Source organism: Bacillus cereus group sp. RP43 (assembly GCF_040459645.1).
GTDB lineage: Bacteria > Bacillota > Bacilli > Bacillales > Bacillaceae_G > Bacillus_A > Bacillus_A mycoides_C.
Map to the genome: position 1 here is coordinate 4,668,747 of NZ_JARVHQ010000001.1, position 188,754 is coordinate 4,857,500.

The following is a 188,754-nucleotide window of genomic DNA, read 5'->3' on the forward strand; positions in this document are numbered from 1 at the left end:
TTACCATGTTACTTCCTCCTTTATTGAAACAGCCTCCCTCCGCTATATATTAAAAGCGGAGGGACACTTTTTTCACTTACATGCTTTCATGCATTGTACGGTTAATTACATCAATTTGTTGTTCGCGAGTTAATTTAATAAAGTTAACAGCGTAACCAGATACACGAATTGTTAATTGTGGATATTTTTCAGGGTGCTCCATTGCATCCATTAATGTTTCACGGTTAAATACGTTAATATTTAAGTGGTGTCCTTCTTTTATTGCATATCCATCAAGCATAGATACTAAGTTGCGTACTTGTACATCATCTTCTTTACCAAGTGCTTTCGGAATAATAGAGAATGTATTTGAAATACCATCTTGTGCATCTTCATATGGTAATTTAGCTACAGATAATAATGAAGCTAATGCACCTTTTGTATCACGTCCATGCATTGGGTTTGCGCCCGGTGCAAATGGTTCTCCAGTACGACGTCCATCTGGAGTGTTACCAGTTTTCTTACCGTATACAACGTTAGATGTGATTGTTAAGATTGACATTGTATGAACAGAATTACGGTATGTTTTATGTTTGCGAATCTTGTTCATAAATGTTTTCACAAGATTTACTGCGATTTCATCTACACGATCATCATTGTTACCGTATTTAGGGAAATCCCCCTCAATTTCGAAATCAACTGCAATACCATTTTCATCACGAATTGGTTTTACTTTTGCGTATTTAATTGCACTTAAAGAGTCTGCTACTACAGATAATCCAGCGATACCTGTTGCCATTGTACGAAGAACATTTGTATCATGAAGTGCCATTTCAATACGTTCATAGCTATATTTATCGTGCATATAGTGAATTACATTTAATGTATTTAAGTATAGACCAGCTAACCATTCCATTGTCATATCGAATTTACGCATAACTTCTTCATAATCTAATACTTCAGAAGTAATTGGTGCGTATTCAGGACCAACTTGTGCTTTTGACTTTTCATCTTTACCACCGTTAACCGCATATAGTAATGCTTTCGCTAAGTTTGCACGTGCTCCGAAGAACTGCATTTGTTTACCAATTCTCATTGCTGATACACAACAAGCAATACCGTAGTCATCACCGTAGTCAGGACGCATAATGTCATCATTTTCGTATTGAATTGCTGATGTTTTAATAGACATTTTTGCACAGTAGTTTTTAAAGTTCTCTGGTAATTGTTTAGACCAAAGAACTGTTAAGTTTGGTTCTGGTGCTGGTCCTAAATTATCTAATGTATGCAAGAATCGGAATGAGTTTTTTGTTACTAACGGACGACCGTCTAACGCCATACCACCGATAGATTCAGTTACCCAAGTTGGATCTCCAGAGAATAGTTCATTGTAATCAGGTGTTCTTGCAAATTTCACAAGACGTAATTTCATAATGAAATGGTCCACAATTTCTTGTGCTGCTTCTTCTGTTAAAGTACCATTTGCTAAATCTCTTTCAATGTAAACATCTAGGAATGTAGATGTACGTCCAAGACTCATTGCTGCCCCGTTTTGTTCTTTAATTGCTGCAAGATAAGCAAAGTATAACCATTGGAAAGCCTCTTGTGCATTTGTAGCTGGCTTAGAAATATCGAATCCATGAGAAGCAGCCATCTGTTTTAACTCTTGAAGTGCACGCATTTGCTCAGATAATTCTTCGCGTAAACGCATTGTATCTTCGCTCATTACACCACCAGTTAAATTAAAATCAGCTTTTTTCGCTTCAATTAAACGATCTATACCGTATAATGCTACGCGGCGATAGTCACCGATAATACGTCCACGTCCATATGCATCTGGAAGACCAGTAATAACACCTGATTTACGAGCCGCTTTCATTTCTGGTGTGTATGCATCAAATACACCTTGATTATGAGTTTTACGCCAATCTCTGAAAATACTGCTAAGTTCTTTATCCATTTCATATCCATACGCTTCACAAGCTTGTTCCGCCATACGAATACCACCATATGGTTGTAAAGAACGTTTAAATGGTTTATCAGTTTGGAAACCGACCACTTTTTCAATATCTTTATTTAAATATCCTGGTTCATGTGATGTAATAGAAGAAACAATTTTTGTATCCATATCAAGAACGCCACCGTTTTCACGTTCCTTTGTTGTTAAATCCATTACTTGATCCCAAAGTTTTTTCGTGTCTTCAGTTGCTTCTGCTAAGAAAGAGTCTTCTCCCTCGTAAACGTTTACATTATTTAAAATGAAATCGCGAACATCAATCTCTGCTTTCCATTTTTCACCTTTAAAGTTTTCCCACGCGTTTTTTACATTTTCTAATACTTGAGTCATCCTAATCTCCTCCATTTTTGATTAGTACAGGACTACGTTTTTTTATATAACAGCTTACACACTTAGAATACTACTTTTTTTCGAAAGTGGACGAAATAGTTGTGACATGTTTGTGAAATGTTGAGCAAACTACTATACTCGTAGTGTTAACTTCGTTTAAAAGCCTTTATAATTAACCCTTTCTTTAATTGTATTTTTTTGGTATTCTTATATACGAGTCTATTTTGTAATATAAGAACGATACCCATTGTAGAGCTGTAATACTCTTATCTCCTAATCTGTTATAATTTTTATAACAGAGCAAAAAAGTGTACATATGTTGTACACTTTTTTTGTTAACACTATAAAACATCTCTTTTTCTATTTCCATCATAAAATCCACCACGACTACCCTTTAATGCAATTAATTGCTCTAATCCTTCTATATGATCACCAATAATTCGAAGGACAGCTGGAGGATGACCTATTTTCGCAAAATGTTCACTGGGCCGAATACGGTTCATCTTATCAACATCGATACGACTTACACAAGCGATTTCAAAACCTGAAAGTACAGCTTTAACTTGTGCTACACAAGGTGACAATAATGATTTATACCCTATTTCCTTCAAACAAGTACGACTAAACGCATTAGGTACAGCAATAAGAGAGCCTACTCCTAAATCTTTTCTATCACAAGCTAAATTTAATGCATATTTAAATGCTGTTACAAGATGAAGTGGTATTCTCAAATCTAAATAATGATTTAAATCATTTAATGCGACATCCGTTCCATCTGCAATAGCTTTTGCAAAGGGATATAGCTCACTAGCTGGAATAACAAAATCACCATCTATAAATAACACAATTTCTTCTTTTGCAAAATAAGTTCCAAGCGAACGCCCCACATCGTTTCCAAGTGCTTCTTTATACACAATTGTTGTTGCTCCCTTGTCTTTTGCAATTGTTGCCGTTTTATCGGACGAACCATTTACAACAACGATGATTTCCAATGGTTCAATTTTGCGAAGCTCTTCTATAACGTTTCCAATTGTTTTCTCTTCATCTTGTACAGGAATAATTACCGATAATTGCTTTCCTCTATACAACTTAGATGTAACGCCCCATCCTTGATAAAAATCTTCAAAATTTAGAGTATGATAGACACTCTCTCTTTTCCTATTTCCATCATAATATCCTCCGCGCTCATCGCTGCCTATTATCCGCTCTGCTACAGCTTCTATATGATCACCTATCATTCGTTTTTCAGATTGAGAAAGATCCGTGCCATATGCAGCATGCTCAAATGGACGAAATTTATTCGGCGTAATAACGTCAATTGCACAATGACGACTAATTCTCCATTTACTTTGTGCTAGGCGTAGATGAGCCACAATAGGATTAACAAAACATTCGTATCCAATACATTGCACAACTTCCTTCGTCAGCGCATGTGGTACAGATAGTAAAGAATCAATTTTTAATTTTTCACGCTCTAACATTGCATTTAATATTTGGCGCCATACTGTAATAGAATGTGGTTTTTGTTTCTTTAAAAATAATGCGTCTAAATTATTTAAAACTACATCAGCCTGATCATATAAAATTGGATTAAGAAATAATTGCAATTGTGAAGTTCGAATAGCAAAATCACCATCTACAAACAGTAATACATCACCTATCGCATGTTTTGCGCCAACTGCGCGGCCAACATCGTTACCAAGTGACTCTTTATGCTGGATTACTGTACAGCCTAAGCTCTCAGCAATCCCTTCTGTACCATCATTACAACCATTTGCTACTACAATAATCTCTACTGGGTTTAATGCTTTTACCGATTGAACCACGTCTGAAATCGTATCTACTTCATTACATACGGGAATAATAACTGATAACGACTTACCCATTGTTTTCTTCACGAAACCACTTAATAGTTTCTTTCAATCCTTGTTCCCACGTTACTTTCGCTTGAAACTGAACAAGCTCTCTTAATTTCGTTACATCTGGTTTTCGATTTGGAATTTCTTCAAATCCATGTGGATATACTTCCTCAAATGGAACGTGCACAATTTTGGAAACAGACTTCGTTAATTTTTTTATATCTTCCGCTACTTCCCTTATATTTTTTTCATTCTCAGAACCTATATTAATAATTTCACCATTTACCTTCTCATCCATTGCACGAATTGTTGCCTCGACTGCATCACTTACATACGTAAAGCAACGTGTCTGCTCTCCATCTCCATACACGAGAATATCATCACCTTGCAAAGCCGCACGGATAAATCGTGGGATTACCCCTGCATACGGACCATCTTTCGCTCTTGGACCATAAATATTAAAATAACGAACAATCGTTACAGGTAAGCCTTCTAATGCGTATCCTAAACATAATGTCTCTTCTAACGTTTTACAAACTGCATAACTCCAGCGTATTTTAGAAGTTGCCCCGTATAATCGATCTCCTTCTTCAGAGAAAGGTGGCTTGCCCTTACCATATACTTCTGAAGTAGACGCAAAGACTACTTTTTTCTTACCTTTTAATGCTGCTTGTAAAATATTTCTCGTTCCATCGAAATTTGTTTCAATAAGCTCTACACTTTTTTCCATTGTAGTTTTGACTCCCAAAATTGCAGCTAAATGAAACACCACATCATGTTGATTTACTAATTCATAAATTGAACTTTTATCTAAAACGCTTATTGGAATAACCCGGAGCTCTTTCATTAACTCATTATGATATTTATTTTTTCCTTTATAGAAGTTATCAACAATAGTAACTTCATAACCTCTTTTCACCAACTCTTCAGCTAAATGTGATCCAATAAATCCTGCTCCACCTGTAATTAAACATTTTTTACTCATACACTCACCTTCTTTATAATTCCACGTGTATCTATTAATCGCTCAATCCCTTTAAAAAGATTCCAATCGATACTAGAGTGATCCGTTACAATTAAAATACAATCTGCTTGTTTAATTCTTTGTTCATCTAATGGAACAGATTGATATAGTGTATCTCCAATTTCCACTGTAGAAATATACGGATCATGATATGCTATCTTGTATCCTTCTTTTATTAATAATTGAATAATTGGCAACGCTGGTGATTCTCTCAAATCATTTACATCTTTCTTATACGCAACCCCTACAATTAAAACCGTTGCGGGTGCTTGCACCATACCTTTTACTTTCCCAATTATTTTCTCTGGCATTTCTTCATTAATTACATGGGCCGCCTCAATTAATTGACTAATTGCTCCATTCTTTTTTATTCTCCATTGAAAATATAAAGGGTCTACTGGAATACAATGCCCTCCTATCCCTGGGCCTGGCCAATATGGGGTAAACCCAAATGGTTTTGTAGATGCAGCTTCAAGCGCCTCATAAAAATCAATTCCTAAACTTTCACAAAGTATATTTAACTCATTTACTAATGAAATATTAACTAAGCGCTGAATATTTTCAAATAGCTTACACATCTCTGCTACTTTCGGGGAGCTAACTGGAACAACTACATCAAATATAGTGCTATACAAATCCTGTATTTTTTGTTTACACTGCTCGGTTTGTCCACTAATAACTTTTGGAATTGTTTCGACTGAATACTGACTATTTGCTGGGTCAATTCGCTCTGGTGAATAGCCAATATAATAATCTTCTCCGACCTTTTTGCCTGTTTGAGAAATAATCGGAATGATAACTTCCTCCAGTGTACCTGGATATGTGGAGCTTTCAAAAATGAAGGTTTGTCCTTTTTGAAGGTTTTGTTGTATATAATGGGAGGCTGAAATGAGGGCACTTAAATCTGGTTCTTTCTGCTCATTAATTGGGGTTGGCACGGTCACAATGACATAATCGCTATGCTTAAAATCCGCAACACCTTTATCTGGTGTATTCACTATTAATTTTCTCTCGTTCAATAAATTTTGTAATACGTTAGAAGAAACATCAGGAATATAACTTTCTCCTTTAATTATTGATTCTATCTTCCTAGTATCTTTATCTAATCCAAGTACAGCATATCCTCTTTCTGCAAAAAGGACCGCTAAAGGAAGGCCAACATATCCTAATCCAATAATGGTTACTTTACTACTAGCATTCATCTATATTCTCTTCTTCCCTTCTCAATTGTAGTATTATATCTCTATCCCTTTCTCCGTCTGTAAAACTCCCGCGCCCATTTGTATGTTTTAATAAATAAGCAATCGCCTCAAGCTGATCTCCGAAAATACGATCAAATGCAGGAATTCGTCCGTTTACAAACCCGTGTTGTTCTGGACGTATACGGTTCGGTTTTATAACATCAACAAAATCTATTGCTCTTATAGAAAAATTAGCTAAAATAGCTTTCATTTGAGCTAACGGTGGAATAACGAGGGCCTCGTATCCAATCTTCTCTATTACTTTTTTATGCATAGCATGTGGCACTGCCGTTAATGAGTTGTTCCATAAATCTGGTCGTTTTGCTACCAAATTCACGAAATATTTCCCCATACTAATTGGATCTGCCGGGTGAAACATATCTAACAAACATTGCAAGTCATTTAACGCCACATCATTTCCGTCTTCAATAGCATGCAAAAATGGAACTAGATTTCGCGCTTCAATCACAAAATCACCATCTACAAATAAATAAATATCAGCCGTAGCATGCATGGCTCCTATTGCTCTTGCCACATTGTGCCCAAATGCTTTTGAAAATTCAAGGACAATAACATTCTCTAGTTTTGCTTGTTTAATTGTCTCTACATCCGCTCCATTCGCAACAACTATAATTTCATCTACTCCTGCTTTTTTCACTTCTTGTATGACAGATCTTATAGTCATTCTTTCTTCTGATACTGGTATAATCGCACTGTATTTCGCTTTTTTCCTTTGTAATAAAACTGGTTTATACTTCCCTATAAACTCTCTATCCCTGTTTCCCTCCGAAAAACCGCCGCGTTTACCATATGTTTCGATTACGTATTGCAAAGCACGCAAATGATCACCTATAATACGACTAGTCGCTTTCGGATAAGGAGAACCAGGTGATGTACCAGTATGCACAGGACGAACCTTATTCGTGTGAATTACATCGACCGAAGCCATATCGGCAATATCTACTCCTCTAGACACCGCCATTACTTGAAATAGTGCTGGATCTGCTAAATTCCACCACCCAAGATTCTCAATAACATCCCGATTCATCGCATGTGGAATTGCGATTAAAGAACCAACAACAAGCTCTTTTTTATTCAAGTAACGATTCAACATGAATTTTCCAACTGTCGTATAATGTGGTCTCATCTTTAAATAAACAGACCATGTTAAATTATTCACAACAATTTGATGCCCCTGCTGAATTCCTTTCACGAAACGTTGTAGCTCTTTACTCTCAATAACGATGTCACCATCTAAAAACAATACAATTTCGCCTTTTGCTTCCCTAGCTCCAATTGCCCTTCCTACATCATTGCCAAGAGAATGTTTATAATAAATTACATGGCAACTATGCTGTAATGCGACTTCCTTCGTTCCATCTGTTGATCCATTATCTACTACAATAATTTCATACGGCTCGAGCTTCTCCACTTCTACTAAAACTTGTGATAAAGTACTTGCTTCATTATGCGCTGGAATAACAACTGATATTCTCATACTTGTATCACTCTTACCCTTCCAAGCGAACATAAGCAATAATAGGAATACGCACAAGTACATCTTCAGGTGGTCCATAAGAAGGAGATGTACGAACGCTTACTGCCCCGTCCGTAACAGATAAAAGAATACCTGCTATAATTTCAACAGCTGTCACAACTTGCACTAATTCACCAACGTGGTTACGCAATTCATCAGTAAATAACATATATAAGTCTCCTTTCTTACACTTCTTTCATTGATATAATACTTGTAAATGGTAATAAAACTTCTGTTCCTATTCCTTCTTGCAGCGTTAAGAAATCGTCACCAACTGCTACAATAACACCTGTTAACTGTCCAACTGTCACAGTAATTTCTACGTTTTTCCCTAAATATTGCTTTGCAATTTCTTTAAAAGGTGATGTATTGCATTCTTTTAAAATGTTACAAATAATAGATTGAAATTGACTTGATTCTATAAACTCTTCCGTAGCTTGCTTAGAATGTCTTTGAATAAATCTCGCGAAGTTTTGCGAAAATAAAAGTCGTTCCACAGCAGGCAATAACTTGTCATCTAAAAAATAACCTAATTGTCTATTAAACAGTCTGGATAATTTGTGCCAATATTTTCTGAACAGACACATACGCTTCTCCTCCTATTATTTTTAAAGTATAAAAAATAACATCCATACATCTTAATGTATACAAAGCGGCTTTTTTTGTGATAGGTAAGACATACATTTTCTAGAACATATTCATTATTTTTGTATTACATTAATTAATAATCGGGGATATATTTTCTCAATACAAAAAAGACTATCCAAAAGGGACAGTCTTCTACACTTCTATATTTCGTAATATTGTATAAATGTCGTTATTCACTTTACCAAATGATTTAATGTTATTTTGAATGTTTGATAATAAAACGACATACACACTTCCGTTTTTACTAAATCCATTTAAGCAATTCCAACCTGGCATTACACCGTGATTTGAATAACTGCCTGGATCTACATACCAGCCAAATCCGTAATCCTTTTTCACGGCTGTAAACATTTGATCATAACTCTCTTTTGAAATTAATTTTCCAGAGAATAGCGCTTCATTAAATAAATACAGATCATGCGCGCTTGTATATATGTCACCACAACCATATAATTGTGACATGCTCGGAATGTTAGGTGTTGTCATGTTGTTATTCACTATTTTATAACCTGTTGATGGGAACCTTGTTTGCTCTAACGCTTTACCAAAACCAGAATGCTTCATACCAGCAGTTGCAAAAATATGTTGTTTAATATATTCTTCTAATGGTTGTCCACTTACTTTCTCGGCAATGTAGGCAAGTATAGAGTAGTTCGAATCTGAATACTTCCATTTCTCTCCTGGGCCTGCAATACGCTTTTGGTTTCCTATCCGTTTTATCAACTCTTCATGAGAGATATCTTCTGTTCCCTGCTCATATTCTGGAATCCCTGATGTATGTGTTAATAAATGTTTTAGCTGAATGCTATTACCTTGAGGAAAATCTGGAATATACTTTGCAACCGTATCCTCTACTTGTAATTTATTTTGATCTTTTAATTGCATAATAGCAGTCGCTACAAATGCCTTTGAAATAGAGCCAATATAAAAGGTCGTTTCTGAATTATTCGGTACTTGCTTCTCTTTGTTCGCCATACCGTATCCTTTATTCAAAAGAACTTTTCCGTTCTTCACAATAACAGCTGTTCCACTAAATCCTGCGTTTTGTAAATATTGATCCAATTGAGCGTTTTCATTAATTTCTTGAGGGGGTCCTTCAGTAGGCTGCTCTATAGCTTGCGCTTGTTTCACTTGTTCTTCCTGCTCTTTTTGTTTTTGTGCTTCTTGCTTCTTTTTTTCTTCTTCTTTCTTTTTCAACTCTTCTTGCTTCTTCATTTCTGCTGCTGCTTTTAAAGTTTCTTCTTTTTTATTATGCGCAACAATTTTTGTATACATGAAATATACAATTGAAAATAGTAGGATGAGAATGATTGTTCTTTTTATGTATACAATCGGACGACGTACTTTCCCATTAACAGTATTTTTTTCCTGATCCATGATTACCTTTTTCCCCTTATTTACCGATAATTTAATTCATCTACACAAGACTTTTTCCAAATCATTTCAGTAGATTATAGACACTCCATTCTATGTCATCCCTACTTTATCACGCGCTGAACATATTACCAACCTATATGTATAAAAAAGAAAAAGAAAATTTACAAAAGTAAGATTCCCTTTAAAAACTCTACATAAAAAAAGAGGATACCTTGCAAAAGACTGGTATTATCAATCTTTTGGGATATCCTCTTATCTAACTATTTATACATGTTTTTTCATATCATCGGCAACAGATTCAACGTTTGTACCTACGATAACTTGTACACTTGTGTTACTTAATTTCATAACACCTTTTGCCCCAGCTCGTTTTAATGCCGGCTCATTTACTAAACCTGCATCTTTCACTTGTAAGCGTAGACGAGTTGCACAGTTATCAATAACCGTTAAGTTTTCTTTTCCGCCTAAAGCTGCTACGTAAGTTTCACCAATTGAACCTGCAACTGGTGCATCACCCTCTTCAGCTAACTCATCTTCATCTTCACGACCAGGAGTTTTCAAGTCGAACTTCTTAATTAAGAAGTAGAATACTGCAAAGTAAATTGCTGCGTAAATTAAACCTATTCCCGCTAGCAATACTGGTTTTGTTGCAATACCAAAGTTTAAAACGTAATCGATTGCACCGGCACTAAATGAGAAACCATCATGAATGCCAAGTGTTGTTGTAATGAATAAAGAAAGACCTGTTAATACTGCATGAATACCATATAATACTGGTGATAAGAACATGAATGAGAATTCAATTGGCTCTGTAATACCAGTTAAGAATGAAGTTAATGCTAGGCCACCTAACATACCTGTAACCATTTTACGTTTTTCTGGCTTAGCAGCCGCAATCATTGCGAAACATGCTGCCGGTAAACCGAACATCATAATTGGGAAGAAACCAGTCATAAACATACCTGCTGATGGATCTTTTGCGAAGAAGCGTGCAATATCACCATGAACGATATCACCAGCTGCGTTTGTAAAGTCACCAAGTACAAACCAGAAGTATGTGTTCATTACGTGGTGTAAACCGATTGGAATTAATAAACGGTTTAATAACCCGAATAAGCCAGCACCAACTGAACCTAAGTTCACGATACCATGTGCTACTGCATCAATACCACTTTGAATTGTTGGCCAAATTTGACCGAATACTAATCCTAAAAGAAGCATTACAATTGAAGTAATGATTGGTACGAAACGTTTCCCTGCAAAGAAACCTAACCATTCTGGTAATTTAATCTTATGGAATTTGTTATATAGTAACCCAGCAACAACCCCAGCAATAATACCACCAAGTATGGCCATATTTATTTTTGGCGTTAACGCCGCTGCTTTTGAAACTTTTGTCATTGTATCTGCTAATTTAGTTGGATCTACCGAACCGACTAAATCCTGAACACTTTTTAATTTATCATTCAGCTCTGCTGCTGAATATGCCTTACTTAAAGCGTTCGTTGTATTTTGTAAAACAAGATATCCGATTGCCCCAGCAAGTCCTGCTGCTCCACTACCATCAATAGACAAACCGATTGCAACACCAATTGCAAAAATAAGTGCTAAATTATCAAAAATTGCTGCACCGGCCTGTGCCATAACAGGAATATTAAATACATCTTCTTGTCCTAAACGAAGCAATAATCCTGCTGCTGGTAGTACGGCGATTGGAAGCATTAACGCTTTACCAATACGTTGTAGAAACTGCAACATTTTAATTCCCCCTATCAAATTTATGAAATCGTTATCATTATAAGTACGCCTTAGAAAACGCTTTCTATTTACATAACCATAATAACATATAGTTGTATAGATGTGTAGGTTTTATTTCCGAACTTTTTATGGATAAGTTTTCTATTTCCAAACTGTTATATAAAAGGAAAATTCTCCTTGTTAGCTACACAATATACAGACAAAAAAACTTATTATCGCACAAATAACTTTCGTTTTATCATTCCACTTTTTCATGTTATTATTTATTTCCGAGCATATCGGGAAAAGTAAACTTAGTTAATTCGAAATAGGAGCGTTGGTACTATGCAGTGCATTGAAACAAACAACTTACAGCAGTTGTTAGAACAAGTAAAACCATATACGAAAAAAGGAAAACTTGCTACTTATATCCCCGAACTAGGAAATGCAGATCCAGATGATTTAGGGATTGCCATTTTCCATAAAGATACAGAATATATCCATGCCGGCAACTCCCAAACACTATTTACTCTTCAAAGTATTTCCAAAGTAATTACACTTGCACTTGCCCTTTTAGATCGTGGTGAAGAATATGTATTTTCTAAAGTTGGAATGGAGCCAACTGGTGACCCTTTCAATTCTATTATTAAGTTAGAAACGACAAGTCCTTCCAAACCTCTTAATCCAATGATTAATGCAGGAGCACTAGCCATTACAAGCATGTTAGCCGGAAAAGATAACGAAGAAAAAATGGAGCATATTCTTCATTTTATACGTGAAATAACAGATAATCCTACTATTAATTATTCTTCTAAAGTTGCCAATTCAGAATTAGAGACTGCTTACTTAAACCGTTCACTTTGTTACTATATGAAACAAAACGGAATTATCGATTGTGATATTGAAGAACTTATGGATTTATACACTCGTCAATGTGCAGTTGAAGTAAACTGTATCGATTTAGCACGTATTGGCTTAATTTTTGCAATGGATGGATATGATCCATATAAAAAGAAACAGATCATCCCTAAACATATTACGAAAATTTGTAAAACATTTATGGTTACTTGCGGGATGTATAATGAATCTGGTGAATTTGCAATTCGTGTTGGAATCCCTGCAAAAAGTGGTGTAGCGGGCGGCATTTTCGGCTGCGTAAAAGGCGAAATGGGAATCGGTATTTTCGGACCGGCTTTAGATGCAAACGGAAATAGTATCGCTGGTTTTAAAATTCTTGAATTACTTTCTGCCCAAGAAGGTTGGAGTATGTTTTAATTTAGAAGTTATCCTGCTATATTGGCAGGATTTTTTATTTCACAAAAAAATCCGTTCTACTAGGTATCAACACAATTCAAAAAAAACAGTAATGAAAGTTCTCTTTATTATGCATATTTGCTCCCCCCTCCTGAATAATATAGTACAACCTAGCGCTGTATGTGGAGGTGTAAAAGATGAAACTCATATTTCAAATGGAGAAACAACCTGTTCTTGAAAAAACAATCCTTCTTTTCATATTGAGTATTGTAGAAAGTTTGAAACTAAAAGTTGTTTCACTCGATGAAGCTCACCGATACATATTCAATTTAGAAGTGCTTGAACTATTAATGGATCGGAACATCGATGATCAAGTACTAGAACTTATTCATTTCGGAATGGGACTTGAAGACATTTACCATGTACTTCCCGAAGAACTTGAGCATAGTATTGAAGAACTGAAATGGCTTTGTATTCAAGTTTTAAGTGAGTACAGTATGCATGATGAAGAATGTGTACAACTAATTGAAGATATACGCTAAAAAGCACCTATACAGGTGCTTTTACTTTTTTAAACCTTTTTACACACAATAATTTGGATAATACTTACAACCTTTCATTACCTTAAAAAGATTTCACGTCGATATATGCAATTTCTTAGTGTATTTCCAAGGAAATACTCGAATACTGTTTTCTCTATCCTTCTTACAACAATTGATCAATTCCAATAAGAATTAATAACACACCTGCAATTATAGTTGCCCATTTCCCTAAGTATTCAGCTAAAAATCTTTTACCAACATACGTAAAACCACTAATACAAATAAAACTAAACAACCCAGAAATACATGCCGTAAGCCAAAGATTTAAATTTGTTACTCCAGCATCAAATCCACCTGCAATATTATTTATGGATAATGCAACTCCTAAAATAATTGCTTCAGAAAAACTAATTGTTTTAGAACCATCAAAATCTGCTTTTTCTGGATCACGTAAAATCCCCATAAGTACACTACCATCTTTAGATCCTAAGGTGTCTTTTTTACCCAAGAAAGGCTGACATAAAATAAACAACCCAATTATTCCTAAAACAATTGCTCCAATAAGGTTTGCTGTGAACTCTGAAATAAATAATGCTATCCAATTCCCAAAAAATCCAGCTAGTAAAGTAAATAAAAATCCCAAAAATGCGATGATAAAATTGTTAAACCACGAAATTCGAATTTTACGAATGCCATACGCAATCCCAACACCCGCATTATCTAAATTAGACGCAATTCCGATTAAAAAAATTGAAAATAAACCTGCCGTACTCATCGTAAAGTCACCCCTTTTCTCACTTTTCAATGCATATTATGAAAATGTTGAGCAACTGTGCCTGTCTGTTTCATATACTTGTAATAAATGCTCAACATTTTTTCAACGATAGACAATAGAAAAGGAGTGCCTACATTATGCCCAATAAAAATCCAAATGAGCAGCTTGGTACATTAATAAAGAAACTGTTAAAGGAGCGCGCTCTGTCTATGCGCCAACTAGGAACACTGACAAATATTGATCCTGCAACAATTTCAAGAATAATTAATGGCAAACAACAACCGAAGCAAAACCATTTACAAAAATTCGCAAAATGTCTACAAGTTCCACCGCAATTATTACTTGATGCAATGTACCCTGACTCTCCACACATAAATAAGGAAAAAGCAGATATGTACACATCTCTCGATACAATTCAGCAAACATTACAATCCTCTAACCTATTCGACTTCGAATACACAACAACTCGTGTGAAACAAGAACTTGAAAATTACGAGCGCTATGCTCAAACTACTGAAGGCGAAAAACGTATTCACGAGAGTTTCAAAAGTAAACTAGAACAAATTGATAGTGCCGGTCCTTTCATTGAGCAATTAACAAATATGTACCAACAATTTTGTACAGAAACCATTTCAAACGAAGAACGTGCAATTATTGGGGGTGCCTTACTATATTTCATTTTATCAACAGACATTATCCCCGATTATCTTTTTCCAATTGGCTATTTAGATGATGCAATTGCCGTTGAATTAGCTAAAGAGAAATTAATTGAAGTCAAACGAAGAACATAAAAAACATAACAAGCTATTTCAGATATTGAATTTATCCACCTCTGAAATAGTTACAAAAAAATCGTACAAGCATACTTACTCGCACGATTCAAAAATCAAACTATTTTCTTATTTTCTCGTATGACACCATTCATATATAAAAGCAGTAATTACTTTTGTAAATTCAATTAACTGCTCAACTTCAACTTTCTCATTTATTGAATGAGCTTCTTCTAATGTACCTGGTCCGTAAATAACAGCTGGAATGTTAAACTCACTAAACCATCCGCCATCAGTTACTGTAGCAGACATATCTAAAGTTGCGACTTTCTGTAATATAGATTCATGTGCAGAACTTAGTTTCTGAATAGCCGGATGACTACTATCTACTTCTAAAGAAGGAAAAATCTCACCTCGATCAACAATCATTGATTCTCCGCCCCACTTAAATTGTGGTGGGTTCTCACTTAACCATGGATCTGCTGCTGCCACTTTTCCTAAATACGTTTCTATTTCTTCTATTATTTGTTCATGCGTTTCATTTGGATAAAAGTGAACCGTAATCCATACTCGGCATTCATCTGCAATAAATGCCGCATGACGTCCTCCTTCAATAACAGCTGGATTAATTGTTGTTGTTCCAGATGGATAGCCTTCATATGTTTTCATGACCGCCCAATGACGCTCTAACTCCTGTAAGCTTTGAACAATTTTCATCATTTTCTCAATAGCACTCGCTCCAAACAAACGTCCTCCAGCATGAATCATTTGTCTACGTGTTGCATCATGAAATGTTTGCGGGCTTTTCACTGTAATCCATCCAGTAATTACGCCGCCCTGCCCTTGCATATGTAAATTACTTGTATCAACCACTACTGCAAAATCAGCATCATAACCACGCTTACAACATTGAAGTGTTCCTGCTTCTCCCACTTCTTCTCCAATTACCGATTGGAACATTAAGTCACCTGGCAATTCAATTCCCGCTTCTTCTAAAAGCTGAATTGCAAATAAGGCTCCAGCTAGTCCACCTTTCATATCTGCCGCGCCTCTCCCAACTAACCAACCATCTTTTATAAACGGCTCAAACGGATTTGTTTCCCATGCCTCATCTACCGATACTTCAGCTACATCCATATGGCCATTAATAATAAGACTTTTATGCAACTCACTTTTCGTCCCTTTTTTTACACCAACAACATTCGGATCATTTGGATATACATCCCATTTATCAATACTAAAATTTCGTTTTTTTAGAAACTCCGCAACAAATTCCTGTGCCTCATTTGTATTTCTTGCTGGTGGTGCTGGTGTTTCAAAACGAATTAAAGTTTTTGTAAGTTCTAGTAGCTCCTCTTTTCGTAAATCAATCTGTTTTAATAGCTGTGAAACTTCTTGATTCATTGCTAATTCCCCTTTGCATACGTAGTATGTTTCCAGCTTTATTTTCACAAAAAAAGAGACTGTTTACAATCTTACAGTCTCTAAATTAATCACTATTATAAAGTGAAACTATAATCAGTGGGGGAGGTCATCCCCCACTGATTATTAGCCTTCACCGATCGGGCGTTTACGGGCAGTTTATCTCCCACCTAACTTCTTTGCTCCAGCCGAATTTTGAAGTGGGAGTTTTACTGTCCGTTAATGCGGGGTAAACTTTCTAATTCAGTTGTATTTGTCTTTTCAATATGTTCTACGTTGCTTCGCTTATTTCTGGTAGCACGATAAAACAGTAAACAAACAATCATAAATGGAATACCACAATACAATGCCATTCTTTGTTCCGGAATGAAAGCCATGCCAACAATTACTGCTAAATTTAATACTAACGCAAGAAGTGGAACAAATGGATACAATGGTGTTTTAAATTTTAAGTCCTTAATATCCCCGCCTTGCTTCAAATATGTCCTTCTAGCCAATAAATTGGAAAGAGCTATAGATGCCCAAACTAATATTGCTCCGAACCCTGCAATTGAAAGAAGCCATAAATAAACTGTATCTTCCGCATAAATACCTGATAGTAATGAGAGACACCCTACAAACGTACTTACAATCAATGCATAAATAGGAACACCGTTTTTAGATAATTTACCAAAAATCGGGCTAATCATTCCTTGATTAGACATCGACCATAGCATACGGGAAGTTGCATATAATCCTGAATTCGCAACTGATAGTACCGCTGTAATAATAACGAAATTTATAATATCAGCCGCATAAGGAATACCAATTTTATCAAATACAACTACGAATGGACTTTCTATCACGCCTGCTTGCTGCCAAGGAAATAGTCCCGCAAGAATAAAAATAGATAGTACAAAGAAAATAAGTATGCGCCAAACTGTATTATTAATTGCCTTCGGGATAGTTTTCTCTGGATTTTCACTCTCACCAGCTGCAATACCAACTAGTTCTGTTCCTTGGAAGGAAAAATTAACTGCAATCATCGTAATTAAAATGGCTGATAATCCATTTGGGAACAATCCACCATAATCAGTAAAGCTAGAAAACATCGGCGCTGGTTCATTTCCTTTCATATCTAGAAAACCAAACATTGCCGCCCCGCCCAAAATAATAAATGCAATGATTGTAATTACTTTAATACTTGCAAACCAGAATTCAACTTCCGCAAAACTTCTTGAAGATAACGCATTAATAGCAAAGAGCAACACTGCAAACACTACACACCAAATCCATGACGGTACATCAGGAAACCATCGTTTCATCAAAATACTAACTGCAATTAATTCAATACCTATCGTAGCAGACCAGTTTAGCCACGACATCCATCCCACTACATAACCCGCTGCAGGGGAAATGTGCTTTGTAGCATATGTTTGATAAGATCCTGCATCAGGCATCGCAACCGCTAACTCTCCAAGGCAGAGCATCGTTAAATACATAACAAACCCACCGACAAGATACGCTACAATTGCTCCTCCAGGTCCAGCTTCATGAATTGTATAACCCGATCCTAAAAAAAGCCCAGTACCAATAACTCCTCCGAGTGCAATCATAAATATGTGCCGACTTTTCAATTCCCTTTTTAATCCTTGGTTTTGATCCATCATATAAATCCCCCCTTTTCACTTTGCAAACCCATTTAATGTAAGCGTTTTTAAAATTCTTCATAGTAAAAATAATTATTTAAAATAGCAAAAATACATATTACTTATATTAATCACTACCTGTTATTAAAAGGTCATCCCTCACTGTTATTAATAGTTTTTGATCAGCGATAGCTTGTCCTTCTACCACTTCTAATGATTCGATATAACCACTGATTCCCACTTTAATTTCCACTTGCTGCTTATCTATTGTTTCAATTAACGCTAATTTTTCCCACTCATATACGTAAGAACTTTCAGTAACAAATAATTTCTCTACTTTCCCGTAACAAGGACTATACACGCCTTCTATAACCGTCTTCACTTTATAAATTCCTCCTCTTAATTAATTTGCACTGAAATGTCACATACCCTATGAAAAGTTCTAATTCACCCACTCCTTCCATTTAAAGATTTCAATTATTATTTATGCAAGATACGTACCAACCTCAATATCTATATAAAAATTAAGATTTCGTACAAAAAAATCTACATAACCGCAAAATTTTTCTATCGTTTAAAAAGTTTTAAAAGAAAATAGCAAAAAAATTTTGCGATTTTATGAGAATTTTAATAAAATTATAAAAAGTCAGTCTTCATAGGGTGAAACGAGGAGAAGATGATACATGCATACAGAAGAAATTAATTTTAAACAAATTATTGAAATGAATGCGCTATATGAAGCTTTACTCAATGAACTCGATATCGGGATTCATATTATTAATGAGGAAAGTAAAACGATTATCTATAACCGTAAAATGATGGAAATTGAATCAATGGACCGCTTAGATGTGCTATATAAAAGTCCTTTAGAGGTATTTGCATTTGAAGAAAATAAAAATAGTACTCTTATAGAGGCATTAAAATTTGGAAAAACAAAAAAAAATATAAAACAAACGTATTTTAACAATAAAGGGCAAGAAATTACGACGATTAATGATACTTTCCCTATAATAGAAAATGGAAAAATTAAAGGCGCTATTGAAATTTCAAAAGAGATTAGTCATTTAAAGCAAACAATGAAAACAAACCTTTCTCGCAAACAAAATACTAAGTTTACCTTTGATCACATAATTGGTGATTCTAAAGCGATTCAATCTGTCATTACAGAAGCAAGAAGGGTAATACGTACGCCCTCCTCCATACTTATCATCGGAGAAACAGGGACTGGTAAAGAGCTATTTGCGCAAAGCATCCATAATGAAAGCCAGCGCTCAACAAAACCATTTATTTCGCAAAACTGTGCCGCTATACCAGAAACCTTAATGGAAAGTTTACTATTTGGTACAAATCGAGGTGCTTTTACAGGAGCAATAGATAAACCTGGTTTATTTGAAGAAGCAAACGGTGGGACCTTGTTATTAGATGAGATCAACTCATTAAGTCCAACACTTCAAGCTAAATTGCTGCGGGCTATACAAGAAAAAACAATACGAAGAATTGGAGGCACACAAGAAAAAGAAATTGATGTTCGTATTATAGCAACTATTAATGAAGATCCTCTTGAAGCCATAGCACACAATCGATTAAGACAAGACTTATATTACCGATTAAGCGTTGTTACTTTATGTCTTCCACCTTTACGGGAACGAAAAGAAGATATTGCATATCTTGTTCAACACTTTATTGAAAAATACAATATCCAATTTGATCTTAGCGTAAAAGATGTAGATTTAAACGTAAATAACTTCTTCTATAAATACGAGTGGCCTGGTAATGTGAGAGAACTAGAACATATAATTGAAGGATCCATGAACTTAATAGAAAATGAAGATATCATTACAGCGTTCCATATGCCAACGCACTTTCGCGAACTAGCAAAAAAGGAACTCAATATGCAGACTCCGCTAACTAGTCATAATACTGATACGCCACAAACTTTAAAACATATAATCGAAGAAATGGAAAAGAAATATATCCATCAAATTCTTAAAGAAAATAAAGGTAATATCTCACAAGCCGCAAAATTTTTAGGATTGAGCAGACAAAACTTACAATATCGAATTAAAAAATTGCATTTACACATATGAAATGAATCTTTCTCCAAGTGCAATTTTTTTTGGAAGAATATGTTACAATATACATGTAACATGCTAGAAAGGGGCTATATATATGAGTAGTGATAAAAAATTAAATTTATTAAAATACTTATACCTTCTCCCCGCCGTTCTATGTATGATGTTATTCATTAATGCTGATATGAATAGCTTTCCTCATGCAAAGCTCTTAGGCACAATTAGCGGCTCCTTTGCAGCTATTATGCTTGCTGCTTTTTGGAATTTAAAGCTACGTATAAAAAGAGAAAAATCTTCTTAAACGAACAAAGTTAATTATCATATTCAAACACGAGACGTTTACAGATCTCGTGTTTTTTTATATTCCCTCCATCTCAAGATTTTGAAATTTAATTTAAAATTGATTATATACAGAATAAATGCTCTTTGACAAAACCGACAATTTTCGACATTTTGTATTCATTATATTTGTTATCATGTAAGTTCTAAATCTGACATTTCAATATCTAGGAGGACTAATTTGTGTATAAAAAAATTTTACTTACATTAGCATGTAGTTCATTAATTTTCGGGTTAGCGGCTTGCGGATCAAATGAACAAACAAATAATAGTGTGCAAACAAAAGAAAAAGAACAAGCTCCACAAGATACGACAAAAGAAAAACAAAAAGAATCAAAAACAGAATCCGCTAAGGGAACTCGTTCTAATCCAATTAACTTTAATGAAACTGCTACTGTTAATGATGTTATCTTCAATAGTGAAGACGGCAAATTTGAAAAATTCAAGACTAAAGTTGAATTATCTATTTTAGAAGTAATTCGTGGCGATCAAGCCCTTGAAATATTAAAAAAGGAAAATCAATTTAACGAAGCTGCTCCAGAAGGAAAAGAATGGGTTCTAGTGAAAATCAAAGGTAAAGTTACTGATGCTGAAACACAAGATCACGAATATGATTTATTCGGATCGAATTTCAAGCTTGTTTCAAATGATGGACATGTTTACAATAATGACCAGTACGCTGTAACACCAAATGAACTACATCAAAAACTTTATAAAGGCGCTGAAGGGGAAGGTTACATCTCTCAATTGGTTAACACTGGTGACGATTTTAAAATTCAATTCGAAACTCATGAAAGTAAAAAAGTTTTCTTTAACTCTAAATAAAATATATTCTAAAAGGTGGTTACTATGAAAAGAACAGCAGAGTTTGTATTAGGATTAATCGGTGGTATATTCGGGATTTTATGTGCATTCATCGCTTTATTTATCGGAGGTGTAGGAGCAGCAGTTGAAGCTGACGGAGCTAATCAAATTATTGGATTAGGCTGGGCTGCTGTAGCTCTTTCAATATTGGGGATTGTTGGATGTGTTATGGTTAAGAGCAAAGCTAAAGTAGGTGGCATTATGATGACTATCGCTGCCATTGGTGGATTTATTTGTATTTCTATTGTTTACTTATTACCAGGTGTTTTATTATTAATCGGAGGATTAATGGGGATTTTCCGAAAAGATAAGACTACTGCATCAGCATAAAAGAAGAAGCACTCAAATGAGTGCTTTGTTCTTATCCATATCTTTTCTAAAACTCAACATTCTCCAAATACAATCCACTCGCCTCAGCAAGGCAATTAATTTGATTTCTCTGCTTATCCTCTAAAATTTGCGGAATTGCTTCTGCATCTAATTGCCCTAATCCAACTTCAATTAATGCTCCAACAATTTTTCGCACCATGTTATGAAGGAATCCATTACCACTTATTCTAATTTGTACAAATCCTGATTCTTCGGAAACCTCAAGCGTATATACTTCTCGGACCATAGACTTTTTCTTAGACTTCGCATTCGAAAAAGCAGTAAAGTCATGAGAACCAACTAAATGTTTCGCAGCTTCTTTCATGCTTTTCACATTTAATTGTTTATTAACGTGCATGCTATATTTACGCATAAATGGGTGCGTATGCTCTTCATTCCAAATTTTATATAAATATGTTTTCGCCTTAGAATTGTAACGAGCATGAAAGCGGTCTGAAACTTCTTCTACACTCGTAATACTAATATCATTTGGTAAATATTGATTTAAATATTTTTTCACTTTATGTTCTACTAACTTCTCATCACTTTTAAAGTTAGCTACTTGATTTAAAGCGTGTACACCAGCATCCGTTCTACTACAGCCGACAATCTCAATTTCTTTCCCGACCATTTCAGATATTATGCTTTCGATTTTTCCTTGAATCGTATTGTCATTGTTACCAAGACGTTGCCACCCTTTATATCGTGCACCGTCATACTGAATTGTTAATTTATAATTGTTCATTGTATTCTCCTTGCCTTTAATAGGCTAAAAATATAATCCCTCATACAGCTTTGCCATATGAGGGAACTATAACATATTGTTACTTCATTCCAAAAGGAATACAGTAATCTATTTACTAGTTTCTATTCGTACGAATCCAAGTATCTCCTAAATAAGTTCGAATCTTTAACCACCCAAATGACGTTGTAGATTCTTCAACTACAAATACCGTTTGTGGTGTAAAACTTCCAATCGCTCTACCTAAAGGTTGATCAAATGCTGTAAAGACATTTGGTACATAGTAATAAGACCCTTGTGGTGCAATCCATTTTTCTCCAACATCAGCCTTGATTTTCTTCCAACCATTTTCTCCTTGTTGAAGTACTCTTACAGATTGAGCTGAAAATTTCACACCGTGATGCATGTACTTAGGTTCATTGTATCCATAAAAATCACGATTAATATGTTCCACGTGTGGATAACGAACAATCCACTTTGCTCCTAAATACGTATTAATTAAAGACCAACCGTTTTCTTTTGTCTGCAAAATATTAACTGTTTGTGGAGCGAACCAAACATCTGGGTTTTTAGCTTCCGGGCTACTGTATGCTGCGAAATTCTGCTGCATTATTTGCGGCATTCCATTTACACTTGTCCACTTCTGCCCCAAATATGTATCAATTAGAATCTCACCTCTCAGTGTACCATCACGTGCAATAACAGTTTGAGGACCAAATACGTGCTTCGCACTGTCCATATTAATCCAATCAAAAGCTTCAAAAGTCCGATTAATTTCTACTTGAGCACCCTCAGGAGCAATAAATCCTCCACTAAACCTCCACCATCCACTAGGATGTCGATTTGTAACATAAACTCTTTCTCCTGGCTGAAGTTCTTTTTTCACAGGTGAATTAAAACTGCGGCTTTCATACACTTTTAATGTTTTTGTTGTTTCATACGATTCCGCATACGCAGAAGTTGCGAATAAAGAAACGATTCCAAAAACAAATAATGCCAACCATTTTTTCATAAATCTTCTCCCTTTTAGCTTATTTTCTATAGCAAAATCGCTATAATACATACATATTGTAATTTATTAAAGCGTAGTGGTCTATACAATCTTAATACTGTATATTTTTACAAACTCATTTCGAATTTAGAAAGAAAAACTCATATACTCTCTACAGAAAATATGTATATTGATTATGTAACGTGATAAGTAATTACCTTGAATCTAGCTGCTAATATAACAAAAAATGTTGATGCAGTTAACTACATCAACATTTTTACTCCTTCTTATTTCAACTTTAATCTAACTACATTCTCCACATGAGCTGTATGTGGGAACATATCAACTGGTTGTACATATTCCACTTCATAACTCTTCATTAATGCGTTCACATCACGTGCTAACGATGATGGGTTACAAGATACGTAAACAACTTGTTTCGGTTTCACTTTTAAAATCGTTTCAAGTAATTTATCATCGCAACCTGTACGCGGTGGATCGACAACAATGACATCTGGACGCCATCCTTCTTTTACCCACTTTGGTAACCATTGTTCCGCTTTACCAGCTTCATACTTTGTATTTGTGAATCCGTGGCGTTTTGCATTTTTCTTTGCGTCTTCGATCGCTTCTGGAATTACATCCATACCACGTACTTCTGCTGCATCATTCGCAAGCCAAAGTCCAATGGTACCGACACCGCAATATGCATCCACAATCTTCTCGTTTCCTGTTAAAGCAGCTGCTTTTTTCGCTTCATCGTATAAAACAACCGTTTGTTCTGGATTTAGTTGGAAGAATGCGCGTGCTGATAACTCAAATGATAAATCACCTAGTGTTTCTTGAATTACTTCTTTTCCAGCTAATTTAAATGTTTTATCACCGAAAATAACAGATGTTTTACGCCAGTTTACGTTTTGCATAATTGATTTAACACTTGGCATCTGTTTTTGTACTTCTGCGATAAATTGATCTTTATTTGGTAATTCTTCTTTTGTTGTAATAAGTGTGACTTGTACTTCCCCTGTTTGAACTGCAGTACGTGTCACAATTGTACGTACTAAACCTTTTTGTTTTTTCTCATTGTAAATAGAAACATTTAACTTTTCTAATATACGTCTTACAACTTTTGTCGCTTCATTCGTTGCTTTATGTTGAATTATGCAATGAGAAATATCAATTAACTGATGTGAGTTTTGCTTATATAACCCTGTAATAACCTTTTCGTCTTTACGCCCCACTTGCAATTGACTTTTATTACGATAATGCCATGGATTTTCCATACCAAGCGTCGGGCGAATTTTCTCTTCTAGATTGTCATTCATATACTTCTCGAATGCTTGTACAACGATATCACGCTTTTGATTTAATTGTTCTTTATAATCTAAGTGCTGCAATTGACAGCCACCACACTCCTCATATACTGAACATGGTGCTTTCACACGATGTGGTGATGATTTACGAACTTTTTTCACTTTCGCTTCAGCGAAGCCACGCTGAATTTTCGTTGCTTCAGCAACAACTTCTTCTCCTGGTAATGCCCCTGGAATGAAAACAACTTGTCTCTTAAAATAACCAACGCCTTCTCCGTTAATCCCAAGACGTTTAATTGTCACAGGAAACGTTTGACCAACTTCCAACTTACTCTCTTGTTGCTTTTGTATCATTATTACACCTCTACTCTATACTTTTCCATAAATATAACGCTGCATAACTGCAATATGGTTCACACTCTTGTTTCACTTTTTCTAAAAATGCATCATCAGGCTTATTATCTAATTGAAATATACCTTGAAGTGCACGCCTAATCCCGATATCTGCTTCCGGGAACATGTTTTTCCGGCCAAGCCCAAACATTAAAAAGTTTTGCACTGTCCATGCTCCAATACCCCTTATTGGTAACAATTGTGCCGATACTTCTTCTTCTGTTTCGTTTTCTATCCTTGCTAAATCTAATTTACCGCCTGCAATATGTTTTGCTAATCCTACTATATATTCGGCTTTTCGCTGACTAAACTTCTGCTCTCTCAATTCCTCTATTGAAATATTCGCTACTCTTTCTGGTGTTGGGAAAAAGAAAACGCCGTTCTTCTCTGTCCCATATCGTTTTACAAATTGATCGGTTAGCACCGTAGCAAATTTCAAATTTATTTGTTGATGAATAATACAACGAAGAAGACAAGCGAAATAATCAAATTCTAATATAATTGGAGTATAAGCATATGCTTCAAACAGTGGACGTAATGATGTGTTTAAAAAATGATCTTGTATATTTTGAAACGGTTCATTCCAGTGAAAAATGGACCTCATTCGTTTCATTACTTTCTCTTGATCTCCTGCCTGACTAGAAATCCAAAACTGTGGATTTTGAACAGTACCAATCCCTTGCAAACGAACAACAATTTGTTCTTCGTCTATAAAAAGCGGAACATAAATTACTTTCTCGTCTAATTGAATGACGTTTAACGGGTCGAAAGATAAACGTTTTAGCACTTCTTCAAAATGGTACGGATATTCTAACGTAACATGTTCGCTCCACATACGTTTCCCCATCCTTTTTACACATCATTATAGCATGAGAAAACCGCAAGCATACATGCTTACGGTTGATTGCTTTTTACTAAATCATCTAGGCTTTTAAAATGATACCCTTTCTCGCGCAAATCATCAATGATTTTCGCAAGTGCTTCTGCATTATCTTTTGATATTGCATGAAGTAACAAAACAGATCCTGGATGAATCATAGTCATTACATTATTATGAGCGTATTGCCATCCTCTTTGCTGATCTACTTTCCAATCAAGAAATGCAAGCGACCAAAACACGTTATAATATCCCATTTCTTTCGTAAGAGCTAATGTTCTTTCGCTAAATACACCTCGCGGAGGGCGTACATATTTCACTTCTTTTTGCCCTGTTACTTTTTTAATCTCTTCCGTTACGCTCGTTAATTCTTCACGAAGTTTTGCATCATTTACTGTTGTAAAATCTGGATGACTCCAAGAATGATTACCAATAATATGTCCTTCATTTTTCATTCTTAATAATAAATCTTTTTGTGTTTTTATATAATGTCCCGTCACAAAGAAAGTTGCTGGTACTTTTTTCTCCTTTAATACATCTAAAATCTTTCCTGTATATCCATTTTCGTATCCATTATCAAATGTTAAATAAATATCTTTTTTCTTCGTATCTCCTAAATAAAACCCACCATTTTTTTGTAGTAATTCTGTATATAGTTTCCCTGCATCTGGCACCGTTTCATTTTTAGGACGTGGGATTCCCCAGTTATGTGGTGTATTCGTATAAGCAAATGTTGAAACTGGAACAAGTGCCATCATAATTGAAAAAATGAGACCTATATATAACCATTTATATTTCATAAATAGTCTCCTTTCCATATATAATCGTACCTGTAGTTTCTGTTTCCCTGCTTTCTTTCATGCTGAACATGTTTTTCTATATGTACCAAAAAATGCACCTCGAATAATTCGAGATGCATTTCTCTTTACTTAAATACAGGTTCTTTAAAGCTCGCCAATTTTTCAAGTGATGTTTTATCAACATCAGCATGTAGACTTTTACCATGAGAATCCATCGTTACAACAGCTTTAAAACCATCGATACGTAAATGCCACATTGCCTCTGGGATACCGAATTGTAAGAAATCAACATCTTTCACTTCTTTAATACATTCAGCATAATATTGTGCTGCACCACCAATTGCATTTAAGTACACACCACCGTGTTCTTCTAAAGCAGCTAATGTTTTAGCACCCATACCACCTTTACCAATTACAGCACGAATACCGAACTTTTTCATAATATCGCCTTGATATGGCTCTTCACGAATACTTGTCGTTGGACCTGCCGCTTTAATTTGCCAATTATCATTTTCATCTTTCACTACAACTGGACCACAATGATAAATAATTTGTCCATTTAAATCTACTGGACAATCGTTATCCATTAAATGTTTATGAATCGCATCACGTCCTGTATACATCATGCCGTTAATTGTAACAACATCACCAACACGAAGTTCACGAATTTGCTCTTCTGTAATTGGAGCTTGTAATACGATTTCACGCTGCTCTGTTTGTTCTTGCGCAGCATCTTGCTGAAGTGTATCTTCACCTTCTTGGTATAACCAATTCATAATTTCACCTGTTTCAGGATGAATTGTTACGCCAAGACGACGATATGCCCAACAATTATACGCAACAGATACGTAGAAGCTCGCTGGCAAACGATTATATACTCCGATTTTACAACCTAATAAAGTTGTTTCTCCGCCAAATCCCATCGTACCGATGCCAAGCTTATTCGCATTCTCTAATACATACTCTTCAAGCTTGTGTAATTCTGGAACTGGATTTACATCATCTAATGTACGGAATAATTGATTTTTTGCTAATTCGTAACCTGATGTGCGGTCTCCCCCGATACCGACGCCGATTACCCCTGCGCTACACCCTTGGCCTTGCGCTTGATATACTGCATGAAGAAGGCATTTACGAATTCCTTCTAAATCACGCCCAGCTCGTCCAAGTCCTTCTATTTCACAAGGCAAGCTATATTGAATATTTTTATTCTCACAACCGCCGCCTTTTAAAATTAAACGTGCATCAATGTAATCTTTTTCCCATTGTTCAAACTTAATAACAGGTGTACCTGGTCCTAAATTGTTTCCGCTATTGTCTCCAAAAAGAGAATCAACAGAGTTTGGACGAAGTTTACCATCTTTTGTCGCCCGCTCAAGCGCACTATAGATAGCTTCCTTCACTTTTAATTGATTCACACCAACTGGTGTATAAATTTTAAACGTTGGCATCCCTGTATCTTGGCAAATCGGCGAAATATTATCATCTGCCATTTTAATGTTATTCGTAATTGTGCCAAGTGCCATCGCTGAACGAGTCCCTGCGTTTTCTCGCTCTTTCGCTTGTTGAATCGCACGACGAACATCTTTCGGTAAGTTCGTTGACGTTTCAACAACTAGTTGATACATGCTTTCTTGAAGCTTTTCCATTGTACTTCCCCCTCAATTGTGAACGCTACCAAAACGTTATGAGATGAAAATTCCATTGTTATGCTCTTCAGCTTTTTATTTATTTCATGCTATTAAAGTATAAATGAAATTTTTCACAACTTGATTATACCTTTTTTTCTATATTCCTTCTATTATCCGTACAGAAAAAGGCTACCAATTTTGTATTGGCAGCCTTTTTAATATATTATTCGTCTTTTTTAAATTGCTCACATTTTAATTCTAATTCATCTAACATCGCAAGAAGACGATCTACATCTTCTAACTCTACTTCTTCAGGTTCAATTGTATCAATTACTTCAATGAACATATTTAAACGCTCTTTTAAATATACTAATTGTGTATCTTTATCTTGAATTGCTTTTCCCATGAAGGCACTCTCCTTTTAATTCGAGTTGCTTTTATTATACCGCAAAAATGATTGCTATGGGCATGTAATTTCATCAATTTTATAACAGTAATTCATTATAATGTAAGCCCTCTCTCTTTTTTTACAAAAAAGTTTCACTTTATAAAAAGTACATATTCTTCTATTATAGAGAATGGACAAATTGTTATTTCAATAGTCAAAGGAGTATTTCATATGACGATATCACAAATAATGAAGCCGATTACTCCTTCTTACGATCCATGGGAAGCGTATATGGACCTTGAAGAGTACGGCAAACTACTATTAACAAACGTTGAGTTTACAACGACGACGTTATGCAATATGCGTTGCGAGCATTGCGCTGTTGGTTACACATTACAGCCGAAAGATCCAAATCCGCTTCCGATGGAGCTTTTATTAAAACGATTAGATGAGATTCCTCATTTACGTTCTTTAAGTATTACAGGCGGAGAACCTATGCTTTCAAAAAAATCCGTCGACAACTATGTAACACCACTCTTAAAATACGCCCATGAACGAGGCGTTCGCACTCAAATCAACTCAAACTTAACTATAGATTTAGCACGTTACGAACAAATTATTCCCTACTTAGATGTATTGCACATTTCACATAACTGGGGAACAATCGATGACTTCGTTGAAGGCGGATTTGCAATGATGGAGCGTAAGCCTACTTATGAACAGCGCGCTAAATTATTTGAAAGAATGATTACAAATAGTAAAGCTCTATCAGAGGCAGGTGTACTCGTATCAGCCGAAACTATGTTAAACAAACGAACTCTACCACATATTGAACATATTCACCGTCAAATTGTTGAAGAAATGGGCTGTAAACGTCATGAAGTGCACCCGATGTATCCGAGTGACTTCGCTAGCACACTTGAAATTTTAACAAAAGAAGAAATTCGAAATGCAGTTGAACATTTATTAGAGATCCGTGATGAAAATGTGTGGATGTTATTCGGAACATTACCTTTCTATGCATGTAGTGATAATGAACATGATTTAGCTACACTAAAGAAATTACATGAAAGTAAAAATGTAACTGTCCGCAATGATCCAGATGGTCGTTCTCGTTTGAACGTAAATATTTTCGATGGAAATATTATCGTGACCGACTTCGGTGATGTCCCGCTTCTAGGTAATGTACAAACAAATACGCTACAAGAAGCTTACGACAAATGGTGTGACTCAAAAACAGCAAAATCATTAAGTTGCCATTGTCCTGCTGTGAAATGCCTTGGACCAAATGTTCTTGTAAAAAATAGCTACTATCCAAAAGAAGATTTCTTATCAAAAACATCAAACATTATGTTATAAATAAAAAACGTCAGCTTATAGGCTGACGTTTTTTATTTCATTGTGCGTGCGATGAAGAAACAAATTTGAAAAATAAATGATCATGAATTGGAATAGCAGCTCCGATTCCTTGAGATGTAATATTTTTCACGACAAGCCTTTTTTGATTCCCTTTTAACACAAGGTAGACTTCTCCAAATGTTACTTTTCCTTTTTCATTTACTGCTGGTGTATACGCATATAAATATCCAAGTTGACTTGGACTAATATTATAAACACGCTCATGTCCAGTACCATAACCAATAGTTGTTTTAAATGAAAGTGGCAATTGTACTTTTTCAAGCGCTTTTAGAAGCATCATTTTTTTCACATCTGCAGCATCTTTCATATCTGCTGTTAAATCACCTTCGATTGTCTTTTGGGTTTCTTGCTTATAGCGAAGTGGGTATAAGCGATCACCTCCGCGATTATCATATACATTTCGATTTACTTGCTTATATTCCCAATTAATCGATGTATCTATCGACTCATAATTTAATGCCCATTGACCTAAATAAATTTTCGCCCGGTACCCTACCGCAAGCGGTGCATTCGAAATTGTTGTTTCATTAAACATTCGAATTAAATCAGGATTTTCAATTTTGATATTTGCTGTTTTCAATAGTTCTTGAGCAAACTTACTTGGCTGTAAACGCGGTAAATCTTGTGCGTCATTTGGAAATGTATTATCCTTTGAAATATTTAAAACAGATGAAGGCATTTTTACTTCTACCGTTGTCTTTGCAAAACTACTGTTAGGAAATAATAAAATAAACGAGACCATGGTTGAAAGACATATGCTGTATACTCGTTTCACCTGTCTGGCTCCTTCCTATGTAAAGGTATATAAATTACTGTATTTAGTGTTTTCCCTCTGAAGCATTGTTATCCCTATTTTTCATAATAAATAAAAACCAATTCCCATAATGACATACGCAGCTAATAAAGTGCCTCCTTCAAACCAGTTTGTATCCCCATCATTTGAAATAGCGATAGTTAAGAAAACAGCTGTAATCATAGAAACAAGTTCTGGTATTGTAAATACTAAAGGCATCCTTTCTGCAAAAAACATCGAGAGCAGTACTAATACAGGAGCAACAAACATGGCAATTTGTAATGTAGAACCTACTGCAATTTCTACTGCGATATTCACTTTATTTTTATATGCCATAATAATCGCAGATGCATGTTCTGCTGCATTACCAACAATTGCAACGATAATAACCCCTATAAATAACTCTGACCAGCCAAACGACTTTGCGACCGTTTCAAAAGTATGTACGAGGGCCTCTGACACATAAGCAACTGCAAGTGTTGCTATCGCTAAAATGAGTAGCGCTTTACCTTTTGACCACTCTGGCTCTTCCTCATGCGCTACTTCATCACTTTTATGTTGATATACACCACGGTGCGTAACTAACTTAAATAGCAATGCAGCAAGGTACATAATAATCATGATAATAGAAACACCAATACTTAATTGATACGTCTTTCCAGCATCCATCTTCATTGAAAAAATCTCTGGAATAACAAAGGCTACGACAACAGCAAATATTAATAAAGCTGAATTATGCCTTGCATCATAAACATTGAAACTTTGTCTTTTATACTTAAGGCCACCTATAAAGAAGGATAACCCTCCTACCAGTAATAAGTTTCCAAGTACAGAACCAGTTAAGGAGGCTAAAACAACTTCTGTTAACCCTGCCTGAAGTGCAAAAATTGAAATGATAAGTTCAACGGCATTACCGAAAGTTGCATTTAATAAACCACCTATCCGAGGCCCAGAAACAATTGCTAAACTTTCTGTCGCCCTCCCCATAAAACCAGCTAATGCAATAATAGTAATGCAGTATACAGCAAACATAATGGTTTGTGGCCAATGAAATGTTTTCCCGATTACAGAAAGTGGTACACCTATAAGCGCTACTATAAGAAATATTTTATTAAACATGCTTTTCATCCTTCCATCGTATGTATTTCTCCTCGATATTATTATTATTCATCTCCTAACTTGTCCGATTTCATCACAATTACGTTTAAAAAATCGGGTTGAAGAAAACAGTATGAAAGATATTTAAATTATCTTGTTCAGACAGAAAAAATTACAAATTATGAAAAGAGGCTAAAAATATGCACTTAAAAGAAAAAATCGCAACTATTATTCAAGGTCAACGTACTGGTGTATTATCTACTGTACGTAACGATAAACCACATAGCGCCTTTATGATGTTTTTCCATGAAGATTTTGTACTATATGTTGCAACAGATCGAAATTCAAAAAAGATAACAGATATCGAAAAAAATCCCAATGTACATGTACTACTTGGACGTGAAGGAAAGAAATTAGATGAAGATTACATTGAAGTTGAAGGTATAGCTTCCATCGAAGAAGATCAAACATTAAAAAACAAATTTTGGACTAATAGCTTAAAACGCTGGTTACTCGGTGCGGAAGACCCTAATTACGTACTAATAAAAATCAATCCCGATACAATTTATTACATCGATGGTGCTGGTACGACTGAGCCCGAGTTTTTACGACTATAAAATAAAAACAAGCCCCCTTAGGTGGGCTTGTTTTGTCGAAAGGTTCTTCTGAAAAAAACAATAAAATAGGTGGAACTTTCTAAAGATTCTGTTATATAATAGGAGTAACTTAAATACACTGTATTAAAACAGATTGAGGGGAGAAATAAAAATTGATGAAAAGAGAAGAACGAAAAAACATGATTGAGTTTATTGAAAAGAAAAAAGGGATTGAACGTGACGAATTATTATTTATGACGGATGATGAAGTAGAGCATATTTATAATGTAACGTACTTTTTATATGAAGAAATAGCAGAGTAGTATAATAAACCCCCACCTTATTAAATATATAGGGCGGGGGTTTATTTCGTTATTTATCCCGCTATTTGTGGGCAGTAAATTCCCACCTCAAAATTCAGCTGGAGTAAGGACGTTAGGTGGGAGCCCTGTTGCCCATAAACGCCCGATTGGTGAAGGCTACTAATCAGTGGGGGATGCTCCCCCACTGATTAAAGTTTCACTTTATACATGAGAATGATTTTCATGTATAATAATGTAAGATTGGAGGAATGTCACTATGAGTTCATGGCTATTATTCGCACTATTATCAGCAATTGCTGCTGCCCTCGTATCTATTTTTGGAAAGATCGGCTTAGATGGAATCGATGCCAACGTCGCAACAACGATTCGCTCTATTATTATGGCATTATTTATGGTAGGAGTTATTATTATACAAGGTAAATTTCAAAATATCGGTGATGTCCTCCTAAATAAAAAAGCACTGCTATTTATCACATTAAGTGGAATCGCTGGTGCTTCGTCATGGCTATTTTATTTTCTTGCATTAAAAACAGGAAAAGTTTCACAAGTAGCACCTATCGATAAATTAAGTGTAGTATTTTCCATTATTCTCGCGATGATTATATTAGGTGAAAAGTTAAACTTTATGACTGGTATTGGTGTAGTCTTTATTACAGCTGGTGTATTATTTATTGCTTTCAGCTAAAAAACCGCTATTATTAGCGGTTTTGTCTTTTCCTTATGTAAATCCACACAATCAATGTTACAATTGCCGAAACTAATAAAATCCATATTCCATAATGATGTAAACTATATTCAACAAAGCGCCACTTCTCTCCCAGTTTCCAACCTAGGCCAATAAAAACACTTATCCAAATTAGTGCACCACCGTAAGCATACAAACAAAATCGCCACAATGTTAAATTTGAAACTCCAGCAAAATATGCTGTTAAATGACGTACTCCCGGTATAAAGTAACCAATCATTAAAAGAAATGGACCGTATTTTTCAAATAAAATATGTGTTTTTTCAATATGATGTTCCTTAATTCTAACTTTCGGACCATATTTTTTTAAAACAGGGAGCCCAAGTTTTAAACCTAATATGTAACTTAATGTAATGCCAAGCATTGCACCTGCCATTCCACTTAAAAAAGCAGCTGTTCCTGACATAACTCCTTTTGAAATGTTATAGCCAATAAAAGTCAATAAAAACTCATCCGGTATAGGTAATCCAACAATCCCGCCAGCTAAAGCTATAATAATTCCAAAATACCCATAATGTGCGATTAACTCGCCAATATGTTGTTCCATTCGGAAGACACATCCTATACACGATCGTTATTCCATATTGTGCCCATTCTATCTTTAAGACAAACATGGTATACATATTCACTATACATTGTTTTTATAATGAACTCTACTTCTATTCCATTCCTTAAACAGAGATTTAAGCAGTGGTTTTTTTACCCATCTCCACTCATTATTAGCTCGCACCAATCAAGATTTTACGGGCAGCAGGGCTCCCACTTAACTTCCTTGCATTCACTAAATTTTGGAGTAGGAGTCTTACTGCCTATAAATAGCGAGATTAAAAAATAAAAATTCATAGGCTTATTTTTTTGTTACAATAAAGGAAAGTTACTTTTTGCAACGGTTTAACTCTCAGGAAAAATGATATATCTAGCAAAAACATAGTTTGGTCTATATAATGCAACTTCTACCTATTAGAGTAACATGCACCCTTTTACATACAACATCATTTTTCTAAATTATACAGGGGGAACGAACATGACCAGTGAAAAACAATTTATCCAAAAGATTTACTATAAAACATTTTTAACAGAAGACTCTTCCATTCCGGTAGCGGAAGTACTCGGTGAAGCATATATAAATGAATCAAAAAATGAATTCTCCAATATATCTAATATTCGCTTCGCACAAGGTGAAGTTTATTTTCAAACTAACGACTTTGAAGCCGCTATATTCAAATGGGAGAAAGTAAATAATGAACTTGCTCTCTGGGCTATGAAGAATATTGCAGATGCTTATTTCGAATTAGATTTCTTACCAAAAGCAGAAGAAATTTATACATCTATCCAAACAGAAGATACAACTCTTACGATGGAAGTTTCCCTACAACTTCTTTCTCTTTATATAGAGCAAAATCGTTTAGGACTAGCATTTAAGACGATTAGCGAAGCTGTTGCATTTCAACCAGACTATCCAAATATTACTGCAATCGCTCGATCGTTCTATGAAAAACAAGAAGATTGGAATAACGCTATTGAACTCGCTGTTCAAGAAGGAATTCGAACAAAATCATTACACTGGTTCGATACTTTAATCAATTATGTGAACAGAGGCTTTACTAAAAAAATTAAACCTGAGTATTTCTATGAATCTTTAAAAGCCTTATATACAATTGATCAAGTTCAATTTAAAGAGCTTGTTATCTCACTTTGGAACAGCTATGAAAATGAATCATTCCATCTACCTTGGATTCAAACAATAAATCACCTATTCTTACATATTGAAGTAGATGCTCATGACGATTGGAATGAAATTTCTACTCGCTATCAAGAGACGTACTTCGAATTGATTACTGGACAACATTTCATGCACGAATTACAAGGACTTGTACCAGATTTATTAACAAATTGGTTTAGTTTAACGAGAGCGGAAGATTCTTTACTTGTCTCCGCAGCAGTATTAGCATGGAATGAAGTTTCACCGACAACTCTAGAATCATTACTCGTAAAAAGCGCAGGTGCCTTACTTTCAAATGCATCAGCTCATGCAAATGTTGATATGGCAGACGTATCGGCATTATTTGAAACGATTGCTGTATGGGCTGAGAAGAATGATGTAGATTTAGGTCATCAATTCACACTACTTGTTCGTGAGTTATACGATTTAACGGTTACACAACTTCTAGTAGCAGGCGCTAGCGATTATGATAAGTCAGCCTTTATTAACTCTATACTAGGAGAAAATATATTAAATGAGGCTATAACAACTTCAATTACATTTAAAGATGATAGTCAAACTGAAATAACTGAGCTTACAGAACTAGATATACGAAATATACCAAACTTTGACGAACTTCATAACATACTAGCGGTACCTTCTCAGTCAGAACTAGAAAGAAAATGTATTGAAGTTAAATTACCAAGTAGATTTTTACGAAAAAATAAGTTTTCATTCCTTGTCACACCTACTGTGCATGGACAACTTGACAAAAACAGCTCTCACTTTGAATACTTACAGGCAGCAGATAGTCTCATCTATGTACTAAATTCAGCTTCACCATTACATGATGAAGAGCTCGATACATTATTATATATTCGTGAGCAAGTACCAAATTTACAAATTCAATTCGTCTTACAAACAATTGATACGAATACTAGTGAAAATATTACGAACAGCATTAAAAAGAAAATACTCATACATTTCCCAGAAACGCAATTTTTCCCCTACTCTCCTTCACAAGAGAGTAGTGAACAGCTAGGTAACGTAACAGACTCTATTCTTTCTAACCTTACTCAGCGTAACGTGGAAAAAGAACGCATTGAAAAATTATTATGGTTTATCCAAAAAACAATTGCATACCTTGTAAATGAACGTGTGGAATTAGAAAATACGTTAGTGAAATCCGTCCGCTGGAATAAACATATTTTAGTAAAACTTGATGGTTTTATTAATAATCTTACTGCCATTCAAAAAGATAAAATTCGTTCTATTACAGAATCTTATATCTTAACGAAAGAAGAGATTACGCAGGATATACATTCTCAAATTCCTGAATTGTTGCAGAGTTGCTCTGATCTTGTTCAAGAAGATAGTGATTTCAAATTGGTCCATGAAGAACTAAATGTAGCGATGAATGAAAGAATTCAAAAACATGTACAGCAAGTGCTTCTTCCTAAATTTACTGGGTCTATTCAAGAATGGATTGAAACTGCTCATAATGAATTCATTCAAGCTCAGGCTTATTTAGATGAAATGGGCGATACCTTTAATAAGCTCTATGAGGAAGAGCGTATTAAACTTCCTTGTGATTTCAAATTACTAGATGACTGGGATAGAGATGTTGCAAGAATGACGAATAGAATTACGGTAGCTAACATCAATATTTTATTACGCTTTACACCGACACAATTTTTCTTAAAGAGTGCAGGGAAATTATTCGGTAATATGCAAAAAAATCAATCTATGCTATCAAATAAATATAAACAATATATTGAAACAGAAGATTATACAGAAGTTGCTCAGATGATTTCAAAACAATTCTTCCTTCAATTTGAAGTATTTGAAGGTGCGCTAGAACGGGATATCATGATGTTCTTTAAAGACCCTCTTAGCATATTGAAACAAACCGTAGAAGCAGCCCAACTTGAAATACAAGAAGATGAGCAAACATTAACAAAGCTAAGAACAAACCCAGAAACTTATCATGATCCTTTAACACTCTTTAAATTGCAATTGTTACAACGAAAATTCATGTTAAATATCGACCGAAACAATGAAAACATTGCTTCACAAGAAACAATAAATAACACACCAACTGTTTAAATAAGAAAAACCAAGCAACTAATTCGCTTGGTTTTTCTTATTTCTAATTTACAATTTTCACATGTTCAAATGGATAATATATCGCCATGAGCTTTCCTAATACTTCTGTTCTATCAATGAGTCCTAAGCCGTTCCTACTATCCCTACTAACTAAACGATTATCTCCCATCACAAAAATTTTATTTTTAGGAATTGTAATCGGTCCAAAATCTTCAGTTAAATTGATAAGTAATTTTTCTGCCTGTTTTTTATTATTCTTTAAATACTCTTCGTTTTTCACTTGATGATTAACATATAATTGATCATTCTTCATCTCAATTACATCTCCTGGTAATCCAATAACTCTCTTCACGTAGAAATTATCTGTCTTCACGACAATAATATCCTCTCTCTCATAACTTTCAAATCTCTTTGCAAGTTTATTAATAATTACTTTATCTCCATCTTGTAACGTCGGCCTCATCGATGCTCCTTTTACAGTCGTAGGAAAAAACAAAAAGATTTTTGCCAAAAACACCAATAAACATGCAATTGCAATTATTTCAAAGAATTCACGCAAACGTTTTTTCTTTTGCATCATTCCACCATCTCATCATCTTTTTATTTTTATTATAAGTACTCCGACTGGTGAATTTCCACAAAATTCTGAATTATAACATTGGAATATTACAAATATAAAATGATAATCCCTATAAATTCATTATTTTTATATACTATATTTCCCATCTATCAAGCAGGATTTCCCCTATGAAATCCATGCTTAGAAAGTACACAATACTGCACGAATTAAATAAATATAATAGCATAGCAATAAAAAAGATACTCTCAAAATAGTCTATCAACTATTTTTGAGAGTATCTTTTTATAATCCTACATATACAATACACATCTGCGCTGCGACATATGTAAACCAAATCCAAAGTGGTTCATACTTCAGTTTGCGCCCTCCGATATCTGTCACGCCTATAATAAAATCAGAAATCACAAACAGTAAACCACCAAGTGCTGGTATCCACCATATTCCTATATTCTCGTAATATAAGGCGAATGCAAAACATGCCATTCCTCCAACCCACAAACCGTAAATTAAAGCGCCTATTGTAAAAAGTTTGTCTTGTTTTTCATTTCGAATAAAGAAAAACCACCCTATAATTAGAAAAAGTCCGTATACGAGTAAACCGATCCAAAAACCATTCCATGAAATACCTGTTTGTAAAAATGCTTTCACATAGAAACAATGCGCAAGAGCGAAAGTAACCATTCCTCCAATTAATCGATGACCAATTGGAATTAATCCTGCCATAAATAAATCCCCTACAGTTGATAAAGTCATACCGAGTGCAACCCACGTACTATACTCAACCGATGGATCTTGTAACCATATCCAAATTGCACTTCCTGTTAAAGAAAAACTAAGAATAAGACGAACCGCTAAAGGTAACGGCATATTATTTCTCGTTCTCTTCGTCTGTCCTATTGCATAAATTGCTCCCATTACAAAAAGAATAATTTGCCCGACTAACACAATGTAAAGTACATTCATAATATGTTCTCCTCAATAAATGCTTTATTCTATCTTTTTTTCGTTACATATAGCACGTTCTCCTTTTTCTATGTAAAAAAAGAAGAACAATACTGTTCTTCCATTTTAATCGTTTTTCTGTTCTCTATGCTACTTGTTTTTTTTGCTCAACTTTCTTTTTAACCGGGTTACGATTTACTACAATAATTCCCGCTGCGACACATGCTAAACCAAATAGTACAAAGGAATGAATGGCTTCCCCTAAAATCAGACTTGATAGTAGCACACCAAACACTGGTATAAAGAACATATACATCGAGACTTTCCCTACTTTGTTATACTTCATAATTGTATTCCATATACAGAATCCCGCTGCTGATAAGAACGATAAATATATGAGCATAAGTATTGCATGTAGATTAAATGCGAATGGCATCATTCCAACTCGAAATGCACCTATGCATAGCAACCCAATTGATCCGAAAATCATCTGATATGCTGTCATATACCCAATATCTAATGTTTTACTACCTTCTTTCGCTAATATGTTTCCATACGAATACATCATCGCTGCCCCAAGAAGTAATAAGCTACCTATTCCAAAATGAAATGATAAACTTCCATCACTCGGTACATTCACTAAAATCACACCGCAAAAACCGATAGCTACTCCAATTACTTTTCTCCTATTTAGAGCATCATCTTTATATAAAAAGTGTGCGAGTAAAATTTGAAAGAATGATGATGTTCCTGAAATAATCGCTCCTTCAATTCCTGAGCTGTAACTCATTCCAATATAAAAACATATATATTGAAGAAAAGTTTGAAACAAGCCAATTTGAACTAACTGCTTTCCTGTTCCTTTTTTGAACTTCATATCTTTTCCTAACGCTTTAAAAAATAATAAGAGCATTACACCAGATAAGAAAAAGCGATAGCCAGCAAATAATATTTGTTCCCCGACTTCTTGTGGCTGAATTCCAAGTTCAGCATAGCTTAATTTAATAAAGGGAAATGCGCTTCCCCATAAAAATGTTGCTACTATTGCAGCAATAAACACGCCAATCGGATGGGTAAAAAATTTCTCTGTCTTCAACTTGCTGTCTTCCTTTCCGACCTTTTTATGAACAATATTCATATATACCAAAGGAAATGCGAAAACACAAGTTTTCAGTTTATCCCGCTATTTGCTGGGCAGTAAAACTCCCACCTCCAAATTTGGCTGGGCAAAGAAGTTAGATGGGAGCCCTGCTGCCCGTAAAAGCCCGATTGGTGAGGGCTAATAATTAGTGTGGGATGAACAAAACTCCCACTAATTAAAGTTTCACTTTATACTAAAACAAAAACATATCATCTAAGAAAAACATATGCTATACTATAGAATAATTACAACATAATAACTATTAAAATCAGATTTAACAGAAATGCTGCTATCCATTATGGATGGCAGCTTTCGTCGTTTTATAGGGGTTTCGATTTTGATTCTTTTTCTCAATAAGAATTCGGAAGGAGCGAGTATTAATGAACGCAGAAGTAAAAACATTACAAGCACAAAAAGATATTTCTCATCCCTCTTTATGGGATACATTAAAGAAACATTATGAACTTATATTTGCAATCGCATCTGGTATTTTTATTTTAGCTGGTTGGTTATTCACAAAAAATGATGCAATAAGTGCAGGTATTACTTTCTATATCCTTGCTTATGTAATTGGAGGATTTGCAAAAGCGAAAGAAGGTATTGAAGACACAATTGAAGAGAAAGAGCTAAATGTTGAAATGCTCATGATTTTTGCAGCTATCGGTGCCGCAGTTATCGGTTACTGGGCAGAAGGTGCTATTTTAATCTTCATCTTTGCATTAAGCGGAGCAATGGAATCTTATACATTAAGTAAAAGCCAAAAAGAAATTTCAGCGCTTCTTGATCTACAACCTGAAGAAGCATTACGTATTTCACATGGAACCGAGGAACGTGTTCCAGTTGGACAATTACAAATTAACGATATTATTTTAATTAAGCCAGGTGAGCGTGTTCCTGCTGATGGCACAATTCATAATGGTGAAACAAATATTGATGAAGCAGCTATTACAGGAGAACCTATTCCGAATGAGAAAAAATTCGGCGATGAAGTATTTGCCGGCACTGTAAATTTACGTGGTGCTATCGAAGTTAAAATTACGAAGCCGAGCGATCAAACATTATTCCAAAAGATTATTCGTCTCGTTCAAAGTGCACAAAGCGAAAAATCACCATCACAACTATTCATCGAAAAATTTGAAGGAACATACGTAAAAGGTGTGCTACTCGTTGTTGCGCTTATGATGTTCGTTCCTCATTTCTTACTTGATTGGAGTTGGAATGAAACGTTTTATCGCGCTATGATCTTACTTGTAGTCGCTTCTCCTTGTGCGCTAGTTGCAGCCATTACACCGGCAACTTTATCAGCAATTTCAAACGGAGCGAGAAACGGTATTCTCTTTAAAGGTGGTATTCATTTAGAACGTCTAGCTTCAGTAAAGGCGATTGCCTTTGATAAAACAGGAACATTAACACAAGGAAAACCTACTGTAACAGATGTATATGTTCGAAAAGGCATAGCAGAAAGTGAAGTACTTTCTATTACAGCAGCGATTGAAAGTCACTCTACACATCCTTTAGCAGAATCGATTGTTAAATATGCAAAACATGCTTACGACATTACGATAAAAAAACCAGAAAACGTGGAAGATGTAACTGGTTTTGGATTAAAAGGAATATTAGAAAACAAAGCTTATAAAATTGGTAAAGCTGATTTTATCGGGGAAGAAACAAAAACATTTCATAATGGCATTTCTGCCTCACTTGAAAAAGAGGGGAAAACTGTCGTTTATATTAGTGATGAGGATGGTATTCTTGGACTGATCGCTTTAAAAGATACCCTTCGCCAAGAAACAATAGCTGCTATTCGTGATTTACAAAGCATTGGTGTCGAAGCAATCATGATTACTGGTGATAATGAAGAAACAGCAAAAGCAATTGCCAATGAAAGTAATATAAAAGAATATTACGCATCATGTTTACCGGAAACAAAAGTTGAAACGATAAAGCAGTTAAAAGAAAAGTATGGCATAGTCGCCATGGTTGGAGATGGTATAAACGATGCACCTGCACTCGCTACTGCTAGTATTGGTGTTGCAATGGGTGAAGGAACAGACGTAGCATTAGAGACTGCAGACGTTGTTCTTATGAAGAACGAATTATCTCGTCTCTCTCAAGCAATCCGTTTATCAAAACGAATGAACCGTATTGTGAAGCAAAACGTTATCTTCTCTTTAGCTGTCATTGCAATGCTGATTTGTTCTAACTTCTTGCAGTTTTTAGCTCTTCCATTCGGTGTTATTGGACATGAAGGAAGTACCATTCTTGTAATTTTGAATGGCTTACGATTATTAAAAGGAAACAAATAAAACGGGTCCCTCATAGAGGACCCGTTTTTTTTAATGGTAGCTATTATGACCGTTCGCACTACTACTCGTCTTATGCTTTGGATGCGAACTGCTCTTTTGTTTGTTATTTTTATTATTGTGGTTCTTTTTATTATTACTCATGAAATATCCCCCCTGTTCCTTTTTATTATGGAACAAGAGCTCACTTTTCATTACGGGAATTATTGTCACCCGTTCTATAATGATGGAGTAAACCATTAATTTCACCGCCAAGTAAAATTACCCATCCAGTTAAGTAAAACCATAACATTAAAATAATGATACCACCGAGACCACCATATGTATTGGCGTAATTCGCAAACTTATCTACATAATAAGCAAATGAGTACGATACCATAATCCATCCTACAGTAGCAAATAACGCTCCTGAAATGACTTCTCTTCTTTTTAATTTCCGATCTGGTGCAAACGTATATAAAAAACTAAACAAGGCAAATAGTACGAAGAAACTCGCTACTAACCGTGTAATACTCCACACGTAAGAAAAACTATCTGATAAACCGAGCGCTTTAAACACCGCTGCTCCAATAACTTGTCCGAATACCGGGACAATTAACGCAAAGACAATCATAAAAATGATAGCTAATGTAAACACAATTGATAACGCTCTTGTTTTAATAAAAGAACGTGTTTCTTTCACATCATAAGCACGGTTAAAAGCGTTCATAACCGCATTCACCCCATTTGAAGCAAACCATAACATTGAAAGTAAACCAAATGATAATAAACCACCATTTTGTTCGTTTACAACTTTATCTACGTTTACTTCAATTAAGTTCATCGCATCATCTGGTACATAAACCTCTAATAAACTAAGCACATCCTCTGTTTGAATGGGAATAAATCCAAGAAGCGTAATTAAGAAAACGAGCCCAGGAAAAATTGCAAGCAAGAAGAAATAAGCGAGCTGTGCTGCCAAGCCCGCTACATCATCGCGCATTGTCCGGTCATATAAATCTTTTCCAAACGAATAAGTGCGATTTCTTCTCACCTTTTCTAAAATTTTTCTCATATATGTTTAAACGCTTTTCTTCTCTTCTTTATCTTGCTTTAACTCAATGTACGCTTCAGTTTTTTTTCCCTCTGCATTTGAGTCTTTCATAAATAATTCACGCGCTTCTTTCATACCGCCATCTTCAGCAACTACCGGCTCTTCTTCTGCTTTAAGCTCATCTACCTTTGGAGATACAGCTTGAATTTCAATCGTTTCTGGCTTTTCTTCTCGCTCAACTTTTCTCTTACTAAAAATTTCTTTCGTTTCTTTTAACGTTTCTACAACAGACGGCGTCAATTTTTTAATTTCTGCTACTTTCGCTTTCACTACATTGAAATCAGCAAGCTCGCGTCCTTTATCTGTAACAGTTTGCACTTTTTCTTTGATTTTCGCATTTTCACCAATTTCAATCATCTTTGTTTTTGCTTTTTCTGCCGTATTTTTTACTTTTTCACGGTTTTCTTTCTTTAACATAGATACAGCTACCCCTGCAGCTACACCAATCGCAATGTTTCGAGCAATATTATTTTTCTTTGCCATATTCCTTCACCCTTTCATTTCTTATATTAGAAAGTATTACTTTCTAAGCTTCCTCATATTCCTTGTTCATTTCGAATGAAAGCTACTAGCTTTGCACACCCTTCTGTTACAAGGTCATACACTTCTTGGAAGTTCCCTGTAAAGTAAGGGTCAGGAACGTCTGTCCAGCCACCGTCTGGAACAAAATCGGACAGTCTACCAATATAGCCTCCAGTTTTACCAAAACTTTTTAAATCCGCTATATTCTTGTTGTCCATGGCAATAATATAATCAAACTTTGTTAAGTCTTCTTTTTCTACTTGCCGTGCTTTAATTCCTTCAAAAGAGACTTCATTTTCTTTTAAAATTTTTTGTGTTCCTTTATGTGGTGGATTACCAACATGCCAATCTCCAGTTCCTGCAGAATCAATGACAATTTTCTCTTCGAGTCCCTCTTTTACGACAAGATCTCGAAAAATTGCTTCTGCCATTGGAGAACGACAAATGTTCCCAAGACAAACAAACAATACTCGGACCATATTTTTGTTTCTTCCCTTCTTGGTGCATTTCTTAATATATATCTATAGTATAAACAACCAATTATTAATTATAAAGGAAATCCCTACTAATTTAATAGGATTGAAAAGTTTCATTAACGAAAATGATAAAAAAATGTTAAGATAACCTTATGTTATTTTAAAGGGGGACACTTCGGTGGATTTATCTGTGAAATCAGAAGCAAACGTTGAATATATGGTAGAAGCTATTAAGGAAAAATTACGCATGGTTAATGCTGGAGCAATGAGAGCTGCTAGTTTTAACGAAGAAATGTACGAGGACTTACGTGACATTTATGAGCATGTTATGAAACGTGAAACATTCAGTATTAGTGAAATGCAAGCTATTACTGAGGAACTAGGTACATTAATTAAAAAATAACAAAGAGCCTCACGTATTCGAGGCTCTTTTAATTTCAACAAATTCATGACAACTCTTCTCTTTTCCTCATCACATTCTAAAATACTGTACAATGAAAGTAGAATCTCACCTTAGATTTTTTCTCCATACATACTACTCTAAAAAAATTGCCACACTACCATTGCTAACTGTTTTTACTGGGGGTGCTTACTTATGAGCAATTGGTACAGTAAGACGAAAAATCAAACATTAATCGACCTAGAAACAAATGAACAACACGGTTTAACAGATGAAATCGTAAATGAACGTTTAAAGCAATATGGTTATAATGAATTAGCTACCAAACAAAAACGTACTTTATGGCAACGCGTTTTCGCCCAAATTAATGACGTCCTCGTATATGTCCTTATTATCGCTGCCCTTATTTCCGCCTTTGTAGGTGAATGGGCTGATGCAAGTATTATCGCGCTCGTTGTAGTTTTAAATGCCGTTATCGGTGTAATCCAAGAATCGAAAGCAGAACAGGCTTTAGAAGCATTGAAAAAGATGGCAACACCTAAAGCTATCGTAAAGCGAGATGGTGAACTAAAAGAAATTCCATCTGAGCACGTCGTTCCAGGTGATATCGTTATGCTTGATGCTGGGCGGTATATCCCCTGCGATTTACGCCTTATCGAAACTGCAAATTTAAAAGTTGAAGAATCTGCTCTAACTGGTGAATCCGTCCCTGTCGATAAAGATGCAGTCTACCACCCTTCCATGCAAAGTGATGAGCAAGTACCATTAGGCGATCAAAAAAACATGGCATTTATGTCGACGTTAGTAACATATGGACGTGGCGCTGGTGTTGCCGTTGAAACTGGGATGAACTCACAAATTGGCAAGATTGCTACTCTTTTACATGAAGCAGACGATGATATGACACCACTTCAAAAAAGCTTAGCACAAGTAGGAAAATATTTAGGTTTTGTCGCTGTAGCTATTTGCGCTATTATGTTTCTCATCGGTTTTTTACAAGGACGAGATACTTTGGAAATGTTTATGACTGCAATTAGTTTAGCTGTTGCAGCCATTCCAGAAGGCTTACCAGCTATTGTTTCCATCGTTCTTGCCATTGGTGTTCAGCGTATGATTAAACAAAACGTTATCATTCGTAAACTACCAGCTGTTGAAGCTCTCGGTTCTGTCACAATTATTTGTTCAGATAAAACAGGTACATTAACTCAAAATAAAATGACCGTTACTCACTTTTATAGTGATCGCACATACGACCAGCTAGAAAATTTAAATGTAAATAATGATGTACACCGTCTATTATTAGAAAATATGGTTTTATGCAACGATGCCTCTTACAGTGCCGACTCACAAACAGGGGATCCTACAGAAATCGCCCTTCTTGTTGCCGGAAGCTCTTTTAACATTCAAAAAGATCATTTAGAAAATACACATGAACGTGTTAACGAATTGCCTTTCGAGTCTAATCGTAAAATGATGTCAACTGTACATACGTACGATGAAAGCTACTATAGCATGACTAAAGGTGCTATTGATAAACTTTTACCTCACTGTACCCATATCTTTATAAATAATAAAATTGAGGTCTTAACAGATTCTGATAAAAATCAAATATTAGAAGCTGCCGGGTCAATGTCACAAGAAGCCTTAAGAGTACTTTCATTCGCATATAAACGATACGATTCAAACGATCTGGATATAAATCATCTCGAAGAAAATCTTATCTTTATCGGTCTTGTCGGTATGATTGATCCACCACGCACAGAAGTAAAAGATTCAATTACAGAATGTCAAAAAGCTGGTATTCGCACAGTTATGATTACTGGTGATCATAAGGATACCGCCTTTGCAATTGCCAAAGAACTTGGTATTGCTGAAGAAAAATCTGAGATTATGATTGGAACTGAATTAGATAACATTTCAGATACAGAACTAGCAAGTAAAATTAATCACTTAAATGTATTCGCTAGGGTCTCTCCAGAACATAAAGTGAAGATTGTAAAAGCATTACGTGCTGAAGGAAATATCGTTTCCATGACTGGTGACGGTGTAAATGATGCTCCTTCTTTAAAACAAGCAGATGTTGGAGTAGCAATGGGAATTACAGGAACAGATGTCGCAAAAGGCGCAGCAGATGTAGTTTTAACAGATGATAACTTCTCATCTATTGTGAAAGCTGTTGAAGAAGGGAGAAATATTTATCGTAATATTAAAAAGTCTATTCTCTTCCTACTCTCTTGTAACTTCGGCGAAATTATCGCTTTATTTTTAGCCATTTTACTTGGCTGGGCGACACCACTACGACCTATTCACATTTTGTGGGTAAATTTAATTACAGATACACTGCCTGCATTATCACTTGGTGTTGATCCTGAAGATCCAGATGTGATGAAGGAAAAACCACGACATGCGAAAGAAAGCTTATTTAGCGGCAGCGTTCCTTTTCTTATTTTCAATGGGGTTGTAATTGGACTTCTTACTTTAACAGCCTTTATTGTTGGGGCAAAGCTCTATACAGGAGATACAAATTTATTTCCTCTCTTCCCAGATCAAATTGATGAAGATGCTCTATTACATGCTCAAACGATGGCATTTGTCGTTCTTAGTTTTTCTCAGCTCGTTCATTCATTTAACTTACGTTCAAGAACGAAATCAATTTTTTCAATTGGGATATTTACAAATAAATATTTAGTCTTCTCACTTCTTATCGGTGTTCTTATGCAAGTTTGTATTATCTCCATTCCTCCTCTTGCCAATATATTTGGTGTGCATGCATTAACAATGCGAGATTGGGGATTCGTTCTCTTATTAAGTATCATTCCGCTTGTTGTGAATGAAATTATTAAATTATTTAAGAGAAAATAAAAGGCAATGAGGAATATTCCTCATTGCCTTTTCATTTATCCTTGTAATTCTTTTTTTATGTTCTCTGTTAATGTAGCCATACGCTTACGACTTTCTTCACGCTCACGTTTATTTTGCTCTTCAATTTGTTGCGTTTCTTGCATACCTCTTGAAATAATGTTCCAAGTCTCTTCTAGTGTTTCCATCTTAATACTAGAAGAACCTGATATCCTCGCTACTTCCACACTTTGAGTTGCAATATTTTGTGCATTTTTCTTAAGTAATTCATTTGTACGGCGATCAAGTTCAGCCATAGAGTCCGCAACAAGCTTTTGACGTTTCGCATTTACCGCTTGAATGATACCATTTTTAAAGATAGGAATCGTTGTAATAAATGCCGTATTGATTTTACCGATTAATTTATTATTACCGCGTTGAATCATACGAATTTGTGGCGCTGTAAGTAGAGCAACCATACGTGCTTTTTCTAAATCATCAATACGTTGTTCTAAAATTTCAACAGAGTTTTTAAGCGATTCTAATTCAATACCTGCTAACTGATCATTATTACGTATGCGCTCTTCGTACATCGGAACTAACTCTGTATTTAAACGCTCTAATAACATTTCCCCTGCTACTACGTATTTTTCTAAGTCTAAATAATACTTTAAGTTTTGCTCATATAAACCATCTAACGTACCAATTGATTTTTTCATTTCATCTTGATACTTCGTAATTTCTACGTATACTTTATCCATTTCACGACCCATCGTCTGATACTTACTAAAGATTTGTTCAATCATTTTATCTGCTTTTTTGAACATACGTGAGAAGAAACCACTTTTCTCTTCCGCAAAGTCTTTACTATCAAATCTGTCCATAATTTTACCAAGCTGTTTTAATAATTCACCAGAATCTTCTATTTTCGATAAAGACATTGTATGTAAAATTTGATCAGCGAAACGTGAAATCTCCATAGAAGGCTCTTTTCCAAGCTCGATTAATTCTAATTGGTCTTTAATATCTACTGCATTATAAATACGTTGTACTTCAGCATCTTGTCTAAGTTGCAAGCGAACATCTTGTGCGGTTTGCTCATTCAATTCTGTTTTCGAATCTAGTACGACTGGGTTATTCATATGATATTCTCCCTTTCCTTATAAAAATGGACGAAATAGTCCTTTTATTGTTTGTGATAAATTTTTATAGGCTGATGAACCATGAAATTCAAGATCAAAATTAACTTCTTCAAGCCAATGTGAATCAAATGCTCCTGCTTCAATATACGGTTCAATATCGTTTCTCCCCGTTGGATTAAAGTGGAATACATCTACTCCAATTTGATTTAAAAATAATAATAAAACAGCATCAGAACGACTTAATTCTCCGCTCTTCTCATTATTAAATATAACAATTTTCGGTACTTCTTGCGAATAATCAAATTTCTCAAGCTGCTCTAAAATGTTCGGTGGTATTTGAGAGAGTTGTGCGAAAACATACAGTGCTACATCTTGTTTCGCCTCTTTCGCAATTGGTTTACACATTTCACTTTCACACGTATGGATGATTGCTTCTGCAATACCATGTTGTAATCCTTCTGGTAAACGCTTATGTGGCCACCAATGGCTGTTCATAATTAAATCCGGATGTAACTTCCCCCCGCGGTCCAATGCATCTCGATAATGATATTGGAAATTCGCTTTTTGTTCTTTCGTAAACGGGAATGTATTAATCAAGAAGCTGTTATCAAATGATGTAACAGCCTTTAATCGCTGAAAATATTCTTTATCATTTTTTGAAACACCTGATATTTTTGCAAATAAAGAAGGAATATAAATATGCTTATTTTCAACAAAGAATGTTGGACGTACAAATGCCTTTTCTTTCGTAATTAAAAAGATTTCATCGTACGTCGTTTTGAGCGTACGGGCTACAGGTGTATACGAACGGAATTGCCACGGTTTGTATAATAATGAATTATCGTGGTGAAGTACTTGCTCGATTTCTTTTGAAGCTTGATAAGCTACTGTTGCGACGCGTTCACGACGCCGATCAGGAAATGGTTCCAATGAAATACGGCCCGAATGAGATACGACAAAGGTCTTTCCTTCCTCATCTACACACTCAAATCCATCTTTTCCTTCTGGGTGATAATAAAGCACATCGCAGCCGAGCATAATAAGAAAGTATAAGAAATATATACGACTCTCCGTCGCATCACCGTACCAAACGATACGCGGCATTTGTTTCTTATAATTAATCGTAGAGAACCACTTCGCTACGTAATTTTCACTTAATTTAATCATATCGATTAAGAAACGCCGGAACCCTTCTGTTTTTAAAGATTGATTATGCTGTTTCTCATACAATTTCAATACAGAAATAAACGTTGCATGTATGTAATGTTGTAAATCAGGATTGTCTACTTTCGGTAAAAGTTGTTTCCCAGATAAATGTGCTACAAGTCTATTTACCGTCAAACCATTCGGTGCTTCTTGATGTAATGCAAAAACTTCTTGAATATGGCGCAGTTTTTCGGGATCAATCACCTTATTTAAATTTTGTTCATGCAAAACCTCGATCCCTTTTGCTTCACTATAATCAAATAGCTCATTGAAATATTCATCTACATCATTAGGGACACCAAGAATGCGACTTGCTATATAACTAAATTTCATTTCATTCTCTGTCAGTTCATATTGTGGGCGTTTTTCTAAAAGCGCTTCAAATTGCTTTAAATCTGATTCATCTTTTAATGCACATGGTTGAAGTGTAAAACGTGAAAACACAACAGTTCACCTCCAAAAACATTTACGTTTTTTATAAAGTCTCTCTTCTATTATAAACTATTTTTAGTTATAAAAAATGGGCGCTCGCATAACGAGCAAACCCATTTCAATTATTTATGATTATCTTTAGTAGCTGCAACTTCTTCTTTAGCTTGTCCAGAATTCTTCATGTAGTGAAGTATAAATGTTGCTCCAAACGCTACAACTAAAATAATAAAGAAAAGCGTATGACTTACTTCAATATGAATGACAGACAATAGCATTTTTGCCGCAATAATTAAGATTAAAATATATGCTGTCGTTTCAAGTTCTGGAATACGCTCTAACAATTTTAAGAATACGCCAGCGATACCACGCATCATTAAAATACCGAGCATTCCGCCTAATAATAAAATCCAAACTTCATTCGATACACCAAATGCAGCAAGTACGCTATCTACAGAGAACGCGATATCCATTAATTCAACCATCGCAACTGTTCCCCAGAAGACACCAAACATTCTGAAGAGAATACTATTTTGGTTCATACCATGAGCTTCCTCTTCTTCTGCATTACCTTTTCGTTTATCAATGAAGTATTTAATTGAAAGCCAAGCTAAGTAAAGTGCACCTAACACTTTTACCCACCATAATTTAATTAAGAACATTCCGATTCCAATTGCAATAAATCGGAATACATAAGCTCCAATAAGTCCATAAAATAATGCTTTTTTTCGTTTTTCTTCTGGAAGATGTTTTACCATTACCGCTAACACAAGTGCATTATCAGCAGATAATAACCCTTCAAGTACAACAAGTGTACCTATTAACCCCCAAGATACTGGATCTTGTAACACTTTAATCCACATGTCCAAGTCGAAAAACTGAGCATACGTATCAAGGATTCCTTGCAAAATACTCATCTTACCTTTATCCCCTATTCTTTGCTAGATTTATAGAAAGGTCAAAAAAAGGAAACGAATGCCGTTTCCCTTCTTATGCATCCAAGCCATACGCTCTTACAAGCGCACCTAATCCACCTTGGAATCCGCTTCCTACTGCACTAAACTTCCACTGTCCATTATGACGGTATAATTCACAAAAGACAACTGCTGTTTCAATGGAGAAATCTTCCCCTAAATCAAAACGAAGAACTTCTTCGTTTGTTTCTTCATTTGCTAAACGAACGAATGCATTTGCAACCTGTCCAAAGTTTTGATTACGGCCTTCTCCATCATAAATTGTAACTGTAATAGCAATTTTATGAACATCTGCTGGAACCTTTTTCAAATCGACAACAAGTTGCTCATCATCACCGTCACCTGCACCTGTACGGTTATCTCCTGTATGTAAAACTGATTCACAAGGAGACTGTAAATTATTATAGAAAATAAAATCAGTTTCCTTCGTACATTTCCCGTTCGCATCTAATAAAAAGGCAGATGCATCTAAATCGAAATCAGATCCACCATCATAAGATTTAATATCCCATCCAAGACCAATTACTGCTCTTGATAAACCTGGGCTTGTTTTAGCTAAATCTATTTTCTGTCCTTTTTGCAATTGAATAACCATATATATTCACCTCTATATTTTAATTTCAAAAAATATATCCATCAGTAAATACGCGTTTCACCGATGGATATATAAATCTATTACTCTACATCTAAACCAAAGTTATTACATAGAGAACCTAATCCACCTTGGAATCCACTTCCGATTGCATTGAATTTCCATTCACCTGCGTGACGGTATAATTCACTTACTACTACTGCAGTTTCAATAGAGAAATCTTCTCCTAAATCGTAACGAATTAATTCTGCATTCTTTTCTTCATCCATAATGCGTACGAAAGAGTTAGAAACTTGTCCGAAGTTTTGGCTACGGCCTTCTCCATCATAAATTGTGATTGTGAAGCAAATACGCTCGATATGTGCAGGAACATTTTTTAAGTCTATTTTAATTGTTTCATCGTCGCCTTCACCTGCACCCGTACGGTTATCTCCTAAATGCTCTACAGCACCATTCGCACCTTTTGGATTATTATAGAAAACGAAATCCTCTGCTCCTGAAACTTTACCGTTAGCACCTACTAAGAAGATACTAACATCTAAATCGAAATCGCTTTGTCCGTCATAACGATTCGTATCCCAACCAAGTCCTACAAGAACTTTCGAAAGACCTGGATTTGTTTTTGTTAAGTCTACCTTTTGTCCTTTTTTCAACGAAATTGATGCCATATACAATTCCTCCTTGGTTTATCTTATTGGTAACGTGATACAATCTCACTTAAGTTTTTATCTTGTGTTCCTTCTCCAACTGCTGAAAACTTCCATTCGTTTCCGTCTCGATACATTTCCCCTGCAATTAAAGTCATTTTGCCAGCGTAATTATCTGACAAGTTATAACGCGCTAATTCTTCACCTGTTTGTGGGTTTTGAATACGAATATATGCATTGCGAATCATCCCAAAATCTTGACGACGATTTACACAGTCATAGATATTTACAACGAATACTAAACGATTAATACGGCTCGGAACTTTATGTAATTCTACGAAAATTGTTTCGTCGTCACCAGCGCCTTCACCTGTTAAATTATCTCCTGAATGAATGATACTACCACAAGTAGAAAGTTTGTTGCCGAAGTAAACTAGATCATTTTTGTTTAAAAAACGATCCCCTTCTAACATAACAACAGATGCATCACAATCTACACTTGGTTTACTTCCAAATAAAGAAGACAGAAACCCACCTGATTGCCCAATTGGATCCCAGCCTAAGCCAACCTGCAGTTTCGCTACTCTCGGTTGTCCTTTCGTTAAATCAATCTTTTGTCCTTTTTCTAAAATAATAGGCATGAAGTTTCTTCCTTTCTACAAAGCATTTTCCAAATCGGAAAACATTGTATTCTCCTCTTATATTGTAGCATTATTTATCTAATGAGAAAAAGAATAAATTCTCAATTATATGAAAACAGATACTATATTTATTTATACTGATGTAATAAGTGGTAAATAGAACCAATCATTCCTGCACAATTGCCGCTTTGCGCAAGTTTAATCTCACAATTACTATAAATATCTTGATTTAAGTATGTTCCTATCTCTTCCTTCACTTCATTTAAGAAATCATCTCCTCTTTCAGTAATTCCCCCACCAATAATAATCATTTTCGGATTAAAAATATAAGCAAGGTTACTAATTCCAATCGCCAAATGTTTAAAGAAAATCTTCACGGCTTGAGTAACACTGCTATCACCCTTATCATATAATTCGAAAATTGTTTTACCATCCCACTCCTTTTCACCTTTATATCTTCGTACAAGATGAATTAATCCCGAAATTGAGGCAACCTCCTCAAAAGTATTCCCTTCTATTAACATGTTCCCCCATTCCCCAGCGCCAAACGAATGTCCACGGTATAACTCCCCATTTATAACAATTGCTCCACCAATGCCCGTTCCAAGCGTAAGCATAATAAAATCGCTTTCTCCCCTCCCTGTACCTTTCCATTTCTCGCCTAAGGCTGCACAATTAACATCATTTTCAATAGATACAGGAACTTTTAATACTTCTTGTAATCTCTCAACAATAGAAATATTAGCATAACGCGGAATATGATCCACACCTCCCGTTATAACTCCTTTATCAATATCAACAATTCCCGCTGTACTAATACCAATTCCGGAAATAGTATGTTCAGTCATTAACTTTTTTGATAAATATATAAGCTTTTGAACAATTTGTTCCCCGCCCAAGTGAATTTCTGTTGGGACCTTTTTATGTATTAGTACTACCCCTATTTCTGAAACAATTCCATATTTAATTTGCGTACCACCAATATCAAATGCAATATACTCTTTCATCCGTTACCACTTCCTCTACTGTTATGAGTGTAAATTCTCCATCACTCTACTATTTTCAAGAAATTCACATTAACTCTTTTCTCCCTTTAGAAATACACCTCCTTTTTCTTATAAAGTGGACTTGTTCAGTGCCCTCCCTTTTTCTATATATAGTTTTTTTTGCATAAAACTCTTTTTCCTATGAAATATTACAAAGGGGTGTATTTTAGATGGAATAATAATTTTTTCTTCAGGAGGAAAACAATGACAAAAATCTTCATTTTAGCATCAACACTTTCTTTATCCTTTTTTAGCGGCTTAAATATTGGTAATGCTGCAACTGAAAACTTCAATCCAATAACAAACGCCATTGTACAACATAACGATAATTTAGCAGAAGGTAATTCAAAAGATAATAATAAACCTCTAGGAAACAATGGTTCTCAGGACGATAGTGGTTCTGACGGCAACGGTTCTGGTGGCAGTGGCTCTGGTGGCAACGGTTCTGGTGGCAGTGGTTCTGATGGCAATGGTTCTGGTGGCAATGGTTCTGGTGGCAACGGTTCTGGTGGCAGCGGTTCTGGTGGCAGTGGTTCTGGTGGCAACGGCTCTGGTGGCAACGGTTCTGATGGCAACGGTTCTGATGGCAACGGCTCTGGTGGCAACGGTTCTGGTGGCAGTGGCTCTGGTGGCAACGGTTCTGGTGGCAATGGTTCTGGTGGCAGCGGTTCTGGTGGCAGTGGCTCTGATGGCAATGGCTCTGGTGGCAACGGTTCTGGTGGCAGTGGTTCTGATGGCAATGGCTCTGGTGGCAACGGTTCTGGTGGCAGTGGCTCTGATGGCAATGGCTCTGGTGGCAGTGGTTCCGGTGGCAACGGTTCTGGTGGCAGTGGTTCTGGTGGCAGTGGTTCTGGCGGCAACGGTTCTGGTGGCGACGGTTCTGGTGGCAATGGTTCTGGCGGCAACGGCTCTGGTGGCAGTGGTTCTGGTGGCGACGGTTCTGGTGGCAATGGTTCTGGTGGCAATGGTTCTGGCGGCAACGGCTCTGGTGACAACGGCTCTGGTGGCAGTGGTTCTGGCGGCAACGGTTCTGGTGGCAGTGGTTCTGGCGGCAGTGGCTCTCAGGGAGGCAACCGCGTTAAAGGCGACAGCAGTTCTCAAGGTGGCAATGGCTCTCAGGGAGGCAACCGTGTTAAAGGCGATAGCAGTTCTCAAGGTGACAATGGCTCTCAAAATGGCAAAGCAAAAGATAATTCAGTAAAACAAGGCGATAAGTTACCTAATACTGCAACACATTATCCTGCATCTATTTTAATGGGACTTTCAACATTCCTAATTGGTATGTTATTGTTTATTCGCCGTAAAAATGCAAAATAAAGACCAACATCCTTCCATCTAAAAAATACATGAAACCAATATAAAACTAAAAAGGACTTTGGATTGCATTTTATTATGCAACCCAAAGTCCTTTTGGCATCTATCAGAAAGAGTATTAATATGCTTTTCCCCAATAGACCATGTGCTTTGCTTCTTTACTACAGTAAATACATTCGTCAGCTAAATGTTCTTGTTCAAAAGGCATACAGCGTGAAGATACTCCAACTTCTTCTTTTAGTTTCTCTTCACAAGCTAGTTCTCCACACCACATCGCCTTAATAAACCCTTGCTTTTCATCAGCTGCTTTTTTCATCTCTTCGAAATTCGTCACACTATACGTATTCTCATCGCGAAATACTTTTGCTTTATTAAATAAAGAATGATGAATTTCCTCAAGTAATGATGGAATAAGTTCTTCTAATTGATCCATTGCTATAAACTCTTTTTCTTTCGTATCTCGCCTTACAAGTACAACTTGATTCTTTTCAATATCCTTTGGACCAACTTCTAATCTAATTGGAACACCCTTCATTTCATACTCATTAAATTTCCAGCCCGGTGTTTTATTGCTAGCATCTATTTTCACACGCGCAACCTTCTGAATACGTCCTTGTAACTCTGTTGCTTTTTCTAACACACCTTCTTTATGCTGAGCAATAGGTACAATAACAACTTGTACTGGAGCGACTTTTGGCGGCATTACAAGTCCGTTATTATCGCTATGGACCATAATAAGTCCACCTATCATTCTCGTTGATACACCCCACGAAGTTTGGTGTACATATCGCCACTTACCGTTACGATCTAAAAACTTAATATCAAATGCTTCAGAGAAATTCGTTCCAAAGTTATGAGATGTTCCTGTTTGAAGTGCTTTTCCATCATGCATTAAACTTTCAATCGTATAAGTTGCCTTCGCTCCTGCAAACTTTTCTTTTTCTGTTTTTTGTCCTTTAATGACTGGTATTGCTAAGTAATCTTCACAGAAAGAAGCATATAGGTTTAAAATATTTAACGTTTCAGCTTGCGATTCTTCTGCCGTTTCATGAATCGTATGACCTTCTTGCCATAAAAATTCAGTTGTACGAAGGAATGGTCTCGTTGTCTTTTCCCAACGAACTACTGAACACCACTGATTATATAACTTTGGCAAATCATTATATGATTGAACAATCTTTGAGAAATGCTCACAGAATAAAGTTTCAGATGTAGGACGTACACAAAGTCTTTCCGCTAACTTTTCATCCCCGCCATGCGTAACCCATGCTACTTCAGGAGCAAATCCTTCAACATGATCTTTCTCTTTTTGTAATAAACTCTCTGGAATAAACATTGGCATGTACACATTTTCATGACCAGATTCTTTTAATTTTTCATCCATCACTTTCTGCATATTTTCCCATAATGCATAACCGTATGGACGTAAAATCATACAACCTTTCACACTTGAATAATCAACAAGCTCCGCTTTTTTTACAATATCGGTATACCACTGAGCAAAGTCTTCTTCCATCTTCGTAATGGCTTGTACTTGTTCTTTTACCATAGTCATTCTTCCTCCTTTAGAAAATAGAAAAAGCCCGCGTCCCCAAATAGGGACCGAGCTTTGTCGGCGTTACCACCCTGATTCATACACAAAAAAATTGAGTATACTCTCTTTTTGATAACGGGAATTTCCCGCTGCATATGCAGAACTCAAAGGTAGGTTCCATATCGTCTTTTAAGAATCTTCCAGCCAAAAGGATTCTCTCTCTGCAAAAAGGTAAGACATGTACTATTCCTTTTTCATCGTTATAACGAAATAAATTTGTTGAATATCATAATATAAATTCCACTCCAAAACAAGAGTGAATTTTCTTTTTTTTATACATTCTTTTCAATTCTTACTGTTTTATACATAACTTTTCCGAACTATTTTTACAAGTTGATGAGCAACCATACCAATAAGTGTACCAATTAAAACGAAGAAACAAATAAATCCATATCCCATTCCTTCCCATCCACCAATAGCAATCATTGTTACAGGAAAGAAAGCTAAACAAAGAAGTACTAAACTAAGTGCAAATATAATATCAAACTGTTTGTCTGGAAAACGTTTCTTTAGTAAATATGACATAAAAAATACAAGGAGAATCGTGACTCCACCAATGATGTAAAAGATACCAAATCCATCTAACCAATCCACAGTATTCCCTCCTTCCATTCATTCCCTTATACTTATTATATGTTTAATTTTTCTGAAAATAAACAATAGAATTTTATTCAAAAATATATTTTTATTACCAGGTATTAATAGTAATATATAAGAATAGGTTTTATATAATCAGGAGGGAAACTTTATGGATAAAGCATTAACAAATCACGTCATTATTTTATCTTTCGACTGCTTATCAGCTTTAGATTTTCCTATATTACAAAAACTACCTAATTTCCAAACTTTAATAAAAAAGGGCGCGATTGCGAAAAAAGTGGAGCCAATTTATCCTTCTGTAACATATCCAAGCCACTCAACAATCGTAACCGGTAATTATCCTAATAAGCATGGCGTTGTCAGCAATACATTACTTCAACCAGGACGTGAGTCACCAGATTGGCATTGGTATCGAAAGTCCATTAAAGGAACAACTTTATATGATGAAGCACGCAAAGCAAATTTAACGACAGCAGCCCTTCTATGGCCTGTTACTGGAAGAGCAAATATCGATTACAATTTACCAGAAATTTTTCCAAATAGACCGTGGCAAAATCAAATTTTAGTTTCATTATTTAGCGGTAGCCCACTATATCAATTAGATTTAAATCGTCGTTTCGGCCATATACGAAATGGATTATCACAGCCTGAGCTTGATGATTTCGTCCTTGCTTCTGCCGTACATACAATCCATACGAAAAAGCCTAATGTTATGTTTGTACATTTTACTGATTTAGACACTCAAAGACATTACCATGGCTTCGAGTCCAAGGAAACAGTAGCTGCAATCCATAGACATGATGAACGCCTTGGAACAATTATTCATGCATTAAAAGAAAGCGGGATATACGAAGAGAGTACCATTATTGCACTTGGCGATCATAGTGCTTTAAGTGAAAACAAAGCAATCCAACTAAATGTCCTATTCCGTCAAAAAGGACTTATATCCGTAAATAAAAGTGGAAAGTTACTAGATTGGAAAGCTTATTGCCAAAGCTGTGATGGATCTGCCTACGTACATGTAAAAGATAAAAATGATACTGAAACGATTAAAGAGATTCAACTTCTTCTTGAAGAGCTTCTTCAGGATAAACAAAATGGAATTGAATTTATTCTGCACGATGAAGATGCAAAAGAACGTGGTGCTGATGGTAATTGCTTGTTTATGCTAGAAGCCATGGAAGGTTATTACTTCATTGAAAATTATACAGGTGATTTCATAAAAGAAATTACTAAAAAAGATGTTACTTCTAGTAAGAAATATACATTTGGAACACACGGATATTCCCCAACAAAACCTAACTATGAAACAATTTTTATGGCTGCTGGGAAAGGCATTCAAAGTGGTGTTACAGTCCCATATATGAGACTTATTGATGAAGGCCCGACTATTGCTAGATTACTCGGTTTGCACTTAGGTGAAACAGACGGAGCAATTGTAGAGGATTTACTTCAATTGTAAAGAACTGTGTATATATGTAAAAGTTATGTAAAAATCACCACTGTTTCTCTTTTTACAATTTTTATTTTTGTACACTGTTAATAGAACAAATTTAAGGGGGAACATTATATGAAAAAAATGTCCAGACAAGAAAAAAGCTGGATATTATATGATTGGGCGAACTCGGTATATTCGCTCGTCATTACAACTGCATTATTTCCAATTTACTTTAAAGCAGCTGCAAAAGAAGCCGGACTATCTGGTGCAACTTCAACAGCCTATTGGGGATATGCAAACTCGTTCGCTACACTTTTAATTTCTATACTTGCTCCTATTCTCGGCACAGTTGCTGATTATAAAGGATTTAAAAAACGATTTTTCACATTCTTCTTTGGGCTTGGTATCGTATTTACAAGTATGCTAGCAGTTGTTCCAACATCACAGTGGTACTTATTACTAGGATGCTATATGCTCGCATTAGTCGGGTTTGCTGGAGCAAATATTTTTTATGATGCATTTTTAGTAGATGTTACATCTAAAGATAGAATGGACCGAATTTCTACAAGAGGCTTTGCATTAGGTTATATTGGGAGCACAATTCCTTTTATCGGTTGTATCGCTCTTATTATTCTTGCTCAAAAAGGAACTATCCCCTTATCGGTCGGAATTGCTAGTCAAATTTCCTTTGCAATAACAGCTCTTTGGTGGGGACTATTTACGATACCAATGCTAAAAAATGTAGAGCAAACACACTATATTGAACGCCATCCAAGACCAATTGCAATGAGCTTCAAGCGCCTTGCTAATACTTTTAAAAATATTAAAGAATATAAAACTGTATTTATGTTCCTAATAGCTTACTTTTTCTACATTGACGGGGTAGATACAATTATTACTATGTCTACTGCTTACGGAACAGATCTCGGTATTAGTGCAACTAATCTATTAATCATCTTATTTGTAACACAAATTGTCGCTTGCCCATTCGCTTTATTATACGGAAAACTATCGGAAACATTTACCGGTAAAAAAATGCTATATGTCGGTATTATCATTTACATCATTATTTGCACATATGCTTATTTCTTAAAAACGACACTAGATTTCTGGATTTTAGCAATGTTGGTTGCTACTTCTCAGGGCGGAATTCAAGCACTTAGCCGTTCTTATTTCGCAAAACTAGTCCCGAAAGAAGCTGCAAATGAATTCTTCGGATTTTATAATATCTTTGGTAAATTCGCAGCAATTATGGGTCCAGTATTAGTAGGTGTCACAACACAATTAACAGGAAAAACGAACGCTGGTGTCCTTAGTATTATTGTCCTATTTATTATCGGTGGGTTCTTATTAACTAGAGTACCTGAAAATGATACGTCCGTTACACCACCTAATCCGAAAACTAAAACAATATAAGAAAAAGATCCTCTTCAAACGAGAAGAGGATCTTTTTCTTTATTTTTAACGATAACGTCGTACAATTAAAGACTCTACAGCTTGTACAAAAATAGTTTATCGACAGTTGTTCCTAATACTTCTGCTAACCGGAATGCTAGTGCTAAGCTTGGATCATACTTATTATTCTCAATTGCATTTATCGTCTGTCTTGATACGTTACACTTATCAGCTAATGCACCTTGTGAAATATTATTTTCAGTGCGTAATTCATAGATTTGGTTTTTCACATCTTTCTCCTAACCTGTAAAATTATTTTTACAACATCAGTATATAGTTGGGACATTTTATTGTCAAAAGATTGCCATGAAAAAAGGGAGCAATTCTGCCCCCTTACAATAGCTATTTCGAAACCAATGAATTCGTCATTTCCTCTCGATTCGCAATATCTTCTTTCTTTATTTGCATACGTAAAACCGGACCTATTGCTAATAAAATAAGTAACATTGCTATACAAAATACGATAACTAGTGAGGTCATCTCCTTCAATCCTCCAGCTAGTGAAGTTCCAATTAACATTGCCCCCATAAACAATGGTAAAATCGTTCCATTTACTCTTCCAATCATATTTTCTGGTACAAGTTGAATCATAAGCGTACCGACAACGATATTAACACAAGCTAAACAAATACCTGTTCCAAACCTCATGAAACTAGTAATCCAAAATGATGTAGATAGCCCTTCTACTAAAAATGACATCGCTAATATGCTCATACCGAATACAAACATCTTTTTCGGATTCACTTTTGAAGCGAAAACTGCAGCAACAATACCACCGATTAACATACCTATTCCATCAGCTGCGGCTAAATATTGAACTGCTTCTTTTTCCATTCCAAGCCTTTCTATTACAAGAAACACCTCTAACGGATTTGTTAGTCCAACTGCTAAGCCCATAATGGTGAAAGTGATCGTAATCATACGTAAATTTTTCGTATGAAGAACGTATTTCCAACCCTCTTTTATATCATTTTTTAATGAATCTCTCGCCACTTGCTCTTGTTCAACCCATTTTGGTAAAAATGAAAGGGCGATAGCAGATAACAAAAATAAAATGATTAAGCTATATAGTGACATAAATAAACCAAGTTGTGTATACACAAGCGATCCTACCACTGGTCCAAAAATCATAAATAATGACTGTAATGTTTGGTTAAATGCAATCGCATTTGCTACCTGTTCTTCTTTTACATAGCGCTTAAATATACGCGAAGATGATGGCTGAGAAAACTGACCTACAATCGCGGAAATAAGTGTTGCAAAAAATATAGCCTGCCAATAATCCAGCTTTAACAATAAGACAATTCCTATAATAGACAGTACACTTAATACATCTCCAGCGACCATTGTTCTTTTCGGATTCCAGCGATCAGCTAGCGCACCACCGATAAACGAGAAAATAAAGATAGGTGCATATTCCATAACCGATAACAACGAAACTGAAACCGGATCATTATTCGTTCGCTCCATTATGAAATACAAAAGAGCCATATTTCTGATCCAAATTGCAAATTGTTGTAAAATATCAGATGTCATAACAAGCATAAATGCTCGGTTTTTAAATAAAGCGTTCATTTTCATTCCTCCTTTATAAACCGACCGTTCGGTCTATTTTTTTGTAAGAAAGCTGCTGACTTATTATTCAGCTGCCATCCCTTTTAACAATACATCTATTGCCTTTTTATAAATGCGTTTCAGCTCTTTATGATCTAATTCGTAGTAAAGTACTCCAAGCCCCGATAATAATCCATTCACAATATACATCAATTCGCGCGTATTATCTTCACGAAACTCCCCAGACTGTATGCCTGCCTCAATTAATTTCTCAAACATAACATATGATTCTCTAGTTAAAGCTAACAGTTCATCCAGAATTTCTTTACTTACAACTTGGCTCATAGAGAATTCCTCTATTGCATTCGAAATAGGTTGCTGTATATCCTCTACATAATATTCGGCGAGACCATATAGTTTTTCAGTACTAGTACTATACAACTTCTCTTTTTCATTCCATTTCTCTAGCCAATCATACGTATGCTGTTTCACTACAAATAAAAATAATTCTTCTTTACTTTTAAAGTGATAATAAATACTTCCTTTACTTCGCCCTGTAATTTCACAAATATCTTCCATCGATGTAGCTGCATAACCTTTTTGTGAAAACAGGCTTTCTGCTTTATATGCAATTTCTTTCTTTATCTCTTCTGCACTTCTTCTCATATTCACACCTCACTAAACCGACCGTTCAGTCTAATAATAACAAATGAAAAACCTCTATCGCAAGAGGCTATATTCCTTATTTAAGAAAACGTACTTTCAAACCACGTTCGAATCGTATGTATTATTCCAATTTTAAATCCTAATTTGACAAGAAATACGCCTCCCGCAGCTAATAAAAACAACACTACTTTCCCCTTATTTTTCACTTTCGGCTCCCTTTTCATTTCCATTCCCCTTAGCATGTTAAAAATATTTAATCAAACGTTTGTTTAACTGTTTTTATGCATATGTAAGCCAACTAATCAAACGTTTGTTTAAAAAGAAATACGCCCCCTATAGGGCGCATTCTCATCAATCACCGCCACCTCCACCACCGCAGCTACCTCCACCATCTCCGCCAAAAGAACCTCCGCAATCATGTGAACCTCCATCGTGCGAGCTATCATTATCAGATCCAGCAAAGAAAAATAATGGTGATGAGTTGTTAGATGAATTATGAATGTTATTTTGTTTTGTTAAGTTTACCTTCTTTTTGTTTGATCGAACTGCTGTTACGATTGTTCCAACTACAACAAATAATAGTATGACAATAATAAATTCCATATAAAAGCCTCCCTTAATCCTCGAATAATTGAATGGTTCTCTCTAGATTTTCAAGTGAAATGAAGCGCGATTCACGAAGGATCTCTTTTCCATTATAAAATAATAAAACTGTTGGCCCTGTAAATACTGCATACCGCCCCGCAAGCTCTTGCATGTCTTGTAGTAATATTTCTACTTTCTCTACGTAATCATAATTCTCTAATACGCAATTTACTTTTCTTAGCATAACATCACAAACACCACAATTCTCCGTTTTAATAAACAGAAGTACTAATTGTTGTTCTTCAATATGTGTCGCTAATTCTTCTATCGTTTCAAATTTATTCATCTTATTCCCTCTTAGCGTAATTTACGAAATACTTTATCTTGATACATACAAAAGGCTGAACTATCTTTAATTTTCCTTTTTTCCATTACTTGCTGAAAACGCAGCGTTTTTGTCGTTAACTCTTCTTGTAATTTTTTTCTCTCTGCTTCATCATAACAGCACGCAATTAAGTCTTCTGTTTTTAATATATCTTTTTGTAGTTCCATTTCTGGTGGAATCATACCCGCATTTTTTAAAATTTTATAGCTCATCCTTAATTCTGGAGGTACCATTGAAAGGTCTTCTAATTGTAGTGGTTTTCCTTTTCCAGGAATATGATTAAGGTCTCCATTCCGTATTGCTTGTCGAATTTTTTCTTCAGCAATGTTCAAAAACACATCCACACCATTCCCTCCTTTACATATTTTTACTATTATTTTACATGATATTTTCTCATCTTGCTACGCTATTACAAATTGACTTCATACAATTTTTTCTCAAATTTAATTACAAGGAGCCTTTTCCTCCCTAATCAATATTTTATTTTCATGTGTAGTCTGTATTAGAGTCATTTAATATTGAGAAAATCTTTTTGAATCAAATAAAGCGTTTACACTAAATCTTACATTTGCTACGATTTAATCACCCCAGCCCCCTTGTATAGACTTCGTGATGTCTGATCATTTTTATCTAGACGTTTCATACGTCTAGATCCATTTTGATTTATTGGCGTATGCCTTTAAATATATCTTTTATTTTGAAAGGAGAAATGACTATGAAATCAAAAAAATTCACACTGCTATTACTATCCCTACTACTCTTCTTACCTCTTTTTCTCACAAACTTTATTACCCCAAATCTCGCATTAGCAGATTCACCAAAGCAAGGTCAAAAAATTGTTGGGTATTTTCCTTCATGGGGCATTTACGGACGTAATTATCAAGTTTCAGACATTGATGCATCAAAGCTAACTCATTTAAACTATGCTTTCGCTGATATTTGCTGGAATGGAAAACATGGAAATCCTTCTACTCACCCGGATAATCCAAATAAACAAACGTGGAACTGTAAAGAATCTGGTGTACCACTGCAAAATAAAGAGGTCCCTAATGGCACTCTCGTACTCGGTGAACCATGGGCTGATGTCACAAAATCTTATCCGGGATCGGGTACAACTTGGGAAGATTGTGATAAATACGCCCGCTGCGGAAATTTCGGAGAACTGAAACGATTAAAAGCTAAGTATCCTCACTTAAAAACAATTATTTCCGTTGGTGGCTGGACTTGGTCTAACCGCTTTTCTGATATGGCCGCTGATGAAAAAACAAGAAAAGTATTCGCTGAATCTACAGTAGCTTTTCTTCGCGAATATGGATTTGACGGCGTTGATTTAGACTGGGAATACCCGGGCGTTGAAACGATCCCTGGTGGTAGTTATCGTCCTGAAGATAAGCAAAACTTCACCCTACTCCTTCAAGATGTTCGACATGCATTAACTAAAGCTGGCGCAGAAGATGGTAAACAATATTTACTAACAATCGCGTCAGGTGCAAGCCAACGTTATGCTGATCATACAGAGCTAAAGAAAATCTCTCAAATACTGGATTGGATTAATATTATGACATATGATTTCCACGGTGGATGGGAAGCTACTTCTAACCATAATGCAGCTCTATACAAGGATCCAAATGACCCAGCAGCGGATACGAAATTTTACGTAGATGGTGCGATAGACATTTATACAAATGAAGGGGTTCCAGCGGATAAACTCGTATTAGGTGTACCTTTTTACGGACGCGGATGGAAAAGTTGCGGAAAAGAAAATAATGGGCAATACCAACCTTGTAAACCAGGTAGTGATGGAAAGCTCGCTTCTAAAGGTACTTGGGATGATTATTCTACCGGTGACACAGGTGTGTACGATTATGGTGATTTAGCAGCTAATTATGTTAATAAAAATGGTTTTGTTCGCGGATGGAACGATGTAGCGAAAGTACCTTATTTATATAATGCGACTACAGGCACGTTTATTAGCTATGATGACAACGAATCTATGAAATATAAAACAGACTATATAAAGACAAAAGGTTTAAGTGGCGCAATGTTTTGGGAACTAAGCGGGGATTGCCGTACAAGTCCAAAATATAGTTGTAGTGGACCAAAATTACTTGATACGTTAGTAAAAGAATTACTTGGTGGACCTATTACTCAAAAAGATACTGAATCACCAACAAACGTAAAAAATATTTCTGTTACAAATAAAAATTCAAACTCAGTTCAATTAAACTGGACTGCATCTACTGATAACGTAGGAGTTACGAAATATGAAATTACTGCCGGAGAAGAGAAATGGAGTACAACAACAAATAGCATTACAATTAAAAACTTGAAACCTAATACAGAATACACATTTTCAGTATTAGCAAAGGATGCTGCTGGTAACAAATCACAACCTACTTCTATTCTTATAAAAACAGATGATGCTAACACAACACCTCCTGGTGGAAATGGCAATGCTACCTTTTCAGTCACTTCAAATTGGGGAAGTGGTTACAACTTCTCAATTATAATTAAAAATAGCGGAACGACCCCTATTAAAAACTGGAAATTAGAATTTGATTATAACGGCAATTTAACACAAGTTTGGGATTCTAAAATTAGTAGTAAAATAAATAATCATTACGTAATTACGAATGCAGGATGGAATGGTGAAATTCCTCCTGGTGGATCAGTTACAATCGGAGGGGCAGGAACAGGCAATCCCGCCGAACTTGTAAATGCATCCATTAGCGAAAACTAAACGTAACATCCATTAATTATTTCACTAAAGTTTGAATTTAGGTTTGAGTGCTCTATCCTAAATTCAAACTTTTAATTTTATGAAAAATCACAAATTTATATTATAATAACCTATTATAATTATATTTAGTTTCTAATATGAAGTTCGTGTGAAGTTCATCTGAATTTTACATGAATTTCCTTTAAATTCTATTGTCTTCCTATACTAATCACATTATCCTTTACATATAGGAATTATTTTTATTCCATTTCTAACTATCTATATATATAAAGAAAGATAGTCGCCTATTAGGGAAAGGCATCTAGTATTATTATAAATATAAACATAACAAAAGAAAAAGCACGCTTATAAGCGCACCATAAGAGTGCTTCTTCATACAATTCTCATGTAAGAGTTCTCGAAAATCATGTTAATCACAAAGAAAAGACATTAGCTTATAAAAGCTAATGTCTTTTCTTTATTCTTATTGTTCAGCGTTCCATTCTTCTATATTCCATACTTTTGTTATCCATGCTTCATAGAAAGAAGGCTCATGTGAAACAAGTAAAACTGTTCCTTTATATTGTTGTAACGCTTCCTGCAAAGACTTTTTTGTTTCTATATCCAGATGATTAGTTGGTTCATCTAAAATTAAAACGTTGCTTTTCGTTACGATAAGTTCACATAAACGTACTTTCGTCTGTTCCCCGCCGCTTAATAAACTAATAGGTTTTAATACGTGTTCTTCTTTCAAACCACACTTTGCTAATGCTTGGCGTACTTCTTTCTTTGTCATATCTGGTCTTTCTGCCCAAACTTTCTCTAATGGTGTTGTTTCTGAAGCAAACTCCTCCTGTGCAAAATAAGCAGGATTTACTCGTTCTCCAACAGAAATTGAACCGCTTAACGGCTTTATTTGACCTAATAACGTTTTTAACATTGTCGTTTTTCCAATTCCATTATGACCAACAATCGCTATTTTTTCTCCTTTTTTCACTTGTAAATTCAACTCTGGACATAACGGATCACTATAACCTATCCTTAGTTTCTCAGCTTGCAATATACGACTCACTGGCTCCTCATAAACATTGAAATCAAAACGGGATCGAGTTACATGATTAACTTTTTCAACCCTTTGCATTTTCTCCAATACTTTTTCTCGACTTTTTGCCTGTTTCGCTTTTCGAATTTTATTTTTTTGAATAAATGTTTCTAGCTGAGAGATTTCTTTTTGCTGTTTCACATACGCCAATTGTACTTGCTTCTTTTGCAATTGATAACTTTGCACAAACTTTTCATAATCTCCTACATACCGCTTAACTTTCCGTTCTTCTAAATGATAAATAACATTCGCAACATTGTTCAAAAATATTTCGTCATGTGAAATGATAATATAAGCTTTTTCATACAGCTTCAAATATAATTGCAACCATTCTATATGAGTTGTATCTAAATAGTTTGTTGGCTCATCTAGCAATAAAACATCAGCTTTTTCTAAAAGGAGCTTCCCAAGTAATAACTTTGTTCGCTGTCCTCCACTTAAATTTGAAACATCCTTTTTCAACCCTATTTCAAATAAACCTAAACCGATTGCTACTTCTTCAATTTCTGTATGAATTTGATAGAAATTAGAGCTTTCCAATATAGTTTGTAATTCTCCATACTTTACTAACAGTTTTTCTACCTCTCCTGCTCCATTCATTTCTTCAGCAATTTTTAACATTTCACATTCAATCGCATACAAATTAGAAAATGCACTTTGTAAGTACCCTTCAATTGTTATCCTCTCTTGCAAATCCATATGCTGCTGTAAAAAGCCTACCTTCATATGTGGAAACCATTCAATCTTCCCGTCATCATGTATAAGTTCTCCTGTTAAAATCCTTAACAATGTTGATTTTCCAACTCCATTTTTTCCTACTAGCCCAACATGCTCACCCTTTAATAGTCGAAAGCACGCATTATATAAAATGGGTTTTTCACCATATGAATGACTTAAATTTTCTACTGTTAATATACTCATCTTTTTCTCTCCTTTACTTATGGTTCATAAGCTAAATAGAGAGAGCAACAGTATAAAGCCTTATTTAATTGTGCATATAAAAAATGGGTAAGGTGAATACACCTTACCCATTACATATTATCGTAAAAAAGGATTAAGGTTCTTTACCTGCTGTCTTCAATTTAGCTTAATCGTTAAAAATGGGCAGACTTCTCCCGTATCAAGCTAAAACCATTTGAAGAACAGTTGATAAAGTCATTTTATCCTTTCACTCCTTTAATATTTGTTATATTAAGAGTATAAACTACTCTGTTATATTCTATTCTCTATTTTTTCTTTTGTTCCTTCTCATTCTTTTCATGTTCTATAAAAAAAGCTCTTACCAGCAATTATATTAAAGTCTGGTAAGAGCTTTTTCTATTTTTTCATATAAGGAGCTAATACTCTTAAAATTTCTTCCTTATCTTCCTTTAACTCAAGTGATGTTAACATATCCATCGTTCGTGGCCTAGGTAATTTCACTTGTACCTCGCCAACTATTGATGCTGGTCTTTGAGATAAAATAAATACGCGATCAGAAAGTAAAATTGCCTCATCTAAGTCATGCGTAACCATAACGATTGTTTGCTTTTCTTGATGCCAAGAATTTAAAAGCCAACTGTGTACTTCCATTTTTGTAAATGCATCTAATTTTCCAAAAGGCTCATCCAGTAGCATAATTGGCTTTTCACATAAATATGTGCGAAGGAAACTAATTCTTTGACGCATTCCACCTGATAACTCATCTGGATAATGATCTGCATATTCATCTAGCTCAAACTGCTTTAATGCTTCCATTCCTTCTGTCAGCCTTTGTTTTTTAGGCTTCCCTTCGATTTCCAATGGAAGAACGATATTTTGCAAAGCCGATCGCCACGGTAATAATAAATCTTGTTGCGGCATATAACTTACAACATCTTGTTTTTTCACATGTTCCTCGTTATAAAATACCTCTCCACTCGTTGGCTCTTCAACACTCGCGATCATATTTAACAAAGTGCTTTTTCCACAACCACTTGGACCTACAAAAGAGACGAATTCTCCCTCCTGTATAGAAGCACTAATATTTTTTAATACATTCTTTCCATCAAAAGCTTTTACAACCTCTTTTATTAGTAATCCACTCATTTTTCACTTGGAAGGAATTCATTTGTAAAGGCATCTTTCACATCAATTTTCTTCTTAATAACTTTGTTGTCATATAAGAAATTCATGTAATTTGTCCAAACTTCTTCCTTCTGTACTCCCCACGCTTTTGCATCATCTTGATACTTTGTACTTAACCACTTTTGGCTTTCTTGTACTAATTCTTTATTCACATCTGGAACAGCTTTAATTAAAATATCCGCAGCTTCTTTCGGTTCTTTAATTGCAAAATCATAACCTTCTGTCGTTGCAGTCATAAACTTTTTCACGAAATCTTTATCTTGCTTCGTATGTTTTTCACTTGTAATAATGACAGGGCTATAGAAATCGAGTGCTGGATCTAAATCTTTCACCATAATCGTATTTAACTCTTTTCCTTGACGCTTCGCTTCAATTCCATCCCATCCGTAATAAATCCATTCGAAATCTGCATCACGGCCAATTGATTTGAAGAAGTCTGTTTGTCCAAGAATAATTTTTTCGACTTTATTAAAATCAGCTTGATGTTTCTCCATAATCGTTTTTAACGTCGCCTCTTCCGCTGGTCCTCCCCAGCCACCATAACGTTTACCTTCAAAATCTTTTGGTGACATCATATTATCTTTTTTTAGTGATGCAAAAGCAGAGGTATTATGCTGAATAATTGCACCAACAGAAACAACTGGGATTCCTTCAACACGAGCTAATGTTACATTTTCTTGTGCGCTTATCGCAAAGTCCGCTTTTCCAGAAGCAATCATCTGCTCTGCCGTTACATTATCACCAGGCTGGATAATTTCTACATCAAGCCCTTGCTTTTTGTAATAATCTTTCGTTTGCGCTACATATAAGCCAGTATGATTCGTATTTGGAAACCAATCTAAAACGACTTTTACTTTTTTATCTTTACTTGAACTTTCTTCTTTCTTCGCCGGATTACACCCAGCCACAGTTACTGCTAATAATGCAGCTAACATAATTTTTAAACCTTTTTTCATTTTCTGCCGCCCTTTCTGTATATCCATGGTGCTGTTATTCTTGCCATAAATTCAACAATAAAGTACAGACATAATGTCACCATGACGATAATCGCTGCAACACCAAATACTCGAGCCGTTAAAAAGGATTTTGTTGCTCTTGTAAGCATAACTCCTAATCCTTCACTGGCACCAAGCCATTCCCCAATAATCGCTCCCATCACACTATATGTAACAGCAATTTTTAAACCTGAGAAAAAGTACGGGAGCACTGCTGGAAATTTTACTTTCTGATAAATTTGCCACTTTGTCGCCTTCATCGTTTGTAACAACTTCAGCAAATTTTTATCTACCGTTTGGAAACCTTCTAAAATGCTAAGCGCAATTGGGAAGAAACAAACAAGAATAACAACCATTACTTTTGGCAACATCCCGTATCCAAACCAAATAATAAATAATGGTGCGAGCACAACGATTGGAATTGTTTGCGAAATAACGAGCAACGGATTCATTAAAATCCGAAATAAAGGGATGACATCCATAATGATAGCAATACTAGTCCCAAGTAAAATTGCAAAAAACAACCCAATTATTACTTCCTGTAACGTTTGCACTGTATTCGGTAATAGTAAATCTTTCATTCCAATTAGCTCTTGCACAATTGCAGACGGCTTCGGTAAAATCCACGGCTCAATTTTAAATAATGAAACAGATCCTTCCCATATAGCAATGAGAAGGATAAGCCAAATTGTTGTAATTATTTTAGATCGCTTCTGGTTTTGCATATTCATCACGGTACTTCCAAACTTTTTCGTCAATCGTTACGCCCGTACTTGGACGATAGTGAATTTTAATAGAAGTGATTACTTCTTCTGCTCCAGCATCGACGCAAGCTTGTTGCGCGCGTTTAATGACGTCAAGAAGTACATCTAATTCTCCTTCCAACGTTGTTTCCATTGCCCCTACTTCATAACGAACTCCCGATTGTTGTACAACTTCAATTGCTTTATCAACAACGGAATACACATCTTTGTTCTTCGCTTGTGGTACTACTGAAAATGAAATTGTAACTTGTTGTGACATAATAAAATCCCCCTTACAAAATATGTTTTCAAAAAAAGAAAAGGCTTTCCTACCATGTAGGAAAGCCTTGTATACAAGTTATTCTATAATAACTTATGCTACATCACTTTAAAGTAACTCCCTACGCTGGCATTATCCAGATCAGGTTGAGGGTCGATGTACACTTACATCCTCTCAGCCAATTGGCTCCCCGGTTCTTAATTCGTTTTCATTGTAGCATGATTTATTTTATTGAACAAACAAAAGCACGTATAATCATTTCATTTAACTTTTGAATTCCCCAATTAACTCTTGTAGCTCCTGTGAAAGCCAGCTTAAAGAACTGGCTAATTCAGCAATATCTTGTACAGACATTTCCTGTTCTTTCATACTTTCTTCAACATTACTACTACTATTCGCATACGTACTTGCGATAAGCGATAGTTCATTTACAACACGAACAATATTTTGGCTATTTTGCAATATATCACTTGAATTGCTAGAAACAACTCTAACTTGATTTGTAACAGATTGTGCTGATTTTGAAATTTCCCCAAAGAAAGCACCACTACTTTCAACAAGTTTCATTCCAGATTCTACTTCTTTTAAAGTATTTTGCATTGAAACAACAGCTTCTTCCGTTTCAACTTGTGTTTCCCCTATTAATTTCGCTATATCTTTTGCTGATACTTCCGTCTGCTCTGCTAATTTACGCACTTCATCAGCAACAACGACAAATCCATTTCCGGTTTCCTCAGCACGTGAAGCTTCAATAAAAGCATTTAAAGCTAGCGAATTGGTTTGATTTGAAATACCGGTAATTACTGTTACAATATCACTAATTTCTTTTGATTTTGTTTCCAAAGAATAAATAGTAGAAGATAAATCTTGTACTGCATTTTGTATTATGTTCATTTGATTAATCGTCTGTTCAATAACACCATTTCCTTTTACCGAATGATGCTCCATACCTTCAGACTCTTTCGCCATTTGTTTTGCAGCATTATTTATCTCTTCCATCTTATCTTCCATTTCATATACAATACCTAAATACTTTGGTCCTGAAGTTTCTTGTGACTGAGCGCCAGCTCTTAACTCAACCATAGAACTTACGATTCCTTGGACTGCCATGCTATTCTCTTTCGTACTCACTGACAATTCTTGTGAAGATGAGGAAACCTGTTCTGCTGTCTGCTTCACTTTATCTATAATTCCTTTAAACTTCTCGATGGTACTATTAAAATACGCATTAATAATACCTATATCATCTGGTCTTTCCTCTAATTTAATACTTAAATCACCTTCACCGACTTTGCGCAATCCTTCACGTAAATCTCGCAATGGAGCAAGTGCGTTACGTACAATTAAGAATTGAATAAAAGTTGCAATTAAAACAGAAATACAAATAAACATTAAACCTTGTATAATGAACTTTTCCTTTGTACTAGGAACAATAGAGGCATCTACATCAGCTGCAACAAGTGCCACAATATTATCTTCTCCATCTTTAATTGGCTCTAATATCGTTACCCATGTTCCTAATGCGTCTTCATATACTTCTGTCATATTTGCTTTTTTCGTGCTCATTACTTTATCATACGCTTCCATCCAAAGATCTGGTTGTTTATAATAGTCTCCCGGTCTTACTTCAACAACATTTGCTAAACCTGTAGACAAATCGACGATTTGTAGCTCACCTTTTTCATTTTCTTTTGCTCCAACAATGTACGTTTGTCCAACACTGTTCAATTCTTCCGTTGATTCATCTAATTTCTCTGTTAACTTCTCTCTCTTTTCTCTTTCTGCCGTTGGGTCTTTTGCAACATCTCTCAATATTTCTGCGTCTAATTTATGTAATACCGTATCTCCTGTTTCAAAAGAATGCCTTTCAAATATAGACATCATACTATTTTGAAACATGTTAAAACTTAACGCTCCCATAGTACCGACAAGCGTCAAAATAACTAACACAGTTAACAATACATTCTTTTGAAGAAACGATAACTTATGCCAATATCTTTTCATTAACATCACCTTTCTTAATTAACTTAATATAAAGTAAAACTATTAAAATATAAACCTCAACAATTGATAACTATTCTCATTTGTTTACAAATAAAAAAAGACCAATGAAAAGAGCATTGGTCAAGACCAACCCTATCCGTCCGGTAACTGGCTAGCGTAGCCTTTCGGCCTTAGCTCCTGTAGTTTTGCGTCCTAATGTTTCCATCAGTTTGCCTTTCTCGCTGAACGAGTTGAACGATATGGGAGTTCTATGAGAATTAAATTATTCTCTACAAAAGATTACAACATAAAAATTAAAATGTCTACCTATTTAGAGATGCAAATATAAAGTTTTAATGTATTATTTTTTCGAAATAATTTAACAAAGTACGTGAATGTTACATTTCTTGTGTTATATAATAAAAAATGTATATAACACAAGGATTGTTTTGAGTATTTATTTTAATTTTCATTTAAATTAAATTATTCGAATATATCTTAACTAATGAATTTCGGAGGTAGTTTATCATGTTTTGGCTACAATTTCTTACGTTACTACTCTGCATTTTTATTGGCGCACGCCTAGGCGGAGTTGGTCTAGGAGTAATGGGTGGCGTTGGTATGGCAATACTTGTTTTCGTCTTCCACTTACAACCTACAGCTCCTCCTATTGATGTAATGCTTATGATTTTAGCAGTAATTACAGCTGCCGGTGCACTGCAAGCCGCTGGAGGAATGGACTACCTTGTTCATCTGGCTGAGAAAGCATTACGAAAAAATCCAAAGCGCATTACATTCTTTGCTCCAATTGTTACTTATTTATTTACACTGTGCGCAGGAACTGGTCACGTTGCTTATTCTGTACTTCCTGTTATCGCAGAAGTCTCTCGCGAATCTGGGATTAGACCGGAACGACCAATGTCAATTGCCGTAATCGCTTCCCAACAAGCAATTACAGCTAGTCCTATATCAGCTGCAACAGTTGCACTTTTAGCAATGCTAGCTGACTATAAAATCACCTTATTAGATATTTTAAAAGTAAGTATCCCTTCTACTTTCATCGCTTGTATGGTAGCTGCATTTGTTGCTAGCAAAATGGGGAAAGAATTAAATGAGGACCCTGAATACTTAAAACGACTAAAAGAAGGAATGATTCCTAAGATTGAAGAGAAAAAAGAATTTGTTGGTGTAAAAGGCGCTAAACTATCCGTTATCCTTTTCCTAGTAGGAACTTTCCTTGTCGTACTTCTCGGTTCATTTGAAGTACTTCGTCCAGGATGGATGGTTGATGGGAAGTTAGTTCGTCTTTCCATGCCAAACACAATTGAAATGGTTATGTTAACGATCGCAGCTCTTATTATTATTTTCTGTAAACCAAATGTAGAAAGCATCGTGTCTGGTAACGTCTTTAAAGCAGGAGCAACAGCAGTTGTTGCTATTTTTGGTATCGCTTGGATGGGAGATACTTTCTTCAACGGAAACTTAAATATAATTCAAGGATCAATTCAACACTTAGTGACAAGTGCACCATGGCTATTTGCTATCGCACTATTCATTCTATCTATTTTACTGTATAGCCAAGCAGCAACAGTTCGTGCTTTAATGCCACTTGGACTATCACTTGGTATTCCGCCAGCATTACTTATTGCAATGTTCCCTGCAGTAAATGGATACTTCTTCATTCCAAACTACGGGACAATCGTTGCTGCAATTAATTTTGATCGCACTGGTACAACAGGAATTGGTAAATATGTTTTAAATCATAGCTTTATGATTCCTGGCCTGATCGCAACATTCACTTCTATCGGAATTGGAATGCTCCTAATATCAATTATGTTTTAAATAAAAGCACAAACCTGCAATTTTAAAGGGTTTGTGCTTTTTTAATCAAACGTTCGTTTAAATATTTTTAACCGTCCATTCTTCCATTATGTTCTTTAATAGTTGTGTGAAGTTCCCTTTTCCTACAAACTCCTATTTACTTCCTCAACTAATTTCTTCGTACTTTCATACGCAGATTCTGCTAAACTAATCGCGGAAATAACGGAAACACCGTCCGCACCTGCTTCTATAACTGAAGCTGTATTTTCAATTGTAATGCCACCAATTCCGACGATCGGTATTGTAATTCCTTGCTCTCTAAAATGAGCTAAACCTTTCGTTCCTTGTACAGCTTTCGTATCTTTTTTCGTACTCGTTGGGAAAATAGGGCCAACACCTAAATAATCAGCTCCGTTTTCAATTGCCCAGCGTGCTTCTTCAATTGTGTGTGTAGATACACCAACAATTTTATCCCCCATTTTTTCACGAACAGAAGTAATTCCTTCATCATCTTGTCCAACATGCACGCCATCTGCATCTAACTCGAGAGCTAGTTCCACATCATCATTTACGATGAATGGTACACCGTACTCCTTACAAATTGCTTGTAGTTCTTTTGCGAAACAAATGCGTTTCTCTCCCGTTAAAGCGCCTTCCCCCTTTTCACGAAATTGAAAAATTGTTATACCACCTTCAAGTGCATCTCTCAATACTCGTAGTGGCTCCTTCGTACAATTGTTACTTCCCATAATAAAATATACTGATAACAACCTAGACATTTCAGCTTTTGTAATCCGCGACATCTAGTTCCCCTCCTTACTATATAATCTCAATCTTCCCATACTTCTCAATATCACCTGAAGTGGTATTCGCTAACTGATTTAAAAATTCAATTTGGAAACTACCCGGTCCCTTTTCCACTGTCTTGGCAGCTGCCAGTTCCGCAGCTACACCATAAAATGTTAATGCCGCTACTGCTGCCTTTACATAATCCTTTTCTACCGCTACAAATGCTCCTATTACAGAAGTTAGTAAACAACCTGTTCCAGTAACTTTCGTTAAAATAGGGTGGCCATTTTGAATAAGAATAGTTCGCTCTCCATCTGTAACAACATCTTCTTCTCCAGTAATTACTGCAACTGTATTTAATTCATCCGCTGCCTGTTTTGCAATATTTACAACATTACCGTTTCCAGTACCAGCGTCCACACCTTTAATTTCCCATTTCTCATTAATAACATTAGCAATTTCAGCCGCATTTCCACGAATTATCGCTAAATCGATTTCAGCTGGAATATATCTCGCAACTTCTGTTCGATAAGAAGTTGCTCCTGCCCCAACTGGATCAAACAATACTGGTACACCATTTGTATTTGCCGATTTACCAGCAAGTAACATCGCTTCTACCTCTTCAGGACGAAGTGTACCCATATTTAAAACAAGAGCTCCCGCAATGCTAGCCATTTCTGCTACTTCTTCTTTTGCATACGCCATTACAGGCGATGCCCCTAACGCTAACAAACCGTTAGCTGTAAAATTTGTTACAACAACATTTGTAATATTATGAACGAGCGGATTAGACTCTCTTACCAAATCCACTACTTTACTAATTTCTTTCATATTCATCCTTTTCATCTCCTAACTATAGTGATGGGAGATACACAAAAAGGCACTTTGCGCGTACGCAAAGTGCCTGAACATGTGCTTTTACACTCTCCCTACGCTGGCATTATCCAACAGGTTCAAATGGTCAATGACGGACTAGTAGTCATACTCTCAGTTTGCATCCACAAACTCCCATGTGTTTATTATTCATCTACTTCAAAGTCTACTCTTATTCTAGTAAAATAACAAGTTCTTTACTTTTCCATTAGTCTTTTGTATCTTGTTCTACGTAAATTGTTGGAGCAATTTTTTCAAACTCTTTATATGAATCTGATTGTCTTCCAGAAATGATAATTAATTCTGGGTTCATTTCATCAAAACCTATTCAAACCTGGAGCGAAACTGAATCTCAAGAAGATGTATGCTATAGTTAACGTATGGAAATTTGAAAGGATGTTTTTAATATGTCAAAAAGCGTTGTAATCGCTGAAAAACCTTCCGTTGCACGTGATATCGCACGTGTACTGAAATGTGATAAAAAAGGAAACGGCTATCTTGAAGGTAGTAAATATATTGTTACTTGGGCTTTAGGTCATCTCGTTACATTAGCTGATCCAGAAAGCTATGATGTGAAATATAAAAAATGGGATTTAGAAGATTTACCAATGCTACCTGAGCGTTTAAAACTAACAGTTATTAAACAAACAGGGAAACAGTTTAATGCTGTGAAAAGCCAACTACTTAGAAAAGACGTAAATGAAATCATTATAGCTACTGACGCCGGTCGTGAGGGAGAGTTGGTCGCACGCTGGATTATCGATAAAGTTAAAATGCAGAAACCGATTAAACGTCTATGGATTTCATCTGTTACCGATAAAGCAATTAAAGATGGCTTCGCAAATTTAAAACCAGGAAAAGCATATGACAATCTATACGCTTCGGCTGTCGCACGTTCAGAGGCTGACTGGTATATCGGACTTAATGCGACTCGAGCATTAACTACTCGCTTTAATGCCCAACTAAATTGTGGTCGTGTTCAAACACCTACTGTAGCCATGATTGCAAGCCGTGAAGATGAAATCAAACATTTCAAAGCTCAAACTTACTATGGTATCGAAGCTCAAACAGCTGAGAGATTAAAGCTAACTTGGCAAGATACAAAAGGAAATAGCCGTAGCTTTAATAAAGAAAAAACTGATGCAATCGTGAACAAAATTAGTAAGCAAAATGCTACTGTTGTAGACATTGATAAAAAACAAAAGAAGTCGTTCGCTCCTGGTCTTTACGATTTAACTGAGCTACAACGTGATGCGAATAAAATATTTGGTTACTCTGCGAAAGAAACATTAAACATTATGCAAAAATTATATGAACAGCATAAAGTTTTAACGTACCCTCGTACAGATTCACGCTATATTTCATCTGATATTGTCGGAACACTTCCAGAGCGTCTGAAGGCTTGCGGAGTTGGAGAATACCGTCCTTTAGCACATAAAGTATTGCAGAAACCTGTAAAATCTAATAAATCATTTGTTGATGATAGTAAAGTAAGTGATCATCACGCAATTATTCCAACAGAGAGCTATGTAAACTTCTCAGCTTTCACAGATAAAGAACGTAAAATTTATGACTTAGTTGTAAAACGTTTCTTAGCTGTTTTATTCCCGGCCTTTGAATATGAACAACTAACATTGCGCACGAAAATTGGTGACGAAACGTTCATCGCACGCGGAAAAACGATTTTACATGCTGGTTGGAAAGAGGTTTATGCAAATCGGTTTGAAGATGATGATGCAAGCGATGATGTAAAAGAACAAATCTTACCTCGCATCGAAAAAGGCGATACATTAAACATAAAACTAATTGTCCAAACATCGGGTCAAACGAAAGCACCTGCACGCTTTAATGAAGCAACATTACTTTCAGCAATGGAAAACCCAACAAAATACATGGATACGCAAAACAAACAACTTGCTGACACGTTAAAGTCAACTGGTGGATTAGGTACTGTAGCTACACGAGCTGATATTATCGACAAGTTATTCAATTCGTTCTTGCTTGAAAAACGTGGTAAAGATATTCATATTACTTCAAAAGGCCGTCAGTTACTTGATTTAGTGCCAGAAGAACTGAAATCTCCTACACTAACTGGTGAATGGGAGCAAAAGTTAGAAGCTATCGCTAAAGGAAAATTAAAGAAAGAAGTATTCATTTCAGAAATGAAGAACTATACGAAAGAAATTGTTGCTGAAATTAAATCGAGTGATAAAAAATATAAACATGACAACATTTCAACGAAGTCTTGTCCAGACTGTGGTAAACCGATGTTAGAAGTAAACGGTAAAAAAGGTAAAATGCTTGTATGCCAAGATCGCGAATGTGGTCACCGTAAAAATGTATCCCGTACTACAAACGCACGCTGTCCTCAGTGTAAAAAGAAACTAGAACTTCGTGGTGAAGGAGCGGGCCAAATTTTCGCATGTAAATGTGGCTATCGTGAGAAACTTTCTACATTCCAAGAGAGACGTAAAAAAGAATCCGGCAGCAAAGCTGATAAACGTGACGTCCAAAAATATATGAAACAACAGAACAAAGAGGAAGAACCATTAAACAATCCATTCGCAGAAGCATTAAAGAAATTAAAATTTGATTAAATAAAAAGGTTCCTACCTCTATCGGTAGGAACCTTTTTATTAATGAATGATTTTACTTCCTTTTGCATTCTCAACGAATTTTTCACTTGATTTGTTAATTGGTGTTTTCAGTAATAACGCAGCAACAATCATAACTACTACGAAAACACTTAACACAAGTAAATCTCTAGTTACTATATCCCAAAGCATTCCGCCAACTGTTTCACGAATTGCACTAATTGCATATGTGAATGGTAAGAACGGATAAATTGCTTGGAAGAACGGTGGTGTCATTTGAATTGGGAATGTTCCGCCTGATCCCGCTACTTGCAGTACAAGTAAAATGATCGCCATCGATTTCCCAACGTTTCCAAAAATAGAAACCAGTGAGTATACGATACAAACAAAGACTCCCCCAATAAATAAACTAAATAACACAAACCAGAACTTATCGACTACGTACGTACCGAGTAAGAATATATCTCCCATTGATACGATAAACGCTTGTGAAAGACCTATCGTTAAGAATGTTAATAAACGTCCGAAGTAAACTTCATGGCTCTTATAATTCGCGCCCTCTTCGTGTACTTCTACCGTTAATAATGAAACCATTAATAATGCGCCTACCCATAATGCAAGCACTGTATAGAATGGTGACATTGCTGAACCGTAGTTCGGCATCGCAAATAATTTATTCTCTTTTAAATTTACTGGATTCGCAAAGTAATCACTTTGCTTTTCAACATCGTTTTTCAATAAACGAATGATGTCTTTTATATCCTCTTCTGATTCAAAATCACGAATTTTATCTGCTAATTCTTTAATCTTTTTCTCAGTCTCCGGCATTTCAGCTTTAATGTCTGCTAATTTCTTTCTACCGTCTACTAAGCCTTTTGATGAATCTTCTAGTAATTTTTTAACATCTGGAAGCTTTTTGTCTGCATCATTTAAAATTTGAGTTGTATTTTTCGACATCTCTTTTGTACGAGCAATTGCTGTATTAAAGTTCGGAACAATTTCTGAATCATACGTGGACAATACATCTGCTAATTGAGCTGCTCCACCTTTTGCTGCATTGTTAATACTTTCAATTACATCTTTTGTAGGTTTCTGGCCATTGTTAAGAAGTGTAATCCCCTTATTCGTTGCCTCTACACCTTTTTGCAAACTGCTTTTCGCTTTATTTAATTTTGCAATTCCATTATTAAGGTTTTTATCACTATTTACATCCGCTAAAACCTTATTTGTGCTTTCTAGAACTGGAATCATATCATCAATTAAACCGATTCCAGATTGGAATTGACCATTTAAACTATTTAAAGCTACTTTCGTTGAATCTAAATCGTTAATACCTCTATTTTTTACATCTTCTTTCGCCTTTTGTAAATCAGCTTTTGCACCTTCAATGCCATTTTTTACTTTATCGTAATCTGCTTTTGCATTATCATATGCTGCATTTGCATCAGCTTTAGCTTGATCTACTGTGCTAACTGCTTTTTTATAATCTGCTACAAATGTTTCATTATAATCTTTTTCAGCTTGATCAATTAACGCATTTGCTGCATCTAATTTTTGATTAGCTACATCTGTTACATCTTTCTTTACTTCTTGTCCTGTACCAATAGCATTTACAATATCTTTAATACCGTTATTTGCATTTTCCATACCGCCTTTAAGCTTCGTCAGGCGATCCACTCGTCCTTGGAAAAAGCTTTTACCAAAATCAGTCGTTACTGATTTCTGAAGTTCGGTAAATACATTAATAAGATACGAAATACCCTCTGTACGAGATTGCAATTGATCTGATACCGCATTTAAATCTTTCTTTGCTTGTTCCGGATCAAATTTTCCATTTTGCAATCCATTTACAACACTTTTCCCATAAGCCGTTCCTGCACGGGATGAACTTAAAACATTATTTACTGTTTGATTAATATTTTGCGCTATACTTTTGTAACCATCATTGTTCAACTTAGAAAGATCCGGTCTCGCCGGGAATTCAGGTAATCCATTCATTCCAGAAAAATCAGGGATATTTAAATCTACACCCGGATTCATTAAAAAGTCAGTAAATGCAGCTGCGCTATCCATAACACCTTTGGCTGCTACTAAATCATTTCTTATCGTTCCTGGAGCATTCTTTAATGTTTGATCTTGTCTTGCAAAGAACTTATCTAAATTTGCCAACGCTTCTTGCCCATCATTTATTACACTCTCTACAACAGGTAGATCTTTTTGTGCTACTTTCACGATATCTTCCGCTCGAGTCGCATCATCTAATGCCTTATCCATAAGTGTATTCATTTCTGGGAACTGCGCTTCTAATTTAAATACAAGATCTTTTACTTTCTCGATACTTGGTAAGTTTGTTTCTAAATCGATTCCAAGGTCATTGAAGATTTCAAAAATCTCACCGTTTGCTGTTTTAACAAAGTTTTTACTAACCTCTTCTGTAAGACCCGATGCACCTTTAGCTGTAATTTTCGGTGCAATCGCATTTACTTTTTCATTTACATAGTAATCAAGTTCTGGTTTCTGTGGGTTTTCATTCAAGACTGTTGCAATCTTTTCAGAAAAATCTTTTGGAATAGTAATACTTGCGGAATAATCTCCACGCTCTACTCCATAAATTGCTTGCTTTTCATCGACAAACTTCCATCCAAAATTTTTATCCTTCTTAAGTGAATCTACAATTTCTTTCCCAATGTTAATATCTTTCCCTCTTAAATTTGATCCAACATCTTGGTTAGAAACTGCAATCTGGATTCCTTTCGTATTTCCGTAAGGATCCCAAGAAGCCTTAATGTTAAACCATGCATATAACGATGGTAAAATCATTAACCCTAAAACAATAACAATTGCAGCCCAATGTTTGGCTACATTCCGTAAATCTGTCTTATAAATACGCCAAATCTGTTTCATATAAGCAATCACCTAATTATATATTTTTCTTTCTTTAGAAAATGATACATACATTTTGCAATTATATCACTTTCTACATCGTGGATTAAACGAAAACATACTATTTTTCCCATTAAATATTTCACTTACTTCATTATATAACGAAGTAAAAAAAGTATGCATACAAAATGACCAAATTAGTTTTACATTCAATAATAACAAATATATAGGAAATGTCATAAAAAATACAAGTATTTTCTCTTGGGAATACTTGTATTTATCAAAAAACCCTCCCAGCTTTTCATTATCTGTGAGGGTTTCTTCTATTATATATCTAATTGTACTTCTACACCGAAATGATCAGAAATTACATTTCGATTTGTTCCATTAAAAATGACTTTTGAAGAATTAACTGTTTTACTTTGATTGCTTAATATTAGGTCGATTCGTAAGTTTTGTTTATTTTCATCCCAACCAGCAATCTCTCCTTGGACAGTTGTTCCTTCATCCTTCTCTATCGCTAGTTCATATGTGTCATATAAACCTTTTTGCATCGTATACTCATAACCCTCTCCTTCCAAACGAGCATTGTTATTAAAATCACCCATTAAGAAGAAAAGTTCATTGCTATTTACACGCTCCATTAAACGATCAACTTGGTCTTTGAATGATTCTTCTTCATCATTCCACCAACCGAGATGGCAAGAATAAAACGTTATATTCTTATCATTATAAGCAATTGTTGCACTTACAATTTTGCGTGTTTTCCAATACGTTGTATCCTTATTTTCTGAGACAAAGAACGTATCTTCCTTTACAATGTTGTGCTTTGTTATAATTGCTAACCCTTCTTCGTACACATCATATCCAATATGAGAGAAATCCCAAATAATATTGTATTCTTTTACATTTAATGCTCTTAACTCTTCTAGCAGTAAAAGTCCAAAATTATCTTTTTTCTTGTTACCGCATACATTTTCAGCTTGTATAGACTGACTTACTTCTTGCAATGCGATCACATCATAATCTTCTTCTTGAATTGCTTTAGCAAGATACTTTATTTTTTCAATTTGATTCTCTTCTTGCCAAGAGTGACAATTTAAAGTTAGCAATTTCATATTATTACGCACCTAACATATCTTGAATGTCTGACTTTAATACGTCAGCTTTCGGGCCATATACTGCTTGTACACCTTTATCTTTTACAATAAGTCCTAAAGCACCATTTTGTTTCCATTTTGCTTCTGGTGCAACAACATCTAAATCTTTTACTGTTACACGTAAACGTGTCATACAAGCATCTACGTCAGCAATATTATCTTTTCCGCCCAATAAATCAATAACTTTTGTTGCTAATGAACCGTCTTGTACATTTCCTGTTCCTTCTGTTGACTCATCTTCATTATCAATATAGTTACCTGCACGCCCTGGTGTTGGTAAGTTGAACTTTTTGATTAAGAAGTTAAATAATGTAAAGTTTAGACCGAAGAACACTAATGAAACAATGACAAAGTTAATTAAGTCTCTCGTTAATCCTGCATTGACCATCATTGGTGTACGTGTAATTAACTCAATAAATCCGAATGCATGAACACGTAAATCAATTAAATCTGCTAATGCGAATGCAAGTCCTGTTGTAATAGCATATACAACATATAATACTGGAGCAATAAACATGAACATGAATTCAATTGGTTCTGTTACACCTGTTAAGAATACTGCTAATGCTGCTGATAAGAACATTGGTTTATATTTTGCACGTTTTTCTTTATCAACATTACGGAACATCGCAAACGCAATCCCCATTAACGCTGCTGTAGAGCCGATAACTTGTCCAGCTTTGAAACGAGCTGGTACAACGTTATTTAATAAATCGTTATATGCTTTCGTATCTCCATTTGCTAATAAATTATTTAAATCTGTAATCCATGCAAGCCATAATGGATCTTGCCCTGCTACAATTTGTCCAACTTTTGAGCCAGTTAGCATCGTATATGTTCCGCCTAGCTCTGTGTAGTTCATCGGAATCGTTAACATATGATGTAATCCAAATGGTAATAATAAACGTTCTAATGTTCCATATACAAATGGCGCAACAACTGGTGCACTATCTTTAGATGCTGCGATCCAGCGGCCAAATTCATTTAATCCACTTTGGATAAATGGCCATAAAAGTGATAATACAATCGCAGTGACTGTAGACCAAACAATTACAACGAATGGTACGAAACGTTTTCCATTAAAGAATGCTAATGCCTGTGGCAGCTTATTATAGTTATAGTATTTGTTATATAAATTAGCTCCTAAGAACCCTGTGATAATCCCTACGAAAACTCCCATGTTTAATGCTGGTGCACCAAGTACAGAAGTAAAGTAATCTTTTACAATTAAATCTCCTGCTAATACTGAAGAAACTGTCGCTTTTGAATCCGCTAACATTTGAGCGTTTACTCCAAATATAGCTCCTGTAATTCGGTTTGTTAAGACGAATGCTAATAGTGCTGCAAATGCACCACCTGCGCGATCCTTCGCCCAAGATCCCCCAATTGCTACTGCGAATAAAATGTGTAAGTTTGTAATAATTGCCCAACCGATGTCTTCCATTACACGAGCAATTGTATGAACTGCGTTAATATCCCCAGCAGACATCCCAATTAGCTTACCGATGGAAATCATTAAACCAGCTGCTGGCATTACAGCTACAACAACTAATAATGCTTTCCCGAACTTTTGCCAAAAATCAAAAGACGTAATTTTCATCTGTTCTTCCTCCCCTTTATTTATAACAACATAATGATTTAAATTATAATTTCTGTTTCTCTTATGAAAACGATTCCTTATATCCCTTTTTCTCTTTTCTCGTTACGCAACCGTTTTCATAAATCTATTTTAATAAAAGCGTTTTCACATTGCAATAGAAATTTATTTTTTTTCATAAAAAAAGATGCTCAAGGAGCATCCTTTTTTATTATGAAATGCGATAAACCCTTGTTTCATAAGGTTTTAACGTGATTGTAGTTACTTGTTCATGTTTCGCAACTTCATAGTTATTTAAAAGCAAACGTTTGCGTTCTAGTGCGAATGAAGGCTCATTATACACAACTTCCTCTTTTGAGATATTACTAATTACAATGACTTTTTCATCCTGTAACGTACGTGTATATGCATAAATTTGTGGATCGTCTTCTAAAAGTAAATCATACGTACCGTAGTTCAGTACATCGTGCTCTTTTTTCAAGGCAATCATTTTCTTATAGAAATTGAAAATAGACTTCTCTTCATTTTTTTGCTTTTCAACATTAATTTCCTTGTAATTTGGATTCATGCCAAACCAAGGTGCATTTGTTGTAAAACCAGCATTCATCTCATCGTTCCACTGCATAGGTGTACGTGAATTATCGCGGCAAGAAGCCCATATAATTTCCATCATATCTTGATGCGATACTCCTTCTGCAATTTTCTCACGATATAAATTTTTAACTGCTACATCATCGTAATCTTCAATATTTGGGAACTGAACATTTGTCATACCAATTTCTTGTCCTTGATAAATAAACGGTGTGCCGTGCATAAAGAAATACATCGCACCTAAAGCCGTTGCACTTTCACGCCAATATTCTTTATCATTTCCCCAAGTAGACACAATACGTGGCTTATCATGATTTTCAATGTATAAAGCATTCCATCCCTTATTTTCTAAACCTTTTTGCCATTTCGTTAATACTTTTTTCAACTCAACAACATCAAGATCTTTCTTCTTTTCTGCATCCCATAAGCTTAAATGCTCAAATTGGAATACCATATTGAATTTACCATTCTCTTCTCCAACCCAAAGATCAGCATCTTCAACTTTCACACCATTTGCTTCTCCAACAGTCATAATATCGTATTTAGCAAATGTATTTTCTTTTAATTCTTCTAGTAATGGCTGAATACCATTTACATTCATATGTTTGTCAAAAGAAGGCACATACTTTAACCCTTTTGGATTTGGCATATCCTTGAGGCCTTCTTCTTTTTTAATATGACTAATCGCATCGACGCGGAAACCATCAATACCTTTATCAAGCCACCAATTAACAGTATCATATAAAACTTCACGAACTTCTTTATTCTCCCAGTTCAAATCTGGTTGTTTACGCGAGAATAAATGTAAATAATATTGCTCTGTCACTTCATCATATTCCCATGCAGAACCATTAAAAATACTTTCCCAATTGTTTGGTTCCGCGCCGTCTTTACCATCCTGCCAAATATACCAATCACGCTTCGGATTGTCTTTAGAAGAACGTGATTCAATAAACCACGGATGTTCATCACTTGTATGATTAATAACTAAATCAATAATAAGCTTCATGTCACGCTTATGAACTTCATCTAGTAGCATATCAAAATCTTCCATCGTACCAAATTCATCCATAATGTCTTGATAGTCACTAATATCATAACCATTATCGTCATTAGGTGATTTATACATTGGACAAATCCAAATTACATCTATACCTAAATCTTTTAAATAATCCAGTTTTGCAATAATACCCTGTAAATCTCCAATACCATCACCATTTGAATCCATAAAGCTACGTGGATAAATTTGATAAGCGACAGCTTCTTTCCACCATGTCTTATTCATACTAATTCTCTCCTTTTGCATCCCATCGGATTTTTTATGCAAACGTTTTCGTAACACTATCATAACAAAATATGAATAGTTTGCAACTGTTTTCATTGAACTCTATGTAGTTTCCTTATTCTTATGCTTTATTTATTTCTCACAAAGATAAAGTGAAACTTTAATCAGTGGGGAGATGTCCATCCCCCGCTGATTATTAGCCCTTACCAATCGAGCTTTTACGAGCAGCCCTATCTTCTTTGCTTCAGCCGGATTGTCTTACTGCTCGCAAATAACGGGATAAATCTAACCCTTCTCGTCTTCTCGTCCATGCGTGTTAAATACACTTTTCATATACTAATACAAGCTCATATTATTTCAGAAAGGAGATATAAATTGAAACAAACAAAATTAACTGGTCGTATCGTCGTTCCCTCGGATCCTGGGTATGACATAGCCCGAATAAATTTAAATTTAAGCATTCCAAAATTCCCTTGTATTATTGTTTTTTGTCAAAATAAAAATGATGTGTGTAACGCCTTAAAATGGGCACGTGAGCGTCATATACCATTTCGCTTAAGAAGTGGACGACATAGCTACGAAAATTTCTCTCTTTTAAATGGCGGGCTTATTATTGATGTGAGTGAAATGAAGCAAATTACGGTTAGTACAGGAAAATTAACAGCAACAATTGAAGCGGGTGCAAATCTGGGCACTGTGTATAAAGAACTTTGGAAATACGGTTTTACAATACCAGCTGGCACAAGTGCAAGTGTCGGAATTGTGGGGTTAACACTCGGCGGTGGCATTGGCATGCTTTCACGCTTATTTGGACTAACATGTGATCAATTAGTAGAAGTCGAAATGGTACAAGCGTGCGGAAAATTTGGTGCAAAAATCATTCGTGCAAATGAACAAGAAAACCCTAAGCTATTTTGGGCATGCCGTGGCGGTGGCGGTGGAAATTTCGGAATTGTTACTTCCTTAACCTTTCGAGTCCACCCTATAAAAAACGTATCAATTTTCTCACTTACATGGGAATGGAAAGACTTTGTTGCTGCCTTTCAAGCTTGGCAAAACTGGGCACCTTATATAGATGAACGTCTCACTTCATCAATTGAATTATTCTCTAAACAACGAAATAAAATCGAGGTGAAAGGTGAATTTGTCGGCTCTCCTTCTGAACTCTATCATCTATTATCTCCTCTTCTTGAAACTGGTAATCCTTCTCTCTTTATAGATGAAGTCCCGTATATACAGGCTGTTCAATTCTTTAATAGCGGCAATATTCCTGAAAAATTCAAACGCTCTGGTTCCTACGTATATAAACCTATCCCTCTTAAAGGTATTCAAATCTTACAATATTTTCTTTCTCATGCACCAAATAAAGATGCGAGTATTTGGCACCAATCACTCGTAGGTGCTGTAGAAAACATTTCCCCTAATGAAACAGCTTATTTCCACCGCAAGGCAATTATTGCTCAAGAGTATATTACTTCTTGGAAATGCAACGATGAAGAAAACCGAAATATACGCTGGGTTAAAGATTTAAGGGAAAGCTTAGATCCTTACACACTGGGAGACTATGTCAATTGGCCCGATATCGACATAAAAAATTGGCAAACTAGTTATTATGGCTCTAATTTTCAAAGGTTGCGTAAAGTGAAGACAGCATATGACCCTTTTAATGTTTTTCGTTTTCAACAAAGCATTCCTCCTTTCCATACGTAAAAAAGAAGAACAGAATTCTGTTCTTCTTTTTTACATTGAAAATCGTTCAATCGTTTGTTTCAAATCAGCTGCTTGCTTCTCTAAATCTTTTAATAATCGATCGATTACCACCATGTTTTTAGATTGTTGTCTCGTTACACGTGTCACTTCTTGTGAACCAGCTGACGTTTCCTCAGCAATTGCTGCTACAGCTTTTGTTTGTGCTCCTGTCTGATGAATGTGACTCACTTGTTCATTCATATAACTACTAATTTGCTTGGTTGCATCGGCTACTTCCATAATGCTTGATGACATTTCTTTTAAAATTAATTCAGTAGCTTCGCCGCGTTTTGCCTCTTCTTTAGCTGTTTTCACTTGCTCTGTCATTTTCAGTGCGACTTGTTGCACTTCTTCCTGCATATTCCGTAATAATTGCGATATATTTCTGGCAGAATGATCACTTTCATCAGCAAGTTTACGTACTTCTTCTGCTACAACTGCAAAACCTCTTCCATGTTCACCAGCACGAGCTGCCTCAATAGAAGCATTGAGTGCTAATAAATTCGTTTGGCTAGCAATCTCACTCACAACAGAAACAATATGTTCAACTTGTTTCATTCGTTCTTCTAACTTCTGTACATTTTGCATCGAATTTTCATTTTCTTGCGCCAATGTTTGAATACCTTGAATTAAAGAAGTGAAGACACGTGTACTTTGTCCTAAAGCTTGAACCATTTCTGAAGACAACCCGTCAGACTGTTTTGCTTTTTCTTCTACTTCACTCGCAATAGAAGTTGTTGTATCAACAGTAGAAACAATTGCCTGAATCGATGCTGCTGATTGCTCAGCGCCGAAAGAAATCTCTGCAAGAGTCTCAGATACACCTTGAGCCTGCTTTGTTGCTTCACTTGTTTGCTTTCTAATTTGCTGAACTTGATTATTTGTATACGAAAATGTAGTATCGATATTTTTTACCATTACTCTTAAATTTCCTAGCATCATATTAAATGCAACACTTAAAGATTTAATTTCATCGTCTGCCTTTGGCAATTGGACATCCTCCCGAATATCACCCTCAGCTGCTTTCCTTGCAGCTTCTTCCAACTTCCGAAGTGGTTTAATTAAAAAGATTGCTGCTCCATATGCTAAAATTCCAGACCATACTACACCTAATAACATAACGATGATATTATAAACAGTTCGACTTACATAAATTTGAAAATAATCATATATAACGTAAATAAAAAATAAGCTTGTTGAATATGTAATTAAAGCTAAAACTGTAGTGAATAGCATAAGTTGTGTACGTAAGCCAAAGGAAAAAGTTTTCTTCTCCTTTTCCATTTCTTCTTCCCCCTTTTTATAATCAATATATGTACTACCTATATATTATTATCCATATTTTCGTTATAGAAAGATATAGGGATTTTTAAAATCATTATTTCCTTGAATATCAAATCCTTTTAAAAAAATAAAGGATTCTGACAATTTATGACTAATAACAGAAATAAGGGGCAACATTTGTAAAATACATTTTTGACTGGGGGTTTTGTATGATCCAAGTTCGAAATCTAGTAAAATCATTTGGCTCACTTGATGTTTTAAAAGGAATTGATTTAGAAGTAAAAGAAAAAGAAGTTGTTGTTTTAATTGGTGCCAGTGGTTCCGGCAAAAGTACATTACTTCGCTGTCTTAACTTTTTAGAAATGTACGATGAAGGTGAAATTCACTTACAAGGTGAGCGGATTGATCCAAAGCATTCAAATTTAAACAAAGTCCGTGAAAATGTCGGTATGGTTTTTCAACACTTTAACCTCTTTCCTCATATGACCTCACTAGAAAACATCATAGAAGCACCTATTCACGTAAAAAAATTGGAAGCAGCAAATGCAAAGGAGATTGGAAATCAACTCCTACAAAAAGTCGGCCTACAAGATAAAGCAGATGTAACTCCCCACCTCCTTTCCGGTGGTCAAAAACAACGAATTGCGATTGCACGAGCTCTTGCCATGAATCCTAAAATTATGCTATTTGATGAACCTACCTCAGCTTTAGACCCTGAACTTGTCGGAGAAGTGTTGCAAGTTATGAAAGAACTTGCTGAAGAAGGAATGACAATGGTTATTGTTACTCATGAAATGAATTTCGCAAGAGATGTAGCTGACCGCGTCATCTTTATGGATGACGGGAAAATTGTAGAGGATGCTTCGCCAGAGCAATTTTTTTCCGCTCCATCGCATGAACGGGCAAAGCAATTCTTACGCAACGTTTTATAATGTAACTTCTGTTTCAAACATAAAGAAATGCATTCATACGGGGCACAACTAATTGTCCAAATAAAATATCTCCATAACATATTGAAAACAATCCGTATGATCAATATATAGGAGGGGTTTTATGAAAAGAAAACTATTAACCATTGTTGCGAGTATTACATTATGTACATCCTTCATACTAGGAGCCTGTAGTAAGGAAAGCTCTACTACTTCATCTAATGGTAAAAATGAATTTCGTTATGCGATGAGTGGTTTATACAAACCTTTTAACTATAAAGAAAATGACGGGAAACTTGTCGGTTTTGATGTAGAAATAGGTGAAGCTCTCGGGAAAAAGATGGGAATGAAACCTGTTCCTGTTACAAATCCTTGGGAAACATTGATTCAAGGTCTACAATCAAAAAAATATGATGTGATATTAGGAAGTATGGCTATTACAGAAGAGCGATTAAAAGCCGTGAATTTCTCAAATCCATATTATCGCTCTGGTGCACAAATTTTTGTAGCTAAAAAGAATACATCTATCTCTTCTCCAGAGGACTTGAAAGGTAAAAAAATAGGTGTTGTAAAAGCAAGTACTTTCAAAACCCTTGTTGCAAAATATACAGATCAAATTACAGAATATGATAGTGATATTACTGCACTTATGGACTTAGAACCAGGACGTGTAGACGCAGTTATTACTGATCAAATGGTTGGTCTTCGTATGATTAAAGAAGGTAAATCCAATATAAAAGAAGCTGGAAAACCGTTAAACCTTGATGAAATGGGAATTGCTATTCATAAAGACAATAAAGACATGGTCGAAAAGGTAAATAAAGCGCTAGATGAAATCATTAAAGACGGCACGTATGAAAAAATCAGTAAAAAATGGTTTGGGCGTAATATTCTTGGAGAAGAAGCAAAAACGAAGTAAGTTATCTCTTCAAAGTTTCCATAAATCATGCCCCACTGATTAAAGTTTCACTTTATGTGGGGCATTTCATTCTCTACTAAAATCCATCCAATATGAGGTGACACATATGTTTGAAATTTTTATCTCTACCTATCCCACACTCTTAAAGGCTACTATTGTCACATTACAATTAACATTAACATCCCTATTACTCGGTTCATTAATTGGATTACTAGTCGCGTTCTTTCGAATCTCTAACAATAAGGTTTTAAATAGTATTGCTCATGTATACATCGCCATTATTCGTGGTACACCTTTAATTGTTCAAATTGCTATTCTCTATTTTGGGATTACATCTGTTGTTGTGTTCACCCCTTTTTGGGCAGGAGCAATCGCTTTAGCAATTCATAACGGTGCATATATTACTGAAATTTTTCGCGGATCAATTCAATCCGTTGACCGGGGACAATTGGAAGCTGCTCGCTCTTTAGGGATGCCTTACCCTTTAGCGATGCGCCGGATTATATTACCACAAGCATTTCGTCTGTCTCTTCCCCCTCTAGGGAACCAATTTATTATTGGATTAAAAGATTCTTCACTTGTCGCTTATGTAGGAATGTCCGAATTATGGGGATCCGGTTTATCAATTGCCGCAGGTAACTTCCAGCAATTAGATACATATATCATTGTTGGTGTATACTATCTCGCACTAGTTCTTCTATTTACTTATCTTGTTAGTCTTCTAGAAAAACGACTACAACGGAAAGAAAATAACTCTGTCCACGTCAAGACGAAGAACAAGAAAGAAGTCTCTTTATAACAAAAAGCAAGCTCTAAGAGAGCTTGCTTTTTCATCGTAAAATATATCTATTATTGATTTACTTTTTTAACACTCTCTTTTTCCTCTATATGTTCCTCACGATATGAAATATTATGAGGATCCAATCCATTTCCTAAAGAACCATAGAAATGCTCCCTATGCGGATCAACTAATTCACTTCCGTGATAATACACACGTGGTGTATTCCAAAGTGCTGCCAATGCTTTTGTCATCGGCATTTCGTGATAGCGTTCCGGCCACATTTCTTTAATTTTATCTTTTACTAATGGATAGTATTTAGAACTCATAGCAGGAAACAGATGATGTTCTGTATGGTACGAGAAATTGAAATGTAAAACGTCTACCCAGCGCGGTACTGTTACTGATAAACAGTTTGCTAACGGATCATTTACTGGAACAATTGGATTTAAGCGGTGATTTGTTGCGATATATGCCATTACAATAAAGTTAGCAATTAACAATGGAATGACATATGCAAATAACCATTTTCCAGGTCCCATAATAAACAATAAACTAATCCAAACTGTCCAAGGCAAAAGAAGTTGAAGCCATACAGATTTTTGATTGGATGACTTGAACTCTTTTATAAAATGAAAGAACATTCGAGTCGAATGCAATGTAAATTGAATTGTTAGTGACAGAAAACTAAAGAATGAACGTACATGTAGAGGCATACGATATACCCAACTCAAAAACTTACTTTTTTTCAGTTTCTCAAATGTCGGCCATGCATCCGGATCATTCTCTTCATGCTGTGTATGAACATGATGCGTTGCATTATGCCACTTTCTCCAAAGCTTTGGCCCTGTTGATAATGGCATAAATGCAATCGCGCCTAAGAAATCACGAAGCCATGCCTTTCTCACAACTGTTCCATGTAAAATTTCATGCCCTAAAAATCCAAGTGAAGCAAAACATAATCCAAGAACAATCGCAATTCCTAGATTCGCCCACACATTCAATTCAAATACACCAATCGATATTAACCCCGCCAATGCCACAAGCAAATAAGCCAGTCCACCAAATAAACGAGCAGGCACTGGTTTAAATGCTTTTTTCGGCAAATGTGGTGATACACGTGCTGCATACCACCCAAACGTATGAAGCTCCTTCATCCTTTTGCCCCTTTCTTATGCCGCGCCTTGCGCAACTTACATATATCAATTCTTGCTTCCAGATTGATTTTACTAGGTGATTAAAAAAGCATCTATTATAAGGAAAATATACTCACTCTATCGTCACTTATTTTTCGCTTTTATTATCAATGAAAAACATTTCTCTTTTTACTCTCTATCAACCTTTCCACATGATGAATCATAACAATAGAATTTCTATATTGTCAACAACTTTTATGACCTAGTAATAAAAGTTGGTTATATTTTTATAATTATACTTTATTTCACTAAAGAAAGAGTATAGATTTCATAAGGATTTATCCACTATATATATACATATACTTAAACACAATGGACTCTATCTCATTCAAGAACTCTCTATATAATCAACAAACGGAATCACTTAAATTTAGTTTTATATAAATCCTACTTCTTCATAATGCCCTATCAAATTAATTATATCAAAATAATTTAATCCCTCTTTTAATAAAAGGAGACTCCTTTTAAAATAACACACATGAATTTCATATAATATGGAAATATTAAAAGGAAAATTGTTCTAAAATCAGGAGGTTTCCACAATGACAAGTGATACATTTCCACAACTGCCGTTATCTTATTGGATTGAATCTACTCCGTTTCCTACTTTCCCTCGTTTATCCGAAAATATAAAGACGAAAGTTGCTGTTATCGGTGCTGGTATTACAGGTATTACTACTGCCTATTTACTTGCAAAAGAAGGCATCGACGTTGTTTTAATTGATTCTGGTCTTATTTTAAATGGAACAACTGGGCATACAACAGCAAAAGTAACAGCACAACATGATCTTATTTACGACGAATTAATAAATCATTTCGGTGTGGAAAAAGCCAGGCTTTACTACGAATCAAATAATCACGCTCTCCAATTCATAAATGACACTGTGCAAACATATAAAATCGACTGTAATTTCACAAATGAAGATTCGTATTTATATACAACTACCAATAATGGCCTGCGAACTTTAACGAAAGAATATGAAGCCTATCAAAAATTAAATATTCCTTGCGACTATGTTCAATCCCTGTCGATTCCTATTCCAGTACAATCTGCACTTGTGATGAAAAATCAAGCGCAATTCCATCCCCTCCTTTATTTAAAAACACTTTTAGAAAAGTTTGTGGAAATGGGCGGAAAAGTTTATGAGCAAACAACAGCTATTGATGTGGAAAAAGGAGATTATCCACAAGTAATTACAAAGGGTGACCATCGCATCACTTGTAATTATATTGTCTCTTGTTCACATTTTCCTTTTTATGATGCTAATAGCTTTTTCTTTACGCGAATGTATGCAGAACGCTCCTATGCTCTCGCAATAAAAGCAAAAACGGATTATCCAGGGGGCATGTATTTAAATATCGATGATCCAAAACGCTCCATACGTTATACGACAAGCAATGGAGAAAAGCTAATATTAATCGGCGGAGAGAGTCATAAAACAGGACAAGGAATAAATACGATGCTTCATTACGAAGCACTCTACTCTTTTGCTGAAGCAACTTTTGGAGTAGATGAAGTTCCCTATAGATGGTCAGCACAAGATTTAATCACGCTAGATAAGCTTCCTTATATCGGACATATTAACGAAAGGAATCCAAATATATTTGTGGCAACTGGATATCGTAAATGGGGAATGACGACTGGAACTGCAGCAGCTCATTTACTGAAGGACTCCATTCTAAAAGTCCACAGTCCGTATAAAGAACTGTTTGCACCATCACGCTTTCATGCAAATCCAGATATAAAAACTTTCCTCTCTCAGAACATTGATGTTGCTAAACACTTAATTGAAGGAAAAATTGAAACCGCATTACGTAAGCCAGAAGATCTTGAAGTTGGCGAAGGATCTGTTGTACATGTCAACGGTAAACGAGCAGGTGCTTATAAAGATAAAGAAGGAAAATTACATATCGTCGATACAACTTGCACACACCTCGGCTGTGAAGTTGAATGGAATAACGGTGATTGTACTTGGGATTGCCCTTGTCACGGTTCCCGTTTTTCAATTGATGGGGATGTTATGGAAGGTCCAGCAGATCAACCATTAAAGCGAGTTGATAACGAATAAAAAAACAAAGAAGTTCAACGGGAATCCTGTTGAACTTCTTTGTTTTTCATGACACCTTTTCAGATAAATTTCGATACAAGAAGGAAAATATTAACATAAAGTAAAATAATATATTCATCTACAAATAAAGTGAAACTTTAATCAGAGGAGGTTTTTGTCCATCCCCCTCTGATTATTAGCCCACACCAATCGGGCTTTTACGTGCAGTTAATCTCCCACCTAACTTCCTCGCATGTGCCTAATTTGAGTTGGGAGTCTTACTGCCCGCAAATAGCGGAATAAAAGGGGTGAATAACTATGCAACCTTCTGCTCCACCTCATCTAGAATCTACAGAAACTATCTTTTCAAGTTCTATTACAAAACTTGTTGTTTTTATTTGTTGGCTAGCCATTCTAGCTGACGGATATGATTTAGGTATTTACGGTGCCGTTCTACCAAAACTCCTAGAAGACAACAGCTGGGCACTATCACCAGCCCACGCTGGAACAATTGCCAGCTATGCTCTATTTGGGATGTTTATTGGCGCTATTCTAGTCGGAACCATTACAGATTTAATTGGACGAAAGTGGACACTTATATGCTGTTTAGCTCTTTTTTCTATCACAATGGGCTTAGCAGCAATTGCTCCTTCTCCGGAATTATTCGGGCTATCTCGATTTATCGGAGGAATCGGATTAGGCGGTGTTATCCCAACGGCTTCCGCACTTACTGTTGAATATTCACCAAAAAAACGGCAATCTTTTATTTATGCTCTTATGTTTACCGGCTATCCTTTAGGTATCGTGTTAGGTGCTATTTTATCCATGTTTATGTTAGAAGATCTCGGATGGAGAATTATGTTTGGCATCGGAATGATTCCGCTACTTCTCATTCCTTTCATTGTTCGTTATTTACCTGAGTCCATTCAATTTTTGTTATCACGTAATCGGCAAGAAGAAGCGAAAAAAATTCGTGATCGTTTTCAAATTGAATTACATGTAAAAAAAGAAATTTCTGAAACACCATCTAATACACAAAAGAAAAATGGATTTCTTACGTTATTCTCAAAAGAATACATAAAAGCAACTCTACTTTTCTGGACCACTTATATAATGGGAATGTTTTTAATATACGGTTTAAATACTTGGTTACCACAGCTGATGCGCCAAGCAGGATATCCTCTTGGATCTAGTTTATCATTTCTACTTATGCTAAATATTACTGCAGCTATCGGCGCATTATTTGCCGGGGCGATTGCCGATCGTATAGGAGCAAAAATTGTTATTAGCATCTCCTATCTTATGGCAGCCATATGCATCGGACTATTAACAATCAAACCCTCCATTACAATCATTTATCTTTTAATTGGTCTTGCTGGAATTGGATCAGTCGGTATTACTCAAATATTAAATGCATATGTAACACAATACTTCCCATCCCATATCCGAGCTACCTCTTTAGGCTGGGGGCTTGGCCTTGGGCGAATTGGTGCGATTGCTGGCCCTATTCTTGTTGGTATTATTATAACAATGCAATATGATCTGGCGTGGAATTTTTACTTATTCTCATTTGCAGGCCTTATCGCAGCTATATCTGTTTTCTTTATTCCTAAAAACTAAAAAAGAGCACAGACTTACTTGTGCTCTTTTTTACATAACTCAAACAACATATCTCGAAATAATGTATTTAAGCTTTCAATATCTATTCCTAGTCCCTTTTTAATACCTTTCACGTATTGCTGATAATAATCAATTTGCTCTTCTAAAAATTGATTTAGTACATTAATTTTTAAACCGATATCTAATTCAGTACCCGCTTTTTTCTTTATTAACAACTTTTCAATTTCATTCAATACACTACGTTCTACTGATAGTTCTGTAATTAACCGGTCAAATTCTACAGGAGGCAATGTCGCCTTCTCCTCTAACCATTTGCACGCTAAAATAGGACGTAATACGTAAAAGTACTTTTTCAACTTTACATTTTCACCTTGTAAAAATTCACGATAGTTTTTTGAAGCCATATGTAAGTAATGATATATTGTTGATTTCGGATCAAAATCCTTTTCACTCATTTGCTGAAGTTGTTCTGGAAGGCTAGAGTTTTTCGAATAAAAAATTGGTGATCGAATCCATTCGAGTAACGCTGGATTTGACTTTGCAAATAGTTGCAATGCCTTTTTAATATCCCAGCCACTTATATCTAAATCATCACTAATTGGATACTCGATTACATCACGTTTATCATGAATTGATAAATACCATTCTACAGGACGTATATAAACAAACCTAACATCATAATCGCTATCTTTCGATGGAAATCCCCACGCCCTGCTCCCTGATTCTACAGCAAATAAAATTTTCACATCATTCTCTTTTTCAATTCTTTCTAGTTCCAACTCAATTTTCTCTCTCATTTCATACCCTCCCCATTTTTTGATCATTTCCCTGGAAATTCGACAAATATAAGACTAATTTTACTACATACTAAAATAGCTGTCAGAAAGTTCCCGACAGCCTAACAAAATACCTATTTTTTCTTTTCAATTACAGTAACTGCAATTCGTTCAATCTCTTTTTGGATTTCTTCTTTATATGCATCAACTTTTGAAAAATCCATAGCGGCAATATAAATTCGTTCTAATTTATCACGAACTGATTTTGCCTTTGCTAAGAAAGACATCGCCTCATTCATTTTTGTTTTATACTGAATTGAAACGTCGCGAATTTCCGTAGCATACTTCTCATCTGTCCCTGGTGCAACAATGAGATCATACATATCGATAATCTCATCCCCCTCACGGCTTGGGAAGTATTCATGCGGTGCTGTGCTATCAAAAATTGCAAATCCTAATTCCCTTACGATAATCATATCGAGACTATTTGGGTCAAATCCACAATGATACACTTCTACTTCAAAACCTTTTTCTTCTGCTGCCTTAGCTAATTTTTTAAGCATCGTTGATTTTCCAGAACCTGGGCGACCTTTTATAAAATAGCGATGCGGAAGCCCTTCTGTCAAATTAGGAACGAAATCAACTGCTCCCTTCGGTGTAGCAGCCCCTAAGAAACGATGTTTCACAATTGATTTCTTCCCGCCTTTATCTGCAAACAATTTCTGTATAAGCTGATTTGTTAATTCGTTTGCTTTATTAAAATCAATGTTATTAATATATATTTTCTCCCACTCATCATGTATAACTAGAGCCTCTTTAAAACACCCGTAAGCTGCTTGAAAGGCTTTACTTGCTTCTGAAACAAATCGTTCAATCTCTAATTTTTTCTTTCTTAATTTATCTGAGTCCCAAGCAACGCCTAAATTTATATACTCCTCTACAACTCCAGGCATTTTCGGCTCTATAACGTGTGGCGATGTCCCATCGACAATTCCTACATTTAGCTTCGGAATAATTACACCGTCAACTGACTTATTATCAGAAGAACAATGTAAAAATTCAATATCATATCCTTTTCCAGTCCATTCACGCCCAATTGCTTTTATTAAAGAAGACTTCCCTGTTCCTGGACCGCCTTTTAAAATAAATAACCTATCTAGCCCTTTTAAACTCTCTTCATACAAGCTATAAAATCCCCTAGCTGTATTTCCACCAGCAAAATAGTTCAATACATTACCTGTCACTGCACCCACCCCTTCGCAGCATTCTACTTACATAAGCTACAATATGCGAGAACCTTTATTTGGGTGAATACCTATTTTGTATTGCACGAAAAAAGGAAATGAATTACAATCTAAATATCTCGAATATTCCGAATTTAAAACTGAATAAACCTTTATCAAGAGAGGCAGAGGGACCGGCCCTTTGAAGCCCAGCAACCTCAGTTTATGCAAACTGAATAGGTGCTAATTCCTGCAAAATGCATTGCATTTTGGAAGATAAAACTCAACTAGTATGTAAAGCTCATCTTTCTTGATTATGAAGGAAGGGCTTTTTATTATTTTTAAAAAATATATTGGAGGTATGTAAAATGAAAGTAATTGATCTATCACAAACGTTTGAAAATAATATGTCTCAATTTCCTGGAACACCAAAAATTCAACTAGAAGCCATTACAAGCGTTGAAGAATCAGGTTATCAAGTTACGAATTTTCATTCTGTCGTTCATGTTGGTACGCATTGTGATGCTCCTGCTCATTTCATTTCAGGCGCAACCACTATTGATCAATTACCCCTAAATCAATTTGTAGGCGAAGCTGTTCTTATCGATGTGACTCATGTTCAAGAGCGAAAATTACCTAAGGAAGTATTACATACTGTCGACATAAAAGAAGGCGATATTGTCATTTTCCATTCCAATCTATCTAATAAATGGAATACCGAAGCTTATGAGAAAGAAGCGTTTTATCTTTCCGAAGAATTAGCTGAAGAACTAGTTCAATTAAAAGTAAAATCTGTCGGTTTAGATTTTATTTCTCCTGATGAGGTAACGACAGAAACATCACCGATTCATCACATATTACTAGGGAATAATATTTATTTAATTGAAAATTTAACAAATCTAGATGCCATTAAAGCGAAACGATTCTTTTTCTCAGCAGCACCTTTAAAAATTAAAAATAGTGACGGTGCTTTCGCAAGGGCATTCGCTGTTATTTTTTAAACATGGTCTACAAAAAAAGCAAAGATCACTTTTGACCTTTGCTTTTATATTTTTTATTTAAGTTAAGAAAGAATTGTTCCACCCTTGGGCGTACCCAAGCTAAATAATCTTTATCTTTCTTCTTTGTACAAGCTATCTCTTCTCCATCTACCATTTCGACAAGTTCTAGCTCTAACAGTTGCCTCGTAAATGCTACCATATTTACTTCTTCGGCCGGATACTCTTCTTTTAATTTCTCCTCAATTTCTCCCAATAAAAAACCGTCACGCATCATTGCCAGTGCATCAATCCAAAGTGGCGGCATTTCATATGTCTCTCCTGTAATCGTATCTTTTACAATATAGTTCTTTTGCTCTTTTCGAAATTGAATCGTGTGTAAACATACAGTCGAATTTAATGTTAATTCCATCATACCACCCCTTTCATCATATCTGCATAGAAAAAAGGATGCGCGTGCACCCCTTCTTTTCTTTTCATAACACTACCGAACCGTTACACGAGCTACAAGCTCTATGTCGATATTTTCCTCCATTATAAACGAAGTGTTTTATAAAAAAAACCCTTCTTGAAACATTTTATAAAATGTTTATATTTACACAACAAGAACACTTTTCTGAAAAATAGTTTCTTCTAATGTACTACACTGCTGGTAAATAAATTTCCACTTTCGTTCCTACGCCCATGCTACTTTGAATCGCGATACTCCCTTGATGTTCCTCAATAATTTTATATGTAATCATTAATCCAAGACCTGTACCATTCTCTTTTGTTGTATAAAAAGCTTTTCCGATTTTTTCTATTTCCTCATTTTCTATCCCAAAACCTTGATCTTCAACAGAAATACACAAGTTCTCTCCAGCTTTTTCATATGCGCGAATCTGAATATCTCCACCTTCTGGCATCGATTCAATTCCATTTTTGATGATATTTAACAACACTTGTTTTAATTGCTTGTCATCACCATTTATAACGGGTAAATTTCCATCTACTTGCAAATGAAATTCCACTTTATATTGAGTCGCATAGCTTTCCATTAACTGTACAACATATAAAAGAATTTCCCGTATATTACACCATTCATAATTTGTTGGTTTCGGTTTTCCTAATAACATCAATTCACTAACAAACCCATTAATTCTCTCAATTTCTTGCAGCATAATCTCATAGCTCATCGTATCTTCAGGATTTCTTTCTTTTTGAATTTGTGTAAATCCTTTTAAAGCTGTTAATGGATTTCGAATTTCATGAGCGATTGTTGTAGACATAGTCCCAATAACCGTTAAATTTTCTGTCTCTTTCATACTGTTCATCATCTCAACAACTGTCCTTACATAAGATTGAAATCTCCTTAATAAAGAATGCGAAATGATGAAAAAGAATATACATAATACAAGCGGAATCACAACTTTTACATCTTGTAATATCAAAGTAAAAAATACATATTTTCCAATTACACTACAGGAAACGAAATAAAAATATTTTCTGTTCACGAAAATCGGTGCAAATAGAATTAAAAATATTTCAACCATATTTCCATTTTCAAAAATACGATCACTGTGTAAATAAATCATTAAGTTATTAATAAGATCAATAAGCATGTACCCAATTAAAAATAAGTATTTCACAAAATATACATAACCTTGTTTTTGAAGATATATTGAAATAGGAAATAAAGATATTACTAATATATATACACCTATTCCCATACCACCTTCTGGCCATCCTACCCTTGCTTCATTAATATTCATAGCGGGATAAACGAAATAATAGATAACGTCATATGAAAAGAATATAATATAGAATAATAATATAAATACTTTTAAAGCTTCTCTTTCTTCATAAATCAAGCTCTTGTATTTGTTCATATAAAAACTCCTCTTGATCAATCCCCAAAAAACATTTCAAATGTTATCTCTTTAAATTATAAATATGAAATTGCTTTCAGGGCAATATGTGACCTTCTAATACTAAAAGGAAGGAGATACAGCTCCTTCCTTTTCAGTCACAATTTATAACCACCTTACCCTATCATGTAGCAATCCATCTGTAAAATTATTATGCCCTATTACAAAATCCTTCATATATAAATTTAAATATTCCCCATACTTACTTTCAGTATTTAATAATAATTCTTCTACATAATAAGCACCTTGTCCAAAGGTATCTAAAAGTAAACTACACAAGCCCGCATAAATCCCACATCCTACTTGGAAGTAAGTTGCATTTGTTTTATACTTTTGAAAAACTTGGCTACTATTCATTACATTATACATGTAGGTCTCGCTATTTTCATATACGAGTAACACACCAACTAAGTCCTCTCCCGTAATCTCTTCTTCTGCAGGATTAAATACTTTACGATTCCAATTCCATAAATCTTCTACTTTATCTAAGTTCTGTCTAATTAAATTTGTTGTATATTCATTAATCCGATAAAGAAAACCAACTTCCATATTAAAAGTTTTCCCTAAAATTAAGACTTCCTCATGCGGCATTAAGCAACCATAAAATTCTTTTGCTCCTAACTTCACTTTATACTCTGAAGCATATACATCCTCATAAAAATAAAGTGAACGATGATGACTCATATACATAGGATAACTCCATATCGCTTCATCAAGAAAACGCTCAACTGCCCATGATGCATAAAGTGTATGAGGTTTTATAAGCTCTTTATCATTCAAAAATGAATTGTCATGTTCTACAATATAACATGCTCTTGGCTTTTCATTTGGACGTTCTTTCATAAGCTCAACAACCATCCATTGAACAACACCCGGATTCATACCTGATCCTATAATCGCTCTTGTATTTGTAAATGTTTCTTTCTCCTTTTCAAACCTCATATACCTTTCCGTAAGCTGAAAACCAAGTAAACTATCATCTTGATCTACTGCCTCATTTTCCAAAGCCGAATTAATATAACAAATGCCAAGGTCATTACAACAACTCAGTACCCTAATCGTATCTGCACCTGAAACATCAATAACAACCTTCGTTCTTTTTTCCTTTAAATGTTGTTTAAATTTGACTACATCTTGAAGGTTTATTTCATATAAAAAAAATTGCTCTTTCAGATTTGGAAATAACTCATCATAATAACTTTTATCTTTTTGTTTTATATCCACTAAATGGAAGTTTACATTCTTTATCACTTCATAAATTGGATCTTTTTCATTTACTACCGCTTGATTCAAAATTGCTAACACTGCTTTTGCTGCTCCACCAGCACTGCCAAGCAACGTAATCGAAAACGAATTTGGAAACTGCTCCACAAACAAAACCCCTTTAATAAAGTAGTTGAGCAGCACTTCCTCAAAAGTGAGTTGAATACACCAAAAGGTAGCTCGTACATCTTTTTTATAATTTAGTACAAGATTACCTCTGTATAAGTAAAAACAGTAACATACTTATATATTCAATTCACTTGCCCTCTCATATCCAAATAGCGGTAAACAAATAGGCTCGACCTTTTCTTCCGTATATATAAAAGAAAAAGCCAGCCCTTTTAACTAACCTACGGACAATGGACCGATTTCACATGTTGAATATTCACATACATTTTTGCGTCACGGGCTTTTAATATTTCAATATGCCCTTCATCAATTTTCGCCATCTTTCCGATTTTGTTAGATTCTTCACCTAAATCAAACACCATAATTTTCCCAGACATTTTAATAAGCTGTTCTTCGAACGTTCTAGCTAAAGTAATATTTAATGGATTTACGGGGAGTTCATTTTTATTGAGGGAATAAGGTACTTGGTTCTCTTTATAGGGAATTAACCATTTCAAATGCTTTAAAGATATATATACCGTTTTATAAACCGGGCTATAAAAAACAATATAATCGTTCATTACACTTGTAACATAACCATGTATCGGGGCATTTCCTGCCACATAAATTTCTGTAAAAATCCCTTTAGAGGTGCTTAATACTTTTCTCAAAGAAATTGAAGGTGATTCCCTCTTAATTACAGAATCCACATCTGGTTTCAATATTTCTTCATCATACTCTCTTAAAAATCTATAATATTGGATATGGTATAAAGATATATATACATAGTCTTGTCCATTGTATAGAACAACAATATCATTCCCTACATCAATTAATATACCTCTAAACCTTTTTTCACCGATTAATTTAACGTATATATTTTCCCCAATGTTCTTGTTTAACTCATTCATCTATATCCTCCTTTCTATGAAATTGCGCTTTTCTGTCTTCCATTTCAAAAAAATAATCAGGGGCAATGTTCTGTCTTTTAATAGTAAGAAATTCCTTTTCATATACCGCGAAATAATTGCAGCGAAATATGAAATCATTCTTCACTTTCAATCATAATGCCCCTTTTATTTATTAAACATTATTCTTCTTCATTCTTTTTGTTTTTAACTATTTGACTCACACTCTTAATATGAGAATTAATTATATAAATGACCTCATCACCATTTACTAGTGTAATACTTCCATCATGGATATCACTTAATAAACCTTCCACACACTCTGGTCCACCACGATTAATCTTTATCCATTTATACTTCAAGTCATTTAATACATCTAAAAAAGTATCTTCATCAGCATAGAAACATGAACCATATTCTCCCGGTGCTTCTTTCACTTTCCTGACTAGACTCTTCACATGTTTCAACTGGTAATATACTAATTCTCCAAGAGGCAATTGTAGTGTAAGGTAATCTTTTCCTAATGATACGAGTACACCTACTCTACTTTCTGGTCCGCGAAGATTTACTTTTACATTTTCACCGACTAAACCTTTAATTTGATCACAGCATAATACACTCTCCAATTTTGTACCCTCCTTTCTTATTATCTTCCTCTACTTGATTGTCTTTGTGCACGAGCGCGACCTGAATTATTACTGTTTTCATTACTTTTCTCATCGCTACTCTCATCACTACTCTCATCGCTCTCTCCACTTACTGGTGCATTATAATTAACACTTTTAATATGAGATAGTGCAATTAGTACAACTTCTTCTTTTATAATTAACGTTACATAATCGCTAGAAACATCTTGTAAAATACCTTCAATTTTCTCTGGACCACCACGATTAATTTTCACCCAGCGGTATTTGAAGCCTTGAAGTAGCGTTTCAAAGTCTTCTGCACTGTCTTCTTCCGACCATACAGAATCACCTATCCCACCATCTTTCGTATTTTTTGTAATGCTTTTCAGATGGCGAAGCTGGTAGTAATGGTACTCTCCTTTTTCATTCTGTAATACGAAGTAGTCCGTACATACTGACACTATTATTCCTTTTTGAGATTCCGGTCCACCTCTGTTTACTCTTACATAAGATCCAATTAATTCTTTCAAAAAATCCCAATGAAATAAACTCACGAGAAAACCCCTTCCATTAATTTATAAGCTTTTGCACTGATAGTATATGTATCTGTACAGGTTATGTTCGCTATGTTTGTCCCCGCTATGAAAAAATATGCTTTTAACTAATAGTACTAATCCCTATAAAATCTTCTTTCCCTTAAAGTAACTCTAGGATTTTGGATGACTTTTTCATCCCTTAATATAAAAACCCCCCGTATTAAGATACATTTCTGCATATCTTAATACGGGGGGCTTTTATAAATTTAATCTTCGTCTTTAACATCCATATCTTCTGGAATTGGTTCGTTTAATATTTCTTCCACTAACTGCTTATATTTCTCCATTTGTTCTAAATGTGTATTAAACTGTTCCTTGTTTATTAAATATTGCTCTCCATCAAACAGTGCACGAATTTTCTTTTGCTGAATTAAGTCTTCAACATACGATTTTGGTAATTTCAAATACTCCGCAGCCTCTTCTATCGTTATATACAATGTGTTCATTCCTTTATTATTTTTTCATATATATACTGTATCTTACTTTATTTTTGTAAACAAATAAAAAAGATTTTGTAAATACAAATTAAAAAGCAGGTAGATGCATTCCATATATTGTATAATAGTATAGTAAGTATTTTTTTAAATATAGAATGGTATTACCCATTTACACAAAGGAGAGTTAACATATGGCTACTCGTCACATCATTACAATGTTAGAAAAAACATTACAAGTTGAAACAGAAAACACAATTTCTCATCTATCTAATTCTTTATCCGATCGTATTCTTTCACAAAGTGCAGCAGTACATGAAAACAATTGCTATCATACGATTGGTGAATGGTACAAAAATCATTTCTTGTTCCAACAAGATGATTTCCTTTGGGCTAAATACGTTTTCTATGACGCATATTGTGAGGCTATAAAAAAACAAGGCCATCTTACAAAACGCGTTCGTCAAATATTAGAATCATTAGCTCGACAACACGGAAAACAATATATTGCTTCTATACAAAATATTCCATTCCCTAATGAACAAGCAAAAGGGACGGCATAATTTGATATTGACCAGCACCAATCAAGCATAGATTCATTGTTTTCAAGAAAGATTTACAAATAAAACGTTCAGGTCTTTGTATTCCCATTTTGCAGAAATACATTCATATGACATGAACTAATGAAAACGGTGTCATGATAATGATTGAAAATATAGTAAACAGGAAAACCCCCATTTACACCTCTCTTCCATAGAAATAGAGATGTAAATGGGGGTATACTTGTTTCTTTATTAATTCATCATCTGCTTTATCAATTCTCGATTTCTCTTCTTAAATACTTCATTATGCGAAGAAACCATTCCGTACTCACTTGCATCTGGTTGAATAAATTGTTTCGCTTTATTCACAGCATTTCCAGCATCTTGGAACGCTCCTGCAATTAAATGTAGTTTTCCGTCATGCTTCAAAATATCTCCAGCGGCATATAATCCGTCTACCGAGGACTCACTATTTGCATTCCCTGCAATATAATAATTATCAACAATAGCGACATCTAGCTCACTATTTTCCAATAATGTAATGTCACGTTCATATCCATGATTAATAATAACTTCTTCAACAGATAAATGAGAAACCTCTCCAGTTTCATGATTTGTTAATTCTACATGTTCAATCGCTTCATGGTTATCACCGGCAATTAATTTTGTAATCGATGTATTAAAGAAACATTCTGCCGAACTATTCATAAGTTGTTTTACTTGTGCTTCATGACCAGATAATTCTTCTTTTCTATATGTTAAATAAACTTTTTTCGCGATTGGTTCTAATTCGTTCGCCCAATCAATTGCAGAGTTCCCTCCGCCTGAAATAATTACCGTTTTATCTTTGAAACGTTTTAACGATTTAACTGTATAATTTAAATTAGAGACTTCGAATCTCTCCGCACCTTCAATTGATAACTTTTGTGGATTCAATATACCACTCCCAGTTGCAACGATTACTGTTTTTGAAAAATGTTCTTCCCCAGAACTTGTTTTCAACGTAAAAATGCCATCCTGATTACGAATAATTGATTCTATTTTTGTATTCAATACAACTTCAGGATGAAATGTTAATCCTTGTTGTACAAGTTGCTCAATTAATTTCTCACCAGTAACTGGTAATAATCCGCCAATATCCCAAATCATTTTCTCCGGATAAACATGTATTTTACCACCTAACTGTGGTTGAAACTCTATTATTTTCGTTTTCATCTCTCTTAGTCCACTATAAAACGCTGAATAAAGTCCTGCAGGTCCTCCGCCTATCACGGTTACATCAAACAATTCTTCTTGATTCATTCATGCCCACTCCTCAGCTATTAATAATTGATTATCATTCTCAATAAAATATAACTTGTTTTTATTAATTTTACAATCAAAATCACTATTGACAATACACCTATATAAAATTATAGTATTTAAAGAATCAATATTGATAATCATTATCAATTTGTTAATTATTAGCAACTGTGAGATTACATCTTCTTCTATTACTATGGTGAATACTATATGGTAAAATCTCAAGTTCAAGATTGTTAATAAGACTTTTGTATTACCACTAACTTTTCAAAAGATCAAAGCTAAACAATTTATTGTATATCACATATCATCTATCAAAAGGAGAAAGACGATGAAAAAATTTTTCATTTCACTAACAGTTCTGTTCGTCCTTGTTATGAGTGCTTGTAGCAATGGTTCAACAGACAAGAAGAACGACGCAAAAGGTAAAAAATCAGAAACAATTACATACCAATCAGAAAATGGTAAAGTAGAAGTTCCAGCAAATCCACAGCGTGTTGTTGTCCTATCATCATTCGCTGGTAACGTAATGTCATTAGGTGTAAACCTTGTTGGGGTAGATTCATGGTCTAAACAAAACCCACGTTTCGATAGCAAACTTAAAAATGTCGCTGAAGTATCAGATGAGAATGTTGAAAAGATTGCAGAATTAAATCCAGATTTAATCATTGGTTTATCAAATATTAAAAATGTTGATAAGTTAAAGAAAATCGCTCCTACTGTAACATACACTTACGGAAAAGTTGACTACTTAACACAACACTTAGAAATCGGTAAATTATTAAATAAAGAAAAAGAAGCAAAAACTTGGGTTGATGATTTCAAGAAACGCGCACAAACAGCTGGAAAAGACATTAAAGCGAAGATCGGTGAAGATGCAACAGTTTCTGTTGTTGAAAACTTCAACAAACAGCTTTATGTATACGGCGAAAACTGGGGCCGTGGAACAGAAATTCTTTACCAAGAAATGAAATTAAAAATGCCTGAAAAAGTAAAAGAAAAAGCTTTAAAAGAAGGATACTACGCATTATCTACTGAGGTATTACCTGAGTTCGCTGGTGATTACTTAATCGTAAGTAAAAACAAAGATACTGATAACTCATTCCAAGAGACAGAATCATATAAAAACATTCCAGCAGTAAAAAATAATCGTGTATATGAAGCAAACATGATGGAATTCTATTTCAATGATCCACTTACATTAGATTTCCAACTAGACTTCTTCAAGAAGAGCTTTCTTGGTCAATAATACAAACATGAGGAATTCTTAATTTAAGAATTCCTCTTCCTTTATTCTATGAAAAGAAAAGATGTGAAACTAATGAAAAAAGAGCAAGACAACCTACGTTCCAACGCTTTTACATACAAACTAATTTTGAGCATAATTGCATTCTTTCTTATTTTTATGGTTGCAATGGTATTAGGTGCTGCTGATACTTCTATAAAAGACGTATGGTTAGCACTCACTTCCTCCGCTAAAGGAGACAAAATATCTATTATTCGCGAAATACGTTTACCACGTGAAGTTGCTGCTATTTTTGTAGGAGCTGGACTTGCTGTTTCTGGGGCGATTATGCAAGGATTAACACGTAACCCTCTTGCTGATCCTGGATTACTAGGCTTAACTGGTGGCGCAAATGCTGCACTTGCACTAACACTTGCTTTCAACCCTTCAATAAGCTATCTTTACTTAACACTAGCTTGCTTTATCGGTGCTGCAATTGGCGCTATTATGGTATTTGGAATTGGCATGGTGAAAAAGGGCGGACTTTCCCCTCTTCGAATTGTATTAGCTGGTGCTGCAGTTTCAGCATTTCTACTCGCAATTTCAGAAGGAGTCGGCATTTACTTCAAAATTTCACAAGATGTATCACTTTGGACTGCCGGGGGAGTAATTGGAACTACTTGGAGCCAATTAAAAATTATTATTCCAGTTATTTCAGTAAGTATATTTCTCGCTATCTTACTTGCGAGAAAATTGACAGTCCTTAGTTTCAGTGAAGAAGTTGCTGTTGGACTCGGTCAAAAGATTATCGTCATTAAAACAATTTTATTTATCATTATTATCTTGCTTGCAGGTGCTTCTGTAGCGCTTGTCGGAAACATGGCATTTATCGGCTTAATGATACCTCATATGGTTCGTCCAATCGTTGGACCAGATTACCGTTTTGTTATACCGATGTCAGCAATCGCTGGTGCTTCCTTTATGCTGCTCGCAGATACAATCGGACGTACAATTAACGCTCCGTATGAAACACCAGTTGCTGCAATCGTCGCAATTGTAGGATTACCATTCTTCCTATTTATTGTACGTAAAGGAGGAAGAACTTTCTCATGATGCAATCTATTCTAAAGAAACAACGCCTTATCATACTTGCATTACTCATACTTACCATCACAACAATTGTAATTGGAATGGGACTCGGTTCTGCCGCTCTCTCCTATGACAGATTAATCCCAACACTTATGGGACAAGGTTCATTTAAAGAAGAATTCGTTTTATATTCTTTAAGGCTACCTAGAATCGTCATTACATTATTAGCTGGTATGGCACTCGCTTTATCAGGTGCTGTATTACAAGGTATTACCCGAAACGATTTAGCTGAACCTGGTATTCTCGGCATTAACGCTGGTGCTGGTGTTGCAGTTGCTTTTTTCTTTCTATACTTCCCGATAGACGTAGGTTCATTCCTTTACCTACTACCAGTCGTTGGATTTATCGGTGCGTTTCTAACAGCTGTTCTAATTTACGTATTTTCATATAGTAAATCCACCGGCCTTCAGCCAATACGATTAACATTAACCGGCATCGGTTTTTCATTTGCACTATCTGGAATAATGATTGTCCTTATTTCATCCGCCGATCGTATGAAAGTGGACTTTATCGCAAAATGGATTGCCGGAAACATTTGGGGAGATGACTGGACATTTGTTTTAGCAATGCTTCCTTGGCTAATCGTATTAATCCCATTTGTTTTCTATAAGGCAAATCGATTAAATATACTAGCATTAAACGAGCCAGTAGCAATCGGTGTTGGAATTGAAATTGAAAAAGAACGAAGATACTTATTAATCGCAGCCGTTGCACTTGCTGCCGCTGCTGTTTCTGTAACAGGTGGAATTAGCTTTATTGGACTAATGGCTCCTCATATCGCAAAATCTTTAGTAGGTCCAAGGCATCAAATCTTCATGCCAATCGCCGTTTTAATTGGTGGATGGCTATTACTATTTGCAGATACAATCGGACGAAATATCGTTGAACCTAACGGTATCCCAGCAGGTATTGTCGTTGCTTTAATTGGTGCTCCTTACTTTATGTATTTGTTATTGAAGAAGGCATAGAGAAACCCCCTCAAGATTTTTTCTTGAGGGGGTTTTCCTTTCATTCTACTGCTGTCCATACCCTTCAAACTTCTTCGCCAAATTCTCCATCTCGTCTTCTGGCAGTAATTTCGGTTCTCCGACACTTTTCGTTTGATAATAAATTTGAGCACAAAACTCAATCTCTTCTGCAATAGTAAACGCCATTTTTATATTATTCGCACCAGCCATTAAACCATGGTTCGCAAGTAAGACTGCACGACGATCAATCATTCCTTCAAAAGCAGCCTCTGCTAATTGCTTCGTACCAAATGTTTCATACGGTGCACAGCGAACATTCGGACCTGCAAAAGCAATTAAATATGACACAGCAGGAAGCTCCCATCCTAACGATGCAATTGTCTTTGCATAAGGAGAATGTGTATGCACAAGCGCATTTATATCTTCACGATTTCTATAATAAATAAGATGCATGTCTAACTCGCTTGATGGTTTTCTCTCCCCTTCTATCACTTCACCATCTAAATTCAATATAACTACATCTTCAGGCGTCGTTTCATAATAATCTAGACCACTTGGGCTAATTGCAACAAGGCCTTGTTCACGATTGAAAATACTAATATTTCCCCCTGTCCCCTTTGTTAAGCCACTTGTGATCATTTTCTTTCCATACGCTACAATTTCTTCTCTTTCTTTTTGCAATAACATATACATCCCCCTAAGTATGAAGCTTATGATGACTGACTATATATATCTACTTACTAAAATAGCTTTTTTAAATTCTCCGTAAACGGTGCTTTCACAATTCCTTTTTCCGTAATAATCGCTGTTACATTTTCATATGGCGTGACATCAAATGCCGGATTGTATACTTTACTTTCTTGCGGAGCAGAGTATTGTCCGAAACGATTGATCACTTCAGAAGCATCCCTTTCTTCAATTGGAATTTCTTTTCCTGTCAGTGTTTTCAAATCAATTGTCGGCGTTGGTGCTGCTACATAAAATGGAATGTTATAATATTTAGCTAAGATCGAAACACCTAATGTTCCAATTTTATTTGCTACATCCCCGTTTGCTGCTACACGATCACATCCAACGATTACTGCATCAATTTTCCCTTGTGACATGACCATTGCCGCCATATTATCTGTAATGACCGTTACATCAATTCCCGCTCGCTGCAGCTCTAATGCTGTTAACGTTGAACCTTGTAATCTAGGGCGTGTTTCATCGGAATAAATTTTTAAGTCCCATCCTTTTTCTTTCGCTAAGTACATTGGAGCTGTCGCAGTACCATACTTAGTCGTTGCTAACGCACCTGCATTACAATGCGTTAATAACCCTATGCCATCATGGAATAATGTTAATGCATGTTCTCCAATTTGACGGTTAATTTCTTCATCTTCTCTATGAATCTCTTTTGCTTCTTCTAATAATCTATCTTTCAATTGCGCAATTGATAAGTGAGCATTCTCTTCCGCTACACTTTCCATTCTTTCAAGCGCCCAAAATAAGTTTACTGCCGTCGGTCTTGATGTCGCTAAGTATGCACATACCTTTTTTACTTCCGCTATGAATTCTTCCGCCGAACTTTCCGCAACTTCCTTTACTCCTAAATACACACCGTAGGCTGCTGAAACACCTATTGCCGGCGCTCCTCGTACTTTCATTACTCGAATCGCATCCCACACACCCTCAGCCGTTTTAAAAGATTCATAGACTACTTCGTTCGGTAATACCGTTTGATCCAATAACACTAAAGCATCATCTTTCCACTGAATTGGTATTAATTGCTCTGTCATCATCTTCTCCCCTTATTTCGCACTATGCATTGACTGTTTTTTTAACGTTTCTACAAAGCTGCTACCTGCTTTATATTGATTCGCTTGTAAAATAAACTTCTTCGCTACTTGAAGACAAATTCGCTCCGCTCTAGCACGCGCCGCGTCATTCTCAATACAAGTCATATCCTTTACCTTCGCTAGACCAACAATACGACGTATTAACTCAAGACCCGTCACTGCAGCTGTATCCTCTAATACAGATTGTAAATAAACTCGGTTAAAGCCTTCTTCCTTCGCCATAATCTCTGTCACATGAATATCCCAAGCATCTAAAAACTTCTTCTTAAATAAATCAATTACATCTATCATGGTAGATTCTATCCAGTTCATATATGTATCTTTCTCAATACCAGATTGCATCACTGCATCTGCATTCACCCATGCAAACATTAAATTCGCCATTATATTCCCAACGTCATATCCCATAGGTCCATAAAAAGCAAATTCAGGATCAATAACCTTTGTAGAATCACTTTTTACAAAAACAGAACCAGTATGTAAATCACCGTGAAGTAGCGCTTGTGCATTCGTCATAAACGAAAACTTAAGTTTTGCTACTTCCATACGAAGCTCTTTATCACTATAAATATGCTCTCTAATCCATCCTTCATTTAATTGAAACAATTCGTTGCGTTTATTATGGTTTGTGAATGGCTCTGAATATACGAGGTCCTCTGTAATCTCACATAACTCAGGATTTATATAATTCTTCACAAGTTCCTTCTTCTCTTTATGATTCATTACAACATCTGATGTTAATAGAAGAGTGTTTACCATAAAAGTAGTTAAATCATCAGCAAGCTTCGGAAACATTTGATGATTTATGAGTGCTGTACGCAATATTGTGTGATCTGATAAATCTTCCATCACGCAACAATTCATCACACTATCAAACAAATATACATTTGGCACGAGTCCAGATGCTAACTCTCCTTCTAATCGCAAAACATCTGATTCTATACGGATTCGATTCGTCGACAACTTAAACTCATCTGAAATACGCGCTGTATCCCCAGCTTGCTTTACAATGACAGAAATGTTCTTCTGTTCATCCCAAACGCGGAACACATAATTTAAATTACCATCACCTATTTCTTTACACTTTAGCCCCTTTGCATGTTCGAACTTAGGTAATTTCTCTTGCACATATGCGATTACATCTTTAGCTTCCATTAAAAAATACTTCGTGAACTTAGACATGGTTTCCCCTCCACACTAAATGTAAACGTTTTCTAAAAGCCGTAAAAAATAATAGATTGAAATTCTTTCAATCTATACTATATCTTCTCTATTGCAATACATATCTCGCTTTTATTATATCTTGTTAGAAATGAGCGTCAATGTTTCTATTTCTCATTGCAATATACTTCTTATTATATATATTTAAGATGACAATAATTGTTCACAAAGATTCCGATACATTTTGTTTTATTTATTGCACAATTCTTTGTAAAATAGAAGTAAGCAGTTCCTTTTCAAATCCACAACTTCTAAGAAATATTTCCTTCCTAAGAATTTATACTTACACCATGTCTCTAACATACACACTACTCTTTCAAACACTCGTTGAAAATTTATGACTTAAAAATTACCTTTTAATTCCCTAACAACCTTAATTGAGAATAAATATTAATTAAATTGGTATAAAGTTGGTTTATTCTCTTGACAAAATAACCACTTCTATATGATAATTAATATCGAATTAGAATTATTATAGTTAATTAAAAAATATATTTTATGAGCAAACTAATTTCCGATGCTCAAAACCAACCTTTAGGAGGAATTTTAATATGTTATTAATCGGCACAGAAGTAAAACCGTTTAAAGCTAATGCTTACCATAATGGAGAATTTATTCAAGTTACTGACGAAAGTTTAAAAGGAAAATGGAGTGTAGTTTGTTTCTACCCAGCAGACTTCACATTTGTTTGTCCAACTGAACTTGAAGACTTACAAAACCAATACGCAACTCTAAAAGACTTAGGCGTTGAAGTATACTCTGTATCTACAGACACTCACTTCACTCACAAAGCATGGCATGATAGCTCAGAAACTATCGGCAAAATCGAATACATTATGATTGGTGACCCAACTCGCACAATCACTACAAACTTCAACGTTTTAATGGAAGAAGAAGGTCTTGCTGCTCGTGGTACATTCATCATCGATCCAGACGGAATTATCCAATCTATGGAAATTAATGCTGACGGTATCGGCCGTGACGCAAGCATTCTTGTTAACAAAATTAAAGCAGCTCAATACGTACGTAACAACCCAGGTGAAGTTTGCCCAGCTAAATGGCAAGAGGGTTCTGCAACACTTAAACCAAGCCTTGACCTTGTAGGCAAAATCTAAGGAGTTCGATCAAAATGATACTAGATGCAGATATAAAAACACAACTATCCCAATACCTTCAGTTAATGGAGAACGATATTTTACTTAAAGTAAGCGCAGGAGACGATAACGTATCTAAAGATATGTTATCTCTAGTAGATGAATTAGCTACTATGTCATCTAAGATTACAGTAGAAAAAGTTGAACTAGAGAGAACACCAAGCTTTAGCGTAAATCGCCCTGGCGAAGACACTGGTGTCGTATTCGCCGGTATTCCATTAGGACACGAATTTACTTCATTAGTGTTAGCTTTACTACAAGTTAGTGGACGTGCTCCAAAAGTTGAACAAAAATTAATCGATCAAATCAAAAGCATTCAAGGCGAATATCATTTTGAATCTTATATCAGCCTAAGTTGTCATAACTGTCCTGATGTTGTACAAGCTCTTAACGTAATGAGCGTTCTAAACTCTGGTATTACACATACTATGATTGATGGCGCTGCATTTAAAGAGGAAGTAGAAAGCAAAGACATCATGGCAGTACCAACTGTTTACCTAAACGGCGAATCTTTCGGAAGCGGTCGTATGACACTTGAAGAAATTTTAGCTAAAATGGGTAACGGTCCAGATGCATCAGAGCTTTCTGATAAAGATCCATACGATGTTCTTGTTGTTGGTGGCGGCCCAGCTGGTGCAAGTGCAGCAATTTATGCAGCACGTAAAGGAATCCGCACAGGTATCGTTGCTGAGCGCTTCGGTGGTCAAGTAATGGATACTATGGGTATTGAGAACTTCATCAGCGTAAAACGCACTGAAGGTCCTAAGCTAGTAGCAAGCCTTGAAGAGCACGTAAAAGAATACGACATCGATGTAATGAATCTACAACGTGCGAAACGTTTAGAGAAAAAAGAACTTATTGAAGTGGAACTTGAAAACGGCGCTATTCTGAAAAGTAAGAGCGTAATCGTTTCAACAGGTGCTCGCTGGCGTAATGTTGGCGTACCGGGTGAAGCTGAGTTCAAAAACAAAGGTGTAGCATACTGCCCACACTGTGACGGTCCATTATTCATCGGAAAAGATGTAGCGGTTATCGGCGGAGGTAACTCTGGTATTGAAGCAGCTATCGACTTAGCAGGTATTGTTAATCACGTAACTGTTCTTGAATTCATGCCAGAATTAAAAGCTGATGCTGTATTACAAGAGCGTCTTAACAGCCTACCAAACGTAACTGTTCTGAAAAACGTTCAAACGAAAGAAATTACTGGTACTGACAAAGTAAACGGTATTTCTTACATCGATCGTGAAACTGAAGAAGTTCATCACGTTGAATTACAGGGTGTATTCGTTCAAATCGGTCTTGTGCCAAACACAGACTGGTTAGGTGAAACTGTTGAACGCGCTCGCGGTGAAATCGTAACAGATAAGCACGGTGCTACAAATGTACCAGGAGTGTTTGCTGCAGGTGACTGTACAAATAATCCGTACAAACAAATCATCATCTCTATGGGTTCAGGTGCAAACGCAGCTTTAGGTGCATTTGATTACTTAATCCGTAACTAATTATATAGACGTGAGTTTTACAAAAGCAGGTGCCAAGGCACCTGCTTTTTTTATAATCCTAATGTATAAACTAAAAATCTCTCATTCCCATTCTTCTCATAAGCACCCGGTAATCTAACTTCTCTCTTCAATTCAAAAGCAGTCTGATTCTCCAAGAAGAAAATATAATCTTCAGAAGGGTAGTATAAAATAATATCCACTTTCCTCTCTATTTCCTCTACCGAAAGCAAAATGTTATTTACTACATTCATAAACACTTGGACAGAAAATGGATTGAAGAAATAAAACCGGTTATCACGTGGATCAATCTCATATTCCTGTGCTAAACAACATTCAAATTGAATTTTATCTTTACTGTTTCTTACCTTCCTTGCATAACGCTCACAGTTTTCCATTGCTTCTTTATAAAACGCTTCATTCATTTCAATTCCAACCGCTGATGCATCGCACTTATGATGCATGTAAAAATTCAATCTCCCTTTTCCACACCCAAAGTCTACAATTCGATCGCTACTTTTTATTTCATATTGATTCAATAACTCATCCAACCCGCTATACGGTGTCGGTTCATAACGGTGATAGTGCATAGATTTATTAAACCCTTTTTGCTCACCGACGGTTTTTATATTTAATACAGCATCGTAATATTGTTCGTTCATTTTTTTCTCCTATTAACAAATGGTACTTATTATTATACACCATGTACTAGAGGAGAATTTTTCATCAAATTAATTGGTACGTGAAATTATATCACCGCAAATTAAAATATATCGAACATAACTTCAAATATATCGTCACAAAATCGAATATATCGACTTAACGACAAATTCCTACAAAAAAACAGGAGCCTTCTAGCCCCTGTCTTCCAGCACTTTCAATACAGTTTGTTTCAATATTTCTACTCCATCCATTATACAACTATGATCAAACTTCATATACGGATGGTGTAATCCAGGTTGTAGGTTTGCCCCTAGTCCAAGCATGACGGCTTTTAAATGTGGTCTCTTCACTGTGTAGTAATGAAAATCATCGCTTCCTGTCGTATACAGTGGTCCAGTGCATCCCTCTTCCCCGTACACTTCAAGAATACCTTTTCGCATAAAGCGCTCAGCTTCTTCTGACACTTCAGCTCCTGGTGCGAGATCGATCCACTCATAAGATACTTTAGATCCCATTGATTCAGCTGACAAAATTACTTGCTCTATTTTTTGCTTCAATTCATTTAGTAATATGTTATTTTCTGCCCTTACATCTAAACTAAAATGACCGTTTCCCGGAATAATATTCAAATTATCCCCGCCAGCTTGGCACCTTGTCATCTTCACTGAATAGGAACTTTGCGGCGGTAACCATATATTTTTCAATCCAATATTGATCATCGAAATGACATCAATTGCATTTATCCCTTGATGCGGGCGTGCCCCATGTGCATCATCTCCATGGATCGTTCCTTCTAAAAATCCTGCTGCTCCGTGACGAATAGATGGGGCAGCTTGTTTCAAAGGTAGTTCTTCAATCGGTCTTAAATGAACACCAAATAAGAAGTCAGCATCATCCACGGCACCCTTCTCTACCATCTTTAAAGAACCATTTCCTTTTTCCTCTGCCGGCTGAAAAATAAACCTAACCGTTCCACTACCCCATCTCATATTTTTCAATTGTAAAATAAGTCCCATCACAATTGTCATATGTGCATCGTGACCACATGAATGATTCGCTTTAAACTCTCCGTCTACTTCTTGCCAAAGTGCATCCATATCGGCACGAATTGCAACAACTGGATTTCCGCTTCCAATTTCAGCGATCACGCCTGGGCAATCATCAAATATTTTATATGAAATTCCTTCTTCTTTTAAAAAGTTAGTAATATACGCTGTCGTTTCATACTCTTTCCAACTCACTTCAGGGTTTTCATGTAAATGCTGAAAAATTTCAGTTAAACGCTCTTGTAGTTCTAATGTTTTCAAAGCTACATTCTCCTTCCCAAATTCCAAAACCATTCAGGTTAATTATACTTATGAAAAACAGATGTTTTTATGAACATATTGAATTTTAAGAAAAAAGTCAATTATTTATTTTTTAATACCGTTAATACCCGATTTCAACTCATCTTATAAAGATATCCATACAAATAGAACATTCGATATTTTCTGTTTTTATATTGACGCTTGTATCTATTTTTAGTTATTATAACTTAATAACGTCTATTTTGCGACAATTCTAAAAATACAAACATACATAATGAGGAGGCAGTTTATGAAAAGAGAAATACCTTTTGGCATAGCAATAATCCCTATTATCATTACAGTTGCAGTTATGATGGTTACAATTGTTGTATTAGAACAAAGCCCTCACGTCCCACTTATTATCGGTACAACCGTTGCTTCTATCGTCGCTTGGCGATACGGTTACAAATGGAATGACATTGAAGAATCGATGTATAAAGGAATTCGCCTTGCATTACCCGCTATCGTTATCATTATTCTTGTAGGTTTAACGATCGGTGCTTGGATTGGCGGTGGAATCGTCGCTACTATGATTTATTACGGCTTAAAACTTTTAACCCCATCATTATTTTTAGTTTCAATTACAATTATTTGTTCTATCGTTGCATTAGCTATCGGTAGCTCTTGGTCTACAATGGGAACAATTGGTGTTGCTGGAATGGGAATTGGCCTAAGTATGGGAATCCCAGCTCCAATGGTTGCTGGCGCTATAATTTCCGGTTCTTATTTTGGCGATAAAATGTCACCGCTTTCAGACACGACAAACTTAGCCGCAGGACTAACAAATACAGATTTATTCACACATATTCGTCATATGTTATTTACTACAATCCCTGGTTTAATTATTACTCTTATCGTTTATGCGTTCTTAGGAAGAAGCTTCGGCAATAACAATATTGATGCAAAAAGCATCGATCAAACGTTACAAGTATTGCAACAAAACTTTGTTATTTCGCCTTTCCTATTAATTATACCCGTAGTCGTTATGGTATTGGTCGCTAAAAAAGTCCCTGCTATACCAGCTATTCTCGTAGGTGTTATTTTAGGATTCTTATCACAAGTCTTTATTCAAGGTGGCTCTGTCTCATCAGCTGTCGGTGCACTCCAAAGTGGATTTGTCATAGACACTGGAAACAAACTAGTAGATGAACTATTTAACCGTGGTGGCTTAAGCTCTATGATGAATACAGTTTCTATGACAATTGTCGCTATGACTTTCGGCGGAGTACTAGAACATACTGGCATTCTTCGCTCAATTGTAAATCAAATTTTAAAATTAGCCACATCATCAAAAGGACTTATCGCCTCTACTATCGCATCTTGCTTTGCAACGAATCTTACTTGCTCTGAACAATATATTTCGATTGTTGTTCCTTCAAGAATGTATGCAAATGCGTACACAGAAAAAGGACTACATTCTAAAAATTTATCCAGAGCATTAGAAGATGGTGGAACATTAACTTCTGTTTTCGTACCTTGGAATACATGTGGTGTATTTATACTCGCAACACTTGGAGTCGGCGCATTCGAATATGCTCCTTATGCTATATTGAATTTCATCGTACCTATTATCTCAATCATTTATGGTATAACTGGCTTCACAATTACGAAGCTATCTGATATTGAAAAAGCAGACCTACTGAAAAAACAAAAAGCACAACTAGAAGCTTAAAATTTTTGAAACGAATACAACGGTAAATTTAGCTCATATATTGCACGAGGGCGCCCTTGTTGATAGGGCATTTCCTCGCCGCAAATATTGGCATACCTGTAATCAACTAATTTCTTTAACAGCCTTTCCGTCGATCGCCGAGTCACTTGTAAGTACTCAGAAAGATCGGCCGCTGTAAATTTCAATGATGGATGCGATTGACTAAATTGAATGATTTTTGACAAGTTTGCAGGACTAAGCTTCGTTTCCTTCGCTATTTTCATTAATTCAGGATTATCGTTTTTTAAACTTTGTACTCTCTGTTCTTTCGGGAACGGACCAAATAATTCTTTATCACTTGTTAGTATATAAAAGCAGCGTTCTATCGGATTATTTTTTGCGAAACCTTGAGCGATTTTTGCATTTTGTTCCGCTTCATTTACTGTTTTTCCGTAACCAAATCCAATAGATAACGCTCCTTCTATATTCGTAAATAAACGATCTATCGTATTTGTTTTTATACTCAATTCAATATCACCACGAGTTGTATACAAAATAAAAGTCATTTCATCAACTTGTTTAAATGAACCACGTAATTCTTTTGAAATTACATTTAATTGTTCAAGCGAGCTTTCTTGTAACTCTATAAAGGATATAATACAAGCACCAACAGTAGCTGAATGGCTTTTTGCTAACTCAGCTTTTATTTTTGCATCTTTTAACCCATGTATAATTGATTGCGTCGGATCTATCATACGCTCTGAAGGAATACCTATTTTTTGAAGTTCATCGTAGACAGCGTGAATACTAGTTAAAGCTAAATCAACCTCTCCTGATTGATATTTAGCTAAATGAAAATCAATGATTCTCTTAATTTCATCATTACTCCATAACATATTTTCATAATCCATCACTTGCGGCGTTTCTTTCAGACCGATATCATGGAACACATTTGTAATAAAAGAACGATCTACTAAATCAATTGAAATTTTATGAGGTTGAATACTTTGATGATATATTATAGAAAGAAGTGAAGATGCGACAGTTGTCTCGTCTTGCTGCAAATATACACTTGGAATTAGTAATTGTTCTCTTATTTCTTTTGCCATATAATAAGGTAAAGCACCTGAGAAAAAGATAACATCACAAGGTTTTAAACGCTTTAATATTTCAGAAGATTCTGCCGGGTGAAGGTAAATATATGGATCAATCTCTATCTCTTCTAGTTTATGAGCAATAGGTAAAAGATTCTCCATAAACTCTTTTGAACCGACAACTGCAATTTTTATCATCATTTTCTCTAACTCCTTATCATTAATTAACGACTATTTAACGTCAACTATATCAAATGTACAAAACCATTGTAAACAGGAAGGGGTCTTTATTCAATGAAAATTACAGCTATTCATCTTTACGCAATTCGTTTACCGCTTCGCGATCCGTTTGTTATTAGTTATGGTTCTTATTCTGATATGCCTTCTATTATAGTCAAAATGGAAACCGATGAAGGCATTATCGGTTTCGGTGAAGGCGTTGCTGATGATCACGTTACAGGTGAATCATGGGAAAGTACTTTCCATATTTTAAAACATATACTAGCTCCTGCTCTTATCGGGAAAAATCCAATGAATATCGAGAAAATACACGATATGATGGACAACACAATTTACGGTGTTCCTACAGCGAAGGCTGCGATTGATATTGCTTGTTTTGATATAACGGGTAAAAAATTAAATCAACCTGTATATCAATTAATTGGCGGACGCTACCATGAAGAATTTCCTGTCACTCACGTCTTAAGTATCGCCGAGCCAGAAAATATGGCTGAGGAAGCTGCCTCTATGATTAAGAAAGGTTACCAATCTTTCAAAATGAAAGTCGGCACAATTGTACACGAAGATGTAAAACGAATTGAAGCTGTACGGGAACGTGTAGGAAATGATATCGCGATTCGCGTTGATGTAAACCAAGGGTGGAAAAATAGCGCAAACACATTAACAGCACTTCGTTCATTAGGTCACTTAAACATCGACTGGATTGAACAGCCTGTTGTAGCGGACGATATTGACGCAATGGCTCATATTCGTTCGAAAACAGATCTTCCACTTATGATTGATGAAGGATTAAAAGGCTCTCGTGAAATGCGCCAAATCATTAAATTAGACGCAACTGATAAGGTGAATATAAAACTAATGAAATGCGGCGGCATATATCCAGCTGTAAAACTCGCCCATCAAGCTGAAATGGCAGGAATTGAATGCCAAGTTGGATCCATGGTTGAATCATCTGTTGCCTCTTCCGCAGGATTCCATGTCGCTTTCTCAAAAAAAATCATTACTAGCGTCGAACTAACAGGACCATTAAAATTCACGAAAGACATCGGAAACTTACATTACGACGTACCATTTATTCGTTTAAACGAAAAGCCGGGATTAGGAATTGAAATAAATGAAGATACATTACAAGAACTAACCGTCTTTCAAGACGTTGTACGCTAAAGGAGGATTAATACATGACGGTTCTTTATGAAGGAACATTAAAACAAAACGAACAACCATTTCACGTTACATTACTATCACTAAAGCACATCGAACAAATTTTATTACTACAAAATATTGTAGTTGATGCATTAGAAGATAAAGGTCGTTTACAACCGCTCTCACTAGAAGAATTTCAATACATTCTAGAAGGAAACGGCATGATGATCGGTGCTTTTATCGAAAACGAACTCATCGCATTTCGTGCCCTACTAGTCCCTCCTATTGACGATGAACATTTAGGACTTGATATCGGCCTAACAGAAAGCGAGCTACACCGCGTCATCTATCAAGAAATCTCAAACGTTCATCCAAACTGCCGAGGAAATGGGATGCAAAAAATATTAGCCACAATCATCATGGATGAATTACAAAAAGAAGACAGCAAATACGATTACGTTTGCTGCACCGTTGCACCTTTTAACATTCCTAGTTTAAAAGATAAGTTTGCGCAAGGGATGGAAATTGCTGCATTGAAGGAGAAGTACGGCGGGAGTATGCGGTATGTTTTTGTGAAGGAGTTGCGTAAAGATATAGAAAGAGATTGGACGGATGTTAAAAGCGTTCCTATGAGTGATGCTAGTGGACAGCAGACGTTACTTTCGGAGGGGTATCGTGGGTATGAGATGGAGAGAATAGACGATACTTTCACTGTGAAGTTTGGACGATAATCTATGTACAAAGAGAACCCTAATTCATTAGGGTTCTACTTTATTTCATTCCACAATCTAAAGTAATAACTAAACCGTCATCTTCCAACTCGATAACGCTAACCAGTTTTCCATTTCCTTGTAATCAGGCATTATTTTCCCGACAAGACGCCAAAAAGAGCGATCATGATTTAAATGAACCATATGACACATTTCGTGAACGACTACATAGTCAATTACCCTCTGTGGTGCCATCGCTAACTTCCAATTGAATGTTAGCTGTAGATTTGAATCACAAGTTCCCCACGTACGACTACTATCTGTAATACGAATAGAACGCGGTTTTGTTTTAAAGTTGCTTTGATGTGCTTTAATACTTTTCTCCACTAATGCTTTGCACTGCTTATAGTAAAATCGTTTCAAAGCTTGCTGGATCTTCTCATCCTTAAGCTCTTTCACATAAATATGTAGCTTACCATCTTCAAAGACTGCATTATCTTGTTCAATACTTGCATCTTGAGAAATCTGTATCGGATACGTATTTCCTAAATACAGAAAGCCTTCTCCTTGATCATAATCCTTTTCCTGTGGTCCAAGCGCCCGCTCCTGCATTTCCTTACGTGTTGCCTGAATCCAATCCCATTTCTCCTCTAACAATTGGACTAAGTATTCAACAGGCGTTCCTTTCGGAGCTTGCACTTCCACATTCCCATAAGAATCTACATAAAGACGTACTGATTTTTTCTTCTTATAAGTTATATGAAAATTAATTGTCTCACCTAAATATGTATGTACCATTTCATCACCTAACGTATTCGTTCATAATTATTTTTACAAATAAAAAAGAGCAGGCTACTAGCGTCCTACTCTACCTATTATATCATTTACTGCTTTACCATAAATGTTACAATGCTTATCCTCTATACTTTACAGCCAATCCCTTAATGAAATTCCTTGCGTATCTATCGCCGCACTCTTTGTAATGCTTATGGCCTTTCTTTCTTAATAAAGCGCCTAACTCTCCTTTTGTTACGATGACGCCTACGCTATCTAATATATCAAGCACATCCTCACTCGTTAAAGATAGTGCGATTTTCATTTTCTTTAAAAGAAGGTTATTGGCACTTTCATTACTTCGTAAAGGTGCTGCTTGTCCCGCAGGTTGCCCTGGTTTCGGATCTTGCTTGCCTCTTTTTAAAGTAATAAATCCATTTAAAAATGACTCTAACATCATCATATCGCATGTTAGTACGTACTCATCTTCGATTACATCATCATTTTCAGCTTCATGTTGAGGAGCTCTCTTTATTTTTGTAAGCATATCAACTACGTCTTCTTTCGTTACTTCCATCCCGCCAAGTTTAAAGATTTCCACCATATCTATATCTTTTATATCTAAAGCGTATCTTACTCTTTTTAATATATCGTTGTTGCTCATTGCCATTGTTTTTCCTCCTGAAATGTTGAATATAGTAATGCTTTTAGCATGTGTAAATTAATGTCGTTAAGTTACTACTTTAACATTTTAGAGGTTGGTTTTGTAGTCTTAGGTGGATTAATGCTTTTGGGGAGGATTTTAAAACAGCAAAAAAGGATGGGATAATCGCGCGAAATTACGGATGAGGATTTACTATTAGTTAACACACTTGAAAATGGACTAACCTGATATAGGTTTGTCCATTTCTTTTTATGCAACTCTAATTTAGTGGGCAACTCAAACATGAATATTTGTGGTACAGTCACCGTAACTAATCTAAATGAGGTTATTGTTCATTATTTTCATAATTAAATTTAACAAAAAAGGTAGTACCTTCCGATCCTGTTTGAATTTCTATTTTTGCATTATGACGGGCAGCAATGGCATAACATATGCCTAACCCCAATCCAGTTCCATTATCTTTGGTCGTGTAAAATGGAGTACCCAGTTTCTCTAATACTTCAGGCCTGATACCTTTTCCTTGATCCCGCACTGCAAGCACCACACAATTTTGACCTTCCTTGTAGGTGCTAATGGTTAGAAATTTCCCTGTGCTCATCGCTTCTAAGCCATTACGGTATAGGTTTATTAATAATTGCCGTATCTCATTACGATTTAAAAATAATTCCGGAATGTCATTTGTATCGACTTGAATATATTTATTTTGATTATACGTATCAATCTTTATTAAAGGAATAATATCGTGGATAATTGAATTTAAATCTAACATCTGCAAATCTGATTTCCTTGTATTACCAATCGAGAGAAATTCAGTAATAATAGAATTGGCACGGTCAAGTTCTTCAATCATTAAATTAAAGTACTTATTATGTTTCTCATAGGTGTGCTCTTCTTTTAATAACTGCAAAAATCCTCGTACTGTTGTCATTGGATTTCTAATCTCATGGCTGATACCTGCTGCCATTTGCCCTATTAAATCTAGGTTCGATAACCTTTTCAATTCCTGCTCATATTGCTTTTTTTCCGTTATGTTTTTAAAAATACAACAAATACCATCATCATACGGGTATGCAATAACTTCGTGCCAATATTCATCAGAGGTAGAAAAAAATTCGAAACAAACTGTAGTTCGCTCTGACATTGCACGATGAAGTTCCTTATACATAACTTCGTCAACGCTACTCGGGAAAATCCCCCATATATTCTTGCCTAATACATCTTTTGCTGTTTTTCTTTGTGGAAAATATTGATGCTTATTTACGTACGTAAATTCCCATGTATTATTTAAAGTAAAGAATCCATCCGTAATACTTTCAATCACACTTGTAACTTTTTCATTAGCAACAGCTAGTTCTCTCGTTCGCTCTTCCACCATGCTTTCAAGTCGATCCATATATAACAAGTTTGAAAACGTAGGCGCTGTGGCATCAACGATAGATTTTGCAAGTTGTATTTGGGAATTATCATAATTGTGACCTTTGCCAACGACGATTACCCCTAATACTTCTCCCATTGAAACCAATGGAATCATCAGTAGACCCTTACTATCTATATTTTTTGTTTGAATAACCTCTTGGATCTTGGTTTCATAGCTTTTCTCCATCCAATCCGCTTCTGTCCAATCACAGTCCTTGCTTAACTTCGTTGTTTTAATCGTTGTTTTGTCTAGCGGGTCTAAAAGGTGGGCAGCCATGTTTTTACTCTCTAAAATCTGTCCTAAGTAAAAAAAACATTTATCAAAACTCTCCTGTGTCGAGGAACACATTGATAAATCACGGGTAACATTTAGTAACAGCTGCTTCTCGGCAATAAGGTTTTCCTTTTGTGTTAAATTATTTGCATTTTGAATTGCGACCGCAGCCATATTTACATAAGCTTCAACACTTTGAATTTCTGAATCTGTTAAGTTCATTGGAACTCCATAATCAAATAAAAAAACCAGACCAAATAACTCTTGTCCAAATGAGATAGGCAGGGCTAATAAGGACTTAATTTTGAACGCATCAACTGGTCTTGGATCCGGCCGATGATCCTTTGAGGTATCAGGGATATAGATGGTTTTTTTGGTTTCAATAACTTCTTTTGCCAGTAAGTCCATTTCAGGATCAATTACCTGAGTATCGAGCGTTACGCCATTTATGGTCTCTGGTTTTCCTGCAAATCCTCTAAATGTTCCATCTTTCTGGGGTAAATAAATTCCAACAGCGTTGCATCGAACAATCTCCTCTGATATCGCCATTGTTACACGCTGCAATACTTCACGTAGTTCTAATTTTGTATTTATTATTTTTGTTATATTCGCGAGCCTAGAATATCTCGTCTGATCACTTAACATTCACATAGCCTCCAAGTTATAGGCATAATAAAATAAACATGATAATATCAGTGAAAATCAAGACCAACCTGCCATTTTCGATTTTCTTCTGTATTCTTTTCTTACCCTTGTTTTACATAGAATACCTCACTTACTTATGATACGGTTCACCATAAGTAAAACGAAACAAACACTCATAAAATCGCTACACCCCATCAGCTCTAACTTTCAAAAGTTACACTGTTTCACTATCTCCATCCTTATCAACACTAGCCTCAAACTTATCAAGCAATGTACGCACTTCATCAGTCGATTTCGTGCTCATCAGTTGATTTCTTAGTTCAGCAGCTCCAGGGAAGCCTTTTACATAAATTTTGAAAAAGCGATGAAGCCCTGTGATGGAACGTGGTAGTACTTCTGCATATTGATCTTGAAGATCAAGCTGTAGTCTTAGAAGATCAAGGTGTTCTTTACTGCTATGCTCTCTTGGCTCTTTTTCAAAGGCAAAAGGATTTTTAAAAATACCTCGTCCGATCATAACGCCATCAATACCATATTTCTCAGCAAGTTCCATTCCAGTTTGACGATCAGGAATGTCTCCATTGATTGTTATTAACGTATTTGGTGCAATGCGGTCACGTAATTTTTTAATTTCCGGAATTAGTTCCCAGTGCGCATCTACTTGGCTCATTTCTTCTCTTGTACGTAAGTGAATAGAAAGGTTCGCAATATCTTGTTTGAAAATGTGCGTTAACCAATCTTCCCACTCGCTTAACTCTTTAAAGCCAAGTCGTGTTTTTACGCTGACAGGTAGTCCGCCTGCTTTTGCTGCTTGGATAAGTTCTGCTGCAACGTCTGGACGTAGAATAAGGCCACTACCTTTTCCTCTTGATGCTACATTCGGTACTGGGCAGCCCATATTAATATCGATGCCTTTAAATCCTAGTTCTGCCATACCAATACTCATTTGACGGAAATATTCAGGGTTATCTCCCCAAATATGCGCCACTATTGGCTGTTCATCTTCTGTAAAAATTAAACGGCCACGTACACTTTTCATACCTTCTGGATGACAATAGCTATCCGAGTTTGTAAACTCTGTGAAAAATACATCTGGGCGACCAGCTTCACTTACTACGTGACGAAAAACAACATCTGTCACATCTTCCATTGGTGCAAGTACGAAAAATGGTCGTGGTAAATCACGCCAAAAATTATCTATCATTTCAAATTCAAATCCTCTCACTATGAATACAATTTCAAACTCTCAATTTAAAAATATAAAGCCAAATAGCAACAGTGCATTTGGACATTTATATTTTGTGAAAATCAGCAATATTTATTTTAACTAAAATCGTTGCTGAATGGTATTTTTGTAAACCAAAAAGCAGATGGTATAGATTTTTTCTATATCAACTGCTTTTTTATTATACCAACTTAAGCCAAGCCACACACTCCACATGAGTAGTATGCGGGAACATATCAACAGGCTGTACTTCCTGTGTTTTATATCCGCCTTCTTCTAGTACTTTTAAATCACGTGCTAATGTTGCTGGGTTACATGATACGTATACGACGCGTTTTGGCTTCATGTCGATGATTGTGTTTAGTAATGCTTCGTCACAGCCTTTACGCGGTGGATCTACGACCATTGTATCGGCGATTACGCCTTCTTTGTACCATTTAGGAATAACTACTTCTGCTTCTCCTACGCCAAATTCAGCATTTGTCATGTTGTTTAGCGCTGCGTTTCGGTTTGCGTCTTCGATTGCTTCTGGAACAATTTCAACACCGTACACTTTTTTCGCTTTTTGCGCTAGGAATAAGGAGATTGATCCGATTCCGCAATAGGCATCAATTACTGTTTCGTTACCATTTAATTTTGCGTATTCTAACGTTTTATCGTATAGCACTTTCGTTTGTTCTGGGTTTACTTGATAGAATGAACGTGCTGAAATCGCAAATTTAATGTCACCGATAAAGTCATAAATATATTCTGATCCGTACAGTACTGTCGTCTTATCTCCGAAAATAACGTTTGTACGTTTCGTGTTTACGTTTTGAACGATCGATTTTACTTCTGGGAATTTCGCTGCGATTTCTTCAATGATTACTTCTTTATTTGGCAGTTCAGCTGTACGTGTAATGAAGACAAGCATAATTTCCCCTGTTACTTGTCCGTAGCGAGCCATTACGTGGCGAAGCGTTCCTTTGTTACGCTCTTCATTGTAAGCCGAAATACCGTGCTTTTCACAAATACGTTTTACTTCTTGAATTAATGTATCGTTTTCTTCCGCCTGAATTAAGCATGATTCCATATTAATGATGTCATGCGTTCCTTGACGATAGAAACCAGCTACAAGTCCACCTTCACGTTCTCCAATTGGTACTTGTGCTTTATTACGGTATACCCACGGGTTCTTCATGCCAAGTACAGGATGAACAGGAACATCACTTAATCCGCCGATGCGCTGCATAACGTCACGTACTTGTTTTTCTTTCGCTTTTAATTGTCCTTCATATGTTAAGTGCTGAAGCTGACAACCGCCGCACTCGTTGTACACGGGGCATTCTGCATCTTTACGATATGGACTTTCTTGATGAAGCTTCATTAAACGACCAAACGCGAAGTTTTTCTTCACTTTAATAATTTTAATTTGTGCTTCCTCACCTGGTAATCCGTTTTTTACGAAAATAGGATATCCCTTCACTTTCGCAACACCGGCACCATCATGTGTTAAATCTTCAAACACTACATCTATAAACTCGTTTTTTTCAACTGGTGGCGTCATTTTTGTACTCATTTTCCGACCTCTCTTTTTCATAACACTGCGTTACATTTTATCATACTTATATGGTCTATTTCTATTGGAAGAAAAAAAGCTATTGACGATAGTTCTCTAGTAATGTTACGCTACTACTAATTTAATACGGACGATGTTACCTCATATATAGTCGATAATATGGATCGAGAGTTTCTACCCGGCAACCTTAAATTGCTGGACTATGGGGAAAACTAATGAATATTAGCCTATGTATAAAAAGACTCCTATTGATTAGCTTTCTCTCATAGATGAAAGTGAATCCATATGAGTCTTTTTTTATTTTTATTTTTCTAAAAGGTCAGACATCTTACGTATGACGTAAAACCTCTATTACTTTATTTTTAGTAATATAACGAGCGTTTTATGTAAAAACTTTATACGAACTTCTGAAAGGGGCAACTACATGCAATATGTAATGAGCATTATCGGTATTCTTGTCGTTTTAGGTTTATGTTTTGCTTTGTCAAACAACAAAAGTAAAATCAACTTCCGTGCAATTGCTATTATGATTGGTTTCCAAATTTTAATCGGTTGGTTTATGTTTGGCACAAAAATTGGTCAACAAATTATCATCTTCATTAGTAAAGTTTTCAACAAACTAATTAAACTTGGTACGACAGGTGTCGATTTTCTCTTTAATGGAATTCAAAGAGATTTTGTCTTTTTCTTAAATGTATTATTAATTATCGTATTTTTCTCAGCACTACTTTCTATCTTTAGTTATTTAGGTGTTTTACCATTCATCGTTCGCGTTGTCGGCGGTGCAATTTCAAAAATTACTGGTTTACCACGCGTTGAATCATTCCACGCAGTAAACTCTGTATTCTTCGGTTCAAGTGAAGCGTTAATCGTTATTAAAAACGATTTACAGCATTTTAATAAAAACCGTATGTTTATCATTTGTTGTTCTGCGATGAGCTCTGTTTCTGCTTCTGTTACAGCATCATACGTAATGATGTTAGATGCGAAATATGTACTAGCAGCTCTTCCACTAAACTTATTCTCAAGCTTAATCGTTTGTTCGTTATTAACACCAGTTGATACGAAAAAGGAAGATGAAGTGATTCAAAAATTTGATAGAACTCTATTCGGAGACAGCTTTATCGGCGCAATGATTAACGGTGCGCTTGATGGTTTAAAAGTAGCTGGTATCGTTGCCGCATTAATGATCGCCTTTATCGGTGTTATGGAAGTTGTAAACTACGTAATTAGCGCTGCTTCAGGTGCAATGGGATATGCTGTTACTTTACAACAAATCTTCGGTTATATACTTGCTCCATTCGCATTCTTAATGGGTATCCCAACTCATGATATTATCCCAGCTGGTGGTATTATGGGTACGAAGATTGTCTTAAATGAATTCGTAGCAATCCTTGATTTAAAAGGCGCTGCTGCAACATTAGATCCACGTACAGTTGGAATCGTTACTGTATTCTTAATTAGCTTTGCAAGTATTAGCCAAATTGGTGCAATCGTTGGTACAATCCGTGCCCTTTCTGAAAAGCAAGGAAGCATCGTATCTAAATTTGGTTGGAAAATGCTATTTGCATCAACACTTGCTTCTATTTTATCTGCAACAATCGCTGGATTGTTTATTTAATAAAAAATCACCTTACTTAAACAAGTAAGGTGATTTTTTTTGATTCTTTAAGAAACTGAGTGGAATTCTACCACTTCTTCTGTGTTTATAATTTGCTCTTTATATATACCTTTTATCGTTATGTATATAATAGATTTATTCGTATTAACTAATTTACCCAATGAAAATCGATAAATTAGACCATCCTTTTTTAAGACCCATTTCTTTCCACCCCACGGACTAATTAACTTTTGTCCATCTGATGCCTGTATCTCACCGTCATATTCACATTCCCCAAAAGCCGTCTTAATAACATTCTTCTCCGTATCAATACTTATATTTTTAACTAGTTTCAAATGTTCATCAGAACGAATTTGAATTTCATGACCTTTTTTCTTAAAAAAGATCTTCCCATCACTTGTGTTTACATACTTCGCCTTATTCATCTCATCTATCATAAAATCATATTCTTCTTTGGTAATCCCAAAGTTTTCATGATAAGGTAAATTTCCGTTTGGCATCATTTCTTCTACATATTTAAAATACCAATCTAAATTATTCGCAAGACTACTACTTGTTTTATTAGTAATCCCCTCTAATTTTTCTTTCACCTCATGAGGCAATTCTAATGTCATAATATCCGCCGTAACTTCCGCATTCATTAGGCGTGATGGAATATACTCCTCCACACTATTCGCTTTACTCACTTCACTTTGACAACCGACTATGAATAGCGATATGAAAAGGATATATACTAGTTTTTTATATTTCATTTCTGTTCTCCACTCCGTACATCATTCTTGCTTACATTTATAGCGGTTCTTATTATAGTCCAAAATCCTGATATTTTAATAGAAACTACTCTACATATGCAAAATTGCATATTAATAAACCTTTCTCTTACTTTAAAATTAACTTAAATCATTTACCAAAATATACAAATTACAAATGAACAATGTTATAATTTGTAAAAAATACATTGGAGGATATTATGAAAGCTCACGCCCTTTTCGACTTCTTACACTTACTAGTTTTAAGCCTGAAAAGCTATTATGTATGGGGAATGCCAATCTATGTATTCATCATCCCTCTTATTTTTGTAGTAGGTTATATCATTATCAAATCAAATAAGAAACGAAAGACTACCGCTATTCAAAGTCACTAACCTATCCCACATCTAAAAATGATATGATGAACAAGGGTATATCCCCACCTCTCTTATAGCGGTGGGGATTTTAATGTAAGCATGCAACATAATACACAATAGAAGGTGATTTTATGAGAAAATATGCAGCGATTGCTTTATGTACATCTGCTATTCTAGTAGGCTGTAATACTAGCAATGTAAGCCAAGAACCTAAAAAAGAGAAAAAGGTACAAGAGGTCAAAAAGCAAGAAGAGACGGTGCGGGAACAAGGTAAAATTTCTTATAATCCAATTACGCACGAATCTACAAACGCAAATATTCATATTACAGACATAAAAGATTCTTTAACCGAAGTACAATATAAAATTTGGCGCACTGCTGATGGAAAGGAAAGTGCTAAATCCTTTTCTTCTAAAGAAAAAGATCAACAATTCACACTTCCCTTTGATATAAAAGAATTTGAAGGAAAACGCGGTGAATATCAAATTGAAGCAACAGGAACAACAGAGGGCGGAAAAGCTATTCCACTTACGAAATCTACTATTACTTTCGAGCAAAAAGTTCCTGTTCTTATGTACCACGCAATTGATGATTATCACGGGCAAGGTATTAAAGATTTATTCGTATCGCCTGCTAACTTTGAAGCTCAAATGAAGTATTTAAAAGACAATGGTTATACATTATTAACATTTGAACGCTGGGGCGATATTAATAAAGTAAACAAGCCGGTTTTCGTTACATTTGATGACGGTATGAAAAATAATATGAATGCATTTCGCGTTTTACAAAAGCTAAAAGATGATACTTTTAAACCAGCAGCAACAGAATATATGATTGTTGATAACGTTGATGTGGAAGGCGCTCTTTCTACATTTGAAATAAAAGAAATGGTTGATTCAGGTATTTTTTCTGTACAATCTCACACAGCAACACACGCAGACTTGCCGAAAATTACAAACTATGACGAAGAGTTAAAAGGATCAAAAGAAAAGCTAGAAAAAATAACAGGTAAGCCCGTCATCGCAATTGCTTATCCATTCGGTCATGTAGACGATAAAGTTGTCGCAGAAACAAAGAAATACTATCAATTTGCAACGACAACAAAGCCTGGACAGTTCATTACGAAAGGTGAACCGGATGAATTGTTAAAGATGAAACGCGTTCGTATACACCATACAACTACAGTTGAACAGTTTGCCTCTTCAATTAAGTAAATATGAGAGCTCAATACATTTTGAGCTCTCTTTTTACTTTATATTTATATATATTTTTAGAATTTTCTTGTATTATATATAGTAAGAAATCTTTCAAAATAAAGGAGATTATACATATGTCATTTGAACAAACGTTAGAGAAATATGCTGCCCTGGCAGTCAATGTTGGTGTTAATATTCAACCCGGACAAACTTTATCAATTAGTGCACCTCTAGAAGCTGCACCGTTCGTACGTCTTGTGACAGAAAAAGCATATAAATCTGGTGCAAAACACGTATATGTTGATTGGAATGATGAGACGTTAACACGCTTAAAGTTCGATCTAGCTCCTGAAGAAGCTTTCTCTGAATTCCCTTCTTGGAAAGCAAATACTCGTGAAGAATTAGCAAAAGAAGGCGCTGCATTTATGTCCATCTATGCAGAAAATCCTGATTTATTAAAAGGTGTAGAACCAAAGAAAATTGCAACTGCTCATAAAGTAGCTGGAGAAGCGATGAAAGTATACCGTGATTATGTACAAGCAGATAAAGTAAGCTGGTGTGTAATTTCTGTTCCTACGAAAGAATGGGCTGCAAAAGTATTCCCTGATGTAGCGCCAGAAGAACAAGAAACAAAACTATGGGATGCTATCTTCAAAGCAACTCGTGCTGATTTAGAAAATCCTGTGGAAGCATGGAAAGAACATGATGAAACACTACATACAAAAGTAGATTACTTAAACGAAAAACATTATAAAGCTCTTCACTATACAGGTCCTGGAACAGACTTAACAATCGAACTTCCAGAAAAGCATGTATGGGCTGGTGCTGGTAGCCTAAATGAAAAGAACGTACCATTTATGGCTAATATCCCAACTGAAGAAGTATTTACAATGCCACTTAAAACAGGTGTAAACGGCCAAGTGTCTAGCACAAAACCGTTAGCATTTGCAGGTAATATTATCGATAACTTTACATTAACATTTGAAAACGGACGTATCGTAGGCTATAAGGCAGACGTTGGTGAGGAAGCATTAAAACATTTAGTCGAAACAGATGAAGGTTCTCACTTCTTAGGAGAAGTAGCATTAGTACCTCATGATTCACCAATTTCAAACACAAATATTTTATTCTACAATACACTATTTGACGAAAACGCATCTTGTCACCTTGCAATTGGAAATGCTTATGCATTTAACTTAGATGGCGGGAAAACAATGACGAAAGAAGAACTTGCTGAAAATGGTGCAAACGCTAGTATTACACACGAAGACTTCATGATTGGTTCAGCTGAGCTTGATATCGACGGTATTACAGCTGATGGTAAGCATGAACCGATCTTCCGTAAAGGAAATTGGGCGTTTTAATAAAAATAAAAGGCTATCTTCCACGCCGGAAGATAGCCTTTTATGATGCTGATGATACTTTCAGTCCAATTACTCCTAAAACAATAAAGAGAATACAAAATGCTTGGAATAAATTGATATGCTCTTTAAAAAAGTACACACTAATGATTGTGATAAGTAGTGTTCCCACACCAGACCAAATTGCATAAGCAATGCTTAAATGAATCTTTTTAACAACGATAGCAAACACACTGAAACAAATTCCATAGAATACGAAAATAAGTACACTTGGAACAAGCTTTGTTAAACCGTTCGATAACTTCATCGCAATCGTTCCAGCTACTTCAAAAATAATTGTTACAAGTAATAATAGCCAATATACCATACTAGAATCTCCTTCTCTGTTACCTTATAGAGATTCTAGTATACTACTTATAGTCCTAACGAAATATATTTAATTTCTAAATATTCCTCGATGCCAAAATGGCCTCCTTCACGGCCGATACCACTTTCTTTAAAGCCTCCAAATGGTGCTTGTGCAACTGATGGAAGGCCATCGTTTAAGCCGATAATTCCGTACTCTAACGCTTCACTAATTTGGAATGCTTGACTAATATCTTTTGTGAAAATATAAGCAGCCAAGCCATATGGTGTATTATTTGCACGTTCGATTACTTCTTCAACTGTTTTAAATTTAGCAACTGGTGCAACTGGACCAAATGTTTCTTCATTCATACAAAGCATCGTGTCATTTGCCAATCCAATTACTGTTGGCTGAATGAAATATCCATCTAACTCTGCAAATTTATGGCCACCATATAAAACTTCTCCGCCCTTTTGAATTGCATCTTCAATATGTTCTAGTACTTTCGAAATTGCATTCGCATCAATAAGTGGACCTACAGTTGTTCCTTCACCGAATCCGTCTCCAACTTTAAGTTGCTCTACAGCTTTTGTGAACTTCTCTGCAAATTCTTCGTACACTTCTTCTTGAACAAAGACGCGGTTTGTACATATACACGTTTGTCCTGCGTTACGGAATTTCGAACCGATTACCGCTTCTACCGCCTTATCTAAATCAGCATCATTCATAACAATAAATGGAGCGTGACCACCTAATTCAAGCGAAACCTTTTTCATCGTTTGCGCAGCGCTAGCCATTAATTCTTTCCCAATTTCAGTTGATCCTGTAAAGGAAACTTTTCGAACGCGCTCATCTTCCATCCACGTATCAGCAATTGCTTTTGCACTACCTGTTACAATATTTATTACACCTTTTGGAATGTCTGCTTCATGTGCTAATTCAACTAACTTCAATGCAGTTAATGGCGTTTGACTCGCTGGTTTCACAACTGCCGTACAACCTGCTGCAAGCGCCGGTGCTACCTTTCTCGTAATCATAGCGGCTGGGAAGTTCCACGGTGTAATAGCTGCCATAACCCCAACTGGTTGCTTCATAACTAAAATGCGCTTATTCGGATGAGAAGCAGGAATCATTTCACCGTATATTCTCTTTCCTTCTTCTGCGTACCATTCAACAAAACTATTTGCATAATTCACTTCACCAAGTGCTTCTGCAAACGGCTTCCCTTGCTCTCTCGTCATGATTGCTGCAATTTCTTCTTTATTTTCATCAATGAGTGTGAACCACTTTTTTAACTTTACTGCACGATCCGCTGCCGTTAATTTTGACCATAATTTAAAAGCCTCGTGTGCAGCATCAACTGCTTGCTTTGCCTCTGTAATCCCGCCCTTTGGTACCGTTGCAAATACTTCCTTTGTCGCTGGATTATTTACTTCGATTTGTTCTGGCAGTGTAATCCACTCACCATTTATATACATCGCTTTTTTCTCTAAGTTTACGAACGTCGCTTTTTTATCCAATGTTTTCTTCCTCCTCTATAAACTTCTTAATTTTCCTAGTAGCAGCAGATTGACTTATTTGCAAAAACTCAGCCACTTTATAACTTGATCCATACGTTTTATACGCTTTAAGAATAATATTTCTCTCTACCTCTTCCAGCATTCTATAAAGACTTTGTCCGGATTGTTCAACTGTTGCCTCTTGCATAGATAGTGGCAAATCTTCTACCATTACAAAATCATCTGCAGTGATAACAATTCGTTCAATTACATTTTCAATCTCTCTATTATTTCCTTCCCAAGGGTACCCTACAAACATTTGTAACGTACTAGGAGCTAACTTTACATCACGTCCGTACTTTTTATTAAAATGCTGTAAATAATGATAGATAAGCGGCAAAATATCTTCTGTTCTCTCCCGAAGTGGCGGAATTGAAATTGGAATGACATTCAGACGATAGTATAAATCTTTCCGGAATGTTCCTTGTTTCACCATCGTACTTAAATCTCTATTTGTTGCCGCTACAATTCTAACGTCCACCTTTTTTAATTCTCTTCCGCCTATAGGGCGAAAAGTTTTTTCTTGCAATACTTGCAAAAGCTTCGCTTGAATTTCAAGCGGCATTTCACCAATTTCATCTAAGAAAAGAGTTCCTTTATGCGCTGATTCTAGTAATCCCTTTTTCCCTTCACGATTTGCACCTGTAAAAGACCCACCTGAATATCCAAAAAGCTCTGATTCAATTAAATTCGTCGGTAATGCCGCACAATTAATTTCATAGAAACTTTCATTCTTCCGGTGACTTACTTCATGTAAATGACGTACTAATCGGCTTTTCCCCACTCCAGTCTCACCTAAAACGAGAACTGTACTATCTACTACAGATACTTTTTTTATTGTTTCGACTATTTTTTGCATAGCGCTACTTTTAAAAATAAGACCTTCGTGTTCATATGTTTCTCTTAATTCTTTTTTATATGTTTTTAACTGATTATCCATCTCCTCTACCTTTTGACGTAATTGATAGAGTTCTGTAAGATCACGAGAATAACTAATCACTCTTCTTAAATTTCCTTCATCATCAAAAACAGGTCTTGTACGAACATGCAAATACTCTCCTGATTTTGTTGTTTGAACAAGTTCAACCGGCCTTTTCTTTTCAATTACTTCTAATGTTGCAGACGGATAAAAAATTCCTTCTTTCTGTAGTTCTTTTACATGCTTTCCTACTAATTCCTTAGCAGAGAGTTGGTAATGTCTTTCACACATACTATTTACACGCACAACGATTCCTTTATCATCTGTAACAAAAATTTCGTCAAATGCATATTCAAATACATCTTGTAAATCCATCAACACTCGTTCCTTTTCTGCAACCATCCTAGCCACTCCCTACTTCATATCCATCGATTCACTTTACTACCTTTATTATAAAGTGAATTTTCTGCATTTTATATAGAGTAAGCTAGAATGTTTGCGATTTATAATTCAGTTTTTAAACGCGAGCGATATTTGCTTGCTCATAACAAGCTTGCAATGATTCTTCAATTATTGTTAAACCTTCCTCAAGTTGCTCATCTGTAATAACTAATGGCATTAACACGCGAATAACATTTCCATATGTTCCTGCTGATAGTAGAAGTAATCCCCGTTTATTTGCTTCTGCACATAAATTAGACGCTAATGTTTTATCAGGCGCTTTCGTCTTGCGATCTTGAACGAGCTCGAATGCACACATTGCCCCTAAGCCGCGCACATCACCGATGCAATTATATTTGTTTTTCATCTCTTGGAATCGGTTCATTACGACTTTCCCTATTTCTATCGCTCTATCATTTAATTTCTCTTTTTCTATTACATCAAGCACAGCTAATGCAGCCGCACATCCTAGTGGGCTTCCTGCATAAGTTCCGCCCAGTTCCCCCGGTGCAGACTCATTCATAATTTCTTTACGTCCAATGACACCACTTATCGGTACACCAGCACCTAATGATTTAGATACCGTAATTAAGTCTGGAACGACATCATAATGATCAATTGCAAAGTATTTTCCAGTACGACTAAAGCCTGTTTGAATTTCATCAGCTACAAATAAAATACCGTGCTCTGAACACATACTACGTACTTCTTGAACAAATTTCTTACTTGGAACGATAAATCCGCCTTCCCCTTGAACAGGTTCCATTACAACGGCTGCAATTGTTTCTGGTGCTACTTCTGATATGAAGAAGTTCTTAAACTCTTCAATGATAAAATCATCATACTGCTCTTCTGTTAACCCTTCTGGGCGACGGTATTCATATGGGAATGGCGCTTTATATACTTCTGGAGCAAATGGACCAAATCCAAATTTATATGGTTTTACTTTACTTGTCATCGTCATTGTCATTAATGTACGTCCATGAAACCCTTTAGAAAATGCGATAATTCCAGGTCTCTTCGTATATTTACGAGCAATCTTCACTGCATTTTCAACTGCTTCTGCCCCACTATTTAAAAACAGCACTTGTTTATCGAAATTACCTGGTGCTAATGCGGCAAGCTTTTCCGCTAATTCAATATACGGCTCATACATCATCACATTAAATCCAGTATGAATATATTGATTTACTTGTTTATGAAGCGCTTCTTTAACAGCTGGATGACAGTGTCCTACATTAATTGTCCCAATTGCTCCTGCGAAATCAATGTACTGATTTCCATCCACATCTGTTACGAGTGCACCATTTGCAGACTGTACAAATGTTGGAATACCATTACTTACTCCTTTTGGTACTATATTTTGGCGGCGTTCTAATAAAGACGCTGCTTTCGGTCCTGGAATTTGTTCATTTACTTTAGCAAATTTTTTTGCGTTCATTGTGTACCCCATCCTTTTCTATACAATGTTTTCTCTTTATATTGCAAGATGTATGCCAACTTCTTCTTTCTAGTATTCATCCCATTCTCTTAATATCTCGGCATAAAAAATAAGTCTATAAAGACTCATATAGAGTCCTTATAGACTTATTCATTTATACATTAGACTTTCCTTGTTCCCAAATAAACTCACCTGAATGAGAAATTAAATCTTCAACAGATTGTAATACTAAATCTGCAAGTGGTTCTAACGTTTGACGATTACCCGTACCAGATAGTACGCCAATTGCATAGCAGTCGCCACCATTTTTCGCTAAATGTAAATCCGTCGGTGTATCTCCGATGACTGCTACTTCACATGTCTCTAAATTAAATCTCTCACAAAACGATTCTACAATTTTTTTATCTGGCTTCTGTGCTGGAAATGTATCTGAAGCTATAACACAATCAAAAAAGTCTTCCAATTGATATTGCTTTAAAAATAATTCTGTCGGCGCGAAATCATCAGCTGTAACGACGCCTAGAATAACCCCTCTATCCTTTAACGCTTGTAAAACTTTCGGTAAATCTGCCGTCATTCTCATATGTGAACGATGCTCGTACATAAGAGCAAACAACTTTTCGCTCACCCATTGATGCATCTCTTCTTCTCTAGATGATGCAATATACTTACAAAGCCCCTTTGCCACATCAAGACTCGTTCCAGCAGCGAGCGCACTACGCGGATGAACAAATGCTCCGTCTACGCCAATCTCTTTTAATAAAGCCTGCTGCATTGATTCTGGTAATTGATATAAATTTATACATTCTGCAACAAGCTCTTCAGCTACTTTTATCCAAATCGAATGAAAATCCATTAATGTCCCATCTTTATCAAATAGTATTGCTTTTACCTTCTCCATAGCACCCTACCTCTCATTTCTTATCTCTTCCAGTGTATCAATAAAATATGGATAAAAAATAAACGGATTGTAAAAATACCATAAAAATCAAACTAACTTCCAATTTACAATTCATCTGTATAAAGTGAAACTTTAATCAGCGGGGGAAGTCTTATTCTCGTAAAAGCAAAAAAGGATGCCTTTACAAGGCATCCTCTTGCTGTTCAGGAACAAATAGTTCCAGACAATGATATATATTTTCAAATTCCATCGGTGCGTCTCCGCCATATTCGCCATCTAAGTTGATCATTAGTTTATCTGGTGAATGCACTTTAATTCGATTCGCTTGTGTATATAGCACTTTTGGATTGTTAATATGTTCCCCACGCTGCGCTTGTGTTGCTGCTTTAATTAAATCAGCGATAGAACCTTTTTTCAGCACTAATAAATCAAATAATCCATCGTTAATAGACGCATATGGTGCTACCTTTTCAAATCCACCAACTGAACGAGTATTTGTAATTAAAAACATCGTAATTTCTTCTTGTAGTAGCTTCCCATCATACTCGATTTCAACATATGTTGGATGTAATGATGGTAACATTTCGATTCCTTTTAAATAGTAAGCAAGTTGACCTAATACTGTTTTCAGCTTACTTGGCACTTCATATGTTAATTCTGTAATACGGCCGCCACCAGCGATATTAATGAAATATGTATCATTCGCTCTACCAAGATCTAACGGAACTGTTTTCCCTTCACAAATAATATCCGCAGCCTCTTCAATAGCACGAGGTACACCGATCGCACGCGCAAAATCATTTGTCGTTCCAACTGGAATAATTCCAAACTTCGGACGATGTTCATGTCCTACTAAACCGTTCACCACTTCATTTAATGTACCATCACCACCAGCTGCGATAACAACATCAAACTTACGATCCGCAGCTTGCCTCGCCGCCACAGTTGCATCTCCAGGACCAGTTGTCGCATGACAAGATGCTTCATATCCAGCTTGTTCTAATTTTTGTAATACTTCTGGTAAGCTCTTCTTAAATAACTCGCGTCCAGAAGTAGGGTTATAAATAATTCTTGCTCGCTTCATCATTTATTAGCACAGGAAATTTCTTTATGTATCGAAAAAGAACATACCGAACATCTATTCAGTATTCCCATGCCTACCTCCTCTCATCTTCCTATCCTTCTTTTATCTCGCTCAAACAGGCAGTAAGAACCCGATTCGTGTAGCCCATCAAAAGTAAATATTCATTTTCAATGGTTTTGTTTTATTTGACAAAAAAATTTATGTCCATCTATTTCCTCACAACAATTTACATATAACGAATAATAATTATCTATTATTTCATGAGATGAAAAAAACCTCTATGTCTAGATTTATCATTATTCCCACCTTTTTGCAACTATCATACCATAGTTGCTATACAAACATTTTTTCACCTTTGACAGTTAATCAAACGTTTATTTAAATTATTTTTCACCATTTAAACAAACGTTTGATTAACTCAGAAAAAACACCCAAATACGGGTGTTTTTTCTGTTTAATCTTTAAGAATCTATACTATTTTAGCGCTCAAAAATAAGAATTCTTCTTTTATTTTTATCGCTTATTAATCTCTTCAAGTAAGATTTTGTTAACAAGCGGTGGGTTAGCTTGTCCTTTTGTCGCTTTCATAATTTGACCAACTAAGAAGCCAATTGCACGGTCTTTACCGTTTTTAAAGTCTTCGATAGATTGCTCATTATTATCAAGAATTTCTGTTACAACCTTACGAAGTGTACCTTCGTCAGAAATTTGAACAAGACCTTTCGCTTTAACGATTTCTTCTGGGTCTCCACCTTTTTCAATTAATTCGTTAAATACTTTCTTCGCGATTTTAGAAGAAATTGTACCTTTTTCAATTAATTGAACCATTTTAGATAAACCAGCTGGCGTTAATGCAACGTCTTTTAATTCTTTTTGCTGTTTGTTTAAGTATGCAAGCACTTCACCCATTAACCAGTTTGATGTTAATTTCGCATCTGCTCCATCTTCAATTGCTGCTTCAAAGAAATCAGACATCTCTTTCGTTAATGTTAATACGTGTGCATCATAAGCTGGCAAGCCAATTTCTGCAACATAGCGAGCTTTACGTGCATCTGGAAGTTCTGGAATCGAAGCACGAATTTCTTCTTTCCACTCATCATCGATGTAAAGTTCAACTAAGTCTGGCTCTGGGAAGTAACGGTAATCGTCAGATCCTTCTTTTATACGCATTAAGATCGTTTTCTTCGTTGCTTCATCATAACGACGTGTTTCTTGTTGGATGATACCGCCAGATAATAGTTCTTTTTCTTGGCGCACTTGCTCATGCTCTAGACCTTTTTGCACGTAAGTGAATGAGTTTAAGTTTTTCAGTTCTGCTTTTGTACCGAATTTCTCTTGTCCAACAGGACGAAGTGAAATATTCGCATCACAACGAAGAGAACCTTCTTCCATCTTACAATCAGATACGCCTGTATATTGAATGATTGATTTTAACTTCTCTAAGTATGCATATGCTTCTTCTGGAGTACGCATATCTGGCTCAGATACGATCTCGATTAAAGGCATACCTTGGCGGTTGTAGTCTACTAATGAACCTTCAGCTGTATGCGTTGATTTACCAGCATCTTCTTCTAAATGAAGACGTGTAATACCGATACGTTTCTTTTTACCGTCTACTTCGATTTCAATCCAACCATTTTCACCAATTGGCTTATCAAATTGAGAGATTTGGTAAGCTTTCGGATTATCTGGATAGAAATAGTTTTTACGGTCGAACTTCGTTTCCGTTGCGATTTCACAGTTTAATGCCATTGCAGCTTTCATTGCAAAGTTAACTGCTTCCTTATTTAAAGTAGGAAGTACCCCTGGGTATCCTAAGTCAATTACACTTGTTTGTGTATTTGGCTCCGCTCCGAATTCTGTTGGACTCGCAGAGAAAATTTTCGAATTTGTTTTTAACTCAACGTGAACCTCTAAACCAATAATTGTTTCTAAATTCATCTATGCTCGCCTCCTTACAGACTTGCTTTTTTTGTATGATAGTCTGTTGCTTGCTCAAACGCATGTGCAACGCGGTAAATTGTCGTTTCATCGAAGTGTTTACCAATGATTTGTAGACCAAGTGGCATGTTGTTAGCACCGAATCCACATGGGACAGAAATCGCTGGAACACCTGCTAAGTTTACTGGGATTGTTAAAATGTCATTTGCATACATTGTCATTGGATCGTCCACTTTTTCGCCCACTTTAAATGCCGGAGTTGGCGTTGTTGGTCCGATAATAACATCATAGTTAGCAAATACATTTTCAAAGTCGTTTTTAATTAATGTACGTACTTGTTGTGCTTTTTTGTAATATGCATCATAGTAACCAGAGCTAAGAGCAAATGTACCAAGCATAATACGACGTTTTACTTCATCTCCGAAACCTTCGCTACGTGTGTTTTTGTAAAGATCTAATAAGTTATTTACATTATCAGAACGAACACCGTAACGTACGCCATCAAAGCGTGAAAGGTTAGCAGATGCTTCAGAAGAAGATAATAAGTAATACGTTGCTAGAGCGTATTTAGAGTGCGGAAGAGATACTTCTTCCCAAGTTGCGCCCATACCTTCTAATACTTTTAACGCAGCTAGTACTGACTCACGAGCTTCTTCGCCAACACCTTCGCCTAAGTATTCTTTTGGTACCGCAATGCGTAAACCTTTAACGTCGCCTGTTAAACCAGCTAAGTAGTTTCCTACTTCAACGTTTGCAGAAGTTGCATCCATACGGTCAATACCTGAAATAGCTTGTAATAAGTATGCATTGTCTTCTACTGTACGTGTAATCGGTCCGATTTGGTCAAGTGAAGATGCGAATGCTACTAATCCGTAACGAGATACGCGTCCGTAAGTTGGTTTTAAACCTACAACACCGCAATATGCAGCTGGCTGACGGATAGAACCACCCGTATCAGAACCTAGAGAGAATAATACTTCTCCTGCTGCTACTGCCGCTGCAGAACCACCACTAGATCCGCCTGGAACGTAATCTAAGTTCCATGGATTTTTCGTAGCGTAGAAGCCTGAGTTTTCATTTGAAGAACCCATTGCGAACTCGTCCATATTTAATTTACCGATTGTAACTGTGTCAGCAGCTTTTAGCTTTTGTACAACTGTCGCATCGTAAATTGGATCGAAGTTTGCTAACATTTTGCTCGCGCAAGTTGTACGAAGACCGTTAGTTACAATGTTATCTTTTACACCGATTGGCATACCGAATAATAAACCATTGTCCTCAGCACCAATCTTTGCATCTAATTCTTTCGCTTTCGCGCGGGCATTCTCTTCATCTAATGTAAGAAAAGCTTTTACGTTATCTTCAACATCCGAAATACGTTTGTAAGATTCTTCTACTAAATCCGTAACGGAAATTTCTTTGTTGTTTAATTTCTTATGTAACTCTGATACCGAATGATCAAATAATGACATCGAAATTCCCTCCTCTATTCTAATACTGCTGGAACACGGATTTGATTATCTTTGTGATCCGGTGCATTTTTTAATACTTCTTCTACTGGTAAACCTTTTTCTGGTACATCTTCACGCATAACATTTTTCATAGTTAATACATGAGTTGTTGGTTTTACATCAGTTGTATCTAATTCATTTAACTGTTCTGCAAATGTAACAATTGCATCTAGTTGTTTTTGAAATTTTTCTGCTTCTTGATCAGTAATTGCAAGACGTGCTAAATGTGCTACGTGCTTTACATTCTCAACGGAAATTCTTGACACGGCTAGGCCACCTCCATAATATATCGTTCAATCTACAATACTATTGATGATACCAAATTTCCAGTACTTCAAGCAAGTCAACACACGGCACTTACGGTATTTTTACATAAAAAAAGAAAGGCAAATGCCTTTCTTTACAATTTACTCTTTATCTAACGATTTATTTTTCGGAAATCTCTCGTTATCTTCTTCATTATCACGAATTGTTTTTTGTAATACAAAACAAGACATCGTTAGAAATAATGTTCCAATTAAATAGTATCCTTTTACACTAAGCGTTTCATCTAGCGTATAAATCCCAATTAGCATACCTGAAAGCGCGCAAACAAATGAAGTCCATGCTAAAAACGTGAACGCTTGCGTATTTCGTCTTCTCATCGTTCTCCCCCTCGTTGGCTGTACACCCATTATAGATAAATATATTTATCATGATGGATTTTTATGTAAATTCTATTTTGCTATTTATAAATCTATCATAAAAAAATATTATTTTAAAGATAGTTTTCTGTCTAATCCGAAAAAACAGTTAAAATTATTGACATTTATTTCAATTCCACATAAAATAAAAACAAATATTACGAACCTCGAAATATACGGGAGTGGAAATAATTGTTGCAATATGAACATTTTTTAGACTTACTGCTAGATAACGCCAAGAAACTTTTCTATCCTGAAGAATGGGTAAGCCTTGATTTAACACTTTCCAAGACAGAAGTATTTTGTTTACTTTGGATGGAGCGAAATACAGATATTACAATGACAAAAATTGCTGATCTTCTTGATATACCGATGAGTACAACGACAGGCGTTGTAAATCGCCTTGTAAAAAAGGGGTATATTGAACGATACCGTGATGAAAGCGATCGACGTATTGTATTAATTCGTTTAACAGAAAACGGCGCAATGCTCGTTCAAGAAGTAAAACAAAATGCGGCCCATTACTTTAGCCTAGTGACAGACGCACTATCAGAAGAAGAAAAAGCATTCTTACTACAAATCTTCCAAAAGATCATGAATCACATTGCTACGTCACAGCAAAAAACAGAAGAAAAGGTTTCTACACCTAAAATGAAAAACATTCCGATTGAATAAAGCCCTAACTGGGTTTTTATTCACTTAAATACTTCGACACTCGTAATATTCGATAACCGAAACAAAGGGGATAGAATGATGAGAATTATTTTGTATACAGGTAAAGGCGGCGTAGGAAAAACTAGCATTTCAGCAGCAACAGCACTTCAAAGCGCAAAACAAGGATTAAAAACTTTAGTAATGAGCACAGATCCTGCTCATAGTTTAGGAGATTCATTTGGTATAAAGCTATCTTCTGAACCATTAGAAATTCGTGAAAATTTATGGGCACAAGAAATTAATACGATTTATGAAATGGAAAAAGGCTGGGGAAAATTACAGAAATATATTACCTTGCTATTCACTTCCAAAGCAGCTGATGATATTACAACAGAAGAATTAACAATGTTTCCTGGTATGGAAGATTTAATTAGCTTACTTCGAGTACTCGATTATTATAAACACAGCACTTACGACGTCATCATTATTGATTGCGCACCGACTGGAGAAACTTTAGCAATGCTCAGCTTTCCAGACATGCTCGGCTGGTGGATGGAAAAACTCTTTCCTATTAAAAGAAAAGTTTTAAAAGTCGTTCGTCCTGTAGCTCAACCACTTCTTGGTGTCCCCCTTCCAACCGATGATATTATGGACGAATTAACAAATACACTTGAACAGCTCGGAGAAATGAGAGATATTTTATCAAACCGAGAGGTAACAAGCATTCGCGTTGTTGTAAATCCCGAAAAAATGGTCATTAAAGAAGCTCAGCGCAGCTTTATGTATTTAAACTTATACGATTATAACGTAGATGCCATTATGATTAACCGCGTCATCCCTAACACTGTCACCGATCCTTATTTTCAGGTATGGAAAGATACACAAAAGAAATATAAAACATTAATTCAAGATAGTTTTCAGCCACTTCCCATTTACGAAGCTCCGATGTTTGAACAAGAAGTTGTTGGTTTGCCTATGTTAGAGCGTGTAGGAAATGCTTTATTTAAAACTGACCCTTGCCCTACTGAAGTGAAATTCAACGGCCGCACACAGTATGTAAAAAAAGATGGCGATGAATATATTTTCGTTCTTTCTATTCCCTTCTCAAACAAAAGTGAACTTTCATTAAATCAAAAAGGTGATGAGCTTATCATTCGGGCTGGTTCTGTTAAACGAAACATAACATTGCCAAAAACATTAACACACCTTTCTATTCAAGGGGCAAAGTTTGAAGAGGATGTACTAAACATTCGATTTGGGGGTGTAGTGCATGCATGATGAACTGCTACGCAGAGTAATTCGTACAAAAATAAAAGTCGGTATGCATATATTAGAAGAGCTGCCAAATCCAATCCGGCAATCAGCTAAGCAAGTACTAAATATTTTACAGGAGGAGCTAGCTACTTATCCGAAAGAACAAGAGCATCAAGAAGGTAATTTAAAAAGTATTATAATTGAATAACTATCTTTGTATAGAGGGCCTTTTTAGGCTTTCTATACCTTTATTGGAGTGATGTAAGTTGCTGAAAAAACATTCCACTATTATGCTTTGGATCATTCCTTTACTATTTTTCATTCATAACCTTGAAGAATCTTTACAGATGCCACAATATCTTGCTAATCAATTTTCCATTCATCTTATAACTAGCCAACAATTTTTCATTGCAATTTCCGCATTAACAACTTTTGTCTTACTTATCATCCTTCTATATCAACTAAACGTGTTATCTTCTATACACTGGATTACCTTTATACAAGGAGCTATCTTCTTCAACTCTGTTCAACATATTATTTTGTTTTTCATTTATCGCTCCTATAATCCCGGCGTAATATCAGCGGTTTTCATTACTCTCTTTTCTATTTTCTTTTTTTCATCACAAAAACACTTAATTCATAAAAAGCAATTCGTAATTACACTCGTTTTCAGCTTATTTTCTTACCCCATTATAATTTGGATTACCTTACTATTCGCTAGCTGCTTTCATTAATAAAAAAAGACCAGGAAAACTCCTGGTCCATCACTCTACTTAACAAACATTGGATTCTATGTTATACAAAATTGGAAGGTACAGAATTAGGGTTTTGTTTGTTAAGTAGATTATATGTTGAACGAGCTAACAGCGGAGGGGTTCCTACTGTTAGTCGTTAAACTCAATAATTATTTTACGATTTTTTCAAGCTCATCAAGTGAAAGATCTACTGAAATTGAACCATCATTTGTTTCTTTCTTAATTGCATCTGTTACTTCTTTTGAATGGTATAACTCAATTACTTTTTTCAGTGTTGGATCATTTTTATCTTTCGTACGAGCTGCGAAAATATTAATATAGGCCTTTGCATTTTCATTATTTGGATCTTCTAAGAAAATTGGATCCTTCGCTGGATCTAATCCAGCTTGACCAGCAACACCGTTATTAATAACTGAAGCTGCTACATCTTTTAATACACGAGGTGTTTGCTGTGCGATAACCGGTGTAATCTTTAACTTCTTCGGATTTTCAGCAATGCCACTTGGATCTCCAAATAAACCGAAATCTTTCTTAAGCTTTAATAATCCAGCTGCATCAAGAAGTTTTAATGCACGGGCTTGGTTCGTTGGATCATTTGGAATAGCAATTTCTGAACCATCTGGGATGTCATTTGCTTTCTTATATTTTTCAGAGTATAAGCCCATCGGTGCAATTTGCGTCGTACCAACAGCTGTAATATCTAACTTATGCTCTTTTTTAAATTGCTCTAAGAAAGCAATGTGCTGGAATGAGTTTAGTTCAATATCTCCATCAGCTAACGCTTTGTTGGGCGTTGTGTAATCAGAGAACTCAACCAGTTTAATCTTAATGCCTTCTTTTTCAGCTTTTTTCTTTAAAATTTCCCAAGCGTCTCCATCTGTTCCAGTTACACCGACGCGAACTACTTTCTCTTTCGCTCCTGCACCTGTGTCTCCACCTGAGCAGCCGCTTAACGCTGAAATCCCTACGATCGCTGATAATGCAAATGCTAAAATTTTCTTCATTTTCTTTTCCCTTCTTCCTTTTTATGATCTGCGTAAAAAGACTTTCGCAAAGTAGTTTCCTAAATTTTGAGCTATCTGTACGAGAATGATAAGTAAAACAACCGTTACGAACATCACTGATGTATCAAAACGTTGATAACCATATGTCATTGCTAAGTCACCAAGACCGCCACCACCGACAAGCCCAGCAACTGCTGAAAATTCAATTAAACCAACTGTCATAAACGTTACACCTAAGATTAATGGAGCCAACGCTTCTGGCACGAGGATTTCAAAAACAATTCTAAGCGGTGAAGCCCCCATTGCTTGTGCTGCTTCAATTACTCCTTTCGGAACAGAAACAAGATTTGTTTCAACCATTCTCGCAATACCAATTGAAGCAACTAACGTCATTGGGAAGATTGCTGCTGCTGTTCCAATCGTCGTTCCAATAACACTTCTTGTTATCGGGCTTAAAGCTACTAAAAAGATAATGAATGGAACCGGACGAATTGTATTAATCACGATATTAAGAATAGAAAAGACCCATTTATTTTCTAAAAAGTTCCCTTTGCGCGTTACATATAAAAGTAAACCTAGAGGTATACCTAGTATTGTGGCAAATATAAGGGTTACAATTACCATTAAGAGGGTATCCCCTGTCGCATCTAATATGCGAGGCCAAAAAACACTCCAATCAACTCGCATGAGCTTCTACCTCCTTCAGCTGCACTTGCAGTCTTAGATGTTGTAATGCTTTTTGAATTTCTTTCTGTTCACCTTGTAGTTCTACAAGAAGATTTCCAAATAAAACATTTTGGAGTTCAATAATATTTCCGTAAAGAACATTTACATCAACGTTATAATTTTTCGCAATATACGATAGTACAGGCTGCCCTGTCTCTTCACCAGTAAAAGTCAGGCGGTAAATCTGGCCCCCGTTTTGAATTTTTGCTAGAACACTTTCTGGTAAATGATCATTAATAACAGAGCGTACAAAATTTTGAGTTGTTTTTGTTTTTGGCTGTGTAAAAACGTCAAACAGTTTTCCTTCTTCAATAACTTTTCCTTTTTCCATAACAGCTACACGATGACAAATTTCTTTCACAACGTGCATTTCATGTGTAATAAGTAGAATCGTTAAATTGTACTCTCTATTTACTTTCTTTAATAAATTTAAGATTTCTGTTGTTGTTTCCGGATCTAAAGCTGATGTTGCCTCATCACATATGAGAATATCCGGTGATGTCGCAAGTGCTCTTGCAATCCCAACACGCTGCTTTTGCCCACCTGATAACTGTTCTGGATAATAGTTCGCTTTATCTTCCAAACCAACAAATTTTAGTAGTTCATTCACTCTTTCTTTTATCTCATTCTTCGGCAATTTCGCTAACCTTAATGGATAAGCAATGTTCCCAAACACTGTTCTTGAATTAAATAGATTAAAGCTTTGAAAAATCATCCCAATTCTTTGTCTTAGTTTCCGTAACTCCTTCGTCGATAATGCTGTAATATCTTTATCGTCTATTGAAATTGTTCCTGCAGTTGGTCGTTCTAACATATTTACTAAACGTAATAACGTACTCTTTCCAGCACCACTAAATCCGATAATGCCAAAAATTTCGCCCTTTTCAACTGATAATGTTACATCCTCCACCGCATGAACAGATTGCCCACCTGATTCATATACTTTACTTACATTGTTAAAAGAAATCATTTTCTTCCCTCCTATATGCTGTAAAACTTGAAGTAGAGCTTTCGAGGTAAAATAAAAAGTGCTCTCCTTCTTATCACTTGTAAAAGATAAGAAGGAGAGCACTTATATGTACTCGTTCACATCTTCTCATCTTCCAAGCTTACTTTAAGCTTGCTGGAATTAGCACGGTATTAAAAAACCCGTTGCTGAGGTATCGTAGGGCCAGTCCCTCCACCTCTCTGGATAAGAGTGTATCGATTTAATTGTCATTTAATTAATTCTCATTATAGAACTCAGAATAATAAGAGTCAATACATTTTTCGGAAAAATATTAATTATTTCTCTATTAAAATTTTCAAATAAAAAAACCACAATACAATATTGATTTTTTAAGTTATGTAAAATTCTTAACCCTCATATTTTTAAAAAGGGAAACCTTCTCTATTAATTGAATAACAGTATTTGAATATGAAATCGGAGGAAGATAAATATATGAAAACAGCCCTTTTGCTCGTCGATATTCAAAATGATTATTTTCCAAATGGAAAGATGGAATTACGTAATCCAGTAGAAGCAAGTGAATATACTAGTCAGCTACTACAACATTTTAGAATACGAAACGAACCTATTTTTCATATCCAGCATGTAGCTATAAAAGATAGCGCTACTTTTTTCCTACCCAATACAGAAGGTGTCCATATTCACGAAAATGTCCGTCCACTTAGAGAGGAAACCGTTATCCTTAAACATTATCCAAATAGCTTCCGAGAAACTGATCTTCTAGAACAATTACAACGTTCAGGAATTGAGCACGTCGTAATATGCGGGATGATGACCCATATGTGTATTGATGCTACAGTAAGAGCTGCTTTTGATTTTGGCCTTCACTGTACCGTAATACACGATGCTTGTGCTACAAAAGATCTTTCATTTAAGAATGCTACTATACCAGCTGTTTATATTCATAATACAATTTTGGCAAGTTTAAATGGAGTATACGCCAATGTAATGAGTACAGAAGAGTTTTTAGCGACCTAAAAAAAACACTCCTTTCAGTGAGCAAAACCGAAAGGAGTGTTCTCTTGTCTAACCATAGATTTTCTTTCAAATTGTATTATACAGGAAATTCTAAAAATGAATACTAAAAAATATGACTAATAAGTCAATTTTTCTCGCTGTTTTGTTTCTATTTTCATGTTTATCCCGATATTAATAGGGTTTAGCTAGTTCTAACCACCGAATGGTAATATATGGTTTGTTTTTAGTTCTTTAGAAAATTTATTGTTTATTAATTTTATTTTAGCTTAGTGGAAAATGAAAAAACATATATAAAATAGACAATATACAATTAATTTGCAGACCAATTTATGCTTTAATCCACATATAGAGAGTTTTTCAAAAAAGAGATCTTCGCAGACTGCGAAGATCTCTTCTACTATTTCTTATAAAGTTTCAGAAGTAGTTTTTGCTTGCATGTGAAGTGCTAAGTAGTCAGGGCCACCAGCTTTAGAGTCTGTACCAGACATGTTAAAGCCACCGAATGGTTGGTAACCTACGATTGCACCAGTACATCCACGGTTGAAGTATAAGTTACCAACGTGGAAGTCTTCACGTGCTTTTTCAATATGGTCACGGTTGTTAGTAACAACTGCTCCTGTTAAACCGTATTCTGTATTGTTTGCAATTGCAAGTGCATGATCAAAATCTTTTGCTTTACAGAATGCTACTACTGGTCCGAAGATTTCTTCTTTCATTAAACGAGCATCTTCTGCAACGTCAGCAACGATTGTTGGTTGGATGAACCAGCCTTTAGAATCGTCCCCTTCGCCACCTGATACGATTTTACCTTCTTCTTTACCAATTGCAACATAGCTCATTACTTTATCGAATGCAGCTTGGTCATTAACAGGTCCCATGTTGATATCTTTTGCATCTGGGTTACCTACTGTTAATTCTTTTGTTAATTCAACAGCACGATTTAATACGTAATCGTATACATCTTCGTGGATTACTGCACGAGAACATGCAGAACATTTTTGTCCTGAGAATCCGAATGCTGATGCAACGATAGATTTAGCTGCTAATTCAAGATCTGCTTCTTTGTCAACAACGATTGTATCTTTACCGCCCATTTCAGCGATAACACGTTTCAACCAAATTTGGCCTGGGTTTACTTTCGCTGCACGCTCATAAATACGAATACCTACATCACGAGATCCAGTGAAGCTAACGAAACGTGTACGAGGGTGATCTACTAAGTAGTCACCAACTTCAGAACCATTACCTGGAACGAAGTTTACTACGCCAGCTGGTAAACCAGCTTCTTCTAATACTTCCATAAATTTCGCTGCTACTACAGGAGTTGTACTAGCTGGTTTTAGTAATACTGTGTTACCAGAAACTAAAGCAGCTGTTGTCATACCTGCCATAATTGCGAATGGGAAATTCCAAGGAGAAATGATAACACCTACTCCTAATGGAATGTAAGAGAAACGATTATATTCAATTGGACGGCTTTCTACTGGAATACCGTCTTTTAATTTCAACATTTGACGAGCATAATATTCCATAAAATCGATTGCTTCTGCTGTATCAGCATCTGCCTCATTCCATGGTTTACCTGCTTCTTTTACAAGAATAGCAGAGAACTCATGTTTTCTACGACGAACGATTGCTGCAGCACGGAATAAAATGTCTGCACGCATTTCTGGTTTTGACTTTCTCCAAGTTTGGAATGTTGCATCCGCTACTTGCATTGCTTTTTCAGCTAATTCACGGCTTGCTTTTGAAACGCGACCAACAAGTTCCTCTTTATTTGCAGGGTTTACAGAAACAATTTTATCTTCTGTAGTGATTTTTTCTCCCCCGATAATTAATGGATAGTCTTGTCCAAGATAAGATTCTACTTTCTTTAAACCCTCTTCAAACGCTAATTTGTTAGCCTCTACTGAAAAATCTGTAAATGGCTCATGTTTGTATGCTACTACCATTTTTTTAGCCTCCCCTTAGAAAAACGTTTACATTTTACAACATTATTCTACACGATAATTTAGATTTATTCAAATATTCCTAGACTTATATTTTAAAAATTAATAAATTTTTAAAATATAATAAAAAAAAGAGATTCATACATACGTATGAATCTACAAAATATGAGTATATTCCAAAACATTTTTCCCGATTAATAAAATAGTAACTAATAAAAACAAAGTCCTTACATATCCAACACCTTTTTGAACCGCAAACTTCGATCCAAAATAAGCACCTAAAATCATTGATAATCCCATAATTATACCGTATTCAAAATGAATCACATCTAAAAATAAAAAAGTAATTAAAGATACGATATTACTAACAAAGTTCAAAAGTTTTCCAGATGCTGCCGCTTGAATAAAATCCAAACCAATTAATAAAAATGCAAAAATTAAAAAGGATCCTGTCCCTGGTCCAAAAAAACCATCATAAAACCCTATCATTAAAATAACAAAGAAAAACATTAATGTTTTCCCTTTTGTCATCTTTTTATAGGTAGATGCACTTCCCCAATCTTTTTTCGCAATAATATAAATGGCAATAAAAACCAACATTACGAGCACTAGTGGACGCAAAATATCAGGCGGAATAAACTTTACTACTAAAGCCCCTGCGACTGCTCCAATAATAGTTAACGGGATTAACTTTCCTACAATCCGAAAATCCACCTTGCCTGATCGAATAAAATAAATTGTACTCGTAAGCGTCCCCATCGTTGCAGCTAATTTATTCGTTGCGATTGCCGAAGCTGGTGATAAACCAACAAACATAAGTGCAGGAAGCGAAATTAACCCTCCCCCTCCAACAACCGAATCAATAAAAGCAGCTAAAAACCCGAATGCAATTAATAAAATAATGACTTGAAAGCTTAGTTCTTCCATGACTTTGCCCCTTACCCCTTTATTTGTAACATTTAAAATTATAACAAAATTCCTCAAGAAAAAAAGCTGTTCCTTTATAGAAACAGCTTTCACCTTTAATCTAAAATTTTCACACGTGGTTCATCTTGCTTCGCTTCACGTATAATAATTGCTTCTGGACGTTCCACAGATTTAATTGTTACTTGTACTTTCATATAATTGGGGAAGTATTCCATAACAAGTCCAGCCACATATTGTGTAAAACCAATTACTTCAGCTTTTCCATTGAATTGGACTGGAATATCGAGCTTCATTTCTTTTAATTCATCATCTCTATACATTCCAGTACCGATAACAGCTGTATAATCGCCTTGGAAATACTCACTTAATTTTGCTTTAAAGTTTGACACCTTTGCAAGGTCTTCACGTTTATTATCCGCTTTTGCTTGTTCAGACGGGAATAAATAGTATTTCTCATTGATCGGCTTCCAATCCTCGACCGTTTCACTACCTTTTTCTACCTTAGCATAAGAAACAAAATTCCCTGGCACAAGTGAAGACTTTGGACCTTGACGATAAATTGCAAATGTAACCGGAATATTTTTTATTTCAGGCTTTTTTTGCTGCATGACTTTCAAGATGTCTTGTGCCATTCTTTTCCCTTCAGCTAACATTTTTTCATCTGGGATTGCAGCCTCACGTGGATACCCATGCTCTTCTTCATAATATTGAACAGAATTCATCGCTAATCCAATTACAACGCCATCAGGTTCATCATCGTTCCCACCTTTTTGCACGTAGTAATCATGCTCTAAAATGTTTGAGATATACATTGGATGTTTTTTATTTTTCACTTCTAGTGACTCCGAACCTTCACTTAAGGCTGGATTCAGTCCGATATTTGGAAATTTAACTGCATCTTTTTTCAACTTATCCTCTAGCTCTTTTTGTTCAGCATCTGTACGCTTTCTTTTTACAAGCATTTGTATATCTTGAGCCTCTAGAAACTTTCCGCCTTTAAAGAAATAATCTTTCGTGCTAAATGATTCCTTGGCAATGCGCATTAGTCCTGTTTCAAATTCATCTATATCTAGACGACTATTTAAACCTTGTACAACTAAACCGCGTGCCTCACCTGGCTTAAATGGAACCGTTGTCTTATAATATTCATCCGAAATGGAATATTTCGGGATAACTGCTTGTTCTTTCGCTTTCCCCGATTTCTCAACTGTTTTTTCATCTTTATTGGAACCCATGCTACACCCACTTACAAGTAGGCTAAGACTTAATACCGCTAACGCTATTTTTTTCATCGTAAGTTTGCACCTCTTACTTATTCAGCTCTTGTAAGAACCTCTCTTCATTCCAAACTTCAACATTGTGCTTCTCTGCTTGCGCTAATTTCGAACCAGCAGCTTCACCAGCAACAACTAAATCCGTACTTTTACTAACACTTCCTGTTACTTTTCCACCTAATGCCTCAATCTTCTTCTTCGCTTCACTGCGGCCCATAACTTCTAATTTCCCTGTTAAGACGACAGTTTTTCCTGCAAAGTACGATTCAACATTTTGTAAATCAGCAACTTTCATACCTTTGTATACCATGTTCACGCCATACTCTTTAAATTGTTGTAATAGCTCTAATACGTCTTCATTATCGAAATACGTTACAACGGATTGAGCCATTTTTTCACCAATCTCATTAATTGTTTTTAGTTCTTCTTCCGTCGCTTTCACAAGCTCATCCATCGTTTCGAAATGCTCAGCAAATGTACGTGCGGCTTTCGCACCGACATGACGAATGCCAAGACCGAATAATAATCGCTCTAATGAGTTTTCCTTAGAATTCTCAATTGCTTGGACTAAATTTGTTGCTGATTTTTCACCGAAACGTTCTAGTTCTAATAATTGCTCTTTCGTCAATGAATATAAATCAGCAAACGTACGAATATAATCCGCATCAAAGAGTTGTGTAATTACACGTTCTCCAAGTCCGTCAATATTCATTGCATTTCTTGAAACGAAATGGATTAATCCTTCACGAATTTGAGCTGGACAAGTCGGGTTTATACATCGAAGTGCTACTTCTTCTTCTAAACGAACAAGTTCACTCTCACATGCTGGACAATGCGTTGGCATATGATATTCTTCTTCCTCACCAGTACGCTTATCAAAAATAACGTTCACAACTTCAGGAATAATATCTCCAGCCTTTTTCACAACAACGTAATCACCAATTCGAATATCTTTTTCACGAATTAAATCTTCGTTATGTAAAGAAGCACGACGAACGATAGTACCAGCCACTCTAACTGGCTCGAGCTCTGCAGTTGGTGTTACAACCCCTGTGCGGCCGACACTTAATTCAATCCCTGTTAATCTCGTCACAACTTCTTCAGCTGGGAATTTATAAGCTATTGCCCATCTTGGACTCTTTGCTGTAGTTCCTAAGCTTTCTTGAATAGCAACATCATCTACTTTTATAACGATTCCGTCAATCTCATAATCAAGATGCGGACGTTTTTCTTGCCACTCTTCTACATAGGCTATTACGTCTTCAATTGTTTCACATGTACGACGATTTGGATTCGTCTTAAATCCAAGCTCACCTAAGAAATCCAGTGATTCACTATGGGATGGAATTGTTTTTTCTTCTACATTAGCAAGACCATACACAAACATAGATAAATTACGCTTCGCTGCAATTTTCGGATCAAGTTGACGTATCGATCCTGCTGCCGCATTACGTGGATTCGCAAATACATCTTCACCATTTTGCTCTTTTTCCTCATTTAATTTAACGAATGAACGCTTCGGCATATAAGCCTCGCCTCGCGCTTCTAACGTTACTTCTTCATTTAATCGAAGTGGAATTGCTTTAATCGTTTTCAAGTTTTGGGTAATATCTTCACCCGTTACACCATCACCACGTGTTGCCCCTTGAATAAAGCGTCCTTTTTCATAATGAAGTGAAACAGCAAGTCCGTCAATTTTTAATTCACATATATATCTTACATTCGTATCATCAATTCCTTGACGTACTCTTCGATCAAAATCACGCAAATCTCCTTCATTAAACGCATTTCCTAAACTTAACATTGGTGATTTATGCGTTACCTTTTCAAATATATCAAGAACAGTCCCCCCAACGCGAATGGAGGGAGAGTCTTCACTCATAAACTCTGGGTTCTCTGCTTCTAATTTTATAAGCTCCTGCATATCACGGTCATATTCCGCATCAGAAACAGAAGGATTGTCTAATACGTGATATTGATAGTTAAATGTATTTAACAAATCACGCAGTTCTTCTATACGTTTTTTGGCTATCTCTTTTGACATATCCTCAGTCCTTTCCTATTGTTTCGTCACAGGTGCAAATTTTGCTAATAAACGTTTAACACCAATTGGGCTTGGGAACGCAATATCTAATTCTTTTGCATCACCTTCACCTTTTACACTTACAACTGTACCGACTCCCCATTTTTGGTGGGAAGCTTTATCGCCTACTGCCCAGCCGATTTGTTCGCCGCCTGTCGTCTTAGCTGCAGGACGCGCGAAAGCTGAACGAGAGCGTGTTGTAGTTGTGATTGTCGTTTTACTGCTACTGGCCGTTCTTCCTTTTGCACCAAACGAAGTTTCACGTTTCGGCGCTGTTTCATTTAACGATTCCACTAGCTCTGCCGGGATTTCTGTAATAAATCGAGATGCGGCGTTCATACTTGTTCTACCAAATAAAGTACGCATTTGTGCATTGGATAAATATAACTCTTCTTCTGCACGAGTAATACCTACATAAGCGAGACGACGCTCTTCTTGCATTTCATCTTCTTCCATTAAAGAACGCGTATGCGGGAATATTCCTTCCTCTAAACCAACAATAAATACCACTGGGAATTCTAATCCTTTCGCTGAGTGCATTGTCATTAAAATAACTTCCTCACCAGCAGTTGGATCTTCATCTACACGATCGATATCAGCAACAAGTGCTAAGTCTGTTAAGAATGCAACAAGGCTCTTATCTTCGCTTTGAGATTCAAATGTTTGCGTAACAGATAAAAACTCATCTAAGTTCTCTAAACGACCTTCGGCTTCTAAAGTACGCTCGTTTTTCAACATATCGCGATAGCCTGTTTTTTCAATAACTTCTTCTACCAACTCTGTAACAGATAGATACTCTTGCATATTTACCCAGTTGTGTAATAGACCTGCGAATTCTTTTACTGCCTTTGTTATTTTTGCACTTACACCAACATGCTCGATTTCATCGAATACAGCAGTTAATGAGATTCCGTTTTGCACACCATAATTAATAATTTTATCGATAGAAGTCGCACCAATTCCGCGCTTTGGCATGTTAATAATACGCGCAAAACTAATTTCATCATCTGGATTCCCAATTAAACGTAAGTACGCCAAAATATCTTTAATCTCCTTACGGTCGTAGAACTTAGTACCGCCGACAATTTTGTAAGGAATATTAGATTTCAGGAAAATCTCCTCGACCATACGAGACTGAGCATTCGTACGATATAACACTGCAAAATCAGTATATTTTCGTTTTCCCATTTGAATATCGTCACGAATTTTTTTCGCAACAAAATATGCTTCGTCTTTTTCCGTTGCAGCACGGTAATACGAGATTTTGCTTCCAACTTGATTGTCTGTCCATAATTTTTTCGGTTTACGGTTTGAATTTTTTTCAATAACAGCATTCGCTGCATTTAAAATATTTTGTGACGAACGATAATTTTGTTCTAACAGGATAACTTGCGCATTCTCATAGTCTTTTTCGAATGACAAAATGTTAGAAATGTCAGCCCCGCGCCAGCGGTAAATAGACTGATCAGAATCACCTACAACGCAAAGATTTTTAAAACGCGCTGCTAAATGTTTAACAAGAAGGTACTGCGCTTTGTTCGTATCTTGATACTCATCCACGTGAATATATTGGAACTTACGCTGATAAAACTCTAGTACTTCTGGAACACGTTCAAATAGCTGAATCGTTGTCATAATTAAATCATCAAAGTCTAATGAGTTATTTTTCAAAAGACGTTTTTGATATTCTGTATATACATCGCTCGTTAATTTTTCATATGGATCAGCCATTGTAATTTTTTTTGCATATTTATCTGCAGATAACAGTTCATTTTTCGCATTACTAATACCCGCTAAAATAGAGCGCGGCTCAAACTTCTTCGGGTCAATATTGCGCTCCTTCATAATTTTCTTTACTACAGTTAACTGATCACCTGAATCTAAAATCGTAAAGTTACGATTAATCCCAATGCGGTCAATATCACGTCGTAAAATACGTACGCACATAGAGTGGAACGTAGAAATCCAAATATCTTCTGCTTCTGGTCCAACAAGTTTATCAATACGCTCACGCATTTCACGAGCTGCTTTATTTGTAAAGGTAATAGCTAGTACATTCCATGGTGCTACACCTTTTTCACCAAGTAAATACGCAATACGATGTGTTAACACACGTGTTTTACCACTACCTGCACCTGCCATTAATAGAAGTGGTCCATTCGTTGTTTGTACTGCTTTTTGTTGTTGCGGATTTAAACCATTTAATAACCTATCTGTCGTACTCATATACGCCTGCACCTACTCTCCTTTTACTGCTTTAACTGTTTTTAACGCGGATTTTATATCATCATAAATAATATTTCCAACAACTACTGTATCAGCATACTGCGCCATTTCCTTCGCTTGTTCTGCATTAGAAATACCGCCGCCATAATACAACTTAGCTTGTTTTAATTCTGCTTTTACATTTTTAACAAGTTCAATGTCTCCATACGTACCGCTATATTCTAAATAAAATATCGGTAAACGTAATAACTTGTCTGCTAAACGCGCGTATGCAATCACATCATCTTCTGTTAAATCACATTTTGCATCTGTAAGCTGGGCTACTTTCGCTTCAGGGTTTAAAACACAATACCCTTCCATGAAAATTTCGTCCCAGTCCATAATATCCCCAAATTCTTTCAATGCCTCATGATGAACACCTGTTACCCATTCTACTTTTCGGCTATTCAAAACGCTTGGAATATAATAAAAATCAAATCCTGGTGTAATTGCCTCCACATCAGAAACCTCTAACACACAAGGAACTGCATATCTGCGAATGCTAACTAGCATGTGTAATACATTATCAATTGTTATGCCATCACTTCCGCCTACAATAACGGCATCCGTTCCAGATTCACAAATCATTTCTAAATGTTCGTCACTTAACTCCTTATTTGGATCAAGCTTAAATACATGTTTCCATTTGGAAATATCGTACATGAAAACACCCTTTCTTTTTTCTAATCATATCTATATCCCTGCTCAAAAAAGCAGTTAGTTTTTATTAGGATTTTTGAAATTCTTCTACTACATCTGTTCACAAAGGCGAGTCAAGTTTCGCGCTCCCTTTTATGCATTCTTTCATTATAACAAAAAAAGCTACCTACACACACGCCCAATCCAACATCTTTTTCAACGTCAAATGTTGGATTACATATCAAAAAACTTATACGGAATACTAACAAATGAAATAGCATTTCTATTTCGAAGTTCATCAAAAAGGAGTGTTTTTCTAATGAAGCAAAACATCGGGACAATTAATGCTCTAATTCGAATCACACTCGGACTCATCCTCTTCGGTTGTAGTACAGCTAAACTCGTACGTAAACCTTGGTGCACTTGGTCTAAAGTTTTGCTATGGATTGGTGCCATGAAAATTGCGGAGGGAATCGTTCGTTTCTGCCCTATTGTTGAAGCCTGTAAGTTTGGAAAATATATGAATATGAGCGCATTTAAAATGCCTAGCATGAATTTCACTGAAAAAGGACATAATAAAGAAGAAGTTAATCCAGCTTCCAGTCATGACAAGCCAAAGTCAAATGGAAGTTATGACACTTCTGACAAAGAGATTGAGTCAGCGATTGAAGAATTAATCCTGGCAAAACCGCTTTGAATCATTTGTCACGATGCAAGATGCTCTCAAAGGGACTTAGCTGCTGCAGTGGGCGGTTAAGTCTTCTTTATTTTACCATATAACAGAACATACATTCTTGTTTTTCAGCCTTAAAACGTACATAAAAGATATCAAACAATAAAATTCAGAAAATTAGGTTTAACCCCCTTGCATGTAATGATATAAAAGTGATATCATTTTTATATCAAGGAGGCGATCATATGAAAGAAAAACAAGTATTTTATGTTAATGGATTTCTCGGCGTTATTGGAATTTTAGTTTTAGCCGCTATCGGTGTATTTTGCCTTGTACAAGAAATGTTTGTAATAGCTATTTTAGCTCTCATATTAGCATCTGTTTTAGCTACAGGTATCGGTATCGTTCAACCGAATCAAGCGAAAGTTATTACGTTCTTCGGTAGTTATTTAGGAACAATTCGTCAAAATGGTTTATTTTTAACAATTCCATTCGCGTTTCGTCAAACTGTATCTTTACGTGTTGAAAACTTTAACAGTAAGAAATTAAAAGTAAACGATGTTGAGGGCAATCCAATTGAAATTGCAGCCGTTATCGTATATAAAGTTGTTGATTCCGCAAAAGCAATGTTTGGTGTTGAGCATTACGATCGATTCGTAGAAATTCAAAGTGAAACAGCAATCCGCCACGTTGCTACAAAATATCCTTATGATAATTTCCAAGATGAAACTTGCATCACGTTACGAGGAAATACTGAAGAGATCTCTGAAGAATTAAAGCGTGAGTTAGAAGCACGACTTGAAATCGCTGGCGTAGAAGTATTAGAAACTCGTTTAACACATTTAGCTTACGCAACAGAAATTGCCCATGCAATGTTGCAACGTCAACAAGCAAAAGCAGTATTAGCTGCCCGAAAAGAGATCGTTGAGGGTGCTGTGAAGATGGCGAAAGATTCAATCCATATGTTAGATGAAGAAGGCGTATTGGAACTCGATGACGAGCGTAAAGCAAATATGGTGAACAATTTATTAGTTGCCATCGTTTCAGATAAAGGTGCGCAACCAGTTATTAATACAGGAAGCTTATACTAAAGGTTGTAAGTGATTATGGCCAAAAAGAAAAGCTTTCCATTACGTATTGATCCTGAATTACACGCAGTCATCGAAAAATGGGCGAATGATGAGTTTCGTAGCGTCAATGCACACATCGAGTATTTACTTCGAGAAATGGCAAAGCAAAAAGGGAAATTAAAAAAAGATAAAGATGCATAAAAAATCCCGCTGAGAAATCAGCGGGATTTTTTATATATTAGCTTCTCGTCATCTCATGCCCAATTGCACGATATCCTATATCACTTCGGTAAAATAAACCATCACTCTCAATTTTACCGATTTCTTTATATACTTTATCTTTCGCTTCTTGTAAACTATTCGCCTTGCAAGCAACAAATAATACACGGCCACCATTTGTTACAAAATCACCGTGTTTCATTACTGTCCCCGCATGGAAAACAATCACATCTTGCAGTGCATCTAATCCGTTAATAATTTCACCTTTTTTATACACTTCTGGATATCCTTTAGAAGCAAGTACAACACCGATAACAGCATCTTCTGACCATTGTAAAGTTAGTTCACTTTCATCTAACACAGCGTTGCATACATCGACTAAATCATTTTCTAAGCGAGGTAATACAACTTCCGTTTCAGGATCACCAAAGCGAGCATTAAATTCAATTACCTTTGGACCATCATTTGTTAAAATAAGCCCTGCATATAAAATACCTGTAAACGAACGATTTTCTTGGATCATCGCTTTAGCAGTTGGGTGTAATACTGTTTCAATCGCCTCTTGAACTGCTGATTCTGGAATTTGTGGTACTGGAGAATATGCGCCCATTCCACCTGTATTAGGCCCCTTATCGCCATCAAAAGCTCGTTTATGGTCTTGAGCAATTACCATCGGATGTACAGTTGTTCCATTTACAAATGCCATTAATGAAAATTCTTGTCCATCTAAAAACTCTTCAATAACGACCTTCTTGCTTGCTTCACCGAATTTCACATCTTGTAGCATTTCTTTCACAGCTTGTAATGCATCTTCAAGCGTCATTGCTACTGTTACACCTTTACCAGCAGCTAAACCATCTGCCTTAATTACAATCGGTGCACCAACTTTTTGAATGTACTTTACTGCTTCTTCATAGTCTGTAAAGGTTTCATATGCCGCAGTTGGAATATCATACTTTTTCATAAGCTCTTTTGTAAAAGCTTTACTACCTTCAATAACAGCAGCTGCTTTATTAGGACCAAATACACGAAGTCCCTCTTCCTTAAAACGATCCACGATTCCGTTCATAAGTGGAATCTCTGGTCCAACGAAAGTTAATTCAACATTCTTCTCTTTTGCAAATAAGACTAATGCATCGAAATCATTCTCATCAATATCAACTGGTGTTGCAACATCTCGCATACCTTCATTACCTGGCGCTACATATACTTTTTCTACCTTTTCAGATTGTGCAAATTTCCAAGCTAAAGCATGCTCACGCCCACCGCGGCCGATTACTAAAACATTCATATTTCATCCCCCAATACTTAAATAAGTACAAACTAGAAGCTATGCTCCTAGTTTGTTTTCATATCAATAAAGGTTAAAAAGGAGGATCAAGAGAACCGAGCAGGTCAAGGCGCAATTGCCAGGAGGACACTGGGTGTAGCTTTCCTACATGAGTACCGCACTGGCTATGCAACAACGACATGCGACAGTTATCTTGACCGGACTTTTTTAACATCCTCTATTAGTGTTTGAAATGACGTACGCCAGTGAACACCATAGTAATCCCATACACATCTGCCATTTTAATAGAATCTTCATCACGAATCGATCCGCCTGGTTGAATGATTGCTGTAATTCCAGCTTTTGCTGCTTCTTCTACTGTATCTGGCATTGGGAAGAAAGCATCAGATGCAAGTGCGCTACCTTGTGCTTTTTCGCCAGCTTGTGTGATTGCAATCTTCGCAGAACCTACACGGTTCATTTGTCCAGCACCGACACCAATTGTCATATCATCTTTCGCTAAAACAATTGCATTTGATTTCACATGTTTTACAACTTTCCAAGCTAGTTTTAAATCTTTCCACTCTTGCTCTGATGGTTCACGTTTCGTTGGAATTGAAATTGTACTTTCATCTAATGATAACGTATCTTCCTCTTGAACAAGAAGTCCACCTTGTACAGAAGTTAGCTTTTTACTTGCGCTTGTTGCTTTTTCAATATTTACAGTTAGTAAACGTAAATTTTTCTTACTTTGCAATACTTCTAAAGCTTCTTGTGAGAAAGAAGGTGCGATAACAATTTCTAAGAAAATTTCGTGTAACTTTTCTGCTGTAGCTTTATCAATTTCACGATTCGCTGCAATAATGCCTCCGAAGATTGATACTGGATCCGCTTCATAAGCACGAATATATGCTTCGTGAATATCAGTTCCTACTCCAACACCACATGGATTCATATGTTTTACCGCTACTACTGCTGGTTCTGTAAATTCTTTTACGATGCTAAGCGCTGCGTCTGCGTCATTGATATTGTTATAAGATAATTCTTTACCATGTAATTGTTCTGCATATGCAACAGAAGAAGTTGCTGCGAATGGCGCTTTATAGAACGTTGCTTTTTGATGTGGATTTTCGCCATAGCGTAAATCTTGTTTTTTCTCAAATGTCACCGTTAATGTTTCTGGACTTTCTTCGCCCATTTGCTCTGTTAAGTAGTTAGAAATTAACGCATCATATGCCGCTGTATGACGGAATACTTTCGCTGCTAATTTACGTTTCGTTCCCTCTGTTACTTCACCGTTCTCTTTCAGTTCTGCTAATACAACATCATAATCTACTGGATCTACAATTACCGATACAAATTTATGATTTTTCGCAGCAGAGCGAATCATTGTTGGGCCACCGATATCAATATTTTCAATTGCATCAGCAAATGTTACATCAGGCTTAGCGATTGTTTCTTTAAATGGGTATAAGTTAACAACAACGAAGTCAATTGGTTGAATACCTAATTCATTCATTTGCGCTACATGCATTTCATTATCACGAACTGCTAATAGGCCACCATGAATATTTGGATGTAATGTTTTTACACGGCCATCCATAATTTCTGGGAAACCAGTTACTTCAGAAATACCAATTACTTGTAAGCCGTTTTCTTCTAATAATTTTTTCGTACCACCTGTTGAAATAACTTCAATCCCTTGTTCAAGTAAACCTTTAACAAATTCTACTACTCCTGTTTTATCTGAAACACTTACTAATGCACGCTTTTTCATTTATCCTTCACCCCTGGTTGTATGTTAGTTAACAGTTGGTTTTTTCACAGACTGAACAATTTGATTCACTGTATTTACGTATAATTTATGTTCAACTTGTTGAATTTTCTTTTGTAAGCTTTCTCTCGTATCCCCTTCAGAAACAACTACTGCTTCTTGCGCAATAATTGGACCTGTATCCATACCTGCATCTACATAATGAATTGTTACTCCAGTTACTTTCACACCTGCTTCTAACGCTTGACCGACAGCATCTTTACCCGGAAAACTCGGTAATAGTGATGGATGAATATTAATAATCTTCCCACCGTACGCTCCTAGTAAAGTCGGCCCAATTAAACGCATATATCCAGCTAAAATAACATAATCAATTTCATACTCTTCTAGCTTCTTTAATATTTCTTTTTCAAATGCTTCTTTTGACTCATATGCTTTCGCTGAAAAGGCGAAACACGGAATATGATGATAATGTGCCCGTCCAACAGCACGTGCTTCTGGTTTATCACATACTAATAAACTAATTTCTGCATCCAATCTTTTTTCTTCTACCGCATTAACGAGAGATTGAAAGTTAGATCCACTTCCAGAAGCAAAAACTGCTAATCTACTCATAGTGCTGTGCCCCCATTGAAAGTAACACCAGCACCTTGTACAGTACGTCCAATAATACGCGCTGTTTCTCCTTGCTCTTCAAGAAGACGAACAACATCTTTTGCATCTTCTTCCTTCACCGCTACTACCATACCAATACCCATGTTAAAAATATTGAACATTTCTTTCTCTTCTAGTTTCCCAACTTCTTGAAGTAAACTGAAGATCGGCTGAATTTCCCAAGCTCCTAGCTCAATTTCAGCACCAACTCCTTCTGGCAACATACGTGGAATGTTTTCAATGAATCCGCCACCTGTAATATGTGCCATACCGTATACTTCATGTTTCTTCAATAGTTCTAAAATAGGTTTGACATAAATTTTCGTTGGTTTTAATAATTCCTCACCAAGAGGTAGCTCTAAGCGTCCATAAATGCGATTTAAAGATAGTTCTCCATCTTCTAGTAACACTTTTCGTACTAAAGAGTAACCATTACTATGAATACCGCTAGATGCTAGGCCAATTAATACGTGACCGGCTTCAATTTTTTCACCTGTTACAATTTTCTTTTTATCAACAATTCCAACTGTAAAACCAGCTAAATCGTATTCTTCCGTAGAATACATCCCTGGCATTTCAGCTGTTTCTCCACCAATTAATGCACAACCAGCTTGGCGACAGCCCTCTGATATACCTTTGACGATGTTTTCAATTTTACTAGGTTCAGCTTTACCACAAGCAATATAATCAAGGAAGAAAAGCGGCTCTGCTCCTTGGACAACAATATCATTTACACACATTGCTACTGCATCAATACCAATTGTGTCATGTTTATCTGCCATAAAAGCGAGCATCAATTTCGTTCCCACGCCATCTGTTCCAGATACTAATACAGGTTCTTCTAATGCAAATTTTGATAGATCAAACATACCTCCAAAACCGCCTAAACCGCCTAGCACTTCTTTTCTCATTGTTGTTTGTACGTGTTTTTTCATGCGAGATACCGCTTCATATCCAGCTTCAATATCTACTCCTGCTTGCTTATATGCATTCGCCATCGTTTTTTACACCTCGTCTTTTAATTTCTCCCCATCCAGGGCGGCCGTTTTAAGAAAGAAGCTAGCTTCTACATCAAAAGAAGTAGAAGCTTTTTTCTTCTTATTTCATACTTTCTAAAAGCTCTTGCTCATAATCATAAAGAGCTGTTGGATAGTCTCCATTGAAGTAAGCCATACATAGACCGCCGTATTTCCCTTCATATGGACGTCCAATTGCATCTACTAATCCATCTTCACTTAAAAATGTTAGTGAATCTGCTCCGATGATTTGACGGATTTCTTCTATTGAATTATTTGCTGCGATTAATTCTTTTCTCGTTTGAATATCAATGCCATAGAAGCATGGATACTTAAGAGGTGGTGAAGCAATTCTTACATGGACTTCTGTCGCTCCAGCCTCGCGAAGCATACGAACAATTCGTTTACTTGTCGTTCCTCTTACGATAGAATCGTCAATCATAACAACTCGTTTTCCTTCAACTACGCCTCTTACTGCTGAAAGCTTCATCTTAACCCCTTGCTCACGCAGCTCTTGAGAAGGTTGAATAAACGTACGTCCAACGTAACGATTTTTAATTAATCCTAACTCATACGGAATTCCTGTCGCCTCCGCATAACCAATTGCTGCTGAAATACTAGAGTCTGGTACACCAGTAACAACATCAGCTTCAATAGGAGCTTCCGCCGCTAAACGTTTCCCCATGTTTTTACGTGCTGCATGAACATTAATACCAGCGATATTGGAATCTGGGCGTGCAAAGTAAATGTATTCCATACTGCAAATCGCATGGTCTACTTCATTTGTAAAACGATCTACGTGAATTCCTTCATCATTGATAATAAGCAATTCACCAGGTTCTACATCACGAATGTATGTTGCACCAACTACATCGAAAGCACATGTTTCTGATGCTACAACGTAAGCATCCCCCATCTTTCCAATTGAAAGAGGACGGAATCCATTTGGATCTAACGCAACGATCATTTCATTTCCGGTTAGTAAAAGGTATGCAAACGCACCTTTCACTTTATTTAGAGCCTCTTTTACACTATCAATTAAAGAATCTTTTGTACTACGTTTAATGAGATGTAAAAGTACTTCTGTATCTGAACTTGTTTGAAAAATACTTCCCTCTGCCTCTAATTCACGGCGAAGCATCTTTGCGTTAATTAAATTTCCGTTATGAGCTAACGCCATGCTATGATCGGAAAAACGGAATAATAATGGTTGAACGTTAGCAACTTCACTTCCACCAGCTGTTGCATATCGTACGTGTCCAATTGCTGATTTTCCGTTTAATCCCTCTAGCTCACCTCTTGAAAACACTTCTGATATTAAACCTAACCCCTTGTGACCGACGATTTTTTCCCCATTATTTACAACAATGCCTGCGCCTTCTTGCCCACGGTGCTGCAAACTGTGCAATCCGTAGTACGAAACTTGTGCTGCATTTTCATGCCCCCAAATTCCAAAAACGCCACATTCTTCATTTAACCCCTTTATTTCAGCAAGCATGGGATTGCCCCTTTCCAAGCCTTTCTCATCTCATCTACATTCGCTGTAAGTAATACTTCATTTTCTTCATTATGAATTGTTACTTCATTTGTATTTGTCACTTCTCCAACTTGAATTGCTTCAACCACTTTCTCAAATGCTTCTTTATTTTCACGTTTTACAGTTATAACGAAGCGAGATTGTGATTCTGCAAATAATACTGCTGTTGCTTCCCCATCTAATTTCACAGTAGCACCTAAACCGTTAGCACCAATTGCACTTTCAGTAATTGCAACTGCTAAACCACCTTCAGCAACATCATGTGCAGATTGAACAAGACCAGCTTGAATTGCTTCTAATACTTGTTTTTGGCGTTTTAACTCTACATCTAGATCGATACTTGGTGATTGGCCGAAAATTTTGCCGTGGACCATTTTCTGTAATTCACTTCCGCCAAACTCAGCTTTCGTCTCCCCAATTACATAAACTAAATCGCCAGCTTGTTTAAATTCTTGTGTTGTTACGTGTTTTAAATCGTGTACCAGTCCAACCATCCCAACAGTTGGTGTTGGATATACAGCTTCACCACTACGCTCGTTATACATTGATACATTCCCGCCGATAACTGGCGTTTGTAACTTGCGGCAAGCTTCACTCATACCGTCTACTGATTTCTCAATTTGCCAGAAGATTTCTGGTTTTTCTGGGTTACCGAAGTTTAAGCAATCTGTAATTGCAAGTGGCTCCCCGCCAGAACATACGATATTACGTGCTGCCTCTGCTACTGCAATTTTACCGCCCACTTCTGGATCTAAATAAATGTAGCGAGAGTTACAATCTGTCGTCATTGCTAATCCTTTTTCTGTACCGCGTACACGTATAACCGCTGCATCTGAACCTGGTGTAACGATTGTGCTAGTGCGCACTTGATAATCATATTGATCATATACCCACTCTTTACTTGCAATCGTTGGTTGTTGTAATAGAGCTAATAACGTTTCTTTATAATCTTCTACTTTTGGTGTTTCCATTTTCATCTGCTGGAACTCAGCAAAGTATGCTGCTTCTTTTGACGGTTTATGATAAATTGGTGCTTCTTCTGCAAGAGCATCCGCCGGTACTTCAGCTACCATTTCATCTTTATGGAATAAGCGAAGCATTTTATCTTCAGTTACTTTCCCCATCGTAACTGCTGCAAGACCATACTTCTCAAATAAATCTACTATTTCTTGCTCTCTACCTTTTTTCACAACGATTAACATACGCTCTTGTGATTCAGATAACATCATTTCATATGGAGTCATGCCAGTTTCACGCTGTGGTACATCATCTAAGTACATTTCAATACCCATACCTGCTTTACTTGCCATTTCTGCAGAAGATGAAGTTAAACCAGCAGCTCCCATATCTTGAATTCCAACAAGTGCATCAGACTGAATAAGTTCTAAGCAAGCTTCAATAAGAAGTTTCTCCATAAATGGATCTCCTACTTGAACTGCCGGACGTTTCGCTTCTGAGCTTTCAGATAGCTCTTCAGATGCGAATGTTGCACCGTGAATACCATCACGACCAGTAGATGCTCCTACGTACATTACTGTATTACCAGCACCGTGCGCTTGCCCTTTTTTAATATCTTCATGGTTAATTAAACCTACGCACATTGCATTTACAAGTGGATTTCCTTCATAACATGGATCAAATTGTACTTCGCCGCCAACAGTAGGAATACCGATGCAGTTACCGTATCCTGCAATTCCTGCTACCACTTCTTCGAATAAATATTTCACACGTGGTGATTGTAATTCACCGAAGCGAAGTGAGTTTAATAGAGCTACCGGACGTGCTCCCATAGAGAATACATCACGAATAATACCGCCAACGCCTGTTGCTGCTCCTTGATATGGTTCAATTGCAGAAGGGTGGTTATGGCTTTCCATTTTAAATACAACCGCTTGATTATCACCGATGTCTACAATTCCAGCACCTTCTCCAGGTCCTTGCAGAACGCGCTCACCCGTCGTTGGGAATTTACGAAGTACTGGCTTCGAATTTTTATAACTACAATGTTCAGACCACATAACAGAGAATAATCCTGTTTCTGTATAATTCGGCAGACGGCCTAAAATCTTTTCAACCATGGCAAACTCTTCGTCTGTTAGCCCCATTTCCGCATATATGCGCTCTTCTTTAATTTGTGTTGGATTTGGTTCAAGCATTAACGACATATGTTTCCCTCCACTGTTTTAAGATAGATTGAAAGACTTTTAACCCTTCAGCACCACCAAGCAATTCATCTACAGCACGCTCTGGGTGTGGCATCATACCAAGTACATTTCCTTTTTCATTTACAATACCAGCAATGTCTGAAACGCTACCGTTCGGATTTTCTACATAACGGAATGCAATTTGATTATTCTCTTCTAATTGTTTAAGAGCTGCTTCATCACAATAGTAATTCCCCTCACCATGTGCAATTGGAATATTGATTACTTCATCTTTTTCATATTGTGATGTAAACATAGTTTCATTATTTTCAACACGTAACTGAACCGTACGGCACATAAACTTTAAGTTTTCGTTTCTCATTAATGCTCCTGGTAGTAATCCTGATTCAACAAGAATCTGGAATCCATTACACACTCCTAAAATTGGCTTTCCTTGCTCAGCAGCTTTTTGCACTGCTTTCATTGCGTTAGCAAAGCGAGAAATAGCACCACAACGTAAATAGTCACCGTAAGAGAATCCACCTGGTAGTAAAATTGCATCATATTCATCTAAATTCTCTCTATCGTGCCAAACGTAATCTACTTCTTCACCAAGCTCATCTTTAATTGCATGGAACATATCGACATCACAGTTCGAACCTGGGAATACTATGACTGCAAATTTCACTGTGCGACAACCTCCTCAACTTCATAACGGAAGTCTTCCATTACAACGTTTGTTAATAGTTTTTCACACATTTCTTTTACCTTTGTGTCAAGGTCAGATACTGATTTATCAATTGTTAATTCCATATATTTTCCGATTCGAACATCTTGTACTTCTGTGAACGAAAGACTATGAAGTGCCCCTTTTACTGCTGTTCCTTGTGGATCTAATACGCTTTCTCTTAACGTTACATATACCTTAACTTTATACATGTGAAATTCCCCCTAAACGTTTTAAAATCTCTTCATAAGCTTCTGTTAAATTTCCAAGGTCACGACGGAATACGTCTTTATCAAATTTTTCATTGCTCGTTTCATCCCATAAACGGCAAGTATCTGGTGAAATTTCATCCGCTAAAATGATTTCTCCTTCATCTGTTACACCAAACTCTAATTTAAAATCTACTAATCTTACACGACAGCTTGCGAAATGATCAATCAACACTTGATTGATTTGTAGAGCCATATCTCGTAATACGCTTACTTGCTCTGGTGATGCAACGTTTAATACACGAATATGATCTTCCGTTACAAGCGGATCTCCTAAATCATCATCTTTGAAGTAAAATTCTACGATTGGTTCTGCAAGTACAGTTCCCTCTTCCATTCCTAATCGTTTTGAAAGACTTCCTGCAATTACATTTCTTGTGACAACTTCTAGAGGAATAATACTCACTTTTTTAACAAGTTGCTCTGTTTCAGATAACTTCTCTACAAAATGTGTTTTTATTCCTACTTCTTGTAACTTTCTGAACAATAAAGTTGTAATCTCATTGTTCAAACGACCTTTTCCTGTAATCGTCTCTTTTTTCTCCCCATTGAAAGCAGTCGCACTATCTTTGTACTCTACCCAAACCATATCTGCTGATTCTGTACGATAAATTCTTTTTGCCTTACCTTCATACAGCAATTCTAGCTTTTGCATTTCGCAAGCCCCCTGTAGTTTGAAAAATGTGAATAATGTTTTTATAAAGAATGGCACAGAATGACTCTATTCTGTGCCATATGAAATTTTACGCTTCGTTTAACCCAAGGCGTTCAAAGATTGTATCAACGTGTTGCATATGATGCTCATAGTTGAAGCATTCATTAATTTCTTCTTGTGATAACTTGCTCGTAATACGCTCATCAGCTTCTACAAGCTCTTTAAATTGTACTTGTGTTTCCCAAGCTTCCATCGCTTTAGGCTGTACGATATCATAAGCTTCTTCACGTACCATACCTTTGTCGATTAATGTAAGCATTACGCGCTGAGAATAAATTAAGCCGTATGTTCTTTTCATATTGCGTTTCATATTCTCTGGGTATACAGTTAAGTTTTTAACGATATTACCAAAGCGATTTAACATGTAATTTAACGCGATTGTAGCATCTGGTAAAATTACGCGTTCTGCTGAAGAGTGAGAAATATCGCGCTCATGCCATAATGGAACATTCTCGTAAGCTGTCATCATATAACCACGGATAACACGAGCTAAACCAGTCATATTTTCAGATCCAATTGGATTACGTTTATGTGGCATTGCAGAAGAACCTTTTTGGCCTTTTGCAAAAGCCTCTTCAACTTCACGTGTTTCACTCTTTTGTAAACCACGAATCTCGACTGCCATCTTTTCAATAGATGTTGCGATTAGTGCAAGTGTTGACATGTAATGAGCATGGCGATCACGTTGCAATGTTTGTGTAGAAATTGGTGCTGCTTCTAATCCTAAGTTTTCACAAACAAATTTTTCTACGAATGGATCAATATTCGCGTATGTACCAACCGCACCAGATAATTTACCAACGCGAACTGTATCAGCAGCTTGTTTGAAACGCTCTACGTTACGTTTCATTTCTTCATACCAAAGACCAAGTTTTAAACCAAATGTTGTTGGTTCTGCATGAACACCGTGTGTTCTTCCCATCATGATCGTGTATTTATGCTCTTTCGCTTTGTTAGCTAAAATGCTTACAAAGTTTTCTAAGTCTTTTAATATGATTTCATTCGCTTGTTTTAAGATGTAAGATAACGCTGTATCTACTACGTCTGTAGATGTTAAACCGTAATGAACCCATTTACGTTCCTCACCTAATGCTGGTGTTTCTGATACAGCACGAGTGAATGCAACTACGTCATGACGTGTCTCTTTTTCAATTTCATAAATACGATCAATATCAAATGATGCATGCTCACGAATTTTTTTAACATCTTCTTTTGGAATGTCGCCAAGCTCAGCCCATGCTTCACAAGCTAGAATCTCAACTTCTAACCATGCCTTAAATTTGTTTTCTTCCGTCCAAATTGCACCCATTTCAGGGCGTGTATAACGATTAATCATCTTTTTCCCTCCAACAGTTGTTCTTGATGGTCCCAAATATGCAAACTCTTCGCTTTTTCTAGAGCGACTTCAATATTATCATTTAAAATATTAACATGCCCCATTTTCCGCTGCGCTTTTGCTTCTTCTTTTCCATACAAGTGTAAATAGCACCCGGTTAGTCTATTCACTTGTCCTAGGACCCCTTCTATATGTTCGCCTAAAATGTTTACCATGACAACTGGTTTTAACAAATTTGTTTCTCCAAGAGGTAAATTACAGATTGCTCGAATATGTTGACCAAATTGACTCGTTTCACATGCATCCTGTGTATAGTGTCCTGAATTGTGAGGTCTTGGTGCTAATTCATTAATGTAAATCTCACCGTCAGCTGTAGCAAACATCTCTACCGCTAGTGTTCCCACAAGTTCTAGTTCATCCGCGAGCACTTTTGCATAAGCAATTGCTTTTTGAGAAAGTTCCTCTGTAATGCGAGCTGGAACGATAGATTCATGCAAAATGTTATTTACATGAATATTTTCCGCTACGGGAAATACTTTCGTTTCACCACTTACACTACGAATTACAATAACTGATACTTCTTTTTCAAAAGGCACCCATTTTTCTAGAATGCACTCTGCTTCATCCGCAAGCTCTCGTGCCTTCTCAACATCAGCTTCACTTCTTAAAACAACTTGCCCTTTCCCATCATATCCACCTGTCGTCGTTTTTAAGACGGAAGGAAATGATAATTCAGCAATCGCTTCAGTAAGCTGATTTTGATTTTGAACTAATCTATACATTGCTACTGGTAACCCAGCTTTCTCAATTGCATTCTTTTCTGTAAAACGATTTTGCGTTTTATTTAACAACTGACTACCTTGTGGTAAGTAAGCATGTTTTTCAAGCCATTGTAAACATCTATAATCAATATTCTCAAATTCATATGTGACAACGTCGCTTATCTCTGCTAAATGCTGAATTGCTTTTAGATCGTCATATGGTGCAACAACTTCAACATCAGCAACTTGTGCACATGGTGAATGCTTTGTAGGATCTAAAACAGCAATTTTATAACCCATTTCCTTAGCTGCCAACGCCATCATTCTTCCAAGCTGGCCGCCTCCAATAATGCCGATTGTTTTTCCAGGTAAAATGATTCTCGTCATACTAGCTCACTACCTTCACGCACAGTTTTCTCAATAGCTTCTCGTCTCAACTCTAATGCATCATGTATATCATCATGAAATGATCCAAGTATTTGTGCAGCAAGTAGTCCAGCATTCGTTGAACCAGCCTTACCAATTGCAACAGTTGCAACTGGAACCCCTCCTGGCATTTGGACAATGGATAATAACGAATCTAGGCCGTTTAATGCCTTTGATTGAACTGGGACACCGATTACAGGAAGATTTGTCTTCGCTGCAACCATTCCTGGTAAATGCGCTGCTCCACCGGCTCCAGCAATAATAACTTTTAATCCACGTTCACGAGCTGTCTCTGCATATTCAAACATATAATCCGGAGTCCGATGAGCGGATACAACTTTTTTCTCATACGGTATATTTAATTCATCTAAAATGTCACAAGCATATTTCATTGTTTCCCAGTCTGACGTGCTTCCCATTATGACTCCAACTAATGATTTCATATTAGAATCCCCCCGATTCAAATAAAAAAAGCCTGAAATAGAACAGTTTCTCTTTTACTATGAGAGAAAGCGCTCTACTCAGGCATACGTATCCCTTGTGAATAGAAAAATACCGAGTGACTTTCCCTCATAGTCTAACGAATAACGGTCGTTAGGTAGAGACTTGCAGGCCATATCCCCGCGATTATATGAGGTCTTATATATTATTGTTTCTATGGCTATATTAACAATATTTCATAAACAATGTCAATAAATAATCGAATGTTTTTTTATTAGTCATCGATAACGTTCGTGTTTTAGTTATATTCAAAAGAAGAATTGCAACTATATGCAAGCAGAAAAGGGAATTAGAATATATATTTCTAGAGATCTATTTTACGTATAACTATTTATATAATACTTCAGTATGTTTTAATCAATATATATACTCTCTTGTGTTCTATACATCAATAGAACTTATATTATAACGATTTAATTTCTAAGGAGGAATAACCGTGAAAAAAAATAACTGTGCTATTATCCTATTTATTTTTCTTTATCGCAGTAATTGCTGTAATTATTGAATGCTTATTTATATAATCCCATTTTTCTACTCTCATTATTATGATGGAAATAATCTTTCCCATTCTTAGGGATTATTTTAGGAGCATTCGGAAAATCAGGAGCACAAAAAATCATTGTTATTATTTTAAACAGCCTCTATTTCATTCTTTTTTCTTCTTTAGCGTTATTAAATTTATCGATTTTAACCTTCGGTAAATAAAAATAAACACAAAAAAACCTAAGTCGAAACGACTTAGGTTTTTGCTTGGCGACGTCCTACTCTCACAGGGACAAGGTCCCAACTACCATCGGCGCTAGAGAGCTTAACTTCCGTGTTCGGTATGGGAACGGGTGTGACCTCTCTGCCATCATCACCAAACTGATGAAGGTATATTCCTTCAAAACTAGATAACATTGCTTCATATTATATGGTTAAGTCCTCGATCTATTAGTATTCGTCAGCTCCACATGTCACCATGCTTCCACCTCGAACCTATCAACCTGATCATCTTTCAGGGATCTTACTAGCTTACGCTATGGGAAATCTCATCTTGAGGGGGGCTTCATGCTTAGATGCTTTCAGCACTTATCCCTTCCGCACATAGCTACCCAGCTATGCCCTTGGCAGAACAACTGGTACACCAGCGGTGCGTCCATCCCGGTCCTCTCGTACTAAGGACAGCTCCTCTCAAATTTCCTACGCCCACGACGGATAGGGACCGAACTGTCTCACGACGTTCTGAACCCAGCTCGCGTACCGCTTTAATGGGCGAACAGCCCAACCCTTGGGACCGACTACAGCCCCAGGATGCGATGAGCCGACATCGAGGTGCCAAACCTCCCCGTCGATGTGGACTCTTGGGGGAGATAAGCCTGTTATCCCCGGGGTAGCTTTTATCCGTTGAGCGATGGCCCTTCCATGCGGAACCACCGGATCACTAAGCCCGACTTTCGTCCCTGCTCGACTTGTAGGTCTCGCAGTCAAGCTCCCTTATGCCTTTGCACTCTACGAATGATTTCCAACCATTCTGAGGGAACCTTTGGGCGCCTCCGTTACACTTTAGGAGGCGACCGCCCCAGTCAAACTGCCCACCTGACACTGTCTCCCGGGTCGATAAGACCCGTAGGTTAGAATTTCAATACAGTCAGGGCGGTATCCCACCAGCGCCTCCACCGAAGCTAGCGCTCCGGTTTCAATGGCTCCCGCCTATCCTGTACAAACTGTACCAAAATTCAATATCAGGCTACAGTAAAGCTCCACGGGGTCTTTCCGTCCTGTCGCGGGTAACCTGCATCTTCACAGGTACTATAATTTCACCGAGTCTCTGGTTGAGACAGTGCCCAAATCGTTACACCTTTCGTGCGGGTCGGAACTTACCCGACAAGGAATTTCGCTACCTTAGGACCGTTATAGTTACGGCCGCCGTTTACTGGGGCTTCAGTTCAGAGCTTCGCTTACGCTAACCCCTCTCCTTAACCTTCCAGCACCGGGCAGGTGTCAGCCCCTATACTTCGCCTTACGGCTTCGCAGAGACCTGTGTTTTTGCTAAACAGTCGCTTGGGCCTATTCACTGCGGCTTTCCGTTAAGAAAGCACCCCTTCTCCCGAAGTTACGGGGTCATTTTGCCGAGTTCCTTAACCAGAGTTCTCTCGCACACCTTAGGATTCTCTCCTCGCCTACCTGTGTCGGTTTGCGGTACAGGCACCTTTTATCTCGCTAGAAGCTTTTCTTGGCAGCGGGGAATCAAAGACTTCGCTCCATAAGGAGCTTCCCCATCACAGCTCAGCCTTCACGATAAGCGGATTTGCCTACTTATCAGCCTAACTGCTTGGACGTGCACAACCAATCGCACGCTTCTTCTATCCTTCTGCGTCCCTCCATTGCTCAAACGATAAAGAGGTGGTACAGGAATATCAACCTGTTGTCCATCGCCTACGCCTGTCGGCCTCGGCTTAGGTCCTGACTAACCCTGAGCGGACGAGCCTTCCTCAGGAAACCTTAGGCATTCGGTGGACGGGATTCTCACCCGTCTTTCGCTACTCATACCGGCATTCTCACTTCTAAGCGCTCCACCAGTCCTTCCGGTCTGACTTCACTGCACTTAGAACGCTCCCCTACCACTGATACCATTGGTATCAATTCGCAGCTTCGGTGGTGTATTTAGCCCCGGTACATTTTCGGCGCAGAGTCACTCGACTAGTGAGCTATTACGCACTCTTTAAATGGTGGCTGCTTCTGAGCCAACATCCTAGTTGTCTAAGCAACTCCACATCCTTTTCCACTTAATACACACTTTGGGACCTTAGCTGGCGATCTGGGCTGTTTCCCTCTTGACTACGGATCTTATCACTCGCAGTCTGACTCCTAAGGATAAGTCATTGGCATTCGGAGTTTGACTGAATTCGGTAATCCGATGAGGACCCCTAGTTCAATCAGTGCTCTACCTCCAAGACTCTTACACTTAAGGCTAGCCCTAAAGCTATTTCGGGGAGAACCAGCTATCTCCAGGTTCGATTGGAATTTCTCCGCTACCCACACCTCATCCCCGCACTTTTCAACGTGCGTGGGTTCGGGCCTCCATTCAGTGTTACCTGAACTTCACCCTGGACATGGGTAGATCACCTGGTTTCGGGTCTACGACCACGTACTAAACGCCCTATTCAGACTCGCTTTCGCTGCGGCTCCGCCTCTTCAGCTTAACCTCGCACGGGATCGTAACTCGCCGGTTCATTCTACAAAAGGCACGCCATCACCCATTAACGGGCTCTGACTATTTGTAGGCACACGGTTTCAGGATCTCTTTCACTCCCCTTCCGGGGTGCTTTTCACCTTTCCCTCACGGTACTGGTTCACTATCGATCACTAGGGAGTATTTAGCCTTGGGAGATGGTCCTCCCAGATTCCGACGGAATTTCACGTGTTCCGCCGTACTCAGGATACATTCAAGAGAGAACGAAGTTTCGACTACGGGGTTGTTACCCTCTGTGACGGACCTTTCCAGGTCGCTTCGTCTACCTCGTTCCTTTGTAACTCCGTATAGAATGTCCTACAACCCCAAGAGGCAAGCCTCTTGGTTTGGGCTAGATTCCGTTTCGCTCGCCGCTACTCAGGAAATCGCATTTGCTTTCTCTTCCTCCAGGTACTTAGATGTTTCAGTTCCCTGGGTCTGTCTTCCATACCCTATGTATTCAGGTAAGGATACCATACCATTACGTATAGTGGGTTTCCCCATTCGGAAATCTTCGGATCAAAGCTTACTTACAGCTCCCCGAAGCATATCGGCGTTAGTCCCGTCCTTCATCGACTCCTAGTGTCAAGGCATCCACCGTGCGCCCTTTCTAACTTAACCAAACTAAAATTAAAAAAATATGAGCTACACTGTTATCTAGTTTTCAAAGAACATACATTTAAACTTGAGAGATAGTTCTCTCAAAACTGAACGAAACGAAACAAGTCAACGTTTATTGATGAACTGCGTTCATCAATTCTCCATAGAAAGGAGGTGATCCAGCCGCACCTTCCGATACGGCTACCTTGTTACGACTTCACCCCAATCATCTGTCCCACCTTAGGCGGCTGGCTCCATAAAGGTTACCCCACCGACTTCGGGTGTTACAAACTCTCGTGGTGTGACGGGCGGTGTGTACAAGGCCCGGGAACGTATTCACCGCGGCATGCTGATCCGCGATTACTAGCGATTCCAGCTTCATGTAGGCGAGTTGCAGCCTACAATCCGAACTGAGAACGGTTTTATGAGATTAGCTCCACCTCGCGGTCTTGCAGCTCTTTGTACCGTCCATTGTAGCACGTGTGTAGCCCAGGTCATAAGGGGCATGATGATTTGACGTCATCCCCACCTTCCTCCGGTTTGTCACCGGCAGTCACCTTAGAGTGCCCAACTTAATGATGGCAACTAAGATCAAGGGTTGCGCTCGTTGCGGGACTTAACCCAACATCTCACGACACGAGCTGACGACAACCATGCACCACCTGTCACTCTGCTCCCGAAGGAGAAGTCCTATCTCTAGGATTTTCAGAGGATGTCAAGACCTGGTAAGGTTCTTCGCGTTGCTTCGAATTAAACCACATGCTCCACCGCTTGTGCGGGCCCCCGTCAATTCCTTTGAGTTTCAGCCTTGCGGCCGTACTCCCCAGGCGGAGTGCTTAATGCGTTAACTTCAGCACTAAAGGGCGGAAACCCTCTAACACTTAGCACTCATCGTTTACGGCGTGGACTACCAGGGTATCTAATCCTGTTTGCTCCCCACGCTTTCGCGCCTCAGTGTCAGTTACAGACCAGAAAGTCGCCTTCGCCACTGGTGTTCCTCCATATCTCTACGCATTTCACCGCTACACATGGAATTCCACTTTCCTCTTCTGCACTCAAGTCTCCCAGTTTCCAATGACCCTCCACGGTTGAGCCGTGGGCTTTCACATCAGACTTAAGAAACCACCTGCGCGCGCTTTACGCCCAATAATTCCGGATAACGCTTGCCACCTACGTATTACCGCGGCTGCTGGCACGTAGTTAGCCGTGGCTTTCTGGTTAGGTACCGTCAAGGTGCCAGCTTATTCAACTAGCACTTGTTCTTCCCTAACAACAGAGTTTTACGACCCGAAAGCCTTCATCACTCACGCGGCGTTGCTCCGTCAGACTTTCGTCCATTGCGGAAGATTCCCTACTGCTGCCTCCCGTAGGAGTCTGGGCCGTGTCTCAGTCCCAGTGTGGCCGATCACCCTCTCAGGTCGGCTACGCATCGTTGCCTTGGTGAGCCGTTACCTCACCAACTAGCTAATGCGACGCGGGTCCATCCATAAGTGACAGCCGAAGCCGCCTTTCAATTTCGAACCATGCAGTTCAAAATATTATCCGGTATTAGCCCCGGTTTCCCGGAGTTATCCCAGTCTTATGGGCAGGTTACCCACGTGTTACTCACCCGTCCGCCGCTAACTTCATAAGAGCAAGCTCTTAATCCATTCGCTCGACTTGCATGTATTAGGCACGCCGCCAGCGTTCATCCTGAGCCAGGATCAAACTCTCCAATAAAGTTAGTTTGTCTAGCATCTAAAAATAAAAATTGACGTTCACGTTGTTTGTTTCGTTCAGTTTTCAAAGAACTTGTTTGCCGCTCATTTGCGACTCCCTTATGTTAACATTTCCAATTTGTAATGTCAACTAAGTTTTTCATTTTGTTTTGTCGCTTTCTGCGTTGTTGCTATCGGCGACTTGTTCTATATTACACCTCTATAGGCTAATCGTCAACACCTTTTATTCAATTAATAATAAAATAATTCCTAAAGGTATTTTCTATATTAATTTCAGTTATTCAATTTCTCTATTTCAATGAAAATAATAAAAAAGGACATCCCATTACATACAAGACGTCCTTTTGATTACACATTATATACATGCACTCTTTAAACTTTTGAACTCTCCCCTCTCTATTTAAACTATCGTTCTACTCATTCCTTGAGGCGGGAGTTTTCTGTCGAGAAATGATAAATAAATCGATTAATTTACTTTTATCTGCCCATACCACTCCAAATAAGACTAAACCGCCGCCTATTACTATTCTCCACGTTAAAGATTCATTTAATAGAACAATTGACGCAACAATACTTATTAGCGGTAATGCATTTAAATATAATCCACTTACTGATGCTGAAACTCTCTCTAGTGCTTTATTCCAAAACCAATATGCCAAAATTGTCGCTCCAATAACAAGATACATTACACTAAGTCCAGCCTTCCAGGTTTCAATCTTTGGGAAACCGTAATAAAAAGTTTCTACCATTGCAAATGGTAATAAAATAACGGATCCAATAATTAAAGTTAATGTTGTAAAAACCTTGTTTGATAGGTACTGTTCCTGTTTCGGCTGTTTTAACAATACTGTATAGAAAGCAAATAAGAAGGTACTTAATAAAATTAGGATATCTCCTATTAAAGACACCTCTTGATCAGCATCATTAGATGAAATTGTAATAAGAAGTACCCCTATAGCCCCCAATATAATACCTATCCAATAATTCGACTGAATTTTCTCTTTCAAAAAGAACGCTGAAAAAAGAATTGTAACTAATGGCAATGCGGCATCAATGATACTAACATGTAATCCACTTGTTAAAGAAATCCCGTAGGATGTAAACATAAAGTACCCAGCTACACCAGTAAAAGATAACAAACTCATTCTTTTCCATGGAATATGTTTATGTACGATCGCTTTTTGAAGTTGACCATATGAAAAAAGCATACAAATTCCACCTGCAAAGAAAAGACGAATAAATAACAAAGTAAATGGTTGAATGGATTCTAATGCCCATTTCGTTGGCGCAATTGCTGCCCCCCATAATATAACAGCCACTAATAACATGCATATTTCTTTCATAATCCCCCACACCCATCAAAAAATATATGTTAACTACCTTAATTATAGATTTTTTCTTAGGTAAAATCCTTTAAAACCACAAAAAGGTTATGTGAAAAATAGCCATCCAGCTCTTTTTCACATAACCTTTTCATATTAAATCAAAAACATTATTGTTCATTTGACAACTAAATTAACATAAAAAGGTAATCCTTACCTTCAATTTATATTTAAACGTATTACTTTATAGCCTTCTTATCACTTTATCATCCAAATTTTATTTTATACCGTTTCTATTTCATTCTTTTTTCTTCTTTAGCGTTATTAAATTTATCGATTTTAACCTTCGGTAAATAAAAATAAACACAAAAAAACCTAAGTCGAAACGACTTAGGTTTTTGCTTGGCGACGTCCTACTCTCACAGGGACAAGGTCCCAACTACCATCGGCGCTAGAGAGCTTAACTTCCGTGTTCGGTATGGGAACGGGTGTGACCTCTCTGCCATCATCACCAAACTGATGAAGGTATATTCCTTCAAAACTAGATAACATTGCTTCATATTATATGGTTAAGTCCTCGATCTATTAGTATTCGTCAGCTCCACATGTCACCATGCTTCCACCTCGAACCTATCAACCTGATCATCTTTCAGGGATCTTACTAGCTTACGCTATGGGAAATCTCATCTTGAGGGGGGCTTCATGCTTAGATGCTTTCAGCACTTATCCCTTCCGCACATAGCTACCCAGCTATGCCCTTGGCAGAACAACTGGTACACCAGCGGTGCGTCCATCCCGGTCCTCTCGTACTAAGGACAGCTCCTCTCAAATTTCCTACGCCCACGACGGATAGGGACCGAACTGTCTCACGACGTTCTGAACCCAGCTCGCGTACCGCTTTAATGGGCGAACAGCCCAACCCTTGGGACCGACTACAGCCCCAGGATGCGATGAGCCGACATCGAGGTGCCAAACCTCCCCGTCGATGTGGACTCTTGGGGGAGATAAGCCTGTTATCCCCGGGGTAGCTTTTATCCGTTGAGCGATGGCCCTTCCATGCGGAACCACCGGATCACTAAGCCCGACTTTCGTCCCTGCTCGACTTGTAGGTCTCGCAGTCAAGCTCCCTTATGCCTTTGCACTCTACGAATGATTTCCAACCATTCTGAGGGAACCTTTGGGCGCCTCCGTTACACTTTAGGAGGCGACCGCCCCAGTCAAACTGCCCACCTGACACTGTCTCCCGGGTCGATAAGACCCGTAGGTTAGAATTTCAATACAGTCAGGGCGGTATCCCACCAGCGCCTCCACCGAAGCTAGCGCTCCGGTTTCAATGGCTCCCGCCTATCCTGTACAAACTGTACCAAAATTCAATATCAGGCTACAGTAAAGCTCCACGGGGTCTTTCCGTCCTGTCGCGGGTAACCTGCATCTTCACAGGTACTATAATTTCACCGAGTCTCTGGTTGAGACAGTGCCCAAATCGTTACACCTTTCGTGCGGGTCGGAACTTACCCGACAAGGAATTTCGCTACCTTAGGACCGTTATAGTTACGGCCGCCGTTTACTGGGGCTTCAGTTCAGAGCTTCGCTTACGCTAACCCCTCTCCTTAACCTTCCAGCACCGGGCAGGTGTCAGCCCCTATACTTCGCCTTACGGCTTCGCAGAGACCTGTGTTTTTGCTAAACAGTCGCTTGGGCCTATTCACTGCGGCTTTCCGTTAAGAAAGCACCCCTTCTCCCGAAGTTACGGGGTCATTTTGCCGAGTTCCTTAACCAGAGTTCTCTCGCACACCTTAGGATTCTCTCCTCGCCTACCTGTGTCGGTTTGCGGTACAGGCACCTTTTATCTCGCTAGAAGCTTTTCTTGGCAGCGGGGAATCAAAGACTTCGCTCCATAAGGAGCTTCCCCATCACAGCTCAGCCTTCACGATAAGCGGATTTGCCTACTTATCAGCCTAACTGCTTGGACGTGCACAACCAATCGCACGCTTCTTCTATCCTTCTGCGTCCCTCCATTGCTCAAACGATAAAGAGGTGGTACAGGAATATCAACCTGTTGTCCATCGCCTACGCCTGTCGGCCTCGGCTTAGGTCCTGACTAACCCTGAGCGGACGAGCCTTCCTCAGGAAACCTTAGGCATTCGGTGGACGGGATTCTCACCCGTCTTTCGCTACTCATACCGGCATTCTCACTTCTAAGCGCTCCACCAGTCCTTCCGGTCTGACTTCACTGCACTTAGAACGCTCCCCTACCACTGATACCATTGGTATCAATTCGCAGCTTCGGTGGTGTATTTAGCCCCGGTACATTTTCGGCGCAGAGTCACTCGACTAGTGAGCTATTACGCACTCTTTAAATGGTGGCTGCTTCTGAGCCAACATCCTAGTTGTCTAAGCAACTCCACATCCTTTTCCACTTAATACACACTTTGGGACCTTAGCTGGCGATCTGGGCTGTTTCCCTCTTGACTACGGATCTTATCACTCGCAGTCTGACTCCTAAGGATAAGTCATTGGCATTCGGAGTTTGACTGAATTCGGTAATCCGATGAGGACCCCTAGTTCAATCAGTGCTCTACCTCCAAGACTCTTACACTTAAGGCTAGCCCTAAAGCTATTTCGGGGAGAACCAGCTATCTCCAGGTTCGATTGGAATTTCTCCGCTACCCACACCTCATCCCCGCACTTTTCAACGTGCGTGGGTTCGGGCCTCCATTCAGTGTTACCTGAACTTCACCCTGGACATGGGTAGATCACCTGGTTTCGGGTCTACGACCACGTACTAAACGCCCTATTCAGACTCGCTTTCGCTGCGGCTCCGCCTCTTCAGCTTAACCTCGCACGGGATCGTAACTCGCCGGTTCATTCTACAAAAGGCACGCCATCACCCATTAACGGGCTCTGACTATTTGTAGGCACACGGTTTCAGGATCTCTTTCACTCCCCTTCCGGGGTGCTTTTCACCTTTCCCTCACGGTACTGGTTCACTATCGATCACTAGGGAGTATTTAGCCTTGGGAGATGGTCCTCCCAGATTCCGACGGAATTTCACGTGTTCCGCCGTACTCAGGATACATTCAAGAGAGAACGAAGTTTCGACTACGGGGTTGTTACCCTCTGTGACGGACCTTTCCAGGTCGCTTCGTCTACCTCGTTCCTTTGTAACTCCGTATAGAATGTCCTACAACCCCAAGAGGCAAGCCTCTTGGTTTGGGCTAGATTCCGTTTCGCTCGCCGCTACTCAGGAAATCGCATTTGCTTTCTCTTCCTCCAGGTACTTAGATGTTTCAGTTCCCTGGGTCTGTCTTCCATACCCTATGTATTCAGGTAAGGATACCATACCATTACGTATAGTGGGTTTCCCCATTCGGAAATCTTCGGATCAAAGCTTACTTACAGCTCCCCGAAGCATATCGGCGTTAGTCCCGTCCTTCATCGACTCCTAGTGTCAAGGCATCCACCGTGCGCCCTTTCTAACTTAACCAAACTAAAATTAAAAAAATATGAGCTACACTGTTATCTAGTTTTCAAAGAACATACATTTAAACTTGAGAGATAGTTCTCTCAAAACTGAACGAAACGAAACAAGTCAACGTTTATTGATGAACTGCGTTCATCAATTCTCCATAGAAAGGAGGTGATCCAGCCGCACCTTCCGATACGGCTACCTTGTTACGACTTCACCCCAATCATCTGTCCCACCTTAG

163 protein-coding genes, 6 rRNA genes, 4 pseudogenes, 7 riboswitches and 1 other annotated feature (2 of these 181 running past the window's edge) are annotated in these 188,754 nt (G+C 36.5%); of the genes and pseudogenes, 50 read left to right on the forward strand and 123 right to left on the reverse strand.

Annotation, left to right across the window (positions count from 1 at the left end; all coding sequences use genetic code 11):
* From pflA to nagE, 11 genes and pseudogenes are all read right to left on the reverse strand, one after another.
* Positions 1–7 carry the start of a pyruvate formate-lyase-activating protein gene (pflA, locus tag QCI75_RS24295; protein ID WP_144507847.1) on the reverse strand. Its footprint begins 725 nt before the window's first position, so only the first 7 of its 732 coding nucleotides appear in the window; it begins with the start codon at positions 5–7; its stop codon lies beyond the left edge, outside the window.
* A gap of 69 nt (positions 8–76) precedes the next feature.
* Positions 77–2,326: a formate C-acetyltransferase gene (gene pflB / locus QCI75_RS24300; protein ID WP_353761322.1), complete on the reverse strand. Its 2,250-nt coding sequence runs from the start codon at positions 2,324–2,326 to the stop codon at positions 77–79.
* A gap of 146 nt (positions 2,327–2,472) precedes the next feature.
* A pseudogene (locus QCI75_RS24305) lies at positions 2,473–2,699 on the reverse strand (hypothetical protein).
* The gene (locus QCI75_RS24310) at positions 2,668–4,212 is read right to left on the reverse strand and encodes a glycosyltransferase family 2 protein (protein WP_144505842.1); all 1,545 of its coding nucleotides are present in this window, start codon (positions 4,210–4,212) and stop codon (positions 2,668–2,670) included. The pseudogene QCI75_RS24305 and the gene QCI75_RS24310 overlap by 32 nt, the downstream one beginning before the upstream one ends.
* Positions 4,205–5,170 carry an NAD-dependent epimerase/dehydratase family protein gene (locus tag QCI75_RS24315; protein WP_144505841.1) on the reverse strand — a complete coding sequence of 322 codons (966 nt, stop codon included), beginning with the start codon at positions 5,168–5,170 and terminating at the stop codon, positions 4,205–4,207. Before QCI75_RS24315 ends, QCI75_RS24310 begins: the two co-directional genes overlap by 8 nt.
* Positions 5,167–6,411 (reverse strand): nucleotide sugar dehydrogenase, encoded by a 1,245-nt coding sequence (locus QCI75_RS24320; RefSeq protein WP_144505840.1) that lies wholly within the window; start codon positions 6,409–6,411, stop codon positions 5,167–5,169. The genes QCI75_RS24315 and QCI75_RS24320 overlap by 4 nt, the downstream gene beginning before the upstream one ends.
* Positions 6,401–7,948 (reverse strand): glycosyltransferase family 2 protein, encoded by a 1,548-nt coding sequence (locus tag QCI75_RS24325; RefSeq protein ID WP_144505839.1) that lies wholly within the window; start codon positions 7,946–7,948, stop codon positions 6,401–6,403. The genes QCI75_RS24320 and QCI75_RS24325 overlap by 11 nt, the downstream gene beginning before the upstream one ends.
* A 13-nt stretch (positions 7,949–7,961) precedes the next feature.
* Positions 7,962–8,156, reverse strand: a complete 195-nt coding sequence (locus QCI75_RS24330) for an LSm family protein (protein ID WP_070140769.1) — start codon at positions 8,154–8,156, stop codon at positions 7,962–7,964.
* Positions 8,157–8,172: 16 nt separating this feature from the next.
* Positions 8,173–8,574, reverse strand: a complete 402-nt coding sequence (locus tag QCI75_RS24335; protein WP_144505838.1) for an LSm family protein — start codon at positions 8,572–8,574, stop codon at positions 8,173–8,175.
* A gap of 193 nt (positions 8,575–8,767) precedes the next feature.
* Positions 8,768–10,012 (reverse strand): serine hydrolase domain-containing protein, encoded by a 1,245-nt coding sequence (locus tag QCI75_RS24340; protein WP_353761323.1) that lies wholly within the window; start codon positions 10,010–10,012, stop codon positions 8,768–8,770.
* A gap of 264 nt (positions 10,013–10,276) precedes the next feature.
* Positions 10,277–11,770, reverse strand: a complete 1,494-nt coding sequence (nagE, locus tag QCI75_RS24345; protein WP_144505837.1) for an N-acetylglucosamine-specific PTS transporter subunit IIBC — start codon at positions 11,768–11,770, stop codon at positions 10,277–10,279.
* Positions 11,771–12,094: 324 nt separating this feature from the next.
* On the opposite strand from nagE, the gene glsA reads away from it, so the two are divergent.
* The gene (gene glsA / locus QCI75_RS24350) at positions 12,095–13,024 is read left to right on the forward strand and encodes a glutaminase A (protein ID WP_144505836.1); all 930 of its coding nucleotides are present in this window, start codon (positions 12,095–12,097) and stop codon (positions 13,022–13,024) included.
* 176 nt (positions 13,025–13,200) lie between these two features.
* Entirely contained in the window at positions 13,201–13,545 is a 345-nt protein-coding gene (locus tag QCI75_RS24355) for a DUF3969 family protein (protein WP_098778040.1), read from the forward strand.
* A 163-nt stretch (positions 13,546–13,708) separates the two neighbouring features.
* On the opposite strand, the gene QCI75_RS24360 is transcribed toward QCI75_RS24355, so the two are convergent.
* Positions 13,709–14,320 carry a manganese efflux pump gene (locus QCI75_RS24360; RefSeq protein WP_144505835.1) on the reverse strand — a complete coding sequence of 204 codons (612 nt, stop codon included), beginning with the start codon at positions 14,318–14,320 and terminating at the stop codon, positions 13,709–13,711.
* 137 nt (positions 14,321–14,457) lie between these two features.
* Between QCI75_RS24360 and QCI75_RS24365 the strand changes: the two genes are divergently transcribed.
* The gene (locus QCI75_RS24365; RefSeq protein WP_353761324.1) at positions 14,458–15,111 is read left to right on the forward strand and encodes a helix-turn-helix domain-containing protein; all 654 of its coding nucleotides are present in this window, start codon (positions 14,458–14,460) and stop codon (positions 15,109–15,111) included.
* 108 nt (positions 15,112–15,219) lie between these two features.
* Here QCI75_RS24365 and QCI75_RS24370 read toward each other — a convergent pair whose 3' ends face one another.
* The 3 genes from QCI75_RS24370 to QCI75_RS24380 all read right to left on the reverse strand — a co-directional run bounded on the left by QCI75_RS24370 (position 15,220) and on the right by QCI75_RS24380 (position 18,522).
* Positions 15,220–16,494 carry an acetylornithine deacetylase gene (locus QCI75_RS24370; protein ID WP_144505833.1) on the reverse strand — a complete coding sequence of 425 codons (1,275 nt, stop codon included), beginning with the start codon at positions 16,492–16,494 and terminating at the stop codon, positions 15,220–15,222.
* A gap of 227 nt (positions 16,495–16,721) precedes the next feature.
* Complete coding sequence (locus QCI75_RS24375) at positions 16,722–18,161, reverse strand: amino acid permease (protein ID WP_144505832.1); 1,440 nt, start codon at positions 18,159–18,161, stop codon at positions 16,722–16,724.
* 106 nt (positions 18,162–18,267) lie between these two features.
* A complete protein-coding gene (locus QCI75_RS24380; RefSeq protein ID WP_002010281.1) occupies positions 18,268–18,522 on the reverse strand; it encodes a biotin/lipoyl attachment domain-containing protein in 255 nt (84 codons plus the stop codon).
* 301 nt (positions 18,523–18,823) lie between these two features.
* Here QCI75_RS24380 and QCI75_RS24385 point away from each other — a divergent pair, with 301 nt between their 5' ends.
* The 4 genes from QCI75_RS24385 (at position 18,824) to QCI75_RS24400 (ending at position 21,745) form a co-directional block, all read left to right on the forward strand.
* A complete protein-coding gene (locus tag QCI75_RS24385; protein ID WP_144505831.1) occupies positions 18,824–20,227 on the forward strand; it encodes a sigma-54 interaction domain-containing protein in 1,404 nt (467 codons plus the stop codon).
* Positions 20,228–20,309: 82 nt separating this feature from the next.
* Positions 20,310–20,513 (forward strand): hypothetical protein, encoded by a 204-nt coding sequence (locus QCI75_RS24390; protein ID WP_353761326.1) that lies wholly within the window; start codon positions 20,310–20,312, stop codon positions 20,511–20,513.
* A gap of 221 nt (positions 20,514–20,734) precedes the next feature.
* On the forward strand, positions 20,735–21,376 hold the full coding sequence (locus QCI75_RS24395) for a hypothetical protein (protein ID WP_144505829.1): 642 nt from the start codon (positions 20,735–20,737) through the stop codon (positions 21,374–21,376).
* A gap of 24 nt (positions 21,377–21,400) precedes the next feature.
* Positions 21,401–21,745 carry a DUF4064 domain-containing protein gene (locus tag QCI75_RS24400; RefSeq protein ID WP_002010275.1) on the forward strand — a complete coding sequence of 115 codons (345 nt, stop codon included), beginning with the start codon at positions 21,401–21,403 and terminating at the stop codon, positions 21,743–21,745.
* A gap of 46 nt (positions 21,746–21,791) precedes the next feature.
* Here QCI75_RS24400 and truA read toward each other — a convergent pair whose 3' ends face one another.
* The 7 genes from truA to QCI75_RS24435 all read right to left on the reverse strand — a co-directional run bounded on the left by truA (position 21,792) and on the right by QCI75_RS24435 (position 28,937).
* Positions 21,792–22,529, reverse strand: coding sequence for a tRNA pseudouridine(38-40) synthase TruA (gene truA / locus QCI75_RS24405; protein WP_144505828.1), 738 nt, complete (start codon positions 22,527–22,529; stop codon positions 21,792–21,794).
* 115 nt (positions 22,530–22,644) lie between these two features.
* Entirely contained in the window at positions 22,645–23,538 is an 894-nt protein-coding gene (locus QCI75_RS24410; protein WP_353761328.1) for an S-layer protein, read from the reverse strand.
* A gap of 266 nt (positions 23,539–23,804) precedes the next feature.
* On the reverse strand, positions 23,805–25,184 hold the full coding sequence (rlmD, locus tag QCI75_RS24415; protein ID WP_144505826.1) for a 23S rRNA (uracil(1939)-C(5))-methyltransferase RlmD: 1,380 nt from the start codon (positions 25,182–25,184) through the stop codon (positions 23,805–23,807).
* 10 nt (positions 25,185–25,194) lie between these two features.
* Positions 25,195–26,058: a DNA-3-methyladenine glycosylase family protein gene (locus QCI75_RS24420; RefSeq protein WP_144505825.1), complete on the reverse strand. Its 864-nt coding sequence runs from the start codon at positions 26,056–26,058 to the stop codon at positions 25,195–25,197.
* A gap of 59 nt (positions 26,059–26,117) precedes the next feature.
* Positions 26,118–26,900 carry a delta-lactam-biosynthetic de-N-acetylase gene (gene pdaA / locus QCI75_RS24425; protein WP_016093405.1) on the reverse strand — a complete coding sequence of 261 codons (783 nt, stop codon included), beginning with the start codon at positions 26,898–26,900 and terminating at the stop codon, positions 26,118–26,120.
* A 125-nt stretch (positions 26,901–27,025) separates the two neighbouring features.
* A complete protein-coding gene (fumA, locus tag QCI75_RS24430; protein WP_199675024.1) occupies positions 27,026–28,549 on the reverse strand; it encodes a class I fumarate hydratase in 1,524 nt (507 codons plus the stop codon).
* Between the two features lie 205 nt (positions 28,550–28,754).
* Complete coding sequence (locus QCI75_RS24435; RefSeq protein WP_000513558.1) at positions 28,755–28,937, reverse strand: SE1561 family protein; 183 nt, start codon at positions 28,935–28,937, stop codon at positions 28,755–28,757.
* Between the two features lie 213 nt (positions 28,938–29,150).
* Between QCI75_RS24435 and yfkAB the strand changes: the two genes are divergently transcribed.
* Positions 29,151–30,278 carry a radical SAM/CxCxxxxC motif protein YfkAB gene (gene yfkAB, locus QCI75_RS24440; RefSeq protein WP_002125019.1) on the forward strand — a complete coding sequence of 376 codons (1,128 nt, stop codon included), beginning with the start codon at positions 29,151–29,153 and terminating at the stop codon, positions 30,276–30,278.
* 37 nt (positions 30,279–30,315) lie between these two features.
* Here yfkAB and QCI75_RS24445 read toward each other — a convergent pair whose 3' ends face one another.
* Positions 30,316–31,113, reverse strand: coding sequence for a YfkD famly protein (locus tag QCI75_RS24445; RefSeq protein WP_002151668.1), 798 nt, complete (start codon positions 31,111–31,113; stop codon positions 30,316–30,318).
* Between the two features lie 81 nt (positions 31,114–31,194).
* Entirely contained in the window at positions 31,195–32,250 is a 1,056-nt protein-coding gene (cax, locus tag QCI75_RS24450) for a calcium/proton exchanger (protein ID WP_144505821.1), read from the reverse strand.
* Between the two features lie 179 nt (positions 32,251–32,429).
* Between cax and QCI75_RS24455 the strand changes: the two genes are divergently transcribed.
* The 3 genes from QCI75_RS24455 (at position 32,430) to QCI75_RS24465 (ending at position 33,833) form a co-directional block, all read left to right on the forward strand.
* Entirely contained in the window at positions 32,430–32,846 is a 417-nt protein-coding gene (locus tag QCI75_RS24455; RefSeq protein ID WP_002125015.1) for a pyridoxamine 5'-phosphate oxidase family protein, read from the forward strand.
* A 155-nt stretch (positions 32,847–33,001) separates the two neighbouring features.
* Positions 33,002–33,148, forward strand: a complete 147-nt coding sequence (locus tag QCI75_RS24460; protein WP_000817786.1) for a BH0509 family protein — start codon at positions 33,002–33,004, stop codon at positions 33,146–33,148.
* 256 nt (positions 33,149–33,404) lie between these two features.
* A complete protein-coding gene (locus tag QCI75_RS24465) occupies positions 33,405–33,833 on the forward strand; it encodes an EamA family transporter (RefSeq protein ID WP_002115869.1) in 429 nt (142 codons plus the stop codon).
* A 13-nt stretch (positions 33,834–33,846) separates the two neighbouring features.
* Here QCI75_RS24465 and QCI75_RS24470 read toward each other — a convergent pair whose 3' ends face one another.
* The gene (locus QCI75_RS24470) at positions 33,847–34,440 is read right to left on the reverse strand and encodes a DedA family protein (protein WP_002115865.1); all 594 of its coding nucleotides are present in this window, start codon (positions 34,438–34,440) and stop codon (positions 33,847–33,849) included.
* A 477-nt stretch (positions 34,441–34,917) separates the two neighbouring features.
* Between QCI75_RS24470 and QCI75_RS24475 the strand changes: the two genes are divergently transcribed.
* On the forward strand, positions 34,918–37,701 hold the full coding sequence (locus tag QCI75_RS24475) for a tetratricopeptide repeat protein (protein ID WP_144505820.1): 2,784 nt from the start codon (positions 34,918–34,920) through the stop codon (positions 37,699–37,701).
* Between the two features lie 43 nt (positions 37,702–37,744).
* Here QCI75_RS24475 and lepB read toward each other — a convergent pair whose 3' ends face one another.
* The 3 genes from lepB to QCI75_RS24490 all read right to left on the reverse strand — a co-directional run bounded on the left by lepB (position 37,745) and on the right by QCI75_RS24490 (position 40,319).
* The gene (gene lepB / locus QCI75_RS24480) at positions 37,745–38,281 is read right to left on the reverse strand and encodes a signal peptidase I (RefSeq protein ID WP_098780342.1); all 537 of its coding nucleotides are present in this window, start codon (positions 38,279–38,281) and stop codon (positions 37,745–37,747) included.
* Positions 38,282–38,563: 282 nt separating this feature from the next.
* On the reverse strand, positions 38,564–39,244 hold the full coding sequence (locus QCI75_RS24485; protein ID WP_078185170.1) for a lysoplasmalogenase: 681 nt from the start codon (positions 39,242–39,244) through the stop codon (positions 38,564–38,566).
* A gap of 124 nt (positions 39,245–39,368) precedes the next feature.
* The gene (locus tag QCI75_RS24490) at positions 39,369–40,319 is read right to left on the reverse strand and encodes a DMT family transporter (protein ID WP_353761571.1); all 951 of its coding nucleotides are present in this window, start codon (positions 40,317–40,319) and stop codon (positions 39,369–39,371) included.
* A 689-nt stretch (positions 40,320–41,008) separates the two neighbouring features.
* Between QCI75_RS24490 and QCI75_RS24495 the strand changes: the two genes are divergently transcribed.
* On the forward strand, positions 41,009–42,670 hold the full coding sequence (locus QCI75_RS24495) for a heavy metal translocating P-type ATPase (RefSeq protein ID WP_483299477.1): 1,662 nt from the start codon (positions 41,009–41,011) through the stop codon (positions 42,668–42,670).
* Between the two features lie 181 nt (positions 42,671–42,851).
* Here QCI75_RS24495 and QCI75_RS24500 read toward each other — a convergent pair whose 3' ends face one another.
* Genes QCI75_RS24500 through QCI75_RS24510 form a run of 3 tightly spaced genes read right to left on the reverse strand, consistent with a single transcriptional unit; the run spans position 42,852 to position 44,761 of the window.
* Positions 42,852–43,721: a YihY/virulence factor BrkB family protein gene (locus tag QCI75_RS24500; RefSeq protein WP_144505816.1), complete on the reverse strand. Its 870-nt coding sequence runs from the start codon at positions 43,719–43,721 to the stop codon at positions 42,852–42,854.
* Positions 43,722–43,727: 6 nt separating this feature from the next.
* Entirely contained in the window at positions 43,728–44,243 is a 516-nt protein-coding gene (locus tag QCI75_RS24505; RefSeq protein ID WP_144505815.1) for a DUF4075 domain-containing protein, read from the reverse strand.
* A 53-nt stretch (positions 44,244–44,296) separates the two neighbouring features.
* Positions 44,297–44,761 (reverse strand): low molecular weight protein-tyrosine-phosphatase, encoded by a 465-nt coding sequence (locus tag QCI75_RS24510; protein ID WP_353761333.1) that lies wholly within the window; start codon positions 44,759–44,761, stop codon positions 44,297–44,299.
* Positions 44,762–44,936: 175 nt separating this feature from the next.
* On the opposite strand from QCI75_RS24510, the gene QCI75_RS24515 reads away from it, so the two are divergent.
* Both QCI75_RS24515 and QCI75_RS24520 read left to right on the forward strand, forming a co-directional pair.
* A complete protein-coding gene (locus QCI75_RS24515) occupies positions 44,937–45,161 on the forward strand; it encodes a DUF1128 domain-containing protein (protein WP_002010236.1) in 225 nt (74 codons plus the stop codon).
* 192 nt (positions 45,162–45,353) lie between these two features.
* The gene (locus QCI75_RS24520; RefSeq protein ID WP_353761335.1) at positions 45,354–48,020 is read left to right on the forward strand and encodes a cation-translocating P-type ATPase; all 2,667 of its coding nucleotides are present in this window, start codon (positions 45,354–45,356) and stop codon (positions 48,018–48,020) included.
* 35 nt (positions 48,021–48,055) lie between these two features.
* Here QCI75_RS24520 and QCI75_RS24525 read toward each other — a convergent pair whose 3' ends face one another.
* The 7 genes from QCI75_RS24525 to QCI75_RS24555 all read right to left on the reverse strand — a co-directional run bounded on the left by QCI75_RS24525 (position 48,056) and on the right by QCI75_RS24555 (position 54,634).
* Positions 48,056–49,138, reverse strand: coding sequence for a toxic anion resistance protein (locus tag QCI75_RS24525; RefSeq protein WP_002115838.1), 1,083 nt, complete (start codon positions 49,136–49,138; stop codon positions 48,056–48,058).
* A gap of 18 nt (positions 49,139–49,156) precedes the next feature.
* Positions 49,157–50,788, reverse strand: a complete 1,632-nt coding sequence (locus QCI75_RS24530) for a YceG family protein (protein ID WP_144507566.1) — start codon at positions 50,786–50,788, stop codon at positions 49,157–49,159.
* 110 nt (positions 50,789–50,898) lie between these two features.
* On the reverse strand, positions 50,899–51,690 hold the full coding sequence (locus QCI75_RS24535; protein WP_353761336.1) for a TerC family protein: 792 nt from the start codon (positions 51,688–51,690) through the stop codon (positions 50,899–50,901).
* A gap of 73 nt (positions 51,691–51,763) precedes the next feature.
* Positions 51,764–52,342: a TerD family protein gene (locus QCI75_RS24540; RefSeq protein WP_002010227.1), complete on the reverse strand. Its 579-nt coding sequence runs from the start codon at positions 52,340–52,342 to the stop codon at positions 51,764–51,766.
* 80 nt (positions 52,343–52,422) lie between these two features.
* Entirely contained in the window at positions 52,423–53,007 is a 585-nt protein-coding gene (locus tag QCI75_RS24545) for a TerD family protein (RefSeq protein WP_002124998.1), read from the reverse strand.
* Between the two features lie 23 nt (positions 53,008–53,030).
* Positions 53,031–53,627, reverse strand: coding sequence for a TerD family protein (locus QCI75_RS24550; RefSeq protein ID WP_002029589.1), 597 nt, complete (start codon positions 53,625–53,627; stop codon positions 53,031–53,033).
* A gap of 128 nt (positions 53,628–53,755) precedes the next feature.
* Positions 53,756–54,634, reverse strand: coding sequence for an ROK family protein (locus QCI75_RS24555; protein ID WP_353761338.1), 879 nt, complete (start codon positions 54,632–54,634; stop codon positions 53,756–53,758).
* A gap of 243 nt (positions 54,635–54,877) precedes the next feature.
* On the opposite strand from QCI75_RS24555, the gene QCI75_RS24560 reads away from it, so the two are divergent.
* A complete protein-coding gene (locus tag QCI75_RS24560) occupies positions 54,878–55,990 on the forward strand; it encodes an LPXTG cell wall anchor domain-containing protein (RefSeq protein ID WP_353761339.1) in 1,113 nt (370 codons plus the stop codon).
* Between the two features lie 115 nt (positions 55,991–56,105).
* Here QCI75_RS24560 and proS read toward each other — a convergent pair whose 3' ends face one another.
* Together proS and QCI75_RS24570 are read right to left on the reverse strand one after the other, a co-directional pair.
* On the reverse strand, positions 56,106–57,536 hold the full coding sequence (gene proS, locus QCI75_RS24565; RefSeq protein ID WP_144507561.1) for a proline--tRNA ligase: 1,431 nt from the start codon (positions 57,534–57,536) through the stop codon (positions 56,106–56,108).
* A 45-nt stretch (positions 57,537–57,581) separates the two neighbouring features.
* Positions 57,582–57,788 (reverse strand) — a binding site (T-box leader).
* A gap of 93 nt (positions 57,789–57,881) precedes the next feature.
* The gene (locus QCI75_RS24570) at positions 57,882–58,175 is read right to left on the reverse strand and encodes a YesK-like family protein (protein WP_002151635.1); all 294 of its coding nucleotides are present in this window, start codon (positions 58,173–58,175) and stop codon (positions 57,882–57,884) included.
* 154 nt (positions 58,176–58,329) lie between these two features.
* Between QCI75_RS24570 and QCI75_RS24575 the strand changes: the two genes are divergently transcribed.
* On the forward strand, positions 58,330–59,643 hold the full coding sequence (locus QCI75_RS24575) for an alkaline phosphatase family protein (RefSeq protein ID WP_353761341.1): 1,314 nt from the start codon (positions 58,330–58,332) through the stop codon (positions 59,641–59,643).
* 108 nt (positions 59,644–59,751) lie between these two features.
* On the forward strand, positions 59,752–61,035 hold the full coding sequence (locus QCI75_RS24580) for an MFS transporter (protein ID WP_353761342.1): 1,284 nt from the start codon (positions 59,752–59,754) through the stop codon (positions 61,033–61,035).
* A 74-nt stretch (positions 61,036–61,109) separates the two neighbouring features.
* On the opposite strand, the gene QCI75_RS24585 is transcribed toward QCI75_RS24580, so the two are convergent.
* The 7 genes from QCI75_RS24585 to QCI75_RS24615 all read right to left on the reverse strand — a co-directional run bounded on the left by QCI75_RS24585 (position 61,110) and on the right by QCI75_RS24615 (position 64,608).
* Entirely contained in the window at positions 61,110–61,304 is a 195-nt protein-coding gene (locus QCI75_RS24585) for a helix-turn-helix transcriptional regulator (RefSeq protein ID WP_000795763.1), read from the reverse strand.
* A 112-nt stretch (positions 61,305–61,416) separates the two neighbouring features.
* Positions 61,417–62,649, reverse strand: coding sequence for an MFS transporter (locus QCI75_RS24590; RefSeq protein ID WP_353761344.1), 1,233 nt, complete (start codon positions 62,647–62,649; stop codon positions 61,417–61,419).
* 63 nt (positions 62,650–62,712) lie between these two features.
* The gene (locus QCI75_RS24595; RefSeq protein ID WP_353761345.1) at positions 62,713–63,294 is read right to left on the reverse strand and encodes a TetR/AcrR family transcriptional regulator; all 582 of its coding nucleotides are present in this window, start codon (positions 63,292–63,294) and stop codon (positions 62,713–62,715) included.
* Between the two features lie 80 nt (positions 63,295–63,374).
* The gene (locus QCI75_RS24600) at positions 63,375–63,518 is read right to left on the reverse strand and encodes a hypothetical protein (protein ID WP_016089473.1); all 144 of its coding nucleotides are present in this window, start codon (positions 63,516–63,518) and stop codon (positions 63,375–63,377) included.
* Between the two features lie 127 nt (positions 63,519–63,645).
* Positions 63,646–63,897 (reverse strand): hypothetical protein, encoded by a 252-nt coding sequence (locus QCI75_RS24605; protein WP_144508335.1) that lies wholly within the window; start codon positions 63,895–63,897, stop codon positions 63,646–63,648.
* A 13-nt stretch (positions 63,898–63,910) separates the two neighbouring features.
* Entirely contained in the window at positions 63,911–64,225 is a 315-nt protein-coding gene (locus tag QCI75_RS24610) for a thioredoxin family protein (protein ID WP_353761346.1), read from the reverse strand.
* 11 nt (positions 64,226–64,236) lie between these two features.
* Complete coding sequence (locus QCI75_RS24615) at positions 64,237–64,608, reverse strand: DnaJ family domain-containing protein (RefSeq protein ID WP_144508331.1); 372 nt, start codon at positions 64,606–64,608, stop codon at positions 64,237–64,239.
* A gap of 371 nt (positions 64,609–64,979) precedes the next feature.
* Here QCI75_RS24615 and QCI75_RS24620 point away from each other — a divergent pair, with 371 nt between their 5' ends.
* The gene (locus tag QCI75_RS24620; protein ID WP_353761347.1) at positions 64,980–67,004 is read left to right on the forward strand and encodes a glycosyl hydrolase family 18 protein; all 2,025 of its coding nucleotides are present in this window, start codon (positions 64,980–64,982) and stop codon (positions 67,002–67,004) included.
* Between the two features lie 463 nt (positions 67,005–67,467).
* Here the strand turns inward: QCI75_RS24620 and QCI75_RS24625 are convergent, their stop codons facing one another.
* The 6 genes from QCI75_RS24625 to QCI75_RS24650 form a co-directional block, all read right to left on the reverse strand.
* Positions 67,468–69,006 carry an ABC-F family ATP-binding cassette domain-containing protein gene (locus tag QCI75_RS24625; protein ID WP_353761348.1) on the reverse strand — a complete coding sequence of 513 codons (1,539 nt, stop codon included), beginning with the start codon at positions 69,004–69,006 and terminating at the stop codon, positions 67,468–67,470.
* A gap of 396 nt (positions 69,007–69,402) precedes the next feature.
* Entirely contained in the window at positions 69,403–70,152 is a 750-nt protein-coding gene (locus tag QCI75_RS24630) for an ABC transporter ATP-binding protein (RefSeq protein ID WP_353761350.1), read from the reverse strand.
* Positions 70,149–71,147, reverse strand: coding sequence for an ABC transporter substrate-binding protein (locus tag QCI75_RS24635; protein ID WP_353761351.1), 999 nt, complete (start codon positions 71,145–71,147; stop codon positions 70,149–70,151). The genes QCI75_RS24630 and QCI75_RS24635 overlap by 4 nt, the downstream gene beginning before the upstream one ends.
* A complete protein-coding gene (locus QCI75_RS24640) occupies positions 71,144–71,917 on the reverse strand; it encodes an ABC transporter permease (RefSeq protein WP_144508321.1) in 774 nt (257 codons plus the stop codon). Before QCI75_RS24640 ends, QCI75_RS24635 begins: the two co-directional genes overlap by 4 nt.
* The gene (locus QCI75_RS24645) at positions 71,889–72,209 is read right to left on the reverse strand and encodes an MTH1187 family thiamine-binding protein (protein WP_000082898.1); all 321 of its coding nucleotides are present in this window, start codon (positions 72,207–72,209) and stop codon (positions 71,889–71,891) included. Before QCI75_RS24645 ends, QCI75_RS24640 begins: the two co-directional genes overlap by 29 nt.
* A 101-nt stretch (positions 72,210–72,310) precedes the next feature.
* Positions 72,311–72,412, reverse strand: a riboswitch (TPP riboswitch).
* Positions 72,413–72,473: 61 nt separating this feature from the next.
* Positions 72,474–74,213, reverse strand: a complete 1,740-nt coding sequence (locus QCI75_RS24650) for a methyl-accepting chemotaxis protein (RefSeq protein ID WP_353761352.1) — start codon at positions 74,211–74,213, stop codon at positions 72,474–72,476.
* A 139-nt stretch (positions 74,214–74,352) separates the two neighbouring features.
* A riboswitch (cyclic di-GMP riboswitch) is annotated at positions 74,353–74,437 on the reverse strand.
* A 283-nt stretch (positions 74,438–74,720) separates the two neighbouring features.
* Here QCI75_RS24650 and QCI75_RS24655 point away from each other — a divergent pair.
* The gene (locus QCI75_RS24655) at positions 74,721–76,034 is read left to right on the forward strand and encodes an anaerobic C4-dicarboxylate transporter family protein (RefSeq protein ID WP_144508961.1); all 1,314 of its coding nucleotides are present in this window, start codon (positions 74,721–74,723) and stop codon (positions 76,032–76,034) included.
* 122 nt (positions 76,035–76,156) lie between these two features.
* On the opposite strand, the gene thiE is transcribed toward QCI75_RS24655, so the two are convergent.
* The 3 genes and pseudogenes from thiE to QCI75_RS24670 form a co-directional block, all read right to left on the reverse strand.
* Positions 76,157–76,816 (reverse strand): thiamine phosphate synthase, encoded by a 660-nt coding sequence (thiE, locus tag QCI75_RS24660; protein ID WP_144508962.1) that lies wholly within the window; start codon positions 76,814–76,816, stop codon positions 76,157–76,159.
* A 16-nt stretch (positions 76,817–76,832) separates the two neighbouring features.
* A complete protein-coding gene (thiM, locus tag QCI75_RS24665; protein ID WP_144508963.1) occupies positions 76,833–77,639 on the reverse strand; it encodes a hydroxyethylthiazole kinase in 807 nt (268 codons plus the stop codon).
* A 72-nt stretch (positions 77,640–77,711) separates the two neighbouring features.
* A riboswitch (TPP riboswitch) is annotated at positions 77,712–77,824 on the reverse strand.
* Between the two features lie 68 nt (positions 77,825–77,892).
* Positions 77,893–77,991 (reverse strand): annotated as a pseudogene (locus tag QCI75_RS24670) (ABC transporter); the annotation flags it as partial.
* A gap of 91 nt (positions 77,992–78,082) precedes the next feature.
* On the opposite strand from QCI75_RS24670, the gene topB reads away from it, so the two are divergent.
* Positions 78,083–80,272: a DNA topoisomerase III gene (topB, locus tag QCI75_RS24675; RefSeq protein WP_199672962.1), complete on the forward strand. Its 2,190-nt coding sequence runs from the start codon at positions 78,083–78,085 to the stop codon at positions 80,270–80,272.
* A 39-nt stretch (positions 80,273–80,311) separates the two neighbouring features.
* On the opposite strand, the gene QCI75_RS24680 is transcribed toward topB, so the two are convergent.
* The 4 genes from QCI75_RS24680 to QCI75_RS24695 all read right to left on the reverse strand — a co-directional run bounded on the left by QCI75_RS24680 (position 80,312) and on the right by QCI75_RS24695 (position 87,785).
* Positions 80,312–83,173 carry a YhgE/Pip domain-containing protein gene (locus QCI75_RS24680; RefSeq protein WP_002167018.1) on the reverse strand — a complete coding sequence of 954 codons (2,862 nt, stop codon included), beginning with the start codon at positions 83,171–83,173 and terminating at the stop codon, positions 80,312–80,314.
* A gap of 305 nt (positions 83,174–83,478) precedes the next feature.
* Positions 83,479–84,270 carry an endonuclease/exonuclease/phosphatase family protein gene (locus tag QCI75_RS24685; RefSeq protein WP_199672964.1) on the reverse strand — a complete coding sequence of 264 codons (792 nt, stop codon included), beginning with the start codon at positions 84,268–84,270 and terminating at the stop codon, positions 83,479–83,481.
* Positions 84,271–84,274: 4 nt separating this feature from the next.
* The gene (locus tag QCI75_RS24690) at positions 84,275–85,912 is read right to left on the reverse strand and encodes a PTS transporter subunit IIBC (protein WP_098779978.1); all 1,638 of its coding nucleotides are present in this window, start codon (positions 85,910–85,912) and stop codon (positions 84,275–84,277) included.
* 208 nt (positions 85,913–86,120) lie between these two features.
* Entirely contained in the window at positions 86,121–87,785 is a 1,665-nt protein-coding gene (locus QCI75_RS24695; protein ID WP_144505220.1) for a glycoside hydrolase family 13 protein, read from the reverse strand.
* 375 nt (positions 87,786–88,160) lie between these two features.
* Between QCI75_RS24695 and QCI75_RS24700 the strand changes: the two genes are divergently transcribed.
* Positions 88,161–89,495 carry an FAD-binding oxidoreductase gene (locus QCI75_RS24700; RefSeq protein ID WP_353761353.1) on the forward strand — a complete coding sequence of 445 codons (1,335 nt, stop codon included), beginning with the start codon at positions 88,161–88,163 and terminating at the stop codon, positions 89,493–89,495.
* Between the two features lie 30 nt (positions 89,496–89,525).
* On the opposite strand, the gene QCI75_RS24705 is transcribed toward QCI75_RS24700, so the two are convergent.
* Both QCI75_RS24705 and QCI75_RS30605 read right to left on the reverse strand, forming a co-directional pair.
* Positions 89,526–90,476 (reverse strand): methyl-accepting chemotaxis protein, encoded by a 951-nt coding sequence (locus QCI75_RS24705; RefSeq protein ID WP_483299478.1) that lies wholly within the window; start codon positions 90,474–90,476, stop codon positions 89,526–89,528.
* Positions 90,468–90,818, reverse strand: a pseudogene (locus tag QCI75_RS30605) (HAMP domain-containing protein); the annotation flags it as partial. The gene QCI75_RS24705 and the pseudogene QCI75_RS30605, both read right to left, overlap by 9 nt.
* 209 nt (positions 90,819–91,027) lie before the next feature.
* On the opposite strand from QCI75_RS30605, the gene QCI75_RS24710 reads away from it, so the two are divergent.
* The 3 genes from QCI75_RS24710 (at position 91,028) to QCI75_RS24720 (ending at position 93,465) form a co-directional block, all read left to right on the forward strand.
* Positions 91,028–91,750 (forward strand): amino acid ABC transporter ATP-binding protein, encoded by a 723-nt coding sequence (locus tag QCI75_RS24710; protein WP_353761356.1) that lies wholly within the window; start codon positions 91,028–91,030, stop codon positions 91,748–91,750.
* A gap of 121 nt (positions 91,751–91,871) precedes the next feature.
* The gene (locus QCI75_RS24715; RefSeq protein ID WP_144505228.1) at positions 91,872–92,666 is read left to right on the forward strand and encodes an ABC transporter substrate-binding protein; all 795 of its coding nucleotides are present in this window, start codon (positions 91,872–91,874) and stop codon (positions 92,664–92,666) included.
* Positions 92,667–92,772: 106 nt separating this feature from the next.
* Complete coding sequence (locus QCI75_RS24720) at positions 92,773–93,465, forward strand: amino acid ABC transporter permease (protein WP_105586270.1); 693 nt, start codon at positions 92,773–92,775, stop codon at positions 93,463–93,465.
* Positions 93,466–93,515: 50 nt separating this feature from the next.
* Here the strand turns inward: QCI75_RS24720 and desB are convergent, their stop codons facing one another.
* Positions 93,516–94,601 (reverse strand): Delta(10) desaturase DesB, encoded by a 1,086-nt coding sequence (gene desB / locus QCI75_RS24725; RefSeq protein ID WP_144505230.1) that lies wholly within the window; start codon positions 94,599–94,601, stop codon positions 93,516–93,518.
* 581 nt (positions 94,602–95,182) lie between these two features.
* Between desB and QCI75_RS24730 the strand changes: the two genes are divergently transcribed.
* On the forward strand, positions 95,183–96,709 hold the full coding sequence (locus QCI75_RS24730) for an FAD-dependent oxidoreductase (protein ID WP_144505232.1): 1,527 nt from the start codon (positions 95,183–95,185) through the stop codon (positions 96,707–96,709).
* 297 nt (positions 96,710–97,006) lie between these two features.
* Positions 97,007–98,308 carry an MFS transporter gene (locus QCI75_RS24735; RefSeq protein WP_353761357.1) on the forward strand — a complete coding sequence of 434 codons (1,302 nt, stop codon included), beginning with the start codon at positions 97,007–97,009 and terminating at the stop codon, positions 98,306–98,308.
* A 14-nt stretch (positions 98,309–98,322) separates the two neighbouring features.
* Here QCI75_RS24735 and QCI75_RS24740 read toward each other — a convergent pair whose 3' ends face one another.
* Positions 98,323–99,105 carry a nucleotidyltransferase domain-containing protein gene (locus QCI75_RS24740; RefSeq protein ID WP_144505235.1) on the reverse strand — a complete coding sequence of 261 codons (783 nt, stop codon included), beginning with the start codon at positions 99,103–99,105 and terminating at the stop codon, positions 98,323–98,325.
* A gap of 113 nt (positions 99,106–99,218) precedes the next feature.
* On the reverse strand, positions 99,219–100,328 hold the full coding sequence (locus tag QCI75_RS24745; protein ID WP_144505237.1) for a PRK06851 family protein: 1,110 nt from the start codon (positions 100,326–100,328) through the stop codon (positions 99,219–99,221).
* A 149-nt stretch (positions 100,329–100,477) separates the two neighbouring features.
* Positions 100,478–100,590, forward strand: a riboswitch (SAM riboswitch).
* A gap of 85 nt (positions 100,591–100,675) precedes the next feature.
* On the opposite strand from QCI75_RS24745, the gene QCI75_RS24750 reads away from it, so the two are divergent.
* The gene (locus QCI75_RS24750; RefSeq protein WP_144505239.1) at positions 100,676–101,308 is read left to right on the forward strand and encodes a cyclase family protein; all 633 of its coding nucleotides are present in this window, start codon (positions 100,676–100,678) and stop codon (positions 101,306–101,308) included.
* Positions 101,309–101,333: 25 nt separating this feature from the next.
* Here the strand turns inward: QCI75_RS24750 and QCI75_RS24755 are convergent, their stop codons facing one another.
* The 7 genes from QCI75_RS24755 to QCI75_RS24785 all read right to left on the reverse strand — a co-directional run bounded on the left by QCI75_RS24755 (position 101,334) and on the right by QCI75_RS24785 (position 107,159).
* Positions 101,334–101,717 carry a hypothetical protein gene (locus QCI75_RS24755; RefSeq protein WP_098779110.1) on the reverse strand — a complete coding sequence of 128 codons (384 nt, stop codon included), beginning with the start codon at positions 101,715–101,717 and terminating at the stop codon, positions 101,334–101,336.
* A gap of 229 nt (positions 101,718–101,946) precedes the next feature.
* A complete protein-coding gene (locus QCI75_RS24760) occupies positions 101,947–103,173 on the reverse strand; it encodes an ATP-binding protein (protein ID WP_144505241.1) in 1,227 nt (408 codons plus the stop codon).
* A 144-nt stretch (positions 103,174–103,317) separates the two neighbouring features.
* Positions 103,318–104,583: an S-adenosylmethionine decarboxylase related protein gene (locus QCI75_RS24765; RefSeq protein ID WP_144505243.1), complete on the reverse strand. Its 1,266-nt coding sequence runs from the start codon at positions 104,581–104,583 to the stop codon at positions 103,318–103,320.
* 242 nt (positions 104,584–104,825) lie between these two features.
* Complete coding sequence (locus QCI75_RS24770) at positions 104,826–105,494, reverse strand: LSm family protein (RefSeq protein WP_144505245.1); 669 nt, start codon at positions 105,492–105,494, stop codon at positions 104,826–104,828.
* A 179-nt stretch (positions 105,495–105,673) separates the two neighbouring features.
* Positions 105,674–106,117, reverse strand: coding sequence for a hypothetical protein (locus QCI75_RS24775; RefSeq protein WP_016103225.1), 444 nt, complete (start codon positions 106,115–106,117; stop codon positions 105,674–105,676).
* A gap of 20 nt (positions 106,118–106,137) precedes the next feature.
* A complete protein-coding gene (locus QCI75_RS24780) occupies positions 106,138–106,671 on the reverse strand; it encodes an LSm family protein (RefSeq protein WP_144505247.1) in 534 nt (177 codons plus the stop codon).
* A gap of 248 nt (positions 106,672–106,919) precedes the next feature.
* Complete coding sequence (locus QCI75_RS24785) at positions 106,920–107,159, reverse strand: helix-turn-helix domain-containing protein (RefSeq protein ID WP_002029523.1); 240 nt, start codon at positions 107,157–107,159, stop codon at positions 106,920–106,922.
* A 182-nt stretch (positions 107,160–107,341) separates the two neighbouring features.
* Between QCI75_RS24785 and QCI75_RS24790 the strand changes: the two genes are divergently transcribed.
* The gene (locus tag QCI75_RS24790) at positions 107,342–107,710 is read left to right on the forward strand and encodes a hypothetical protein (protein WP_144505249.1); all 369 of its coding nucleotides are present in this window, start codon (positions 107,342–107,344) and stop codon (positions 107,708–107,710) included.
* Positions 107,711–107,941: 231 nt separating this feature from the next.
* Here the strand turns inward: QCI75_RS24790 and QCI75_RS24795 are convergent, their stop codons facing one another.
* A complete protein-coding gene (locus QCI75_RS24795) occupies positions 107,942–108,991 on the reverse strand; it encodes an NAD(P)/FAD-dependent oxidoreductase (RefSeq protein WP_144505251.1) in 1,050 nt (349 codons plus the stop codon).
* 331 nt (positions 108,992–109,322) lie between these two features.
* Here QCI75_RS24795 and QCI75_RS24800 point away from each other — a divergent pair, with 331 nt between their 5' ends.
* Genes QCI75_RS24800 through QCI75_RS24810 form a run of 3 tightly spaced genes read left to right on the forward strand, consistent with a single transcriptional unit; the run spans position 109,323 to position 112,333 of the window.
* Entirely contained in the window at positions 109,323–110,240 is a 918-nt protein-coding gene (locus tag QCI75_RS24800) for an iron-hydroxamate ABC transporter substrate-binding protein (protein ID WP_113735454.1), read from the forward strand.
* A 48-nt stretch (positions 110,241–110,288) separates the two neighbouring features.
* A complete protein-coding gene (locus QCI75_RS24805; RefSeq protein WP_144505257.1) occupies positions 110,289–111,329 on the forward strand; it encodes a FecCD family ABC transporter permease in 1,041 nt (346 codons plus the stop codon).
* A complete protein-coding gene (locus QCI75_RS24810) occupies positions 111,326–112,333 on the forward strand; it encodes a FecCD family ABC transporter permease (RefSeq protein ID WP_098779096.1) in 1,008 nt (335 codons plus the stop codon). Before QCI75_RS24805 ends, QCI75_RS24810 begins: the two co-directional genes overlap by 4 nt.
* A 45-nt stretch (positions 112,334–112,378) precedes the next feature.
* Here QCI75_RS24810 and QCI75_RS24815 read toward each other — a convergent pair whose 3' ends face one another.
* From QCI75_RS24815 to mtnK, 3 genes are read right to left on the reverse strand one after another with little or no spacing between them, the layout of a single operon-like run.
* On the reverse strand, positions 112,379–113,020 hold the full coding sequence (locus QCI75_RS24815; RefSeq protein WP_353761358.1) for an L-fuculose-phosphate aldolase: 642 nt from the start codon (positions 113,018–113,020) through the stop codon (positions 112,379–112,381).
* 53 nt (positions 113,021–113,073) lie between these two features.
* Entirely contained in the window at positions 113,074–114,114 is a 1,041-nt protein-coding gene (mtnA, locus tag QCI75_RS24820; RefSeq protein ID WP_353761359.1) for an S-methyl-5-thioribose-1-phosphate isomerase, read from the reverse strand.
* 12 nt (positions 114,115–114,126) lie between these two features.
* Positions 114,127–115,356 carry an S-methyl-5-thioribose kinase gene (mtnK, locus tag QCI75_RS24825; protein WP_353761360.1) on the reverse strand — a complete coding sequence of 410 codons (1,230 nt, stop codon included), beginning with the start codon at positions 115,354–115,356 and terminating at the stop codon, positions 114,127–114,129.
* A 590-nt stretch (positions 115,357–115,946) separates the two neighbouring features.
* Here mtnK and ahpC point away from each other — a divergent pair.
* Positions 115,947–116,510, forward strand: coding sequence for an alkyl hydroperoxide reductase subunit C (gene ahpC, locus QCI75_RS24830; protein ID WP_000924419.1), 564 nt, complete (start codon positions 115,947–115,949; stop codon positions 116,508–116,510).
* Positions 116,511–116,524: 14 nt separating this feature from the next.
* The gene (gene ahpF / locus QCI75_RS24835; protein WP_144504549.1) at positions 116,525–118,051 is read left to right on the forward strand and encodes an alkyl hydroperoxide reductase subunit F; all 1,527 of its coding nucleotides are present in this window, start codon (positions 116,525–116,527) and stop codon (positions 118,049–118,051) included.
* Positions 118,052–118,101: 50 nt separating this feature from the next.
* Here the strand turns inward: ahpF and QCI75_RS24840 are convergent, their stop codons facing one another.
* Positions 118,102–118,710, reverse strand: coding sequence for an SAM-dependent methyltransferase (locus tag QCI75_RS24840; protein ID WP_353761362.1), 609 nt, complete (start codon positions 118,708–118,710; stop codon positions 118,102–118,104).
* A gap of 192 nt (positions 118,711–118,902) precedes the next feature.
* Complete coding sequence (locus QCI75_RS24845) at positions 118,903–120,018, reverse strand: M20 peptidase aminoacylase family protein (protein ID WP_353761363.1); 1,116 nt, start codon at positions 120,016–120,018, stop codon at positions 118,903–118,905.
* 289 nt (positions 120,019–120,307) lie between these two features.
* Here QCI75_RS24845 and nhaC point away from each other — a divergent pair, with 289 nt between their 5' ends.
* The gene (nhaC, locus tag QCI75_RS24850; RefSeq protein ID WP_144504555.1) at positions 120,308–121,729 is read left to right on the forward strand and encodes a Na+/H+ antiporter NhaC; all 1,422 of its coding nucleotides are present in this window, start codon (positions 120,308–120,310) and stop codon (positions 121,727–121,729) included.
* Here the strand turns inward: nhaC and QCI75_RS24855 are convergent.
* Positions 121,726–123,003 carry a transcriptional regulator gene (locus tag QCI75_RS24855; RefSeq protein ID WP_353761365.1) on the reverse strand — a complete coding sequence of 426 codons (1,278 nt, stop codon included), beginning with the start codon at positions 123,001–123,003 and terminating at the stop codon, positions 121,726–121,728. The two genes, nhaC and QCI75_RS24855, sit on opposite strands and share 4 nt — an antisense overlap.
* Before the next feature lie 93 nt (positions 123,004–123,096).
* Here QCI75_RS24855 and QCI75_RS24860 point away from each other — a divergent pair, with 93 nt between their 5' ends.
* Positions 123,097–124,206, forward strand: a complete 1,110-nt coding sequence (locus tag QCI75_RS24860) for a mandelate racemase/muconate lactonizing enzyme family protein (protein ID WP_144504559.1) — start codon at positions 123,097–123,099, stop codon at positions 124,204–124,206.
* A gap of 14 nt (positions 124,207–124,220) precedes the next feature.
* Positions 124,221–124,916: a GNAT family N-acetyltransferase gene (locus tag QCI75_RS24865; RefSeq protein WP_353761366.1), complete on the forward strand. Its 696-nt coding sequence runs from the start codon at positions 124,221–124,223 to the stop codon at positions 124,914–124,916.
* A gap of 69 nt (positions 124,917–124,985) precedes the next feature.
* Here the strand turns inward: QCI75_RS24865 and QCI75_RS24870 are convergent, their stop codons facing one another.
* From QCI75_RS24870 to rlmD (QCI75_RS24890), 5 genes are all read right to left on the reverse strand, one after another.
* The gene (locus QCI75_RS24870) at positions 124,986–125,693 is read right to left on the reverse strand and encodes a M48 family metallopeptidase (RefSeq protein WP_144504563.1); all 708 of its coding nucleotides are present in this window, start codon (positions 125,691–125,693) and stop codon (positions 124,986–124,988) included.
* Positions 125,694–125,808: 115 nt separating this feature from the next.
* Complete coding sequence (locus QCI75_RS24875) at positions 125,809–126,339, reverse strand: YehS family protein (RefSeq protein ID WP_144504565.1); 531 nt, start codon at positions 126,337–126,339, stop codon at positions 125,809–125,811.
* Positions 126,340–126,658: 319 nt separating this feature from the next.
* Positions 126,659–128,668: a GAF domain-containing sensor histidine kinase gene (locus QCI75_RS24880; protein ID WP_353761367.1), complete on the reverse strand. Its 2,010-nt coding sequence runs from the start codon at positions 128,666–128,668 to the stop codon at positions 126,659–126,661.
* 214 nt (positions 128,669–128,882) lie between these two features.
* On the reverse strand, positions 128,883–129,872 hold the full coding sequence (locus QCI75_RS24885) for a tRNA dihydrouridine synthase (protein WP_144504569.1): 990 nt from the start codon (positions 129,870–129,872) through the stop codon (positions 128,883–128,885).
* Positions 129,873–130,074: 202 nt separating this feature from the next.
* Positions 130,075–131,451, reverse strand: coding sequence for a 23S rRNA (uracil(1939)-C(5))-methyltransferase RlmD (gene rlmD / locus QCI75_RS24890; RefSeq protein ID WP_144504571.1), 1,377 nt, complete (start codon positions 131,449–131,451; stop codon positions 130,075–130,077).
* Between the two features lie 121 nt (positions 131,452–131,572).
* A riboswitch (purine riboswitch) is annotated at positions 131,573–131,674 on the forward strand.
* A 201-nt stretch (positions 131,675–131,875) separates the two neighbouring features.
* Between rlmD (QCI75_RS24890) and QCI75_RS24895 the strand changes: the two genes are divergently transcribed.
* On the forward strand, positions 131,876–133,072 hold the full coding sequence (locus QCI75_RS24895) for a NupC/NupG family nucleoside CNT transporter (protein WP_002063580.1): 1,197 nt from the start codon (positions 131,876–131,878) through the stop codon (positions 133,070–133,072).
* Positions 133,073–133,119: 47 nt separating this feature from the next.
* Here QCI75_RS24895 and QCI75_RS24900 read toward each other — a convergent pair whose 3' ends face one another.
* On the reverse strand, positions 133,120–133,824 hold the full coding sequence (locus QCI75_RS24900) for a hypothetical protein (protein WP_353761368.1): 705 nt from the start codon (positions 133,822–133,824) through the stop codon (positions 133,120–133,122).
* Positions 133,825–134,042: 218 nt separating this feature from the next.
* Between QCI75_RS24900 and QCI75_RS24905 the strand changes: the two genes are divergently transcribed.
* The 3 genes from QCI75_RS24905 (at position 134,043) to QCI75_RS24915 (ending at position 136,758) form a co-directional block, all read left to right on the forward strand.
* Positions 134,043–134,216, forward strand: a complete 174-nt coding sequence (locus QCI75_RS24905) for a hypothetical protein (RefSeq protein ID WP_186320838.1) — start codon at positions 134,043–134,045, stop codon at positions 134,214–134,216.
* Between the two features lie 113 nt (positions 134,217–134,329).
* A complete protein-coding gene (locus QCI75_RS24910) occupies positions 134,330–135,412 on the forward strand; it encodes a polysaccharide deacetylase family protein (RefSeq protein WP_144504576.1) in 1,083 nt (360 codons plus the stop codon).
* Positions 135,413–135,528: 116 nt separating this feature from the next.
* Positions 135,529–136,758, forward strand: coding sequence for an aminopeptidase (locus QCI75_RS24915; RefSeq protein WP_144504578.1), 1,230 nt, complete (start codon positions 135,529–135,531; stop codon positions 136,756–136,758).
* Positions 136,759–136,798: 40 nt separating this feature from the next.
* Here QCI75_RS24915 and QCI75_RS24920 read toward each other — a convergent pair whose 3' ends face one another.
* From QCI75_RS24920 to QCI75_RS24965, 10 genes are all read right to left on the reverse strand, one after another.
* Positions 136,799–137,122: a DMT family transporter gene (locus QCI75_RS24920; protein ID WP_000263259.1), complete on the reverse strand. Its 324-nt coding sequence runs from the start codon at positions 137,120–137,122 to the stop codon at positions 136,799–136,801.
* A 47-nt stretch (positions 137,123–137,169) separates the two neighbouring features.
* Positions 137,170–138,621, reverse strand: coding sequence for an NADP-dependent succinate-semialdehyde dehydrogenase (gene gabD, locus QCI75_RS24925; RefSeq protein WP_144504580.1), 1,452 nt, complete (start codon positions 138,619–138,621; stop codon positions 137,170–137,172).
* Positions 138,614–139,981 carry a sigma-54 interaction domain-containing protein gene (locus QCI75_RS24930; protein ID WP_144504582.1) on the reverse strand — a complete coding sequence of 456 codons (1,368 nt, stop codon included), beginning with the start codon at positions 139,979–139,981 and terminating at the stop codon, positions 138,614–138,616. Before QCI75_RS24930 ends, gabD begins: the two co-directional genes overlap by 8 nt.
* Before the next feature lie 115 nt (positions 139,982–140,096).
* Positions 140,097–141,461 (reverse strand): 4-aminobutyrate--2-oxoglutarate transaminase, encoded by a 1,365-nt coding sequence (gene gabT / locus QCI75_RS24935; protein ID WP_353761370.1) that lies wholly within the window; start codon positions 141,459–141,461, stop codon positions 140,097–140,099.
* A 154-nt stretch (positions 141,462–141,615) separates the two neighbouring features.
* Positions 141,616–142,362: an HAD family hydrolase gene (locus QCI75_RS24940; protein WP_353761372.1), complete on the reverse strand. Its 747-nt coding sequence runs from the start codon at positions 142,360–142,362 to the stop codon at positions 141,616–141,618.
* Between the two features lie 181 nt (positions 142,363–142,543).
* On the reverse strand, positions 142,544–143,449 hold the full coding sequence (locus QCI75_RS24945; protein WP_000977669.1) for a diacylglycerol kinase: 906 nt from the start codon (positions 143,447–143,449) through the stop codon (positions 142,544–142,546).
* 510 nt (positions 143,450–143,959) lie between these two features.
* The gene (gene gatB / locus QCI75_RS24950) at positions 143,960–145,387 is read right to left on the reverse strand and encodes an Asp-tRNA(Asn)/Glu-tRNA(Gln) amidotransferase subunit GatB (protein WP_144504588.1); all 1,428 of its coding nucleotides are present in this window, start codon (positions 145,385–145,387) and stop codon (positions 143,960–143,962) included.
* A 14-nt stretch (positions 145,388–145,401) separates the two neighbouring features.
* Complete coding sequence (gatA, locus tag QCI75_RS24955; protein WP_002139408.1) at positions 145,402–146,859, reverse strand: Asp-tRNA(Asn)/Glu-tRNA(Gln) amidotransferase subunit GatA; 1,458 nt, start codon at positions 146,857–146,859, stop codon at positions 145,402–145,404.
* Between the two features lie 14 nt (positions 146,860–146,873).
* Positions 146,874–147,164 carry an Asp-tRNA(Asn)/Glu-tRNA(Gln) amidotransferase subunit GatC gene (gene gatC / locus QCI75_RS24960; RefSeq protein ID WP_000086999.1) on the reverse strand — a complete coding sequence of 97 codons (291 nt, stop codon included), beginning with the start codon at positions 147,162–147,164 and terminating at the stop codon, positions 146,874–146,876.
* A 141-nt stretch (positions 147,165–147,305) separates the two neighbouring features.
* A complete protein-coding gene (locus tag QCI75_RS24965) occupies positions 147,306–147,542 on the reverse strand; it encodes a YiaA/YiaB family inner membrane protein (protein WP_002029490.1) in 237 nt (78 codons plus the stop codon).
* A 231-nt stretch (positions 147,543–147,773) separates the two neighbouring features.
* On the opposite strand from QCI75_RS24965, the gene QCI75_RS24970 reads away from it, so the two are divergent.
* The 4 genes from QCI75_RS24970 to QCI75_RS24985 all read left to right on the forward strand — a co-directional run bounded on the left by QCI75_RS24970 (position 147,774) and on the right by QCI75_RS24985 (position 150,223).
* Positions 147,774–148,256 carry a MarR family winged helix-turn-helix transcriptional regulator gene (locus QCI75_RS24970; RefSeq protein ID WP_002115637.1) on the forward strand — a complete coding sequence of 161 codons (483 nt, stop codon included), beginning with the start codon at positions 147,774–147,776 and terminating at the stop codon, positions 148,254–148,256.
* A gap of 75 nt (positions 148,257–148,331) precedes the next feature.
* Positions 148,332–149,513: an ArsA family ATPase gene (locus QCI75_RS24975; RefSeq protein WP_186320840.1), complete on the forward strand. Its 1,182-nt coding sequence runs from the start codon at positions 148,332–148,334 to the stop codon at positions 149,511–149,513.
* Positions 149,506–149,697: a DUF3926 domain-containing protein gene (locus QCI75_RS24980; protein WP_144504592.1), complete on the forward strand. Its 192-nt coding sequence runs from the start codon at positions 149,506–149,508 to the stop codon at positions 149,695–149,697. Before QCI75_RS24975 ends, QCI75_RS24980 begins: the two co-directional genes overlap by 8 nt.
* Before the next feature lie 61 nt (positions 149,698–149,758).
* Complete coding sequence (locus QCI75_RS24985) at positions 149,759–150,223, forward strand: HXXEE domain-containing protein (RefSeq protein WP_353761572.1); 465 nt, start codon at positions 149,759–149,761, stop codon at positions 150,221–150,223.
* 170 nt (positions 150,224–150,393) lie between these two features.
* On the opposite strand, the gene QCI75_RS24990 is transcribed toward QCI75_RS24985, so the two are convergent.
* Genes QCI75_RS24990 through QCI75_RS25000 form a run of 3 tightly spaced genes read right to left on the reverse strand, consistent with a single transcriptional unit; the run spans position 150,394 to position 152,944 of the window.
* A complete protein-coding gene (locus tag QCI75_RS24990) occupies positions 150,394–151,248 on the reverse strand; it encodes a MetQ/NlpA family ABC transporter substrate-binding protein (protein ID WP_144504594.1) in 855 nt (284 codons plus the stop codon).
* A gap of 21 nt (positions 151,249–151,269) precedes the next feature.
* On the reverse strand, positions 151,270–151,935 hold the full coding sequence (locus QCI75_RS24995; RefSeq protein ID WP_144504596.1) for a methionine ABC transporter permease: 666 nt from the start codon (positions 151,933–151,935) through the stop codon (positions 151,270–151,272).
* A complete protein-coding gene (locus QCI75_RS25000; RefSeq protein WP_144504598.1) occupies positions 151,925–152,944 on the reverse strand; it encodes a methionine ABC transporter ATP-binding protein in 1,020 nt (339 codons plus the stop codon). The genes QCI75_RS24995 and QCI75_RS25000 overlap by 11 nt, the downstream gene beginning before the upstream one ends.
* A 123-nt stretch (positions 152,945–153,067) precedes the next feature.
* Positions 153,068–153,173: riboswitch (SAM riboswitch) on the reverse strand.
* A gap of 242 nt (positions 153,174–153,415) precedes the next feature.
* Between QCI75_RS25000 and QCI75_RS25005 the strand changes: the two genes are divergently transcribed.
* Positions 153,416–153,961 (forward strand): cysteine hydrolase family protein, encoded by a 546-nt coding sequence (locus QCI75_RS25005; protein WP_144504600.1) that lies wholly within the window; start codon positions 153,416–153,418, stop codon positions 153,959–153,961.
* Positions 153,962–154,365: 404 nt separating this feature from the next.
* On the opposite strand, the gene pruA is transcribed toward QCI75_RS25005, so the two are convergent.
* The 6 genes from pruA to pcrB form a co-directional block, all read right to left on the reverse strand.
* Positions 154,366–155,913 carry an L-glutamate gamma-semialdehyde dehydrogenase gene (gene pruA, locus QCI75_RS25010; RefSeq protein ID WP_289357946.1) on the reverse strand — a complete coding sequence of 516 codons (1,548 nt, stop codon included), beginning with the start codon at positions 155,911–155,913 and terminating at the stop codon, positions 154,366–154,368.
* Between the two features lie 153 nt (positions 155,914–156,066).
* Positions 156,067–156,837 carry a TSUP family transporter gene (locus QCI75_RS25015; protein ID WP_016128243.1) on the reverse strand — a complete coding sequence of 257 codons (771 nt, stop codon included), beginning with the start codon at positions 156,835–156,837 and terminating at the stop codon, positions 156,067–156,069.
* Positions 156,838–156,932: 95 nt separating this feature from the next.
* On the reverse strand, positions 156,933–158,129 hold the full coding sequence (locus QCI75_RS25020; protein ID WP_144504602.1) for a CamS family sex pheromone protein: 1,197 nt from the start codon (positions 158,127–158,129) through the stop codon (positions 156,933–156,935).
* A gap of 16 nt (positions 158,130–158,145) precedes the next feature.
* A complete protein-coding gene (gene ligA / locus QCI75_RS25025) occupies positions 158,146–160,155 on the reverse strand; it encodes an NAD-dependent DNA ligase LigA (RefSeq protein ID WP_353761376.1) in 2,010 nt (669 codons plus the stop codon).
* A gap of 15 nt (positions 160,156–160,170) precedes the next feature.
* On the reverse strand, positions 160,171–162,420 hold the full coding sequence (pcrA, locus tag QCI75_RS25030) for a DNA helicase PcrA (protein ID WP_353761378.1): 2,250 nt from the start codon (positions 162,418–162,420) through the stop codon (positions 160,171–160,173).
* Between the two features lie 12 nt (positions 162,421–162,432).
* A complete protein-coding gene (pcrB, locus tag QCI75_RS25035) occupies positions 162,433–163,122 on the reverse strand; it encodes a heptaprenylglyceryl phosphate synthase (RefSeq protein WP_353761380.1) in 690 nt (229 codons plus the stop codon).
* 295 nt (positions 163,123–163,417) lie between these two features.
* On the opposite strand from pcrB, the gene QCI75_RS25040 reads away from it, so the two are divergent.
* The 3 genes from QCI75_RS25040 to QCI75_RS25050 all read left to right on the forward strand — a co-directional run bounded on the left by QCI75_RS25040 (position 163,418) and on the right by QCI75_RS25050 (position 165,042).
* On the forward strand, positions 163,418–163,795 hold the full coding sequence (locus tag QCI75_RS25040; protein WP_144504610.1) for a YgaP family membrane protein: 378 nt from the start codon (positions 163,418–163,420) through the stop codon (positions 163,793–163,795).
* 221 nt (positions 163,796–164,016) lie between these two features.
* A complete protein-coding gene (locus QCI75_RS25045) occupies positions 164,017–164,862 on the forward strand; it encodes an SPFH domain-containing protein (protein WP_002063557.1) in 846 nt (281 codons plus the stop codon).
* Between the two features lie 15 nt (positions 164,863–164,877).
* The gene (locus QCI75_RS25050) at positions 164,878–165,042 is read left to right on the forward strand and encodes a type II toxin-antitoxin system antitoxin (RefSeq protein ID WP_001085171.1); all 165 of its coding nucleotides are present in this window, start codon (positions 164,878–164,880) and stop codon (positions 165,040–165,042) included.
* A 37-nt stretch (positions 165,043–165,079) separates the two neighbouring features.
* On the opposite strand, the gene purD is transcribed toward QCI75_RS25050, so the two are convergent.
* From purD to purE, 12 genes are all read right to left on the reverse strand, one after another.
* The gene (gene purD, locus QCI75_RS25055; RefSeq protein ID WP_144504612.1) at positions 165,080–166,351 is read right to left on the reverse strand and encodes a phosphoribosylamine--glycine ligase; all 1,272 of its coding nucleotides are present in this window, start codon (positions 166,349–166,351) and stop codon (positions 165,080–165,082) included.
* A gap of 220 nt (positions 166,352–166,571) precedes the next feature.
* On the reverse strand, positions 166,572–168,107 hold the full coding sequence (gene purH, locus QCI75_RS25060) for a bifunctional phosphoribosylaminoimidazolecarboxamide formyltransferase/IMP cyclohydrolase (protein WP_144504614.1): 1,536 nt from the start codon (positions 168,105–168,107) through the stop codon (positions 166,572–166,574).
* 24 nt (positions 168,108–168,131) lie between these two features.
* Entirely contained in the window at positions 168,132–168,719 is a 588-nt protein-coding gene (purN, locus tag QCI75_RS25065; protein WP_144504616.1) for a phosphoribosylglycinamide formyltransferase, read from the reverse strand.
* Entirely contained in the window at positions 168,716–169,756 is a 1,041-nt protein-coding gene (purM, locus tag QCI75_RS25070) for a phosphoribosylformylglycinamidine cyclo-ligase (protein ID WP_144504618.1), read from the reverse strand. The genes purN and purM overlap by 4 nt, the downstream gene beginning before the upstream one ends.
* Positions 169,757–169,856: 100 nt before the next feature.
* Positions 169,857–171,272, reverse strand: a complete 1,416-nt coding sequence (gene purF, locus QCI75_RS25075; protein ID WP_088057349.1) for an amidophosphoribosyltransferase — start codon at positions 171,270–171,272, stop codon at positions 169,857–169,859.
* Positions 171,257–173,476 carry a phosphoribosylformylglycinamidine synthase II gene (gene purL, locus QCI75_RS25080; protein WP_144504620.1) on the reverse strand — a complete coding sequence of 740 codons (2,220 nt, stop codon included), beginning with the start codon at positions 173,474–173,476 and terminating at the stop codon, positions 171,257–171,259. Before purL ends, purF begins: the two co-directional genes overlap by 16 nt.
* Positions 173,460–174,143: a phosphoribosylformylglycinamidine synthase subunit PurQ gene (gene purQ / locus QCI75_RS25085; RefSeq protein ID WP_353761384.1), complete on the reverse strand. Its 684-nt coding sequence runs from the start codon at positions 174,141–174,143 to the stop codon at positions 173,460–173,462. The genes purL and purQ overlap by 17 nt, the downstream gene beginning before the upstream one ends.
* Positions 174,140–174,394, reverse strand: a complete 255-nt coding sequence (purS, locus tag QCI75_RS25090; protein ID WP_144504622.1) for a phosphoribosylformylglycinamidine synthase subunit PurS — start codon at positions 174,392–174,394, stop codon at positions 174,140–174,142. The genes purQ and purS overlap by 4 nt, the downstream gene beginning before the upstream one ends.
* Positions 174,387–175,106, reverse strand: a complete 720-nt coding sequence (gene purC, locus QCI75_RS25095; RefSeq protein WP_001170543.1) for a phosphoribosylaminoimidazolesuccinocarboxamide synthase — start codon at positions 175,104–175,106, stop codon at positions 174,387–174,389. Before purC ends, purS begins: the two co-directional genes overlap by 8 nt.
* Before the next feature lie 88 nt (positions 175,107–175,194).
* The gene (gene purB / locus QCI75_RS25100; RefSeq protein ID WP_144504624.1) at positions 175,195–176,502 is read right to left on the reverse strand and encodes an adenylosuccinate lyase; all 1,308 of its coding nucleotides are present in this window, start codon (positions 176,500–176,502) and stop codon (positions 175,195–175,197) included.
* On the reverse strand, positions 176,499–177,650 hold the full coding sequence (purK, locus tag QCI75_RS25105; protein WP_002091363.1) for a 5-(carboxyamino)imidazole ribonucleotide synthase: 1,152 nt from the start codon (positions 177,648–177,650) through the stop codon (positions 176,499–176,501). The genes purB and purK overlap by 4 nt, the downstream gene beginning before the upstream one ends.
* Positions 177,647–178,132 carry a 5-(carboxyamino)imidazole ribonucleotide mutase gene (gene purE, locus QCI75_RS25110; protein WP_002010008.1) on the reverse strand — a complete coding sequence of 162 codons (486 nt, stop codon included), beginning with the start codon at positions 178,130–178,132 and terminating at the stop codon, positions 177,647–177,649. Before purE ends, purK begins: the two co-directional genes overlap by 4 nt.
* Positions 178,133–178,242: 110 nt before the next feature.
* A riboswitch (purine riboswitch) is annotated at positions 178,243–178,344 on the reverse strand.
* 298 nt (positions 178,345–178,642) lie between these two features.
* Here purE and QCI75_RS25115 point away from each other — a divergent pair.
* A pseudogene (locus QCI75_RS25115) lies at positions 178,643–178,895 on the forward strand (hypothetical protein).
* 43 nt (positions 178,896–178,938) lie between these two features.
* On the opposite strand, the gene rrf (QCI75_RS25120) reads toward QCI75_RS25115, so the two are convergent.
* The 7 genes from rrf (QCI75_RS25120) to QCI75_RS25150 form a co-directional block, all read right to left on the reverse strand.
* A 5S ribosomal RNA gene (gene rrf, locus QCI75_RS25120) occupies positions 178,939–179,054 on the reverse strand.
* 49 nt (positions 179,055–179,103) lie between these two features.
* Positions 179,104–182,025: ribosomal RNA gene (locus QCI75_RS25125) — 23S ribosomal RNA — on the reverse strand.
* 146 nt (positions 182,026–182,171) lie between these two features.
* Positions 182,172–183,723, reverse strand: a 16S ribosomal RNA gene (locus tag QCI75_RS25130).
* A gap of 412 nt (positions 183,724–184,135) precedes the next feature.
* Positions 184,136–185,065 (reverse strand): DMT family transporter, encoded by a 930-nt coding sequence (locus QCI75_RS25135; RefSeq protein WP_144509120.1) that lies wholly within the window; start codon positions 185,063–185,065, stop codon positions 184,136–184,138.
* A gap of 379 nt (positions 185,066–185,444) precedes the next feature.
* Positions 185,445–185,560, reverse strand: a 5S ribosomal RNA gene (gene rrf / locus QCI75_RS25140).
* A gap of 49 nt (positions 185,561–185,609) precedes the next feature.
* A 23S ribosomal RNA gene (locus QCI75_RS25145) occupies positions 185,610–188,531 on the reverse strand.
* Positions 188,532–188,677: 146 nt separating this feature from the next.
* Positions 188,678–188,754: ribosomal RNA gene (locus tag QCI75_RS25150) — 16S ribosomal RNA — on the reverse strand; it runs 1,475 nt beyond the window's last position.
* The 16S, 23S and 5S rRNA genes sit together here, the layout of an rRNA operon.

Excerpts from the sequence above, each read along its gene's own strand:
- pflB (WP_353761322.1), bottom strand. The coding sequence starts at position 2,326 with ATGACTCAAGTATTAGAAAATGTAAAAAACGCGTGGGAAAACTTTAAA.
- QCI75_RS24310 (WP_144505842.1), bottom strand. The coding sequence starts at position 4,212 with ATGGGTAAGTCGTTATCAGTTATTATTCCCGTATGTAATGAAGTAGAT.
- QCI75_RS24315 (WP_144505841.1), bottom strand. The coding sequence starts at position 5,170 with ATGAGTAAAAAATGTTTAATTACAGGTGGAGCAGGATTTATTGGATCA.
- QCI75_RS24320 (WP_144505840.1), bottom strand. The coding sequence starts at position 6,411 with ATGAATGCTAGTAGTAAAGTAACCATTATTGGATTAGGATATGTTGGC.
- QCI75_RS24325 (WP_144505839.1), bottom strand. The coding sequence starts at position 7,948 with ATGAGAATATCAGTTGTTATTCCAGCGCATAATGAAGCAAGTACTTTA.
- QCI75_RS24330 (WP_070140769.1), bottom strand. The coding sequence starts at position 8,156 with ATGTTATTTACTGATGAATTGCGTAACCACGTTGGTGAATTAGTGCAA.
- QCI75_RS24335 (WP_144505838.1), bottom strand. The coding sequence starts at position 8,574 with ATGTGTCTGTTCAGAAAATATTGGCACAAATTATCCAGACTGTTTAAT.
- QCI75_RS24340 (WP_353761323.1), bottom strand. The coding sequence starts at position 10,012 with ATGGATCAGGAAAAAAATACTGTTAATGGGAAAGTACGTCGTCCGATT.
- nagE (WP_144505837.1), bottom strand. The coding sequence starts at position 11,770 with ATGTTGCAGTTTCTACAACGTATTGGTAAAGCGTTAATGCTTCCAATC.
- glsA (WP_144505836.1), top strand. The coding sequence starts at position 12,095 with ATGCAGTGCATTGAAACAAACAACTTACAGCAGTTGTTAGAACAAGTA.
- QCI75_RS24355 (WP_098778040.1), top strand. The coding sequence starts at position 13,201 with ATGAAACTCATATTTCAAATGGAGAAACAACCTGTTCTTGAAAAAACA.
- QCI75_RS24360 (WP_144505835.1), bottom strand. The coding sequence starts at position 14,320 with ATGAGTACGGCAGGTTTATTTTCAATTTTTTTAATCGGAATTGCGTCT.
- QCI75_RS24365 (WP_353761324.1), top strand. The coding sequence starts at position 14,458 with ATGCCCAATAAAAATCCAAATGAGCAGCTTGGTACATTAATAAAGAAA.
- QCI75_RS24370 (WP_144505833.1), bottom strand. The coding sequence starts at position 16,494 with ATGAATCAAGAAGTTTCACAGCTATTAAAACAGATTGATTTACGAAAA.
- QCI75_RS24375 (WP_144505832.1), bottom strand. The coding sequence starts at position 18,161 with ATGATGGATCAAAACCAAGGATTAAAAAGGGAATTGAAAAGTCGGCAC.
- QCI75_RS24385 (WP_144505831.1), top strand. The coding sequence starts at position 18,824 with ATGCATACAGAAGAAATTAATTTTAAACAAATTATTGAAATGAATGCG.
- QCI75_RS24390 (WP_353761326.1), top strand. The coding sequence starts at position 20,310 with ATGAGTAGTGATAAAAAATTAAATTTATTAAAATACTTATACCTTCTC.
- QCI75_RS24400 (WP_002010275.1), top strand. The coding sequence starts at position 21,401 with ATGAAAAGAACAGCAGAGTTTGTATTAGGATTAATCGGTGGTATATTC.
- truA (WP_144505828.1), bottom strand. The coding sequence starts at position 22,529 with ATGAACAATTATAAATTAACAATTCAGTATGACGGTGCACGATATAAA.
- QCI75_RS24410 (WP_353761328.1), bottom strand. The coding sequence starts at position 23,538 with ATGAAAAAATGGTTGGCATTATTTGTTTTTGGAATCGTTTCTTTATTC.
- rlmD (WP_144505826.1), bottom strand. The coding sequence starts at position 25,184 with ATGATACAAAAGCAACAAGAGAGTAAGTTGGAAGTTGGTCAAACGTTT.
- QCI75_RS24420 (WP_144505825.1), bottom strand. The coding sequence starts at position 26,058 with ATGTGGAGCGAACATGTTACGTTAGAATATCCGTACCATTTTGAAGAA.
- pdaA (WP_016093405.1), bottom strand. The coding sequence starts at position 26,900 with ATGAAATATAAATGGTTATATATAGGTCTCATTTTTTCAATTATGATG.
- fumA (WP_199675024.1), bottom strand. The coding sequence starts at position 28,549 with ATGGAAAAGCTTCAAGAAAGCATGTATCAACTAGTTGTTGAAACGTCA.
- QCI75_RS24435 (WP_000513558.1), bottom strand. The coding sequence starts at position 28,937 with ATGGGAAAAGCAATTCAAGATAAAGATACACAATTAGTATATTTAAAA.
- yfkAB (WP_002125019.1), top strand. The coding sequence starts at position 29,151 with ATGACGATATCACAAATAATGAAGCCGATTACTCCTTCTTACGATCCA.
- cax (WP_144505821.1), bottom strand. The coding sequence starts at position 32,250 with ATGTTTAATAAAATATTTCTTATAGTAGCGCTTATAGGTGTACCACTT.
- QCI75_RS24455 (WP_002125015.1), top strand. The coding sequence starts at position 32,430 with ATGCACTTAAAAGAAAAAATCGCAACTATTATTCAAGGTCAACGTACT.
- QCI75_RS24460 (WP_000817786.1), top strand. The coding sequence starts at position 33,002 with ATGAAAAGAGAAGAACGAAAAAACATGATTGAGTTTATTGAAAAGAAA.
- QCI75_RS24465 (WP_002115869.1), top strand. The coding sequence starts at position 33,405 with ATGAGTTCATGGCTATTATTCGCACTATTATCAGCAATTGCTGCTGCC.
- QCI75_RS24470 (WP_002115865.1), bottom strand. The coding sequence starts at position 34,440 with ATGGAACAACATATTGGCGAGTTAATCGCACATTATGGGTATTTTGGA.
- QCI75_RS24475 (WP_144505820.1), top strand. The coding sequence starts at position 34,918 with ATGACCAGTGAAAAACAATTTATCCAAAAGATTTACTATAAAACATTT.
- lepB (WP_098780342.1), bottom strand. The coding sequence starts at position 38,281 with ATGATGCAAAAGAAAAAACGTTTGCGTGAATTCTTTGAAATAATTGCA.
- QCI75_RS24485 (WP_078185170.1), bottom strand. The coding sequence starts at position 39,244 with ATGAATGTACTTTACATTGTGTTAGTCGGGCAAATTATTCTTTTTGTA.
- QCI75_RS24495 (WP_483299477.1), top strand. The coding sequence starts at position 41,009 with ATGATTTTTGCAGCTATCGGTGCCGCAGTTATCGGTTACTGGGCAGAA.
- QCI75_RS24500 (WP_144505816.1), bottom strand. The coding sequence starts at position 43,721 with ATGAGAAAAATTTTAGAAAAGGTGAGAAGAAATCGCACTTATTCGTTT.
- QCI75_RS24505 (WP_144505815.1), bottom strand. The coding sequence starts at position 44,243 with ATGGCAAAGAAAAATAATATTGCTCGAAACATTGCGATTGGTGTAGCT.
- QCI75_RS24510 (WP_353761333.1), bottom strand. The coding sequence starts at position 44,761 with ATGGTCCGAGTATTGTTTGTTTGTCTTGGGAACATTTGTCGTTCTCCA.
- QCI75_RS24520 (WP_353761335.1), top strand. The coding sequence starts at position 45,354 with ATGAGCAATTGGTACAGTAAGACGAAAAATCAAACATTAATCGACCTA.
- QCI75_RS24525 (WP_002115838.1), bottom strand. The coding sequence starts at position 49,138 with ATGAATAACCCAGTCGTACTAGATTCGAAAACAGAATTGAATGAGCAA.
- QCI75_RS24535 (WP_353761336.1), bottom strand. The coding sequence starts at position 51,690 with ATGAGTATTTTGCAAGGAATCCTTGATACGTATGCTCAGTTTTTCGAC.
- QCI75_RS24540 (WP_002010227.1), bottom strand. The coding sequence starts at position 52,342 with ATGGTTATTCAATTGCAAAAAGGACAGAAAATAGATTTAGCTAAAACA.
- QCI75_RS24545 (WP_002124998.1), bottom strand. The coding sequence starts at position 53,007 with ATGGCATCAATTTCGTTGAAAAAAGGACAAAAGGTAGACTTAACAAAA.
- QCI75_RS24550 (WP_002029589.1), bottom strand. The coding sequence starts at position 53,627 with ATGCCTATTATTTTAGAAAAAGGACAAAAGATTGATTTAACGAAAGGA.
- QCI75_RS24555 (WP_353761338.1), bottom strand. The coding sequence starts at position 54,634 with ATGAAAGAGTATATTGCATTTGATATTGGTGGTACGCAAATTAAATAT.
- QCI75_RS24560 (WP_353761339.1), top strand. The coding sequence starts at position 54,878 with ATGACAAAAATCTTCATTTTAGCATCAACACTTTCTTTATCCTTTTTT.
- proS (WP_144507561.1), bottom strand. The coding sequence starts at position 57,536 with ATGGTAAAAGAACAAGTACAAGCCATTACGAAGATGGAAGAAGACTTT.
- QCI75_RS24575 (WP_353761341.1), top strand. The coding sequence starts at position 58,330 with ATGGATAAAGCATTAACAAATCACGTCATTATTTTATCTTTCGACTGC.
- QCI75_RS24580 (WP_353761342.1), top strand. The coding sequence starts at position 59,752 with ATGAAAAAAATGTCCAGACAAGAAAAAAGCTGGATATTATATGATTGG.
- QCI75_RS24590 (WP_353761344.1), bottom strand. The coding sequence starts at position 62,649 with ATGAACGCTTTATTTAAAAACCGAGCATTTATGCTTGTTATGACATCT.
- QCI75_RS24595 (WP_353761345.1), bottom strand. The coding sequence starts at position 63,294 with ATGAGAAGAAGTGCAGAAGAGATAAAGAAAGAAATTGCATATAAAGCA.
- QCI75_RS24600 (WP_016089473.1), bottom strand. The coding sequence starts at position 63,518 with ATGAAAAGGGAGCCGAAAGTGAAAAATAAGGGGAAAGTAGTGTTGTTT.
- QCI75_RS24605 (WP_144508335.1), bottom strand. The coding sequence starts at position 63,897 with ATGGAATTTATTATTGTCATACTATTATTTGTTGTAGTTGGAACAATC.
- QCI75_RS24610 (WP_353761346.1), bottom strand. The coding sequence starts at position 64,225 with ATGAATAAATTTGAAACGATAGAAGAATTAGCGACACATATTGAAGAA.
- QCI75_RS24620 (WP_353761347.1), top strand. The coding sequence starts at position 64,980 with ATGAAATCAAAAAAATTCACACTGCTATTACTATCCCTACTACTCTTC.
- QCI75_RS24625 (WP_353761348.1), bottom strand. The coding sequence starts at position 69,006 with ATGAGTATATTAACAGTAGAAAATTTAAGTCATTCATATGGTGAAAAA.
- QCI75_RS24630 (WP_353761350.1), bottom strand. The coding sequence starts at position 70,152 with ATGAGTGGATTACTAATAAAAGAGGTTGTAAAAGCTTTTGATGGAAAG.
- QCI75_RS24635 (WP_353761351.1), bottom strand. The coding sequence starts at position 71,147 with ATGAAAAAAGGTTTAAAAATTATGTTAGCTGCATTATTAGCAGTAACT.
- QCI75_RS24640 (WP_144508321.1), bottom strand. The coding sequence starts at position 71,917 with ATGAATATGCAAAACCAGAAGCGATCTAAAATAATTACAACAATTTGG.
- QCI75_RS24645 (WP_000082898.1), bottom strand. The coding sequence starts at position 72,209 with ATGTCACAACAAGTTACAATTTCATTTTCAGTAGTACCACAAGCGAAG.
- QCI75_RS24650 (WP_353761352.1), bottom strand. The coding sequence starts at position 74,213 with ATGAAAAGATATTGGCATAAGTTATCGTTTCTTCAAAAGAATGTATTG.
- QCI75_RS24655 (WP_144508961.1), top strand. The coding sequence starts at position 74,721 with ATGTTTTGGCTACAATTTCTTACGTTACTACTCTGCATTTTTATTGGC.
- thiE (WP_144508962.1), bottom strand. The coding sequence starts at position 76,816 with ATGTCGCGGATTACAAAAGCTGAAATGTCTAGGTTGTTATCAGTATAT.
- thiM (WP_144508963.1), bottom strand. The coding sequence starts at position 77,639 with ATGAATATGAAAGAAATTAGTAAAGTAGTGGATTTGGTAAGAGAGTCT.
- topB (WP_199672962.1), top strand. The coding sequence starts at position 78,083 with ATGTCAAAAAGCGTTGTAATCGCTGAAAAACCTTCCGTTGCACGTGAT.
- QCI75_RS24680 (WP_002167018.1), bottom strand. The coding sequence starts at position 83,173 with ATGAAACAGATTTGGCGTATTTATAAGACAGATTTACGGAATGTAGCC.
- QCI75_RS24685 (WP_199672964.1), bottom strand. The coding sequence starts at position 84,270 with ATGAAATTGCTAACTTTAAATTGTCACTCTTGGCAAGAAGAGAATCAA.
- QCI75_RS24690 (WP_098779978.1), bottom strand. The coding sequence starts at position 85,912 with ATGAAAATTACGTCTTTTGATTTTTGGCAAAAGTTCGGGAAAGCATTA.
- QCI75_RS24695 (WP_144505220.1), bottom strand. The coding sequence starts at position 87,785 with ATGAATAAGACATGGTGGAAAGAAGCTGTCGCTTATCAAATTTATCCA.
- QCI75_RS24705 (WP_483299478.1), bottom strand. The coding sequence starts at position 90,476 with ATGATGCTAGGAAATTTAAGAGTAATGGTAAAAAATATCGATACTACA.
- QCI75_RS24710 (WP_353761356.1), top strand. The coding sequence starts at position 91,028 with ATGATCCAAGTTCGAAATCTAGTAAAATCATTTGGCTCACTTGATGTT.
- QCI75_RS24715 (WP_144505228.1), top strand. The coding sequence starts at position 91,872 with ATGAAAAGAAAACTATTAACCATTGTTGCGAGTATTACATTATGTACA.
- QCI75_RS24720 (WP_105586270.1), top strand. The coding sequence starts at position 92,773 with ATGTTTGAAATTTTTATCTCTACCTATCCCACACTCTTAAAGGCTACT.
- desB (WP_144505230.1), bottom strand. The coding sequence starts at position 94,601 with ATGAAGGAGCTTCATACGTTTGGGTGGTATGCAGCACGTGTATCACCA.
- QCI75_RS24730 (WP_144505232.1), top strand. The coding sequence starts at position 95,183 with ATGACAAGTGATACATTTCCACAACTGCCGTTATCTTATTGGATTGAA.
- QCI75_RS24735 (WP_353761357.1), top strand. The coding sequence starts at position 97,007 with ATGCAACCTTCTGCTCCACCTCATCTAGAATCTACAGAAACTATCTTT.
- QCI75_RS24740 (WP_144505235.1), bottom strand. The coding sequence starts at position 99,105 with ATGAGAGAGAAAATTGAGTTGGAACTAGAAAGAATTGAAAAAGAGAAT.
- QCI75_RS24750 (WP_144505239.1), top strand. The coding sequence starts at position 100,676 with ATGAAAGTAATTGATCTATCACAAACGTTTGAAAATAATATGTCTCAA.
- QCI75_RS24755 (WP_098779110.1), bottom strand. The coding sequence starts at position 101,717 with ATGGAATTAACATTAAATTCGACTGTATGTTTACACACGATTCAATTT.
- QCI75_RS24760 (WP_144505241.1), bottom strand. The coding sequence starts at position 103,173 with ATGAACAAATACAAGAGCTTGATTTATGAAGAAAGAGAAGCTTTAAAA.
- QCI75_RS24770 (WP_144505245.1), bottom strand. The coding sequence starts at position 105,494 with ATGAATGAGTTAAACAAGAACATTGGGGAAAATATATACGTTAAATTA.
- QCI75_RS24785 (WP_002029523.1), bottom strand. The coding sequence starts at position 107,159 with ATGAACACATTGTATATAACGATAGAAGAGGCTGCGGAGTATTTGAAA.
- QCI75_RS24790 (WP_144505249.1), top strand. The coding sequence starts at position 107,342 with ATGGCTACTCGTCACATCATTACAATGTTAGAAAAAACATTACAAGTT.
- QCI75_RS24795 (WP_144505251.1), bottom strand. The coding sequence starts at position 108,991 with ATGAATCAAGAAGAATTGTTTGATGTAACCGTGATAGGCGGAGGACCT.
- QCI75_RS24800 (WP_113735454.1), top strand. The coding sequence starts at position 109,323 with ATGAAAAAATTTTTCATTTCACTAACAGTTCTGTTCGTCCTTGTTATG.
- QCI75_RS24805 (WP_144505257.1), top strand. The coding sequence starts at position 110,289 with ATGAAAAGAAAAGATGTGAAACTAATGAAAAAAGAGCAAGACAACCTA.
- QCI75_RS24810 (WP_098779096.1), top strand. The coding sequence starts at position 111,326 with ATGATGCAATCTATTCTAAAGAAACAACGCCTTATCATACTTGCATTA.
- QCI75_RS24815 (WP_353761358.1), bottom strand. The coding sequence starts at position 113,020 with ATGTTATTGCAAAAAGAAAGAGAAGAAATTGTAGCGTATGGAAAGAAA.
- mtnA (WP_353761359.1), bottom strand. The coding sequence starts at position 114,114 with ATGACAGAGCAATTAATACCAATTCAGTGGAAAGATGATGCTTTAGTG.
- mtnK (WP_353761360.1), bottom strand. The coding sequence starts at position 115,356 with ATGTCTAAGTTCACGAAGTATTTTTTAATGGAAGCTAAAGATGTAATC.
- ahpC (WP_000924419.1), top strand. The coding sequence starts at position 115,947 with ATGTTATTAATCGGCACAGAAGTAAAACCGTTTAAAGCTAATGCTTAC.
- ahpF (WP_144504549.1), top strand. The coding sequence starts at position 116,525 with ATGATACTAGATGCAGATATAAAAACACAACTATCCCAATACCTTCAG.
- QCI75_RS24840 (WP_353761362.1), bottom strand. The coding sequence starts at position 118,710 with ATGAACGAACAATATTACGATGCTGTATTAAATATAAAAACCGTCGGT.
- nhaC (WP_144504555.1), top strand. The coding sequence starts at position 120,308 with ATGAAAAGAGAAATACCTTTTGGCATAGCAATAATCCCTATTATCATT.
- QCI75_RS24855 (WP_353761365.1), bottom strand. The coding sequence starts at position 123,003 with ATGATGATAAAAATTGCAGTTGTCGGTTCAAAAGAGTTTATGGAGAAT.
- QCI75_RS24860 (WP_144504559.1), top strand. The coding sequence starts at position 123,097 with ATGAAAATTACAGCTATTCATCTTTACGCAATTCGTTTACCGCTTCGC.
- QCI75_RS24865 (WP_353761366.1), top strand. The coding sequence starts at position 124,221 with ATGACGGTTCTTTATGAAGGAACATTAAAACAAAACGAACAACCATTT.
- QCI75_RS24870 (WP_144504563.1), bottom strand. The coding sequence starts at position 125,693 with ATGGTACATACATATTTAGGTGAGACAATTAATTTTCATATAACTTAT.
- QCI75_RS24875 (WP_144504565.1), bottom strand. The coding sequence starts at position 126,339 with ATGGCAATGAGCAACAACGATATATTAAAAAGAGTAAGATACGCTTTA.
- QCI75_RS24880 (WP_353761367.1), bottom strand. The coding sequence starts at position 128,668 with ATGTTAAGTGATCAGACGAGATATTCTAGGCTCGCGAATATAACAAAA.
- QCI75_RS24885 (WP_144504569.1), bottom strand. The coding sequence starts at position 129,872 with ATGATAGATAATTTTTGGCGTGATTTACCACGACCATTTTTCGTACTT.
- rlmD (WP_144504571.1), bottom strand. The coding sequence starts at position 131,451 with ATGAGTACAAAAATGACGCCACCAGTTGAAAAAAACGAGTTTATAGAT.
- QCI75_RS24895 (WP_002063580.1), top strand. The coding sequence starts at position 131,876 with ATGCAATATGTAATGAGCATTATCGGTATTCTTGTCGTTTTAGGTTTA.
- QCI75_RS24900 (WP_353761368.1), bottom strand. The coding sequence starts at position 133,824 with ATGAAATATAAAAAACTAGTATATATCCTTTTCATATCGCTATTCATA.
- QCI75_RS24905 (WP_186320838.1), top strand. The coding sequence starts at position 134,043 with ATGAAAGCTCACGCCCTTTTCGACTTCTTACACTTACTAGTTTTAAGC.
- QCI75_RS24910 (WP_144504576.1), top strand. The coding sequence starts at position 134,330 with ATGAGAAAATATGCAGCGATTGCTTTATGTACATCTGCTATTCTAGTA.
- QCI75_RS24915 (WP_144504578.1), top strand. The coding sequence starts at position 135,529 with ATGTCATTTGAACAAACGTTAGAGAAATATGCTGCCCTGGCAGTCAAT.
- QCI75_RS24920 (WP_000263259.1), bottom strand. The coding sequence starts at position 137,122 with ATGGTATATTGGCTATTATTACTTGTAACAATTATTTTTGAAGTAGCT.
- QCI75_RS24930 (WP_144504582.1), bottom strand. The coding sequence starts at position 139,981 with ATGGTTGCAGAAAAGGAACGAGTGTTGATGGATTTACAAGATGTATTT.
- gabT (WP_353761370.1), bottom strand. The coding sequence starts at position 141,461 with ATGAACGCAAAAAAATTTGCTAAAGTAAATGAACAAATTCCAGGACCG.
- QCI75_RS24940 (WP_353761372.1), bottom strand. The coding sequence starts at position 142,362 with ATGGAGAAGGTAAAAGCAATACTATTTGATAAAGATGGGACATTAATG.
- QCI75_RS24945 (WP_000977669.1), bottom strand. The coding sequence starts at position 143,449 with ATGATGAAGCGAGCAAGAATTATTTATAACCCTACTTCTGGACGCGAG.
- gatB (WP_144504588.1), bottom strand. The coding sequence starts at position 145,387 with ATGAATTTAGAAACAATTATTGGTTTAGAGGTTCACGTTGAGTTAAAA.
- gatA (WP_002139408.1), bottom strand. The coding sequence starts at position 146,859 with ATGTCATTATTTGATCATTCGGTATCAGAGTTACATAAGAAATTAAAC.
- QCI75_RS24965 (WP_002029490.1), bottom strand. The coding sequence starts at position 147,542 with ATGAGAAGACGAAATACGCAAGCGTTCACGTTTTTAGCATGGACTTCA.
- QCI75_RS24975 (WP_186320840.1), top strand. The coding sequence starts at position 148,332 with ATGATGAGAATTATTTTGTATACAGGTAAAGGCGGCGTAGGAAAAACT.
- QCI75_RS24980 (WP_144504592.1), top strand. The coding sequence starts at position 149,506 with ATGCATGATGAACTGCTACGCAGAGTAATTCGTACAAAAATAAAAGTC.
- QCI75_RS24990 (WP_144504594.1), bottom strand. The coding sequence starts at position 151,248 with ATGAAGAAAATTTTAGCATTTGCATTATCAGCGATCGTAGGGATTTCA.
- QCI75_RS24995 (WP_144504596.1), bottom strand. The coding sequence starts at position 151,935 with ATGCGAGTTGATTGGAGTGTTTTTTGGCCTCGCATATTAGATGCGACA.
- QCI75_RS25000 (WP_144504598.1), bottom strand. The coding sequence starts at position 152,944 with ATGATTTCTTTTAACAATGTAAGTAAAGTATATGAATCAGGTGGGCAA.
- QCI75_RS25005 (WP_144504600.1), top strand. The coding sequence starts at position 153,416 with ATGAAAACAGCCCTTTTGCTCGTCGATATTCAAAATGATTATTTTCCA.
- pruA (WP_289357946.1), bottom strand. The coding sequence starts at position 155,913 with ATGGTAGTAGCATACAAACATGAGCCATTTACAGATTTTTCAGTAGAG.
- QCI75_RS25015 (WP_016128243.1), bottom strand. The coding sequence starts at position 156,837 with ATGGAAGAACTAAGCTTTCAAGTCATTATTTTATTAATTGCATTCGGG.
- QCI75_RS25020 (WP_144504602.1), bottom strand. The coding sequence starts at position 158,129 with ATGAAAAAAATAGCGTTAGCGGTATTAAGTCTTAGCCTACTTGTAAGT.
- ligA (WP_353761376.1), bottom strand. The coding sequence starts at position 160,155 with ATGTCAAAAGAGATAGCCAAAAAACGTATAGAAGAACTGCGTGATTTG.
- pcrA (WP_353761378.1), bottom strand. The coding sequence starts at position 162,420 with ATGAGTACGACAGATAGGTTATTAAATGGTTTAAATCCGCAACAACAA.
- pcrB (WP_353761380.1), bottom strand. The coding sequence starts at position 163,122 with ATGTACGATATTTCCAAATGGAAACATGTATTTAAGCTTGATCCAAAT.
- QCI75_RS25040 (WP_144504610.1), top strand. The coding sequence starts at position 163,418 with ATGAAGCAAAACATCGGGACAATTAATGCTCTAATTCGAATCACACTC.
- QCI75_RS25045 (WP_002063557.1), top strand. The coding sequence starts at position 164,017 with ATGAAAGAAAAACAAGTATTTTATGTTAATGGATTTCTCGGCGTTATT.
- QCI75_RS25050 (WP_001085171.1), top strand. The coding sequence starts at position 164,878 with ATGGCCAAAAAGAAAAGCTTTCCATTACGTATTGATCCTGAATTACAC.
- purD (WP_144504612.1), bottom strand. The coding sequence starts at position 166,351 with ATGAATGTTTTAGTAATCGGCCGCGGTGGGCGTGAGCATGCTTTAGCT.
- purH (WP_144504614.1), bottom strand. The coding sequence starts at position 168,107 with ATGAAAAAGCGTGCATTAGTAAGTGTTTCAGATAAAACAGGAGTAGTA.
- purN (WP_144504616.1), bottom strand. The coding sequence starts at position 168,719 with ATGAGTAGATTAGCAGTTTTTGCTTCTGGAAGTGGATCTAACTTTCAA.
- purM (WP_144504618.1), bottom strand. The coding sequence starts at position 169,756 with ATGGCGAATGCATATAAGCAAGCAGGAGTAGATATTGAAGCTGGATAT.
- purF (WP_088057349.1), bottom strand. The coding sequence starts at position 171,272 with ATGCTTGCTGAAATAAAGGGGTTAAATGAAGAATGTGGCGTTTTTGGA.
- purL (WP_144504620.1), bottom strand. The coding sequence starts at position 173,476 with ATGTCGTTAATGCTTGAACCAAATCCAACACAAATTAAAGAAGAGCGC.
- purS (WP_144504622.1), bottom strand. The coding sequence starts at position 174,394 with ATGTATAAAGTTAAGGTATATGTAACGTTAAGAGAAAGCGTATTAGAT.
- purC (WP_001170543.1), bottom strand. The coding sequence starts at position 175,106 with ATGCAAAAGCTAGAATTGCTGTATGAAGGTAAGGCAAAAAGAATTTAT.
- purB (WP_144504624.1), bottom strand. The coding sequence starts at position 176,502 with ATGATTAATCGTTATACACGCCCTGAAATGGGTGCAATTTGGACGGAA.
- purK (WP_002091363.1), bottom strand. The coding sequence starts at position 177,650 with ATGACGAGAATCATTTTACCTGGAAAAACAATCGGCATTATTGGAGGC.
- purE (WP_002010008.1), bottom strand. The coding sequence starts at position 178,132 with ATGAAATCATTAGTTGGAGTCATAATGGGAAGCACGTCAGACTGGGAA.
- QCI75_RS25135 (WP_144509120.1), bottom strand. The coding sequence starts at position 185,065 with ATGAAAGAAATATGCATGTTATTAGTGGCTGTTATATTATGGGGGGCA.